General features: G+C 71.3%; 217 protein-coding genes, 2 tRNA genes, 1 pseudogene and 1 riboswitch (1 of these 221 running past the window's edge). Of the genes and pseudogenes, 102 read left to right on the top strand and 118 right to left on the bottom strand.

Going from position 1 to position 223,079, the window contains the following annotated elements; all coding sequences use genetic code 11:
* Together KY5_RS19200 and KY5_RS19195 are read left to right on the top strand one after the other, a co-directional pair.
* Window positions 1-1,428, top strand: the 3' portion of a protein-coding gene (locus tag KY5_RS19200) for a bifunctional metallophosphatase/5'-nucleotidase (RefSeq protein ID WP_098243417.1). Its footprint begins 414 nt before the window's first position; only the last 1,428 of its 1,842 coding nucleotides appear in the window; the start codon falls outside the window, past its left edge; the stop codon is at window positions 1,426-1,428.
* 139 nt (window positions 1,429-1,567) lie between these two features.
* Complete coding sequence (locus KY5_RS19195; RefSeq protein WP_098243416.1) at window positions 1,568-2,857, top strand: DUF2993 domain-containing protein; 1,290 nt, start codon at window positions 1,568-1,570, stop codon at window positions 2,855-2,857.
* A gap of 59 nt (window positions 2,858-2,916) precedes the next feature.
* Here KY5_RS19195 and abc-f read toward each other — a convergent pair whose 3' ends face one another.
* The 7 genes from abc-f to KY5_RS19160 all read right to left on the bottom strand — a co-directional run bounded on the left by abc-f (window position 2,917) and on the right by KY5_RS19160 (window position 10,120).
* The gene (gene abc-f / locus KY5_RS19190) at window positions 2,917-4,557 is read right to left on the bottom strand and encodes a ribosomal protection-like ABC-F family protein (protein ID WP_098243415.1); all 1,641 of its coding nucleotides are present in this window, start codon (window positions 4,555-4,557) and stop codon (window positions 2,917-2,919) included.
* Between the two features lie 109 nt (window positions 4,558-4,666).
* Window positions 4,667-6,118, bottom strand: coding sequence for a sensor histidine kinase (locus KY5_RS19185; RefSeq protein ID WP_098243414.1), 1,452 nt, complete (start codon window positions 6,116-6,118; stop codon window positions 4,667-4,669).
* Entirely contained in the window at window positions 6,115-6,852 is a 738-nt protein-coding gene (locus tag KY5_RS19180; protein ID WP_098243413.1) for a response regulator transcription factor, read from the bottom strand. The genes KY5_RS19185 and KY5_RS19180 overlap by 4 nt, the downstream gene beginning before the upstream one ends.
* A gap of 42 nt (window positions 6,853-6,894) precedes the next feature.
* Entirely contained in the window at window positions 6,895-7,092 is a 198-nt protein-coding gene (locus tag KY5_RS19175; protein ID WP_098243412.1) for a hypothetical protein, read from the bottom strand.
* 40 nt (window positions 7,093-7,132) lie between these two features.
* Window positions 7,133-8,152 carry a S1C family serine protease gene (locus tag KY5_RS19170; protein ID WP_098243411.1) on the bottom strand — a complete coding sequence of 340 codons (1,020 nt, stop codon included), beginning with the start codon at window positions 8,150-8,152 and terminating at the stop codon, window positions 7,133-7,135.
* A gap of 109 nt (window positions 8,153-8,261) precedes the next feature.
* Window positions 8,262-9,284: a LacI family DNA-binding transcriptional regulator gene (locus KY5_RS19165; RefSeq protein WP_098243410.1), complete on the bottom strand. Its 1,023-nt coding sequence runs from the start codon at window positions 9,282-9,284 to the stop codon at window positions 8,262-8,264.
* Window positions 9,285-9,307: 23 nt separating this feature from the next.
* Entirely contained in the window at window positions 9,308-10,120 is an 813-nt protein-coding gene (locus tag KY5_RS19160) for a response regulator transcription factor (protein ID WP_098243409.1), read from the bottom strand.
* Between the two features lie 178 nt (window positions 10,121-10,298).
* Between KY5_RS19160 and KY5_RS19155 the strand changes: the two are divergent.
* The 7 genes and pseudogenes from KY5_RS19155 to KY5_RS19135 form a co-directional block, all read left to right on the top strand.
* Window positions 10,299-11,117, top strand: a pseudogene (locus KY5_RS19155) (alpha/beta hydrolase); the annotation flags it as partial.
* Between the two features lie 39 nt (window positions 11,118-11,156).
* A complete protein-coding gene (locus tag KY5_RS42555; protein ID WP_234363189.1) occupies window positions 11,157-11,411 on the top strand; it encodes a MoaD/ThiS family protein in 255 nt (84 codons plus the stop codon).
* Window positions 11,412-11,416: 5 nt separating this feature from the next.
* Window positions 11,417-12,580, top strand: a complete 1,164-nt coding sequence (locus KY5_RS19150) for a hypothetical protein (RefSeq protein WP_098243407.1) — start codon at window positions 11,417-11,419, stop codon at window positions 12,578-12,580.
* A gap of 131 nt (window positions 12,581-12,711) precedes the next feature.
* Entirely contained in the window at window positions 12,712-13,458 is a 747-nt protein-coding gene (locus KY5_RS19145) for a DUF2993 domain-containing protein (RefSeq protein WP_098247352.1), read from the top strand.
* A 214-nt stretch (window positions 13,459-13,672) separates the two neighbouring features.
* Complete coding sequence (locus tag KY5_RS43240; protein ID WP_351007875.1) at window positions 13,673-13,753, top strand: putative leader peptide; 81 nt, start codon at window positions 13,673-13,675, stop codon at window positions 13,751-13,753.
* A 170-nt stretch (window positions 13,754-13,923) separates the two neighbouring features.
* Window positions 13,924-14,769 (top strand): sulfurtransferase, encoded by an 846-nt coding sequence (locus tag KY5_RS19140; RefSeq protein WP_098243406.1) that lies wholly within the window; start codon window positions 13,924-13,926, stop codon window positions 14,767-14,769.
* A 33-nt stretch (window positions 14,770-14,802) separates the two neighbouring features.
* Complete coding sequence (locus KY5_RS19135; RefSeq protein WP_055551667.1) at window positions 14,803-15,090, top strand: DUF1416 domain-containing protein; 288 nt, start codon at window positions 14,803-14,805, stop codon at window positions 15,088-15,090.
* A gap of 101 nt (window positions 15,091-15,191) precedes the next feature.
* Here KY5_RS19135 and KY5_RS19130 read toward each other — a convergent pair whose 3' ends face one another.
* On the bottom strand, window positions 15,192-15,449 hold the full coding sequence (locus tag KY5_RS19130; RefSeq protein ID WP_098243405.1) for a DUF3099 domain-containing protein: 258 nt from the start codon (window positions 15,447-15,449) through the stop codon (window positions 15,192-15,194).
* 247 nt (window positions 15,450-15,696) lie between these two features.
* On the opposite strand from KY5_RS19130, the gene KY5_RS19120 reads away from it, so the two are divergent.
* From KY5_RS19120 to KY5_RS19110, 3 genes are read left to right on the top strand one after another with little or no spacing between them, the layout of a single operon-like run.
* Window positions 15,697-16,269, top strand: coding sequence for an FABP family protein (locus tag KY5_RS19120; protein ID WP_098243404.1), 573 nt, complete (start codon window positions 15,697-15,699; stop codon window positions 16,267-16,269).
* A gap of 16 nt (window positions 16,270-16,285) precedes the next feature.
* The gene (locus KY5_RS19115; RefSeq protein WP_098243403.1) at window positions 16,286-16,729 is read left to right on the top strand and encodes a Fur family transcriptional regulator; all 444 of its coding nucleotides are present in this window, start codon (window positions 16,286-16,288) and stop codon (window positions 16,727-16,729) included.
* Between the two features lie 34 nt (window positions 16,730-16,763).
* A complete protein-coding gene (locus tag KY5_RS19110) occupies window positions 16,764-17,729 on the top strand; it encodes a YgfZ/GcvT domain-containing protein (RefSeq protein ID WP_098247351.1) in 966 nt (321 codons plus the stop codon).
* A 19-nt stretch (window positions 17,730-17,748) separates the two neighbouring features.
* On the opposite strand, the gene dtd is transcribed toward KY5_RS19110, so the two are convergent.
* Window positions 17,749-18,174 (bottom strand): D-aminoacyl-tRNA deacylase, encoded by a 426-nt coding sequence (gene dtd, locus KY5_RS19105; RefSeq protein WP_098243402.1) that lies wholly within the window; start codon window positions 18,172-18,174, stop codon window positions 17,749-17,751.
* Window positions 18,175-18,335: 161 nt separating this feature from the next.
* Here dtd and KY5_RS19100 point away from each other — a divergent pair, with 161 nt between their 5' ends.
* A complete protein-coding gene (locus KY5_RS19100; RefSeq protein WP_098243401.1) occupies window positions 18,336-18,938 on the top strand; it encodes an ABC transporter substrate-binding protein in 603 nt (200 codons plus the stop codon).
* A gap of 47 nt (window positions 18,939-18,985) precedes the next feature.
* Window positions 18,986-20,242 (top strand): GNAT family N-acetyltransferase, encoded by a 1,257-nt coding sequence (locus KY5_RS19095; protein ID WP_098243400.1) that lies wholly within the window; start codon window positions 18,986-18,988, stop codon window positions 20,240-20,242.
* A gap of 172 nt (window positions 20,243-20,414) precedes the next feature.
* Here KY5_RS19095 and KY5_RS19090 read toward each other — a convergent pair whose 3' ends face one another.
* A complete protein-coding gene (locus tag KY5_RS19090; RefSeq protein WP_098243399.1) occupies window positions 20,415-20,600 on the bottom strand; it encodes a hypothetical protein in 186 nt (61 codons plus the stop codon).
* 229 nt (window positions 20,601-20,829) lie between these two features.
* On the opposite strand from KY5_RS19090, the gene KY5_RS19085 reads away from it, so the two are divergent.
* Window positions 20,830-21,741 (top strand): FadR/GntR family transcriptional regulator, encoded by a 912-nt coding sequence (locus KY5_RS19085; protein WP_098243398.1) that lies wholly within the window; start codon window positions 20,830-20,832, stop codon window positions 21,739-21,741.
* Window positions 21,742-21,767: 26 nt separating this feature from the next.
* Here the strand turns inward: KY5_RS19085 and KY5_RS19080 are convergent, their stop codons facing one another.
* Complete coding sequence (locus KY5_RS19080; protein WP_055551648.1) at window positions 21,768-21,956, bottom strand: hypothetical protein; 189 nt, start codon at window positions 21,954-21,956, stop codon at window positions 21,768-21,770.
* Between the two features lie 125 nt (window positions 21,957-22,081).
* Here KY5_RS19080 and KY5_RS19075 point away from each other — a divergent pair, with 125 nt between their 5' ends.
* From KY5_RS19075 to KY5_RS42550, 3 genes are all read left to right on the top strand, one after another.
* Window positions 22,082-22,987 carry a winged helix-turn-helix domain-containing protein gene (locus tag KY5_RS19075; RefSeq protein ID WP_098247350.1) on the top strand — a complete coding sequence of 302 codons (906 nt, stop codon included), beginning with the start codon at window positions 22,082-22,084 and terminating at the stop codon, window positions 22,985-22,987.
* Window positions 22,988-23,755 (top strand): HAD family hydrolase, encoded by a 768-nt coding sequence (locus KY5_RS19070; RefSeq protein ID WP_098243397.1) that lies wholly within the window; start codon window positions 22,988-22,990, stop codon window positions 23,753-23,755.
* Window positions 23,756-23,846: 91 nt separating this feature from the next.
* Window positions 23,847-25,877: an HAD-IA family hydrolase gene (locus tag KY5_RS42550; protein ID WP_234362784.1), complete on the top strand. Its 2,031-nt coding sequence runs from the start codon at window positions 23,847-23,849 to the stop codon at window positions 25,875-25,877.
* Here the strand turns inward: KY5_RS42550 and KY5_RS19055 are convergent.
* Window positions 25,858-26,604: an ABC transporter permease gene (locus KY5_RS19055; protein ID WP_098243396.1), complete on the bottom strand. Its 747-nt coding sequence runs from the start codon at window positions 26,602-26,604 to the stop codon at window positions 25,858-25,860. The two genes, KY5_RS42550 and KY5_RS19055, sit on opposite strands and share 20 nt — an antisense overlap.
* Entirely contained in the window at window positions 26,597-27,550 is a 954-nt protein-coding gene (locus tag KY5_RS19050; RefSeq protein ID WP_098243395.1) for an ABC transporter ATP-binding protein, read from the bottom strand. Before KY5_RS19050 ends, KY5_RS19055 begins: the two co-directional genes overlap by 8 nt.
* A gap of 96 nt (window positions 27,551-27,646) precedes the next feature.
* Between KY5_RS19050 and KY5_RS19045 the strand changes: the two genes are divergently transcribed.
* A complete protein-coding gene (locus tag KY5_RS19045; RefSeq protein WP_098243394.1) occupies window positions 27,647-28,408 on the top strand; it encodes a TetR/AcrR family transcriptional regulator in 762 nt (253 codons plus the stop codon).
* Here KY5_RS19045 and KY5_RS19040 read toward each other — a convergent pair.
* Window positions 28,399-29,031, bottom strand: coding sequence for a TetR/AcrR family transcriptional regulator (locus KY5_RS19040; RefSeq protein WP_098243393.1), 633 nt, complete (start codon window positions 29,029-29,031; stop codon window positions 28,399-28,401). The genes KY5_RS19045 and KY5_RS19040 overlap by 10 nt on opposite strands.
* Window positions 29,032-29,099: 68 nt before the next feature.
* On the opposite strand from KY5_RS19040, the gene KY5_RS19035 reads away from it, so the two are divergent.
* On the top strand, window positions 29,100-31,148 hold the full coding sequence (locus tag KY5_RS19035; RefSeq protein WP_098243392.1) for a HelD family protein: 2,049 nt from the start codon (window positions 29,100-29,102) through the stop codon (window positions 31,146-31,148).
* A gap of 157 nt (window positions 31,149-31,305) precedes the next feature.
* On the opposite strand, the gene KY5_RS19030 is transcribed toward KY5_RS19035, so the two are convergent.
* Complete coding sequence (locus KY5_RS19030; protein ID WP_098243391.1) at window positions 31,306-32,781, bottom strand: peptidoglycan D,D-transpeptidase FtsI family protein; 1,476 nt, start codon at window positions 32,779-32,781, stop codon at window positions 31,306-31,308.
* 147 nt (window positions 32,782-32,928) lie between these two features.
* Window positions 32,929-33,831, bottom strand: a complete 903-nt coding sequence (locus KY5_RS19025; protein ID WP_098243390.1) for an NAD(P)-dependent oxidoreductase — start codon at window positions 33,829-33,831, stop codon at window positions 32,929-32,931.
* A 131-nt stretch (window positions 33,832-33,962) separates the two neighbouring features.
* Here KY5_RS19025 and KY5_RS19020 point away from each other — a divergent pair, with 131 nt between their 5' ends.
* Both KY5_RS19020 and KY5_RS19015 read left to right on the top strand, forming a co-directional pair.
* The gene (locus KY5_RS19020) at window positions 33,963-34,985 is read left to right on the top strand and encodes a GlxA family transcriptional regulator (RefSeq protein ID WP_098243389.1); all 1,023 of its coding nucleotides are present in this window, start codon (window positions 33,963-33,965) and stop codon (window positions 34,983-34,985) included.
* A gap of 107 nt (window positions 34,986-35,092) precedes the next feature.
* Window positions 35,093-36,238, top strand: a complete 1,146-nt coding sequence (locus KY5_RS19015) for an alkene reductase (protein ID WP_098243388.1) — start codon at window positions 35,093-35,095, stop codon at window positions 36,236-36,238.
* A 14-nt stretch (window positions 36,239-36,252) separates the two neighbouring features.
* Here KY5_RS19015 and KY5_RS19010 read toward each other — a convergent pair whose 3' ends face one another.
* Complete coding sequence (locus tag KY5_RS19010; RefSeq protein ID WP_098243387.1) at window positions 36,253-37,140, bottom strand: alpha/beta fold hydrolase; 888 nt, start codon at window positions 37,138-37,140, stop codon at window positions 36,253-36,255.
* 155 nt (window positions 37,141-37,295) lie between these two features.
* On the bottom strand, window positions 37,296-37,727 hold the full coding sequence (locus tag KY5_RS19005; protein ID WP_234362782.1) for a helix-turn-helix transcriptional regulator: 432 nt from the start codon (window positions 37,725-37,727) through the stop codon (window positions 37,296-37,298).
* A gap of 181 nt (window positions 37,728-37,908) precedes the next feature.
* On the opposite strand from KY5_RS19005, the gene KY5_RS19000 reads away from it, so the two are divergent.
* The 3 genes from KY5_RS19000 (at window position 37,909) to KY5_RS18990 (ending at window position 40,185) form a co-directional block, all read left to right on the top strand.
* Window positions 37,909-38,292 (top strand): winged helix-turn-helix transcriptional regulator, encoded by a 384-nt coding sequence (locus KY5_RS19000; RefSeq protein ID WP_098243386.1) that lies wholly within the window; start codon window positions 37,909-37,911, stop codon window positions 38,290-38,292.
* 127 nt (window positions 38,293-38,419) lie between these two features.
* Entirely contained in the window at window positions 38,420-39,424 is a 1,005-nt protein-coding gene (locus KY5_RS18995; RefSeq protein ID WP_098243385.1) for an ATP-binding cassette domain-containing protein, read from the top strand.
* Complete coding sequence (locus KY5_RS18990; RefSeq protein ID WP_098243384.1) at window positions 39,421-40,185, top strand: ABC transporter permease; 765 nt, start codon at window positions 39,421-39,423, stop codon at window positions 40,183-40,185. The genes KY5_RS18995 and KY5_RS18990 overlap by 4 nt, the downstream gene beginning before the upstream one ends.
* A 6-nt stretch (window positions 40,186-40,191) precedes the next feature.
* On the opposite strand, the gene KY5_RS18985 is transcribed toward KY5_RS18990, so the two are convergent.
* A complete protein-coding gene (locus KY5_RS18985; RefSeq protein WP_098243383.1) occupies window positions 40,192-43,353 on the bottom strand; it encodes a BTAD domain-containing putative transcriptional regulator in 3,162 nt (1,053 codons plus the stop codon).
* A gap of 65 nt (window positions 43,354-43,418) precedes the next feature.
* Complete coding sequence (locus KY5_RS18980; protein WP_098243382.1) at window positions 43,419-43,832, bottom strand: hypothetical protein; 414 nt, start codon at window positions 43,830-43,832, stop codon at window positions 43,419-43,421.
* A 180-nt stretch (window positions 43,833-44,012) separates the two neighbouring features.
* Between KY5_RS18980 and KY5_RS18975 the strand changes: the two genes are divergently transcribed.
* A complete protein-coding gene (locus KY5_RS18975; RefSeq protein WP_098243381.1) occupies window positions 44,013-44,384 on the top strand; it encodes a VOC family protein in 372 nt (123 codons plus the stop codon).
* 54 nt (window positions 44,385-44,438) lie between these two features.
* On the opposite strand, the gene KY5_RS18970 is transcribed toward KY5_RS18975, so the two are convergent.
* Window positions 44,439-45,185, bottom strand: coding sequence for an SDR family oxidoreductase (locus KY5_RS18970; protein WP_098243380.1), 747 nt, complete (start codon window positions 45,183-45,185; stop codon window positions 44,439-44,441).
* Window positions 45,186-45,396: 211 nt separating this feature from the next.
* Here KY5_RS18970 and KY5_RS18965 point away from each other — a divergent pair, with 211 nt between their 5' ends.
* The 3 genes from KY5_RS18965 to KY5_RS18955 all read left to right on the top strand — a co-directional run bounded on the left by KY5_RS18965 (window position 45,397) and on the right by KY5_RS18955 (window position 46,982).
* On the top strand, window positions 45,397-45,864 hold the full coding sequence (locus KY5_RS18965) for a helix-turn-helix domain-containing protein (protein WP_098243379.1): 468 nt from the start codon (window positions 45,397-45,399) through the stop codon (window positions 45,862-45,864).
* 51 nt (window positions 45,865-45,915) lie between these two features.
* Window positions 45,916-46,539 (top strand): hypothetical protein, encoded by a 624-nt coding sequence (locus KY5_RS18960; RefSeq protein WP_098243378.1) that lies wholly within the window; start codon window positions 45,916-45,918, stop codon window positions 46,537-46,539.
* 110 nt (window positions 46,540-46,649) lie between these two features.
* Entirely contained in the window at window positions 46,650-46,982 is a 333-nt protein-coding gene (locus KY5_RS18955) for a DUF2516 family protein (RefSeq protein ID WP_199843143.1), read from the top strand.
* A gap of 43 nt (window positions 46,983-47,025) precedes the next feature.
* Here KY5_RS18955 and KY5_RS18950 read toward each other — a convergent pair whose 3' ends face one another.
* The 3 genes from KY5_RS18950 to KY5_RS18940 form a co-directional block, all read right to left on the bottom strand.
* On the bottom strand, window positions 47,026-48,396 hold the full coding sequence (locus KY5_RS18950; RefSeq protein WP_098243377.1) for a PP2C family protein-serine/threonine phosphatase: 1,371 nt from the start codon (window positions 48,394-48,396) through the stop codon (window positions 47,026-47,028).
* Window positions 48,397-48,675: 279 nt separating this feature from the next.
* On the bottom strand, window positions 48,676-49,761 hold the full coding sequence (locus tag KY5_RS18945) for a C40 family peptidase (protein WP_418952796.1): 1,086 nt from the start codon (window positions 49,759-49,761) through the stop codon (window positions 48,676-48,678).
* Window positions 49,762-50,062: 301 nt separating this feature from the next.
* Window positions 50,063-50,863 (bottom strand): class I SAM-dependent methyltransferase, encoded by an 801-nt coding sequence (locus tag KY5_RS18940; protein WP_098243375.1) that lies wholly within the window; start codon window positions 50,861-50,863, stop codon window positions 50,063-50,065.
* Window positions 50,864-51,068: 205 nt separating this feature from the next.
* Here KY5_RS18940 and mshA point away from each other — a divergent pair, with 205 nt between their 5' ends.
* From mshA to KY5_RS18925, 3 genes are all read left to right on the top strand, one after another.
* Entirely contained in the window at window positions 51,069-52,415 is a 1,347-nt protein-coding gene (mshA, locus tag KY5_RS18935; RefSeq protein ID WP_098247346.1) for a D-inositol-3-phosphate glycosyltransferase, read from the top strand.
* Window positions 52,408-52,923, top strand: coding sequence for a YbjN domain-containing protein (locus KY5_RS18930; RefSeq protein WP_098243374.1), 516 nt, complete (start codon window positions 52,408-52,410; stop codon window positions 52,921-52,923). Before mshA ends, KY5_RS18930 begins: the two co-directional genes overlap by 8 nt.
* Window positions 52,924-53,392: 469 nt before the next feature.
* Entirely contained in the window at window positions 53,393-55,054 is a 1,662-nt protein-coding gene (locus tag KY5_RS18925; protein WP_098247345.1) for a glycosyl hydrolase family 28-related protein, read from the top strand.
* Here the strand turns inward: KY5_RS18925 and KY5_RS18920 are convergent.
* Complete coding sequence (locus KY5_RS18920; protein WP_098243373.1) at window positions 54,996-56,327, bottom strand: MDR family MFS transporter; 1,332 nt, start codon at window positions 56,325-56,327, stop codon at window positions 54,996-54,998. The two genes, KY5_RS18925 and KY5_RS18920, sit on opposite strands and share 59 nt — an antisense overlap.
* Before the next feature lie 162 nt (window positions 56,328-56,489).
* Here KY5_RS18920 and KY5_RS18915 point away from each other — a divergent pair, with 162 nt between their 5' ends.
* Window positions 56,490-57,251 (top strand): phosphoglyceromutase, encoded by a 762-nt coding sequence (locus KY5_RS18915; protein WP_098243372.1) that lies wholly within the window; start codon window positions 56,490-56,492, stop codon window positions 57,249-57,251.
* 122 nt (window positions 57,252-57,373) lie between these two features.
* On the top strand, window positions 57,374-58,015 hold the full coding sequence (locus KY5_RS18910; protein WP_098243371.1) for a GNAT family N-acetyltransferase: 642 nt from the start codon (window positions 57,374-57,376) through the stop codon (window positions 58,013-58,015).
* Window positions 58,016-58,038: 23 nt separating this feature from the next.
* Here KY5_RS18910 and KY5_RS18905 read toward each other — a convergent pair whose 3' ends face one another.
* Window positions 58,039-58,392 (bottom strand): hypothetical protein, encoded by a 354-nt coding sequence (locus KY5_RS18905; RefSeq protein WP_098243370.1) that lies wholly within the window; start codon window positions 58,390-58,392, stop codon window positions 58,039-58,041.
* 50 nt (window positions 58,393-58,442) lie between these two features.
* On the opposite strand from KY5_RS18905, the gene KY5_RS18900 reads away from it, so the two are divergent.
* Complete coding sequence (locus KY5_RS18900; RefSeq protein WP_159072553.1) at window positions 58,443-59,096, top strand: hypothetical protein; 654 nt, start codon at window positions 58,443-58,445, stop codon at window positions 59,094-59,096.
* Between the two features lie 29 nt (window positions 59,097-59,125).
* On the opposite strand, the gene KY5_RS18895 is transcribed toward KY5_RS18900, so the two are convergent.
* On the bottom strand, window positions 59,126-59,359 hold the full coding sequence (locus tag KY5_RS18895; RefSeq protein WP_199843140.1) for a hypothetical protein: 234 nt from the start codon (window positions 59,357-59,359) through the stop codon (window positions 59,126-59,128).
* Between the two features lie 116 nt (window positions 59,360-59,475).
* A complete protein-coding gene (locus tag KY5_RS18890) occupies window positions 59,476-61,464 on the bottom strand; it encodes a WD40 repeat domain-containing protein (RefSeq protein ID WP_098243368.1) in 1,989 nt (662 codons plus the stop codon).
* 232 nt (window positions 61,465-61,696) lie between these two features.
* Here KY5_RS18890 and KY5_RS42205 point away from each other — a divergent pair, with 232 nt between their 5' ends.
* On the top strand, window positions 61,697-61,855 hold the full coding sequence (locus KY5_RS42205; protein ID WP_199843138.1) for a hypothetical protein: 159 nt from the start codon (window positions 61,697-61,699) through the stop codon (window positions 61,853-61,855).
* A 75-nt stretch (window positions 61,856-61,930) separates the two neighbouring features.
* Here KY5_RS42205 and phoU read toward each other — a convergent pair whose 3' ends face one another.
* Window positions 61,931-62,611 carry a phosphate signaling complex protein PhoU gene (gene phoU / locus KY5_RS18885; RefSeq protein WP_098243367.1) on the bottom strand — a complete coding sequence of 227 codons (681 nt, stop codon included), beginning with the start codon at window positions 62,609-62,611 and terminating at the stop codon, window positions 61,931-61,933.
* A 273-nt stretch (window positions 62,612-62,884) separates the two neighbouring features.
* Here phoU and KY5_RS18880 point away from each other — a divergent pair, with 273 nt between their 5' ends.
* Window positions 62,885-64,144 carry a sensor histidine kinase gene (locus KY5_RS18880; RefSeq protein WP_098243366.1) on the top strand — a complete coding sequence of 420 codons (1,260 nt, stop codon included), beginning with the start codon at window positions 62,885-62,887 and terminating at the stop codon, window positions 64,142-64,144.
* Entirely contained in the window at window positions 64,141-64,821 is a 681-nt protein-coding gene (locus KY5_RS18875) for a response regulator transcription factor (RefSeq protein ID WP_030682312.1), read from the top strand. The genes KY5_RS18880 and KY5_RS18875 overlap by 4 nt, the downstream gene beginning before the upstream one ends.
* 92 nt (window positions 64,822-64,913) lie before the next feature.
* Here KY5_RS18875 and KY5_RS18870 read toward each other — a convergent pair whose 3' ends face one another.
* Window positions 64,914-65,660: a copper chaperone PCu(A)C gene (locus tag KY5_RS18870; RefSeq protein ID WP_098243365.1), complete on the bottom strand. Its 747-nt coding sequence runs from the start codon at window positions 65,658-65,660 to the stop codon at window positions 64,914-64,916.
* A 637-nt stretch (window positions 65,661-66,297) separates the two neighbouring features.
* Here KY5_RS18870 and KY5_RS18860 point away from each other — a divergent pair.
* From KY5_RS18860 to KY5_RS18830, 7 genes are all read left to right on the top strand, one after another.
* The gene (locus tag KY5_RS18860) at window positions 66,298-66,780 is read left to right on the top strand and encodes a CarD family transcriptional regulator (RefSeq protein WP_003953493.1); all 483 of its coding nucleotides are present in this window, start codon (window positions 66,298-66,300) and stop codon (window positions 66,778-66,780) included.
* 337 nt (window positions 66,781-67,117) lie between these two features.
* Window positions 67,118-67,846 (top strand): 2-C-methyl-D-erythritol 4-phosphate cytidylyltransferase, encoded by a 729-nt coding sequence (ispD, locus tag KY5_RS18855; RefSeq protein ID WP_098243363.1) that lies wholly within the window; start codon window positions 67,118-67,120, stop codon window positions 67,844-67,846.
* The gene (gene ispF, locus KY5_RS18850) at window positions 67,836-68,360 is read left to right on the top strand and encodes a 2-C-methyl-D-erythritol 2,4-cyclodiphosphate synthase (protein ID WP_098243362.1); all 525 of its coding nucleotides are present in this window, start codon (window positions 67,836-67,838) and stop codon (window positions 68,358-68,360) included. Before ispD ends, ispF begins: the two co-directional genes overlap by 11 nt.
* Before the next feature lie 78 nt (window positions 68,361-68,438).
* The gene (locus KY5_RS18845; protein ID WP_098247343.1) at window positions 68,439-68,843 is read left to right on the top strand and encodes a PPOX class F420-dependent oxidoreductase; all 405 of its coding nucleotides are present in this window, start codon (window positions 68,439-68,441) and stop codon (window positions 68,841-68,843) included.
* A 79-nt stretch (window positions 68,844-68,922) separates the two neighbouring features.
* Window positions 68,923-70,326 (top strand): cysteine--tRNA ligase, encoded by a 1,404-nt coding sequence (gene cysS, locus KY5_RS18840; protein ID WP_098247342.1) that lies wholly within the window; start codon window positions 68,923-68,925, stop codon window positions 70,324-70,326.
* Window positions 70,327-70,433: 107 nt separating this feature from the next.
* The gene (rlmB, locus tag KY5_RS18835) at window positions 70,434-71,384 is read left to right on the top strand and encodes a 23S rRNA (guanosine(2251)-2'-O)-methyltransferase RlmB (RefSeq protein WP_098243361.1); all 951 of its coding nucleotides are present in this window, start codon (window positions 70,434-70,436) and stop codon (window positions 71,382-71,384) included.
* A gap of 103 nt (window positions 71,385-71,487) precedes the next feature.
* Window positions 71,488-73,137: a DoxX family protein gene (locus tag KY5_RS18830; protein ID WP_098243360.1), complete on the top strand. Its 1,650-nt coding sequence runs from the start codon at window positions 71,488-71,490 to the stop codon at window positions 73,135-73,137.
* 101 nt (window positions 73,138-73,238) lie between these two features.
* Here KY5_RS18830 and KY5_RS18825 read toward each other — a convergent pair whose 3' ends face one another.
* The 3 genes from KY5_RS18825 to KY5_RS18815 all read right to left on the bottom strand — a co-directional run bounded on the left by KY5_RS18825 (window position 73,239) and on the right by KY5_RS18815 (window position 75,851).
* Window positions 73,239-73,961 carry a nucleotidyltransferase family protein gene (locus KY5_RS18825; protein ID WP_098243359.1) on the bottom strand — a complete coding sequence of 241 codons (723 nt, stop codon included), beginning with the start codon at window positions 73,959-73,961 and terminating at the stop codon, window positions 73,239-73,241.
* 66 nt (window positions 73,962-74,027) lie between these two features.
* On the bottom strand, window positions 74,028-74,483 hold the full coding sequence (locus KY5_RS18820) for a hypothetical protein (protein WP_098243358.1): 456 nt from the start codon (window positions 74,481-74,483) through the stop codon (window positions 74,028-74,030).
* A 231-nt stretch (window positions 74,484-74,714) separates the two neighbouring features.
* A complete protein-coding gene (locus tag KY5_RS18815) occupies window positions 74,715-75,851 on the bottom strand; it encodes an ABC transporter ATP-binding protein (protein ID WP_098247341.1) in 1,137 nt (378 codons plus the stop codon).
* 218 nt (window positions 75,852-76,069) lie between these two features.
* Here KY5_RS18815 and KY5_RS18810 point away from each other — a divergent pair.
* Window positions 76,070-76,143 (top strand) — tRNA-Thr (locus KY5_RS18810).
* A 47-nt stretch (window positions 76,144-76,190) separates the two neighbouring features.
* Here KY5_RS18810 and KY5_RS18805 read toward each other — a convergent pair.
* From KY5_RS18805 to KY5_RS18790, 4 genes are all read right to left on the bottom strand, one after another.
* On the bottom strand, window positions 76,191-77,600 hold the full coding sequence (locus KY5_RS18805; protein WP_098243357.1) for a tyrosine-type recombinase/integrase: 1,410 nt from the start codon (window positions 77,598-77,600) through the stop codon (window positions 76,191-76,193).
* A 65-nt stretch (window positions 77,601-77,665) separates the two neighbouring features.
* A complete protein-coding gene (locus KY5_RS18800) occupies window positions 77,666-77,869 on the bottom strand; it encodes a helix-turn-helix domain-containing protein (protein WP_098243356.1) in 204 nt (67 codons plus the stop codon).
* 479 nt (window positions 77,870-78,348) lie between these two features.
* Window positions 78,349-79,824, bottom strand: coding sequence for an ATP-binding protein (locus tag KY5_RS18795; RefSeq protein ID WP_098243355.1), 1,476 nt, complete (start codon window positions 79,822-79,824; stop codon window positions 78,349-78,351).
* 3 nt (window positions 79,825-79,827) lie between these two features.
* On the bottom strand, window positions 79,828-80,685 hold the full coding sequence (locus KY5_RS18790; RefSeq protein ID WP_098247340.1) for a bifunctional DNA primase/polymerase: 858 nt from the start codon (window positions 80,683-80,685) through the stop codon (window positions 79,828-79,830).
* Between the two features lie 126 nt (window positions 80,686-80,811).
* Between KY5_RS18790 and KY5_RS18785 the strand changes: the two genes are divergently transcribed.
* Window positions 80,812-81,273 carry a hypothetical protein gene (locus KY5_RS18785; protein ID WP_098243354.1) on the top strand — a complete coding sequence of 154 codons (462 nt, stop codon included), beginning with the start codon at window positions 80,812-80,814 and terminating at the stop codon, window positions 81,271-81,273.
* Here KY5_RS18785 and KY5_RS18780 read toward each other — a convergent pair.
* The 9 genes from KY5_RS18780 to KY5_RS43235 all read right to left on the bottom strand — a co-directional run bounded on the left by KY5_RS18780 (window position 81,270) and on the right by KY5_RS43235 (window position 87,221).
* The gene (locus KY5_RS18780; protein WP_098243353.1) at window positions 81,270-81,722 is read right to left on the bottom strand and encodes a hypothetical protein; all 453 of its coding nucleotides are present in this window, start codon (window positions 81,720-81,722) and stop codon (window positions 81,270-81,272) included. The genes KY5_RS18785 and KY5_RS18780 overlap by 4 nt on opposite strands.
* Before the next feature lie 203 nt (window positions 81,723-81,925).
* Entirely contained in the window at window positions 81,926-84,019 is a 2,094-nt protein-coding gene (locus KY5_RS18775; protein WP_098243352.1) for an FtsK/SpoIIIE domain-containing protein, read from the bottom strand.
* A gap of 129 nt (window positions 84,020-84,148) precedes the next feature.
* Window positions 84,149-84,319, bottom strand: a complete 171-nt coding sequence (locus KY5_RS18770; RefSeq protein WP_199843136.1) for a pRL2-8 — start codon at window positions 84,317-84,319, stop codon at window positions 84,149-84,151.
* Window positions 84,320-84,321: 2 nt separating this feature from the next.
* Entirely contained in the window at window positions 84,322-84,648 is a 327-nt protein-coding gene (locus KY5_RS18765) for a hypothetical protein (protein ID WP_098243351.1), read from the bottom strand.
* Window position 84,649: 1 nt separating this feature from the next.
* Window positions 84,650-85,543, bottom strand: coding sequence for a protein spdB (locus tag KY5_RS18760; RefSeq protein WP_098243350.1), 894 nt, complete (start codon window positions 85,541-85,543; stop codon window positions 84,650-84,652).
* Window positions 85,540-85,995: a Pycsar system effector family protein gene (locus KY5_RS18755; protein WP_098243349.1), complete on the bottom strand. Its 456-nt coding sequence runs from the start codon at window positions 85,993-85,995 to the stop codon at window positions 85,540-85,542. Before KY5_RS18755 ends, KY5_RS18760 begins: the two co-directional genes overlap by 4 nt.
* Window positions 85,992-86,255, bottom strand: a complete 264-nt coding sequence (locus KY5_RS18750; RefSeq protein ID WP_098243348.1) for a DUF6284 family protein — start codon at window positions 86,253-86,255, stop codon at window positions 85,992-85,994. Before KY5_RS18750 ends, KY5_RS18755 begins: the two co-directional genes overlap by 4 nt.
* A gap of 97 nt (window positions 86,256-86,352) precedes the next feature.
* Window positions 86,353-86,805 carry a hypothetical protein gene (locus KY5_RS18745; protein WP_098243347.1) on the bottom strand — a complete coding sequence of 151 codons (453 nt, stop codon included), beginning with the start codon at window positions 86,803-86,805 and terminating at the stop codon, window positions 86,353-86,355.
* Window positions 86,806-86,858: 53 nt separating this feature from the next.
* Window positions 86,859-87,221, bottom strand: a complete 363-nt coding sequence (locus tag KY5_RS43235; protein WP_418952795.1) for a hypothetical protein — start codon at window positions 87,219-87,221, stop codon at window positions 86,859-86,861.
* 382 nt (window positions 87,222-87,603) lie between these two features.
* On the opposite strand from KY5_RS43235, the gene KY5_RS18735 reads away from it, so the two are divergent.
* The 3 genes from KY5_RS18735 to KY5_RS43085 all read left to right on the top strand — a co-directional run bounded on the left by KY5_RS18735 (window position 87,604) and on the right by KY5_RS43085 (window position 89,926).
* On the top strand, window positions 87,604-88,398 hold the full coding sequence (locus KY5_RS18735) for a GntR family transcriptional regulator (protein WP_098243346.1): 795 nt from the start codon (window positions 87,604-87,606) through the stop codon (window positions 88,396-88,398).
* Window positions 88,395-89,060, top strand: a complete 666-nt coding sequence (locus tag KY5_RS18730; RefSeq protein WP_098243345.1) for a YdcF family protein — start codon at window positions 88,395-88,397, stop codon at window positions 89,058-89,060. Before KY5_RS18735 ends, KY5_RS18730 begins: the two co-directional genes overlap by 4 nt.
* Before the next feature lie 419 nt (window positions 89,061-89,479).
* The gene (locus KY5_RS43085) at window positions 89,480-89,926 is read left to right on the top strand and encodes an HIT family protein (RefSeq protein ID WP_098243344.1); all 447 of its coding nucleotides are present in this window, start codon (window positions 89,480-89,482) and stop codon (window positions 89,924-89,926) included.
* Here the strand turns inward: KY5_RS43085 and KY5_RS41825 are convergent.
* Window positions 89,919-90,341 (bottom strand): hypothetical protein, encoded by a 423-nt coding sequence (locus KY5_RS41825; protein WP_159072551.1) that lies wholly within the window; start codon window positions 90,339-90,341, stop codon window positions 89,919-89,921. The genes KY5_RS43085 and KY5_RS41825 overlap by 8 nt on opposite strands.
* Complete coding sequence (locus KY5_RS18720; RefSeq protein WP_098243343.1) at window positions 90,338-90,835, bottom strand: TIR domain-containing protein; 498 nt, start codon at window positions 90,833-90,835, stop codon at window positions 90,338-90,340. Before KY5_RS18720 ends, KY5_RS41825 begins: the two co-directional genes overlap by 4 nt.
* A gap of 541 nt (window positions 90,836-91,376) precedes the next feature.
* Here KY5_RS18720 and KY5_RS41820 point away from each other — a divergent pair.
* Window positions 91,377-91,441 (top strand) — tRNA-Thr (locus KY5_RS41820).
* A 72-nt stretch (window positions 91,442-91,513) separates the two neighbouring features.
* On the opposite strand, the gene KY5_RS18715 is transcribed toward KY5_RS41820, so the two are convergent.
* A complete protein-coding gene (locus KY5_RS18715) occupies window positions 91,514-92,953 on the bottom strand; it encodes an NAD(P)/FAD-dependent oxidoreductase (RefSeq protein WP_098243342.1) in 1,440 nt (479 codons plus the stop codon).
* A 141-nt stretch (window positions 92,954-93,094) separates the two neighbouring features.
* Here KY5_RS18715 and KY5_RS18710 point away from each other — a divergent pair, with 141 nt between their 5' ends.
* On the top strand, window positions 93,095-93,823 hold the full coding sequence (locus tag KY5_RS18710) for a DsbA family protein (protein WP_098243341.1): 729 nt from the start codon (window positions 93,095-93,097) through the stop codon (window positions 93,821-93,823).
* On the opposite strand, the gene KY5_RS18705 is transcribed toward KY5_RS18710, so the two are convergent.
* Entirely contained in the window at window positions 93,801-94,475 is a 675-nt protein-coding gene (locus KY5_RS18705; protein ID WP_098243340.1) for a rhomboid-like protein, read from the bottom strand. The two genes, KY5_RS18710 and KY5_RS18705, sit on opposite strands and share 23 nt — an antisense overlap.
* A 34-nt stretch (window positions 94,476-94,509) precedes the next feature.
* Between KY5_RS18705 and KY5_RS18700 the strand changes: the two genes are divergently transcribed.
* Window positions 94,510-95,397, top strand: coding sequence for an aminoglycoside phosphotransferase family protein (locus KY5_RS18700; RefSeq protein ID WP_098243339.1), 888 nt, complete (start codon window positions 94,510-94,512; stop codon window positions 95,395-95,397).
* Window positions 95,398-95,467: 70 nt separating this feature from the next.
* Complete coding sequence (locus tag KY5_RS18695; protein WP_098243338.1) at window positions 95,468-95,965, top strand: GNAT family N-acetyltransferase; 498 nt, start codon at window positions 95,468-95,470, stop codon at window positions 95,963-95,965.
* Here KY5_RS18695 and KY5_RS18690 read toward each other — a convergent pair.
* The 3 genes from KY5_RS18690 to KY5_RS18680 form a co-directional block, all read right to left on the bottom strand.
* Window positions 95,962-97,185 (bottom strand): GNAT family N-acetyltransferase, encoded by a 1,224-nt coding sequence (locus tag KY5_RS18690; RefSeq protein ID WP_098243337.1) that lies wholly within the window; start codon window positions 97,183-97,185, stop codon window positions 95,962-95,964. The genes KY5_RS18695 and KY5_RS18690 overlap by 4 nt on opposite strands.
* A 70-nt stretch (window positions 97,186-97,255) precedes the next feature.
* The gene (locus KY5_RS18685) at window positions 97,256-98,272 is read right to left on the bottom strand and encodes a zinc-binding dehydrogenase (RefSeq protein ID WP_098243336.1); all 1,017 of its coding nucleotides are present in this window, start codon (window positions 98,270-98,272) and stop codon (window positions 97,256-97,258) included.
* Between the two features lie 54 nt (window positions 98,273-98,326).
* Entirely contained in the window at window positions 98,327-99,523 is a 1,197-nt protein-coding gene (locus KY5_RS18680; RefSeq protein WP_098243335.1) for an FAD-dependent oxidoreductase, read from the bottom strand.
* Window positions 99,524-99,633: 110 nt separating this feature from the next.
* Between KY5_RS18680 and KY5_RS18675 the strand changes: the two genes are divergently transcribed.
* Window positions 99,634-100,344, top strand: coding sequence for a pentapeptide repeat-containing protein (locus tag KY5_RS18675; protein ID WP_098243334.1), 711 nt, complete (start codon window positions 99,634-99,636; stop codon window positions 100,342-100,344).
* Window positions 100,345-100,821: 477 nt separating this feature from the next.
* Here KY5_RS18675 and KY5_RS18670 read toward each other — a convergent pair whose 3' ends face one another.
* The 3 genes from KY5_RS18670 to KY5_RS18660 are packed head-to-tail and all read right to left on the bottom strand — an operon-like array spanning window position 100,822 to window position 103,186.
* Window positions 100,822-101,328, bottom strand: a complete 507-nt coding sequence (locus tag KY5_RS18670; protein ID WP_098243333.1) for a hypothetical protein — start codon at window positions 101,326-101,328, stop codon at window positions 100,822-100,824.
* A 53-nt stretch (window positions 101,329-101,381) separates the two neighbouring features.
* Window positions 101,382-102,014 (bottom strand): response regulator, encoded by a 633-nt coding sequence (locus tag KY5_RS18665; protein WP_098243332.1) that lies wholly within the window; start codon window positions 102,012-102,014, stop codon window positions 101,382-101,384.
* Window positions 102,011-103,186, bottom strand: a complete 1,176-nt coding sequence (locus KY5_RS18660) for a sensor histidine kinase (protein ID WP_098243331.1) — start codon at window positions 103,184-103,186, stop codon at window positions 102,011-102,013. Before KY5_RS18660 ends, KY5_RS18665 begins: the two co-directional genes overlap by 4 nt.
* 993 nt (window positions 103,187-104,179) lie before the next feature.
* Here KY5_RS18660 and KY5_RS18655 point away from each other — a divergent pair.
* The 4 genes from KY5_RS18655 to KY5_RS18640 all read left to right on the top strand — a co-directional run bounded on the left by KY5_RS18655 (window position 104,180) and on the right by KY5_RS18640 (window position 108,142).
* Window positions 104,180-104,752: a GlcG/HbpS family heme-binding protein gene (locus KY5_RS18655; RefSeq protein ID WP_098243330.1), complete on the top strand. Its 573-nt coding sequence runs from the start codon at window positions 104,180-104,182 to the stop codon at window positions 104,750-104,752.
* A gap of 109 nt (window positions 104,753-104,861) precedes the next feature.
* Window positions 104,862-105,464: an ankyrin repeat domain-containing protein gene (locus KY5_RS18650; RefSeq protein ID WP_098243329.1), complete on the top strand. Its 603-nt coding sequence runs from the start codon at window positions 104,862-104,864 to the stop codon at window positions 105,462-105,464.
* Entirely contained in the window at window positions 105,461-106,633 is a 1,173-nt protein-coding gene (locus KY5_RS18645) for a YncE family protein (RefSeq protein WP_418952794.1), read from the top strand. Before KY5_RS18650 ends, KY5_RS18645 begins: the two co-directional genes overlap by 4 nt.
* A gap of 75 nt (window positions 106,634-106,708) precedes the next feature.
* Window positions 106,709-108,142: a M1 family metallopeptidase gene (locus KY5_RS18640; RefSeq protein WP_418952793.1), complete on the top strand. Its 1,434-nt coding sequence runs from the start codon at window positions 106,709-106,711 to the stop codon at window positions 108,140-108,142.
* An 18-nt stretch (window positions 108,143-108,160) separates the two neighbouring features.
* On the opposite strand, the gene KY5_RS18635 is transcribed toward KY5_RS18640, so the two are convergent.
* The 5 genes from KY5_RS18635 to KY5_RS18615 all read right to left on the bottom strand — a co-directional run bounded on the left by KY5_RS18635 (window position 108,161) and on the right by KY5_RS18615 (window position 111,566).
* Window positions 108,161-108,676: a GNAT family N-acetyltransferase gene (locus KY5_RS18635; protein WP_098243328.1), complete on the bottom strand. Its 516-nt coding sequence runs from the start codon at window positions 108,674-108,676 to the stop codon at window positions 108,161-108,163.
* A gap of 76 nt (window positions 108,677-108,752) precedes the next feature.
* On the bottom strand, window positions 108,753-109,808 hold the full coding sequence (locus KY5_RS18630) for a hypothetical protein (protein ID WP_098243327.1): 1,056 nt from the start codon (window positions 109,806-109,808) through the stop codon (window positions 108,753-108,755).
* Entirely contained in the window at window positions 109,805-110,179 is a 375-nt protein-coding gene (locus KY5_RS18625) for a PadR family transcriptional regulator (RefSeq protein WP_098243326.1), read from the bottom strand. Before KY5_RS18625 ends, KY5_RS18630 begins: the two co-directional genes overlap by 4 nt.
* A gap of 83 nt (window positions 110,180-110,262) precedes the next feature.
* Entirely contained in the window at window positions 110,263-110,859 is a 597-nt protein-coding gene (locus KY5_RS18620; RefSeq protein WP_098243325.1) for an NAD(P)H-dependent oxidoreductase, read from the bottom strand.
* Between the two features lie 131 nt (window positions 110,860-110,990).
* A complete protein-coding gene (locus tag KY5_RS18615) occupies window positions 110,991-111,566 on the bottom strand; it encodes a TerD family protein (RefSeq protein ID WP_098243324.1) in 576 nt (191 codons plus the stop codon).
* A 224-nt stretch (window positions 111,567-111,790) separates the two neighbouring features.
* Between KY5_RS18615 and arfB the strand changes: the two genes are divergently transcribed.
* Entirely contained in the window at window positions 111,791-112,219 is a 429-nt protein-coding gene (gene arfB, locus KY5_RS18610; protein ID WP_098243323.1) for an alternative ribosome rescue aminoacyl-tRNA hydrolase ArfB, read from the top strand.
* Between the two features lie 169 nt (window positions 112,220-112,388).
* Here arfB and KY5_RS18605 read toward each other — a convergent pair whose 3' ends face one another.
* Entirely contained in the window at window positions 112,389-112,880 is a 492-nt protein-coding gene (locus KY5_RS18605; RefSeq protein WP_199843578.1) for a flavin reductase family protein, read from the bottom strand.
* Between the two features lie 515 nt (window positions 112,881-113,395).
* On the opposite strand from KY5_RS18605, the gene cdgB reads away from it, so the two are divergent.
* On the top strand, window positions 113,396-115,033 hold the full coding sequence (gene cdgB, locus KY5_RS18600; RefSeq protein ID WP_098243321.1) for a diguanylate cyclase CdgB: 1,638 nt from the start codon (window positions 113,396-113,398) through the stop codon (window positions 115,031-115,033).
* An 87-nt stretch (window positions 115,034-115,120) separates the two neighbouring features.
* Window positions 115,121-116,101 (top strand): carbohydrate-binding protein, encoded by a 981-nt coding sequence (locus KY5_RS18595; RefSeq protein WP_098243320.1) that lies wholly within the window; start codon window positions 115,121-115,123, stop codon window positions 116,099-116,101.
* Window positions 116,102-116,154: 53 nt separating this feature from the next.
* Here the strand turns inward: KY5_RS18595 and KY5_RS18590 are convergent, their stop codons facing one another.
* The 3 genes from KY5_RS18590 to KY5_RS18580 all read right to left on the bottom strand — a co-directional run bounded on the left by KY5_RS18590 (window position 116,155) and on the right by KY5_RS18580 (window position 119,353).
* Window positions 116,155-117,081 (bottom strand): 1-phosphofructokinase family hexose kinase, encoded by a 927-nt coding sequence (locus tag KY5_RS18590; RefSeq protein ID WP_098243319.1) that lies wholly within the window; start codon window positions 117,079-117,081, stop codon window positions 116,155-116,157.
* Between the two features lie 152 nt (window positions 117,082-117,233).
* On the bottom strand, window positions 117,234-118,373 hold the full coding sequence (nagA, locus tag KY5_RS18585; RefSeq protein WP_098243318.1) for an N-acetylglucosamine-6-phosphate deacetylase: 1,140 nt from the start codon (window positions 118,371-118,373) through the stop codon (window positions 117,234-117,236).
* Window positions 118,373-119,353 carry an ROK family protein gene (locus tag KY5_RS18580; protein WP_098243317.1) on the bottom strand — a complete coding sequence of 327 codons (981 nt, stop codon included), beginning with the start codon at window positions 119,351-119,353 and terminating at the stop codon, window positions 118,373-118,375. The genes nagA and KY5_RS18580 overlap by 1 nt, the downstream gene beginning before the upstream one ends.
* A gap of 216 nt (window positions 119,354-119,569) precedes the next feature.
* Between KY5_RS18580 and KY5_RS18575 the strand changes: the two genes are divergently transcribed.
* The 3 genes from KY5_RS18575 to otsB are packed head-to-tail and all read left to right on the top strand — an operon-like array spanning window position 119,570 to window position 122,013.
* A complete protein-coding gene (locus KY5_RS18575; RefSeq protein ID WP_098243316.1) occupies window positions 119,570-120,853 on the top strand; it encodes an ABC transporter substrate-binding protein in 1,284 nt (427 codons plus the stop codon).
* Window positions 120,854-120,863: 10 nt separating this feature from the next.
* Entirely contained in the window at window positions 120,864-121,130 is a 267-nt protein-coding gene (locus KY5_RS18570) for a DUF3263 domain-containing protein (protein WP_098247336.1), read from the top strand.
* Window positions 121,131-121,149: 19 nt separating this feature from the next.
* Window positions 121,150-122,013, top strand: coding sequence for a trehalose-phosphatase (otsB, locus tag KY5_RS18565; RefSeq protein WP_098243315.1), 864 nt, complete (start codon window positions 121,150-121,152; stop codon window positions 122,011-122,013).
* Here otsB and KY5_RS18560 read toward each other — a convergent pair.
* From KY5_RS18560 to KY5_RS18545, 4 genes are all read right to left on the bottom strand, one after another.
* Window positions 122,001-123,482, bottom strand: a complete 1,482-nt coding sequence (locus KY5_RS18560; protein WP_098243314.1) for a right-handed parallel beta-helix repeat-containing protein — start codon at window positions 123,480-123,482, stop codon at window positions 122,001-122,003. The two genes, otsB and KY5_RS18560, sit on opposite strands and share 13 nt — an antisense overlap.
* Before the next feature lie 174 nt (window positions 123,483-123,656).
* The gene (locus KY5_RS18555; protein WP_098243313.1) at window positions 123,657-125,048 is read right to left on the bottom strand and encodes an alpha,alpha-trehalose-phosphate synthase (UDP-forming); all 1,392 of its coding nucleotides are present in this window, start codon (window positions 125,046-125,048) and stop codon (window positions 123,657-123,659) included.
* A gap of 98 nt (window positions 125,049-125,146) precedes the next feature.
* Window positions 125,147-127,258, bottom strand: a complete 2,112-nt coding sequence (locus KY5_RS18550; protein ID WP_098243312.1) for a DUF11 domain-containing protein — start codon at window positions 127,256-127,258, stop codon at window positions 125,147-125,149.
* A gap of 38 nt (window positions 127,259-127,296) precedes the next feature.
* A complete protein-coding gene (locus KY5_RS18545) occupies window positions 127,297-128,241 on the bottom strand; it encodes a glucosyl-3-phosphoglycerate synthase (protein WP_098247335.1) in 945 nt (314 codons plus the stop codon).
* A 154-nt stretch (window positions 128,242-128,395) separates the two neighbouring features.
* Window positions 128,396-128,530: riboswitch (SAM riboswitch) on the top strand.
* Here KY5_RS18545 and thrC point away from each other — a divergent pair.
* The 6 genes from thrC (at window position 128,524) to KY5_RS18515 (ending at window position 134,801) form a co-directional block, all read left to right on the top strand.
* Complete coding sequence (gene thrC, locus KY5_RS18540; RefSeq protein ID WP_098243311.1) at window positions 128,524-129,843, top strand: threonine synthase; 1,320 nt, start codon at window positions 128,524-128,526, stop codon at window positions 129,841-129,843. It overlaps the preceding riboswitch by 7 nt.
* Before the next feature lie 98 nt (window positions 129,844-129,941).
* Window positions 129,942-130,217: a ubiquitin-like small modifier protein 1 gene (locus KY5_RS18535; RefSeq protein WP_087884675.1), complete on the top strand. Its 276-nt coding sequence runs from the start codon at window positions 129,942-129,944 to the stop codon at window positions 130,215-130,217.
* Between the two features lie 427 nt (window positions 130,218-130,644).
* A complete protein-coding gene (locus tag KY5_RS18530; RefSeq protein ID WP_005315736.1) occupies window positions 130,645-130,848 on the top strand; it encodes a cold-shock protein in 204 nt (67 codons plus the stop codon).
* A 315-nt stretch (window positions 130,849-131,163) separates the two neighbouring features.
* A complete protein-coding gene (groL, locus tag KY5_RS18525) occupies window positions 131,164-132,789 on the top strand; it encodes a chaperonin GroEL (RefSeq protein WP_098243310.1) in 1,626 nt (541 codons plus the stop codon).
* Window positions 132,790-132,964: 175 nt separating this feature from the next.
* Window positions 132,965-134,428, top strand: a complete 1,464-nt coding sequence (locus KY5_RS18520) for an alanine/glycine:cation symporter family protein (protein WP_098243309.1) — start codon at window positions 132,965-132,967, stop codon at window positions 134,426-134,428.
* A 106-nt stretch (window positions 134,429-134,534) separates the two neighbouring features.
* Complete coding sequence (locus tag KY5_RS18515; protein ID WP_098243308.1) at window positions 134,535-134,801, top strand: hypothetical protein; 267 nt, start codon at window positions 134,535-134,537, stop codon at window positions 134,799-134,801.
* Between the two features lie 9 nt (window positions 134,802-134,810).
* Here the strand turns inward: KY5_RS18515 and KY5_RS18510 are convergent, their stop codons facing one another.
* From KY5_RS18510 to KY5_RS18465, 10 genes are all read right to left on the bottom strand, one after another.
* Complete coding sequence (locus KY5_RS18510) at window positions 134,811-136,052, bottom strand: esterase/lipase family protein (protein ID WP_098243307.1); 1,242 nt, start codon at window positions 136,050-136,052, stop codon at window positions 134,811-134,813.
* A gap of 311 nt (window positions 136,053-136,363) precedes the next feature.
* A complete protein-coding gene (locus KY5_RS18505) occupies window positions 136,364-138,223 on the bottom strand; it encodes a serine/threonine-protein kinase (RefSeq protein WP_098243306.1) in 1,860 nt (619 codons plus the stop codon).
* 71 nt (window positions 138,224-138,294) lie between these two features.
* Window positions 138,295-138,555 (bottom strand): Txe/YoeB family addiction module toxin, encoded by a 261-nt coding sequence (locus KY5_RS18500; protein ID WP_098243305.1) that lies wholly within the window; start codon window positions 138,553-138,555, stop codon window positions 138,295-138,297.
* Complete coding sequence (locus tag KY5_RS18495; protein ID WP_098243304.1) at window positions 138,552-138,803, bottom strand: type II toxin-antitoxin system Phd/YefM family antitoxin; 252 nt, start codon at window positions 138,801-138,803, stop codon at window positions 138,552-138,554. Before KY5_RS18495 ends, KY5_RS18500 begins: the two co-directional genes overlap by 4 nt.
* Window positions 138,804-138,857: 54 nt before the next feature.
* Window positions 138,858-139,658, bottom strand: coding sequence for a hypothetical protein (locus KY5_RS18490; RefSeq protein WP_098243303.1), 801 nt, complete (start codon window positions 139,656-139,658; stop codon window positions 138,858-138,860).
* Window positions 139,659-140,103: 445 nt separating this feature from the next.
* Window positions 140,104-140,439 (bottom strand): helix-turn-helix domain-containing protein, encoded by a 336-nt coding sequence (locus KY5_RS18485; protein WP_098243302.1) that lies wholly within the window; start codon window positions 140,437-140,439, stop codon window positions 140,104-140,106.
* Entirely contained in the window at window positions 140,436-140,813 is a 378-nt protein-coding gene (locus KY5_RS18480) for a type II toxin-antitoxin system RelE/ParE family toxin (RefSeq protein WP_098243301.1), read from the bottom strand. Before KY5_RS18480 ends, KY5_RS18485 begins: the two co-directional genes overlap by 4 nt.
* Window positions 140,814-140,963: 150 nt before the next feature.
* Window positions 140,964-142,520 (bottom strand): PTS transporter subunit EIIC, encoded by a 1,557-nt coding sequence (locus KY5_RS18475; protein WP_098243300.1) that lies wholly within the window; start codon window positions 142,518-142,520, stop codon window positions 140,964-140,966.
* A 54-nt stretch (window positions 142,521-142,574) separates the two neighbouring features.
* A complete protein-coding gene (gene murQ / locus KY5_RS18470; RefSeq protein WP_098243299.1) occupies window positions 142,575-143,561 on the bottom strand; it encodes an N-acetylmuramic acid 6-phosphate etherase in 987 nt (328 codons plus the stop codon).
* Between the two features lie 60 nt (window positions 143,562-143,621).
* Window positions 143,622-144,542 carry a MurR/RpiR family transcriptional regulator gene (locus KY5_RS18465; RefSeq protein ID WP_098243298.1) on the bottom strand — a complete coding sequence of 307 codons (921 nt, stop codon included), beginning with the start codon at window positions 144,540-144,542 and terminating at the stop codon, window positions 143,622-143,624.
* 111 nt (window positions 144,543-144,653) lie between these two features.
* On the opposite strand from KY5_RS18465, the gene KY5_RS18460 reads away from it, so the two are divergent.
* Complete coding sequence (locus KY5_RS18460; protein ID WP_098243297.1) at window positions 144,654-145,010, top strand: hypothetical protein; 357 nt, start codon at window positions 144,654-144,656, stop codon at window positions 145,008-145,010.
* Window positions 145,007-145,273: a DUF4031 domain-containing protein gene (locus KY5_RS18455; RefSeq protein ID WP_055553643.1), complete on the top strand. Its 267-nt coding sequence runs from the start codon at window positions 145,007-145,009 to the stop codon at window positions 145,271-145,273. Before KY5_RS18460 ends, KY5_RS18455 begins: the two co-directional genes overlap by 4 nt.
* On the opposite strand, the gene KY5_RS18450 is transcribed toward KY5_RS18455, so the two are convergent.
* The 3 genes from KY5_RS18450 to KY5_RS18440 form a co-directional block, all read right to left on the bottom strand.
* Window positions 145,270-146,499 carry a Cmx/CmrA family chloramphenicol efflux MFS transporter gene (locus KY5_RS18450; protein WP_098243296.1) on the bottom strand — a complete coding sequence of 410 codons (1,230 nt, stop codon included), beginning with the start codon at window positions 146,497-146,499 and terminating at the stop codon, window positions 145,270-145,272. The genes KY5_RS18455 and KY5_RS18450 overlap by 4 nt on opposite strands.
* Before the next feature lie 458 nt (window positions 146,500-146,957).
* A complete protein-coding gene (locus KY5_RS18445; protein WP_098243295.1) occupies window positions 146,958-148,034 on the bottom strand; it encodes a GNAT family N-acetyltransferase in 1,077 nt (358 codons plus the stop codon).
* Window positions 148,035-148,076: 42 nt separating this feature from the next.
* Window positions 148,077-148,721 (bottom strand): hypothetical protein, encoded by a 645-nt coding sequence (locus KY5_RS18440; RefSeq protein WP_098243294.1) that lies wholly within the window; start codon window positions 148,719-148,721, stop codon window positions 148,077-148,079.
* 107 nt (window positions 148,722-148,828) lie between these two features.
* Between KY5_RS18440 and KY5_RS18435 the strand changes: the two genes are divergently transcribed.
* Window positions 148,829-149,506, top strand: coding sequence for a maleylpyruvate isomerase family mycothiol-dependent enzyme (locus KY5_RS18435; RefSeq protein WP_098243293.1), 678 nt, complete (start codon window positions 148,829-148,831; stop codon window positions 149,504-149,506).
* Window positions 149,507-149,567: 61 nt separating this feature from the next.
* Window positions 149,568-150,218, top strand: coding sequence for a CatB-related O-acetyltransferase (locus KY5_RS18430; RefSeq protein ID WP_098243292.1), 651 nt, complete (start codon window positions 149,568-149,570; stop codon window positions 150,216-150,218).
* Window positions 150,219-150,227: 9 nt separating this feature from the next.
* On the opposite strand, the gene KY5_RS18425 is transcribed toward KY5_RS18430, so the two are convergent.
* Window positions 150,228-151,208 carry a hypothetical protein gene (locus KY5_RS18425; RefSeq protein ID WP_098243291.1) on the bottom strand — a complete coding sequence of 327 codons (981 nt, stop codon included), beginning with the start codon at window positions 151,206-151,208 and terminating at the stop codon, window positions 150,228-150,230.
* Window positions 151,209-151,412: 204 nt separating this feature from the next.
* On the opposite strand from KY5_RS18425, the gene KY5_RS18420 reads away from it, so the two are divergent.
* The 3 genes from KY5_RS18420 to KY5_RS18410 all read left to right on the top strand — a co-directional run bounded on the left by KY5_RS18420 (window position 151,413) and on the right by KY5_RS18410 (window position 155,123).
* Window positions 151,413-153,695 carry a heavy metal translocating P-type ATPase gene (locus tag KY5_RS18420; protein WP_098243290.1) on the top strand — a complete coding sequence of 761 codons (2,283 nt, stop codon included), beginning with the start codon at window positions 151,413-151,415 and terminating at the stop codon, window positions 153,693-153,695.
* A 132-nt stretch (window positions 153,696-153,827) separates the two neighbouring features.
* Complete coding sequence (locus KY5_RS18415) at window positions 153,828-154,517, top strand: copper homeostasis protein CutC (protein ID WP_098243289.1); 690 nt, start codon at window positions 153,828-153,830, stop codon at window positions 154,515-154,517.
* A gap of 87 nt (window positions 154,518-154,604) precedes the next feature.
* Entirely contained in the window at window positions 154,605-155,123 is a 519-nt protein-coding gene (locus tag KY5_RS18410; protein ID WP_098243288.1) for a DUF2165 domain-containing protein, read from the top strand.
* 74 nt (window positions 155,124-155,197) lie between these two features.
* Here KY5_RS18410 and KY5_RS18405 read toward each other — a convergent pair whose 3' ends face one another.
* From KY5_RS18405 to KY5_RS18395, 3 genes are all read right to left on the bottom strand, one after another.
* On the bottom strand, window positions 155,198-157,273 hold the full coding sequence (locus KY5_RS18405; RefSeq protein ID WP_234362781.1) for a HelD family protein: 2,076 nt from the start codon (window positions 157,271-157,273) through the stop codon (window positions 155,198-155,200).
* A gap of 183 nt (window positions 157,274-157,456) precedes the next feature.
* Entirely contained in the window at window positions 157,457-159,973 is a 2,517-nt protein-coding gene (locus KY5_RS18400) for a helicase C-terminal domain-containing protein (RefSeq protein WP_098243287.1), read from the bottom strand.
* 141 nt (window positions 159,974-160,114) lie between these two features.
* Window positions 160,115-160,879, bottom strand: a complete 765-nt coding sequence (locus KY5_RS18395) for a metallophosphoesterase family protein (protein ID WP_098247333.1) — start codon at window positions 160,877-160,879, stop codon at window positions 160,115-160,117.
* A 221-nt stretch (window positions 160,880-161,100) separates the two neighbouring features.
* Here KY5_RS18395 and KY5_RS18390 point away from each other — a divergent pair, with 221 nt between their 5' ends.
* From KY5_RS18390 to KY5_RS18370, 5 genes are all read left to right on the top strand, one after another.
* Window positions 161,101-162,060: a hypothetical protein gene (locus tag KY5_RS18390; RefSeq protein WP_098243286.1), complete on the top strand. Its 960-nt coding sequence runs from the start codon at window positions 161,101-161,103 to the stop codon at window positions 162,058-162,060.
* A gap of 190 nt (window positions 162,061-162,250) precedes the next feature.
* Complete coding sequence (locus tag KY5_RS18385; protein ID WP_098243285.1) at window positions 162,251-163,828, top strand: hypothetical protein; 1,578 nt, start codon at window positions 162,251-162,253, stop codon at window positions 163,826-163,828.
* On the top strand, window positions 163,825-166,200 hold the full coding sequence (locus KY5_RS18380; RefSeq protein ID WP_098243284.1) for a tetratricopeptide repeat protein: 2,376 nt from the start codon (window positions 163,825-163,827) through the stop codon (window positions 166,198-166,200). The genes KY5_RS18385 and KY5_RS18380 overlap by 4 nt, the downstream gene beginning before the upstream one ends.
* 53 nt (window positions 166,201-166,253) lie before the next feature.
* Window positions 166,254-167,897, top strand: a complete 1,644-nt coding sequence (locus tag KY5_RS18375; protein WP_098243283.1) for a DNA repair helicase XPB — start codon at window positions 166,254-166,256, stop codon at window positions 167,895-167,897.
* A 122-nt stretch (window positions 167,898-168,019) separates the two neighbouring features.
* Entirely contained in the window at window positions 168,020-168,301 is a 282-nt protein-coding gene (locus tag KY5_RS18370; protein WP_098243282.1) for a hypothetical protein, read from the top strand.
* Here KY5_RS18370 and KY5_RS18365 read toward each other — a convergent pair.
* Both KY5_RS18365 and KY5_RS18360 read right to left on the bottom strand, forming a co-directional pair.
* Window positions 168,203-169,432, bottom strand: coding sequence for a glycosyltransferase 87 family protein (locus KY5_RS18365; RefSeq protein WP_418952792.1), 1,230 nt, complete (start codon window positions 169,430-169,432; stop codon window positions 168,203-168,205). The genes KY5_RS18370 and KY5_RS18365 overlap by 99 nt on opposite strands.
* A 24-nt stretch (window positions 169,433-169,456) precedes the next feature.
* Window positions 169,457-169,642: a hypothetical protein gene (locus KY5_RS18360; RefSeq protein WP_098243281.1), complete on the bottom strand. Its 186-nt coding sequence runs from the start codon at window positions 169,640-169,642 to the stop codon at window positions 169,457-169,459.
* Window positions 169,643-169,916: 274 nt separating this feature from the next.
* Between KY5_RS18360 and KY5_RS18355 the strand changes: the two genes are divergently transcribed.
* Window positions 169,917-171,071 carry a hypothetical protein gene (locus tag KY5_RS18355; protein ID WP_098243280.1) on the top strand — a complete coding sequence of 385 codons (1,155 nt, stop codon included), beginning with the start codon at window positions 169,917-169,919 and terminating at the stop codon, window positions 171,069-171,071.
* A gap of 35 nt (window positions 171,072-171,106) precedes the next feature.
* Here KY5_RS18355 and KY5_RS18350 read toward each other — a convergent pair whose 3' ends face one another.
* The 4 genes from KY5_RS18350 to KY5_RS18335 are packed head-to-tail and all read right to left on the bottom strand — an operon-like array spanning window position 171,107 to window position 175,027.
* Window positions 171,107-172,102: an ABC transporter substrate-binding protein gene (locus KY5_RS18350; RefSeq protein WP_098243279.1), complete on the bottom strand. Its 996-nt coding sequence runs from the start codon at window positions 172,100-172,102 to the stop codon at window positions 171,107-171,109.
* Between the two features lie 20 nt (window positions 172,103-172,122).
* Window positions 172,123-172,947 carry an ABC transporter ATP-binding protein gene (locus tag KY5_RS18345; protein WP_098243278.1) on the bottom strand — a complete coding sequence of 275 codons (825 nt, stop codon included), beginning with the start codon at window positions 172,945-172,947 and terminating at the stop codon, window positions 172,123-172,125.
* Window positions 172,944-174,032, bottom strand: coding sequence for a FecCD family ABC transporter permease (locus KY5_RS18340; protein ID WP_234362780.1), 1,089 nt, complete (start codon window positions 174,030-174,032; stop codon window positions 172,944-172,946). The genes KY5_RS18345 and KY5_RS18340 overlap by 4 nt, the downstream gene beginning before the upstream one ends.
* The gene (locus KY5_RS18335) at window positions 174,029-175,027 is read right to left on the bottom strand and encodes a FecCD family ABC transporter permease (RefSeq protein ID WP_098243277.1); all 999 of its coding nucleotides are present in this window, start codon (window positions 175,025-175,027) and stop codon (window positions 174,029-174,031) included. The genes KY5_RS18340 and KY5_RS18335 overlap by 4 nt, the downstream gene beginning before the upstream one ends.
* Window positions 175,028-175,146: 119 nt before the next feature.
* On the opposite strand from KY5_RS18335, the gene KY5_RS18330 reads away from it, so the two are divergent.
* Window positions 175,147-175,776, top strand: coding sequence for an HAD family hydrolase (locus KY5_RS18330; protein ID WP_098243276.1), 630 nt, complete (start codon window positions 175,147-175,149; stop codon window positions 175,774-175,776).
* Window positions 175,777-175,788: 12 nt separating this feature from the next.
* On the opposite strand, the gene KY5_RS18325 is transcribed toward KY5_RS18330, so the two are convergent.
* A complete protein-coding gene (locus tag KY5_RS18325) occupies window positions 175,789-176,040 on the bottom strand; it encodes a hypothetical protein (RefSeq protein WP_098243275.1) in 252 nt (83 codons plus the stop codon).
* A gap of 192 nt (window positions 176,041-176,232) precedes the next feature.
* Here KY5_RS18325 and KY5_RS43080 point away from each other — a divergent pair, with 192 nt between their 5' ends.
* Window positions 176,233-176,616, top strand: a complete 384-nt coding sequence (locus KY5_RS43080; protein WP_098243274.1) for a cold-shock protein — start codon at window positions 176,233-176,235, stop codon at window positions 176,614-176,616.
* Between the two features lie 71 nt (window positions 176,617-176,687).
* Here the strand turns inward: KY5_RS43080 and KY5_RS18315 are convergent, their stop codons facing one another.
* From KY5_RS18315 to KY5_RS18300, 4 genes are all read right to left on the bottom strand, one after another.
* A complete protein-coding gene (locus KY5_RS18315) occupies window positions 176,688-177,548 on the bottom strand; it encodes a 1,4-dihydroxy-6-naphthoate synthase (protein ID WP_199843134.1) in 861 nt (286 codons plus the stop codon).
* Window positions 177,541-178,257, bottom strand: coding sequence for a futalosine hydrolase (locus tag KY5_RS18310; protein ID WP_098247329.1), 717 nt, complete (start codon window positions 178,255-178,257; stop codon window positions 177,541-177,543). Before KY5_RS18310 ends, KY5_RS18315 begins: the two co-directional genes overlap by 8 nt.
* Window positions 178,254-178,769 carry a DUF2771 domain-containing protein gene (locus KY5_RS18305; RefSeq protein WP_098243273.1) on the bottom strand — a complete coding sequence of 172 codons (516 nt, stop codon included), beginning with the start codon at window positions 178,767-178,769 and terminating at the stop codon, window positions 178,254-178,256. The genes KY5_RS18310 and KY5_RS18305 overlap by 4 nt, the downstream gene beginning before the upstream one ends.
* 117 nt (window positions 178,770-178,886) lie before the next feature.
* Window positions 178,887-180,317, bottom strand: coding sequence for an MFS transporter (locus tag KY5_RS18300; protein WP_098243272.1), 1,431 nt, complete (start codon window positions 180,315-180,317; stop codon window positions 178,887-178,889).
* A gap of 1,049 nt (window positions 180,318-181,366) precedes the next feature.
* Between KY5_RS18300 and KY5_RS18290 the strand changes: the two genes are divergently transcribed.
* From KY5_RS18290 to KY5_RS18280, 3 genes are all read left to right on the top strand, one after another.
* Window positions 181,367-182,311, top strand: coding sequence for a DUF3027 domain-containing protein (locus KY5_RS18290; RefSeq protein WP_098243271.1), 945 nt, complete (start codon window positions 181,367-181,369; stop codon window positions 182,309-182,311).
* 327 nt (window positions 182,312-182,638) lie between these two features.
* Window positions 182,639-185,851: a sacsin N-terminal ATP-binding-like domain-containing protein gene (locus KY5_RS18285; RefSeq protein WP_098243270.1), complete on the top strand. Its 3,213-nt coding sequence runs from the start codon at window positions 182,639-182,641 to the stop codon at window positions 185,849-185,851.
* A 219-nt stretch (window positions 185,852-186,070) separates the two neighbouring features.
* The gene (locus tag KY5_RS18280; protein ID WP_098243269.1) at window positions 186,071-186,901 is read left to right on the top strand and encodes a calcium-binding protein; all 831 of its coding nucleotides are present in this window, start codon (window positions 186,071-186,073) and stop codon (window positions 186,899-186,901) included.
* Window positions 186,902-186,916: 15 nt separating this feature from the next.
* On the opposite strand, the gene KY5_RS18275 is transcribed toward KY5_RS18280, so the two are convergent.
* Together KY5_RS18275 and KY5_RS18270 are read right to left on the bottom strand one after the other, a co-directional pair.
* Entirely contained in the window at window positions 186,917-189,319 is a 2,403-nt protein-coding gene (locus KY5_RS18275) for an HAD-IC family P-type ATPase (protein ID WP_098243268.1), read from the bottom strand.
* 117 nt (window positions 189,320-189,436) lie between these two features.
* Window positions 189,437-189,730: a DUF2530 domain-containing protein gene (locus tag KY5_RS18270; RefSeq protein WP_098243267.1), complete on the bottom strand. Its 294-nt coding sequence runs from the start codon at window positions 189,728-189,730 to the stop codon at window positions 189,437-189,439.
* A 200-nt stretch (window positions 189,731-189,930) separates the two neighbouring features.
* Here KY5_RS18270 and KY5_RS18265 point away from each other — a divergent pair, with 200 nt between their 5' ends.
* A complete protein-coding gene (locus tag KY5_RS18265) occupies window positions 189,931-191,379 on the top strand; it encodes an NCS2 family permease (protein WP_098243266.1) in 1,449 nt (482 codons plus the stop codon).
* Between the two features lie 95 nt (window positions 191,380-191,474).
* Here KY5_RS18265 and KY5_RS18260 read toward each other — a convergent pair whose 3' ends face one another.
* Complete coding sequence (locus KY5_RS18260; RefSeq protein ID WP_098243265.1) at window positions 191,475-191,657, bottom strand: ribbon-helix-helix protein, CopG family; 183 nt, start codon at window positions 191,655-191,657, stop codon at window positions 191,475-191,477.
* A 143-nt stretch (window positions 191,658-191,800) separates the two neighbouring features.
* On the opposite strand from KY5_RS18260, the gene KY5_RS18255 reads away from it, so the two are divergent.
* Window positions 191,801-192,238 carry a MarR family winged helix-turn-helix transcriptional regulator gene (locus tag KY5_RS18255; protein ID WP_055555858.1) on the top strand — a complete coding sequence of 146 codons (438 nt, stop codon included), beginning with the start codon at window positions 191,801-191,803 and terminating at the stop codon, window positions 192,236-192,238.
* 70 nt (window positions 192,239-192,308) lie between these two features.
* Window positions 192,309-193,655 (top strand): MFS transporter, encoded by a 1,347-nt coding sequence (locus KY5_RS18250; RefSeq protein ID WP_199843132.1) that lies wholly within the window; start codon window positions 192,309-192,311, stop codon window positions 193,653-193,655.
* Between the two features lie 31 nt (window positions 193,656-193,686).
* Here KY5_RS18250 and KY5_RS18245 read toward each other — a convergent pair whose 3' ends face one another.
* Entirely contained in the window at window positions 193,687-194,217 is a 531-nt protein-coding gene (locus KY5_RS18245; RefSeq protein ID WP_418952791.1) for a GNAT family N-acetyltransferase, read from the bottom strand.
* A 47-nt stretch (window positions 194,218-194,264) separates the two neighbouring features.
* Between KY5_RS18245 and thpR the strand changes: the two genes are divergently transcribed.
* Complete coding sequence (thpR, locus tag KY5_RS18240) at window positions 194,265-194,855, top strand: RNA 2',3'-cyclic phosphodiesterase (RefSeq protein WP_098243262.1); 591 nt, start codon at window positions 194,265-194,267, stop codon at window positions 194,853-194,855.
* Window positions 194,856-195,007: 152 nt separating this feature from the next.
* On the opposite strand, the gene KY5_RS18235 is transcribed toward thpR, so the two are convergent.
* The 3 genes from KY5_RS18235 to KY5_RS18225 form a co-directional block, all read right to left on the bottom strand.
* Complete coding sequence (locus tag KY5_RS18235) at window positions 195,008-196,000, bottom strand: aldo/keto reductase (protein ID WP_098243261.1); 993 nt, start codon at window positions 195,998-196,000, stop codon at window positions 195,008-195,010.
* A gap of 70 nt (window positions 196,001-196,070) precedes the next feature.
* Window positions 196,071-196,661, bottom strand: a complete 591-nt coding sequence (locus tag KY5_RS18230; RefSeq protein ID WP_098243260.1) for a Uma2 family endonuclease — start codon at window positions 196,659-196,661, stop codon at window positions 196,071-196,073.
* A gap of 80 nt (window positions 196,662-196,741) precedes the next feature.
* On the bottom strand, window positions 196,742-197,278 hold the full coding sequence (locus KY5_RS18225; RefSeq protein WP_098243259.1) for a MarR family winged helix-turn-helix transcriptional regulator: 537 nt from the start codon (window positions 197,276-197,278) through the stop codon (window positions 196,742-196,744).
* Window positions 197,279-197,312: 34 nt separating this feature from the next.
* Between KY5_RS18225 and KY5_RS18220 the strand changes: the two genes are divergently transcribed.
* Complete coding sequence (locus tag KY5_RS18220) at window positions 197,313-197,819, top strand: carboxymuconolactone decarboxylase family protein (RefSeq protein ID WP_098243258.1); 507 nt, start codon at window positions 197,313-197,315, stop codon at window positions 197,817-197,819.
* Window positions 197,820-197,845: 26 nt separating this feature from the next.
* Here KY5_RS18220 and KY5_RS18215 read toward each other — a convergent pair whose 3' ends face one another.
* The 4 genes from KY5_RS18215 to KY5_RS18195 form a co-directional block, all read right to left on the bottom strand.
* Window positions 197,846-199,114 carry a DUF418 domain-containing protein gene (locus KY5_RS18215; protein ID WP_098243257.1) on the bottom strand — a complete coding sequence of 423 codons (1,269 nt, stop codon included), beginning with the start codon at window positions 199,112-199,114 and terminating at the stop codon, window positions 197,846-197,848.
* A gap of 452 nt (window positions 199,115-199,566) precedes the next feature.
* On the bottom strand, window positions 199,567-200,052 hold the full coding sequence (locus KY5_RS18205; protein WP_098243255.1) for a hypothetical protein: 486 nt from the start codon (window positions 200,050-200,052) through the stop codon (window positions 199,567-199,569).
* A 5-nt stretch (window positions 200,053-200,057) separates the two neighbouring features.
* On the bottom strand, window positions 200,058-201,770 hold the full coding sequence (locus tag KY5_RS18200) for a carboxylesterase/lipase family protein (protein ID WP_098243254.1): 1,713 nt from the start codon (window positions 201,768-201,770) through the stop codon (window positions 200,058-200,060).
* Window positions 201,771-201,854: 84 nt separating this feature from the next.
* Complete coding sequence (locus KY5_RS18195) at window positions 201,855-202,883, bottom strand: AraC family transcriptional regulator (protein WP_098243253.1); 1,029 nt, start codon at window positions 202,881-202,883, stop codon at window positions 201,855-201,857.
* Window positions 202,884-202,985: 102 nt separating this feature from the next.
* On the opposite strand from KY5_RS18195, the gene KY5_RS18190 reads away from it, so the two are divergent.
* Window positions 202,986-203,882, top strand: a complete 897-nt coding sequence (locus tag KY5_RS18190) for an MBL fold metallo-hydrolase (RefSeq protein ID WP_098243252.1) — start codon at window positions 202,986-202,988, stop codon at window positions 203,880-203,882.
* On the opposite strand, the gene KY5_RS18185 is transcribed toward KY5_RS18190, so the two are convergent.
* A complete protein-coding gene (locus KY5_RS18185; RefSeq protein ID WP_098243251.1) occupies window positions 203,863-204,597 on the bottom strand; it encodes a GDSL-type esterase/lipase family protein in 735 nt (244 codons plus the stop codon). The genes KY5_RS18190 and KY5_RS18185 overlap by 20 nt on opposite strands.
* An 86-nt stretch (window positions 204,598-204,683) precedes the next feature.
* Between KY5_RS18185 and KY5_RS18180 the strand changes: the two genes are divergently transcribed.
* The gene (locus tag KY5_RS18180) at window positions 204,684-205,682 is read left to right on the top strand and encodes a hypothetical protein (protein WP_098243250.1); all 999 of its coding nucleotides are present in this window, start codon (window positions 204,684-204,686) and stop codon (window positions 205,680-205,682) included.
* Window positions 205,683-205,705: 23 nt separating this feature from the next.
* Here the strand turns inward: KY5_RS18180 and KY5_RS18175 are convergent, their stop codons facing one another.
* Window positions 205,706-206,482 carry a TetR/AcrR family transcriptional regulator gene (locus KY5_RS18175; RefSeq protein ID WP_098243249.1) on the bottom strand — a complete coding sequence of 259 codons (777 nt, stop codon included), beginning with the start codon at window positions 206,480-206,482 and terminating at the stop codon, window positions 205,706-205,708.
* Window positions 206,483-206,623: 141 nt separating this feature from the next.
* Here KY5_RS18175 and KY5_RS18170 point away from each other — a divergent pair, with 141 nt between their 5' ends.
* Together KY5_RS18170 and KY5_RS18165 are read left to right on the top strand one after the other, a co-directional pair.
* A complete protein-coding gene (locus KY5_RS18170) occupies window positions 206,624-207,598 on the top strand; it encodes an ATP-binding cassette domain-containing protein (RefSeq protein ID WP_098243248.1) in 975 nt (324 codons plus the stop codon).
* The gene (locus KY5_RS18165) at window positions 207,595-208,455 is read left to right on the top strand and encodes an ABC transporter permease (protein WP_098243247.1); all 861 of its coding nucleotides are present in this window, start codon (window positions 207,595-207,597) and stop codon (window positions 208,453-208,455) included. The genes KY5_RS18170 and KY5_RS18165 overlap by 4 nt, the downstream gene beginning before the upstream one ends.
* 81 nt (window positions 208,456-208,536) lie before the next feature.
* Here KY5_RS18165 and serC read toward each other — a convergent pair whose 3' ends face one another.
* The 7 genes from serC to KY5_RS18130 all read right to left on the bottom strand — a co-directional run bounded on the left by serC (window position 208,537) and on the right by KY5_RS18130 (window position 215,190).
* Window positions 208,537-209,655 carry a phosphoserine transaminase gene (gene serC, locus KY5_RS18160; RefSeq protein ID WP_098243246.1) on the bottom strand — a complete coding sequence of 373 codons (1,119 nt, stop codon included), beginning with the start codon at window positions 209,653-209,655 and terminating at the stop codon, window positions 208,537-208,539.
* Window positions 209,656-209,763: 108 nt separating this feature from the next.
* Window positions 209,764-210,981: a cytochrome P450 family protein gene (locus KY5_RS18155; protein ID WP_098243245.1), complete on the bottom strand. Its 1,218-nt coding sequence runs from the start codon at window positions 210,979-210,981 to the stop codon at window positions 209,764-209,766.
* Window positions 210,978-212,243 (bottom strand): cytochrome P450, encoded by a 1,266-nt coding sequence (locus KY5_RS18150; RefSeq protein WP_098243244.1) that lies wholly within the window; start codon window positions 212,241-212,243, stop codon window positions 210,978-210,980. Before KY5_RS18150 ends, KY5_RS18155 begins: the two co-directional genes overlap by 4 nt.
* Complete coding sequence (locus KY5_RS18145; RefSeq protein WP_199843130.1) at window positions 212,240-212,887, bottom strand: GTP-binding protein; 648 nt, start codon at window positions 212,885-212,887, stop codon at window positions 212,240-212,242. The genes KY5_RS18150 and KY5_RS18145 overlap by 4 nt, the downstream gene beginning before the upstream one ends.
* Window positions 212,868-213,224: a DUF742 domain-containing protein gene (locus tag KY5_RS18140; protein ID WP_098243243.1), complete on the bottom strand. Its 357-nt coding sequence runs from the start codon at window positions 213,222-213,224 to the stop codon at window positions 212,868-212,870. Before KY5_RS18140 ends, KY5_RS18145 begins: the two co-directional genes overlap by 20 nt.
* A complete protein-coding gene (locus KY5_RS18135) occupies window positions 213,221-213,658 on the bottom strand; it encodes a roadblock/LC7 domain-containing protein (RefSeq protein ID WP_098243242.1) in 438 nt (145 codons plus the stop codon). The genes KY5_RS18140 and KY5_RS18135 overlap by 4 nt, the downstream gene beginning before the upstream one ends.
* A complete protein-coding gene (locus KY5_RS18130; protein WP_098243241.1) occupies window positions 213,655-215,190 on the bottom strand; it encodes an ATP-binding protein in 1,536 nt (511 codons plus the stop codon). Before KY5_RS18130 ends, KY5_RS18135 begins: the two co-directional genes overlap by 4 nt.
* Before the next feature lie 188 nt (window positions 215,191-215,378).
* On the opposite strand from KY5_RS18130, the gene KY5_RS18125 reads away from it, so the two are divergent.
* The 3 genes from KY5_RS18125 (at window position 215,379) to KY5_RS18115 (ending at window position 220,688) form a co-directional block, all read left to right on the top strand.
* Window positions 215,379-218,222: an FAD-binding and (Fe-S)-binding domain-containing protein gene (locus KY5_RS18125; protein ID WP_098243240.1), complete on the top strand. Its 2,844-nt coding sequence runs from the start codon at window positions 215,379-215,381 to the stop codon at window positions 218,220-218,222.
* 73 nt (window positions 218,223-218,295) lie between these two features.
* Window positions 218,296-219,555 (top strand): SPFH domain-containing protein, encoded by a 1,260-nt coding sequence (locus tag KY5_RS18120; RefSeq protein WP_234362779.1) that lies wholly within the window; start codon window positions 218,296-218,298, stop codon window positions 219,553-219,555.
* Window positions 219,556-219,599: 44 nt separating this feature from the next.
* Entirely contained in the window at window positions 219,600-220,688 is a 1,089-nt protein-coding gene (locus KY5_RS18115; RefSeq protein ID WP_159072550.1) for a C40 family peptidase, read from the top strand.
* Here KY5_RS18115 and KY5_RS18110 read toward each other — a convergent pair.
* Complete coding sequence (locus KY5_RS18110) at window positions 220,685-221,569, bottom strand: LysR family transcriptional regulator (protein ID WP_234362778.1); 885 nt, start codon at window positions 221,567-221,569, stop codon at window positions 220,685-220,687. The two genes, KY5_RS18115 and KY5_RS18110, sit on opposite strands and share 4 nt — an antisense overlap.
* Before the next feature lie 169 nt (window positions 221,570-221,738).
* On the opposite strand from KY5_RS18110, the gene KY5_RS18105 reads away from it, so the two are divergent.
* Window positions 221,739-222,704: an EamA family transporter gene (locus tag KY5_RS18105; RefSeq protein ID WP_098243237.1), complete on the top strand. Its 966-nt coding sequence runs from the start codon at window positions 221,739-221,741 to the stop codon at window positions 222,702-222,704.
* Window positions 222,705-223,079 lie beyond the last annotated feature (375 nt).

Here is a 223,079-nt window from a genome sequence, read left to right as displayed (position 1 = left end):
GCGATGAACAAGCTCGGGCTCGACGTCACCAGCGTCGGCAACCACGAGTTCGACGAGGGGGCCAAGGAACTGGCCCGCATGCAGAACGGCGGCTGCCACCCCAAGGACGGTTGTTTCGAGAAGGACAAGAAGGACAAGAAGGGCAAGGGGAAGAAGTTCAGGGGGGCTGACTACCCATACCTCGCCGCCAACGTCACCGACGAGAAGACCGGCAAGCCCATCCTCAAGCCCTACTGGGTGTGGAAGCACAAGGGCGTCAAGGTCGGGTTCATCGGTGTGACCCTGGAAGGCACGCCGGACATCGTCTCCGCCGACGGCGTCAAGGGGCTCAAGTTCCACGACGAGATCGAGACCGTCAACAAGTACGCGAAGGTCCTCGACAAGCAGGGCGTGAAGTCCATCGTCACGCTCATCCACGAGGGCGGCGTGCCCAAGAGCCAGACGTACAACTACGACTGCGACTCCCCGGGCGCGGGCGACGGCATCTCCGGGCCGATCACCGACATCGCCAAGGGCATCTCGCCCAAGGTCGACGCCCTCGTCACAGGGCACACGCACAACGCGTACGTCTGTACGATCCCGGACCCCGCGGGCAATCCGCGCATGGTGACCTCCGCCTCCTCCTTCGGGAAGCTCTACACGGACACCACCCTCACGTACGACCGCAGGACCAAGGACATCGTGCGGACCAGCGTGAAGTCCGCGAATCACGTCGTCAGTCGTGAGCAGGCCAAGGCGCCGGACATGACCTCGCTCATCCAGCGCTGGGACAAGTTGGCGGCCCCCGTCGCCAACAAGCCCGTCGGGTACGTCTCCGCGGACATCCCGGGGCGCGGCGCCGGTGTCCCCGAGTCGCCCCTCGGCGATCTCATCTCCGACGCGCAGCTCGCCCACGCCAAGTCGCTCGATCCGAAGGCCGACCTCGCCCTGATGAACCCGGGCGGCATCCGCTCCGACATCGTCTTCAAGGCGAGCGGGAGTGAGGGGGACGGGGTCGTCACGTACGGCGAGGCGTTCACCGTGCAGCCCTTCAGCAACACCGTCAACCTGGTCGACCTGACCGGCGCACAGCTTGTGACGGGGCTGAAGCAGCAGGTCAGCGGGTCGAATGCGGCTTCGCCGAAGATCCTTCAGGTGTCCGAGGGGCTGACGTACACGCTGGACATGACCAAGACGGGGGCCGACCGCGTCGTCGCCGACTCGATCAAGCTGAACGGCAAGGCGATCGACCCGGCCGCCACCTACCGCGTCGCCATGAACTCCTTCCTCGCGGGCGGCGGCGACGGCTTCGCCGAGCTCGGCAAGGGGACGAAGCCGATCGTCGGCGCGGACGACCTGAAGGCGTTCAACGACTACCTGACCGCCAACTCCTCGGCGGACAAGCCGATCGCGCCGCCGAAGGCCGACCGGATCAAGATCGTGAAGTGACGAAGATGACGTTCAGGTGAACCGAGCGGCTCCGACCTGGGGCGGAAGCACCGCGCGACCACCTCAGTAAGCGGCCGAAACCACTGGTTACCGGGAGTCAGGCTTGGGGTGGGGTGTGAACGTATGGTGAGATCGGCCGATGCGTTCCCCCCACCGCATAGCCACGCGTCCTTCGGACGCCCCGCTCGATGACGGCACGGTCCACGACCACCGCACAGTCCACGACGACCGCACGAACGACACCGCTGAACTTCCGGCCACCGCGTACAGCAATCCGTACGACGAGCTGGGCGCACTCGCCCCGAACCCGCTGGAGGAGTTCCTCCACGAGGAGAAGGACGAGCCCGCCGCGGACGCCCCCTGGACGCCGCCCAACCACCGCCGAGGCAGCCGCCGCCGCACCCGTTTCGCGGGCCTGCCGCTCGCCGCGAAGGCCGTCGTCGCCGTCCTCGTCGCCACCGCGTTCCTCGCTCTCGGTGACCGCTGGGCCCTTCTGTACGCCGAGCACGAGGCGGCGGACAAGCTCAAGGACCAGATGAAGCTGAGCGCGGCGCCCGAGGTGGACATCGAGGGATTCCCCTTCCTCACCCAGGTCTTCGACAAGCGCGTCGACAAGGTGAAGGTGACCGTCCCCGACGTCGCCGCCGACCGGATCTCCCTCGCCAAGGTCTCCGCGACCGCCACCGACGTACGGATCGACGGGGACGGTCCCACCTCGTTCAAGGGCGCCCACATCGGTGAGATGAACGGCGAGGTGCTGCTCTCCTTCGACGACCTCAACCGCGAACTGGGCGCCTCCCAGGTCACGTTCACCGGCAAGGGCCACGACCAGGTCCTCGCGCGCGGCACGCTGCCCGTCGCCGGGCACGACCTGAAGGTGCGCGCCGACGCCCGCATCCAGCGCAACGGCGACCGGGGCATCTCCACCGACATCGGCGGCATGCGCCTCCAGCTCGGCGACCTCGCGACGTACCGACCCGGCACCCGCGAGAAGGAGGGCCTGCACCTGTCGCGCTCCTCCGCCGACCGCGTGAGCAAGGAGACGTCGAAGGCAAAGGCGCTGCTCTCCGTCCCCGCGATCGTCCAGCGGCTCGGCGTGCCGGACTCCGTGGTGCGCGGGGCGCTGGAGAGCGACGCCAAGCTGAACGAGCTGACGGGCGCGCCGAAGTTCGTGAACGACGTGATGGGCCTCAACCTCATCGACGTCGCGATGGGCCACCCCGAGCTGCTCAAGAAGCTCGGCCTGGACCCCGCGCTCCTCGACGGCCTCGCCAAGCTCACCCGCCCCGTACTCGCCGACCGCCTCACCCTCGCCTTCCAACTCCCGAAGCTCCCGGGCGAGGGAACGATGGCACTGCAGGACGTGACGGTGGAGAAGGAGGGCATCAGGGTGCGGATCGCGGGCTCGGGGATCGGGATCGGCCGGTAGGCACTTAGGGGCGCGGGGAACTGCGCGACGAGCCACGACGCGCCCGCAGACGAGACGATCTAGCACCTACGCCCGTCGCGCAGCGACAGGCACCCGCCCCGGAAACCCGCCCGCAGCCGCCGGTCATGGCTCACGACCACCAACGTTCCCGCGAACCCCTCCAGCGCCACCTCCAGATCCTCCACGAGCGCGGGGGACAGATGGTTGGTCGGCTCGTCGAGCAGCAGCAGGTCCAGCGGGCGCGTGACGAGCCGGGCCAGTTCGAGCCGCCGCCGCTGCCCCACGGAGAGCACCCGCACGGGCCTCCCGAGATCCGCCTCGCGGAAGAGCCCGAGCGCGAGCAGCTCGGCACGCCGCTCCTCCCCGCCGAAGGCGTCGAGCACCGAACGCCCGTCCGCAGAGGGGGAGTTGTCCTGCCGCAGTAGCCCCACCCGCCCCGGACGGCGGACTTCGCCCGACTCCGGGGCCAGCTCCCCGGCGAGCACCCGCAGCAGTGTCGTCTTGCCCGCGCCGTTGGGCCCGGTGACCAGGAGCCGCTCACCGGCGCCGATGGTCAGCGTCCCGTCGATCTCCAGACGGCCCGGGACGCGTACGTCCGTGAGCTCGACGTCACCCGCCGCGGCACCGTCGACGCGCGCGGTGAAGCGCAGGGGGCGCGGGGGCGGCGGCACGGGGTTCTCGGTCAGCCGGTGCAGCCGTTCGCGGGCGTTGCGGATCCGGCTCATCGCGCCGTGCGCCCGTGACCGCGCGCGGAAGGCGCCCGCCCCGCTGAACGCGGCCGGTGCCTTGCGGGGGATCGCGGAGAGCAGCCCGATGTTGGAGTCGGCGAGCGCGGAGTGCCGGGCGACTTCGGCGCGCCACTCCTCGTACTCCCGCTCGTGGCGGGCGCGTTCGGCGGCCTTGGCGGTCAGGTAGCCCGCGTAACCGTTGCCGTAGCGCCGCACGGTCCGCCGCTCGCCGTCCACCTCCAGGATCGTCGTCGTCACGCGGTCGAGGAACGCCCGGTCGTGCGTGACCGCGACGACCGTGCCGCGGTGGGCGCGCAACCGTTCCTCCAGCCAGTGCGTGGCCGCGTCGTCGAGGTCGTTGGTCGGCTCGTCGAGCAGGAGCAGTTCGGGGGCGGACGCGAGCGTTCCGGCGAGCGCGAGCCGGGAGCGCTGCCCGCCGGAGAGCGTGCCGAGCGGCCGTGCGCGGTCCAGGGCGCCGGGCTCCCCGAGGTGGCGCAGGTGGACCTCGACGAGGCGGTCGGCGTCGTGTCCGCCGCGCGCCTCGAACTCGGCGAGGAGGCGTGCGTAGTGGTCGTACGCGGCCTGGTCGGCGCCTTCCAGGGACGATGCGGCGGCCCTGATCCGCCGCTCCAGGGAGCGCAGTTCGGCGAGGGACGCGTCGATCGCGTCGCCGACGGTCGCGGTGTCCGGCAGGCCGAGGGTCTGCGCGAGGTGTCCGGTGCCGCCGGGCGCGGTGACGGTGAGCGTGCCGTTGTCCGGCTGCTCCAGCCCGGCGACGATCCGCAGCAGGGTGGACTTGCCCGAGCCGTTGTCCCCGATGACGCCCGCGCGCTCGCCGGGACGGATGGTGAGGGAGACGCGGTCGAGGACCACGTGGTCCTCGTAGCGCTTGGTGATGTCGGTGAGGGTGAGCTGGGAGGTGGTGGCTGCGGGGGCTGTGGTGAGTGGGGTGACTGGGGTGACTGGGAACAAGTGGGGGCCGCTTCCGTAGGGGACAGATGGCGATACGAGACGTAGCGTCTCGCTTCGTGTCCCTCGAAGATAGCGGCCGGGTCCGGGTTTGGCAAGACGCGGCGTCTCGTTAACTGGGGGTGGACGGCATCTCCCCGGGCGGCGGAGTGGCCGCCCCCGGCAACTGCACCGTCACCACCGTGCCGCCCCCCTCGGCCGCCGCCAGCGTCACCTCGCCGCCGGACTGCCGCACCGTACGCGCCACGATCGAGAGGCCGAGGCCCGATCCCGGCAGGCTGCGCGCGGACGGCGAGCGCCAGAACCGGTCGAAGACGTGCGGGAGTTCGTCCTCGGGAATGCCGGGGCCGTGGTCCCGCACGGTCAGCCTGCCGCGGTCGAGGGCGACCTCGATCGTGCCGCGCGGCGGGCTGAACTTCACCGCGTTGTCGAGGACGTTGACGATGGCGCGTTCCAGGGCGGGCGGCTCCACGCGCACGTACCAGGGCGCGAGCTCCGCGGTGATGGTCAGCTCGGGGCCGCGCAGCCTGGCCCGCTCGATGGCGGTCCTCGTGAGGTTGTGCAGCGCGACGACCTGGACCTTGGCGCCGCTCTCGCCGGTGTCGGGCCGCGAGAGCTCTTGCAGGTCGCCGATGAGTACGGCCAGTTCGGTCATCTGCGCGGTGACCGAGGCGAGGAGCGCCTTGCGGTCGTCGGGCGGGATGGCCCGGCCCGTCTCCTCGCTGCGCGCGAGCAGTTCGATGTTGGTGCGCAGGGAGGTGAGCGGCGTCCGCAGCTCGTGGCCCGCGTCGGCGATCAGCTGCTGCTGGAGGTCGCGGGAGGAGGCGAGCGAGGCGGTCATGGAGTTGAAGGACTCCGAGAGCCGGGCGATCTCGTCGTCGCCCTCGACGGGGATGCGGAGGTTCAAGTCCTCGGTGCGGGCCACGTGTTCGACGGCTTCGGTGAGTCGGTCCACCGGGCGCAGACCCGTGCGCGCCACCCAGAGTCCCGCGGCGCCCGCGCCGAGGACGCCGACTCCGGCGACGACGACGAGGATCAGGGCGAGACTGTCGAGGGTGTCGTCCACCTCGCTGAGGGGACGGGCCACGGAGACCGCGAGCGAGAACTGCGGGTATTCCTTGAGCGGATAGGTCAGGACCCGGTACTTCTCGCCGTTGGACGCGACGGCGTTGTGGTACGTCTCCGTGTCCTGGTTCTCGGCCACGGCGGTGTCCTCGGGGCCGACCTCGATCGACCGGCGTCCCAGGATGGTGCACTTCGTGCCGTTCTTGGACACGATCTGGATGGTCTGCTCGTACAGATCGGTGTTGTCGCGGGTGGGGATCGTGCGCAGACAGCGCGCCTTGCCCGCCAGTGCGTCGATGTCGATCTGCTGGACGACCTGGTTCGGGTTGGGGCGGTTGCTGCTCAGCGCCCCGTCCAACGAGTCGATCAGGGCGTTGCGCACCACGAACCAGCACGTCACCGCGGCCGCCGCGACGGCGAGCGCCACGGCCGTGGCCACCAGGAGCGCGAGGCGCGAGCGCAACGGCAGCGCGCGGAACCGCCGTACGACCCTGTTCACTCCCCGCCCCGCAGCACGTACCCGACGCCCCGCACCGTGTGCACCAGACGGGGTTCGCCGCCCGCCTCCGTCTTGCGGCGCAGGTACATGACGTACACGTCCAGGGAGTTGGACGACGGCTCGAAGTCGAAGCCCCAGACGGCCTTCAGGATCTGCTCACGGGTGAGGACCTGGCGGGGGTGGGCGAGGAACATCTCCAGGAGCGTGAACTCCGTGCGGGTCAGCTCGACCGTGCGCGGGCCCCTGGTGACCTCGCGGGTCGCCAGGTCCATGCGCAGGTCGGCGAAGGAGAGGGTGTCGCCCTCCTCGGCCTCTCCCGCGGCGGCGGCGTACGAACTGCGCCGCAGCAGCGCCCTGATGCGGGCGAACAGCTCGTCCAGTTCGAACGGCTTGACCAGGTAGTCGTCGGCGCCCGCGTCGAGTCCCGTGACGCGGTCGCCGACGGTGTCGCGCGCGGTCAGCATCAGGATGGGCGTGGTCGTCCCGGTGGCGCGGAGCCTGCGCGCGGCGGTCAGGCCGTCCATGCGGGGCATCTGGATGTCGAGTACGACCAGGTCGGGGCGGTGCGCGGCGGCCTTCTCCAGGGCGTCGGCGCCGTCGACGGCGACCTCCGTGGCGTACCCCTCGAAGGCGAGACTGCGCTGGAGCGCCTCCCGCACGGCGGGTTCGTCGTCCACGATCAGGATGCGCTGCTGCTCGCGGTCACCGGTGCGGTCGCCTTCGGCGGGGCTCATGGGCTTCGGACTTCCTCGGGTCAGGGGCGGAACGGGCCGGTATCAGCCTCGCACGCGGGCACGGGCGGTGCGGTCCTCGCGCGCGGCCTGCACGTCGCGCGCCACGGCGAGCGGGAGGCCGAGCCCGGCGGGATCGGTGGCGGGGCGGCCCCAGCCGACGGTGACGGCGAGCGCGTGCCGCGCGCGGTTGACGGTGAGGGAGGTGTGGGGGGTGCGGTGGGTGCGGGGGGTGTCGGACATGGCGTCCTCCTGGGGTGGTGCCCGGGGTCGGTACGAGCGGTCAGGTCCTGGAACCCGACCGGAGCTTGCCCAGGTCGTTCTTGACGGTGTCGATCGGGATGGCGAAGCCGAGGCCGACGCTGCCGGACGCGGACTCGCCGCTGCCCTGCGACGAGGAACTGGGCGAGTACATCGCGGAGTTGATCCCGATGATGTTGCCGTTCATGTCGATGAGGGCGCCGCCGGAGTTGCCGGGGTTGAGCGAGGCGTCGGTCTGGAGCGCCTTGTAGGTGGTCTTGGACGAGCCGGTGTCGCCGTTGAACTGCTGCCCGCCGAACTCGAACGGCCAGCCGCCGTCGGGGTTCTGCGGCTGCTGCTGTCCTTCGTCCGTGGAGACGGTGACGTCGCGTTCGAGCGCGGAGATGATGCCGCTGGTGACGGTGCCGGTCAGGCCCTCGGGGGAGCCGATGGCGACGACCTCGTCGCCGACCTTCACGTTGTCGGAGTTGCCGAGGGTCGCGGGCTTGAGCCCGGAGGCGTCCTTCAGCTGGATGAGCGCGAGGTCCTTCTTGCTGTCGGTGCCGACGACCTCGGCGTCGTACGTCTTGCCGTCGTTGGTGCGCACCTTGATCGAGGTGGCGCCGGCGACGACGTGGTTGTTGGTGACGATCTCGCCGTCGCTCTTGGTGATGACGCCGGAGCCGGTGGACTTGCCCTGACCGGTGCTCGCGCTGATCTCCACGATGCTCGGGCTGACCGCTTCCGCGACACCGGAGACGGTGCCCTTCTTGCTGGTCGGCACGACGTCCGTGCTGGTGGCGGAGGAACCGCCGTCCCGGTCGGTCAGCGTCTGGACGGCGTACGCGGTGCCGCCGCCCACCGCGGCCGCCGCGATGGCGACGGCGGCGAGCAGGGCCAGCGGGCCCCTCGCGCGGCGGCGCCTTGCGGGGCCGTGCCCCTGAGGTGCTTCCGGCGCGTAGGCGGGCGGGGGCGGGAAGGCGCCCTGCGTACCGCCGGGCGGCACAGGCGCTGACGACTGCTGCTGGTGGTACTCGCCGCTGTGGCGGAAGGTCTCGGTCATGTCCTTGAGACTGTCCGCCGCACATGAGAGCTGTCTGAGTACGTCCTGAGAAGCCCGGCAGAAGTGCGTATGCCCGTTATAAAGGCGGACGGGAGGGGGCGGAGGGCGGCTACTGGCAGCCGCAGGACTGGCGCACCACGAGCCGGGAGGGGAACAGCTTCAGGCGCTCCCTGCGCGAACCCGCGACCCGCAGTCCGTCGTCGAGGACGAGGTCGACGGCCGCGCGGGCCATCGCGGGCCGGTCGGAGGCCACCGTCGTCAGCGGCGGGTCGGTGAGCCCGGCCTCCTTGACGTCGTCGAAGCCCGCCACGGCCAGCTCGCCGGGCACGTCGATGCGCAGCTCGCGCGCCGCCCGCAGGATGCCGATCGCCTGGTCGTCCGTGGAGCAGAAGATCGCGGTGGGGCGGTCGGGGCGGGCGAGCAGTTCGAGGCCCACCTGGTAGGCGTCGTAGCGGTTGTAGGGGGCTTCGAAGAGCCGCCCCTCCACCGGGCGGCCGGCCTCGCGCATCGCGCGCCGCCAGCCCTCGACGTGGTCGGAGACGGGGTCGCCGACCGTCGGGGTCTCCGCGGTGCCGCCGACGCAGGCGACGTACTCATGGCCGTGTTCGAGCAGGTGCCGGGTGGCGAGCTGCGCGCCGCCGACGTCGTCCGTGACGACCGCGACGTCGTCGATGGCCTCGGGCCGCTCGTGCAGGAGCACCACGCGCGCGTCCCACGCGTCGATCTCGGCGGCGGCCTGGTCGGTCAGACCGTGGCTGACGAGGATGAGGCCGGAGACCCGCATGCCGAGGAAGGCGCGCAGGTAGTGGGTCTCGCGCTCCTCCACGTAGTCGGAGTTGCCGACGAGGACCATCTTTCCGCGCTCGGACGCCGCCTGTTCCACGGCGTGCGTCATCTCCGCGAAGAACGGCTGGCGCGCGTCCGGCACGATCATGCCTATGAGGTCCGTGCGCCGCGAGGCCATGGCCTGGGCAACCCGGTCGGGCCGGTAACCCAGCTCCTTGATCGCGGCGAGTACCCGCTCGCGCGTGGCCGGGGCGACCGGCCTGGGTCCGTTGTTGATGACGTAACTGACGACCGCGGTCGAAGTACCCGCAAGTCGCGCCACGTCATCCCGAGTCACCTTGGCCACGCGCGGAGTCTACGCGGATGGAACTACCGCTGGGCAGGGCGTACGGCAGCTTCCTTCGGAGCGGATTCCGCGACGGCCGGGACGGACGCCGCCCGCGCGCCGCCGTTCTCCTCGGCCCGGGGCGTCGCCGCCTTCGCCTTCTCCTCGTCGGCCGCCCGTTCGACCTTCTCGGGCGTGACGAAGCGGTAGCCGACATTCCGGACGGTGCCGATCAGCGACTCGTGCTCGACGCCGAGCTTCGCGCGCAGGCGCCGCACGTGCACGTCGACCGTGCGCGTGCCGCCGAAGTAGTCGTAGCCCCAGACCTCCTGGAGCAACTGGGCCCGCGTGAAGACCCGGCCGGGGTGCTGCGCCAGGTACTTGATCAGCTCGAACTCCTTGAAGGTCAGGTCCAGGACCCGGCCCTTGAGCTTCGCGCTGTACGTCGCCTCGTCCACGGAGAGATCGCCGTTGCGGATCTCCATGGGGGAGTCGTCCGAGGTGATCTGCTGGCGGCCCATCGCGAGCCGCAGGCGCGCCTCGACCTCGGCGGGGCCCGCGGTGTCGAGGAGTACGTCGTCGATGCCCCAGTCGGCGGTGACGGCGGCGAGACCGCCCTCCGTCACGACGAGGACCAGGGGACATCCGGGGCCCGTGGAGCGCAGCAGCTGACAGAGGCTGCGCACCTGGGGGAGGTCGCGGCGCCCGTCGATCAGGATGACGTCGGCACCGGGGGTGTCGACGAGAGCGGGCCCTTCCGCGGGGGCGACGCGCACGTTGTGAAGGAGCAGGCCGAGAGCGGGGAGCACCTCCGTCGACGGCTGGAGGGCATTGGTGAGGAGCAGCAGAGAGCTCATCGGCCCGCACCTGCCCGGTTCGTCTGACTGTCGTGCACGTTTCGCTCGCCCATTACGTCGGTTCCTCCTCGGTCCCTGCGAGGACGTATGCGGCACTGCTTCGTACGTGTGCTCCTGAAAGCACAAAAGGACCCGGGGGCTGCGCTGCCCGGATCCTCTGCCAAGGAGAATAGCCCACATGAGTTCCGGTCCGGCAGGTCAAGCGGCGCGATCTTCTGTGCCGCCGCTCACTCGGGGGCAGGGTCGCGTTCAACGGCGCGTCATGCTTCGTACACACGACGGAGTGGCCGTCGAGGCGGCCTACGACCCCGGGCCCGACCCCTCGGGAGAGCTCGCGATCGTGGTCGCGCACGGCTTCACGGGGGATCTTTCGCGGCCCCACGTACGGCGCATCGCGCGCGTCTTCGCCCAGCGTGCGGCCGTGATCACCTTCTCCTTCCGGGGCCACGGGGCGTCCGGAGGCCGCTCCACGGTCGGCGACCGCGAGGTACTCGACCTGGTGGCGGCCGTCGAGTGGGCGCGATCCCTCGGGCACGCGCGCGTGGTGACCGTCGGCTTCTCGATGGGCGGCTCCGTCGTGCTGCGGCACGCCGCGTTGCACAGGGGGCGCACGGAAGCGCGGGTTGACGCGGTGGTCGCGGTGAGCGCCCCGGCGCGTTGGTACTACCGGGGGACGGCGCCGATGCGGAGGCTGCACTGGGTGGTCACGCGCCCCGCGGGCCGCGCGGTGGGCCGCTTCGGCCTGCGCACCCGGATCCACCCGCACGAGTGGGACCCCGTGCCGCTCTCGCCGGTCGAGTCCGTCCCCCTCATCGCGCCGACCCCGCTGCTCGTCGTGCACGGCGACCGGGACCCGTACTTCCCCGTCGACCATCCCCGGATGCTGGCCGCGGCGGCCGCGGGCGGGGCCGAACTGTGGTTGGAAGAGGGCATGGGGCACGCGGAGCACGCGGCCTCCGACGAGCTCGCCGGGCGGATCGCGGCCTGGGCCACGGCATCATGGACGTCGGCGACCGCCGACCGAGAGGAGCGTCGCATGGTGAACGGCACCATTCGTTACTGGGCCGCGGCCAAGGCGGCAGCGGGTGTCGCGGAGGAGCCGTACGCGGCGGGGACGCTCGCGGAGGCCCTTGACGCCGCGCGCGAGCGGCACCCGGGCGAGCTCGTCCGGGTCCTGCAGCGCTGTTCGTTCCTTGTCGACGGCGACCCCGTCGGGACTCGTGGGCATGAGACCGTACGCCTTGCCGAGGGCGGCACGGTCGAGGTGCTCCCGCCGTTCGCAGGAGGATGAGCGCCATGTCCAATCAGCCGTACGAGGGCTATGACGGGTACGAGGGGTACGACCCGTACCAGCAGCGGTATCCGGATCCTCAGCAGCCGTATCCGTCGCCGGAGCAGCAGCAGTACTACGCGGATCCCCAGCAGCAGCAGTACGCGCAGCCCTATCCGGAGCAGCAGCAGTACGCCCAGTCCTACCCGGAGCAGCAGTACTACGTGGATCCGCAGCAGCAGTACACCCAGCAGTGGCAGGGGCAGACGTGGGAGACGTCCGTGCAGCCGCCGCCCGCTGCCGCGGTGGACGTGACGGAGACGGCGTACCTGCCGCCTCAGTCGTACGCCTCGGTGCCTCCGGAGCCGGAGCCGCAGCCGGAGGCTGCTGACGAGAGCTCCTACGGCCCCGCCACCACCACCGGCAACCCCCGCATAACGGACGCCCAGCGCGCCCGCGCCGAGGGGCGGTCGCCGATCATCGAGCCGGGGATGCAGCCCGCCGCGCTGACCGCGCTGCTCGGGCTGCTGCTCGCCGGGGGCGCGGCCGCCGGGTCGTACGCGCTGCTCGTGCCGCTGGTGATCCTGCAGGCCGTGACCGCCGCCGGGTGGTTCCGGCTCAACGGGATGTGGCCCGCGAGGCAGGGCATCGCGCTCGCGTTCCTCGGTGGTGTCGTCGCCGACGTCGCGCTGCTCGGCGTCGGCAAGGAGCACGCGCCCGCCGCCATCCTCGGCACCCTCGGTGTCTGGGTGCTGCTCGTGGTGGTGCTCCAGCTGCGCAGCCACGCCGGTGCCGACGAGCGGATGTACGGGCTCATGGCGACCCTCGCCTCCGCCGCGCTCGCGATCATCGCGACCGGGCACCTCGCGGCCGAGGCCGACGCCGTGACCGTGGGCTGCGTCGCCGTCGCCGTCGCGGTGCTCGCCCGCGCGCTGCCGCTGCCGACGCCCGCCTCGGTCGTCGTGGCGCTGCTCGCGGCCACCGGGTCGGGGGTCGCCGTCGGCGGCATGACCGACTACGGCAGCAAGGGCGCGCTGCTCGCGCTCGGCGCCGGTGTCTGCGCGCTGATCGGGCACCGCGTCGCGAGCTACGACTACCCGTCGCGGTTCGTGCACATGACTGCGGGCGTCGCGCTGCCGCTCGCGGCCGCCGCCCCCGCCGTGTACGTGCTCGGCCGTGCCATCGGCTGACCGGCGCGCGTCCGATCGTCACAGCTGATCGACAGGTCCCCGGCCGAGCGCTTCGGCCGGGGACCTGTCCTTTAGGCTCGCGGAAACGACAGCTAGTCGGGGGACAAGGTGGGGGAACACCGGACATGAGCATGCGCGCCGTACGAATACTTCTGATCGTCGTCGTGGTCCTGGGAGGTCTGTTCGTGGCGGCCGACCGGCTGGCCGTGAACTTCGCCGAGGGCGAGGCGGCGGACAAGATGCGTACCAGCGAGGGCCTGAGCCGGACGCCCGACGTCTCCATCAAGGGCTTCCCGTTCCTGACCCAGGTCGCGGGCGGCGAGCTCGACGACGTCGAGGTGGGGATCAAGGACTACGAGGCCAAGTCCGGCTCCGACTCCCTCCTCATCGACGATCTGACGGCCCACATGAAGGGCGTGAAGTTCTCCGGCGACTACAGCTCGGCGACCGCCGCGACCGCCACCGGCACCGCGCGCGTCTCCTACGACGAGCTCCTGAAGGCGAGCAAGTCGGAGCCGGTCCAGCTGCCGCTCGGCGCCACCGGCAAGGTCGTCGGCCTCTCCGACGGCGGCAACGGCAAGATCAAGGTCGAGGTCGAGGTCAGCAAGGGCGGCGTGAAGCTGCCCAAGCCCGTCTACGTGCTCAGCTCGATCCGCGTCGAGGGCGACAACATCAAGGTCCACGCGGACGAGATCCCGAAGAAGATCTCCGTGCTCGGCGTCTCCATCCCGCTGCCCGAGGGCACCGCCCGCGACGTCACCGACTTCGAGCAGAAGGTCGAGGACCTGCCGGCCGGGATCAAGCTGGAGAAGGTCGAGGCGGCGCCGGACGGCGTGGACATGTCCGTGACGGGCTCGAACGTGCGACTCGCGGGCTGAACCCCGCTGAACCCCGCTGAACCCCCGCCAGGGCCGCTTCGTCCGAAGTGCGAGACGAAGCCGTCCGGCGGGCGGATGTGACGGGGACGACACCGGACCCCGGGGCCCTTCGGGGCGGCCCCGGGGTTCAACTATTCCCACATCGTGGACGATCGTGTCTCACCATGCGGAGCACCGGTGACACAGCCGCCCCTCCCTCCCTACGATCGGACCCATGCAACGACAGGCGGACCTCACGAAGCGGCGGGCAGTGGACCTGTGCCGCGTCGCCGCCATGCTCTGTCGCACCTTCTGACGAGGGCCTCACCCCCTCGTTTCCCGTCGGCCTGTCGACGCCCTTACCGGCAGGCCGCCCCGCGCCGTACGTACGCCACAGTGCCTCCCCGCACCACCGGCCCGTACCGGCCGCCCCCTCGTGCACCCGCAGCACAGCCGCACCGCCGCACCTGCCCCGGAGGAGAAGTCATGAGCCGCAGCGACGTCCTGGTAGACGCCGACTGGGTCGAGGCCCACATCGAGGACCCGAAGGTCGCCATCGTCGAGGTCGACGAGGACACCTCGGCGTACGAGAAGAACCACATCAAGAACGCGATCCGGATCGACTGGACCAAGGACCTCCAGGACCCGGTCCGCCGTGACTTCATCGACCAGGAGGGCTTCGAGAAGCTCCTGTCGGCGAAGGGCATCGCCAACGACACGACCGTCGTCCTCTACGGCGGCAACAACAACTGGTTCGCCTCGTACGCCTTCTGGTACTTCAAGCTCTACGGCCACCAGGACGTGAAGCTCCTCGACGGCGGCCGCAAGAAGTGGGAGCTCGACTCCCGCGACCTGGTCGACGGTGCGCAGGTCCCGAACCGCCCCGCCACCGACTACAAGGCCAAGCCCCAGGACACCTCGATCCGCGCCTTCCGCGACGACGTCGTGGCGGCCATCGGCGCGAAGAACCTGGTCGACGTGCGCTCGCCCGACGAGTTCAGCGGCAAGCTGCTCGCCCCGGCCCACCTCCCGCAGGAGCAGTCGCAGCGTCCGGGCCACGTCCCGTCCGCGCGCAACATTCCGTGGTCGAAGAACGCCAACGACGACGGCACCTTCAAGTCGGACGACGAGCTCAAGGCCCTCTACGAGGACGAGCAGGTCGACCTGGCCAAGGACACCATCGCGTACTGCCGCATCGGCGAGCGTTCGGCCCTGACCTGGTTCGTCCTGCACGAGCTGCTCGGCCAGACCAACGTCAAGAACTACGACGGCTCGTGGACCGAGTACGGCTCGCTCGTCGGCGTGCCGATCGAGCTCGGCGCCAACAAGTAAGCAGACCGACCTTTCTTTCCCCTAGGAGTACGCATGTGTGGAGCAAAGGCCGGTGGCCCCGACGCTTCGACGATCAAGCCCGGTGAGACCACGATCCAGGGCCAGGTGACCCGCGACGGCGAGCCCGTCACCGGTTACGTGCGCCTGCTGGACTCGACCGGCGAGTTCACCGCCGAGGTCCCGACCTCGGCGACCGGACAGTTCCGCTTCTACGCCGCCGAGGGCACCTGGACCGTCCGGGCGCTGATCCCCGGCGGCACCGCCGACCGCACGGTCGTCGCCCAGACGGGCGGCCTCGCGGAGATCGCGATCGCGGTCTGATCCGGCACGCACCATGAACGGCCGAAGGGCCGCACCCCAGGGGGTTGGACGCCACTGGAACGGGGTGCGGCCCTTCGGCTGCCCCGTGGGCGTGCGCGCCGCTACCGCTTGCGCTTGCCGTCCAGCTCGTCCCACCACTCGTCGGACTTCCGGTCCCCGCTGGGATCGTCCCACCAGCGGTCCTCGGGGCCTCGACGGTTCGCCACGATGGCGGCGAGCGGCGGGATCACCATCGCCACCACGCACATCCCGACGGCGGCGGGGATCGACCAGAGCCGCACCACGCCCCACGCCAGGACGAACAGGGCGATGCACGTGCCCATCATGGCGAAGTACACATGGCGCCTTCGCGCGTACATACATCCAGCGTACGTCCCGAGGGCCCTCACAGAGAGGGACGGGCGCCGCCCGACTACAGTGGGACCGGCTCTGATACCTGCCCCACCGCTCACCGAGGAGCACCCCGTGCTTGAGGCTTTCTTCTCCGCCCTGCTGGTTCTCGTCTGCGTCGGCGTCCTCGCCTTCGCCGGCCTCACCGTGAAGAAGCTGTACCAGGGCCAGCGCTGACGACCCCCACTCCACCACCACAGATCGCCTGAGCTTCCCATGATCGAGATTCCGTCCGACCTGAACCCCTCCCTCGTCCCCCTCGCCTTCCTCCTCGGCAACTGGGCGGGCGCGGGCGTCACCGACTTCCCCGGCGCCGAGAAGGCGAATTTCGGCCAGGAAGTCTCCTTCACGCACGACGGGCGGGACTTCATCGAGTACCGCTCGTACACCTGGGTGCTCGACGCCGAGGGCAACAAGGTCAAGCCGCTGGAGTCCGAGTCCGGCTTCTGGCGGATCGGCGAGGACCGCAAGGTCGAGGTCGTGATGGTCCGCGACGACGGCGTCGTCGAGGTCTGGTACGGCGAGCTCGCCGACCAGAAGCCGCAGATCGACCTGGTCACGGACGCCGTCGCGCGCACCGCGGCCTCCGGCCCCTACACCGGCGGCAAGCGGCTCTACGGCTATGTGAAGGGCGACCTGATGTGGGTCGGCGAGAAGCAGACCCCCGAGGTGCCGCTGCGCCCGTACATGTCGGCGCAGCTCAAGAAGGTCGTCACGCCCGAGGAGGTCGCCGACATGGCTCGGAACCTGGGCGACCTGCCGGACGACGGCATCGCCTTCTTCAAGTAGACCTAGACTCTCAGGTGTGGCGAGCACCGATTCCCGGAGCACCGACTCCGACTGGAAGAGCGACCTGCGGCAGCGCGGCTACCGGCTGACGCCGCAGCGCCAGCTTGTCCTCGAAGCCGTCGACACCCTTGAGCACGCGACCCCCGACGACATCCTCTGCCACGTGCGGAAGACGGCGTCGGGGGTCAACATTTCCACGGTCTACCGCACCCTGGAGCTCCTGGAGGAGCTCGGGCTCGTCTCGCACGCCCACCTCGGGCACGGGGCGCCGACGTACCACCTGGCGGACCGGCACCACCACATCCACCTGGTCTGCCGCGACTGCACGAACGTCATCGAGGCCGACACGGAGATCGCCGCGGACTTCACCGCCAAGCTGCGCGAGACCTTCGGCTTCGACACCGACCTGAAGCACTTCGCGATCTTCGGGCAGTGCGAGAACTGCAGGGACGCGGAATAAGCGGCCCGCCGGGCAGGTCGTAGTCTGTGTGAACATGAAGAGCCCTCTCCTGTCCCTGCCCGGCGCCGTCCCCGCCGAGGGCGTGGACGAAGGCGTCGCCGCCCACTACGGGGAACTGTTCCGCGAGCAGCGCGCCCTCGCCGACGGCACCGGATTCGTCGACCTCTCGCACCGCGGCGTGCTCACCGTCACCGGCGCCGACCGGCTGAGCTGGCTGCACCTGCTGATCACCCAGCACGTCAGCGAGCTCCCCGCGGGCCAGGCCACCGAAGCGCTGATCCTCTCCGCCAACGGCCACATCGAGCACGCCCTCTACCTCGTCGACGACGGCGAGACGGTCTGGGTGCACGTCGAGCCCGGCACCCAGGAAGCGCTCCTCGCGTACCTGGAGAGCATGAAGTTCTTCTACCGCGTCGAAGTGGCCGACCGCACCGACGAGTTCGCGGTGGTGCACCTGCCCGCCGGATCGATCGCCCCGGTCCCCGACGGCGTCGTCGTGCGCGAGACCGCCCACGGCCGCGACCTGTTCCTGCCGCGCGCGGACCTGGAGTCGTACGCCGAGGCGCAGGGCCCCGCCGCCGGGCTCCTCGCCTACGAGGCGCTGCGTGTGGAGGCCCACCGGCCGAGGCTCGGCTTCGAGACCGACCACCGCACCATCCCGCACGAGCTGGGCTGGCTCGGCACCGCCGTGCACCTGCAGAAGGGCTGCTACCGGGGGCAGGAGACCGTCGCCCGCGTGCAGAACCTGGGCAAGCCCCCGCGCCGCCTGGTCTTCCTGCACCTGGACGGCAGCGAGGTGCACCTGCCGGTCCCGGGGACGCCGCTGCACCTCGCGAGCGAGGGCGCCGAGGGACGCAAGCTCGGCTTCATCACCACGGCCGTGCGCCACCACGAGCTGGGTCCCATCGCGCTCGGCCTCATCAAGCGCAACGTGCCCCTGGACGCGGAGCTCGTGGCGGGGGACACCGCCGCGGCCCAGGAAGTCGTCGTCGAGCCCTGACCGTTCCCGTGGCGGCGGGTCACATCTCCAGGAGCACGGTGAAGGGCCCGTCGTTGGTCAGGCCCACCCGCATCTGCGCGCCGAAGCGGCCCGTCGCCACCGTCGCGCCGAGGGCGCGCAGCTGCGAGACCACCTCCTCGACCAGGGGTTCGGCCACCGGGCCGGGGGCGGCCGCGTTCCAGGTGGGGCGGCGGCCCTTGCGGGCGTCTCCGTAGAGCGTGAACTGGCTGATGACCAGGAGCGGCGCGTCGATGTCGCTGCACGACCTCTCGTCGGCCAGCATGCGCACCGACCAGAGCTTGCGGGCCAGTTGGGCCGCCTTCTCCTTGGTGTCGTCGTGCGTGACGCCCACCAGGACGCACAGGCCCTCGCCGCTGATCTCGCCCACGGTCTCGCCGTCCACGACGACGCTCGCGCCGTCGACCCTCTGCACCACTGCTCGCATACGGTCATCATGCCGTGCCGCGCACGGCGCCCGGGACATGCCTCCGATCCCCCCATCCGGGGCCGATTCCGGGCACTCATTCACATAGCGGCCACTCGGGGTGGCACGATGCTCACACGCGGTGTACCGCGTCGGCCGGTCGAGGGGACGGGTAGAGCCACATGAGCACACCAAGTACCGGGCATTCGCCCGGTCGCATCTCGCTGCTGCGTACGCAGGTTCCGCGGCCGCCCGCGCAGCGCACGGGCAGCCCACGCCTTCCGGCGGTGCCCGAGCACGACCTGGCGGCGCTGCGCCTCGCGGAGCTCCGCGAGCTGCGCAGGGGGGCGCAGCAGGACGAGGCCGATCTGAGCTACGTGCGGCGGCTGCTGCAGGGCCGGATCGACATCCTGCGGGCCGAGATCGCGCGCCGCAGGGACCCGCTCGCCCCGGAGCCCGACGCGTCGGTGCTCGACCGGCTCCCCGAGATCCTCAGGGACGCCCCGGCCCGGCACCGCTCGTCGGCCAGGCACGTCACGCTCGGCACCCCGCACAGCGAGGAGTACCGGCTGCTGGCCACCGAGATGCTCGCCGAGGTCCAGCTCTCCGACCTGGCGGCACGCACGGACGACGAGCTGCACACGGCGATGGGCCGCCTCGTGCGCTACGAGCAGCAGGTGTCGCGGCGGCGGCAGTTGCTCCAGCGGACCACGGACGACTGCAGCGCGGAGATCGCGCGGCGCTACAGGGAGGGCGAGGCGCAGGTCGACGACCTGCTGGTGTGACGGAAACCCGAGTGCGGGGCGTCGTCGGCCGCGCCTAGCGTGGGCGCATGAGTGATGTTGACGTGAGAGCCGTGGCCGACGCCGAGTTGCCCGCCTGGCTGCGTGCCGTCCAGACCGGGTTCCTGCAGTCCTTCGCCGCCATGTCGGACCAGGCCGTCGCCAACCTCAAGGACCGCGCGGCCCCTACCCGCGTGTGGGGCGCCTTCGACGGCGACCGCGTCGTGGGCACCTTCCGCTCCTTCGACCAGCGGGTCACCGCGGTGGGCGGAGCGCCAGTCGCGGCCAACGCGGTGACGGCCGTGACGGTGGCGCCCACGCACCGGCGCCGCGGCATCCTCAGCCGCATGATGGCCACCGATCTCGCGGCGGCCAAGGAGCGCGGTGACGTGGTGGCCACGCTGATCTCCGCCGAGTACCCGATCTACGGGCGGTACGGCTTCGGGCCCGCGACCTGGGTCACCGAGTGGAGCGTCGACGTGCTGCGCTCCGGGCTCGACCCGCGCTGGTCGGGGCCCGCCGTGCCCGGCGCGCGGATCGACCTCGTCGACGGCGACGACGTGCGCAAGTTCGGCCCCGAACTGCACGAGCGGGTCCGTGCCGAGCGGCACGGCGTGATCGACCGGGGCGACGAGTGGTGGCTGCGCAACACCGGGCAGCAGGTGACCCCCGAATTCCCGTGGCAGGAGCCGTTCTACGCGCTCTACCGCGATCCGTCGGGCCGGGTCGACGGACTGGCCGCGTACCGCACGAGCAACGACGAGTGGGGCGGCTCCCGGCTGCCGCTGAACACCGCCACGGTCCTGGCGCTGACGGCCGCCACGACCGCCGCCGAGCGCGACCTGTGGCACTACCTCTGCGCGATCGACAAGGTCATCACGGTCAAGAGCGGCTGGCGGGCCCCCGACGACCTGCTCCCGCACCTGCTGCCCGACCTGCGCGCCGCCACGGTGACCGGGCACGCGGACTGGCTCTGGCTGCGGATCCTGGACGTCGTACGGGCCCTCGAATCGCGTACGTACGCGGCTCCCGGCTCCCTCGTCCTGGAGATCACCGACGGGGCGGGTCTGGCGGGCGGGCGCTACCGGCTCGACGCGACGCCGCAGGGCGCGACCTGCGTGCCGACCACGGAGTCGGCGGACCTTGCCCTGGACGTCGCGGAGTTGGCGGAGCTGTGGCTCGGGGACGCGTCCGCGGCGCGACTCGTGGCGCTGGGGCGCATCGGGGAGGAGGGGGTGGGGGCGGCGGCGCTGGCCGACGTCATGTTCCGTACGTCCAGGCGTCCTTGGTGTCCCGACCTGTTCTGACTCTCCCGACCCGCTCGTGCCAGTGCCCGCGGGGTGTCCGGGGTCCCAATCCCGGACTCCCCGCGGGGAACGTCCGAGCCCCGGCCATCCGCGTACCGGGGCTCGGACTTCCTGATGGCTGACCGGACTCCCGGCTCCCCTCCGGATGGGAGCCCGGTCAGCCCGATCCGGGTCAGCCCGACTGGGCGAGGAGCAGGACGAGGAGACCTGCCCCGAGCCCGCTGAGCTTCACGTTCTTGGCCTTGATGCCGACGGTCAGCAGGACGAAGGCGATGATGCCGAGCGGTCCGTACTTCCACTGGATGACTTGCTCGAATCCGATGGCGAGGGCGGCGACGACGATGGCGATGAGCGGCATGACGTTCCCTCCTTCGGGATCGGGGCGGCGGACCCCGTTCAGTCGGTGACCAACTGGCCGTCCGGTGCACGTGCTTCGCGTCGGCGGTCGATGGCTGGTGGCCAACCCCGGAGGGGCCTGACCATGTCGCCCAAGTTGGCTACCAACTTCAACTGACTTATCTCCGCTGAGGGACGACTCATAACCACCTTCCCTGCAACTCCCCAAAGATGGCGCGAAGTTGTACCGTTTGGTTGTGAGCCCGGAACATGCACCAGTCAACGGGCGGAAGAGGCCCCACAGGTCTCACCGCGAAGTGGCCGACGTGCTGCGCGACCGGATCAGGTCCGGGTCGCTGCGGCCGGGGCAGCGCATGCCCACCCAGGCCGAACTGGCCGATGAGTTCGGCGTCGAGCGCGGTGCCGTGCGCGAGGCACTGCGCATTCTGCAGGGCGAGCATCTGCTGTCCAACGTTTCCAAGGGCAGCCCCGCCACCGTCGCGGAGGCGTCCGAGCGTGCGCTCGCAGGTCCCGGCGGCGTGCGGCCGCAGCCCACGATGGTCGGACTGGCCCCGAGAATCGCCGCCGCGTTCGAATCGCCGCACGTGGAGATAGACGCGCTCTGCCTCACCTCCATCTCCCTCACCATGGCGATCGGCGAACCGCTGCGGCAGATCCACGCCGGACAGCTGAATCCGGCCAAGGTCGACGTCCGGGTGCTGTTGCCGAGCCGCGACATCGACCTCGCCTTCCCCGCGCCGGTCGAGGCGGGGGAGGACGAGGAAGCGCATGTGCACCGGCGCTGGCTCTCCCAGCGGAACGCGCAGGGCCAGGTCCTGCGCCACAACCTCCTCGCGCTGCGCTCCTCGCACGGGATCGACGTGTCGGTGCAGTTCAGGGCGCTGCCGTTCACGCCGCCCGTGAAGCTGTACCTGATCAACGGCGCCGAGGCCCTCTTCGCGTACTACACGCTCACCAAGCGGGACGAGGAGATGGGCGAGGAGTCCCTGGAGATGTACGACGCCCAGGGCACGCAGTCGATGCTCTTTCCGTTCAAGGAGGGGGACGGGCTGCGGGACACGACGTTCGTCGAGCAGTCCCACCTGTGGTTCAACGCCCTCTGGAACACGATCAGTCAGGACCTGGAGCTGGCGGGGGGCTAGCCGGCGGGCGGCCGGCCGGTGAGGGGCTAGATCGCGGGGCCTGTCATCATCAGGGCGAGGACGACGGCCCCGATGGAACTGACCGTGGGGTTCTTCGCCTTGACGCCGACGGTCAGCAGGAGGAGACCGATGATGCCCATCGGGCCGTACTTCCACTGGACGAGCTGCTCGACGGTGACGGCGACCACGGCTGCGAGGAGGGCTATGGCGGGCATGGTGGTTCCTCCTTCTGCCATCTAGAGTCAGTTGGCAACCAACTCTGCTTGAGTTGTCCCCACTTGGTCGGAGTCCATAAACAACTTCCCGTCAACTGCCCAAAGATGGCGGCCAGTTGTATCGTCTGGTTGTGACCCAGGAGAACGTGGCAGTGAACGGCAGCAGAAAACTCTCGCACAAGGACATCGCCGACACCCTCCGCGACCGCATCCGGGCGGGCGAGCTCAAGGCGGGCGACCGCCTGCCGACCCAGGCCGAGCTCGCCGAGGAGTTCGGCGTCGAGCGCGGCAGCGTGCGGCAGGCGATGAAGGCACTGCAGAGCGAAGGTCTCCTCTCCAACGTCAGCAAGGGCAGCCCGCCGCGGGTGGCGGCGGCGGTCACCGCGGCGACCGTCAGCGAGGGGCCGCAGCCCTCGATGGTCGCGCTGGCCCCGCGGCTCGCCGCCGCGTTCGCCGAGCCGCACGTGCGGATCGACGTCGTGTCGTACACGGCGGAGACGCTCATGATCGCGATGGGCGAGCCGGTGCGGCTCATCCACGAGGGCAGGCTCAGGCCCGAGTCGATCAACCTGCGGGTGCTGCTGCCGAGCAGCGAGATCGACCTGGCGTTCCCGGTCCCGGTCAACGCGGACGCGGCGGGCCGCGAGCGGCTCCACGAGCACTGGCTCGCCCAGCGCAACGCCCAGGGCCAGGTCCTGCGCCACAACCTCCGCGCCCTGCGCGCCTCGCACGGCATCGACGTCCAAGTGACCTTCCGCGCCCTGCCGTTCACCACACCGATCAAGCTGTATCTGCTGAACGGGGCGGAGGCGCTCGTGGCGTACTACACGCTGGAGCGGCAGCTGGTGGATCCGGAGGAGAGCGGCGCGGGGCGCGAGCAGTACAAGTACGACTCCGGTGGCATCAAGGTGCCGCTCTTCTCCTTCGAGAAGGGGGATCCGGTCGCGCGCGACTCCATGTTCGTCGACCAGTCCCAGAAGTGGTTCGACGGCCTATGGGAAACCATCACCATGGACCTGACACTCTCTTAGGTGACTTCTGACTCGACGCAATCTGACGCGACACATCCCGGGGCAGTCGATGAAGAGACCGAGACGCTTCGTTCTCTGATCACTTCTGTCCGTTTCGTGCTGTTCGACTTCGACGGCCCGATCTGCCACCTCTTCCCCGGGGACACGGCGAAGAGGGTGGCGGAGGCCCAGGTCCGGTGGCTGGAGGAGCGGGGGCTGCGCGACCTGCTCGCCGACGGCGTGCGCGAGGAGCCCGACCCCTACAAGGTCCTGCGCGCCGTCGACCTCCGCAGCCCGGGCAGCGACCTGGTCGCCGAGCTGGAGGAGCACCTCACCCAGCAGGAGCTCGGCCTCGTGGCCACCGCCATGCCCACTGCCTACGTCGACCCGCTGATCCGCACCTGGTCGGCCGTCGGCGCCCGGCTCGCCGTCACGACGAACAACTCCCCGCGCGCGGTCGGCCGCTACCTCGCCTCGCGCGGCCTCACGGAGTGCTTCGCCCCGCACGTCTACGGCCGTACCCCCGACCTCCACCTGCTCAAGCCCCACCCGCACTGCGTGCGGCGCGCCCTGGACGCGATGGGCGCCGCTCCGGACGAGACCCTGATGATCGGTGACGCGCCCTCGGACCACGTGGCCGCGCGGGCGGCGGGCGTACGATTTCTGGGCTACGCGCGTAACGCCCGCAAAGCGGAACGGCTGCGCGCCGCCGGTGCCACCCACCTCGTCGGCTCCCTGGAACCGCTCCTCAAGGTTGTATACGCCGTGGGCGACATTAAGGCGCGGTAAAGAGGCGGGTTGAACAAGCAAACGCCGCGCCGATGTCCAGAATGCGGCACGTCACAAGAACCGTTGGCCGCACGGGCTACCCTCTGCCCTCATGTCGTCACCTCCGCCTCGATCTCCCCACGAGGCGCCGAAGCGCGGACGTCGCGAGTCGCTCATCAGGCGTCTCGCCGACTCGCACAAAGAGAGCCCCGACCGTGAGGTCGTAGCCGGGTATCACAACATCAACTATGTGATGCCGCTCGGCTGGCGGCTGGCCCTCCTGCTCGGCACGATGCCGTTCAGGGCCCGCGTCAAGTGCCGCCAGCCGCGTGACGTGGTGCAGGTGGTCCCGCGCATCTGGCAGAGCGAGACCGAAGTGCTCGCGGCGGTGAACCGCGAGCTGAAGAGGGAAGTCCCGCGCTGCTACCGGGACTTCGGCGACTGGTCGCTGCACTCCTACCGGGCCGGGCAGGTGCTGTCCTCCGTGCGGGTCGAGGGCGGCATCGGCGATCCGATGATGCGGGCCTTCGCCAAGTTCTTCGCCAAGACGGCGGGGGTGGGGAAGGACAAGCTGCCGCCCACCCCCGCCGGCTGGCCGGAGACCGGGCAGAGCCAGGCGTTCTTCGACTGGCTGATCGGCTTCACCGAGAGCCGCGTGCACCAGCGGAACAGATGGCGGTTCCAGGAGCTCTTCGAAGCGGTGGGCATCCGCGCCGACGTCATGACGTCCTTCCGGGACGACCCGCGCCGCCCGCCGCTGACCCCGCGGCCCTTCTGCCTCCTGCACACCGACGTCCACCGGGGCAACGTCGTCGTCGACCGCAAGAGGATCGCCGTCATCGACTGGGAGTTGGCCATGTACGGCGACCCCCTGCACGACCTCGCCACCCATCTCGTACGCATGGAGTACGAGAAGGAGGAGCAGCTCCGGATGACGGAGCTGTGGACCGAGGAGATGGTGAGCGCGGGCCACCAAAAGATGACCGAGGGCCTGGACGCCGACCTGCCCGCCTATCTGGACTTCGAATACGCCCAGTCCGTCTTCCCCGACGTCATGCGGGCGGCGCTCGACCTGTGCGAACTGCCGGGAGAACCGGACGACGAGGAGTTCGCCTGGGCGTCCTGGCGGGTCTGCCGGGCGTTGCGGCGCGCGGCCGAACCCCTGAAGCTGAAGAAGGTGCCCGACGGGGCGCGCGCCGAGCACGCGTTGCGCGCCTGGTACGCCGGGCCGTACGGCCGGGCGCAGGAAGAGGCGCGGCGCGCGGCGCAGCCCGCGCGGGACCGCGGGGCCCTCGACGAATGGGGTGCGGTGGCAGACGAGACGTACCAAGAGGCGTGCGCCGGGACGGCTGAGGTGAGGGACGGGGCCGCCGATGGCCCGGCGCGGCAGGTGGTCCTCCCGGCCCAGGCGGGGGCCCTCACGCGCGAACTGGACGAAGTGCGCGAGCTGTTCGCCGATCCGGAGGGCGGTTGCGTGCTCTTCGACTTCGACGGGCCCATCTGCCGCCTCTTCCCCCACGGCGCGTCCCGGCGCGTCGCCGACGACTTCTGGAGGCTGGTCGGCGAGGGCGGCCTGCTCGACATGATCGATCTGGCGGACCGTTACTCCAAGGACCCCTACGACGTCCTGCGGGACGTCGCCCAGGAGCGGCCGGGCAGCGAGGCCGTCGCCGCCCTGGAGGACGTCCTCACCCGGGGCGAGGTGCGCGCCGCACAGCACGCACCGGCCACCGACGGGGCTCACGACCTCATCCGCGAGCTGTCGCGGCGAGGCTGCCGGATCGCCGTCGTCACCAACAACTCCCCGCGCGCGGTGGAGTCCTATCTGCACCGGCACGGTCTGTCCGAGGCGTTCGGGCCGCACGTCTACGGCCGCGGGCCCGACGCGGACCAGCTCAAGCCGGACCCCGACATGCTGCTGCGCGCGCTGGCGGGGCTCGGTGCCGAGCCCGGCGACGCGGTGATGATCGGCGACACGGTCTCCGACCTCGTCGCCGCGCGCGAGGCGAAGGTCCGCTTCGTCGGCTACGCGCGCGACGACCGCAAGGTCGCCCCGCTGCGTGCCGCGGGGGCCGAGGCGGTCGTCCGTGAGCTCGCGCCGCTGCTGGCGCTGCTCGGGGGCGTCAGCGGGAGCGGCGCCTGAACAGCGCGCCGGAGAGGGCCGCCGACCCGCCCAGGATGGCCGCGCACCAGGCCAGTGCCACCCACGGTGTGCTGCCCGTCGGCTGGTTCAGGAGGAGGGCGCGGAGGGAGTCGATGACCGGGGTGACGGGCTGGTTGTCCGCGAACGGCTGGAGCCAGCCCGGCATCGTGTCCGTGCGGACGAAGGCGCTGCTCGGGTAGGGCAGGAAGCTCACGAAGAAGGTGAAGCCGCCGGCCGCCTCCGGGGACGTGGCGAGCAGGCCCACCGTCGCCGAGAGCCAGGACAGGGCGAGGATGAAGGCCAGGAGGATGCCGGCGGCCGCCAGCCAGGCCGCGGGGGTCGCCGTGGGGCGGAAGCCGATCGCGAAGGCGAGGCCGAGGACGAGCGTCGTGGCGATCACGTTGCGGGCGGCGGAGGCGATGACGTGACCGGCCAGGATCGGGACGCCGCCCACGTCCAGCGAGCGGAAGCGGTCGATGATGCCGCCCTTGAGGTCCTCGGTGACGGCGATCGCCGTGTTCGACGAGCCGAAGCCCGCGCAGAGCAGCAGCACGCCGGGGACCACGTAAGTGACGTACCGCGTACCGGTGTTGATCGAGCCGCCGAAGAAGTACACGAAGATCAGGAGCAGCATCACGGGCAGGGCAAGGGCCGTGATCAGCGCGTCCGTGTTGCGGCGGCTCAGGCGCAGGGAGCGGGCCGTCATCACCAGGGTGGTCTCACGCATGGGCGGGCGCCTTCGTGGTGGGAGCGGTGTGGGTCAGGGCCAGGAAGACGTCATCGAGGGTCGCGGTGCGCAGGGCGAACGTCGCCACCTCCGTGCCGTGCGGGTCGAGTTCGTCGAGGAGCGCGCGCACGTGGCGGGCGGTGCCGTCCGTCGGGATGCCGAGCGTGAGCGTGTCGGGGGAGTGGTGCGTGGCGCGGGCCGCCAGGCGCGTGTAGGCGGCGGGGCCGGTGAGCGTGAGGTCGACGCGGTGGCCCGCCACGCGTGACTTGAGCTCCGCTGCCGTGCCGTCGGCGACCACGCGGCCCTCGTGCAGCACCGCGACGCGGTCGGCGAGCTCGTCCGCCTCCTCCAGGTACTGGGTGGTGAGGAACACCGTCGTGCCCCGCGCCGTGAGGTCGCGGACGACCTCCCACATCCGGCGGCGGCTGCGCGGGTCGAGGCCCGTGGTCGGCTCGTCCAGGAAGATCACCTTCGGGTCGCCGACGAGACCCGCCGCGAGGTCGACGCGGCGGCGCATCCCTCCGGAGTACGTGACCACCAGGCGGTCGCCCGCGTCCGTGAGGCCGAAGCGGTCGAGCAGTTCGGCGGCCCTCGCGCGGGCGGCGGGGCGGGAGAGGCCCGCGAGCCGCGCCATCATGCGGAGGTTCTCGGCGCCGGTCTGCTTCTCGTCGACCGCGGCGAACTGGCCGGTGAGGCTGAGGGCGCGGCGGGCCGCGCGGCGCTCCGTACGGATGTCGTGGCCCGCGATCCGCGCGCTGCCCGAGTCGGGCTCGGTGAGGGTGGCGAGGATGCGGACGGTGGTCGTCTTGCCCGCGCCGTTCGGGCCGAGCAGGGCGAAGACGGTGGCCGGGGGGACGTGGAGGTCTATGCCGCGCAGGACGTGGACCTGGTCGTAGGACTTGTGCAGGGATCCGGCCTCGATGGCGGGGGCCGTGGGTGCACGCATGAGCGCTCCTTATTGCGTAAGGCATACGCATTACTGTGTAAGGGTTACGCAGAACTACGATGTGCGTCAAGCGTGGGCGAGGAAGGGAGCTCTTCGATGGCGGCGGACGGCGGCGCGGGCACGGGGCTGCCCGCCAGCCTCGAAATGGCCTGGGGGCTGCGGGAGCGGCCCGCGAAGGGGCCGCGCCCGGGGCTCACCCTCGATCGCATCGTCGCCACGGGAGTCGCTGTCGCGGCGGCCGAGGGGATCGGCGCGGTCTCCATGGGGCGGGTCGCCAAGGAGCTCGGCGTCTCCACCATGTCGCTCTACCGGTACGTCTCGGCCAAGGACGAGTTGTACGTCCTGATGCAGGACGCCGCGACGGGGGAGCCGCCGCGGCGGCCCGACGGCGTGGTGGGGTGGCGGGCCGGGCTCGAGTGGTGGGCCAGGGAGCAGCGGCGGGTCTTCCAGCGGAACCTGTGGCTGGTGCGGATGCCCGTCAGTTCACCGCCTGCCGCTCCGCACGGGCTGGAGTGGATGGAGCGGGGGCTCGCCGCGATGGCGGGCACCGAACTCGACGGCGGGCAGCGGATCTCGGTGCTGATGCTGGTCGGGGGGTACGTGCGCAGCGAGGTCTCGCTGATGGCGGATCTCGATGCCGCGATGCGGGCGGAGGGGCTGTCGCCGCAGGAGGTCATGCGGCGCTATGCGCGGACCGTGGACGCGTTGACCTCGGCCGCCCCGGAGCGTTTTCCCGCGCTGCGGGGCGTGCTGGAGGAAGGGGTGCTCGAGGGGGCCGACGCCGAGGACGCGGAGTTCGAGTTCGGGCTCGCTCGGGTGCTTGACGGGGTGGCCGTGCTGGTAGGGGCCTACGCGTAGCGGCTGAGGCCCGCGCGGAGCTGGGCGAATGCCGCGACGGCCTCCGTCGTGGCCAGGGGTGCCACCTCCTCGGCTGACGCGCCCGCCGCGACGCGGTGCCAGTTCTCCAGGGCCAGGGTCCGTTGGACGGCGATGATCTGCGCCGCGGCGATGCGGGATTCCAGGGGGGTGCCGCCGTGGGCTTCCGTCAGGGCTCCGGCGAGGGACTGCTCGGAGCGGGTCTGGTAGCCGTACAGGCGGGCCACCAAGGACGGGGTGCCGTAGAGGAGTCGGTGGAAGGCCAGGACCGGCTCCGCGTCGTTGAGGCCGGTCACCGGGTCGTGGCGGGCGAGGCCGTCCAGGAAGTGGTGCTCCAGGGCCGTGAGGGCGGTGGCGGGGGGCTTCGTGGTGGAGACGACGCGGGCCGGTTCGTCCTCGTGGTCGGCGAAGCGGTGGAGGACCAGGTCCTCCTTGGTCGGGAAGTAGCGGAACAGGGTCGGCTTGGAGATCCGCGCCGCGGCCGCCACCTCTGCCACCGAGACCTTCTCGAAGCCCCTCTCCAGGAAGAGGGCGATGGCGGTCTCGGAGACCGTCGCGTACGTCTGCTGCTTCTTGAGCTCTCGGAGGCTCGCTTCGGGTGCCATGGGGAGAGTCTAGCGCGAGCTTTGATATTCGGTTACAAATTTAACTCGGTTACATTATTCTGGGGTGCATGACGGAAGCCCTTGTCGAGGAACGCAGCTATCACGATGCCTGTCGCGCCGCCCTTGTCGGCATGGTCGAAGGCGCTCAGGAGCAGGTCGTCGTCGGTGCGGACGTCTCGGCGTCCGGCGCCGACGCGGAGGTGCTCGGCTACCAGTTCCGCAGCCGGGCCAAGGCCCTGCGGGAGCTGCCCGAGGCGCCGTTGTTCTTCGGGCGGCTCGACTTCGCCGCGCAAGGGGCCGGTGAGCACAGCGGGCAGCGGTATTACGTGGGGCGGCTGCGCATCACCGAGCACCCCTCGGCCCCGCCGCTCGTGGTCGACTGGCGTGCCCCCGTGTCCCGCGCCTTCTACCAGGCGGGTGCCCGTGATCCGCAGGGCGTCGCGGTGCGGCGGCGGTTCGGCTGGGCGCCCGGGAGCAAGGGGGACTCCGGCGATCTCACGGGCCTTGAGGACGAGCACCTGGGATCGGGTGTGGAGAGCGCCGGGAGCCGCATCGTCGCCGGGGAGATCGAGCGGCCGAGGGTCGGGCCCATGCGGGACATCGCCGCGACCATCCAGCCCGAGCAGGACCAGCTCGTGCGCGAGGAGCTCGGCCTCTCCGTGTGTGTGCAGGGGGCGCCGGGGACCGGGAAGACCGCGGTGGGGCTGCACCGGGCCGCGTATCTGCTCTATACGCATCAGCAGCGCGTGCAGCGTTCCGGGCTGCTCGTGCTCGGGCCCAACCGCACCTTCCTGCGCTACATCGCCGAGGTGCTGCCCTCGCTCGGTGAGACCGGGGTGCGGCAGTCCACCGTGCGGGACGAGATCGGGCGGCATCCGGTGCGGGCGCGGGACGAGGAGGCCGCGGCGGTCGTCAAGCACGACGCGCGGATGGCCGGGGTGCTGCGCCGGGCGCTCTACTCACGCATCGCGGCGCCGGTCGAGCCGGTGGCCGTGCCGGAGGGGGCCTACCGCTGGCGGCTGCCCGTGGAGGTGCTCGAGGAGATCGTCGAGGGCGTGCGGAGCGAGGAGCCGCCGTACGCCATCGGGCGCGAGCGCGTGCGGACCCGGGCCGTGCGGGCCATCCAGGAGCAGGCCGAGCGGCGGTCGGGGGTCAGGAACAACACCTGGGTGCAGAAGGTCTCCCGGGCCCGTCCGGTGAGCGCCTTCGTGGACGGCAGCTGGCCCAAGGTCCGCGCCGACGAGCTGCTCGCCGGACTCCTCTCGGACGGCGCCGCGCTCGCCGCCGCGGCCGATGGGGTGCTCAGCGCCGATGAGCAGCGGGCGATCCTGTGGCAGCGGGCCCCGCGGTCGTACAAGTCGGCGAAGTGGACGGCCGCCGACCTCGTGCTGATGGACGAGATCGAGGGCCTGCTCGAACGGCCCGCCGGTTACGGGCACATCGTCGTCGACGAGGCGCAGGACCTCTCGCCGATGGAGTGCCGGGTCATCGCGCGGCGCGTCGACTTCGGGTCGGTGACCGTCCTCGGGGACCTCGCGCAGGGCACCACCCCGTGGGCCGCCCGCAGTTGGCCCGAGCTCCTGGCGCAGCTGGGCAAGCCGGATGCCGTCGTGACGTCGTTGACGACGGGATTCCGGGTGCCCCGGGCCATCGTCGGGCTCGCCAACCGGCTCCTCGGGCTGCTCGACGTGGACGTGCCGCCCGCCCGGTCCCTGCGCGCGGACGGGGAGTTGGCGATCCGCGAGGTCGAGGACATGGCGGGCGCCGTGGTGGACGCGGTGCGCGGGGCGCTCGGGCGGGAGGGCTCGGTCGGGGTCATCGCCGCCGACGGGGACGCCGAGGAGCTGCGGTCGGTCCTCGCCGGGGCGGGCATCGAGGCCGCGGGGCCCGACGAGCTCGGCGCGCGCGTGACGGTGCTGCCCGCCTCCGTCGCCAAGGGCCTGGAGTACGACCACGTGGTCGCGGTCGAACCCGCGGCGATCGCCGAGGCGGAACGACGCGGGCTCAACCGGTTGTACGTGGTCCTCACCCGCGCGGTCTCCCGCCTCGACGTCCTGCACACCCGGCCACTGCCGTGGGAGGCGGACCGTGCGAAGGGCTCTAGGGCCTGTCGTTAAACTCCCGTCTGCCCCGCGACGTCTGGCACGCACGCTCGCGGCGTTGCCGGAATGCCCGAGTAGGCCCACTACGAGGACATCCCGGCGCCTTGCGATCGCACGCACCAGACACCGCGGGGCCGCCCTTCGGGCGACGACGGGAGTGTGACGACAGGCCCTAGCGCTCCATGACCGCTTCCATGACCGCCTTGGCGATCGGCGCGCCCAGCTTGCCGCCCGCGATCTCCTCGCGCGCGATGTTCATGTCGGAGGGGTCGACGAAGACGGCCACCGCGACGGGCGACGAGCCGTCCTCCTTCTTGGCGTAGGAGACGAACCAGGCGTAGGGGCGCTCGTCGTTGACGTCCGCGCCGTGCTGCGCGGTGCCGGTCTTGCCGCCGACGGTGATGCCGTCGATCTTCGCCTTGCTCGCGGTGCCGTTCTCGACGGTGTTCTCCATCATGTCCTGCACCGTCTGCGCGGTCTTCCCCGAGACCGCCTGGCTGAGGGTGTCGGGCGACGCCTTCTCGATCGTCGAGAGGTCGGGGCCGCGCAGCTCCTCGACCATGTACGGCTTCATGACCTTGCCGTCGTTGGCGATGCCCGCGGTGACCATGGCCATCTGCAGCGGCGTGCTCGTCAGGCTGCCCTGGCCCATGCCGGTCAGCGCGGTCTGCGGCTTGTCGAGGTCCTTCGGGTAGCTGCTGGCCACCGCGCGCACGGGGACGAACTGCTCCTCGTTGAAGCCGAACTTCTCGGCCGTCTCGCGCATCTTGTCCTTGCCGACCTTGAGCGCCACGTCGAGGAAGACGTTGTTGCAGGACCACTGCATGGCGGTCTTCACCGAGACCTTGTCGCACATCGAGTTGGGCACGTCGTTGCCGATCGTGGTCGAGCTGAGCGGCAGCTTGTACGGGGCCTTGGCGTCGGTCTTCTCGTTCACGTCGGTCACCACGCCGTGTTCGAGCCCGGCGGCCGCGGTGAGGATCTTGAAGGTGGATCCCGGCGGGTAGATCTCGCGCAGCGCGCGGTTGTTCAGCGGCTTGTCCTTGCGCTTGCCGAGCTCCTGGAACTTCTTGCCCTCGGACTCCGAGATGCCCGCGAAGACCGAGGGGTCGTACGAAGGAGTGCTCGCCAGGGCGAGGATCTTGCCGGTGCGGGGGTCGAGCGCGACCACGGCCCCCTTGGCGTCGAGGTCCACCAGGCCCTGGTAGGCGGCCTTCTGCGCCTTCGCGTCGATGGTCGTGACGACGTCGCCGCCCTGCTGCTTCTCGCCGGTCAGCATGTCGAGGGTGCGCTTGATGAAGAGCCGGTCGTCGTTGCCGCTGAGGATGCCGCTGTGGACGCCCTCCAGGAAGGTGGCCCCCTGGGCCTGCGAGAAGTAGCCCGTCACCGGCGCGTACATGGGGCCTTCCTTGAAGACCCGCTTGTACTTGAAGTCGGAGCCGGGAGTCTCCTTCGAGCCGGTGATGGACTTGCCGCCGACGATGATGTCGCCGCGAGGGTGGGAGAAGGCCTCGATCTGCACACGGCGGTTGTGCTCGTGGTTGGCCAGCTCGTCGTTCTCGGCGAACTGGACCCAGGTCGCACGCAGCAGCAGCGCGAGGCTGAGGATCCCGCAGAAGACGGCTATGTGGCGCAGTGGCCGGTTCATCTGGTTTCTCCCGGACGGCGAAGTGCTGACGGCCCATCCTGTCCCGGAAATCGGTCTCTACGGGGCGGCTGTTGCAGAACGGTCACACGAAACTGGCGTAAATCGTCCGAAATTGCCTCTTCCCTGTCGTTCGGTGACCGCGCCCCGCTACCGTTTGTCGGCCGCGCCACCGCGCAGGACCTCGATGACGCTCGCGTAGCTGTCACCGCCGTGCCCCGCCGCCGCGGCCCGCTCCATGGTGGCCTTCAGGAGTTCGGGCAGCGCGTTGTCCACGCCCCGGTCCGCCGCCGCGTGGATGAGGTGCCCGATCGTCGCGATCTGTACGTCCACGGTGGCGTCGTCACCCGGGTAGTGACCGGCGTCCACCTGGCCCGCGTACCGGGTGAGGAAACCGGCGACGGCGCCGTTCAGCCAGCGCAGCGCGACGGCCGTGAAGTCCTCGGCGCGCGTCCCGTCGGCGCCGGTCATGGCCGCCCCGTGCAGCCAGCCGGTGAACGTCGCCCACATCAGGCCGAGCAGGGCGGTGTCGTAGAGCGAGGCGAGGCCCGGCTCGGTGCCCAGGTGGATGGGGCCGCCGAGGGCCGCGAGCACCGGCCGGTACGTCGCGAAGACCTCGGCCGAACCGCTGTAGAGGAACATCAGCTCGGGGTTGCCGACCCCCTCGGGCGTCGTCATGATCCCGCCGTCGAGATGCCCGATGCCGTGCGCGCCGGCCCACGCGGACATCTCGTCGGCCCCCTCCGGAGAGGTGGAGGTCAGGTTCACCAGGGACTTCCCCGTCAGGGCGCCGGACTCCGCGAGCGGGTCGAGGATCTCGCGCAGGGCCGCGTCGTCCAGGACGCAGGCCAGGACGACCGGGCTCGCGGCGACCGCGTCGGCGGGGGTGGCGGCGAGCCGTGCGCCCCGCTCGACCAGAGCCTCGGCCTTCTGCGGAGTGCGGTTCCAGACGGTGGTGGGGTGACCGCGGTCCAGAAGGGCGGAAGCGAGGGCGGCACCCATGTTGCCGAGGCCGATGACCGTGACGGGGACGGGGTTGGTGTGTGCGTTCATGAGGGACACGCTCGCAGCGGGCAATGGCACGCAACAGTGACAGCGGTGACGGTGATCACCAAAATCCCGCCAGGCGCTGCGGTGGGCCCACCTCCTCGTACGCTCGGCGCATGAGCGCTGGATCCGTCGCGGTGGTCGTGACCGAGGAGATCGGGCTCCCGTCCTGGGAGCTGTACGAACTGAGCATTCCGCTCACGGTGTTCGGCAAGCCGCAGCCGGATCTGGCGGAGCACTGGTACGACTTGCGGCTGTGCTCGACGCGCGAGTCGGGAGCCGGGGAGAGCGCGGGAGCGGGGGAGAAGGAGAGGCCGGGGGAAGGGCCGCGCGGTGGCGGTGACTTCGGGCTCTCCTTGCGTACGCCCTACGGCCTGGACGGGCTCGTCGGGGCGGACACCGTCATCGTGACCTCGGTGCCCGACCCCTGCGTGGAAGAGGGCGCGCCGCTGCCGCCCGGTCTCGCCGACGCCCTGCGCCGCGCCCACGCCGCGGGCGCCCGGATGGTCTCGCTGTGCACCGGCGCCTTCGCGCTCGCCGAGGCCGGACTCCTCGACGGCCGCAGGGCCACCGCGCACTGGATGCACACCGCCCAACTCGCCGCCCGCTACCCGCGGGTGACCGTCGACGACTCCGTGCTCTACGTCGACGACGGCGACGTCCTCACCAGCGCGGGCCTCACCGCGGGGCTCGACCTCTGTCTGCACCTCGTCCGCCGCGACCTCGGCGCGCACGTCGCGAACCAGCTGGCCCGGCGCATGGTGGTGCCCGCCCATCGGCCGGGCGGGCAGGCGCAGTTCATCGACCTGTCCGTGCCCGCGACGGACGACGAGGGACTGGGGACCGTACTGGAATGGGCCCGCACGCACCTGGACAGGCCGCTCACCGTCGACGACCTGGCCCGTCGCGCGGCGATGAGCCCGCGCACGCTCTACCGGCGCGTCCAGGCGGCCACCGGCACGACACCGCTCCAGTGGCTCCTCAACCAGCGCCTCGCGCGGGCCCAGGGGCTGCTCGAATCGACGGACCTGCCGGTGGAGAGGATCGGCGAACTCAGCGGTCTCGGCACGGCGAACAACCTCCGCCACCACTTCCTCAAGCAGGTCGGGGTGTCGCCGGGGGACTACCGGCGGGCGTTCTTCACCCGGCAGGACGCCTGATCCGCCTCCTCGGCCGTCGGCCGTCAGCCGACCGTCAGCGTCCCCGAAGTGCCCGGGAGCACAGTCGTCCCTGTCAGCAAGAGCCACGACAGGGGAGCACAGCCGCCATGACCACCACCGTCACTGCCACCGCCGCCTCCACAGAAGTCGCCTCCACCACTCCTGCGGAATCCCCCCTCCTGAGCCCCGCCCGTCTCGGCGCACTGCGGCTCCCCAACCGGCTCGTCATGGCGCCCATGACCCGTAACCGCGCCTCCGCCGATGGTGTCCCGCTGCCGGTCATGGCCACGTACTACGCCCAGCGCGCCACCGCCGGTCTCATCGTCGCCGAGGCCGCGACGCCGAACGCCGTCGGACAGACGTACGCCAACATCACCGCCATCCACACCGACGCGCACGTGGCGGGCTGGCGGCGGGTCACCGATGCCGTGCGGGACGCGGGCGGGCGGATGTTCCTCCAGCTCCAGCACGGTGGGCGGGTCGGGCACCCGGACAACAGCGGTCTTACGCCGGTCGCGCCGTCGCCGGTGCCGCTGCCGGACACCGTGCACACGCCGAGCGGGCACCAACCGGCCGTCGTTCCCCGGGAGATGACGCTCGACGAGATCCGCTCGACCGTCGCGGACTTCGCGGCCGCCGCCCGTCGCGCGATCGACGCGGGGTTCGAGGGCGTGGAGGTGCACGCCGCCAACGGCTACCTCCTCCAGCAGTTCCTCGCGAAGAACACCAACCACCGCACCGACGCGTACGGAGGTCCGGTCGCGCACCGCATCCGGTACGTCGTGGAGGTGGTCCGTGCCGTCGCCGAGGAGATCGGCGCGGAACGGGTCGGCGTGCGGATCGCGCCCGGCATCACGGTCAACGGCATCGAGGAGGGGGACACCGAGGACATCTATCCGGCGCTCGTCGACGCGCTCGCGGGGATCGGTCAACTCGCCTACCTGCACGTCGTCTTCGCCGACCCGGACACGGTCCTCTTCAAGGAGATCCGCGCGAACTGGCCCGGCACGCTGATCGCCAACCCGGTGCTCGGCTGGGGCGGCCCGCTGCCCGCCGACGGCGGCCGGGGCGCCGGCGAGCGGCTGCTCGCCGCGGGAGCGGACCTGATCTCGCTGGGCCGCTCCTTCCTCGCCAACCCCGACCTGGTCGAACGGATGCGGGTCGGCGCCCCGCTCAACCCGCTCAACGACAAGGGCCTGATGTACGTGGGCGGGGCCGAGGGCTACACGGACTATCCGACGCTGGCCGGGTGACCTGTCCGCTCGGCCTACCCCAGGAACTCCGCCACGACCGCCACGAACCGCTCGGGATCGTCGAGCCAAGGGAAGTGCCCCGCACCGGGCTGTGCGGTCAACTCACCGTGCGGGAAGAGGGAGTTGAGCTCCTTCATCGGGCGCGGCGGAGCGCCCAGGTCCACCTCCCCGGTGAGCAGCAGCACCGGACGTACGAAACGGGCGAGCGCGGCGCGCGTCGCGGCGGCGTCGAACGCCCCCTCGGCGCCGAACGCCGCCACCACGTCCTGGTCCATCTGCGCCGCCTCGGCCGCCTGGTGGCGCCGGGCCGCATCGTCCCAACGGCCGTACGAGAAAGGGGCGATGGCCGCCCAGCTGTCACCGGTGGCCCGGCCCTCGGTGATCTCGCGCAGCGCCGCGTACGCCGCCGGGAACCACGGCTCGGCCGCGCGCAGCCGTGCCGTCTCCAGACGGTCCTCCGCCGTGATCGCGATGTCGACGGCCCGGACGCTCGGCGTGATCAGCGCGAGCCTGTCGAGGTGTTCGGGGTGGCGTGCCGCGTACTGGAGCGCCAGGTTCGCGCCGCCGCTGTGCGCGAGCACGTCCGTGCGGTCGGCGCCGAGGCCGAGGTGCTCGCGCAGCGCCGCCACGTCGTCGACGAGCCGGTCGCAGCGGCAGGACGCGAGGTCGGCGGGGAGCTCGGAGCGGCCGGTGCCCCGCAGGTCGAGGCGGATCAGCCGCCGGTGCGCGGAGAGCCCGCCGAGGTCACCGAGGTACACGGAGTCCTGCGGTCCGCCGGGCAGGCAGATCAGGGGGCGGCCTTCGCCGATGACCTCGTACGAGAGACGGGTCCCGTCGGGCGCGGAGAAGGAGGCGGAGAAGGAGGCGGAGAAGGAACGGCCAGAAGAGGGGGACGCGGGCATGGTGGGGTCCTTTCAGTGGGGTGCCTGTGGGCACTCCCAGGGCCACCCCGCGTCAGAACAACCGCGCCGCCGCGAAGGGGGAGAGCACCCAACCTGGTACTGCGTTGATGGGACTCACCTCCTCGATCCTGCTGGTCATGTGCAGGGCGACGTTATCAGGACTGGTCGCCGCGTCCAGGGGCCGAACGCGAATTCCCGTTCTTGACCGGCCGCGTATGGACCTTGGCGACGCACGCCGGAACGGCCGCCCCCTCCCCGTGCTCGCGCGCCCGGTACGCGCTGGGGCTCTCGCCGACCAGCTCGGTGAAGCGCGAGCTGAACGAGCCGAGCGACGTACAGCCCACCTCCATGCAGACGTCCGTCACCGACAGGTCCCCGCGCCGCAGCAGCGCCTTGGCCCGCTCGATCCTGCGGGTCATGAGATAGCTGTACGGCGTCTCGCCGTACGCGGCGCGGAAGCTGCGCGAGAAGTGCCCGGGGGACATGAGGGCGTCGGCGGCCAGCGCGGGGACGTCCAGCGGCTGCGCGTATTCGCGGTCCATCCGGTCACGGGCCCGCCGCAGCCGGACGAGGTCGGAGAGAGACACAGGAACACGGTACCGACCCGACCGCTCAGGCGGGCGGCCTCCGAGTGACGGAACGCGCCCGCCTCGTCGAACGGCATGTGCCCTTCCGCCGTACCGATCGTGCTCTCTTGTGGATACTCAGGAACTGTAGGAGAGTCAGTGCTCACCTGGAAGAACGCGCTTTTCAGTGACGGGGAACCCGATGGTTGCCAAGCATGAGCTCAACGGCCTGCCCGAGGACGCGGACCTCAGGCGCGCCGACTCACTGGCGCGGGAGATCTTCTCCGACGTCGCCAACAAGTGGGCGTTCCTGATCGTCGAGGCGCTCGGCGAGCGCACCCTGCGCTTCAGCGAGCTGCGCGACGAGGTCGAGGGCATCAGCCACAAGATGCTCACCCAGAACCTGCGGATGCTGGAGCGCAACGGCCTGGTCGACAGGAAGGTGCACCCCACCGTGCCGCCGCGCGTCGAGTACACCCTCACCGCGCCGGGCCGTGGCCTGCGCGCCACGGTCGACGCCATGTGCGGCTGGACGCACGAGCACCTCGGGCACATCGAGGACGCGCGCCGCCGCTTCGACGTCTGAGTTCCGACGGCTGCGTACGGGGCGCTGTCACACCGACAGCCCCATGTCGGAGCCCATGTCAGACCCCGTGTCAGCCGTGTCAGTGGCGTGACAGCCGGGTGTCAGGGACGGCCGCGATGGTCGGCGCATGAAAACTTCGGCGATCGCGGTTTCCGGACTGCGCAAGGCATACGGCGACAAGAACGTGCTCGACGGCATCGACTTCGACGTCGCCGCGGGCTCGGTCTTCTCCCTGCTCGGCCCCAACGGCGCGGGCAAGACGACGACCGTGAACATCCTGACGACCCTGATGAGCGCCGACGCGGGCACGCTCCGCGTCGCCGGGCACGACGTGGCCACCGGCACCAAGGAGGTGCGCAAGGCCATCGGCGTCACCGGCCAGTTCGCCGCCGTCGACGAACTCCTCACCGGCCGCGAGAACCTGCGGCTCATGGCGGACCTGAAGCGCGTGCGCTCCGCGGGGCAGGTGGTCGCCGGGCTCCTCGAACGGTTCGACCTGACGGAGTCGGCCGACAAGATGGCGGCGACGTACTCCGGCGGCATGCGCCGCAAGCTGGACCTGGCGATGACGCTGGTCGGCAGCCCCCGGATCATCTTCCTCGACGAGCCGACGACCGGCCTCGACCCGCGCAGCAGGCGCACGATGTGGCAGATCGTCCGCGAGCTGGTGAGCGAGGGCACCACCATCTTCCTCACCACCCAGTACCTGGACGAGGCCGATGAACTCGCGGACCGCATCGCGGTGTTGAGCGACGGCAGGATCGCCGCGGAGGGCACCTCCGACGAACTGAAGCGGCTCGTCCCCGGCGGGCACGTGCGCCTGCGGTTCACCGACCAGGCCGCGTACCGCTCCGCGGCGGCGGCGCTGCGCGAGGTCAGCGCGGACGACGAGACGCTCTCGCTGCGGATCGCCAGCGACGGCACCCAGCGCGAGCTGCGCGCCATCCTCGACTGGCTGGACGCCGCGGGCGTCGAGGCGGACGAACTGACCGTGCACACCCCCGACCTCGACGACGTCTTCCTCGCACTGACCGACCGTACGAACACCGGCCCTACGAACGCCGACCGTAAGAACACCGACCGTACGAACACCGACAACAACAGCTCTGCTTCTAAGGAGATCGCGCGATGAGCACCCTCTCGACGCCCCTGGCCGACGCCGGGATCATGCTGCGCCGCAACCTGAAGCACACCCTGCGCAACCCGGTCACGGTGTTCAACGCGATCCTCTTCCCGCTCGTGATGATGCTGATGTTCGTGAAGGTGTTCGGCGGCGCGTTCGACGTCGGTGGCGCCGCCTACATCGACTACGCGACACCGGGCCTCCTGGTGATGGCCGTCAGCTACGGCCTCGGGGCCACCTCGACCTCCGTGAACGACGACATGACCAAGGGCATCATCAACCGCTTCAGGACCATGGACGTCTCCCGGGGCGCCATCCTGACCGGCCACGTCGTCATCACCACGGTGCGCTGCCTGGTGGCCTGCGCCGCGATCGTCGGGATGGCCTTCCTCCTAGGGTTCGACCCGGGCGCCGGCGCCGTCGACTGGCTCGGCGCGCTCGGTGTCGTCCTGCTGCTCAGCTTCGCGGCCGCCTGGCTCACCGTCGCCCTCGGCCTCGCCGCGAAGACTCCGGAGTCGGCGGGCATCGCCACCGTGCCGCTGATCATGCTGCCGTTCCTGAGCAGCGCGTTCGTGCCCGCGGACTCGATGGGGACCGGTGTGCGGCAGTTCGTGGAGTACCAGCCCTTCACCCCGATCATCGAGGCGCTGCGCGGGTTCCTCGTCGGCGACCCGTCGGGCGGCGACGTGCTCGCGACCCTCGCCTGGTGCGTCGGGTTTGCCCTCGTCGGCTACCTGTGGGCGGTCTCCACGTTCAAGAAGCGGGCGTGACGTCGTTCAGGGAGCGAGCGTGACCTCCACCAGAGCGGACCAGCCGGTCCTTGAACCCTCCTCGACCGCCTCGGCGAACTTCGTTTCGCCGAGGCGGTTTCGTGCCGCCCGCTCGATCCGGACCGCGTCCGGGTGGGAGAGGTCCGGCAGTCCGCGTACGTCCGTGCCCGCCGCGAGCAGCCGCGCCGCCTGCGCGTGGTCGTCCTGGCGCAGCGCGAGGTCCGCGACCCCGACGAGGATCTGCGCGATCACCGGCGCGTGGCCCGTCTCGGTCGCCGCCGCGCAGGCCGCCGCGCGGTGCGTCCTGCTCTGCGCCAGGTCGTCGGCGAGATATCCGAGCAGGTCGTGCGTCGTCGCGAGGATGATCGCCTCCTCCGCCTCCTTGCCCAACAGGTCCTTGGCCGCCTCCAGTTGCTCGTACGCCGTCGCGGACTCGCCGTTCCACCGGGCGACTTGCGCCTTGGCGAGGGCGAGCAGGGCCAGCGCGGCGGGCCAGGCGACCCCCTCCGCGTGCCGCTGTGCTTCGGCAAGGGCCGCGGAGGCGGCGTCCGCGTCGCCGGAGAGCCGGTGCAGCAGCGCCTGCCGGGACCGCATGCCGATGACGTCCTCGGTGGTGCCGACCTCGGTGACGATCGCGATCGCCTCCTCGTAGTGCGCGCACGCCCCGGCGAAGTCGCCCCGCACGGCGATCCGGTCCGCCAGCTCGGTCAGCGCGAACGAGGTGCCGAACCGCTCGCCGAGCACCCGGAATTCGGCGAGCGCCGTCTCCAGGTACGCGTCGGCCTCGGGGCCGCCGTGGCCGAGCAGGATCCGCATCTTGCCCAGGTGCAGCCGGGCGAGCGCCCGCGCCCAGGGGTCCTCGTCGTCGAGCAGCTCCTCGAAGGCGGGCAGGAACGCGCCCGGCTCCCGCAGCATGCGCTCCAGCGGGGTGACGAAGCCGATCAACGGGTGGCGCGCAGCGCTGTCCAGGCTGCGCATGCTGAATTCGTACGCCTTGTGGATCCACTCGGCGGCCTGGTGCTCGTCACCGGGGCCCGCGGTCACGAAGTTCACCAGGAGCGCGTACACGGTGGCCCGGATCTCGTCGGGCACGTCGCCCGGCACCTCGGTGGCCGAGGTGAGCTGTTCCATGCCCTCGGTCCTGTGCCCGCTGAGCCACCAGTACCAGCCCGCGGCCGCCGCGAGCCGCATCGCGCCGTGCGCCTCGCCCGCGGCGAGCGCGCCGCGCATCGCGGCGCCGATGTTGTCGTGCTCGGTGTCGAGCGCGGCGAGCCACTCCAACTGCTCGGCGCGGCGCAGGTACGGCTCCGCGGTCTCGGCGAGCTCGGTGAAGTGGACGAGGTGGGCCCGGCGCGCGGACTCCGATTCGCCCGCCTCCGCGAGGCGCCACGCCGCGTACTCCTTGATCGTGCCGATCATGCGGTAGCGCGGGGCGCGCTCGCCCTCGGCCCGGAGCAGCGACTTCTCGGTCAGCGCGGTGAGCAGCTCGGGGACCTCATCGCGGTCCACCCCGTCGCCCGCGCACACCGCTTCGGCGGCCTCCGGGCCCGCCCCGCCGGAGAACACCGAGAGCCTGCGCAGCACCGCGCGTTCGGCGTCGGTGAGCAGCTCCCAGCTCCAGTCGACCACCGCGCGCAGCGTCTTGTGCCGGGGCAGGGCGGTGCGGCTGCCGCTGGTCAGCAGGCGGAAGCGGTCGTCGAGCCGGTGGGCGAGCTGGTCGATGGAGAGCGTGCGCAGGCTGGCCGCGGCCAGTTCGATCGCGAGCGGCATGCCGTCGAGCGCCCGGCACACGCGCACCATGGTCGCCAGGGTGTCCGCGTCGGCCGCGAGGTTCCTGCGCACCGCTCCCGCCCGGTCCCGCAGCAACCGGACGGCGGGGGACGCCTCGATCCCGGCCGGGCCCGCGGCCTCGTCGGGCAGGGCGAGCGGCTCGACGGGCCACAGCGCCTCCCCGGTGATGCCGAGGGGCTCGCGGCTCGTCGCGATGATCCGCAGCCGCCCGCACTCCCCGAGCAGCCGGTGGGCGAAGACGGCCGCGGACTCGATCACGTGCTCGCAGTTGTCGAGGACCAGCAGCGCGTCGCGCTCGCGGATCGCGGTGACGAGCCGGTCGGTCAGCTCCGCGTTCGGGGAGGCGCCGAGCAGCGCGTCCCGCAGGCCGAGAGCGGTGAGCGTCACCTGCGCGACGTCGTTCACGTCGCCGTCCGCGCCGATCGCGGCGAGCTCCACCAGCCAGGCGCCGTCCGGCAGATCGGGCAGGAGCGTGCGGGCCGTCTCCGTGGCGAGCCGGGTCTTGCCCGCGCCGCCGGGGCCGATGACGGTGGTGAGCCGGTGCTCGGCGGTGAGCGCGCGGACGGCGGCGACCTCGGCGTCCTTGCCGATGAAACTGGTCAGCTCCGCGCGGAGGTTGGACTTGCGGGTCTCCTCGCGCCGCGCCAACTCGCCGCGCAGCAGGGAGACGTGGAGTGCGGAGAGCTCCGGCGACGGGTCCGCGCCCAGCTCGTCGGCGAGTGCTTCGCGTACGCGCTCGTAGACCTGAAGGGCCTCGCTGTCGCGTCCGGCGGAGGCCAGGGCGCGTATCAGCGAGGCGACGAGCCGTTCCCGCATCGGGTGCGCGGCCACCAGATCGGTCAGTTCCGTGATCACCTCGGTGCCGTGGCCGAGGGCGACCTCCGCGGCGTACCGCTCCTCGGTGGCGGTGAGCCGCAGCCCTTCGAGGCGGGTGACGGCGGCGTCGAACGCCTCGCTCTCCTGGAGTCCGACGTCCTGGAGGGCCGCGCCGCGCCACAGCCCGAGCGCCTCGCGAAGGAGCGGCGCGCGCCGGGACGCGTCCTCGGCGCGGGACAGGCCCGCGCTGACGAGGCGTTCGAACCGTACGGCGTCGACGGCGTCGGGCCGCACGGTGAGGCGGTAGCCGTCCGGCTGCCCCTCGACCGACCTCTCCGGCAGCACCTTGCGCAGCCGGGAGACCAGGCGCTGCAACGCGTTCGTCGCGTCGGCGGGCGGGTGCTCCCCCCAGATCCAGTCGACGAGCGACGCCTTGGGGACGGCGTGCCCCGGCCGGAGTGCGAGCGCGATGAGCAGCCCGCGCAGCCGCGCGCCCGGCACGTCGGCGAGCTCCCCGTCGCTCGTACGCACCTCGAATGGACCCAGCATCCTGATCTGCACGCGCTGAGTTTGCCATGGGCGTCCGGCAGTTGGGCCTGCCGTACGTCGCGGAACCCACGTCCCCGTCAGGCGGCGTCGAGGGCGTTGTTGATCTTCCGGGCCATCTCGGTCATGACGGGGCTGGGCTCGCCCTTGTACGCACGGGCGGCCGCCTCGATGGCGACGTTGATGGTGGCGCGGAAGTTGTCGGCCTCGGCCGGGTCCCGGTCCTCAAGGAGGTTCATGGTCTCGGTGAGGGCGGGCAGGACCTGGTCGGCGAGTTCGGCGACGGTCTTGCCGTTGAGGCCCTCGACCTTGGACTTCTCGGCGAGGGCGTGGCCGACGGGTCCGGTGGCGGAGGCCAGGGCGAGGGAGCCGCGGGTGGCGACCTTGTGGGGGGATCCGGCGGCGTCGGCGGCGGCGAGCAGCGAGACGGCTCCGTAGGCGGCGGTGCGCAGGGTGAGCTTGTCCTGGGCGGTGAGGGTGAAGGTGAGAGACATGGTGTGCGCTCCTGGGTGTCAGAACTCCGGTCGGCGGGGCGGTCCTTGGCGTCCCGCTCCCTGTTCGATGCCTCTACGATCCCGTCGGCCCCTGTCACCGGCCTGACACACCTCTGACACGCGTCCCCGCACGCCTGACACGCGCGACGCCCCCGCTTCCCGCGCCCCTAGGGTGTCCGCATGTCCCCGCAGATGAAGCTGGCCGCGATAACGCTCGACTGCCCCGACCCGACCGCGCTGGCGGCGTTCTACCAGGAGGCCACCGGCCTCGAACCGCACCCGGCGTCGAACGCCGACTTCGCGGGACTCAACGGTGAGCACGGGCTCTTCATCGGCTTCCAACGGGTCGACGCCTATCGGGCCCCGAGCTGGCCCGACCAGGCCGTCCCTCAGCAACTGCACCTCTGCTTCAGGGTCGAGGAGGATCTGGACGTGGTGGAGGCCCGCCTGCGGAAGCTGGGCGCGGGCCGCCCGGAGCACCAGCCGCACGGTGACCGGGCGCGGGTCCTCACCGACCCGGCCGGGCACCCGTTCTGCCTCACGCTCCGCTGACGGGACAGGACGGAACAGGACGGGACAGGATGGGACAGGACGGGACAGGACGGGTCAGGCGGCGAGCCCCCCGTCGGCGGTGATGCTCTGACCGGTGATCCAGCGCGCGGCGTCGGAGGCCAGGAAGCCCACCACGTCGGCGATGTCCTCGGGGCGGCCGCTCCTGCCGAGGGCGGTGCGCTGGACGATGCCGTCCCGGTGGTCGCCGATGTCCCGGGTCGCGTCCGTGTCGACGAGGCCGGGCAGCACGCTGTTGACGGTCACGCCGCGGTGGCCCACCTCGCGGGCGAAGTTGCGCACCAGCTGCTCGCCCGCGGCCTTGCTCGCCGCGTACAGGCCGAGGCCCGGGGCGCTGCCGCGCGTCGCGACGGACGAGACGTAGACGACCCTGCCGTGGTCGCGCACCCGGGTCGCCGCTTCCCGCAGCGCGACGAACATGGCCTGGGTGTTGGTGCCGAAGGCGTACGAGTACTGCTCGTCGGTGCATTCGCCGAGCAGTCCGGTGGGGCCTCCGAAGGCGTTGTGCACGAAGACGTCGAGCCCGCCGAAGTGCTGTTCCGCGCTGTCGAACAGGCCACGCAGCTGCTCGGGGTCCGCCACGTCGGCCCGCACGACGACGGCCTGCCCTCCGGCCTCGGCGACCTCCTTCGCCACGCTCTTCGCGGCCTGTTCGTCACTGTGGTAGTTGACGACCAGACGGACCCCGTCGGCGGCGAGCCTCAACGCGACGGCCCGCCCGATCCCCCGCGAGCTCCCGGTGACGATGGCGACCCGGGAGTTCTGATCGGGCTCTCCACTCACGTCGGTACCTCCAGTTGCTGTGGACTGGATTTCCTCAACAGCCGCATTCTAGGCGGGAGTTGGGTCGGGCAGTGGAGGGCGTTTCGGCCCCGGTCGCCCATGGCGGGGCCGGGCACGGTCCGAGTCGGAACAGTGAGCCCGTCGAGTGGCATGGCGCACTTTTGCAAGCAGGCGCTTGCAATAGTTAGCAAGAGTGCTGCACCATCGAGACATGGCATCGCTCAACGTCGGCAATCTCGGTGAGTACCTGCGCGAGCAGCGGCGCAGTGCGCAGCTGTCGCTGCGGCAGCTCGCCGATGCCGCCGGGGTGTCCAATCCGTATCTGAGTCAGATCGAGCGCGGCCTGCGCAAGCCGAGTGCCGAGGTGCTCCAGCAGGTTGCCAAGGCCCTGCGGATCTCCGCGGAGACGCTGTACGTGCGGGCCGGGATCCTCGACGAGAAGGAGCGGGACGAGCTGGAGACGCGCGCCGTCATCCTCGCCGATCCCTCCATCAACGAGCGTCAGAAACAAGTGCTGTTGCAGATCTACGAGTCGTTCCGCAAGGAGAACGGCTTCGAGACCTCGACGTACGCGGACGCCGCTTCGTACGCGGATGAGGACACCGACACCGTTGAAGGCCCCCGTACGACCGACGGCGGCGATGCCGGTTCCAAGGAAGAGGGACCACCCTCAAGCTGACCAAGTCGACCAAGCTGACCAAGCCGACGCGAATCCGGGAGGACCATCGTCATGGCCATCACCGATGACCTGCGCAAGACCCTCAGCAACCCCACCCCCGCGTACTTCGTCGCCGGGTCCGCGGACCGCGCCCTCCAGCAGGCGAAGAAGGTGCCCGGCATCGTCGAGCAGCTGATCGCCGAGGCGCCGTCCCGCATCGACGCGGTGCGCAACACCGACCCCAAGGCCGTCCAGGACAAGGCGGGCGCCCGCGCCAGGGAGGCGCAGGAGACCATCCAGGCCAAGGTCACCGAGGTGCTCGGCACGCTCGACACCGACCTGAAGAAGCTCGGCGAGACCGCTCAGGACCTCGCGCTGCGCGGCGTCGGCGTGGCCGCCGAGTTCGCCGTCAAGGCCCGTGAGAAGTACGACGAGGTCGCCGAGCACGGCGAGCAGGTCGTGAAGACCTGGCGCGGCGAGGCCGCCGAGGAGATCTTCGAGATCGCCGAGACGGTCGAGCCCGACGCCGAGCCCGCCGCCGGGGAGACCTCGGACTCCTCGACCCGGACCGAGCCGGCCGGGACCGCCGAGCCGAAGGCCGCGGCCGCGCCCGCCGCCCCGGCGAAGAAGCCCGCCGCGAAGAAGACCACGACCCGCAAGACGACGGCGAAGAAGACCACGCCGCCCGCCAAGTAGGTCACGTGTGCAAGGGGCGGGCACTCACGACGTGCCCGCCCCGTTGACGGGGTAGCGGGTACCGTGACCGCGTAATCGTTGAGCCGAGACTGGTGGTGGACGTTGTGCTGATGCAGGGGTTCGCGAACTTCATGTGGCTGCTGTCGCTGGCCCTGATCTTCTTCAGCGGATTCGCGCTCATCGACGCCGCCGTCCGGCGTGAGGACGCCTACCGGGCCGCGGACAAGAAGACCAAGCCGTTCTGGCTGATCATCCTCGGCATCGCCTTCATCGTGAACCTGCTGTTCCCGGTCATGTCGTTCCTGCCGATCATCGGCCTCGTCGCGACGATCGTGTACATGGTCGACGTGCGGCCCGCGATCCGGCAGATCAGCGGGGGCGGCGGCCGCCGCGGCGGTTCCAGCAGCGACGGCCCTTACGGGCCGTACAACGGCGGCCGGTAGCCACCCGCCACCAGGGCCGCCACCGAGGCCGCGGCCCTGGTGATCACCGCGCCCCCGGCGCCCGGTCGAGCAGCAGCACCGCCACGTCGTCCGTCAGGTCCCCGCCGTTGAGGTCGCGCACCTCGTTGACGGCGGCCTCGAGCAGCTCGTCGCCGCCCAGCCCCTCGGCGATCTGGCGGCGGACCATCTCCACCATGCCCTCCTGGCCCAGGCGCTGGTTGCCCTGGCCGATGCGGCCCTCGATCAGGCCGTCCGTGTAGAGCATCAGGCTCCACTTCCCGCCGAGCTCCACCTGCTTGCGCGGCCAGCGGGCGCGCGGAAGCAGGCCGAGGGCAGGGCCGCTGTCCTCGTACGGCAGGAGTTCCGCGAGCCGCCCCTCGCGCGCGATCAGCGGCGAGGGATGTCCGGCGAGGCACAGTCCCGCCCTGCGGCCGTCCGGCGCGATGTCGACCGTGCAGAGCGTCGCGAAGATCTCCTCGTCCGCGCGCTCGTGCTCCAGGACCTTCTGGAGCGTGGAGAGCAGCTCGTCGCCGCACAGGCCCGCGAAGGTCAGCGCCCGCCAGGCGATCCGCAGCTCCACGCCGAGCGCGGCCTCGTCGGGGCCGTGTCCGCAGACGTCGCCGATCATGACGTGTACGGAGCCGTCGGGCGTGCGCACGGTGTCGTAGAAGTCGCCGCCGAGCAGCGCCCGCGAGCGTCCTGGGCGGTAGCGCGCGGCGAACCGCAGCGGGGAGCCCTCCAGGAGCGGGGTGGGCAGCAGGCCGCGCTCCAGGCGGGCGTTCTCCTGGGCGCGCAGCCGTGACTCGGTCAGCTGGCGCTGGGCGGCGTCCGCGCGCTTGCGCTCCACCGCGTAGCGGATGGCGCGGCTCAGCAGGCGCGTGTCCAGCTCGTCGCGGAAGAGGTAGTCCTGGGCGCCAACCCGCACGGCCTCGGCGCCGCGCTCGGCGTCGCCGTCCCCGGTGAGCGCCAGGACGGCGTGCCGGGGCGCGAGCCGCAGGACGTGCTTGAGGGCGACGAGCTCGTCCTCGTCCGCCTCGGCGGCGCCGGGCGCGGGCAGGGCCAGGTCGAGCAGGATGCAGTGCACGTCGTCGGTGAGCAGCCGCTCGGCCTCGGTGAGGTTGCGGGCGGTGCGGATGCGGATGGGCTTGCCCGCGGAGTCGAGCAGTTCGGGAACGCTCAGCGACCCCGCCGGGTCGTCCTCGATCACGAGGAGGCTGAGTCCGGTGCCGGTGCCGGTGCCGGTGCCGGTGCCGGACCCGGTGCCGGAGCCGTTGCCGTCTCCTGCGCCAGTGCCAGTGCCAGTGCCAGTGCCGGTCGTGTCATGGGCGGGCGCCGCCTGGTCGTGGGGCGCCGCATGAGCCTGACCGCCTTCCGCGGCCGGGACTGCTCTCTGCCGCGGTATGGGTACGGGCATCGCTTGGTTCCTTCCCTCCCCCCGAGGGCGTGGTGCCACGCAGGTCGACGCGGCACCGACGGGGACCTTAGCGGTAGCCGTGCCTCCAGTGGAATGCCGCGCGACGAGCGGCGGGGCAATCGGCCACCGTCATATGCCGCATCCAGGAACGCAATTGGGCACGGCACCGGCCCCGCCCGGAATGACGAACATCACGCCCCGGGGGTTGAGCGGGGGGGCCGGGGCGTGTGCTGGGTCACAGCAGGGCGGGCGCCCCGTCGGCGCGGGGCCCCGCGGCGGCTACTTGTCCGGCCGTACGACCCCGAGGATCTGCATGGACCCGGCGCCCGTGATGGTCACGTCGCGGCCGGGACGGGGCGCGTGCACGATCGCGCCGTCCCCCAGGTACATCCCGACGTGGCTCGCGTCCGAGTGGTAGATGATCAGGTCGCCGGGGCGCATGTTCTTGATGTCGACGCGCGGCAACTGCTTCCACTGCTCCTGCGAGGTGCGCGGAATGCCCTTGCCCGCCGCGGCCCACGCCTTCGAGGTGAGCCCCGAGCAGTCGTAGGAGCCCGGACCCTCGGCGCCCCACACGTACGGCTTGCCGATCTGGGCGGTGGCGAACGCGATGGCCTTCTTGCCCTGCGGGGACGCCTTGCCGTCGATGTCCTTCAGGACGCCCGAACTCACCCAGGCCGACTGCTTCTTGAGGGCGGCCTCCTCCTCCATCTTGCGCAGCCGCTCCCGCTCGTCCTTCTCCAGGCGCGATTCGAGCTTCTCGGCGTCCGCGATCTTCTGCTTGATCTTCTTCTTGGACGCGGCCTTCGACTTGCGGTTGGCTTCCAGCTTCGTCCAGCGCGAGGTGGCGTCCTTGGCGTAGATCCGCAGGTCTTCCTCGGTGCGCTCCAGCTCGGTCAGCATCCCCTTGGTGGCCTTCTGGCCCGCGCGCATGCGCCCCGCGCCGTCCAGGAACTGGCTGGGACTCCCGCTGAGCATCATCTGGGCCTCGGGCGGCATGCCCCCGTTGCGGTACTGGGCGCGGGCCTCGGCGCCCGCGCGGGACTTCAGCTTCCGCAGCTTCTCCTGGGCTTTGGTGATGTCCTTGGCCAGCTTCACGATCTGCTGGGACTGCTTGTCGGCGCTCTCCTCGGCCGCGTTGTACGCGTCGGTGGCCACGCCCGCGTCGTGGTAGAGCTTCTCGATGTCCTTGCGCACCTGCTCGAGGGACTTGCCGGTGCCTGGCGTCGGCTTCTTCGGCAGGCGCTCGGCGGGGCCGCCCGCCGCTTGCGCGAAGGCCGTCCCCGGCGCGGCGAGCACCGCCGCCGCGCAGATCAGCGCCACGGCCGTCGCCGTCGAGTATCGCTTGCCAGTCACGCCCTGCACCCCCAAAGCTGATTTACCGTCAGTAACTTGCGGTCGCCTTCGGGATGGTGCCATGTCCGCGCCCAATACGACAGAGCTCGACAACAACTCCGATCGCCCCACCCGTCTCATGTGACGAGTGGCACGCGGAGATCGTTCCCCGCAGGTCACAGCGATGCGTTCCACGCGGGGCGGGCGGAATCACCGGCTCCGCGCACGCACATGTGTTCAATACCCGGGCGGCGAGGGGGAGTCGGTGACCCGTTCGGCCGGTGTGGTCAGTTCATACGACCGGTACGTTCAGCTCGTACGACCGGTGCGCTCAGCCCACCCGCCGAGGCGCCAACGCCTCCCACCGCACCGTCACTTCCCCCTGCCGCCACCGCGAAGTCCCGTCCAGCACGGGCCAGTCGGCGGTCAGGTCCCGTACGGCCCTGATCCACCGCTGCCGCGCGCCGTACGAGGCGTAGGGCGCGGCGGCCGCCCAGGCCCGGTCGAAGTCGCGCAGGAACGCGTGCACCGGCTCGCCGGGAACGTTCCGGTGGATCAGCGCCTTCGGCAGCCGCTCGGCGAGGTCGGAAGGGCGCTCCAGGGAGCCGAGCCGCGTGGCGAAGGTGACCGTGCGCGGCCCCTCGGGCCCGAGCGCGACCCACACGTGCCGCCGCCCGATCTCGTCGCAGGTGCCCTCGACGAGGAGCCCGCCGGGGGCGAGCCGCGCGCACAGCCGCTGCCAGACGGCGCCGACCTGCTCCTCGTCGTACTGCCTGAGCACGTTCGCGGCCCGGATCAGGACCGGGCTTCCCGGCAGCGGCACCTCGAAGCCGCCGTGCCGGAAGGAGAGCCCTTCGCGCTCGTACGGCTTGGCGGCCGCGACCCGCGCCGGTTCGATCTCGATGCCGACCACGCGCGCGTGGGGCGCGACGGTGCGCAGCCGGAGCAGCAGCTCGACGGCGGTCCAGGGGGAGGCCCCGTAGCCGAGGTCGACGGCGACGGGGTCGGTGTGGCGGCGCAGCTCGGCGCCGTGGACCGCGGCGATCCAGCGGTCCATGCGGCGCAGCCGGTTGGGATTGGTGGTCCCCCGCGTCACCGATCCCACGGGGCGGGAGGGGGTGCGTGGGGCCATGGGGAAAGGGTATGCGCGGCCCCGGCGGGCGGGCGGCTCAGGGGCGACCCGGAGGGCGGCTCAGGGGCGGAGCGGAGGCGGCACAGGGTAACGCTTTGGCAAAAAGGGGCGAAGAGGAAATGGAGGCGAGTCTTCCGGTGTTCCACCTCCGGAGGACCCGTACGGCCTCCGTGCCGTCATGCCCGTACGCAAGGAGGACCGTCACGTGAGCCAGTACGTGTCCAGGCTCGGGCGTCGCGCCCCTGCGGCACCCTCAAGGCTCCGTATCCCCGGCAGCCAGCGGCGTCCGCGCCGCGTGGCCATGCTCAGCGTGCACACCTCGCCGCTCCACCAGCCCGGCACGGGCGACGCGGGTGGCATGAACGTCTACATCGTCGAACTGGCCAAGCGCCTCGCCGCGATCAACGTCGAGGTCGAGATCTTCACCCGCGCCACCACCGGGGGGCTCCCGCCCGCCGTGGAGCTCGCGCCCGGCGTCCTGGTGCGGCACGTGGACGCGGGCCCCTACGAGGGCCTCGCCAAGGAGGAGCTGCCCGCCCAGCTCTGCGCCTTCACGCACGGCGTCATGCAGGCCTGGGCGGGGCACCGCCCCGGCTACTACGACCTGGTCCACTCCCACTACTGGCTGAGCGGCCACGTCGGCTGGCTGGCCGCCGAGCGCTGGGGCGCCCCCCTGGTGCACGCCATGCACACCATGGCCAAGGTCAAGAACGCCGCGCTCGCCACCGGCGACACCCCCGAGCCCGCCGCCCGCGTCATCGGCGAGACGCAGATCGTGCGCGCCGCCGACCGCCTCATCGCCAACACCTCCGAAGAGGCCGACGAACTCGTACGCCACTACGAAGCCGACCCCGGCAAGGTCGCCGTCGTCCACCCCGGCGTGAACCTCGACCGCTTCCGCCCGGCCGACGGCCGGGCCGCGGCGCGCCACCGCCTCGGCCTCCCGCAGGACGCGCTGATCCCGCTCTTCGCGGGCCGCATCCAGCCCCTGAAAGCCCCTGACGTGCTGCTGCGCGCGGTCGCCGTCCTGCTGGAGGAGCGCCCCGCGCTCCGCTCGAACATCGTCGTTCCCATAGTCGGCGGCCCCAGCGGCAGCGGCCTCGCCAAGCCCGAGGGCCTCCAGAAGCTGGCCGCGAAGCTGGGCATCGCCGACGTGGTCCGCTTCCAGCCGCCGGTCGGCCAGGAGCAGCTCGCGGACTGGTTCAGGGCGGCATCGGTCCTGGTGATGCCCTCCTACAGCGAGTCGTTCGGCCTGGTGGCCATCGAGGCGCAGGCGGCGGGCACTCCCGTACTCGCCGCTTCGGTGGGCGGCCTGCCTGTCGCCGTGCGCGACGAGGTCACCGGCTTCCTCATCTCCGGACACGAACCGGCCCACTACGCGCGCGTGCTGCGCGACTTCGCCGACCATCCCCACCTCGTGGACCGGATGGGCGCGGCGGCGGCCCGCCACGCGCAGTCCTTCGGCTGGGACACCGCGGCCTCCGCCACGGCGGACGTCTACACCGGAGCCATGCACGACTTCCGCCGTCACGTACGCTCGCACCATGGCTGAGCAGGCAGGGACCCCGGACGCTCCGGACGCCGCGACGATCATCGAACGGACCCTGGACGACGCCGAGCTCGCGTGGGAGTCCCCCGAGCCCGGCTCGTACGTGGTGAAGCTGCCGGGCACCCGCAAGCTCTCCACCACCCTGTCGATGATCGTCGGCAAGCACTCGCTCTCCCTGAACGCCTTCGTGATCCGCCACCCCGACGAGAACCACGAGGCGGTGCACCGCTGGCTCCTGGAGCGCAACCTCCGCCTGTACGGCGTGAGTTACGCGATCGACTCGCTGGGCGACATCTACCTCGCGGGCAAACTCCCCCTCGCCGCGGTCACCCCCGACGAACTGGACCGCCTCCTCGGAGCGGTCCTCTCCGCATCGGACGACTCCTTCAACACGCTCCTGGAACTCGGTTTCGCGTCGGCGATCCGCAAGGAGTACGAGTGGCGGGTCTCGCGCGGCGAGTCGACGCGCAACCTGGACGCGTTCACGCACTTGACTCGGCCGCGGGGGTAGGGGAGCGGGCGGTCGCGTAGGCGCGGGGGAGCTCTCCCTCCGGCTTCGCGGGTGGGCCCGAGCCCCCGGCCTCGCGGTTGGCGTGGCTGGTCACGGGGTGGACGGCCGGTCGGACCGCGCGGCCACCTGCGGGGGCTGGGCACCTGCCCCCGCGGAGCGCACGCCCCCCGAACCCGCCGCCTAGCGGCAGGTTCCCCCGCCCGCCTGCCCGCCCTATTTCCCGCTCCTGCCCGCACGCCGGAGGTCAGCTGACGGCGGCGCCCCGCACCCCGCCCCTACTCGCACGCCCGGTGCGGAGCAAACGGGTGGGCGGGTGGGAAAGGTATCCGCCGCGAAGCGGCGGTTCAGAACAGCCCAAGACGCCCCCGAACCCTTCCGCCAAGCGCAGCACCATGCCATGCTCCACTCCACCCCACCGCACACATGAACACAGTTCACATCCATGGACAAGGGAAGGTGGCGCGACAGCATGGATCACCCCACCAGACGTGGCGTACTCGCAGGCGCGATAGCCGTAGCGGCGGCCACCGCGACCGGCGGAACGGCACACGCCACCGCCCGAACCCCCACCCTCTGGCGAGAGTTCACCGCGACCCCCTACACCCACCCCCAGATCCCCTACGTGGGCCGCGCGGGCGCCCGCACCGGCGCCCGCCGCTCCCCCCGCCGCGAGCGGACGTTCGACATCCGCCACTACGGGTACGGAGCAAGCCCCGACGGCACGTCCGACGCGGCCCCCGCGATCAACCGCGCCCTCGCCGCGGCGGGGGAGTCCGGCGGGGGCACGGTCCTGATCCCACCCGGCACCCACCGCGTCGACGACGTCATCCGCATCGCCCACGACCACGTCACCCTGCGCGGCGCGGGCAGCGCCCGCACCACCCTCCTCGCCACCAGGAACCTCACCGAGCTGATCGGCCCCTACGGCTCACGCTACGGCGGCGACAAGTCCAGCTGGTCCTGGGCGGGCGGCCTCATCTGGCTCTGCCCCGAGGCCCGTTGGGACGCGCTCACCGCCGCGATCAGGGCGAAGGGCTGGCCCTTCGAGGGCTGGACCGGCAACAAGCGCGACGAGTGGGAGACCCTCACCACCGTCGCCCCCGCCCACCGCGGCTCCTGGTCGGTGAAGGTCGCCGACGCCTCCCGCCTCCGCAAGGACGCCCTCGTCCTGCTCCGCCTCGCCGACGACGCGGACCACACGCTCCTCCAGCACATGGCGGGCGGCGGCCCGGGCCCCGCGGCGTACACGTGGGACGACAAGACCAAGCTCACCTCGTACGTCCCCTACGAGTGGCCCGTACGGATCGCCGCCGTCGACCGCGCCAAGCGCCGCGTCACCTTCGAGCGGCCGCTCCCCCTGGACGTACGTCCGGAGTGGGACCCCCGGCTCACCACCCACACAAGGGAGTTGAAGGACTCCGGCGTCGAGGCGCTGACCCTCGAAGCGGTCGAGACCCCGCAGTCCCCGCACCTCCTGGACAAGGGCCACAACGGCGTCACGTTCCAGTGCGCGTACGACTGCTGGGCGGACGACGTCGTCGTACGCCACGTGGACAACGGCTTCGGCCTGGTCGGCGCCTCCGCCTGCACCCTGCGCCGCACCCGCGTGGCGGGCCGGGGCTCCCACCACCCGTACTTCTGCCGGGAGGGCTCGCACGACAACCTCATCGAGGACTTCGCGATCGAGGAGCGCACGACCCCGGCCCCCGCGGGCACCCAGCTCCACGGCATCAACGTCGAGGGCCTCTCCTCCCACAACGTCTGGTCGCGCGGCCGCATGGAGATGGGCACCTTCGACTCGCACCGCGGGATGCCCTTCGCGAACGTGCGTACGGACATCACCGTCGACAACAACGGCAGGCACGGCGGCGACGCGAGCGCGGGCCCCCTCTTCGGAGCCCGCTTCACGCACTGGAACATCCGCGTCACCAACGAACGCGCGGGCCTGATGAAGATCGACGGACTCGCCCCCTACAGCGCCACCGTGGGCCTCAACACGGTCCGCGAGTTCGACCAGATCGACGTACCGGACTTCACCGGCGACCTCCACGCGCGCGTGGAGCTGTACGGCACTACGGACGCGGTACGGCCACGGAACCTGCACGAGGCGCAACGGGATCTCCACCACTGACCACGACGGCCTCGACGGGGGCGTCGGCGGCGGGGACCTCGGCGACGGGGACCTCCTCCGTGACGTACTCCTCCTCCGGAAGCCGCCGCATCAACCCCCAGTACCCCAACGCGGCCCCCGTCCCGATCACCGCACACGCACCCCACAGCCACTCCGCGCCGAACCGGTCGATGATGAAGCCGGACATCAGCGGAGCGACCAGCGCGGCCACCGACCACGAGAGCGTGTACATGCCCTGGTAGCGCCCGCGCCCGTGGGTGGGCGAGAGCCGCACCACGAGCCCGGTCTGGGTGGGCGCGTTGACGATCTCGGCGAGCGTCCACACGCACACCGTCAGGGCGAAGAGGCCGACCGACCCGGCGAAGGCGGTGAGCCCGAACCCGTACCCGGCGACCAGCGAGGAGACCACCAACAGCCGCCGCGGATCCCGGTGTTCGATGAACCGCGTGACGGGGATCTGCAGGACCACGATCATGACGCCGTTCACGGCGATCGCGAGCCCGTAGTCGGCGGGCGTGAACCCCGCCTCGCCCATCGCGACGGGCAGCCCCACGGACCCCTGCTGGAAGATCAGCGCGACCAGGAAGGACAGCCCGACCACGCCCATGAACCGCCCGTCCCGCAGCACGGTCCCGAGCCCGACAGCGGGCTCGGCGGCCTTCTCCAGGGCGGTGCGCACGGGCCGGGACTCGGGCAGCTTCATGAAGACGACGATCGCGCAGACCATGGTCATGGCGGCTTCGATCAGGAACCCGGCCCGATAGCTGTACGAGGCGATGAACCCGGCGCCCGCCGAGGAGACCGCGAACCCCAGGTTGATCGCCCAGTAGTTGAGCGAGAACGCCCGCACCCGGTCCTCGGGCCGCACGATGTCCGCCATCATCGCCTGCACGGCGGGCCGGGACGCGTTGCTGGCCATGCCCACCAGGAAGGCCACGCCCGCGATGGCGACCGGATGCTCCATGAACCCGAGCACCGCCACCGACACGGCCGTCGACGCCTGCGCGATCAGCAGTGTGGGCCGCCGCCCGAGCCGGTCGGTCATCACGCCGGCGCCGAGCGAGGAGACGACGCCGCCGAGCCCGTGCAGGGCGGCCACGAGTCCCGCGTACGAGGCCGAATAGCCCCGCTCCAGGGTCAGGTACAAGGCCATGAACGTCGCGACGAAGGCCCCGAGGCGATTGACCAGTGTGCTCGTCCACAGCCACCAGAAGGCGCGCGGCAGACCCGAGACGCTCTCCGTGACGGCGTGTCTCATGGCGGCGAATGGCATGGTGGGACCCCCGGAACATCAGTACGTGTAAGTGGCTCAAGCGGCTCCCGCACATTACGAGTCGAAGGTCCCGCCCCGCTACTCAATTGACACCACCCGTCAACTGACGCCCCACGGTCCTTCGCGCGCGAGGCCCCCCGGAGTTCGATTACGCTCGGAGCCATGGCCGACGCACCGTACAAGCTGATCCTCCTCCGCCACGGCGAGAGCGAATGGAACGCGAAGAACCTGTTCACCGGCTGGGTGGACGTCAATCTCAACGAGAAGGGCGAGAAGGAGGCGGTCCGCGGCGGTGAGCTGCTCAAGGACGCCGGTCTGCTCCCCGACGTGGTCCACACGTCGCTCCAGAAGCGAGCGATCCGCACCGCGCAGCTCGCCCTGGAATCGGCCGACCGCCACTGGATCCCGGTCCACCGCAGCTGGCGCCTGAACGAGCGCCACTACGGCGCCCTCCAGGGCAAGGACAAGGCCCAGACCCTGGCCGAGTTCGGCGAGGAGCAGTTCATGCTCTGGCGCCGCTCGTACGACACCCCGCCCCCGGCCCTCGACCGCGACGCGGAGTACTCCCAGTTCTCCGACCCCCGCTACGCCACGCTCCCGCCCGAGCTGCGCCCCCGCACGGAGTGCCTGAAGGACGTCGTCGTCCGCATGCTCCCGTACTGGTTCGACGGCATCGTCCCCGACCTCCTCACGGGCAGGACGGTCCTGGTAGCGGCCCACGGCAACAGCCTCCGCGCCCTGGTCAAGCACCTGGACGGCATCTCCGACGAGGACATCGCGGGCCTGAACATCCCGACGGGCATCCCGCTCTCGTACGAACTGGACGCCGAGTTCAAGCCCCTGAACCCGGGCGGCACCTACCTCGACCCGGAGGCCGCGAAGGCGGCGATCGAGGCGGTCAAGAACCAGGGCAAGAAGAAGTAGCCAGCCCTGACGCCTTCGGCGCGACGCTTCGAGCCCCCCGTTCGAGAATCTCCACAAGCGGGGGGCTTCGTGTTGCGTAAGGTGCAGTCAGTATCTGCACGTATTACGGAGGGGGCAGGGAAATGGACGCCGGGCTCATACGTTCGTGGGTGGAGGGGTGGGTCGTCTCGCGGGGCGCCGCGGAGCCCGTCGGGGAGCCCTGGGGGTTCACCGTCGACGTCGGGCTGAGCGGGCACGTCACTCGGCACGTGCTGGTCGATGCCGATGAGGCGCTGGTTCGTAAGCTGACCGAGACGGCCACCGCCCCGGGGACCTGGCTCAAGGTCTTCCTGCCGGAGCCGACCGTCGCCCCGTGGGTCGCGCCCGGGTGGCGGTTCCACGACGACGGGTTCCTGATGTCGGCGCCGCTGATGCCCGTCGCCGCCCCGGCCCGCGACGGGTATCACGTACGCACCTGGACGCGCGGCGGCGTCACGCGCGTGCTCGTCGTGGATGAGGGCGGCGCCTTCGCCGCCCGGGGGCAGGTCGCCGTGCCGGGGCCCGGGCGCACCGCCGTCTTCGATCAGATCGAGACCTCCGTGGATCACCGCCGCAAGGGTCTCGGCAGCCTGGTCATGCGGACGTTGGGGAACGTGGCCGCCGACGGGGGCTCCTCGGACGCGGTGCTGGGCGCGACGGAGGAGGGGCGGGCGTTGTACGAGTTTCTGGGCTGGCGCACTCATGGGCCGCTGACCAGCCTGGTCCGTGACGTTTCGCCGAGCTGAGCCCCCAGCTAGGGGCTGCTCGGCTACTCGGGGTGTGTGAAGGGCGCGACCCGCGCGTTCAGCCATACCAGCCCCGCCCAGGCCAGCAGCCCCACCGCCACGGCAGCCGCCACCGTCGACCACACCGCCCGCGCCGCCGGCCCCGCCCGGTGGTGCAGGAACGAGTCCGTCAGGCGCCAGGTCCCCAGCGTGAGCGCGGGCAGGCCGAACAGCAGCATCGGCAACTCCACGTACAACAGGGTCAGGTCCCGCTCGCCCTCGAAGGCGCCGCGCAGGCCGGGCCCGGCCCCGTGCCGCCACACGCCGAACCCGACCGCCGCGGCGAGGACCGCCAGCAGGCAGCCGACCGCGCCCGGCGGCACCATGCGTTTCCCCATGCCCCTGGGGACGTGCCGCCGGACCTCCCGGGTTCCCCCAGAATGCCTTCATGGACGCAGGACTTGCAGCAATCCTCGGTGCGGCGGTGGGAGCATGCGGAACGGCCGTCGCGGCCGGCGTGAGCGGGTTCTTCGCCCGGTCCCAGCTGGCGCAGCAACTGGCGGCCCAGCACCGGCAGATGGAACGGCAGATACGCGCCGACCTCGCGACGCAGATGCGGGAGCCCCGTCGGCAGGCGTACGTCGACTACGCGGCGGAGGTCGGCGGCCAACTCGACGCGCTCGACTGGGTCCTGCACGCGCTGTCGACCGCTCCGTCCCTGCGGAGCGCCGCCGCGGAACGCCTGGACGTCTTCGGCCTTTCGAGCAGCACGGCCTACGAAGGCGTACTGCTCGAAGGGCCCGAAGAAGTCGCCCATGCCGCCTCGGAGTTGATGGCGGCGGTCCAGAAGGCCCGGTCCCTCGCCCACGTCTGGCTGATGAGCCTGGAGCGGGACGACGCTGACGCGCCCGCTGAACCGCCGCGCGACTTCGCGGCCGAGCTGCGCCACGCCGTCGACGCCGCACACCAGGCCCGACGCGACTTCCGCTTCCTCGCGATGGACGCCATCCGGGCCGACGGCGGGCATGCGGAGGGCGAGCAGGGCCGCGCGCGGACCGCCGCGATTCACCAGGTGCTGGGGCGGCGGGTCTGGGGCGGGTAGGACCACGTGCGGGCCAGGGGGCAGCCCGCTCAAGGAGTCCCCGACCGGGTGATCCCCTCCGCGAGCTGCCCCGTGGTCTCCAGGATCCACTGGCCGAAGCCGGTCGGGGCGACCAGCACCCCGAAGACCAGCACGATGGCCACGGTCAGCTGCTCGTCGCTCCGCTTTCTGGCCTGTGTGCGCCTGCGCAACCGCAAGACGATGATCACGGCAAGCAGAACCGCCACATTGATCGTCAGAATCACCGCGGCCAGCCCTCCCATCAGGCGCGACGGAACGTCCCCGGCCTTCCTGTGTACCGTGAACGCACCCCCGTGACGGGCCAGTTGCCCGGGGTTGGCGCCAAAGCGCTCACCCCGGGCCGGAACGGCCTACTGGCTCAGCGCGTGAAGTTCAGGTACTTCCACGCCCCGTGCGTCGTCGAGTTCACGTTGTCGCCCGAGCTGCCGTTCACGTACGACGAGCGGATGCGGGCGCGGATGCCCGATTCGCCGGGAGCGCCGAGGCGGACCGGCGAGGTGCCGTCGGCGTAGAGCGCGAAGTACTCCGAGCCCGTGGAGTGCCACTTGCGGTCCGGGCCGTAGACCTGGACCTCGAAGCGCTGCTTGCGGCCCTTGTAGTACGTCATCTTCGTGGAGAGCACCGGATCGGTGTTCTTGTGGAAGTAGTAGTACTTCGTGGAGCCGATCTTGCCCGTCTTGTAGTGCTTGGAGACGGTGCTGGAGATCTTGACCTTGGCGTACGCCGTGGACGTGACCTTCTTGGAGGCGTACCGCGCGTCTCCGGAGAAGACGGCCGTGACCACCGTGTCCCGCTTCATGTCGACCGTCGCCGACAGGTCGCCGCGGGAGTTGACCTTGGCCTTCTTGATGAGCTTGTTGGGCTTGTCGCCGCCGTACGGGTCCGCCCAGATCTCGACCGTGCGGTTCTTGTACGTGGTGCCCAGGTGCGCGGTGAAGGAGACGTCGGCGCCGTAGGAGTAGACCTTGCCGTTCTTGTCGAGGGTCAGCTTCGTCGCGGAGCGGGAGACCTCCACCGCGTCCGAGGCGGACGTCGCCGCGTGCGTGGCGTCACCGGCGTACGCGACCTTGTAGGTCACCTTGCCGCCCGCGGGCGGGGTGTCCTTGAAGGAGAAGGAGCCGTCCGCCTTGGTCTTCACCGAGGGCAGCGCCTTGCCGGGGGACGGGGACTCCACGTCCGTGCGCGTGACCATCAGGGAGGTGCCCGCCGGGATCCCGGACCCGCTGAGCTTGCCCTTGACGGTGAGCTCCTTGGCCCGCGGCGCCTTCTCCGGAGCGGTCACCGTGAGCTTCGGCAGGGACTTGGCGGGGTCGTTCAGGACCCGCAGCGTGAAGGCGCCCGCGTCGTTGGAGGAGACCGCGAAGAGCCTGCTGCCGTCCGGCGCCCACGCCAGGCCGCCCTCGGCCAGGGTGTCGCCGCCGCTGCTGTGACCGGTGTTGGGGAACTCGTACTCGCGGACCTTGGACCACTGGCCCTGCTTGTAGATGTGGACGTCGGGCCCGTACCAGGAGGAGGTCCCCGCCGCCACGGTGCCGTCCGGGGCGATGTCCACGGCCGCGCCGTAGTCCCCGGAGTCGTAACGGCCCACGGGGGACAGGTCCTTGGTGGAGTACACCGGGTGGTAGTACGGGGCCCCGCTGGCCGTGACGACCTGCGTGCCGTCGGGGGAGACCGCGATGTCGTCGAAGAAGCCGCCCTCGACCGACTTGCTCGCCACCGTCCTCGGCTTCTCGCCCGACACGTCGTACACGGTCAGGGTGTCGTTGCTGGTGACCTTCTCGCCGGCCACCAGGACCCCCGAATCGGGGTCGGAGCCGAGCTCGGGAGCGGCGTAGAAGCTCGCGTCGCCGTCCTGGCCGAGCGCGACGACCGGCTGGTCCCCGGAGAGGTCGAGCGAGCCGATGCCGCCCTCCGCGTCGGGCCCGTAGCCGAACCACAGCTTGCCGCTCGCCAGCGCCAGGGTGCGCGGCTTCTCCGCGCCGTCGAGCGCGTAGCTCGCGCTCTGCGTGTACGTGGACGTCTCCACGGAGACGATCCGGTTGAGCCCGGAGACCGCCGCGTACACCTGGCGGGAGTCCGGCGAGAGCGCGAGGCCCTCGACGTCGGGCAGCCCGTCCAGGGTCGCCTTGACGGCGCCCGTGTAGTCCGTGACGACGATCTTGCCGCCGCGCGGGTCGGAGACGTAGACGCGCTGGTGCTCCCCGTCCACCAGCACGTCGCCCGCCGACTTCACGTTCAGGAGCTTGGCCGAGTCGGCGGCGGCCGGACCCGACGTCACCGCGACGAGTGCCGCGGAGCTGAAGAGGACCGCGAGCGCTGTCGCGGTCGAGACGGTGCGCGTACGCACGATATGTGACCCCCCACATATGAAGAACCCAGGCCAGACGCCCGGGAGTTGAGCCCCCGTTACAGCGCCCTCACATTAGGGCATTCCTGTGAAGGCCGTGAACGGAGTTTCACGTGGGGTGCCACGGCACTCAGGGTCCCTCCACGCGCGCGTGCGCCGTTGACGCGCCCCTTCGCCCTGGGCATGCAATGGGCATCAGGCAGTACGCCAGTACGCCTTCGAGGAGGAGACCATGGCCGTGTCCCCCATGCCCGATTCCGTCCCCGAGCAGCCGACCGAAGCGCGGCACCTGCCGGTGCTCGCCCTGCTCGGCTCCTGCAGCTGCGGCCCCGGCTGCCAGTGCGGATGCCAGTCCGGCGGCTCCTGCCAGTGCGGCGGCGGCTGCGGCTGACACACGTGTGCCCCGTGCCGCCGGGAAGGACCGGCGGCACGGGGCACATACGCGTGCGGCTGCCCGTACGAAGGGCTACGCGCCCTCCACCGGCGTCCCCGTCGGCTGGATCTCGTCCGCGTGCTCGCCCGTGACCAGGTACACGACCCGCTTGGCGACCGACACCGCGTGGTCCGCGAAGCGCTCGTAGTAGCGGCCGAGCAGGGTGACGTCGACGGCCGTCTCGATGCCGTGCTTCCAGCGGTCGTCCATCAGGTGCTGGAAGAGCGTGCGGTGCAGCTGGTCCATCTCGTCGTCGTCCTGCTCCAGCTGGAGCGCGAGGTCGACGTCCTTGGTGATGATGACCTCCGCGGCCTTCGCCATCAGGCGCTGGGCGAGCTGGCCCATCTCCAGGATGGTGGCGTGCAGGTCCTGGGGCACCGCGGAGTCGGGGAAGCGAAGGCGGGCCAGCTTGGCGACGTGCTGGGCGAGGTCGCCGGAGCGCTCCAGGTCGGCGCTCATCCGCAGCGAGGTGACCACGATGCGCAGATCCGTGGCGACCGGCTGCTGCCGCGCGAGCAGGGCTATCGCGCGGGCCTCCAGGTCGTGCTGGAGGTCGTCGACCTTCTGGTCGGCCGCGATCACGCTCTCGGCCATCTTGAGATCGGCGTCGAGCATGGCCGTCGTGGCGCGCCCGATCGCGGACCCGACAAGGCGGGCCATCTCGACCAGGCCCTCGCCGATCGAGTCAAGTTCCTCGTGGTACGCGTCCCGCATGTGGCTGTCCCTCTCTCGTACGTCTCAGGGGGCTGGCCCCTACGCTCCCACGGTGTGGCCCGGACGCGTCCGTTTCCGGCACCCGGAATGAACCACCCCTGTCATCAAGGTGAACTGTGGGCGACGGGGGACGGGGGCCGCGGCGGGACCGGCCTGGGGTCGATCGGAGGAAATGAACCGGATCCGTCCCCTCGGTGAACTCTGGGCGACGAGTGTTCGAGGCGGCACTCGTATGGCTGTGACCGGCACTCAAAGGGCGCATAACCTTGAGGCATGGACGTGAACGCGGCGGTCGCCGCAGTGGCAGCGATCGCCGGGGTGTGCACCGGCGTGATCGCCATGCTGGCGTTTCGCTGGAGCGAACGCGACCAGAAACGCCCCACCCGAACCTCATTGCACACGGACCCGGTCCTTCCGCCCGGCGTCGACACGGTCCTCTCCGTACTGCGCTCCTCCGCCGTCGTCCTCGACGAGGCGGACAGCGTGGTCAAGGCGAGCTCGGCGGCGTACGCGCTCGGCCTGGTCCGCGGCGGCAAGCTCGCCGTGGACCCGATGCTCCAGATGGCCCGCGACACCCGCCGCGACGGAGAGATACGCCAGGTCGAGCTCGACCTGCCCCGGCGCGGCACCGGACGCGGCGAGGCCCTCGCGGTCTCCGCGCGCGTGGCGCCGCTCGGCTCCCGGCTCGTGCTCCTGCTCGTCGAGGACCTCACGGAGGCCCGCCGCATCGAGGCGGTGCGCCGTGACTTCGTCGCGAACGTGAGCCACGAGCTGAAGACCCCCGTGGGCGCCCTGAGCCTCCTCTCCGAAGCCGTCATGGACGCCTCCGACGACCCCGAGGCCGTCGAGCGCTTCGCGGGCCGCATGCAGATCGAGGCGACCCGCCTGACCAGCCTCGTACAGGAACTCATCGACCTCTCCCGGGTCCAGAACGACGACCCCCTGGAGGACGCCGAACCCGTCCGGGTCGACGAACTGGTGGCGGAGGCGATCGACCGCAGCAGGCACCAGGCGTCCCACAAGCAGATCACCATGGCGGCGGGAGGCACCGCCGACCTGCAGATCTGGGGCAACCGCGGCCAGCTCGCCGCGGCACTCGGCAACCTCGTCGAGAACGCGGTGAACTACAGCCCCGCCCGCACCCGCGTGGGCATAGCCGCCCGCCGGGTCACGGCACCCGGCGGCGATCTCATCGAGGTGGCGGTCACCGACCAGGGCATCGGCATCTCCGACAAGGACAAGGAGCGCATCTTCGAGCGCTTCTACCGCGTCGACCCGGCCCGCTCACGGGCCACCGGCGGCACCGGCCTCGGCCTCGCCATCGTCAAGCACGTGGCCGCCTCGCACGGCGGGGAAGTCACCGTGTGGAGCTCCGAGGGTCAGGGCTCCACCTTCACCCTGCGGCTGCCCGAGGCAGCCGCGCACCGCGACCGCGGACCAGGTCAAGGCGGTGGCGCGCTCGACGACGAGAACGCCCTGCCCGACGAGACCACCACGTACGAACCCATTCCTGCCCCGGAGGTCCTTCCGTGACCCGAGTGCTCGTCGTCGAGGACGAGGAATCCTTCAGCGACGCTCTGTCCTACATGCTCCGCAAGGAGGGCTTCGAAGTCGCCATCGCGGCGACGGGCCCGGACGGACTCGACGAATTCGAGCGCAACGGCGCCGACCTCGTCCTGCTCGACCTGATGCTGCCCGGCCTGCCCGGCACCGAGGTCTGCCGCCAGCTGCGCAGCCGCTCCAACGTCCCGGTGATCATGGTCACCGCCAAGGACAGCGAGATCGACAAGGTGGTCGGCCTGGAGATAGGAGCCGACGACTACGTCACCAAGCCCTTCTCCTCGCGCGAGCTGGTCGCCCGCATCCGCGCCGTCCTGCGCCGCAGGGGCGAGCCCGAGGAGGTCACCCCGCAGGCCCTGGAGGCGGGCCCGGTCCGCATGGACGTGGACCGCCACGTGGTCACGGTCTCCGGCTCCAAGGTCGACCTGCCGCTCAAGGAGTTCGACCTCCTGGAGATGCTCCTGCGCAACGCGGGCCGCGTGCTGACCCGCATGCAGCTCATCGACCGCGTCTGGGGCGCCGACTACGTGGGCGACACCAAGACCCTGGACGTCCACGTCAAGCGCCTGCGCGCCAAGATCGAGCCGGACCCGGGGGCGCCGCGCTACCTGGTGACGGTCCGCGGCCTCGGCTACAAGTTCGAGCCGTAAACAGCACGCCCCGCCGCCTGCCGGCGGGCACGAAGAAGGGCGGGACCCCGGTGGGGGTCCCGCCCTTCTTGCTGCGTACGTACGTACGTCGATCAGTGCTCGGAGCCGGTACCGGTGCCCGTGCCCGTACCCGTGCCGGTGCCCGCGTCGTGCGAGGCGTCGCCGGACGGGTTGGTGTCCGCGCCGTTGGAGGCGTTGCCGGACGGGTCCGTGCTCGCGCCGTCGGACGGCTTGCCCGAGGCGTTGCCCGAGGGCTTGCCGGACGCGTCCTTGGACGGCTTGCCGTCCGCCTCGGGCGCCTTCGGGAGCTCGCTCGGGCCCCACTTGGCGAAGTAGCTCGCGGCGGGCACGACGAACGCCTGGAGCGCCACGTCACCGGTCTTGCTGAAGGAGAAGGTGACCTTCTGCGCGTTGCCGTCCTTGATGGCCTCACGGCTGCTCGGCAGGACGGCGGCGGCGTTGTTCTCGCCGCCGATGACGACGGAGCCACCGGCCGGGATGGTCAGCGGACCCTTCGGCTTGGAGTCCTTGTCGTCCTTGCCGGGCGTGAGCTCGGCCTTCTTGGCCGTGCCGTCGACCGTGATCGATTCCAGGGTCTGGGCGGTCCTGCCGGTGTTGAACACCGTCGCGGAGACCACGGCGGGGCCCTTGGACTTCAGGTCCGGCTGCGTGATGACCATGGCGTTCTGGATCTTGATGTCACCGACGGAGGTCGCGGCGTTGTCCGGCTTGACCTCCATCGTCTGCGCGTTGTTGCCGGCGCCGCAGGCGGCGAGCGTGGCGAGCGAGAACGCGATGGCGGAAGCGGCGATTGCGCCGCGTCGAAGGCTGCGGCTCACGGCGGCGGCTACTCCTTGAACGTGGGCGGTACGGGACGGGCGGACGGCCGTAAAGCCGCCCTAAGGGTGTGTCAGCGCGCTTAGGTTACCGAGCCGTTCCCGCGCCACCGCACCCGACCCGCCCCTTGCGTCACGAGGTGTCGTGCACGCGTCGCGCCCGCGGGGTGCGTGCGCGGTTTCGCCACGGTGTCCACGGGAGTGTTCCGGCGCCCCTTGTTCATCATTCACATAAGCGCCGTCAAGAGCTCTTCGGGCCCGCCTTGCGGATTTCCCGTAAGGAATGCATGGGGGGCCGGAGAATTGATCACCGGGCTTCTTGATCAATTCCGGAATCGTCTCGGACGCGGATCCGTACGCCTCTCCGCCGACCGAACGGAGTAGCGGAAGTTCACCGCTTGGAACCTGGCAAACCGGGACGTTCGGCCTCTTGGGGCCCTCTTGAGGGGTACGTAACGTGTGTGTTTCCGCCTCCCCGGAGAGCGGCTCCGACCTGCGAATACCCCGTTCCGCACCCCCTCCGCAGCACGTTCCTGTTGCTGTTGTCAAGCCCCGAGATATGCCCTGACCTGCGAAAACGCCATTCAGAAGAGGCAGTTCTCGTGTTAGGATGGATAGCCACGGAAGGGGTACCTGTCACATGACGTTCAAGGTTGGCGACACCGTGGTCTATCCCCATCACGGGGCCGCGCTGATCGAGGCCATCGAAACTCGCCAGATCAAAGGCGTGGACAAGACCTACTTGGTGCTGAAGGTCGCCCAGGGCGACCTGACGGTACGTGTGCCAGCGGACAATGCGGAGTTCGTCGGCGTGCGTGATGTGGTCGGTCAGGATGGACTGGACCGGGTCTTCGAAGTGCTGCGCGCGCCGTACGCCGAAGAGCCCACGAACTGGTCTCGCCGCTACAAGGCGAACCTCGAGAAGCTCGCCTCCGGCGATGTCATCAAGGTCGCGGAAGTCGTGCGTGACCTGTGGCGTCGGGAGCGCGAGCGCGGACTGTCCGCAGGTGAGAAGCGCATGCTCGCCAAGGCACGGCAGATCCTGGTGAGCGAGCTCGCCCTCGCGGAGAACACGAACGAGGACAAGGCCGAGGCCCTGCTTGACGAGGTCCTCGCGTCCTGACGCGCGGACGGCCCGAGGCGCGAGCTCCGGCCGACCCGGCGTAACGATGCCGCGGTGCCCGCTGACCCTTTACGGAGTCGCCGGGCGCTGCGGCATGTTCGTACCCGGACACACCGGGCGAAGACGTACCGGGCGAACCGCACCCGGATTTTCTCGAACACGGATTTTCTCGAACACCCAGGCAGGCATGTGAGCGGCCCCCAAGGGGGCCGTGTTGGTGTGCCGGGCTCGGGCGTTGACTCGACCAGATGTCACGGAAGGGTCCGGTCAAGGCGTTCCGCCCGGCACGGTGTGGCCATACCCATGTCGGCCGAGCACACAAACCTGAACGGAACCGATGTCTAGCGAATCCCGCACCGCGGTGGTCATTCCCGCGGCAGGACGGGGCGTGCGCCTCGGCCCTGGCGCCCCCAAAGCCCTCCGTGCGCTGAACGGCACCCCGATGCTCATCCACGCCGTGCGCGCCATGGCGGAGTCCCGTGCCGTCTCCCTCGTCGTCGTGGTGGCACCCCCGGACGGCGCCCCCGAGGTGAAGACGCTCCTCGACGACCACGCGCTGCCCGAGCGCACCGACTTCCTCGTCGTACCCGGCGGCGACACCCGCCAGGAGTCCGTGCGGGCCGGTCTCGACGCCCTGCCCGACGGCATCGACATCGTCCTGGTGCACGACGCGGCCCGCCCGCTGGTGCCCGTCGACACGGTCGACGGCGTCATCGAGGCCGTCCGCGACGGAGCGGGGGCCGTCGTCCCCGCGCTGCCGCTCGCCGACACCGTCAAGCAGGTCGAGCCGCGCGACGCGGGGCTGCCCGAGCCCGTCGTGGCCACGCCCGAGCGGGCCAGGCTGCGCGCCGTGCAGACCCCGCAGGGCTTCGACCGCGCCCTGCTCGTGCGCGCCCACGAGAGCGTCACCGAGAACGTCACCGACGACGCGAGCATGATCGAGCAGCTCGGCGAGCCGGTCGTCGTGGTGCCCGGACATGAGGAGGCGTTCAAGGTGACGCGCCCCCTCGATCTCGTACTCGCCGAAGCCGTACTCGCGCGCAGGAGGGCCAACGATGGCTTCTGAGACGTCCCGGCCCCAGGGAGTGCTGCCGCAGGTCGTACTGCCCCAGGTCGGCATCGGCACCGACATCCACGCCTTCGAAGAGGGCCGCGAGCTGTGGTGCGCGGGCCTGAAGTGGGAGGGCGAGGGGCCCGGCCTCGCCGGGCACTCCGACGCCGACGTCGTCGCGCACGCCGCGTGCAACGCGCTGTTCTCCGCCGCGGGCCTCGGCGACCTCGGCGCGCACTTCGGCACGGGCCGCCCCGAGTGGTCGGGCGCCGCCGGGCTCACCCTGCTCGCCGAGGCCGCCCGGATCGTGCGCGAGGCCGGATTCACCATCGGCAACGTCGCCGTGCAGGTCGTCGGCGACCGCCCGAAGATCGGCAAGCGCCGCGACGAGGCGCAGAAGGTGCTCTCCGAGGCCGCGGGCGCGCCGGTCTCCGTCTCCGGGGCGACCACCGACGGCCTCGGCTTCCCCGGCAGGGGCGACGGGCTCGCCGCGATCGCCACCGCGTTGGTCGTACGCACGTCGTCGTGAGGCCGGAATCGGGGTAGTCGTATGCCTCGTGCGGGCGTATGCCTCGTACAGCCAGTCGCCTACGAAGGAGTGATGTTCATGTCCGCCGCACTGTCCGACGACCTCAAAGCGCTGCTCGACACCCCGGTCTTCATCTCGGTCGCCACGATCCAGCCCGACGGCAGCCCCCAGGTGTCACCGGTCTGGGTCCTGCGGGACGGCGACGACCTGCTGTTCTCGACGACGATCGGCCGCCAGAAGGAGAAGAACCTGCGGCGCGACCCGCGCGTGACGGTGCTGTTCCAGCCCTTCGACGCCCCGTACACGTACGCGGAGATCCGCGGCACGGCGACGATGACGACCGAGGGCGGCCAGGAGCTCATCGACGAGCTGTCGCGCAAGTACACCGGCAAGGACTACGCGGACTTCAACCCGTCCGCCAAGGACGACGCCGAGCGGGTCGTCGTCCGCGTCACCGCGCGCAAGGTCGTCGGCAGCATCTGAGGCGCCGCAACGTCACAGTTCCGTGCCCTGTGGCCCAAGGGGTCGCGGGGCACTGTCCTTGGCCTACTACTCTGGTGTGGTGACGATTCGCCTGTACGACACCAGCGCCCGGCAGATCCGTGACTTCAGCCCCCTCAACGACGGCTGTGTCTCGATCTACCTGTGTGGTGCCACCGTGCAGGCGGCCCCGCACATCGGGCACATCCGTTCGGGACTGAACTTCGACATCATGCGCCGCTGGTTCGCCTACCGCGGCTACGACGTGACGTTCGTCCGCAACGTGACCGACATCGACGACAAGATCATCAAGAAGTCGGCCGAACAGGGCCGCCCCTGGTGGTCGATCGGCTACGAGAACGAGCGCGCCTTCAACAACGGGTACGACGCGCTCGGCTGCCTGCCGCCCACCTACGAGCCGCGCGCCACCGGCCACATCACCGAGATGGTCGAGATGATGCGCGGCCTCATCGAGCGCGGCCACGCCTACGAGGCCGAGGGGAACGTCTACTTCGACGTGCGCTCCTTCCCCGGCTACCTGGAGCTCTCCAACCAGGACCTGGACGACCTGCGCCAGCCCTCGGGCGAGGGCGAGACCGGCAAGCGCGACCCGCGCGACTTCGCGATGTGGAAGTCCGCCAAGGAGGGGGAGCCCAGCTGGGAGACCCCCTGGGGCCATGGTCGCCCGGGCTGGCACCTGGAGTGCTCGGCGATGGCCCACAAGTACCTGGGCACCGAGTTCGACATCCACGGCGGCGGAATCGACCTGATCTTCCCGCACCACGAGAACGAGATCGCCCAGGCCAAGGGCTTCGGCGACGCCTTCGCGCGGTACTGGGTGCACAACGGCTGGGTCACGATGAGCGGCGAGAAGATGTCGAAGTCCCTCGGGAACTCGGTGCTCGTGAGTGAAATGGTCAAGCAGTGGCGGCCGATCGTGCTCCGCTACTACCTGGGCACCCCGCACTACCGCTCGATGATCGAGTACAGCCCGGAGGCCCTGCGCGAGGCCGAGTCCGCGTTCGCGCGCATCGAGGGCTTCGTGCAGCGCGTGGTGGAGAAGGCCGGGGGCGTCGTCGACGCCGCCGCCGAGGTGCCGCCCGCGTTCGCCGACGCCATGGACGACGACATGGGCGTCCCGCAGGCGCTCGCCATCGTGCACACCACGGTCCGGCAGGGGAACTCCGCCCTCGCCGCCGACGACAAGGAAGCCGCCATCGCACGGCTCGCCGAGGTGCGTGCCATGCTCGGCGTCCTCGGCCTCGACCCGCTCGACCCGCACTGGGCCGGTGGCGAGGGCGACCGGGGCGAAGACCTGCACGGCGTCGTCGACACCCTCGTCCGCCTGGTCCTCGACCAGCGCGAGGCCGCCCGGGTCCGCAAGGACTGGGGCACCGCCGACGCCATCCGTGACTCGCTCAACCAGTCGGGCCTGGTCATCGAGGACAGCCCGAGCGGCCCGCGCTGGACGCTCGGCCCGCGCTAGGCACCCGCTGATGTGCCGCCCGGCGCTCCGGGCGGCACACTTCATAGACGTACACCTCGTACGCGTACGCACGTGCGCGCACACGCATCACGACAGACAGGTAGGTCATGGCCGCTAACAACCGCCGCATGTCCGGCAAGAAGGGCGCGCAGGTCGGCAGCGGCGGCAATCGGCGCCGCGGCCTTGAGGGCAAGGGCCCGACGCCGCCCGCCGAGGCGCGCAAGGGGCACGTGAAGAACCGCATCGCCAACGCCAAGGCCAAGAAGTCGGCGGGCGCCCCGCGCCGTCCCGCGCCGAAGGGCCGCGGCGGCAAGTCGTCGTCCGAGATGGTCGTCGGCCGCAACCCGGTCTTCGAGGCGCTGCGCGACGGCGTGCCCGCCTCCACGCTCTACGTCCAGCAGTTCATCGACAACGACGAGCGGGTCCGCGAGGCGCTCCAGCTCGCGGCCGAGCGCGGCGGCATCCACCTGATGGAGGCGCCGCGGCCCGAGCTCGACCGCATGACGAACGGCCTCAACCACCAGGGGCTCGTCCTCCAGGTCCCGCCGTACGAGTACGCGCACCCCGAGGACCTCGCCGCCGCCGCGTACGACGAGGGCCAGGACCCGCTGATCGTCGCGCTCGACGGCGTCACCGACCCGCGCAACCTCGGCGCGGTCGTCCGCTCCGTCTCCGCCTTCGGCGGGCACGGCGTGGTCGTGCCCGAGCGCCGCGCCGCCGGAATGACGGCCGGTGCGTGGAAGTCCTCCGCCGGTACGGCCGCGCGGACGCCGGTCGCGCGCTGCACGAACCTGACCCGCGCCCTGGAGGCGTACAAGAAGGCGGGCGTCGCCGTCGTCGGCCTCGCGGCGGACGGCGAGCACGAGGTCGGCGAGCTTCCCGCGCTGAGCGGTCCCGTCGTCATCGTCGTCGGCAGCGAGGGCAAGGGCCTCTCCCGGCTCGTCGGCGAGACCTGCGACTACCGGGTGCGGATCCCGATGCCGGGTGGCGCCGAGTCGCTGAACGCGGGCGTCGCCGCGGGCATCGTGCTGTACGAGGCGTCCAGGCGCCGCGCGTAACACATCCAGGCGTACAGGTGTCCGGGCCGCGTTGATCTCTTGACGCGGCCCGGACATTTCCCCATGGTCAAGGCAGTGTCCTAAACACACATCACTCGGTTAGATGAGTGTGGACACCAGAACACCCCGCACACCCACGGGGGGAAGCTCGTCAGGCTTCGACGAAGCTCCCGCGCTGAGCATGGTGAAGGTGCCGAGCGACCCGGCGCAGGTCATCGTCAATCACGCGAGTTTCCGCGTGCAGCTCCCCGCCGCTGGGCGCACTCAATCCCCGCGCATCTCACGTCACTTGGGCACCGCCGACGAAACGGTGCGCATCCCGGTCGTGGGCGGCGCCACCAAGCGTCGCGCACCCGTCGTATGGAGCGGGAAGTCCGAGCCGGGCGACCCGGGAGCGACCGGACTGCTGCAGGCCGTGCGCGGCACGGGCGTACGCCACTCGGCCCAGCAGGCCGGGCCCTACGACGACGGCGGCGCCACCCAGGTCATCCCGCGCGTCGACCTCGGCGACGAAGGCCCGGGCACCGTCGCGACGCCCGGCGGCCCCGAACCAGAGACCCGGCTGCTGCCGCAGATGCGGATGCCGAGCAGCGACTACGACGAGCGGATCGCCCAGGGCGGCGACGAGTTCGACGACGACTACGACGACTACGACGAGGGGACCGGGGGCGCCGAAGGTGCCGAGCGGGTGAAGCGGCACGGGTCCGACCCCGTGCGGCACGCCTACTACCCCGGTCGCCGGATGAACCTCGGCGTCGTGCTGCTCCCGCTGCGCGTCTTCCTCGGCTTCATCTCCATCTACGCCGGCATGGGCAAGCTGTGCGACCCCGTCTACTTCGACGGCGGCGAGCGCGGCTCCATGGTCAAGTGGCTCACCTCGCTGCACCCCTGGGCGCTCGCCGAGCCGCTGCGCGACTTCGCCCTCCAGCATCCGGTGGGCGCCGGACTCTGCATCGCCTTCTTCCAGGTCATCGTGGGCGTACTCACGGTGCTCGGGCTCTGGCAGCGCCTCGCCGCCTCCATCGGCGTGCTGCTCTCCGCCGCGCTCATCGTCACGGTGAGCTGGAAGACCGTGCCCGCCTACGACGCGCCGGACATCATCTATCTGGCCGCGTGGTCGCCGCTGATCATCGCGGGCGCGCCCGTGTACTCCGTCGACGGGCGCCTCGCGGGCGAGGCGTGGCGCACGCTCGGTCCCCGGGCCGCCATCTGGGAGCTGCGGCGGCGCGTGCTGCGGCGCGGCGCCCTCATCGGGGCGGTCGCGGTCGGCCTCACGCTGCTGCTCGGCTCGCTGCTCGGCGGCGCCGTGCGGGACGCGGACCGCGTGACGGTGCCGGGGCCCGGCGAGGCCCCGCGCAACGAGCAGGAGGGCTCACCGCTCCCCGGCGACCCCGCGAAGAAGCACCACCGTCGCCAGTCGGGGAGCCCGACGCAGTCGACGGGCTCCCCGACGCAGGGTCAGGGCAGCTCCGCGAGCCCCACGCAGGGCGCCACGTCGCCCGGCACGGCCCGCGAGACGGGCACCGTCGGCTCGGAGCAGCAGCCCAGCCAGACGCAAGGCAGCACGGCGGGCCAGGCCCCGCCGCAGCAGTCGGCGACGCAGCAACAGCAGCCGGCCACGACGACCGCGGGACCGACGTCCAGCGGCGGTGGCGGCACCACGGGCGGCTCCGGCGGCTCGGGAGGCTCCGGCGGCACCGGCGGCACGGGCGGGGAGAAGCCGGGGCTCCTGGGCGGCGTCCTCGGCCACTGAGAGGCGCTGAGACGGCGTTCCCGGTCTACGTACGGGAGAGGGGGCCACGCACACCGAGTGTGCGTGGCCCCCTCTCCCGTACGTACGCAGCCGATACCGCCTCAACGGCGTTGCGCGGCGAGCTCCTTGGCGGCCTCGGTGAGGTCCTTCGCGGTGTCGATGGCGCGCCAGTACGCGCCCTGCGGCAGCGGGAAGCCCGCCAGGCGCTTCTCACGGGCCAGGCGCGGGAACGTGGTGCGCTCGTGGTCGCCGAGGTCGGGCAGGAGCGCGGTGAAGGACGAGGAGAAGACGTAGACGCCCGCGTTGATGAGGTACGGGGACGGCGGGGCCTCGATGAAGTCCGTGATGTGGCCGAACGCGTCCGTCTCGACGGCGCCCCACGGGATGCGGGGGCGGGCCAGGGCGAGGGTCGCGGTGGCGTCGCGCTCGGCGTGGAAGGCCGCCATGTCGCGCAGCGAGAAGCGGGTCCAGATGTCGCCGTTCGTCGCGTACCAGGGGCGGTCGGCGTGCGGCAGGTGGCCGGCGGCGTACTTGAGGCCGCCGCCGCGGCCGAGCGGTTCCTTCTCGACGACCGTGGTGACGTTGAGCGGCAGATCCGCCGAGTCCAGCCAGTCCTTGAGGACCTCGGCGAGATGGCCGCAGGAGACGACGGCGTCGGTCACGCCCTCCTCGGCGAGCCAGGCAAGCTGATGGCCGATGATCGGGGTCCCCGTGCCGGGGATCTCGACCATCGGCTTGGGCCGGTCGTCGGTGTACGGGCGGAGTCGCGAGCCTTGGCCTCCGGCGAGGATCACGGCTTGCCTGGGGGGCGGGTCAGCAGTCATGCCCTGCACGATATGCGGCCGTGACGGGGCACTGGCCCGGGGCCCGGCCCCCCGGCGCCGGACGACTCAAGTAGCCGTCCGGGCCACGCCCGTCGCGAAGGACGTGTCGCAGACCGGGCGGGCGTACGACTGGGCGCGGGTCGGGCCGTACGCGTGCACGGCGGCGCGGCCGAGTGCGCGCGCGATCGACATGCAGTGCCTGGCGAGCGACGGGTGGCGGTTCACCTCCCGCTGGAGGTGGGTGAGCGCCACGCCCGGGTTCTTCTCCTGGAGTTCGATCAGGAGCCGGTCGCGCAGGATGTCCTGCGGGGCGCGGGACTTGGCCGGTACGGAGAGGTCGTCGGCGGATGCGGTGAGCATCGAATCCGAGGAATTCCCCGACCAGTTGACGCTGGTGACCGCGAGGGTCCCGGAAAGCACCAGCATCACGGGCAGGACGAGGGCAAGCGTGCGGCCGATGCGGCGGGCGGGGCCCCGGTGGGCTCGGCGCGGCTTCTGGGTGTAGTTGGCGGAATGCGTCACGCGAGTGAGCGTAGCGCTAGGTGATGATTTGGCGACATTTAGTCACTCGGTCGAGCGACAGAGAAGAAGGTTTCGCTGTCGCGCCGTTGACGGCGGATGGGCGAAATGACCGGTCTGCCGGGGTATTTGTCGACAACGTGAGCGTGCTCGACGGGAGCGCGGCGCACGCGTGAGGGCCCGGCACCGCGGTGCCGGGCCCTCACGGGAGTCTACGTACGGGTCGCTCCGGCGTCAGTCGGAGAGGCGCTCGCCCGTCGAGGTGGAGAAGACGTGGGTCTCGCCCGGACGCGGCACGACGTGCAGCTGCGCGCCCTTCTCCGGCACCTGGCGGCCGTTCACGCGGACGACGAGGTCCTTCTGCTCGCCGCTGACCTCGGCGGTGCCGTAGACGTAACCGTCGGCGCCGAGCTCCTCGACGACGTTCACGGAGACGGCCAGACCGGCCGGGGCGTCCGCGCTCTCCTTGGAGAGGGCCTTCGCGGCGGCGCCGTTCTGCTCGACGATGTCGAAGTGCTCCGGGCGGACGCCGACGGTGACCGTGCGGTCGCCCCGGTCGGCGGCGGCGCTGAGAGCCTCGCGGTTCACGGGGACCACGGAGTTGCCGAACTTCACGCCGCCGTCGGTGATCGGGACCTCGACGAGGTTCATCGCGGGCGAGCCGATGAACCCGGCGACGAACAGGTTCGCGGGCCGGTCGTACATGTTGCGCGGCGAGTCGACCTGCTGGAGCAGCCCGTCCTTGAGCACGGCCACGCGGTCGCCCATGGTCATGGCCTCGACCTGGTCGTGGGTGACGTACACGGTGGTGATGCCGAGGCGGCGCTGGAGCGAGGCGATCTGCGTACGGGTGGAGACGCGGAGCTTGGCGTCGAGGTTCGACAGCGGCTCGTCCATGAGGAAGACCTGCGGCTCACGCACGATCGCGCGGCCCATCGCCACACGCTGGCGCTGACCGCCGGAGAGCGCCTTGGGCTTGCGGCCCAGGTACTCGGTGAGGTCCAGGATCTTCGCCGCGTCCTCGACCTTCTGGCGGATCTCGGCCTTGTTGACGCCGGCGATCTTGAGCGCGAAGCCCATGTTGTCGGCGACGGTCATGTGCGGGTACAGCGCGTAGTTCTGGAACACCATGGCGATGTCCCGGTCCTTCGGCGGCAGGTGCGTGACGTCGCGGTCACCGATGCGGATGGCTCCGGCGTTCACGTCCTCGAGCCCCGCGAGCATGCGGAGCGAGGTGGACTTGCCGCAGCCGGAAGGACCGACGAGGACGAGGAACTCGCCGTCCTCGATCTCGATGTCCAGACCGTCGACGGCGGGCTTGTCGCCACCCGGGTAGATGCGGGTCGCCTTGTCGAACGTAACAGTGGCCATGGTGAGGGCCCCCTTCACCGGCAGGAACGTGCCGGACGATCCGTTGTAGAGAGGGAGTGGTGTAGTCCACCTGGGTGAACTGCTCGTGACGGTACCCCGGAGGTCCGCGGTCTGTCAGTAGTCGGAGGACCGCGACCTTCGAGGAAATTTTCGACGGGCGCGCGGACGGTGTTGGTTACACTGCTCGGGCACGTCGGCGCGGCTGCGCCGGTGCGTGTGCCTCCTTAGCTCAGATGGCCAGAGCAACGCACTTGTAATGCGTAGGTCGTCGGTTCGAATCCGACAGGGGGCTCATCTGGAACCCCAGGTCAGATTGATTCTGACCTGGGGTTTTCTCGTTCAGCGGATGCGGCGTCGGCGGCGGGAGCGGGCCGCGCGGGTGTCGGGGGTCTCAGTTGTGGTCTCAGTGGGGCCCTGGGAGGGCTCCGGGTCCGGGCTCTGCGGACCGGGTACGAAGAACTCGCCCATGCGTCGCATCGCGTCCTTGGAGAGGTGGGATCGGCCCTTCACGTAGCGGCGGGTCTGGCTGATCTGGGTGTGCCGGAGGATCTCCATGATGGTGGGCATGTCGACGCCGAGTTCGTTCAGGATCGTGCCTGCGGTGTGGCGGCTCCCGTCGTAGAGGCGGCGGTCGTCGATTCCGGCTTCTTCGAGCAGCTCCTTGAATTCTTCGTAGTCGGCGCGCGGGTCGAAGGGGCGTCCGTCCGGCCGCGCGAACACCACGTCGTGCTCCTGCCACAGTTCCGCGGCTGCGGTGCGCATCTCGTCTTGCTGGGCCTTGTGGTCGCGCAAGAAGGGGATGAAGACGGGCGGGATCGGCACGGCGTTCTGGCTCTTCTTGGTCTTGGGGCGCGTGAAGACGAGCCCGCCCCCCTTGCGCTGGGGGCAGATGCTCGCGTGCTTCTTGCACGTCTTGGTGCAGGGCTTTGGGCAGCCGCGCTTGTAGCCCTCGTGCCGGGTGCAGTTCGGCGGGCACGAGACGAAGCGGTGGCGACGCGCCCCGCAGGCGTGCGGGTCATCGCAGCCGTGCCGCCAAGTGAGCCGTTGGAGTTGCCACTTGGGGTGGAACAGCTCTGCTTCCAGATCGACGTAGGTCCAGCGCAGACCGAGCGTCTCGCCCTGCCGGAAGCCCATGCCGACGCCGACGATCCACCGCATGAAGGTGGGCCGCTTGGCGGCGGCTTCGAGGAATGCCTTGGCTTCCTCCTTGCTGAAGGGGTTGGCCTCGGTCTCGTCGACGCTCGGGGGGTCCACGAGGGTGGCCACGTTCTCGCTGATCATGCGGCGACGGTGGGCAATCTTCAGGGCGCGGGACAGGATGCGGTGCACCTTCACCACGTGCGAGGGGGCGTGCCCGGCATCGAGCATGGCGCGGTACATCCGCTCCAGGTGCTCAGGCTGCAGCTTGTCGATGCGGTGCTGGCCGACGCCGGGAACGATGTCGTTGCGGGTCTTGGACCAGTAGTCATCGAGGGACCGCGGCTTGAGCTTCAGGCTTGCGATGTCGGTGAGGTAGGTCTCCATCCACTTCGCGACGGTCGGCTTGCGGCCAGCGGTGGGGGCACGGCCTTGGTCGCGCTGCTGTTCCAGTGCTTTGACCTTGCGCTTAATTTCGGGTTCGGTCCGGGCGCGGCGGTGGCGGCGGTCGGGGCTTCCGTCGTTCTTCACGCCCATCGTGACGCGGCCGTGCCACCAGCCATCGGCGCCGAAGTAGATGGACGACTCGTTGTTGGCCTTGCGGGGGCTCATGGGTTCCTCCATGCGGGAGGCGCCCCCGAGCGGAGTGCTCGGGGGCGCCTCAGGGCGTGCGGGGATCAGGCGGGCAGCGGGGCGAGGTTCTCGACGTACGCCTCCAGGTCCCTGCGCCGAATCCGGCGCAGGCGGCCCAACTTGATGTACTTCAGGGCGCCTTCGGCCATCAGCTCGTAGACGGTGGAGCGGCCGATGGCGAGCGCTTCGGCGGCTTCCTCGGGCTTGTACAGGAGTCGGTCGACGGGCGCGGCGATCGCGGTGCTCATCCGGGGTGCCTCCTGGGCAGTACGGCTCTTGCCTTCGGGGGTCGGGCCGGTGGCCCGTGTGTGTCCGAGGTGCGGATTTCTGCGTCATTGCGTCATCAGCGTCATACGAGCTTCTGACCTGCGGTTTTGCGTGACGCGGTGGTGGGGGTGTGCGTCATCGGTGCGTCATGGGCTGCGTCATCCGTGACGTAGCCCATGACGCAGATGACGCAGGATGACGCAGAGCTTGCCGTCTGCGTCATGGCCGTAAGTGCAGGTCAGGGGCCAGTTTTCCGGCCGCATGACGCAGATGACGCAGCGCTTCCCTCTTAGGACAAAAGAGGGGGTGCCTGTAGTAGTTCGGTGCCGCTCAAAGAGCGAAGAAGGGGCCGCTTCGCGGCGCGACCCTTGGGCGGCGTTCCGCCGAACAGCAAGAGGAGCACACGTCTCGCGGGGCGAGTGGTGCTCTTCTTGCTTGTCCGGGCGAGCCTGGTCGCGGGTCAGAACACCTGCTGCTGCTCGCGCGGCGGCGGGTCTTCGCGGCGGGCCATTTCGAGGTAGCGGCCTTCGCTGGTGCGGCCTGCGTCGATGAGGACGCCCCGGGCGGCGAGCGTCGGCTGAAGGCGCTTGAGGCGGTCGGAGAGCACCTTGCCGGTGGTCGGCCACCCTTTAGGCAGGGGCCGTACCTCGTCGCTGCTGTAGAGGCCGCTGAGGAGATGCAGCCACTCCGTGGACGTCATCCGCTGTGCCGTGCCCGGGGTGAGCGTGTCGGCGTGCCGCAGGACGGTCTGCGCGAGCAGGTCGCCTTCGATGACGTCGTCGTTGAGGTCGTCGAGGCTGGCCCGGTAGGCGGCGAGGGTCCCGAAGCCGGTGGCGGTGTCGAGCTGCGCGCACAGGTGCGCGAAATCCGCCATCCGCAGGTCGGTAGGCGTCTCCGCGTCGGCCGCGCGGACCTTGACGGTGAGGTCCAGGAGCGAGCCGAGAACGACGGGCAGGACTTCCGCGTACTCCGCCCACAGCTCCGCTTCGGTGCGCCGGACGCGGGGGCGCTCCAGACGCAGGGGCAGGAGGCGCTCGGCGAGGTCGGGGCGGATGACGCCGACGTCGATGCCGGTCAGGAGCAGGGGGCGGCGGTAGCCGACGCGGAAGACGTCCCCGTCGGTGAACAGCGCGCGCTTGACGCTCTCGGCTCCGGTGACGATGCAGCACATGGCGTCCGACAGGTCCGGGGTCATGTGGGAGAGGTTGTCCAGGGCGGTGACCCATCCGGCCGCCACCGCCGCGATGAGGTTCTCCTCGTCCTTGGGCGCACGCCTCAGGTCGCCGCTCATGCCCTCCACGATGCGGATGAGCATCCGCCCGCCCGTGGACTTGCCCGCGCCCTGCGGGCCGGTGAGGAACGGGGCGGGGACGGGCACCGACGGACCGAGGCAGCCGATGAGCCAGGCGAGGGCCAGGCACTCGGTCTCGGCGGTGGCGAAGTTGCACAGCCGCATCAGCAGGTCGATGCCCTTGCCGTTCGTGTCCTTGGCGGGCAGGGGCAGTTCCCCGGTGAGCTGGGTGCGCCGCCAGCACACCTCGCGCGGGTCGGGAACGGTGATCTCCCAGCCGGTGGGGTGGATGCGCACGGACTGCCCGTCATCGCGGCCCAAGTCGAGCCACGTCGCCCCGTCAAAGCCCGGGGCGACGCGGATGTGGACGGGCTGCACGTCCTCGCTCAGCGCGAGTGCCTCGATCAGGTCCAACGCTTCCTTGAGGGCGGTGCCGTTGAACACGCCTCGCCCGTCGTGGAAGAGGCCGACCATGAGTTCTTGGCGGTGGCTGCCGGTGGTGCCCTGGGAGCGGATCGGGCGGGCCACGGGGTGGCCCTTCTTCTGTGCGTAGACGGTGCCGTCGGGGGTGCGGAAGTACCGGAAGTGCGCTTGGGCGTAGTCGGTGATGACCTCGCGGGCGGGGTTCTTCTCGTCCTCGGACATGGCTCACATCCCCAGTGCGGTGCGGGCGTTGGTCCACGCGTCGGCGCAGTGCCGGGCACTCTCGCCCTTGGTCTGCGCGGCGGTGAACAGGCGCCCGACGTGGACGTCGGTGAGGCAGCCGCACCGGCCGTGGGTGGAGAGCACGGCGAGGAAGGTGCGGTACACGGCGTTGTGCACGCCGCTGGTGGCCTGGGTGATGCGCTGCTCCGCCATGGCGAGGCCACGGGCCAGGTAGGCGGGCGTGCGGTGGGGGCAGACCCCGCCCGGGGCCGGTGCGGGCACGGTGATGACCTGCGGCACGGGCCGGATCGGGGCGGTCTTCACGGCGAGCGCACGGACGGCATCCGGCAGGGCGGTGAGGGTGCCGGTGCCGGGTCCGAGCCAACGGGCGTAGGACATGGTCGACTTGATGTCGATGCCAGCGCGGACGCCGTTCACCGAGCGCATGGCGCCCTGGTAGATCCAGTGCTCCCCGCGCGTGCTGGCCACGGTCTGGGTGGCGGGCAGGGTGCGAGCGGCCCAGGCGACGGCGGCGGGGGTGTCGAGGTCGACGACGGTGAGATCGGCGCCACCGGGGTGGTAGGCGACCGCCGCCGCGTCCCGCCACGCCCGCGCCCACGTAGGGGAGTTGATGACGTCCGGGTCGGTGGTCGCGGCGGCCCAGGCGTGGCAGGGCGCAGGGCAGGTGCAGGGGCCGGGGGTCTTCATGTTCGGCCGCCCGCCGCACGCGTTGTCCGCGCAGGCCCGGCAGTTGCCGAACGGCACCTTCCCCGCCCGCAGCGGCAACACCGGAACGCCGGAGGATGCCAGGGCGAGAGCGGTGGACAGGTGCTCTCGCCGGATGTCGGTCGGTTGCGTCATGCTGGAGACCTCCACAGGGTCAGTTCGTGGCTGGTGGACAAGGGCGGCCCCGTTCTTTGCCGAGAGGGGCCGCCCCTCGTGTTTCGCTGGTTGATGAGCTGGTGTGACCCCAGGGGGGCGGAACGGGTGGAGTGGACTGCGCTGATCAGCACCGTTGCGGGTGGCGCTATCGCCACGCTGTCGGCAGGGGCGCTTGAGTTCTGGCGTTGGAAGCGGCAGCGCGTCGACCAGAACATCGAGAACAGGCGGGTTCTCTACGGCTCGTACCTGGCGGTCTTGTCCAGCACGCGGCATACGTGCAGTTGGCTGGCACGGGCGACCGAGCTGGCGCCGACGGAACGGGCCAAGGCGGTTTGGGATGCCTATGAGCACTGCCTGGGCCGTAGGTACGAGATACAGATCATGGCGCCGCTGAGCGTGGTGGAAGCGGCGGACGATACCCACCACGCCATGCGAGCCATGTGCATGGCGGTGGAAGTAGGCGTGACCAGTGACGATGAGGAGTACACGCGTCTACGTCAGGCATACAAGGACGCTCATACGTCCCTGCGACGCGCGATGAGATGTGATCTCGGCTCCGAGCCCTAGCCGTGGAAGTGGTTGCGCTTGAAGACGGCCTTGCGGATGTTGAACGTGTTGCCGCCACGGCCACCGCTGAGGACCTGGACAGCGATCCACCCGCCGAAGATGACAGCGGCGAGGATGATGAGCTGCTGGATGAGCGCGGCGAGCGCGGTGATGAACGTCGTGAGCAGGAGCAGCCCGCCGCAGACCGCGCCGAACCCGATGCCTCCGAGCGCGACGTTCACCGCGACCCGCGAAACGGGCGGTTTCACGGCGACCGGTTCGGGCTTGGCGGGCTCGATCGCGTAGCCGGTGACGATGCGGCCGTCGGGCAGCACGATGGACTGCACGGCCGCGACCGTGGACGGCTGCACCGGCACGAGCGGCGTGGCCTGGATCACGGTGACGGGGGCGGGCTGGTGGATGTCCGGGGCCCGTTCGAGGGGTGCGTGGGCGGGGTGTTCCGGAGACATGCGGAATCCCTTCAACTCGGTGTCCAGGGAGGTAGAGCACCCCCCTTCCGGGGGCGCTGTGGAGGGGGTTTCAGGGGGCTGACCTGCGGCGCCTCCCTGCCTCCCTGGCTGATCGTTTGCGCAGGTCAGGGGGAGGGAGGCGGGTCAGGGAGGCGGGTAGGGAGTTCTCCCTGCCTCCCTGACCCGGCAGCGCGCGGCTCCCTCTAGCCGATCGCGGAAAGCGGAGCGTCCCCGTCGCCGTCTTCGTCGGGACGGTTGGCGAGGGCGCGGGCGACCTTGTCGCGGGAGACGACCATCACGCCATCGGACTTGTACGGCTCCGCCCCATCGGCGTCGAGAACGCGCTTGAGGTCGATGAACGACCACTTCCCGTACGTGTCCGCGTTCAGCGAGGCGAGCCGGGCAAGGACGTCCTTGGTGCGGACGCGGGGCGCGTCGCCGAGCACGGAGAAGATGTCACGGAGCGGGTCGCGCTGCTCACCCCGGTCGATGGCGTGCAGGGTGGTGACGTTGTCGCGCAGGGCCTTGGCCCGCTCGGTGATGGCCTTGGCGTCGTCGTCGTTGATGTAGTGCGTGCGCACCGTGATGGACGACTGTCCGGCCGGGATGTCGATGCCGTCGGAGGCGACGACCAGGGTTCCCCGGTCCAGCCCCGGCCGCAGCAGGTTCGGCGCGGCCCCGCCGTCGACAGCCTTGTCTCCGAGCGCCATGCGGGCCTGCGACTCGGTGCCCAGCGCGAGGGAGGCGCGGGTGTGGGCGCCCTCGCGGACCAGCTTGGGCAGGTTCTCGTTGGTGGGGTCCTGAGTGCCCTGCCACATCAGCACGTTCACCGCACGGCCCTGGTTGTGGATCTTGCGGACGGCCATGAAGTAGCGGGAGTTGGCCTTGGCCCCGCCGTAGGGCCGCTTCTCGTCGTCCTTGGCCGGGCACATGAACGCCACCTGCGCCTCATCCACGAGCACGATGAGCGGCGGAAAGGTGGTGCCGGGCGGGGCCTGGATACGGCGGTTCATCTCGTCGACTGCGCCTTCGACCATCTCGGTGACCTCGATGACGTGCTCGTCGGTCGGCCCCTGGATCAGGGTGGAGGCGAGCCCGTCGAACATGGCCCAGTCGCCCACGCCCTTGAGGTCGCCCATGAGGAACTGCACCGACTTGTCCAGCGCCAGCCACAGGGCCAACGACCTCAGGGCGACGGTCTTGCCCTGGTTGGACAGGCCCGTGATGAGCAAGTGCCGCTGGTACAGGCTCAGGGCGGCGGCGTCGCCGCGCAGGTCTTGTCCCCAGGGGGCGCGGCCCTTGGTGTAGTCGGCGGTCATCGTCTCGTCGGTGACCAGCGGGGAGGGACCGATCGGCTCGTCCAGTGCGCCGGAGTCGGCGATCCACAGGCGCACCGTGCGGGCGGCTTCGGGCAGGGTGATGAACACCTCGTGCTCATGCCGGGTGAGGTTCTCCGCCAACTTCCGGCGGCGCTGCTGCACTTCCACCGTGGAGACCCCGGACGGGAGGGTGACGTCGACCTCCACGCCGCATCCGGCGATCCGGATCGGACCCAGCATCGCCGCCCCCGCGTCGCCCATCTCCTTGATGGCGTTGCGCAGCGCCGGAACCCCCAGGTCCCGCAGCGCCTTGACGACGATCGAGGGGGTGATGGGCTCGCCCTCGCCGTTACGGACCCGCTCGGGCAGGGCCCAGGTGGGGGCGGCCTGGGAGTGGCGGCCCACGCTCCACAGCGCGAGCATCGCCAGCAACGGCCCGACCCGCAGCGCGGGACCCCACACCACGGACACGATCGTGACGAGCAGCCGGATGAACTCGATGACCGCCATCAACGGGGTGAGTACGTCGGTGACGTCCTCGTTCGCGATGGCCAGCACGACCCCGAGCCCGACGAGGGAGCCGATGCCCGCTCCGGTGCCGACCGCGAGGCCCTTGGCCACGTCCACGGGGGACTTGAGGAGGTCCATGCGGCGGCGGTGACGGGCCTCCCGGAAGCGCTGAAGCCGCTCTTCCCACTCCTGAGCCACCTCGTAGTTGCCCGCCGCTTCAGCGGCGCGCAGCAGGCGTTCGTAGCGGGCTCCGGTGCGCCCGTCCCAGGTGCGGCGGGCCACGATCCGGGTGCCGCCCACCACGTACATGCTGTGGCGCACGGCCAACCGGCCCGCCTCACGAGTGCGTTCGTGCGTGACCGCGCTCCGCACGGCACGTCCGGAGCGCACCCACAACGGCAGCTCGGGCGTCTCCGGGGTGGAAGCCGCAGGGATGTCTTTGTGCAGGTGAACGACGGTGCCGCTCATGACGGCAGACTCCTGACTGCCCCTGGCAGGGGCGGAACGGTGGGGTGCGGGGTGGCCGCGCGGCAGGCGGCGGCCACCCCGGGAAGAGGCGCGGAATGCGGGAGGCTCAGCGCGTCGGCGGGTGGTGGGTTACCACCAGCGGGACGGCTTCTTGGGCACGAGGGAGGGGTGGCCGTTGTTCATGTGGTCCACGCACTGCGGGCAGTCCTCACGCGGCTTCAGGCGGCGGTGGATGCTCTTGTCGTGCGCGTGCTGCCAGCACTGCGGACACTCACCCGCAGGCGCCGGTTTGACGGTCATGGTCACCACCAACCCGACGACTTCGCGGCCTTCTTCGCGGCCTTCTCAGCGGCGGCCCGCTTCACGGCCTCGCCCCGCTCGATCTCCAGCGCGCCGATCTCCGCCTCCAGGCGGATCGCGGCCGACTCCCACGTCGCCGCGCCCTTCTCCTCCGCGCGGACGGTGCTCTTGTGCCGCACGACCTTGACCGAACCGCCAGCGGCGGCGGACAAGATGGCGCGGCGCTCACGGCCGTTCAGCGCCCACATCTCACGCTTGCGGGCAGCGTCCAACTTGCGCTTGGTGGTGCGGATCTCGCGGTCAATCCGGTTCGTATCGGGCGTGCCCATCTCAAGCACTCCTTGGGGAGTCGGAAGGGGTGGGGGAGGTGACGCGCTTCCATGCGGCCCGAAGGCGGACCTCGGAAGCGGAGTGCCCGGACGCCCGGAAGCGGGCGGCCATGTCGCGGTAGGACAGGGCCGGATCCTCACTGATGCGGATCTCCTCCTCGACCAGTTGGTCAAGCGCCGTATCCGTGAGCGCGGGCGCGGCCGTCTCCAGCGCGGGCACCTGCTCGCTGGGACCCCACACGGGCAACTCCCAACGGGCCGTGACGCCGGGTGTGACGGGAGCCGTCACGCAGGTCAGCGCCCTGCCGGTGGCCTCGCCCTTGCGGGCGCTCTCCAGCGTCGACCACGCGCTGGACAGGGTGCGGGCGGTCTTGGCCTGGATGCGGGCGAGGCGGGCCCCGGCAGCCGTCACGGCCGTCAACCGGGTCTCCTCCGTGACCGCTTCCGCCCGGAGTCGGGCGCGGGCCACGGCCGCCTCGTCGCGTGCTTCCTGCTGAATGCCGTGGATGGCGTCCAGCGCGTGGGGGGTGAGCGCGGTGCGCTCCCACATCCCGTGCACCAGCCACAGCGCCTTCGCGGCGATCGGCAGCCACGCCACCGCCAGCCACGCCCCGGCAGAGTGCTCGGCGCTCACCGCGTGGGCCACCAGGACACCGGAGGCGAGCAGACCGAAGGCCCAGCCAACGGCGGTCACCACACGGTTGTGGTCGCCCTGCGCGGCCAGGCGGCGCTCGTAAGCCAGGGTGGCCAGCCAGCCCCCGTCGATGCCCACACCGACGACCAGCGCGACCAGCCACGGCACCGCCGTTCCCAGCCACATCACCACCACGGCGAGGGTGAGGACCATGGACACCGCCGTCATCGCGACGGCGGGCAGTACCGTCTTCGCCCTCACAGCGCACCCCCCACCGAGATCAGGGCGGCGAGGATGAGCAGCGCGCCGCCCGCGCGGGTCAGGTCCACCGCCCGCTTCAGGCCGGTGAACTTGATGACCGCGATCCGAGAGAAGTCCGCGATGTGCTGCGCGCGGTGGTCCTCGGCCAGTTCGGCGGTGATCTGTTCGGCGCTCAGCGTCGCCCACCGTGGGAACCCGACCGGGCGGGCACCGCCCAGGTTCGGGCGCACCGACGACAGCAGCAGGCCCGCCGCAGCGAGCAACAGCGCCGTACCGATGCCGCCCACCACGAGGACGGGCAGCGACAGGGACGCGTCCTTGGCAACCGTCCACGTCCCGGCCAGCACCGCGCCCACGAACGCGAGCAGGAGACTGGTCTTGGCGTCGGTCCGCGCAATCTCCGCCTTCACCTCGGCGTGCGCGGCCGCAAGGTTCTGCTCGGTGGCACTCACGCGCCCACCCCCGGCTTCACGGCGGCGGTGTTGGCGAGCGTCACGCGGGCGGCCAGCGCCTTACGGCGGGCACGGCGGATACGTCGCTCGTCCAGCTCGTTCGGCGTGCGGTCCAGCGTGAGGATCTGCGCGTCCAGCAGCTCGACGTCCGCCAGGATGACGGGCATCTCCTGCTCGATCGCGTCCAGCTCAGCGGCCGTGGGCTCCAGATCCGGAGCGAAGGCCGTAACAGCCTCTTGAACAGTGACGATGTGCTTCATGGGTCGTGTTCTCCCTAGCAGGTGGCAACGGCCCCAACAGAGCCCCCGGAGTTGCACCTCCGGGGGCTCGCGCCGTTGTGGTGGGTGGGTGTGGCGGTCAGGCGTAGATGGAGCGAGCGCCGATGGTGCGCAGTGCGGTGTGGGCCTGACGGGCCCGCAGGCCCGCCGCGTCCAACTCGCCCTCGCTTGCGTCTCCGAGCGCCATGGCTGCATCGACCGCTTCCTGCGCGGCCGCCAGGAGGACGTCGTCCTGGGTGGTCATGTGCAGGGTGTCCATGGCGCTGGTCACGGCGGTCCGGGCGGCGTAGCGGGCCTGACGCGCTTCGGCGGTCTCAGCCTGCGCCTCACGGCGGGCCACGAGCTTCAGGTACTGCTGTTCGCGGTGGCCAGCCAGCGCGGCGAGCAGCGCCGGGATCGCGGTCGCGAGGGCCTGCCTGCGCTGTTCGGCGGTGGCCTTCCGCGCGGTGCGGGCGGTGGTCAGGTACTGCATGAACCCGGCGACGACGGCACCGGCGAGCGTGCCGAGCACCGCGATAAGCGTTCCGATCATGACGACTCCAGGAAGCAAAGGGGGCGCGGGCACGAGGTGGTGCGGGGCGGGTCCTACTCGCTGTCGTCGTCGGCGCTGGCGCTGGTGTTCGCGCTGCCGCCCATGACCACGTCGCCGTGGACGATGCCGCTGGACACACCGACCTGGTCACCCATCACGATGGGCCCGCCGAACGTGACGTTGGCGTCGCCGAAGTCGAAGACGGCACGGTTCTTCTCACTCATGGACTTCTCCTTTGCGGGGGTGGACGTGCTCACCACCAGGTGGACGGCTTCTTGGGCACGAGGTACGGGCAGTGCGTTGACCATGTGGTCGACGCACTGCGGGCAGTCCTCACGCGGCTTGAGGCGGCGGTGGATGCTCTTGTCATAGGCGTGCTGCCAGCACTGCGGGCAGTCGCCCGGAGGCGCTCCCATCACGGGCTCCCTTCGGAGCGCGGGACGATCCCGGCTCCCCGGACCCTCGCCCGTACGACCACAAAGCGGCCGGACGGGCGAGGGAGGCAACCGACCGTCGCGGAAGCGGCGGAAGTCGAGGCGCAGCCAAGGCCGCGCAGTCCGTCTTTTCGACTCGGGGAGACGGGGCCCACCTATGGAGTTCTCAAGAAGCGACCAGCTCGGGGCTCCTCGTAGTGGCGAGCTATCCCTGACTGGCACGGCCAGAAGCAGCCCGAAACGGACCCCTCCGACTCGCTGTCCTAGGACTGCGAGCGGCCTGAGATGACAATGCACCCGCAGTCCCGAGACTGTCAACAGTCCTGGGACTGTGTTTCACTGGTTGCGTCGAGAGGAGTTCCGCGTGGCACCGAAGTGGCGCGAGTTGGCGGATCGGCTGGCCGAGCAGATCAGGAGTGGTGCACTCGTCCCTGGCCAGCAGCTTCCGCACATTCGGGACCTGGTGGAGGCCGGTGAAGGGTCGAAGTCCACGGTCCATGCGGCCTACAAGGCGCTGGAGGCTGAAGGCCTGGTTGTCTCGTCTCGCGGGCACGGGACGGTCGTGCGAGAGCAGACGCCGCTGAAGCGGCTGGGCATCGCCCGATACGACAAGGCCAAGTGGCGCGACAGTGGCGAGGTCGCATTCATCGCAGACCGCGTGGCCTCAGGCCGCAGCTATCGCAGGAATGAGCAGACCCAGACCGTGAGTCGGGTGGAGGCGCCGGCACTTGTGGCCGCGGCTCACGGACTGCCCGAGGGCGCGGAGGTGTACGCGCGGGCGCGCCTGGTGAAGGAGGGCTCGCAGCCGACGCACACGCTGACGAGCTACTACCGCCCTGAGCACGTCGAGGGCACGCGGCTCGTGGACCCGACGCCGGGGCCTGCGGGGCGTGGCGGTGGCTACCGGGTGCTGTATGACGCCGGGTACGAGATCGACCACATGAAGGAGGAGCTCTTCGCCCGAGCCCCGAGGGCGGAGGAGGTCCAGCTCCTTCAGCTTTCGCCGGGGGAGTGGGTGGTTGAGCTGCACCGCACGACGTACACGGCAGACGGCACCGTGGTGGAGTTCGCTGTCGGGGTGCATGCGGCTACACGCTTCTCGTGGGCCTATGACTTCAAGGTGCCCGACTCGGCGGACACGGAGGGTGAGAGCAAGTGATCTCGGCACAGGCGTGGGCGGATGCGCAACTGCTCTGGGACTTCCAACTGATGGGCCATGAACCCCGGCGGTGCTCCGTGGCGATCGGGCTCGGAAGTCACGATCTCGGAGTGGCTGACGCCACGGCGGACCTCTATCACCGCGGCCTGGCTCCGTTGATTGTCTTTACCGGAGCCACGAGTCGTACGACGCGGGAGGCGATGCCCAAGGGTGAGGCTGAGCACTACCGCGAGCGAGCCATGGAGCTTGGAGTGCCGTCCGACGCGATCCTTCTGGAACCGCGGGCTCGGAACACGGGCGAGAACATCAGGCTGTCCCGAGCCTTGCTGGAAGAGCGCGGGGTATCCATCGAATCTGTGCTGCTGATCAGTAAGCCGTACGAGGAGCGACGTTCGTACGCCACCGCGTGCAAGGTCTGGCCGGACGTGGCGTGGGTGAGCGCGTCAACGGCCATGACGTTCACGGAGTACGTCGATTCGATTCAGGATGCGCGGCTCGTCATCGACATGCTTGTTGGGGCGCAACAGCGGATAATGGTCTATCCCGAGCAGGGGTTCCTGATTGAGCAGCAAGTTCCCCGGGGTGTGGAGGCGGCCTACGAGCGCCTGCGCGATGAGGGGTTCACGAGCCGCCTCCTGCCGAATGCGGCGAGTAGGAGCTGACCCCTGGTGCGAAGTTCGTTGCGGCCTTACGCGCGGTAAGACTTGCTCTGCTTCATCAAGGCCCGCGCACAGCGCGGGCGCGGGCCGCCTCAGCGGCCCGGCCTGCCTCGTGTCTCCGCCACGGCTGGCCGGGCCCGGCGGCCCGCTGCGTGCATGGGGCGAGCCTCTAAGACCACGGCCCAACGTCGTGCTTTAACGGGCGGCCTCACAGACTGCCGGACTCGCCATCAGCTTAACGGGCCATGATCACTCGCCCCAAAGCAGCTCCAGCCCAAAGCCGCTCCCCCGCCCTCGTGACTTCCCTCTCTAGATGCGGGGTAACCGGTATCCCCTGATCCCGCGCTCCGGGCTCCGGGTCGCAGCGAGAGCTCGACTGTTGAATACTGGACATGTCCAATACCTGAAGGGGCGGGCCACTAATGACCATCACTGGGACTACCGGGCCACAGAGCTGCACCTTTTGCGGAATCGTAAGAGGGAGTGTTGCGGCTCAGAAAATCTACGAGACGGACGAATTCTTGGCCTTCTTCCCCTTGAGTCCGGCAACCAAGGGGCACACGCTCGTGATCCCAAAATCACACATTAGAGACTTCACGTCTGCGTCACCCAAAGTCTTCGGCGCCCTCACATCGACGGCTGTGCGATTGAGTGCAATACTGTGCGACACCTTCTCTCCATCAGGAATGAACCTCATTACTTCAGCCGGACAGTCCGCCAGTCAATCCGTAATGCATCTTCACGTGCATCTCGTGCCGAGGTGGGATGGTGATGAAATGGGAGAGATTTGGCCAGCAAAACAGCCCACAAGACCTGAGGAACTCGCCCAGTGGGCTAAATCCTTCCAAGCCCACGCGGGCATTAAATGAAGGAAACGCCTAGCAGTAAAAGGCCGAAGCCTACGATTGCCCCATAGAATACCCACCATGTGCTAGAACGGAGAACGCACGGCCAGGAGCACTTAGGGAATTGCCTAGGGTTTGCATACGGAGCCGTATTCATCGAGAAGATCGGCACGACGGTTACCTCCTCAGAAGCCGCGGCGTACAGCTCCCTGAAGAGGCGTTCCTGTCGCAGATAGAAGGCATCAAGCCAACCAAAGGCGATTGCTGGCATTATCCCAATCAGTGCATTCCACCAGTGCAGATGCGAACCCGTGTATGCATAGATGGCCGCCGATACGGTCAGCGACCATCCTTTGACCGCAAAAGAGTGAGAAGCCTGACGCGCTATCGTTGCCTGAATATAGTCAAGGTGCTTCAGGCGTTCGTCGCCGAAGCTCACCACTGCTTCCTGATGTCGATCGCTTCCTCCACCCAACCCTCAATGTTCGCTGTGATACTCGCGAACACGGATTGGCTGTTGTATCCCGCAGGATCGTACGCGCGAACTACCTGATCGAACTGCACCTTGCCGTCATCCAAGGTAAACCCTGAAAAGGGATTTCCCCCCTTAGTTGTGGGCATGCGATTCTGATCGAGCAGTTGGTGAATGTAGATTCCGACAACACCCTTGCGGTCGGCCCAAGCCTTCTTGAATTCGTACTCAATCCATGGCCTATCCGCTGTCTGGTTTCCAATCAGGACGACATTGCAGCTCTTGCCGACCATTTGCTCGTCAATCCAGCGCTGAATGGCAGCGTCACCTTGCCGAGCAACGTCTTCCCACTGGTTCGAGGTCAGTACCGGTTGGCCTTCAATGCGGCCGATGTTTTTGATCGTCTGAACTCGCCAATTATCGAACTTGTATCGAAAGCTATAGAAGACCTTGCGCGTCATTGCACTTACCCTTCACGCCAGGGCTCTCCGCCCACGCCTATCTGAGATCAGGAGCCTCCACTGCACCCCTGATGCCACGAGCCGGGATCCGCCTCTACTGTCATTGTGAGCCACTTACATGCCGAAAGTAGCCAAAATGGCAAACTTCCTACGCCTCGTCTGCGCGCGCGGGGGCTCGCTGACAAAAACTGCCTGAGCCTAGGGAGCGAAGAGCGTCCTCCCCGGCCGTCCTGGGGCCGTGGAAGGGCGCTCGCTGGTGACCAGCGCTGACAACTGGCGACGGCTGCGCCGCAGTTCAGAGCGGTGATCGAGTAGATGGCCGCAGGTCACGGCCGTCCGTGATCAGTTGTGGCTGTGCAGACATCTGCCCGCCACCAGCAACCGGGGGCTGAGGGATCAGTCAAGTGCTTCGGGGCTTAGAGGCCATGGTCTCAGTGATGGTCTCAATTGCTTCTAGATTCACAGGCGTCCGTCGCCGTCCGGAGGGGTCGGCTGGGTGCCCTGACCAGGCATTTGAGTCGTCAGTTAGACGCACGTGGATGCCCCCGGACCAAGATCCGACAACTTGTAATGCGTAGGTCGTCGGTTCGAATCCGACAGGGGGCTCCGGATCACGAAGGGCCCGGCCCACCTCCGAGGTGGGACGGGCCCTTTCGTGCTCTTCCGGACGCGCTTCGTCTACCCGCGCCCCGCCACCCGGTCCGCCGCCCGCGCGAGGCGCGACGACCGTGCCGTGTGCGTGGTGAGTTCGCGGCGGTCGGCCGCGTTGTACGTGGCGTACATGCCGTGGACGCCGAGCCAGCGGAAGGGTTCCGGTTCCCATTTGCGGACCTTGTGGTTGACCCAGGGGAGGGCGGTGAGGTCCGTGGGGCCCGCCTGGCCCGAGTCCTGTTGGACCAGGTCGCGCAGGGTGCGGGCGGCGAGGTTGGCGGTGGCCACGCCCGAGCCGACGTAGCCGCCGGCCCAGCCGAGGCCCGTGGCGCGGTCCAGGGTGACCGTGGCGCACCAGTCGCGGGGGACGCCGAGGACGCCGGACCAGGCGTGGGCCACGCGCACGCCCGCGAGCTGGGGGAAGAAGCGGGTCAGGATGGAGCGCAGGGCCTCGACCGTGGCGGCCTGGGTGCGGCCGTCGTTGTCGGTCTTGGAGCCGTAGCGGTAGGGGACGCCCCGGCCGCCGAGCGCGATACGGCCGTCCGCGGTGCGCTGGGCGTACATGTACGCGTGGGCCATGTCGCCGAGGGTCTCGCGGCCCTCCCAGCCGATCGACTCCCACTGGGCGGCCGTCAGGGGCTCCGTCGCGATCATGGAGGAGTTCATCGGGAGCCACGTGCGGCGCTGGCCCTTGAGGGAGGCGGTGAAGCCCTCCGTGCAGCGCAGGACGTAGGGCGCGCGGACCGTGCCGTACGGAGTGATCGCGTGCTTCGGCTTGATCTCCGTGACCGGGGTCGACTCGTGGATCGTGACGCCGAGCGCCTCCACGGCGTCCGCGAGGCCCTTGACCAGCTTCACCGGGTGCAGGCGCGCGCCGTGCGGGGTCCAGGTGGAGCCGACGGCTCCGGAGACCCGGACGCGTTCGGCGGTCTCGCGGGCGCCGTGCAGGGTGCGGTCCTTCTCGCCGTACGAGAGTTCCGTCGCGTGGAAGTCCTTCAGGCGGGCCAACTGGGCGGGTGTGTAGGCGACTTCGAGTACGCCGCCGTGGTGGACGTCCGCCTCGATGCCCTCCGCGCGGGCCGTCTCGATCACCTCGGTGACCGTGTCGTTCATGGCCTCCTGGAGGCGCACCGCCGCCTCGTGGCCGTGCAGTTTCGCGTAGCGGTCGCGGCCCGCGACGCCGTTGTAGAGCCAGCCGCCGTTGCGTCCTGAGGCGCCGTAGCCGCAGAACTTCTGCTCCAGGACGGTGATGCGGAGGAAGGGCGCGGCCTTCTTCAGGTAGTACGCGGTCCACAGGCCCGTGTAGCCGCCGCCGACGACGCAGACGTCCGCCGTGGCGTCGCCGGTCAGGGGTTCGCGGGGCGCGGGGGTGCCGTCGTCGGCGTACCAGAACGATATGCCGCCGTTGACCGTGCCGGACCCGTGCCGCGTGCCGTCCGCGTTGTCGGTGTTGTTCGCGCTGCTCATGGGCGGACGTTACTGCGCAGGTGGGGGCTGTGGGCAGGGGGTGGGGCCTTGGTCCCACGGGGCGGGTCGTTCGGCGGCGGGGGCGCGGGGTAGATTCCGATACTTTGAGCGGTACGTGTCGAATCCTGGAGGGCTCAACTCATGGCCGTACACAAGGCCGGGCGCAAGACAGCGCGCGTCGCCGCCGCGGTGGCCGCCGCGGCGCTGATCGGGGTGGCCGCGTCCGCCTGTGGTCCCGACGAGGACAAGGGCAGCGGCAAGGTCGCGGAGAAGCCCGCCCCTCCGGCGGACAGCGGCGCGCTCGCGGGTGTGCCCGCCTCGGTCAAGGGCGGTGTGATCACGGTCGGTGATCCGAAGGCCAAGCATACGGTCAAGCTGTACGAGGACCCGCGCTGCCCGATCTGCAAGAAGTTCGAGGAGACCGGCGCGCAGGCGCTGGTGAAGCCGGTGGCCGACGGCAAGGTCAAACTCGAGTACACGATCGCCTCGTTCCTCGACAAGAACCTCGGCGGCAGCGGGTCGGTGAACGCGGCGGGCGCGCTGCGGGCGTCGGTGGAGGCGGGCAAGTTCCCGCAGTACCACGCCGAGGTCTTCGCCGCCCAGCCCGAGGAGGAGACGGACGACGCCTTCACCCCGGCCTACCTGCTGAAGGTCGCCGACAAGGTGAAGGGCCTGCGCGGCGCCGCCTTCGACAAGGCGGTGAACAAGGGCACGTACAAGAAGTGGGTCGACGAGGCCATGAAGGTCTTCACCGACGACGGCATGGAGGGCACGCCGACCGTCGTCATCGACGGCAAGAAGTCCTCGGGCAACGCGCTGTACGACCAGGAGGCGTTCGCCAAGGAGCTCAAGGCGGCGGGCATCTCCTGACCTGCCACGGGGGAGTTCGTACGGCACTCCGCGTCAGCGGATAGCAGGCCAGGCCGATCAGGACCGAGGTGAAGTGGCCCAGGTCGGTGAAGGTCCTGCCGGTGATCAGCGGGGTGCCGTACACCGCGACGACGGCGAGGAGATACGCGTACCGCCAGGGCGTGGGAACGAGGTACGTGAGAACGGCGACCGCCCCCGCGAGCGCGTAACTCACGCCCACGTCAAGGGTGTTGACCGCCGACTGCGGCGCCGCCCCGTGGCGGACCGCGAGCGCGAGGACGCCCTCGCTGATGAGCGTGGCGAGGACGTGCGAGAGCGCGGCCACCGCGAGCCAGCGCCAGGTGCCGAGCCATCGCTCGGCGCTCGCGTGGAAGACCGAGTACAGCACCGCGTACGGCAGCCAGCCGCTGCCGTCGATCCAGAACGCGCTGGAGATCAGCACCCGCACCGGATTGCGGGACAGCTCGTGGATGTTCGTGGAGCGCTGGCGCAGGAACTCGTCCTCGAACTCCGGCGACATGCCGTGCATCGCGACGGTCGTGACGAAGAGGGCGGCCAGCCAGAGATAGGTCCCCGGGGCCCCGCGGACGTACGACGTGACGGCGACGGCGGCCGTGCGGGCGCCGTGGGCCGCCTCCCGGAAAAAGCGCATGCGGTGATTCACGCACGCGATTAGGGTCGCGGACGTGATCGACATTCGCATTCCGGACGCACTGATCGAGTCGCAGCACCTGTACGCGGGGGAGCCGGGGCGGGCCTTCATCGCCGCGCTGCCCGGACGCGTGAAGGAGATCGTCGAGCGCTGGGACCTGACGGTCGACGGGGATCCGATGCACGGCATGGCCGCGCTCGTGCTGCCCGTGGTGCGCGCCGACGGGACGCCCGCCGCGGTCAAGTTCCAGCTCCTGGACGAGGAGACCGAGGGCGAGCCGGTCGCGCTGCGGGTGTGGGGCGGCGACGGGGCCGTCCGCCTCCTCGACCACGACGGCGACACGGGCACCATGCTGCTCGAACGCCTGGACTCCACACGGATGTTGTCGACGATGGCCGACACCCGCAAGGCCGTCCTGGTCATCGCCGAACTCCTCGCCAGGCTGACCGCGGGGGCCGCGCCCGAGGGCATGCGACGGCTCGGCGACATCGCGGCCGAGATGGTCGAGCAGCTGCCGGGGGCGCTGGGGTCGATCGCGGATCCGGCCGAGCGCGCGCTCGTCGAGCGCTGCGGGGGCGCGGTGCGCGAGGTCATGGGCGAGCCCGGCGACCGGATGCTCCACTGGGACCTGCACTTCGAGAACGTCCTGGCCGGCGACCGCGAACCGTGGCTCGCCATCGACCCCAAGCCGCTCGCCGGTGACCCCGGCTTCGACCTGTGGCCCGCCCTCGACAACCGCTTCGAGGCGGACGAGGTGCTGTGGCGCTTCGACGCGATGACGGAGGTCCTCGGCCTGGACCGCGACCGGGCTCGCGCCTGGACGCTCGGCCGGGTCCTGCAGAACGCGCTGTGGGAGATCGAGGACGGCCGCCCGATGGCGGCGGACGACATGGAGATCGCGCGGCGGCTCCTCGGGCGCTGAGCGGTGGCCGCTCGGGCGCCGAGGTGAGACGGCGTTGACCGCGGCGGTACGGGCATGGCTTGCTGCCACCATGATTCGTACCGCCACACCTGCCGACATCCCCGTCATCCACGCCCTGGTCCGCGACCTCGCCGCCTACGAGAAGGCACTCGACGAGGCGCGGGCCACCGAGGAGCACCTGCACGAGGCGCTCTTCGGGGAGCGGCCCGCCGCCTATGCCCACATCGCACAGGACGACGCTTCCGGCGAGGCGGTGGGCTTCGCGCTCTGGTTCCTGAACTTCTCCACGTGGCGCGGCGTGCACGGCATCTACCTGGAGGACCTCTACGTACGCCCCGAGGCCCGCGGCGGCGGCCACGGCAAGGCGCTCCTCACCGAACTCGCCCGCATCTGCGTGGCCCGCGGATACGGGCGCCTGGAATGGTCCGTGCTCGACTGGAACGCGCCCGCGATCGACTTCTACCGGTCGCTCGGCGCCGAGCCGATGGCGGAATGGACCACGCATCGGCTGGCCGGTGAGGCACTGCTGTCGCTCGGTGGGCAGCACCTTGACGGCGGAAATCCCTAGAACTCGTCCACCGTGTGCGGGAGTCGGGGCGTGCGCAGGGCCGCGTCCAGTGCCGTCACCGTGCCCGGCGTGTGCTCCGTGGCCAGGCCCGCGCGGACCAGCGCGTCCGTCCGCGTACCGCCCAAGTAGCAGGCGGCCAGGTCGCGTACGTCGACGGTGAGGTCCGCGGGGTCGTCGGTGGCCGCGTACGTGCAGCCGTCCGGGGACGCCGTCAGGCGGTGGCGGCCCGCGTTGGCCGGGACGCGGTCGTCGCGCACGTCGAGCACCACGTCCACCGGGGCCGCCCAGGAGCGGGACTCCAGGGCCGCGCGCACGTCGACGAGGCGGAGCCACAGCGCGGGGAACTCGCCCGTGACGCGCACCTGGTCGCGGTCGGCGGCGAAGAGGTGCAGCGGGTCGTCGACGGGGCGGCCCCAGGCGCGGATCTGGCCCGTCAGGTCGATCGAGGCGAGATAGCGCCAGAGCGCGGCCGCGACGGCCGGGGTGTCCGCCTCCAACTCGTCGAGGCGGACCAGGCCGGGGGCGTCGTCGCGGGTCTTGGTGCGGTAGATCGCGTAACCGGCGACGGGGCCGCGCGGCTCGCCGACGACGACCACGCGGGGCGGCGACAGCTCGTCGTCCTCCTCGTCCTCCGTCACCAGCCACTCCTCGCGCCACCACGCCTCGGTGCGGTCGATGCGCCCGGCCCGCTCGGCGCGCGTGCGGTCGTAGTACGTACCGAGCAGGGCGGGGGCGTCGGCCGGGTCGACCAGGCGCAGCGGGCGGTCGTCGGGGGTGATGCGCAGGGCCAGCGGGCGCCGGGAGTCGATCTCCACGGTGTGGCCGAGCGTGGCGGGCCCGAAGCCGAACCTGCCGTAGATCGCGTCCTCCGACGCCCACAGGGACGCGATCGGCGCGCCCTCCGCCGAGGCCCGCGCGAACAGCTCCGCGATCATCCCGGAGAGCACGCCCCGGCGCCGGTGCGTCGGCGCGACCGACACGAACGTCACGCAGGGGCACGGAAGTTCACCACCGGGCACCGACACGGAGAAGGGGAACGCCGCGAGGAACCCCACGAGTTCGCCGTCCTCGTACGCCCCGACGCGGGTGCAGCCGCGCAGCAGGTCGTGGTGGTGCTTGCGCTTCTCCTCCTCCGGGTTCTCGTGGAAGGCGAGGTAGGCGAGGGAGAGGGCGCGGTCGATGCCCGTCTCGGGGACGTCGCGGAATTGGATGGAGTCCATACCCATATAACGGACGGTAGTTCCCTTATCCGGTGCGGGCATCCGGTTTTCCCGCCGGGGCACCGACCGGTCAGGGGAGCAGGACCACTTTGCCCATCGTCCCCCGGTTCTCCAGCGCCCGGTGCGCCGCTGCCGCCTCCGCGAGGGGGAAGCGCTGCACGGCCGGGGTGAAGTGGCCCGTCGCGGCCTCGGCGAGCGCGGCCAGTTCCAGGGTGCGGACGGGGTTGTCGCCGCCCGCCCTGCGCATCATCTCCGGGCCGAGGACGTTGAGTTGCGTGATGCCGCGCTCGGCGAGCTCCTCGTCGGTGAACGTCAGCGGCTCGCCGTCGTGCGGGCCCTTGCCCGACCAGCCGAAGACGACGTGGACGCCGCCGGGGCCGAGCAGGTCGACCGCCGCGAGGCCCGCGTCGCCGCCCACTCCGTCGAAGACGACGGTGGCGCGGCGGTCGTCGTGCCGCTCCTTCAAATACGCGCGGACCTCGTCGGGCCACGCCGGGTCCGTGTAGTCCACGGCCAGGTCCGCGCCGTTCGCGCGGACGCGGGCGGTCTTCTCCGGCCCGCCCGCCAGGCCGACGACCGTGGCGCCCCGGTGCTCGGCGTACTGCGTCAGGAGCGTGCCGATGCCGCCCGCCGCCGCGGGGACGATGACCACCGACTCCGGTGTGAGCTCCGTGAACCGGAGGATCCCCATCGTCGTGCGGCCCGTGCCGATCAGGGCGACGGCCTCGGCGAAGTCCAGCTCTTCGGGGAGTTCGTGCAGGCGGGAGACCTCGGTGACGGTCGCCTCCGCGTAGCCTCCGGGGGCGAAGCCGATGTGGGCGACCACGCGCCTGCCGAGCCAGCTCGGGTCCACGTCCTCGCCCAGGGCGTCCACCGTGCCCGCCACCTCGCGGCCGGGGATCGTGGGCAGGGCGGGGAGCTCGGGCAGCGGGCCCCGCATGCCCTCGCGGAGCGCGGTGTCCAGGAGGTGGACGCCCGCCGCGGCCACGGCTATGCGGACCTGGCCGGGTGCGGGGACGGGGGCCGGGACCTCTTCGTAGCGGAGGTTCTCTGCGGGGCCGAAGGCGTGGAGGCGGATGGCGTGCATGGTGGGCTCCTGGTGGTCTGTTCCGCGGTGGGGAGCGGCGGGAGTCCACAGCTTTCAACCTGAAGTCGACTTGAGGTCAAGCAGTGACTTCGTCAGGGCCAACGACACCGCCTCCATCGCGCTGTTGAACGACACCTCCGACAGCAGTCCGGGCGCCGCCACCTGGTCGCCCGCCAGGTAGACGTCGTGCCCCCGGTCGATCGCCGGGCGGTCCCGCCAGGTGGTGCCCGGCCGGTCCACCGCGCCCGTGCGGCCGTCCGCGACGGAGGTCCTGCGCCAGGTCAGCCGATCGCGCCAGCCGGGGAACCCGAGGTCCAGGAGGTGCTCGGCGCGGGCCACCCCGTCCGACTCCGTCTCGTCAGGGGCGATGGGGATCTGCCCCTGCACGAGCTGTTCGCCCGCGGGGGCGAGCGTGCGGTCGCGCGCGGTGCAGCGCTCCAGCCTCCCCGTACGGTCCAGGTCGCAGACGACGAAGGCGTCGCCCCTGCGCGAACGGAACGCCACGTCCACGAGCGCGGTGCGGCCGCTCTCCCAGCGCAGCGAGTCGTCGCCGAGGAGGCGGCGGGCCGCCTCCAGCGACGTCGCCACGACGACCGGGCCGTCCTGGGCGACGTCCGCGATCCTGTCGACGCGGGTCAGCGTCTCCATGCGTACGCCCAGGTTCCACGCGTACGCCGCCATCCTGTCGATCACCGTGGCCCAGCCGCCGCGCGGGTAGGCGGCCTCCGGGGGAACTTTGGCCGCGCGGCGCAGACGCTCCTGTACGAAGCGGGCGGAGAGGGAGCCGGGGGCGTGGTGGAACGTCGCCACGGCCGCGTAGCGCGCGGCCGCCCGCGCTCCCTCCTCGCCGACCAGGGCGGCCGCCCAGGACAGGAAGTCCTGTTCCACCGGGGCCCGTTCGGCCTTGTGGCGCAGCAGCTTGAGCATCGCGAGGGGCGGGGTGCGGCGCAGCGCTCCGTGGTGGTGCAGGCGCACGCGTGTCGCCTCCACGGGCGGGACGGGGGCCAGGGGGCCGACCAGGTCGCGCTGCCTGAGCCACGTCCAGAGGGGGCCTCCGGTGTGCAGCGCGTGCGGCCCCTCGTTCGTCTTGTACGCCCCTTCGGAGGTGTGGGCGCGGCCGCCGAGCGTGTGGTGGGACTCGTGGACGGTGACGCGGGCGCCGGCCTCGGCGGCGGTGATGGCGGCGGTGAGGCCCGCGATGCCGCCGCCGATGACGGTGGTGCGGGGGGTGGCTCGGGGGGTGCTTGGCATGGGCGCTCCCTTGGGCTCGGTCTCGATTCTTGGACGGGCGGGAGGCGGGCCGGTGTGACATCGGGGTGGGGTGCGGGGGCGTTGTCAGTGGGGGCGTGCACGATGGGGAAATGGTTCGGAAGGCGCAGGCGCAGGCACAGGCACAGGCACAGGCGAAGACGGAGTCCGTGGTGAAGGCGGCGCGGCGGGCCGAGGTGCGGTTGCCTCCGCTCCGGCCCTTCGAGGGAGCCGAGTTGGAGCCCGACGGGGACTACGACGGGGTCGAGTTCCGTGATCTCGACCTCGGGGCGCAGGACGGGGGCGGCGCGCTCTTCATGGACTGCGCGGTGACGGGGTGCGCGCTCGGCGAGACGCGGCTGGCGCGGGCGCGGTTCGTGGATTCCGTGCTGAGGGAGCCGCGCGGGGTGGGGACGGACCTGACGGAGGCGTCGCTACGGGACGTGGAGGTGGTGGACGCGCGGCTCGGGGGCGTGCAGTTGCACGGGGGCGTGCTGGAGCGGGTCGTGGTGCGGGGCGGGAAGATCGACTACCTGAACCTGCGGAAGGCGCGGTTGCGGGACGTCGTCTTCGAGGGCTGCGTGCTGGTGGAGCCGGACTTCGGCCTCGCGTCCTTGGAGCGGGTGGCGTTCCTGGACTGTGTGGTGCGGGGGGTCGACTTCAGTGGGGTGCGGATGAAGGACGTGGATCTGCGGGCGGCGGGGGAGCTGGAGATCGCGCGGGGGGTGGAGTGTCTGCGCGGGGCGGTGATCAGCCCTGAGCAGCTGATCGACTTGGCGCCGGCGTTTGCGGGGCAGGTGGGGGTGAAGGTCGCGGGGGCGTGAGGGGGGGGTGGGGCGGGTGTCACACGGGGTTTTGCGCAGTTCCCCGCGCCCCTGAAGGGGTCTCCCGGTGGTCGTCCGGTGCGGGTCCGCAGGGGGCTGGGGGGCGCTTCTGCTTCGGTTGTGGGGCGGGGCCGCGGGGGTATGTGCGTACTCGCCGTCCCAGATGACCGCCAACGGGCTTGCTTCCTTGCCTCGTTCACTTATGTGCTCCGTGCGCACATACCCCCACGTCCCCTCGCGCGCTCGCGACCGTCCCCCGGCGGGGGTTCCCGGCCCCCACCGGGCCGCGGTCGCGATGGAGGGCTGAGGGGACGTGGCGGCCATCTGGGACGGCGAGGACGGACATACCGCCGCGGCCCCGCACCGGACCACCGGGCGGGGGCCCCTTCAGGGGCGCGGGGAACTGCGCGAAACCCCCGTGTGCCACCGCACAGGACGTGGGCAAGAAGCCACCACCTCCCGGCGCCGAGGAAGCGGTCAGGCGCGGGGAACTCGCGGAAAGCGGGACTGGAGGGACCAGAGGGCCGGGTTGTCCGAGAGGGAGTCGTGGAGGTCGGTCAGGTCCGCGAGGAGGTCGTGGAGGAAGTCACGGGCCTCGCGCCGCAGTTCCGCGTGGGAGAAGGTGAGCGGCGGATCGTCGGGAGACATCCAGTCCGCCTCGATGTCGACCCACCCGAAGCGCCGCGCGAACAGCATGCGATCGGTCGACTCGGTGAAGTCGAGTTCGGCGTACTGAGGACGGGAGGCGCGGCTGCCGAGCGGATCCTCGTCGAGCTGCTCGACGATGTCGCAGAGCGCCCACGCGAAGTCGAGGACGGGAACCCATCCCCAGGCTGTGGACAGTTCCCGGTCCGCCTTGGTGTCCGCCAGGTACACGTCTCCGCAGAAGAGGTCGTGACGCAGGGTGTGGACGTCCGCCCGCCCGTAGTCCAGCTCAGGGGGGTCAGGGAAGCGGCGGGAGAGCGCGTAGCCGATGTCGAGCACGGGTCGATGGTGTCACGGGCGGCAGGCGCGGACGGTGGCAGGACTCCGCAGGGTCACGGCAGCAGACGCTGCTCCTTCGCCACCGACACCGCTCCCGCCCGCGTGTCGACGCCGAGCTTGTCGTAGATGCGGCCCAGATGCGTCTTCACCGTCGCCTCGCTGATGAAGAGCGCGCGGGCGATCTCACGGTTGCCCAGGCCCTGGGAGAGCTGGCCCAGGATGTCGCGCTCGCGGTCGGTGAGGGTGGGCAGCGGGCTGCGCATGCGGGCCATGACGCGGGAGGCGACCGGCGGGGAGAGGGCGGTGCGGCCCTGGGCGGCCGCCTGGATCGCGGAGAAGAGTTCCTCGGGGCGCTCCGCCTTGAGGAGGTAACCCGTCGCGCCCGCCTCGATGGCCCGGGTGATGTCCGCGTCCGTGTCGTAGGTGGTCAGGACGAGGACGTGGGGGGAGGGCGCGGCGGCCGTGATGCGGCGGGTGGCTTCGACGCCGTCGATGCCCTCGCCCAGTTGCAGGTCCATCAGGACCACGTCAGGCGTCAGCTTCGCGGCGAGGGCGACCGCCTCCTCGCCGGTGCCCGCCTCGCCGACCACCTCGATGTCGGGCGCGCTGCCGAGCAGGGCGAGCAGACCCGCGCGGACGACGACGTGGTCGTCGCAGACCAGGAGGCGGACCGGGGTGGTGTTCATCGCTGCGGCTCCAACGGGATCGATACGGAAAGGACCGCGCCTTCGCCCGGCGCCGACTCGATCGTCAGTGTGCCGCCGAGCTGGACCGCCCGCGCGCGGATCGCGGGCAGGCCGTGACCTCGTACGCCCGCCGGGGTCCTGGAGTCGGTGGGCGGGACGAAGCCGCGGCCGTCGTCCGCGACGTCCAGGACCACCTGGTCGTCCAGGAGGGTGAGGGTGAGCGCCGCCGTGGTCGCGTCGGCGTGTTCGCGTACGTTCGCGAGGGCGCCCTGGGCGATGCGCAGCAGCGCCGAGCTGACGCGGTCGGGCAGGGGCACGGGGGCGCCCTCCACGTGGAAGCGGACGGTGAGGCCCGCGTCCGACTCCCGTTCCGCGAGGGCCCGGAGCGCCTGCGCGAGGCCGCCGCCGTCCGCGAGGTCGGCGGGCGCCAGGTCGTGCACGAAGCGGCGTGCCTCGGTGAGGCCGTGCTCGGTGATCGACTCGGCCGTACGGACGTGGGTGCGGGCCTTGGCCGGGTCGGTGTCCCAGACGCGGTCGGCGGCCTGGAGCAGCATCTGCTGGCTGGACAGGCCCTGCGCGAGGGTGTCGTGGATCTCCATGGACAGGCGCTGGCGCTCGGCGAGCGTGCCCTCGCGCCGTTCGGTGGCGGCCAGTTCGCGGCGGGTGCGGATGAGGTCGTCGATGAGTTCGCGCTGGCGGGCGGCCTGGCGCTGCATGTAGGCGAAGACGGCGGTGGCGATTGCCGAGACGGCGGGCGGTCCGAGGATCAGGTCCGGGTCGTAGCGGCCCGCGAGCCGTACCTGGGATGCGATGACGCAGCCGGTCAGGACGGCCACCAGGGCCAGGGCCGCGCGCGGTGGCAGGGTGCGCAGGCCGGTGTAGAAGAGCGGCACCGCGCACCAGCCGAAGCTCGGCGCGAGGACGACGAGCACCAGCCAGACCGCGACGACCAGCGCGAGCCAGGCCAGGCGGCGGGGGGTGGGGCGGGCGCCGGACGCGAAGGGCGTGGCGGGTCGCTCCCGCAGGGCGGCGGCGGTGAGGAACGGGAGGGCGTAGAGGACGGCGAGGACCGCCGAGAGCGCGATGATCCACGGGACGCGCGCGCCGCCGGGGTGACGCAGCAGGAAGCGGGCCAGCGAGGTGGCGAGCAGCAGGTAGAACGTGGCGTGCATGACGGCTGCGAGCCAGCGGGCGTCGGGGTCGGAGGCGCGGGGGTCGGAGCGGCCCGGTGCCAGGGGGCCCGCTCCCGGTGCCAGGGGGCCCGCGCCCGGCGCCCGGAGGCTGCCCGGTCCTGGTGTGCGGGGGCCCGAGCCCGGAGTGCTGGGGCTGGAGCTCGGTGTGGGGGAGTTGGAGCTTGGTGTGCTGGGGCCGGAGCTTGGTGTGCGGGATCTGGAGCCCGGTGTGTTGGGGTCGGAGCCTGGCGTGCGGGAGCCGGAGCTCGGTGTGCTGGGGCCGGGGCCTGGTGTGTTGGGGCTGGAGCCTGGCGTGCGTGAGCCGGAGCTCGGTGTGCTGGGGCCCGAGCCCGGCGTGTGGGGGCCGGAGCCCGGTGTGCTGGGGCTGGAGCTCGGTGTGGGGGAGCCGGAGCTCGGTGTGTTGGGGCTGGAGCCCGGCGTGCGCGAGCCGGAGCCCGGTGTGCTGGGGCCGGAGCCTGGTGTGCTGGGGCCGGAGCCCGGCGTGCGCGAGCCGGAGCCCGGCGTGCGGGAGCCCGAGCCCGGTGTGCTGGGGCCCGAGCCCGGCGTGTGGGGGCCGGAGCCCGGTGTGCGGTGTCCCACTGGGGCGTCTCCCTCTCGTGCCGACGGCGACTGGCGTCCGCCTCTCCTGCCGACGGCACTGGCGTCCGCCGCTCCTGCCGACGGCGACAGGCGCCGTGCCGGTCCGCCGTGCCGCCGCCTCGCGTACCGGCGACGGGTGACGGCCCCTCGTACGGTGACGCGCACCCACCTCTCGTACCGCCGCAGGGCAGCCCCTGAACTGGGCAGACATCTTCATTGTGGCCCGCAGGGACCACAAAGGGGTCAACCGATCGGTTGACCCCCGTGTCGGCCGAGTCGCGCGCCGGTGCCAGCCGGTACGTCGAGGGGTGGGGCCCGGATGCGGCCACAGCATGGAGGGCAGAGGCAAGAACCCCTCGAACCTCTCCCAGCACCTCACCCCAGGAGCCCCCGATGCAGAAGCTCTCCCGCCGCACCCGCGTCCTCACGATCGCCGCCACCGCCGCCGTCCTCGGCGCCGGTACCTTCGGCGCCGTCTCCGCCACCGCCGGTACCCCGGACGCCGCCACCAAGGCCGCCGTCACCAAGGCCGCCGTCACCGCCGACGCGGGCAACAAGAACCTGACCCAGTCCACGCACCTCACCGTCGCCGCCGCGACCAAGGCCGCGCAGGCCACCCTGGACGCCGCGAAGAAGGAGAACCAGCGCGTCTCCGTCGCCGTCGTGGACCGCAACGGCAACACCATCGTCGAGCTGCGCGGCGACGGCGCGGGCCCGCAGTCGCCCGAGTCGGCCGTGAAGAAGGCGTACACCGCCGTCTCCTGGAACGCGCCCACCTCCGAGCTGACCAAGCGCCTGGAGCAGGCCCCGACCCTGAAGGACATCCCCGGCACCCTGTTCCTCGCGGGCGGCGCCCCGGTGACCGCCAAGGGCGCGCCCGTCGCGGGCATCGGTGTCGCGGGCGCCCCGAGCGGCGACCTGGACGAGAAGTTCGCGAAGGCGGGCGTGGCGGCGCTCAACCGCTGACCCGCGCCCGACCGCTGACCCGCGCCCGACCGCTGATCGCATGCTGCTGAGGTTGTTCCCGGCCCCCGCGCCCGTCCGCGCGGGGGCCCGCACGACGAGGAGATTCGCCATGAACACCACCGCTGCCGACCGGCGGCTGCTCGACGCCGCACGGGCCGGGAACGCCGAGGAAGTGACCGCGGCGCTGGCAGAGGGCGCGCGGATCGAGGCCCGTGACACCGAGCTGCGCGGCGCGCTGCTGCTCGCCGCCGTCGGCGACCACGTCGAGGCCGCGAAGGTGCTCGTCGCCGCAGGTGCCGACGTCAACGCCCAGGACCACCGCGCCGACAGCCCCTGGCTGGTCACCGGGGTGACGGGCAGCGTCGCCATGCTGCACGTGCTGCTGCCCGCGGGACCCGACCTGGAGCTGCGCAACCGCTTCGGCGGCATCTCCCTGATCCCGGCGTCGGAGCGCGGCCACGTCGCGTACGTACGGGAGGTCCTGCGCGCCACCGACAGCGACGTCGACCACGTCAACGACCTCGGCTGGACCGCCCTGTTGGAGGCGGTGATCCTCGGCGACGGGGGCCGCGCCCACCAGGAGATCGTGGAGCTGCTCCTCGCCGCGGGCGCCACGCCGGGACTCGCCGACCGGGACGGCGCGACCCCGCTCGCGCACGCCGAGCGGCGCGGGTTCACGGAGATCGCTCGGCTGCTGAGGGCCGCGTCGTGAAGACGCCGCGCCGGGCCACCACGGGCGTGAAGCCGCCGCGCCGGGCCCTCCTGGCCGCGAGCACCGCCGCGCTGGCCGCCGCGGTCCTCGCGGGCTGCGCCGCCGGGGCCGACGGGGCCGCAGGGGAGGACCGCCCCGCCCCGTCCGGCCCGGAGCCCGCCCGCGCGAGCACCACGCTGCCCGCCGGGTCCAAGACCCCCGAAGGCACCCTCCTGGTCGCCGACTTCGGCTCCGACACGGTGACCTTCGTCGACCCCGAGAAGGGACCCGTCGAGTCGGTGAAGGTGGGCACCGCGCCGTACGGACTGACCGTCGGCGACGACGGCCGCGCCTGGGTGGCGACCGCGGAGGGCGTCGCCGTCGTCGACACCGAGGCCCGCGAGCGCGTGGACCGCATCCCGTACGAGACGGAGACCGGGCCCGCGACGACCGGCGAGTACCGCGGCGGCGGCATGGGCATCGCCCTCGCGCCGGACGGCGAGCACGTCTACGTCGGGGTCAACGTGCCCGACGCCAAGGGCGTCCTGGAAGTCATCGACACCGACAAGCGCGAGGTCACCGACACCGTGCCGGTCGGCAGGCGGCCCTTCGACGTCGACGTGTCCAGGGACGGCGCCGAGGTCTACGCGACCGACCACGACTCCTTCGACGTCACCGTCGTGCGCGCCGACTCGCTGGAGCCGCGCCGCGTCGAGGTCGCCCCCTACGGCACCGAGGGCGGCCTCGGCTCCTGGCTCAAGCCGCACTACACCGCCGTACGGCCGTCCGACGGACGGCTGCTGCTGCCCTTCGAGGGCGAGCGGCTCGTCGTACTCGATCCGCGCACCGGCGCGTACGAGGTGGAGAAGATGACCGCCAACACGCATCAGCACGGCGTGACGGTCACCGACGACGGCACGCTCTTCGCGGTCGGCACCGGCCCCATCGACCCGGACACGGACGAGGGCCCTTCCCTGACCGTGCGGACCGAGGACGGCGAGGAGCGGGTGATCCCGCTGGAGGGCCCGCACGAGGACGTCGCGGTGTCGGCGGACGGCCGTACCGCGTACGTCACCGGAGGCTTCACCCGCGACGGGTTCTGGAACGGCGTCTCCGTCGTCGACGTACGCAAGGGGACGGTGCACCGACTCGCCGCGGGAGAGCGGCCGTTGGGCATCGCCGTCCTCTGAGGCGGTACGGGGAGGCCCCTGCCGTCCCCGTACCGACCCTCCCCGTACCGAACATTTGCCGCATAAGATCATCCGGTGGAACTGCGATCCCCGGCCGTCCGAGCCGCCACCGTCAGCTGTGCCCTCGCCCTGCTCGCCACCGTCAGCGCCTGTAGCGGCGCGGGCGTCGACGGCACCCCGGGGGCGGACGGTCTGCGCGATCCGTACTTCCCCAAGCAGGGCAACGGCGGCTACCACGTGGCCCACTACGGACTGACCCTCGGCTACGACCCCGAGTCGCGGCACCTGACGGGCACCGCCGACATCACCGCGCGCGCCACCAAGAACCTCAGCTCCTTCAACCTCGACCTCAAGGGCATGGACGTCTCCGGCGTCACCGTCGAGGGCAAGGCCGCCCGGTTCCAGCGCGCGGGCCAGGAGTTGCGGGTCCGCCCCGCGGAGGACCTCGACCGGGGCGAGACCTTCCGCGCCACCGTCCGCTACTCCGGCACCCCCGAGACCGTCACGGACGGCGACGGTTCCAAGGAGGGCTGGCTGAAGACGGAGGACGGCGCGCTGGCGCTCGGCGAGCCGAACGGCTCCATGGCGTGGTTCCCCGGCAACCACCACCCCAGCGACAAGGCCACCTACGACATAGAGGTCACCGTCCCCAAGGGCCTCAAGGCCGTCTCCAACGGCGAGCTGACCCGCGAGTCGACCAAGAACGGCCGCACCACCTTCGCCTGGCACAGCGCCGAACCGATGGCCAGCTACCTGGCGACCGTGGCCGTCGGGGACTTCGAGATGAAGACCTCCACGACGAAGTCGGGGCTGCCCGTCGTCACCGCGGTCACCCCGGACGAGGCAAAGGCGAGCAAGAAGGTCCTCGCGAAGATCCCGGACATCATCGACTGGGAGGAGTACAACTTCGGTCCCTACCCGTTCTCCTCGACCGGCGCGATCGTCGCCCGCGAGGACGACGTGGAGTACGCCCTGGAGACCCAGACCCGCCCCACCTACCCCGGCGCTCCCGAGACCGAACTCGTCGTGCACGAGCTGGCCCACCAGTGGTTCGGCAACTCCGTCACGCCCAAGACGTGGCAGGACATGTGGCTCAACGAGGGCTTCGCGACGTACGCGGAGTGGCTCTACGAGGAGGACCACGGCGGCGACAGCGCGCAGGAGACCTTCGACGCGCTCTACGAGGGCGACTACTTCGAGGACGACGAGGACAACGACGCCGTCTGGGCCTTCCCGCCCGCCAAGCCGACGAGCGCCGAACACATCTCGGACTCGCCCGTCTACGAGCGCGGCGGCATGATCATCCACAAGATCCGCCAGGCCGTCGGCGACGACACGTTCTACGACATCGTGCAGGGCTGGGCGAAGACCCACCGGCACGGCAACGCGAACACCAAGGACTTCACGCAGTACGTCGAGGAGCACGCGGGCGGCGACGCCGCGCGCAAGAAGGTCGCGGCGATCTGGGGCGACTGGCTCTACGGGGAGGGCAAGCCGGACAAGCCGTAGCGCGGGCCGGGGGCGCCGCTAGTCGCTGAGCGGCTTGCGCAGGATCGCGCAGGGGCGGTGCCGTGCGCGGTCCTCGCGGTGGCCGATGACCAGGTATCCGAGCGCGGTCCAGAACCGCAGCGCCTTCGGGTTGTTCTCAAGGACGGCGAGCCGTACGGCGTCCCGCCCCTGGTCCCGGAACCTCTGCTCGACGAGTGCGGTCAACTCCCGCCCGAATCCGGCCCGTTGGATCCTCGCGTCGACCATGAGCAGCCCGATCCAGGGGTCGGGGTCCGTCGGGTCGGGGTGCCGGGCGAGGGTGAGGGCGATCCCCACGAGGTCCCCGCGCGAGCGCGCGAGCAGCACTTCGGCGCTCGGCTCCGCCAGTTCGTCGGCGAGCGTCTTGGCCACCTGCTCGATGCGGATGTCGTCGGGGTCGGGGAAGTCGCCGCTGAGCGCGAAGAACTCACGGTTGGACGCGTAGAGCCCGGTCACCTCGGTGAGGAGGTGACCGGGCAGGGCCCCGTCGACGGCGGCGAGCGGTTCGAGGATCATGCGCCGCAGACTAGGGCCTGTCCGGCGGATCATGGCGCTGTCGCGGGGTCGGGCAGGCCCTAGGGCCTGCGCGGCGTCAACCGCGGTCCTCCGCCTTCCGCAGTGCCTGCCACTCGCGGAACACGCTCCAGAGCCAGAAGCCGAACACGGCCACCCAGACCGGTGTCCACGCGGAGGTGCGCTCGTCCGGGTCGAGCAGCCGGTCGATCAGGAGGCTCGCGAAGAGCACGGTCATGGCCGCGGTGCCGTACAACTTGCGCCGGGCGAGCCGCTGTCGCGCGCGCGGACCCTCCGCAAGGCGCAGCGCGTAGACCTCGACGTCGCCGAAGGCGTCTTCGGCACGCTCGCCGTCCGCCGCGTGCGCGAGGTGTTGACGGACCTCGCGCACATGGCCGCGCGCCTCGGCGGCCTTCATGGCGTGGCGCCCGCGAAGGAGCCCTTCCAGGCGGGCCAGCCACCGCTCGTCGTCGGCGTCGCCCGGCCGCGCGGCGGGCGTGAACCAGCGGTCGATCGTGGTGTCCGGGAACAGGTAGGCGCCGACGGTCCAGGCGAGGGCGGCGAGTGCGAGCACGGGCGCGGGCACGTCGAACAGTCGCCCCTCGGGCGCGGCCGTGGTGAGCGCGGCCCCTCCCGCCACCGTGACGGCGGTGCCCGCGAGCCACGCCCACATGCCCCGGATCCGCCCGGCGGCGCGGGCGATGAGCGCGACGGCGATGAGCATGGCGGCGAGCGCGACGGTCGTGCAGCCCACGACCGAGGTCAAGCTCACCTCGATCCACAGCCCGTCCTCGATCCAGTACAGGAGGCAGAGGACGACGCCGACGAAGCCGAGCGTGCACAGCGATGCGGAGACGCGTTCGCCGGGCGACATGCCGTGCACGTCGTTGCGGGCGCGGCGCTCCTCGCTGATGCGTTCGGCGGCGACGGTGCGGGCGTAGGCGCCGGGATCGCCGAGCACCTCGCGGGCGGGCAGCCCCGCCTGCTCCACGATCTCGTGCGCCTCCGCGAGGACCTCGTCGGCGAGGCCGGCGGGGGCGTCGTGGTCGAGGACGAGCCGCACCTCGAAGGTGGCGGCCCAGTCCTCGTCGTCCTCGCGCGTCCAACTGGGCGCGCTGTCACGGACCTTGGTCATGCGTCCCCCTGCCCTTCCTGTTCGCCGTGTTCGCGATGCTTGCCGTCTTCACCGACGAGGGTGGCGACGGTCCGGGAGAAGTCCCCCCAGGCGGCCCGGTCACGCCGCAGCCTCGCCCTTCCCTCCGCGGTGATCCGGTAGTACTTCCGCCCGGGCCCGCCCTCGCCCGCACCCCACTCGACCTCGACGGCGCCTTCCTCTTCGAGGCGGGTGAGAGCGGGATAGAGCGTCGCGGGCCGAACCCCGTCGAGCCCCGCGTCGGCGAGCCGCCCGAGCAGGGCGTACCCGTAACTCGTCGGCTCGCTGTCGAGGATGCCGAGCAGGCACAGGGGCAGTGCGGCGCGTGTCCATGGGGTGTGCGGGGCGGCCACGAGACCCTCTCTTCGGGATTCCGGACTATTCCAGTTTTCAGAATAGTACGCCGCGGTGGGGGACGTGTCGACCGGGTGGTGCGTCAGAGCAGGAGTGCCGCCGCCTGCGCGCGGGCCTCGGTCAGCCACTGTTCGCGTTCGGCGGGCGTCGAGTCCGTCACCGTGCGGAAGACCGTCCTGCGGACGTCGGGTACGCCCACGTACGGCAGGACGCAGGATGCCCAGACGCGTTGGAGCGGGTCGCCGAATTCCGTGGTCTCGCGGTCCTCGGGGGTGTCCGAGGTGTTCAGGACCAGGGCGCGGGCGGCCTTGACCAGGCCGACCGGCTCGCCGTCGGCGGTGTGGAGTTTGTACGCGACGCCCGGCGCGAGCACCCGCTGCACCCAGCCCGTCAGGATCGCGGGCGGCATGCCCCACCAGTTCGGGTGGACGAAGACCAGGGCGTCGGCGGCCGCGAGGTCCGCGCGGTGCGGGGCGATGCCGTCGTCCACCGGGTCCGGCGCGGCGTCGACCGTGCCGGTGGCGTCGGCGGACAGGAGCGGGTCGAAGCCCTCGGCGTACAGGTCGTGCACGAGGACGCGGCAGCCGCGTCCTCGCAGTTCATCGGCGACCGCGTCGGCCAGCGCGTGGTTGAAGCTGCCGGGGCGGGGGTGGGCGAGGTAGAGCGCGACGGTGGTCATGAACTCATTGAACTGCCCGCGCTCCCCGGCTCGTTGGGCAGCTCCCGTTCCGTCACGTGCCCGCGTGACACGGCAGAGCCCCTCGCGGGAACTGCTCCCCGCGAGGGGCTCTGTCAACTGCCGTGCCGAACTCAGACGTTGACGCCGAAGTCCTGCGCGATGCCCACGAGGCCCGAGGCGTAGCCCTGGCCCACGGCGCGGAACTTCCACTCCGCGCCGTTGCGGTAGAGCTCGCCGAAGACCATGGCGGTCTCGGTGGCGGCGTCCTCGGAGAGGTCGTAGCGCGCGATCTCGGCGCCGCCCGCCTGGTTCAGGATGCGGATGAACGCGTTGCGGACCTGGCCGAAGTTCTGCGAGCGGTTCTCGGCGTCGTAGATCGAGACCGGGAAGACGATCTTCTCGATGTCGGCCGGCAGACCCGCGAGGTTCACGTTGATCTGCTCGTCGTCGCCCTCGCCCTCGCCCGTGACGTTGTCACCGGTGTGGACGATGGTCTGGTCCGGCGTCGCCTTGTTGTTGAAGAAGACGAAGTGCTGGTCCGAGAAGACCTTGCCCTGCGTGTTCACCGCGATCGCGGAGGCGTCCAGGTCGAAGTCGGTGCCAGTGGTGGTGCGGACGTCCCAGCCGAGGCCCACGGTGACGGCGGTCAGGCCCGGAGCCTCCTTGGTGAGCGAGACGTTGCCACCCTTGGACAGGCTTACTGCCATTGTTGGGAGTCCCTTCCCTCGTTACGTACGCACAGTGTGCGACAGGCGCTTCGTACTGGGGACGAAGCTACCTTCACTGGTACCAACGCCGATCGGGGTCCCCAAGGTTCCACCTCGCTTTACTTTCTTTACCCGGCCGTTCCCGGCCCTGTTCCCGGCCCTGATTCCGGCGCCGCGCGGAAAACGGCGTGACGTGCGCCCGACAGACGCGGGACCATGGGGGCATGTCCGGTCCCCATGTCATCCGCGGCTCCGTCTCCCTGCCCGAGGCCGAGCTCATGTGGCGTTTCTCGCGGTCGTCGGGGCCGGGTGGGCAGCACGTGAACACCAGCGACTCGCAGGTCGAGCTCCGGTTCGACCTCGCGAACACCGAGGCGTTGCCGGAGGTGTGGAAGCAGCGCGCCCTGGAGCGGCTCGCGTCCCGGCTCGTCGACGGCGTCGTCAGCGTACGAGCCAGTGAGCATCGGTCGCAGTGGCGCAACAGGGAGATGGCGGCCACGCGGCTCGCGTCCCTCCTCGCCGAGGCCACGGCTCCGCCGCCCAAGCCGCGTCGTGCCACGAAGATTCCCCGGGGCATCAATGAGCGTCGCTTGCGCAACAAGAAGCAGCGGAGTGAGACCAAGCGGGGGCGCTCGGGGCAGGGCTGGGCCTGACCCTCCCGTCAGGGACGAGCCCCGTCAGGGACGAGCCCCGTAAGGGGCGCGGGGAACTGCGCGCTCAGCGCGCGACAAGCCGCAGCCGCGTCTGCCGAGGACCCGGCAGTCGCGTCTGCGGCTTTGCTGTGGTTGCTCGCGCAGTTCCCCGCGCCCCTGACGGGGCCCGTTAGCCCAGCTGCCGGTAGCGCCCACGGAAATAGGTCAGGGGGCTACCTTCACCGCTGGGCACTGACGCAGTCAGCACGCGGCCGATGACCAGCGTGTGATCGCCCGCCGAAACGCTCTGCTCCGTCCGGCACTCCAGCGTCGCGAGCGCCCCGCCGATCAGCGGTGCGCCGGACGCCGAGCCACGGACGTACGGAAGGTCCTCGAAGAGCAGCCGGTCGCTGATGCGGCCCTTCATCGCGAAGCGGCCCGCGATGTGGCGCTGGCTCTCGGAGAGCACGGAGACCGCCCAGTGGGGCTGCTCGGCGAGCAGGTCGTCCATCCGGGAGCCCTCGCGCAGGCTGACCATGACCAGGGGCGGGTCGAGGGAGACGGACAGGAACGCCGTCGCCGTCATGCCCACGTCCTCGCCGAGCGGGGCCGTCGGATCGTCCGGGTCCAGGCCGGGCTCGCGCGCCGTCACCAGGACCACACCTGCCGCGAGACGGGACATCGCCGCGCGGAACTCGTCGTTGCTCACCCCATCAGCATGCCCATCCGGTGATGGGTGCCGTGGGGAAGGCGGGGCCGGAAGTGTCTTCAGTACGTGAGCCACGCGTCGACGCTAGCTTCCCCGTCCGCCCCGCCACATCGGGCCCTGGGCCCAGGACGGTCCTAGGACCGAGGACCGAGTTAGAGCGTCCACGAATGTGGCAGAAGGCGGCACGCGGTGCCGTGAAGTGCGGTGGACTAGTCCAAGGGACTGGACCAACGGCGGCTCCTCACCTGTGACTTGAGTCACAGGACCCATATTTTGTTGACCCTGTGTACCGAGTGAGCAGCTCGCTGTGATTCAGTGACGGTGGCAATAAGACACTGAGGGCACAAGGGCACAGAAGTACCAGCACAGAAGTACCAACAGAAGTGCCAACGGAAGTACGCACGGGCGAAGAAGCATCAACGGCACGGAAGAACACTGCGGGCGCTGCGCATCCTGGAGTTGCTGTCGAGGTCTCGGGGAGAACGAGCATGGAGACCGAGTCGGAGCCGTACGTCCGTCTTGCGACCCTGCGGCAGCTGCACCAGGTGGTGGCGGAGCTCAACACGGCCCGGAGCCTGGCGGACACGCTGCAGACCGTCGCCGACGGCGTCGTCAACGGCCTTGGCTACGAGCTGGCGTGTGTCAATCTCGTGCGCCCAGACGGGGATCTCGTCGTCGCCGCCTTCGCGGGCAATCCCGCGGCCGAGGCCCTCATCACCGGACGCGTCGGCTCCCGCGACGCCTGGGAGCACCGCCTGGCCATGGGCGAGCCGTGGGGCGCGCTGCGCTTCATCCCGTACACCGAGGGCTGGGTCCTCGACGACGACGACGTCCCGCAGTGGTACACCGAGGGCCCCGCGCCCCGCTTCGAGGACGAGTGGCACCCGGCGGACCGCCTCTTCGCCCCCATGTACGCGACGGGCGCGGCCGGTGGCGAGCTGCTCGGCGTGATCTCCGTGGACCGGCCGCGCAACGGCCGCAGGCCCGGCGCCTGGGGCCGCGAGGCCCTGCAGATGTACGCCTTCCAGGCCGCCATCGCGATCAGCAACGCCCGCCTGCGGGCCAACATGCAGCGCGCCCTGGTCCGCCTGGAGAGGGAGCAGCAGGCACTGCGGGCCAGCGAGGAGAGCTTCCGGCAGGCCTTCGAGTACGCGCCGTCCGGCATGGCCATCGCCGAGATGGGCGGCGACCAGCACGGCAGGATCCTGCGCACGAACGACGCGCTCTGCCGCCTCCTGGGGCGCCCGGCCTCCGCCATGCGGCGCTACTCCTTCTCCGACCTCGTGCACCCCGAGGACATCGGGACGCTGCTGCGTACGTCAGCCGAGGGCGGCCGCGCCGAGCTGCGGCTCGCGCGCAGGGACGCGACGTACGTCTGGGTCAGCCTGCGGAACTCCGTCGTCGCCGACGCCGCCGACGGCCCCCGCTTCCTGCTCACGCACGTCGAGGACATCGAGGACCGCAAGCGCCGCGAGCTGCAGCTCGCGCACCGCGCCAGCCATGACTCGCTGACCGGCCTGCCCAACTCCGCCGAGCTGCGCGCCCGGCTCAGCGCCCGCCTCTGTAGGAGGCCCCACGCGGGCCAGCAGAGCGCCGTCGACTCGCTCGACGCGGCCTACGAGCACGGCTTCGACTTCGGGCGCGCCTCGCACGAGCAGCGGGACGAGGGCTTCGACCACCACGTGCACACCATCGCCCCCCAGGGCGACGACGACGTGGACGACGGCACCAAGGGGCTCGCGGTCCTCTTCTGCGACCTCGACGGCTTCAAGTCGATCAACGACCGCTTCGGCCACCACACAGGGGACGCCGTCCTCATCGAGGTCGCACGGCGTCTGACCAGCGGCGTGCGGGACGGGGACACGGTGGCGCGGCTCGGCGGCGACGAGTTCGTCGTCCTCGCGGACGGCCTCGGCCGCGCCGACGCCCAGGACCTCGCGGTCCGGCTGCGGAACGCGATCATCCCGCCGATCCGCGTCGACGGCAGGGCAGTCCGTGTGGGGGCGAGTTTCGGCATCGGCTGGGCGCACTGCGGGATGTCGGCCGACGAAGTGTTGCACTCCGCTGACCAGCGGATGTACGTGGAGAAACGCTCCCGTGCCAAGCAGCACAGGCGGGCCGGATGACGGCCTCGATGAGGTCAACGCCACCCCGTGGGCTCACTCGGACCGGGTAGGCTCCCCGCGTCAGCGATATGAGGGAGTGACCAGGGAATGACGCCCGGCAATAACGGCGAGAACACGCCGAGCGCGCCGCAGGGCGACGACGATCCGTTCGGCTACCTGTACGAGGACGGACAGGCGGCCGGAGCGACCCCGCCCAGCGGCGGTGGCGGCTACGGGTACCCGGGTCCCCGCTCCTCGTACAACCAGGTGAGGGCGGTCGGCGACCGGCGTCCCGCGTACGGGCAGACCCAGCCGACCCAGCAGTACGGTCAGCAGGTCCCGCCCCAGCAGAGCGCCTACGGCCAGCCGAACGCCCACTACACCGCGCCCGAGGCGCAGCCCGGCGGCGCCCCCGTCGGCTCTCCGCAGTACGCGCCCGCGGGCGGCGGGCGAGGCCGGGGCCCGAACACCAAGGGCCTGCTGATCGCCGCCATCGCCGTGGTGGCCGTGGTCGCCATAGGGATCGGCGCCGCGGTGATCTTCGGCCGCGACGACGACAAGAGCGACAAGGGCGAGGCGGGCAGCACCCCGTCGCAGGCCGAGACCGTGAAGCCCAGCGAGAAGCCGTCCAAGAAGCCCGAGGAGAAGACCGAGCTTCCCAAGACGGACGCGAAGGCCCTGAAGCTGGAGGGCGGCACCACCACGGCCTCCGACATCGACGGCGCCAAGTCCGCCGGTGGCGTCTACGTGGCCGGGTTCGACAAGGTCGGTGCCCAGATCACCTGGACCGTCGACGGCATCGCCAAGAGCGGCGACTACAGCCTGCGGGTGGACTACGGCGTCCCCGGCAAGGACAGCAACGCCACCGTCTCGGTCAACGGCAAGAAGCAGAGCCGCCCCCTGAGCATGAAGAACTTCGCCAGTGCCAAGGAAGGCGACTGGGAGAAGGGCTGGACCAACACGTGGGGCGTCGTTCAGCTCACCAAGGGGACGAACACGATCACGCTCAGCTGTGAGCAGAGCAACCTCTGCGGGAGCACCGGCGCGAACATCGACCGGATGTGGCTGGTCGAGGGCAGTAACGGCTAAGCGCCCCCGCGGCGGAGCCGCACATGTCAGGGCCCCGTGTCCCTTACGGGGCCCTAGCCGTCGCCCCGCACCGTGACCCGCCCCAGCACGTCCTCGTACGTCGCACGGTCGAACTCGCCCGCCACGGGTGCCGCCACCGTCGCCGCCGAGAGGGCCACGGCGCGGGCCAGGCGGTCCGGCCAGGGCAGGTCTTCGGCGAGTGCGGAGAGCAGGCCCGCGACGGCCGAGTCGCCCGCGCCCGTCGGGTTGCCGTGCACGCGCACCGGTGGGGCGGCCTGCCAGCTGCCGTCCGGGGTGACGGCGAGGAGTCCTTCGGCGCCGAGTGAGGCGATGACGGCGTGGGCGCCCCTGCGGCGGGCGTCGCGGGTGGCGCGGGACGGCTCGTGGGAGCCGGTCAGCTCGGCGAGTTCGTCGGCGTTGGGCTTGACCATGTCGGGGCGGGCCGCGACGCCCCTGCGCAGCGGTTCGCCGCTGGTGTCCAGGAGCACGGGGACTCCCGCCGCGCGCGCGGCCCGTACCAGCAGGGCGTACGCGCCGACGGGGACGCCCGGCGGGAGGCTGCCGCACAGGGCGACGGCGGCGGTGCCCGGACGGCGCGTCAACTCCTCGTAGGAGTCGAGGAAGGCGGCCCACTCGGCGGGCGATATCAGCGGGCCCGGTTCGTTGAGCTGGGTGGTGTCGCCGGTCGCGGAGTCGACCACGGCGAGCGTGCGGCGGGTCGCGCCGTCGACGGGGGTGAGCGCGTCGGTGAGGTGCGGTGCCTCGGCGAGGCGCTCGTGCAGGGAGCGTCCGGTGTCGCCGCCCGCGAAGCCCGCGACGGTCACGTCGTGGCCCAGTGCGGCGAGCACCCGGGCGACGTTCAGGCCCTTGCCGCCGGGGCGTTCGGTGACCTCGGTGACGCGGTGCGAGGCGTGCGGGGTGAGCGCGGGGACGCGGTAGGTGATGTCGAGGGCGGTGTTCAGCGTGACGGTGAGGATCACTGGTGTCACACCCCCGGGGTCACTCGTCTCTGGTCACTGGTCTGCGAACGGGGTCTGATCATGCCAAACAGAAGGCGGTTGGCCCAGGGGTGGGGTCAACCGCCTTCCGCTGGTCGCCTGTTCAACAGGTGGTGAAATCACCCGAGTTGGGCTTAATGGGGCTCAACGACCCAGGCGCCCTTGCGCATCACGCCCTTGAGGGCGAAGTCCGCGTCGAGGACCACCAGGTCCGCGTCCTTGCCGGGCTCCAGGGAGCCCACCGTGTCGTACATCCCGAGCAGCTTGGCCGGGTTGGCGGAGATGGCGCGGACGGCGTCCTCCACGGAGAGCCCGTCGACGGTCACCGAGCGCTTGAAGGCGCGGTCGAGGGTGAGCGTGGAGCCCGCGATCGAGCCGCCCTCGACGAGCCGCGCGACGCTGTCCTTCACCTCGACCTCCAGCGGGCCGAGCATGTAGCGGCCGTCGCCGAAGCCCGCCGCGTCCATCGCGTCGGTGATCAGGGCGACGCGGGCCGCGCCCGCGTGGTGGAAGGCCAGCTCGAAGGCGGCCTCGTGCAGGTGCGTGCCGTCGTTGATCAGCTCGACCGTGACGCGCTCGTCCTCCAGGAGCGCCGCGATCGGGCCGGGGGCGCGGTGGCCGAGTGCGGGCATGGCGTTGTAGAGGTGCGTGGCGACGGTGGCGCCCGCGTCGATGGCCTCGACGGTCTGCTCGTACGTCGCGTCGGTGTGCCCGATCGCCGCGATCACGCCGTGTTCGGCGAGCAGCCGCACGGAGTCGATGCCGCCCGGCAGTTCGGTGGCGAGCGTGAACATCTTCGCCTGCCCGCGCGCCGCGTCCATCAGCTTGCGCACGTCGGCCGGGTCGGGATGTCTGAGCAGCGCCTCGCTGTGCGCGCCCTTGCGGCACGGCGAGATGAAGGGCCCCTCGAAGTGGATGCCCGCGATGTCGCCCTGCTCGGCGAGCTCGGAGAGGACCCCGGCGCGCTGGGCGAGGAAGTCCATCTCGCCGGTGACGGTGGAGGCGACGACGGTGGTGGTGCCGTGCAGGCGGTGGGTGTGGACGCCCTTGAGGACGTCCTCGACGGTGCCGGAGGTGAAGGAGGCGCCACCGCCGCCGTGGTTGTGGATGTCGACGAAGCCGGGAACCACCCAGTGGCCGGTGAGGTCGACGGTCTCGGCGTCCGCGGGAGCGCTCCCCGCGATGCGCGTGCCGTCGACGATCACCCGGCCGTTCGTGAGGGTCCCGGTGGGCAGTACCACCTGTGCACCGGCGAGAACCTTGCTAGTGGCCATCAGGTGGATACCTCCGTGGGGTCGATGTCGTGGTCGGTGTCGGTGTCGCGGTCGGTGTTCCGGTCGACGAGGTCCCAGGCGAGCAGGCCCGCGCCGAGGCATCCCGCGGTGTCGCCGAGGGCCGCGGGGACGATCTCCGGGAGCGTCTGGAACTGGACGATGCGCCGCTCGACGGCCGCGCGGAGCGGTGTGAACAAGGTTTCCCCGGCCTCGGCGAGACCGCCACCGATGATCAGGGTGTGCGGGTCCAGCAGAGTGAGGGCGGTGAGCAGGCCGTCGGCGAGGGCGTCGACGGCGTTCTGCCAGACCTCCTGGGCGCGCGGGTCGCCGGACTCCACGGCCTTCGCGCAGTCCGCGGCGTCCGCCTCGGGGTCGCCGCTCGCCTCGGCCCACGCCTTGCTCACCGCGGACGCGGAGGCCAGACGCTCCAGGCAGCCGCGCTGGCCGCAGCCGCAGGGCGGCCCGTCGGGGCGTACGACGATGTGGCCGATCTCCCCGGCCGAGCCGTGCGCGCCGGGCTCGATGGCGCCGCCGATGCCGATGGCGCCCGCGATGCCGGTGCCGAGCGGTACGAAGAGGAACCGGTCGGCGCCCTTGCCCGCGCCGATGCGCCCCTCGGCGAGCCCGCCGGTGCGCACGTCGTGCCCGAGCGCCACGGGGACGCCTTCGAGCCGCGCGCTGAGCAGGTCCCGCATGGGGACGTCGTGCCAGCCGAGGTTGGCCGCGTAGACGGCGATGCCGTGTTCGGCGTCGACGATGCCCGGCACGGCGACGCCCGCCGCCTCGGCGGGTTCCCCGAAGTGGGTGATGCCGTGCGCGCGGAGGTCCTCGGCGAAGCCGAGGATGGACTCGACGACGGCGTCGGCCCCGCGTTCCCTGCCGGTGCGGCGGCGCGCCTCGTACAGCAGGGTGCCGTCCGCCCCTACCAGGGCGGCCTTCATTCCGGTGCCGCCCACATCGAGGGCGATGACGTGTCTCACGGGGGACAGTCTCGCGCGTCACCCGTGAGAGGTCTAGTCCACTTCGGGTGTTTGCGGGGGGCCGAAGGTCCTTTTCGGCACGGGTGTCCCGATTGCCGGGCGCCGCTGCCGCCGGGCCCGGGACCCTTGTGGACGCCGTTGCAGAAGTGATACTCGGGTGGTGTAGACCTTGTGTCCGGACTCGGGGGAAACTCGCAGTTCAAGTGCATTGAGGCAATGAGGGTGGGAACAGCTGTGCAGCGGCGCGTGACAGGACTGACCGCGGCGGTGGCCGTACTGGGCATCGCGGGCACGCTCGCCGGTTGCGGCGGGCCCGGCGACTCCGGCGACGTCACCCTCAAACTGGTGGCCGCCGACTACGGCGACTCCGCGGCGAACAGCTCCCAGAAGTACTGGGACAAGGTCGTCAAGGGCTTCGAGGCCGAGAACCCCGGCATCAAGGTCGACGTCACCGTCAGCTCCTGGAACGACGTGGACCGCGAGGTCAAGGAGATGGTCAAGAAGGGCGAGGCCCCCGACCTGGCGCAGATCGGCGCGTACGCCGACTACGCCGCGCAGGGCAAGCTCTACGAGGCCGACGAGCTCCTCTCCATCGCCACCCAGGCCGACTTCCTCGCGCCGCTCGCGCAGGCCGGCGAGGTCAAGCGCATCCAGTACGGCATGCCCTTCGCCGCCTCCACGCGCCTGCTCTTCTACAACACCAAGCTCTTCAAGGACGCGAACCTCACCCCGCCGCAGAGCTGGAGCGAGCTCCAGGCCGACGCGAAGGCGCTCAAGGCGCGCGGCGTGAAGATCCCCTACGCGCTGCCGCTGGGCTCCGAGGAGGCCCCCGCCGAGACGCTGATGTGGATGCTCAGCGGCGGCGGCGGTTACACCGACAACGTCGGCTCGTACGCCATCGACTCCAAGCAGAACGCCAAGACGTTCGCCTGGCTGCGCGACGAGCTCGTCGGCAAGGGCCTGACGGGCCCCACGGCGCCCGGCGAGATGAACCGCGCCGACGCCTTCGCCGCCTTCGCGCGCGGCGACGTCGGCATGCTCAACGGCCACCCCACGCTGATGAAGATGGCGGCCAAGAAGGGCGTGAAGTTCGGCATGGTGCCCGCGCCGGGCGTCAACGGCAAGGCGCAGGCCACGATGGGCGTCGCCGACTGGATGATGGCGTTCAAGCAGAACGGTCACCGCAAGGAGACCGGCAAGTTCCTCGACTACGTCTACAGCAAGAAGAACGTGCTCGAATTCTCCAACGAGTACGACATCCTGCCCGTGACGAACTCCGCGTCCGACGCGATGGCCGAGGACCGGGGCGACACCGAGCTCGGCAAGTTCCTCAAGGAGCTGCCCACCTCGCAGCTCTACCCGGTGGGCAAGACGTCCTGGGCGCAGGTCTCCGCCGATGTGAAGAAGGACATCGGCAAGAGCGTCGAGCCGAACGGCAACCCCCAGTCGGTCCTCACCAGGATCCAGAACCGGGCGGCGTCCAAGGAGAACGCGGAATAGCGTGTCGGGCATGACGGACCCGGAGAAGGAGCAGGAACGGCACGCCGCGCCGACGGAACTCTCCGCGCGCGACCGCGCCGTCCTCGCCCTCGAACGGCGCTCCTGGAGCGGACCCGGCGCCAAGGAGCGCGCCATCCGCGAGGAGCTCGGCATGGTGCCCGTGCGCTACTACCAGCTCCTGAACGCCCTCCTGGACGACGCCCGCGCGCTCGCCCATGACCCGATTACGGTCAATCGGCTGCGCCGGGTGCGGGAGTCACGGCGCGCGGAGCGCTGACGCCGTTAGGGTCGGGCCCATGGGTGACCCTACGTACTCCCCGCAGGACCCCGCTGAGCTGCCCGAGCCCGTGACGCCCGCAGGGCGCGACGGGCTCGCCGCGCTGCTCGCGCGTCCCGAACGGGCCGTCGTGGCCCTGGACTTCGACGGCACGCTCGCCCCGATCGTGCCCGACCCCGAGCAGGCCCGCGCCCACCGGGACGCCGTGCCCGCGCTCGCCGCCCTCGCCCCGCGCGTGCGCTCCGTCGCCGTGGTCACCGGGCGCCCCGCGGGCGTCGCCGTCCGCTACGGCGGCTTCGCGGGCGTGCCGGGCCTCGAACACCTCGTCGTGCTCGGGCACTACGGCGCCGAGCGCTGGGACGCCGTCACCGGCACGGTGCACGCCGCGGAACCGCACCCCGGCGTCGCGGCCGTCCGCGCGGAACTGCCCGGCTTCCTCGACGCGATCGGCGCCTGGCGCGGCACGTGGATCGAGGAGAAGGGCCGCGCGGTGGCCGTCCACACGCGCCGCGCGCGGGACCCGGAGGCCGCCTTCGAAGCGCTGCGCGAGCCGCTCGCCGATCTTGCGAACCGGCACGGCCTGATCGTCGAACCCGGCCGCCTCGTCCTGGAGCTGAGGCCCCCCGGCACGGACAAGGGCGTGGCCCTCGCCGAGTACCTGCGCGAGGTCGGCGCCGAATCCGTCCTCTACGCGGGCGACGACCTCGGCGACCTGCCCGCCTTCGGCGCCGTCGAGAAGCTCCGCTCCGACGGCATCGCGGGCCTGCTCGTGTGCAGCGGCAGCGCGGAGGTCGAGGAACTCGCCGGGCGGGCCGACCTGGTGGTGGAAGGCCCGCCCGGCGTGGTGCGGCTGCTGGCGGCGATCTCCGCTCAACTCGACTGATCGGCGCCGATGTTGGGCGGGTCGGGGATCGGGTTCCCGAAGTAGTCGCGGGTGGTCCCGTCGGCGACCGGGGTCCCCGCGCCCCGCGCCGGTGACCCGCTCTTCAGGCGTACGTCCCCGGGGGTGCGCGGCGCCCCCGAGACGAAGCGCGGATCGGCGTTGACCGCCCGCGGGTCGCGGGGCTGCGCGGTGTTCCAGTACAGGTTGCCCCGGTAGGTGCTGACCGTGTCCTTGATGGGCGAGCCCGCACCGGGCGCGCCCACGAAGACGTTGTCGCTGAAGGTGACGCCGGTCGGCCCGTTGCTGGAGACCAGCGCGGTGTCGGAGCGGTCGGTGACGACCGTGTTCCGGTAGATCCGGGTGTCGGTGGCCGCCCCGCACACCACCGAGATCACGGCGTACGGGGACGTCGTGTTGCGGTCGTTGACGCTGATGTTGTCGTGGATCCTGTTGCCGTCGCTGACCTTGCCCTCGCCGTTGCAGACGAGCAGGAAGCCGCCCTCGTTGTCGTGGCTGTAGTTGTAGCGGTAGGTGTTGCGGACGTTGCCGCCGTCGATGTCGTACGCCATCGAGTCCCGCGTCCCGTGCCCGCCGGTCACCTCGTTGTACTGGTAGAGCGCGTCCTCGGACTCCCAGGCCCAGACGCCCGCGTTGTATCCGGCCGAGCGCGTGTTGAAGCCGTCGACGTAGTTGCGCTCGACGCGGGCCCTGCTCGTCTCGTGGACGACGATGCCGTCGCCGCCGACGTCGTACGCCTTGTTGCGCTCGAACCGCACGCCGGTGGAGAAGCGGCCAGGACCGTCCCACGTCGACATGATGCCGATGCCCGTGCGGTCGACGTGGCGCACGGTGGAGTCCGTCACGCGCACCCCGGCGAACCGGGTGGGCTCCGCCGAGCCCTGGACGACGAAGAGGATGCCGCCCGAGGGGTCGGGGTCCTTGAAGTCGGCGCCGTTCACGTCGCGCACGTCCACCCCGTCGACGACGAAGTGGTCGGCCGTGCCGTAGTCCGTGAGCTGGACGTACAGGCCCGCGCGGCGCTCGGTGGTGGTGGCCGGGCCGGTGTTGGAGAGCGCCAGGTTCCGGATCTCCCACTGCTCGGTGTTCACCAAGTGCAGGGCGGCGCGGGCCCCTTGACCCTCGATGTGCGGCTTGGCCGCCCGCTTGTCGCCGTACGCGTCGATGCGCACGGGGGCGCCGGCCGCACCCGCACCTTTGGGAGCCAGCACCCCCGTGCAGCTTGTGCCCCGCTTGAGCAGGAGCCGGTCGCCGGGCCGGTAGGCGCGCTCACTCGCCCTGGCCACGGAGCGCCAGGCCGCTTTCGCGGAGGTGCCGGACGCGGCGTCTTCGCCGCGCGCGCAGTCGACGTAGTACGTGGTGCCTGCGGCCGCGGCCGCGGGTGGGATGAGTCCTGCCGTGGCCGCGGCGAGGGCGGTGAGGAGCACGATGCTCGTGCGGCGCGAGGTCATGAGGGGACCGTAGCCACGCGGGATTCGGCGGCCTATGGACAAACGCGGGGCGCGCTTGGACTCCCGGTGGCTGCCTTTGTGCGGGCTCGCTCCGCGTCCGTCTTTTCGCCGCTCCGCGGCGGGGTTCCCACCCGCCCGCCCGTTACTCCGCGCCGAGCCCTCGGTGCCGGGTCCTCACAGTGCTTCCAGCTGGTCCAGGAACCACCGCGCGGGCGGCAGCGCCGTCGCCGCCGCCGCGAGGCGCTTCGTGCGTTCCGCGCGCTCGTCGGCGGGCATCGACAGGCCCGCGTGCAGCGCCTCGGCCGTCGCCGAGATGTCGTACGGGTTCACGCAGAGCGCGTCCTCGCCCAGTTCCTCGTACGCCCCCGCCTCCCTGGACAGGACGAGCGCGCAGCCCTCGTCGGAGACCACGGGGACCTCCTTGGCGACGAGGTTCATGCCGTCGCGGATGGGGTTGACCAGGGCCACGTCCGCGAGTCGGTAGGCCGCGAGGGAGCGCGCGAAGTCGTCCTTGACGTGCAGGACCACCGGGGTCCAACTGTCGGTCCCGTACGCGGAGTTGATGTCCGAGGCGACCCGGGAGACCTCCGCCGTGTAGTCGCGGTAGACCGCCAGGTCCTGCCGTGAGGGGTAGGCGAAGGCGACGTGCACGACCCGCTCGCGCCACTCGGGGCGGGTGTCGAGCAGCTCCCGGTAGGCGAGCAGGCCCCGCACGATGTTCTTGGACAGTTCGGTCCTGTCGACGCGGACGATCACCTTCCGGTCGGCGCCCACCTGTTCCCGCAGCGCGGCGAGCCGCTCGTCGACGTCCTCGCGGCGCGCGCGCTCGCGCAGGAAGTCCGCGTCGGCGCCGAGCCCGTGCACCCCGATCCTGGTGCCCGAGGTGCCGCCGACCACGCGCACGCAGCACTCCGTGAACGCGTCGGCCCACCGCCCGGTGAGGAAGCCGAGCCGGTCGGCGCCGAGCATGCCCCGCAGGAGCTGCTCGGCCACGTCGTCCGGCAGCATCCGGAAGTAGTCGGCGGGCGCCCACGGGGTGTGCGAGAAGTGGCCGATCCGCAGGTCCTCGCGGAGCTCGCGGAGCATGCCGGGCACGAGCGACAGGTGGTAGTCCTGGACCAGGACCGCGGCCCCGGGGCCCGCCTCCGCGGCCAGTGCCTCGGCGAAGGCGCGGTTGTAGGTCTCGTACGCCGCCCACTGCCTGCGGAACTCCGGCCCGAAGACCGGTTCGAGCGGCGTCTGGTAGAGCAGGTGGTGGACGAACCAGAGGACGGAGTTGGCGATGCCGTTGTAGGCGTCCGCGTGCACGTCCGCGTCGATGTCCAGCATCCGTACGCCAGGTTCGCCCACCCCGCGCCGCACGGCTTCCCTGTCCCCTTCGCCGAGCGCCGAACAGACCCACAGGGAGTCCTCCCGGTCGCCGATGGCGCTGAGCCCGGAGACCAGGCCGCCGCCGCCTCGGCGGGCGGTCAGTTCACCGTCCTCGCCCACCGCGTACGAGACGGGGCCGCGGTTGGACGCGACGAGTACCTGCGCTGCTGATGCCGATCGGGACGCGGAGACCATGTGGCAGAACGTAGCCCGTGCCGCGAACGCTCAAACGTACGGGGGCCGGACTCCCGGTGCGGGGAGCCCGGCCCCCGAGGGGCACGTCCGGTGCCGGATCAGTCGCGCCGCCGCTGGACCGCGGCGAGCGCGAGCACGCCGAGCCCGCACAGTGCGGCCGCGACACCGCCGTAGAGCATGGCCGACGAGTCACTGCCGGTCTCCGCGAGCTGCCCGCCCGGGTGTCCCGCCGCGGCACCCGGCTGCCGCGGCTCCTGCGGCGCGGGCCTTCCCTGCACCCGCTGGGCGAGGATCGCCGTGGTGCACGGGTCGTCGCCGCCGCGCGTCGACTTCGCGCAGTTGCTGCCGGGCGCGGTCACCGTGATGACGGTGACCTGTCCCGGCGTGCAGGACACCTTCACCTTCTGGGCGATGGTGACCTTGCCCTTGGCGGGGACGTTGCCCCGCCACACGTAGGTGGCGCCCCGCTTGGTGACCGTGCCCGCGCCGGCGACGGGCGCGGTGCCAGGCCGCACGGGCCAGGACGCGGTGGCGCCGATGCGGGGGGTGCGCGAGGCGTTCTTCAGGGTGATGGTGTTGGTGGTCGAGCCGCACGCGGGGACGACGCGCCGGGCGGGGGAGCTGCCCACGGTGATGGGCGGCTCGGGGTAGTCGATGACCGGCTCGGAGGCGCAGTTCGGGTCGGTGCTGCCCTGGTCGCAGTTGGAGCGCGGCGTCTGGACGTCGACGTTGTTCAGCAGCTTGCCGTCACCGCTCACCGGGTCGTGGACGGTGACCGAGTAGGTGACCGTCGCGGTCTGCCCCGGTGCGATGTCCCCGACGTAGCCGAGCTTCGGCTTCTTGTACGAGACCTTGCCGATGGACGCCTTCGCGTCGCCGTTGTACGTCGCGTCGTCGAGGTTGCCCGACAGGTCGTCGCTGAACCTGGCGCCCGGGTAGGGCAGCTTGCTGATGTTCTTCGCCTTGACCGTGTAGGTCAGCCTGCCGCCCGGCTCGACCTTGGCGGGCGAGGCGGTCTTGGTGACCTCCAGGTCGGGCACCGGCACGGAGAGGGCCAGCTGCGAGGGGACGTACACGTCACCGGTGCTGGTGAACGTCAGCTTCGCCGAGGTGGCGCCGACGGGGATCGCGCGGTCGGGCACCTCGAACGCCTTGGCGTCGATGCTCAGGTTGTTGCGGTGCTTGGGGTTGACCGAGCCGTCGTCCTCACTGATGAAGAAGTTGTCGGTCCTGCCGGTGTGCGCGTCGGCGGCGGGCTGCCCGTCGACCAGGAACTGGTCGCCCTTGGTGTTCCAGTCGCCCTCGTACGCCGTGACGCTGGCGTGGATGTCGCCCTCGGTGCGGTAGAAGCCGTCGACCGGGATCGTGGTGGAGGAGCCCGCGGCGGCCCGCGTCCTGGTCGAGCGCTGGATGACGTGGCCGCCCCAGAGGTAGACGTTGCGGCGGTCGGGCGCGTACTGCTCGTTGGGTCCGTCGTACTTGTAGACGACGGTCAGCGACCAGCCGCCGACGCAGCCCTGCCCGGTCGGCGCCCAGACGTTGCCGACGGCCACCTCGACGGGGCTGCCGGTGGTGGCGCCCTGGAAGGCGTCGGTGACGTCGGCCTCGGCGGTGTAGTAGTGCGGGCCCTGGGTGGCGTTCGGGGTGCGGACCGCGTTCTGGACCTTCACCGTGTTCTCCGCGCCGCCGTCGACCCGGATGACCGGGGCCGTGGTGAGCGGGTCGCCGGGAGCCGGGTCGACGGGCTTGTTGCCCTCGCGGTTGAGGTCGCAGATGTCGCGCACGGTGCGGCCGAAGCGGTGGGTGCCCGCGTTGCCGCCCCAGAACAGCCGCGCGTAGTCGACCGTCGCGCCCGGCGGGACGGTGACCCGGCCGGTGCTGGAGTCGAAGGTGTCGGTGAGCCCCGCGGTATTGATGCGGTGCTCGATGAAGTTGTTGTTGTTCTTGGTGCCCTTGGCCTGCTGGGTCTCCTTGCAGGCGGCGGCCACGTCGGCCGGTCGCGTCGGGCAGTCCAGGACGGTGTTGCCGATGGTCTTGAAGTCGCCGTACAGCGATTCGTCGTAGCGCTTGGCGAAAGGCTCGACGACCTCGGCGGCGGCGGGGGTCGCGGTCGCGGTGAGCACCCCGGCGGCGACGGTGGCGGCGGCGAGCGTCAGCGCGCCCGCCCGCCGGATGGCTTTCCCTGCATGTCTGACATGTCTGACCCACATAAATGGGCAATGTAGGCAAAACGCATGATCGGCTGTGGTTACGCCACGCGACGATGTGCATACTCGGCGATATCGGACATAGGGGGGCGCTCCTCGGTGTCCACCGGATACGTCCTCGGCTCGAAACCGTGCTCGCCCCTGACGAACTGCGTCAGCTCGGGCCGGACGAGATGGCCGCGCGCGAGCCGCAGCTGCGCGGTCCGGTAGATGGCCGCGGCCATCCGGCCGAGCGCCTGCCCGTCCTGGTGCCGGTGCTTGCGCACCCCGACGTCGACCTGCGCGAGGGCGTCCAGGCCCACCGTGTGCAGCGCGTCGACGAGCAGGCCCAGCTCCACGCCGTACCCGACGGGGAACGGCAGCCGCTCCAGGAGGGACCTGCGGGCCGCGTACTCGCCGCCCAACGGCTGTACGAAACCGGCCAGTTGGGGCCAGTGCATGTTCAGGAGCGGCCGTGCCATCAGCTCGGTCACCCGGCCGCCCTGCCCCGCTGCCGAGCCCAGCGGACGGTCGTACATCGCCTTCACGAAGTGCACGTCGGGATCGGTCAGGAGCGGGCCCACGATCCCCGAGACGAAGTCCGCGGAGAACTCCCGCAGATCCGCGTCGACGAACGCCACGACGTCGCCCCGCGTCGCCAGGAGCGAGCGCCAGAGCACCTCGCCCTTGCCCGGCACGGCCGGGAGACGCGGCAGGATCTCGTCCCTGTGCACGACCCGGGCGCCCGCCTTCCGCGCGACCTCCGCCGTACGGTCGCCGGAGCCGGAGTCGATCACCACGAGCTCGTCGACGAGCGGCGTGCGTGCCATCAGCTCCCGCCGGATCACCTCGACGATCCCGCCGACCGTCGCCTCCTCGTCGAGTGCGGGAAGGACGACGCTCACCGAGGTGCCCGAGGCGCGTTTGGCGGCGACCAGACGCTCCGGCGAACGGTCGGCGACGGACCAGGAACGCCTGCTCAGCCAGCGCTCGACTTCTTCCAGCACGGTCGGCGGCTCCTCACTGTGATCCATCTCGCGGTACGGACGACTATCTCAAGGGTCCGGGGCTTCGGTTACAGTCTTGAACAACGCCGGTGACCATCGCATGTCGGGGTCACCGCCCCGTTGAGATCGACAACTGAAACCCATAATCGAATACCGCTCATCCAGAGGGGCAGAGGGATACGGCCCGTTGAAGCCCCGGCAACCATCCCGCCGACCGCGCACGCGAGGTCTCGGTGGGGAAGGTGCCAATTCCGTCTCGCGGCGAGATGCGTCGCGAGGAAGATGAGGAGAAAGGGCCTCGCCTCCATGGCTGTGCAGACCGTCGCCACCGAAAGCACCACCGCTCCCGTAGACCTCGGCCCCGCATCGGGCCTTGCGTGCCGGGAGTGCGGCACCAAGTTCCCGCTCGGACCGATCTTCGCCTGCGCCGAGTGTTTCGGCCCCCTCGAAGTCGCCTACGACCTGCCGCTCGGTGACCCCGAAGCCCTCCGCGCCCGCATCGAGGCGGGCCCCGCCAACATCTGGCGCTACGCCCCGCTCCTTCCCGTCCCCGCCGACGTGGCCGACAAGCCGAACCTCAACCCCGGCTGGACCAAGCTCGTCAAGGCCGACAACCTCGCCGCCGAACTCGGCGTCGAACAGGGCAAGTTGTTCGTCAAGGACGACTCGGGCAACCCGACCCACTCCTTCAAGGACCGGGTCGTCGCGCAGGCGCTCGAAGCGGCGCGCGCCTTCGGCTTCACCACCCTGTCGTGCTCCTCCACCGGCAACCTCGCGGGCGCCGTCGGCGCCGCCGCCGCCCGCGCCGGTTTCCGCTCCTGCGTGTTCATCCCGCACGACCTGGAGCAGGGCAAGGTCGTCATGGCCGCGGTCTACGGCGGCGAGCTCGTCGGCATCGAGGGCAACTACGACGACGTGAACCGCTTCTGCTCCGAGCTCATCGGCGACCCGCTCGGCGAGGGCTGGGGCTTCGTCAACGTCAACCTGCGGCCGTACTACGGAGAGGGCTCCAAGACCCTCGCGTACGAGATCTGCGAGCAGCTCGGCTGGGTCCTGCCCGACCAGCTGGTCATCCCGATCGCCTCGGGATCGCAGCTCACGAAGATCGACAAGGGTCTGAAGGAGCTCATCGCGCTCGGCCTCGTCGCGGACAAGCCCTACAAGATCTTCGGCGCGCAGGCGGAGGGGTGTTCGCCGGTCTCCGCGGCGTTCAAGGCGGGCCACGACGTCGTACGGCCCCAGAAGCCGAACACCATCGCCAAGTCCCTCGCCATCGGCAACCCGGCGGACGGGCCCTACGTGCTCGACATCGCCCGGCGCACGGGCGGGGCCGTGGAGGACGTGAACGACGAGCAGGTCGTCGAGGCGATCGAGCTGCTCGCTCGGAGCGAGGGGATCTTCGCGGAGACCGCCGGGGGCGTGACGGTCGGTGTCACCAAGAAGCTGGTCGAGGCGGGGCTCATCGATCCCTCGCTGACCACGGTGGTGCTCAACACCGGCGACGGGCTCAAGACTCTCGACGCGGTTGCCGACAGGTCTCAGGCGACCGCGACGATCAAGCCCAGCCTCGAGGCGTTCCGCTCCGCGGGGCTTGCCGACTAGTCGCCGCAGGGCCTGATCTCCGCTGCCGACCGCGGGTCGCGGTCCGTCCTCGCGCAGTTCCCCGCGCCCCTTACGGGGCCTACCTCTGAGGTGAATCCATGAGCGTCAACGTCCGTATCCCCACCATTCTCCGTACCTACACCGGCGGCAAGGCCGAGGTCGCCGCCGAGGGGGCGACCCTGGGCGAGGTCATCGCCGATCTGGAGAAGAACCACACCGGCATCGCCGCGCGCGTCCTGGACGATCAGGGCAAGCTGCGCCGCTTCGTGAATGTCTATGTGAACGACGACGACGTCCGTTTTGAGCAGGGTCTGCAGACGGCCACTCCGGACGGTGCCGGTGTCTCGATCATTCCGGCGGTCGCCGGAGGCTGAGCTTCCGCAGGCAAGAGCACGCAGCGTGATCCGAATTGCCCCCTCCGCGAGAGAAACGGAGGGGGCAATTCTGCATGGTTGAGCGCGGTACAGTTGGGAACAGTGCTTCGCCGTTAGTGCCGAGCGCATATACGAAGTCGGCCCGGAGCCGACAAGAAGTAGCCAAAGCGCGCTGTCCATTTGGGCCCTTTGTGGCATTTGCCCGGCCCGACTTGCCCTGAACTCCGGCAAATTCTCCACATATTTCCGATCGTGCGTGCCCAGAATTCTCGTCCGATTGACCTGTTGCAGACGGCAGTTGGACAGATACATTCAGCGGCGGTCGACGCGTTCCGGCGCACACCCCCATCTCCAATGGGTGGTGGAGGTCTGACCCGGGTCCGCGAAGTGCGGTCCTGTGCAAGGGCCAGTAATAGGGGAGTTAGGCATGGCTCAGGGCACCGTCAAGTGGTTCAACGCGGAGAAGGGGTACGGCTTCATCGCGGTCGACGGTGGTGCGGATGTTTTCGTCCACTACAGCGCGATCCAGATGGACGGGTACCGCACCCTTGAAGAAGGTCAGCGAGTCGAATTCGAGATCTCGCAGGGCCAGAAGGGTCCGCAGGCGGACATGGTCAAACTCGCCGTCTAGCTCGGCGCGACCGACCACCGAAGCAAGCACCGCGAGGGGCCCGTATCCCGGCAGGGATACGGGCCCCTCGTGTGTGCCGCGGGGGCCCGGGGGTCCCTCGTACGTCCGGATCTCACGGGAGCACCTTGCACTCGCAGGGGTCGAGTGCTAATCATTGGGCTTAGCACTCTCCGCGTGAGAGTGACAGAACTTGGATCGGGTCGGTGAGGCCCGCAGGCCGGGTGGGGCAAGGAACCACAAGGGCTGCAGGCCGTCCGTCGCGGGCGCCAGCACGATCCGTTTGCGTTTCCACCCCGTCCGGGAGGACCACTTCACATGGCCAAGATCATCGCGTTCGACGAGGAGGCACGGCGCGGCCTCGAGCGCGGCATGAACCAGCTCGCCGACGCCGTCAAGGTGACCCTGGGCCCCAAGGGTCGCAACGTCGTCCTCGAGAAGAAGTGGGGCGCCCCCACGATCACCAACGATGGTGTCTCCATCGCCAAGGAGATCGAGCTCGAGGACCCGTACGAGAAGATCGGCGCCGAGCTGGTCAAGGAGGTCGCGAAGAAGACGGACGACGTCGCCGGTGACGGCACGACGACCGCGACCGTCCTGGCCCAGGCGCTGGTCCGCGAGGGCCTTCGCAACGTGGCCGCCGGTGCCAACCCGATGGCCCTCAAGCGCGGCATCGAGAAGGCCGTCGAGGCCGTCTCCGGCGCCCTGCTCGAGCAGGCCAAGGACGTGGAGACCAAGGAGCAGATCGCTTCGACGGCCTCCATCTCCGCCGCCGACACCCAGATCGGCGAGCTCATCGCCGAGGCGATGGACAAGGTCGGCAAGGAAGGCGTCATCACCGTCGAGGAGTCGCAGACCTTCGGTCTCGAGCTTGAGCTCACCGAGGGCATGCGCTTCGACAAGGGCTACATCTCGGCGTACTTCGCCACCGACATGGAGCGTATGGAGGCGTCGCTCGACGACCCGTACATCCTGATCGTCAACTCGAAGATCTCGAACGTGAAGGACCTCCTTCCGCTCCTCGAGAAGGTCATGCAGTCCGGCAAGCCGCTGCTGATCATCGCCGAGGACGTCGAGGGCGAGGCCCTGTCGACCCTGGTCGTCAACAAGATCCGTGGCACCTTCAAGTCCGTCGCCGTCAAGGCCCCGGGCTTCGGTGACCGCCGCAAGGCCATGCTCGGCGACATCGCCATCCTCACCGGTGGCACCGTCATCTCCGAGGAGGTCGGCCTCAAGCTGGAGAACGCCGGTCTCGACCTGCTCGGCCGCGCCCGCAAGGTCGTCATCACCAAGGACGAGACGACCATCGTCGACGGCTCCGGTGACAGCGACCAGGTCCAGGGCCGCGTCAACCAGATCCGCGCCGAGATCGAGAACTCGGACTCGGACTACGACCGCGAGAAGCTCCAGGAGCGCCTGGCCAAGCTCGCCGGTGGCGTCGCCGTCATCAAGGCGGGCGCGGCCACCGAGGTCGAGCTCAAGGAGCGCAAGCACCGCATCGAGGACGCCGTTCGCAACGCGAAGGCCGCCGTCGAAGAGGGCATCGTCGCCGGTGGTGGCGTGGCCCTCATCCAGGCCGCCGCCGTCTTCGAGAAGCTCGAGCTCGAGGGTGACGAGGCCACCGGTGCCGCCGCTGTGAAGCTGGCCCTTGAGGCCCCGCTGAAGCAGATCGCCGTCAACGCCGGCCTCGAGGGTGGCGTCGTCGTCGAGAAGGTGCGCAACCTGACCGTCGGCCACGGCCTGAACGCCGCGTCCGGTGAGTACGTCGACATGATCGCCGAGGGCATCCTCGACCCGGCGAAGGTCACGCGCTCTGCCCTGCAGAACGCCGCCTCCATCGCCGCGCTGTTCCTCACCACCGAGGCCGTCATCGCCGACAAGCCGGAGAAGGCGGGCGCTGCCCCGGCCGGCGGCGGCATGCCGGGCGGTGACATGGACTTCTGATCCCTCGCGGATCGGTCGTCCTGAGCGCTCAGCTCAGCTCGTACGAAGGGGCGGCACTCTCCTCACGGAGGGTGCCGCCCCTTCGGCATGGGTACGGGGGCGTGCCTTTGCTCACCGTTTACCAAGGACTTAAGTCCCTGGCCCGGGTCTTTTGTCCCGGGCGAGACTTTTGCCCGTGAACTCCCTGGACTCCTTCATCCTGCAAGTGAACGACCACTTGTGGACCTACCTCCTGATCCCGCTCGTCGTCGGCGCGGGCATCTGGTTCACCGTGCGGTCCAGGGCCGTGCAGCTGCGGCTGCTCCCCGAGATGTTCCGCGTGGTGCGCGAGAAGACGCCCGAGCGGGCCGACGGCCGCAAGCAGGTGTCCTCGTTCGGCGCCTTCACCATCTCCGCGGCCGCCCGCGTCGGCACCGGCAACATCGCGGGCGTCGCCACCGCCATCACGCTCGGCGGGGCGGGCGCCGTCTTCTGGATGTGGGTGATGGCGATCATCGGCGCCGCGTCCGCGTTCGTCGAGTCGGCCCTCGCACAGCTCTACAAGGTGCGCGGCGCGACCGGCGCCTACCGGGGCGGGCCCGCGTACTACATGCAGCGCGCGCTCGGGAAGCGCTGGCTCGGCGTGCTCTTCGCCGTCACCATCACCGTGACCTTCGGCTTCGTCTTCAACGCCGTGCAGTCCAACACCATCACCTCCGTCGCCACCGGCTCCATGGGCGCGGGCGAGGCGGAGTGGTTCGCGCCGCTGGTGGGCCTGCTGCTCGCCGTGCTGCTCGGCCTCGCCGTCTTCGGCGGCGTACGCAGGATCAGCGCGGTCACCACCGTGCTCGTGCCCGTCATGGCCGTCGTCTACCTGCTGCTCGGCGTGGCCGTCGTGCTCCTCAACGCCGCCGATGTGCCCCGGGTGCTCGCCGACATCGTGGGCGGCGCCTTCGGCGTGCGCGAGCTCGCCGCGGGCGGCATCGGCGCGGCGATCCAGCAGGGCATCAGGCGCGGCATGTTCTCCAACGAGGCGGGCCTCGGCTCCGCACCCAACGCGGGCGCCACCGCCGAGGTCTCGCACCCCGTCAAGCAGGGCCTCGTGCAGTCCCTCGGCGTCTTCTTCGACACGCTCCTCGTCTGCTCGATGACCGCCTTCATCATCCTGACCGCCAACCCGGAGCTGTCCGGGCGCCAGGGCGCCGACCTCACGCAGACCACGATGACGGAGAGCCTGGGCGGCTGGGCCGGGCACGTCCTCACCGCCGTCGTCTTCCTGCTGGCCTTCAGCTCGATGATCGGCAACTACTACTACGGCGAGTCCAACATCCAGTTCATGACGCGCAAGCGCTGGGTGCTGCCCTCCTACCGCGTGCTCGTCCTCGCGACCGTCTTCCTCGGCGCGCTCGGCTCGGTCGGCGTGGTGTGGAACCTCGCGGACGTCTTCATGGGCTTCATGGCGCTGGTCAACCTGCTCGCGATCATCCCGCTCTCCACGATCGCCTTCCGGCTGCTCGACGACTATCTCGCCCAGCGGCGCGCGGGCCTGGACCCGGTCTTCACGCGGGACCGGATGCCGGGGCTGCGTGGCGTGCAGTGCTGGGAGGCGCACGCCTCGGGCGCGGACCGGGTCGCCGCCGGGGCGCGGACCGGGGAATGATCGATTCTTCCTGGCTCACACGGGTGATCGGGCGCTTTTCACCTGGTCAGGGCGGGTGCGGCGCCGGTACGAGTGTCTCAGTAGCCGCTCTCAGTGGGGAGACACCATGTTCATGCGCAACCGCGCGTCCCGATGCGCCGCCGTCGCCGTGCTGGCCGCCGCCGGATTCCTGGCGACGGCCGGCACGTCCGCCGTGGCGGTGACGTCGACGCCGTCCTCTTCTTCGCAGCGCGTGCAGGGCGTGTACGGCCCGTACGCCATCTACGAGTCCTGCTGGGTCGCGGGGAACAACGGCCAGCAGGCCGGGCAGTGGCAGTCGTTCTTCTGCTCGCAGAACGGCACGGACCAGTGGTGGCTGTTCACCACTCCCTAGGCGCCAGGGCTACGGCAACCGGTCCAGGATCCAGGTGCAGAGCTCCTCGGTGACCAGGGTGTGGCCCTCGTTGTGCGAGGCGCACAGGTATTCGTCGAGCTCGCTCTCCTCGGAGTCCGCGAACGGCTCGTAGAGCTTGTCGTGGGTGTCGATGTCGCGCAGGGCGACCGCGCTGACCGAGGGCACGAAGCAGTGCGCGCGTTCGTCGGCCTCGGAGCCGAGGCCGATGAACGCGGGGATCCTGTTCAGCTCGTCGGCCAGGATGCCGAAGCCCTCCAGGGTGCCGCCGGGGGCGCCGTCGACCTCGGGCAGGCCCGAGGTGTGGATCCTCGGCTTGCGCAGGGTCACCACCCGCAGCTGGGCCACGAGCTGCTCGTCGCCCGCGGACTGCGTGTACAGGTGGGTGCCGGTGATGGCGAGGCCCTTGCCGTGGAACGCCTGCTCGCCGGAGCGGACGTGGTTGGCCTCGCCGGTCCGCACGCCGTTGGCGACGCCGATCTTGCGCGGCTCGGAGGGCCAGCCGCCGACCCGCTCCAGCTCGGCGAGGAAGGTCCCGCGCTCCTTGTCCGTCTCCGGGGTGTCGTTCCACTCCGCGATGTGCTGCCACAGGAGCTGGCGGGCCGCGGGGCTGTTCATCTGGTTCGAGAACGCGGAGTTCAGCCGCCGGATGTAGTGGGCGAACGACTGTAGTGCGATGGGGATCCAGGCGCCCCGGTGCGGGCTGTCGTAGGAGAAGTACAGCTTCGTGCCGTGCTCCTCCTCGTCGTGCTCCATCTTGGCGAGCGCGTACCGCGCGACCAGGCCGCCCATGCTGAACCCGCCGACGGTCAGCGCGTGTTGGCCCCTGCGCCGCGCGAGCGCCTCCAGGATCGCGGCGCGCGCGACCCGGGCGTTGTCCAGGATCGAGGCGCTGCGCTCGTCGAAGCCGAGCACGACGACGTCGCGGCCGCGCGCCCGCAGCTCGCTGATGAACGGGTACGGCCCCCGCTCCAGGATCTCCCAGGAGAAGTCCAGCTCGCTCGGCCCGGTGTTGAACCCGTCGGCGAGGATCACGGGCCGGGTCAGCCCCTGCTTCGGGTCGGCGAGGTACACCCAGGCGGTGCCGCCGGGCAGCGTCCACTCGTCGTCGGGCTCGGGCGCGGCCTCGGTGACCTCGCGGGGTCCTGGCGCCAGGGTGACGTGGGCGGCGGACCGCCAGGCGTCGGCGATCTGCTCTTCCGTGGGTTCGCTGGGCTCGTTGTGCTCGGTCATGAAGGGTCCCCTCCGGGTGCGCCGCTCGTGCCGCTTCGATGACGTGCGGTGTCATCTTCGGTACGGGGAGTGGGTGCCGGCAGGCGGTCGCGGCGATCCGCGCGGGGGTGACGGGTCTTTCGGACAGCACGCCTTCGGCCGTCCACGGGTGAGCCGCGAAGCGGAGGACGGGCACGCTGGCCAGGGGGCAGGGGCGGGTGTGACGGGGGATCCGCGGGGCATCGGCGGCGCGTCGGCCATTCCGGGGTGCGGAGCGGTCCGTGGCCGGGCGCCGGAGGGGCGGAAGTATGTCGCGAAGGCGACAGGGGCTCTCAGCGGTCCGTGCGGTTCAGGTACGTCGGCGCCCCCGAGCCCTGTGCCGTTCCCCGCAGCCCCCGCATGCGCAGCTTGTCCGCGCCGACCGACGTGTAGGTGGCCGACTCCCAGCTCTTCTCGCAGGACGCGTCCGATTTCGCGGCGTCCAACGTGACCGGCCCATGGCTGAGTTGCTTGTCCTTGGCGGAGACCAGGGTGGCCGACCACTCGCAGTGCGCGCTGTCGGTGATGATCCAGCGCACGACATCGCCGCCGAACGGGCCCTGCCTGAAGGTGACCTGCCGGTCGTAGGGCACGGTCTTGTCCTTCCAGGTCCCCAGGAACGCCTTCGGTACGGGTGCGTCGCCCGATGTCGCCTTGCTGAGTACGGCCGTGTACGTGCCGTCCTTCGTGGCCCAGTTGAGCTTGCCGTCCGACCGCTTCTCCAGCGTGTGCTCCGGCAGGTCGGCGCAGGTGCCCTGCTCGACCGACTCCCGTGCGAGGCCCTGCCCGAGAGTGAGCTTCTCGGGTCCGGAGCTCTGGGTGGCGGTGCCGGGCGCGACCATGGCGCTGTTCCTGACGCACAGGTTCCGCGCGTTGCTCGTGTAGGTCCGGGCGATCGGCTCGTCGCCCACGCCCTTGGTGATCTCGATCCGCGCGAGCCCGCCGTCCATCCCCTTGATCTCGCCCTCCCACGCCCCGAGGAACGCCTGCGGCACGGAGTTGGGCGTCTCCTTCTCCTCTCCGTTCCCGCCCTCCCACGGGTGGGCCACGGACACGACCACGCCGCTGACGACGAGGGCGACGGCGCCGAGCACGGCGGTCCTGTGGCGTCGCCGGGGCGCGGGCTTCGCGGACGGCGCGGTCGTCGTGGGCGGGGGCCCGAAGCCGGGCGGGGGCGAGGACGGCGGGTCCACGGCGGTCGGGGTCGGCGTGACGGCCGGTCGCGGGACCGGCACGGGAGCCTGCGCCTGCGGATGGTCGAGGTCCAGCAACCGCGCCGCGTGCCGCCCCAGTTGTTCGAGCACCTCACCGGGCAGCCACGGCCCGCCGCCCCGCTCCGTCACCGTCCGCGCGGCCACCTGCTCCGGAGTGGGCCGCGCGGCCGGATCCTTGGCGAGACACTCCCGTACGAGACCGAGAATCCCCTCCGGAACCCCATCGAGGTCGGGCTCCTCCTCGGCGACGCGGAACAGCAGCGCGTGCGCCCCGCTGTCCGCCGTACCGAACGGCTGCCGCCCGGTCGCGACGTACGCGAGGACGGAACCCAGGCAGAACACGTCGGACGCGGGCGTGAGCTTCAGCCCCCGCACCTGCTCGGGCGACATGAACCCCGGCGACCCGACCACCATGCCCGTCCGGGTCCTGAGCCCGTCCCCGGTCACGGTCTCCAGGGCCCGCGCGATCCCGAAGTCGATGACGCGCGGCCCGTCGACGGTGACGAGGACGTTGGACGGCTTGAGGTCGCGGTGGATGAGCCCGGCGCCGTGAATGGCCCCCAGCGCCTGCGCGAGCCGGTTCGCGAGCACGCGGACGGAGTGCTCGGGGAGCGGCCCGTAGTCCCGGGCGACGACGGTGTGCAGATCGGGCCCCGGAACGTACCCGGTGGCGACCCACGGGGTCTGGGCCCCGGTATCCGCGTCCAGCACGGGCGCGGTCCACGTCCCGCCCACGCGCCGCGCCGCATCCACTTCGAGCGCGAACCGGCGCCGGAACTCGGGCAGTTGCGCGAACTCGCCGTGCACCACCTTCACGGCGACGGTCCGCCCGCTCCCGGAGCGGGCGAGATACACGCGCCCCATCCCGCCCTCGCCGAGCAGGCCGAGCAGCCGGTACTCGCCTATGGAGGTGGGGTCTTGGGGCGTGAGGTGATCCATGCGGATGAAGTTAACCGCCGGGGCGGGCGGGAGCTACTGGCTCCCGTGAATCCGGCTTTCGCGGTGGAGAGTCAGCGTTCGTAGTGGTACCGGCACGCCGCGATGCGGACCTCGTCGTCGACGACCTTGTAGATGAGGCGGTGCTCGTCGGTGATGCGGCGCGACCAGTAGCCCTGGAAGCCGTGCTTCAGGGGCTCGGGCTTGCCGATGCCCTCGTTTCCGTTGCGGGCGATGTCCTGGAGGAGTGCGTTGATCCGCTTGAGGACCTTGCGGTCCTGGGCCTGCCACCAGACGTAGTCCTGCCAGGGGGACTCGTCCCAGACGAACTTCACTCGGCGAGCTCCCTGACCGTGCCGCCGCCGTTCTCCAGGCTGTCGATGGACGCCAGCAGACGGCGGGCGTTCTCGGGGCTCCGCAGCAGGTAGGCCGTCTCCTTCAGTGACTCGTACTCGTCGAGCGCCACGATCACGACCGGTTCGCGCCCCGCGCGGGTCACTATCACTTCCTCGCGGTCGTCCACGACGGCGTTGAGCGTCTCGGCGTACTTCGCCCGGGACTCGGTGTAGGTCATCGTGCGCATCACGAGCTCCTCAGGTTATGTACGGTTTCCTGTACGTACAGGAAACCGTACATGTCAGTGGCGCGGCGGACAAGCCGTAGCGGCGCGTACCGCTGTCGCGTGGGCGCGGACCGCGTCGGGCCGCAGGGGCACCCCGCGACCGGGGCCCGGTTCGCCACGGCACGGGCCGCACGTGCCGCCCGGCAGAGCCTCCGCGCGGCCGGGCGCGCCGCACGTCCCGCACTCCAGTACGCGGAGTGCGGCGCGCGGCGTGGGCTCGGGCGGGAGCTTGGACGTCAGGCGGCTGCGTACGAGGGCGGCGGGGCGGTGGATGACGGGCGGGAGTCCTGCGGTGAGGGCGTGCAGGAGCTCCGCCTCCGTCGCGCCCCGCTCGAACCAGCGGGCTGCGTCCGGCGCGAGCGCCGCGCAGTCCGCCTCGGAGAGGGAGAGTGGGGGCGCGGTGCGGCCCAGGGCCGCGAGGAGGATGAAGGCGCGGCTTCGGGTGGGGTGTTGCGGGGGTTCTCGTTGCGCGTCCGGCACGTCGCCCCGCGTGAACGCCGCCCACCACGTGTCGTCGCGCGCCGTCCGCGAGAACCACGTTCGGGTGATCCAGTGGCTGCTTCCCGTTCCGCGCACGTGTTCCCTGCCGCGCCGCAAGTGGCCTGCCACCTGGAGCCTGTTGAGGGCCGTCCGGAGCGCGCACTGACCGTACGGGAGGTGCTTGGCCAGGGTCTTCACGGAGATGTCCGTGCCGTCGGGGAGGCGGTCCAGGTAGGAGGCGATCGCCGCTTCGCGGGGTGGCAGGTGGGTGAAGTCGCCCGCTGCGCGGGGGCGTTGGTCCGGTGCGGAGCGTTTTCCGTATCCGGGATTGGCCATCGGGTGTGGGTCTGCGTGCGCAGGGCGGGGGGCGGTACTAGGCTTGGCGTCAGCCATGGGATCGACTCTCATTCGATCTTGTTGGTCAAACCCCCGCAGGTGTTGGCGCACCAGGCGGGGGTTGTTCGTTATCCGGGGACGTTAGAGCGTCGTCACGCTGCGTGGCAAGTTGAACGCCGAAAGTGGGCGGCTGCGCCAACTCCCAGGGCGGGAGGGCGGGTTGAGGCCCGCCTCCCGTTCCTTGAAAAGAGGGCTCGTGGCTCGGGGCTTGAGCCCCGGGGTGGTCAGTTGGCCTTGAGGTCCGTGATGAACGTGGCCCAGGCGGAGGCTCGGAACACGAGCTTCGGGCCGTGCGGGCTCGTGCGGCTCAGGCCGGTCGGCGGGGGCAGGGAGTGGGACTACCCGCCGGGGTCGGTATCGGGAGGGGCGGTTGCCTTGAGCGGGGTCAGGCTGCCGGGTGTCCGATGAAGGTGACTTCTTCGCGGTCGGTGTCCAGGGCGATGTTCAGGGAGGCGTTCATCGCGGTGGCCACGCGGCGGAGGAGGGGCAGGGTGGGTACCGCGTCCGCGCCTTCGATGCGGGAGATCTTGGCCTGGGTGAGTCCGGCACGCTCGGCGAGCTGTGTCTGGGTCAGGCCGAGTTCGGTGCGGCGGTCGTAGACGGCCTTGGCGAAGGCCATGGCGAGCCGGATCTCGGCACGGTCGGCCTCGGCCTCGGGGGACTCGACGTACCCCTCGACGAGCTTCTTCTCGCGGGCCATCTTCCAGCGGGTGTGGCTCACTTCGCTTCTCCGTCCTTGGCTCGGTCGTAGGTGAGATGGGCCGGTCCGTGCTCGCTCTCGCATACCTTACGGAGCTCCACCGACCGGTCCACGTGGTTCGACTCCCGCATTCGGGTCTTGCGGAACACCGTAAGGAGCACGATGCGGCGCGCCGGTGCGAACCAGTACGTGATCCGCATGTCCTGTCCGTCGAGGGTCGGGCGCAGCTCGTACACGCCGTCGCGGAGCGGGCGGGCGAAGGGCATGGGGGTGCGCGTGCCCATCGAAGCGAGGAGCTCGGCGTACTCCTCGACCTTGCGGTGCTGCCGGGCGGTGAGGAGTTCGAGCCAGGTGCGAACCTCCGGCTCCATATCGATCGTATGCAGGGTCTCCATGCGGCGACCGTAATATGTCGTCTACGACATATTACGGCCTGTGGACTGCGTTCGCTCGATCGGGTGGCGAAGGGGTGCCGACAGGCGTGAGCCGTGGTGGGTCTCCCCTTGGTCGGAGATCCACCACGGCTCGTCAGAGTCTGCGCGTACCTAGACCTTCGCCGGTTCCTGGGCCGTAGTCGGGGCCGGTGCCGGAGAGCCCGTGCCGTCCGCGCGAGCCGCCGGGGACTCACCCGCACCCGCTCCCTCGGGCGCCACGTTCAGCTCCACCAGCATCTCCTTGCTGAAGCCGAAGAAGTACGTCGCGAAGAAGCCCACCAGGTAGCCGACAAGCAGGCCGCCCCCGTAGATCGCGATCGTCAGGCCGAGGCCCTTGTTGCCGTCGAGCAGGGGGAACAGGGCCCAGCCCGAGGGGCCGATCGCCGTGGAGCCGACCTTGTCGCCGATCATCGAGAAGAAGCCGATGAACGCGCCGCCCGCCGCGCCGCCCACGCACGCCGTGATGAAGGGGCGGCCGAGGGGGAGCGAGACGCCGTAGATGAGCGGCTCGCCCACGCCGAGGAAGCCTGCGGGGAGCGCCGACTTGATCGTCGTACGGATCGAGGTGTTGTGCTTGAGGCGCTTGTAGACCGCGATCGCGCAGCCGACCTGACCCGCGCCCGCCATCGCCAGGATGGGGAGCAGGACCGTGAAGCCCTGCTGCTCGATGAGGGTGGTGTGGATGGGGATCAGGGCCTGGTGCAGGCCCAGCATCACCAGGGGGAGGAAGAGGCCGCCGAGGACCAGGCCCGCGAACGCGCCCGTGTTGTCCAGGAGCCAGTTCGCCGCCGTGCCGATCCCGGTCGACACCTCGCCCGCAAGGAACATCAGGCCGAAGATCGTGACCAGGCCCGAGATCAGGACCGTGAGGGTGGGGGTGACCAGGACGTCGATCGCCTCCGGCACCCACTTCCTGCACCACTTCTCGATGTAGGTGGCGAGGACCGCCGCGCCGAGCGCGCCGAGGACGCCGCCCTGGCCGGGGGAGAGCTTCTGGCCGAACGCCTCGATGTTCGCTACGCCCGCGTACACGATGATCGCCGCCACCGCGCCGCCCAGGATCGGCGTACCGCCGAACTCCTTCGCCGTGTTGAAGCCGACGAACACCGCGATCAGCGCCATGAATCCGGAGGCGATGGCGGCGAGGGCGGGGGTGATGGCCGGCAGCCACTCCAGGTTGATCAGGAGGCCGTTGATGCCCGCGATGATGCCGCAGCCGATCAGGGCCGGGATCAGGGGGACGAAGATGTTCGCGATGCGGCGCAGGAAGAGCTTGAAGGGCGTGGCGTTCTTCGCCTTGCGGGCTTGCTTGATCGCCGCTCCCTGTGCCGCCAACTCCTCGGCTGTGAGGGTGTGTTCGGCGGGCGCGGGTGCGGGCTCGGGCTCGGGCGCGGTGGGTTCGGCCGACCTGCCCTCCGCCACCATGGCCTCGAACTCCGGGGTGACCCGGGCGACCGTGCCCGGTCCGAGCACGATCTGGTACGTGTCGTCCTCGACCACGCCCATGACGGCGGGCAGCGCCTTCAGCGCCTCGTCCTGGACCAGCGAGCGGTCGGCGAGGCCCAGGCGGAGCCGGGTCATGCAGTGGGCTACGGACGTGACGTTCTGGGCGCCGCCGACGAGGGGGAGGATCGCGGCGGCGGTGGCGCGGTTCTTGTCAGGTGCCATGGTGCGGTGCCTTGCTGTGCGGTGCCCGGCGAGAAGGACCGGGGCGAGGTTGGTTCAGGTGGTGCGGGGGGCGGCGTCGAGGGCCGCGCGGAGGTGGCCGTCGGAGGCGGCGAGCAGCTCGGCGGCCCGGGGGCCCTCGACCCGGCCGAGGATGGTGAGGATCGCGTTCTTCACCTCCCCGTCGGTGGCGGCGAGCGCGGCCTCGATCTCGTCGTCCCCGGCTCCGGTGGCGAGGGCGACGATGCGGCGGGAGCGGGCGCGCAGCTTCTCGTTCGAGGCGCGCACGTCCACCATGAGGTTTCCGTAGGTCTTGCCGAGCCGGATCATCGTGATCGTCGACAGCATGTTCAGGACGAGCTTCTGGGCCGTGCCCGCCTTCAGGCGCGTGGAACCGGTGAGGAGCTCGGGGCCCACGACGACCTCGATGCCGTGCTCGGCGGCGGCCGCGAGCGCGCTGCCCGCGTTGCACGACAGGCCGATGGTGAGGGCGCCGCAGCGCTCGCGGGCGTGCTCGACGGCGCCGATCGCGTACGGGGTGCGGCCGGACGCCGAGATGCCGACGACCACGTCGTCCGCCGTGAGGCCGAGCGCGTCCAGGTCATCGGCGGCCAGCTCCTTGCTGTCCTCCGCGCCCTCGACCGCCGTGACCATGGCGCTCGGGCCGCCCGCGATGAGGCCGACGACCTCGCTCGGGTCGGTGTTGAAGGTCGGCGGGCACTCGGAGGCGTCGAGTACCCCGAGCCGCCCCGCGGTGCCCGCGCCCGCGTAGATCAGCCTGCCGCCGCGCGCCATCCGCTCGGCCGTGCCGTCGATGGCGGCGGCGATCGCGGGCAACTGCTCGGCGACGGCGGCGGGGACGGTGGCGTCCTCGCCGTTCATGATCCGCGCGATCTCCTCGGTGGGCAGCCGGTCGATCTCGGAGAGCTCGGGCCGGAACGCCTCGGTGGTGAGGGTGGCGAGCTGGGCGCGGAGCTCGCCGTAGCTGTCGCCGGGCCCGGAGTTTCCGTTCGGGGCGGGGGTGGCGTCGGTGGTGGAGGTCATGGCTTCTGCGGCTCTTCCGTGTCTCGGGTGGGCGGGGGCGAGGGAGGTGGGGCGCGGGGGTCAGCGGCCGCCGCGCGGGCTGTGACGGTGCGCGAGCGCCTCGTACGACGCGGCGAGCGCGGGTGCCGCCGTTTCGTACGTCCGCTGCGCGACCCCCACGAACAGGCAGTCCACGACCAGGAGTTGGCTGGTCCTCGACGACATCGCGGCGGGCCTCAGCTCGCTCTCGCGCGCCGTGGACGTGGTCAGTATGTGATCGGCGTACTGCGAGACGGCCGCGCCGGGGCGACCGGTGATCGCGATCGTGGTGGCCCCGTGCTCGAAGGCGACCCGCAGCGGCTCGATGACGTCGCCCGTCGAACCGGAGTGCGTGATCGCGATCGCCACGTCCTTGGCGCGCAGCGTCACCGCGTTGGTGACGGCCAGGTGCGGGTCCGAGTGCGCGTGCGCGACGTGCCCGATGCGGAGCAGCTTCTGCGCGAGGTCCTGGGCGACGAGCCCCGAGGCGGCGACGCCGTAGATCTCCACGCGCCGCGCGGTGGCGAGCGCGGCGACGGCGGCGCCGAGCTGCACGGTGTCGAGTCCGGCCGCGGTGTCGGCGAGCGTCTGCTGCTCGTCGTACGCGAGCTTCGCCACGACGTCGGGCAGCGGGTCGTCCACGGCGATGTCCGCGGTGACGGCGGGCGCCCTGCCCGACTGCTGCTGGGCGGCGAGCCCGGCGAGCGCGAGGCGCAGGTCCCGGTAGCCGGGGTAGCCGAGCAGGCGGGCGGTGCGGACCACCGTCGCCTCGCTGGTGCCGGTGAGCTCGGCGAGGCCGGTGACCGTGAGCGCCGCGCATCCCGCGGGGTCGCCCGCGACGGCTTCGGCGACGCGCTGCATGGAGCGGGTCATCGACGGCGCGAGCGTGCGCACCTTGGCCGCGAGGGCGGCGGGCGCGGGGGGCGCCGTGCCCGCGAAAATTTCCTTCACGTTGTTGGTCACACTTGAAAGATATTTTCAGGCCGTCGTGCGGTCAAGGGTCCAAGGGCCCGGAGGTCCGGGGCCCGGTGGCCTGCGGGCCCGTGCGACGTGCCGTGGGGCGACAATGGCCCCATGGACGCGATCGACCCCCTGGAGCAGGCGTTGCACGCCGCCCGCGCACTTGTCCTCGCCGACCTCGTCGCCCGTGAGGTCGCCGAGGCCGAGGTCGTCTCACTCGTCGAGGAGGCCGTCGCGCACCGGCGCTGGTGGGTCGAGCAGTGGCCCGACGGCGTGGAGTACGTCGCGGGGCTCGTCGCCCAGGACGTCCAGGACGGCCTCCTTGAGCGGTACGGGCGGTGGCCGCTGTGCCCCGTGTGCGGCGCGGACGATCCGCACGCGCTCGACGTGGAACCGGAGCTGGGCCCCGACCCGCACTGGGTCTGCCCCAAGGCGGGCGTCGTCGTCGCGCCGGTGGGCGGCCTGTCATGACCGTCTACATAGACCCGCCGGTCTGGCCCGGCCACGGCCGCCTCTGGTCCCACCTGGTCAGCGACGTCTCGTACGACGAACTGCACGCCTTCGCGGCGGGCATCGGGTGCCCGCCGCGCGCGTTCGAACGCGATCACTACGACCTGCCCGCCGAGCGGTACGGGGACGCGGTGCGGGCGGGGGCCGTGGAGATCGGGTCGAAGGAGCTGGTGCGGAGGCTCATGGGGGCGGGGTTGCGGAGGCGGAAGGGGCAGGCTTCTTAGCGGCGCAGTTCCGGGGCGTCGGTGGGGATCGGTGCGGGCGTGTGCTCCGTTGCCGATGACGTCGTGACCACGCGGCTCGGCGCCCTGCGGTGCAGGCTGAGGGAGAGGGCCACCGCCACGATCGCCACCGCCGTCATCGCCGCGCCCGCCCACGCGGTCGCCGCGTAGCCGAAGTCCAGGTCGATCACCGTGCCGCCGAGCCACGGGCCGCCCGTGTTGCCGAGGTTGAACGCGGCCGTCGTGGTCGCGCCCGCCAGCGTCGGGGCGGCGCCCGCCACGTTGAACATCCGGGCGTTGAGCGCCGGGGCCGTGTAGAACGCGGAGACGCCGAGCAGGAAGCTCAGCGTGATCGCGGCGGCCGGGGTGGCGGCGAACAGGGCCAGCGAGACCAGGAACACCGTGGACGCGGCGATGCCGCTGAGCAGCACCCCGAAGAGGTGCGCGTCCGCGAAGCGGCCGCCGATCGCCGTGCCGACGAGGGCGCCCGCGCCGAACAGGCCGAGGACCGTGGGGACCCAGCCCTTCTCCAGGCCCGCGACGTCGGTCAGGAGCGGGGAGAGGTACGAGAACGCGCAGAAGACGCCGCCTGCGGCGAGGGCCGTGATCGCGACGGACAGCCAGACCTGGCGGTCGCCGTAGATGGACAGTTCCTTCCTGAGCTGCGGCTTCTCCTCGGGCAGGGGGATGCGGGGGATCAGCGTCAGGACGCCGACGAGGGCGATCGCGGAGGCGGCGCCGACCGCCCAGAACGCGGAGCGCCAGCCGAAGTGCTCACCGAGGAAGGCGCCTGCGGGGACGCCGAGGACGTTCGCGATGGAGAGGCCGCCGATCATCACGGCCATGGCGCGGGCGCGCTGGTTGAACGGCACCATCGCGATGGCCACGGCGGCGCCGACCGCCCAGAAGCCCGCGCAGGCGAGCGCGCTGATCACGCGGGACGCGAAGAGGACTTCGTAGGTGGGGGCGAGGGCACCCGCGACCTGGCCGAGGCCGAAGACGGTGATGAGGGTGACGAGGGTGGTGCGGCGGGGGAGGCGGAGCGTGGCTACGGCGAGGAGGGGGGCGCCTATGACCATGCCGATGGCGAAGGCGGAGATGAGGAGGCCCGCGCGGGGGATGGAGACGTTCATGTCGTCGGCGATCGGGGGGAGGAGGCCGGAGAGCATGAACTCACTGGTGCCGAGGGCGAAGACGGCGAGGCCGAGCATGTAGACGGCTATGGGCATGCGGGTGGGGGCGGTTGCGTTTGCGCCTGCGCCTTGGGTGGAGTTCGGCATATCTGGTGTGAACGTTGGGGCTGGGGGTTCGATTCCCTGTGCGGGTACGGGTGCGGGTCGCCTTGGGTTCGTCGTGGGGGCGGGGCCGCGGGGGTATGTGCGTACTCGCCGTCCCAGATGACCGCTACCGGACTTGCTTCCCTGCCTCGTTCACTGATGTGCTCCGTGCGCACATACCCCCACGTCCCCTCGGGCCGTCTAGGCGACTGCGGCCCGTTTTTAGGGGCGCGGGGAACTGCGCGAACCCCCGTGTGCCGCCGCGCCGGACGTGGTGAAGATGCCCCCGCCTCCCCCACCCACCCGGCAGGGAACCGCGCAAAACCCCGTGTGCCGTCGCGCCGGACGTGGGGAAGATGCCCCCACCTCCCCCACCCACCCGGCAGGGCCCCGTCGCCGAGGGAAACCGTTCAAGCCCGGCGCAGACCGTACGCGTGGGTGGAGTCCCGGTCCGGCAGGCGCGTCCAGCCGTTGCGGGTCAGGACCGATTGGGAAGGGGCGTTCGTGGGGTCGGTCCTGGCCAGCAGGGACGTTACTTCCGGGCGGGCCAGGGCCCACTGCGACAGCGAGCGCAGCGCCTCCGTGGCGTAGCCCCGGCCGCGTGCCGCGATCGCCAAGTCGTAACCGACCTCCACACAGCCCTCCTCGTCCGGCGCCCCGTGGAATCCCATGCCGCCGACGGCGAGACCGTCCTCGGCGCGGACGAGCGCGTACATGCCCCACGCGGGCCGGTGCACCCCGGACGCGTACGCCTTGGTCACCATCTCCGCGGCGACGCGCGTCCCGTCGAAGGGACCGCCCTCGATCCAGGTGAACCCGCCCGCGCCGCCCGACGCGAGATCGGCCGCCGCGGCGGGCGTGACCTCGGTCAGGGTGACGGGACCCGCGGGGATCGTGAGCGTGTTGTGCCAGCGCCAGCGGCCGACGGGGTCGCGCCCGGGGAGCGTGCCGCGCCCGGTGGCCCAGAGCAGGGCCGCCCAGTGGGTCTGCCCGGCGGGCGCGGGCGGCAGGTGCGGGAAGAGGTGCGCGAGCACCGCCTCGCAGAGCTCGGCGGGCGGCTCCGCGTCGATGCCGAGCGTCCGCGCGATGTCGTACGTGTGGAGGAGGACCTCGGCGACGCCCATCGCCGCGAAGCCCGCCGCGTCCGCGCTGCCGTGCGGGTAGGGGTGGTACGCCCGTACGCCGGGCGCCGTGGTCCGCACCACGGACGACAGGATGCCGCCGGACGCCTCGATCACCCGGATCGCGCCATCGGGGTCCGTGCCCTCGTCGAACGCGATGTCGAAGGGGACGTAGCCGGAAGCGGACCTGCCGGTCAGCTGCCCGGCGTACCCGACGAGACAGCCCGCGATGTGCTCCGCCGTCGCGAGGCAGTCCCAGTCGAGACCACCCGCCGACCCGCTCCAGTCACGGTCCTTCGCCGTGCGCAGCGTCTTCGCGGCGTACGCCACGGCCTCGTCGATCCTGTCCCCACCCATGAGCAGCATGCGCAGAGAGTACGGGAGGCCCCCTGCGCTTGGCGCCCGGATTTACGGGGCCAGCAGGTCCAGCTCCGTGGTGAGGTTCTCGCGCGCAGGTGTCTCCCAGTTGGCCGTTCCGTAGGGGGTCCTGAACAGCCGCGGGAGGGACAGGAGTTGGCGCAGGACCTCGGCCCGGCCCGAGCGGAACGCCTCGTCGGGCACGAAGGCGTACTCCTCGCGCACGGCGGCCGCGTACGCCGCGTACGTGTCCGGGGGCGACGCCAGGACCGCCAGGTCGGCGTCGCACAGCGCCTCTCCGTTGCGGTCGTCGTCCGCGGGGTCGTGCGTGACGGTGAGGCGCACAAGGCGGGCCACCTCGGCGACCGCCCGGTCGCTCAGGCCCGCCTCGGTCAGCGCGCGTTCGGCCAGGCGCGCGGAGCGTTCCTCGTTCTCCGAGCGGTCCGGCGCGTACACCGCGTCGTGGAACCAGGCGGCGAGGCGGACCAGTTCGGGGTCGTCGGCGTGCTCCTCCAGGACGTCGATGTGGTCGAGGACCGCCGCCAGGTGATCGGTGGTGTGGTACCTGCGCTGCGGCTCCGCCCAGCGCGCGAGGAGGCGCTCCGCGTAGGGGGCGGGGTCGGGGGCGCCGCCGTCCCCGGTCGTGCGGAGCAGGGTGGCGGCCCAGCGGGCGTGGAGGTCCTTTTCGTCGGCCATGGGGGAACCCTAGTCATCGATGTACCCCTAGGGGGGTACGCGGTGGTCGGCCGCGTTCTCCCGGGTGCCCGTTGCCAGGGAGCGGTCCCGCGCGATTGGCTGCGACCATGAATGCCACCACTGACGCGAACTACGAATCCGAGCGTGCCGGACGGCTCCTGCGGACCGAACGCGACCTCCTCATACCGCTGTTGAGGGCCGCGTCCGACGACGCCTACGCGGTGCGCACCTGTTGTCCCGGCTGGACCGTGCGGCACGTGCTCGCGCACTGCAGCTCCGCGCTGATGCGGGTGGTCGAGGGGCGCTTCGAGGAGGGCGTGTACTCGCCCGAGTCCAACGAGCGCGACATCGCCGAGCGCGCCGACTGGTCCAACTCCCGCGTCGTGGACGAGCTGGAGCGCGGCATGACGGAGGCGGGGCCCGCCATCGCCGCGGCCAAGGGGCACCTCGACGGCGTCGCGCTCGGGGAGTGGGTGCACGCCGGTGACGTACGGGAGGCGTGGGGGAAGCCGGGCGCGTACGGCGGCGCGGGGCTCGTGGACGCGCTGGCGCTCGTCGAACAGTTCAGCAGGGGCGCGCACGCCGCGTCCGCGCCGCATCTGCACGCGGACGTCGACGGCGTGGACGAGCCGCTGACGCTGGGCGCCGCCGACGGGAGGCGCCCGCCCGCCCGTTACCTCGGGGACGCGCCGACGCTGATCAGGCTGATCGCGGGACGGCCGCTCACGGGCACGCGCTACGAGCTCGCTGGCGCCACCGAAAAGGAGTTGATTCTCTTCGGCTGACGTGGATCATGAGGGGGCCGTCCGACCCGACGGGTGAGACCTCACGAGGAGCTGTTGCGCGATGCCGTCCGGTGCTGCCGTGCCCGCCGACCCGAACGTGCTGCACCCGATGCCGGGCCAGACCCGTGTGGTGCTGCTCAAGCCGCTCGTGACCTCGCCGTTGATCGACGTCGGCGACTTCTCGTACTACGACGATCCCGATGACCCGACCGCCTTCGAGACGCGGAACGTGCTCTACCACTACGGTCCCGAGCGGTTGGTCATCGGGAAGTACTGCGCGCTGGGGGAGGGCGTGCGGTTCCTCATGAACGGCGCCAACCACCGGATGGACGGGCCCTCGACCTTCCCCTTCCCGATCATGGGCGGGTCCTGGAGCGAGCACTTCGACCTGATCAGCGGGCTGCCGGGGCGGGGCGACACGGTCGTCGGCAACGACGTCTGGTTCGGCTACCGCTCGACCGTCATGCCGGGCGTACGCATCGGGCACGGCGCCGTCATCGCCTCGGGCGCCGTGGTCGTCGACGACGTGCCCGACTACGGCATCGTCGGCGGCAACCCGGCCAAGCTGATCCGTCGCCGGTTCAGCGACGAGGACGTCGAGCGGCTGCTCGAACTCGCCTGGTGGGACTGGCCCGTCGAGCATCTGACCGAGCACGTCCGCGCCGTCATGTCCGGCAGCGTCGACGAACTGGCGGCCGTGGCGCCCCGCTAGCCCCACCCGTCAGTGCTGGTGGCCGCTGTCCTTCCCGGCCCCGTCCTTCCCGGCCCCGTCCTTCCCGGCCCCGTCCTGCCCCGCGCCGCCCGCGTGCACCGTGAACGCCGCCGTCCTGACCTTGCCCTCGTGCTTGAAGTCCAGGAACAGGCGGTACGCGCCCTTGCTCGGCGCCGCCGTCATGAACGAGACGCCGGGGCCCGCCTTCGTCTTTCCGTCGCCGGGCTCGCCGTTCGGGTGTACGTGCAGGTAGGCGAGGTCGCCCGAGCGCAGCGCCACGAGGTGGCCGTACGCGCCGAGGTAGGGCTGGAGGTCGGTCACCGGCTTGCCGTTCTTCGCCACGCTCAGCGTGAGGTCGCCGCCCGCGCCCGTCTTCAGCTCGCCCTTGAGCGTGACGTCGTAGCCGTCCACCGTCGCCGTGGTGCGGTGCGCGGGCAGTTCCTTCGGCTCGTACGCGCCCGCCACCGCGAGGTCCGCGCCGAGCGTCAGGCCCTCCTTCGCGCCCTGGGGGCGGAAGTCGGCGAAGACGCGGTAGCCGCCCGCCTCGGGCAGCTCGACCGGGGTCGACCAGGTGCCGTCGGCTGCGCGGACCGGGTGCAGGTGGCGGTAGGTCGTCAGGTCGCTCGAGGCGACGATGAGGTGCAGCTCCTTGTCGTGCTCCGGCCGGTACGCGGTGACGTTCCTGCCCGTGGAGTCCTTGACGACGGCGAAGCTCAGCTTCTGCTTCCTGTCCGCCGTGAGCCGCGAGGTCTTGAGGTCGAGCGTGTAGCCGCGGTCGGAGACCTGGAGGCCGCCGGGTGGGGTGGCGCCCCCTCCCGTGTCCTGCATCCCCTCGTGCGACCCCGCTTCCCGCCCGCCGTCGTGTTCCCCGTGCCGGGCCGTCGGTGTCTTGTCCGTGACCGGGTCGACGGCCTTGCCCACGCCGTACGCGGTGCCGAAGGTCGCGGCGACGGCGGCGGCGAATGCGGTGATCCTCAGTCCGGTGTTCATGACGGCTCCCTGGTGTCCATTCCCCGGTGTGCATGTCCTCGATGCACTCGAAGATACCCCCTAGGGGTATGAAGTCAAGTCCGGTCGCGCCCTTGCGTTCGGTACCCCCCAGGGGTATACATGGATCTCGTCAGCAGTACCCACCCCGGGTATCAAGACGCCCGCCCCGGTGGGCCCGCCCACTGACAACGAGGAGCAGCAGACATGTCCACCACCACCCCAAGCCCCATCGAGGCGGCCGAGGTAGAACTCGCCATCGGTGGCATGACCTGCGCTTCCTGCGCCGCACGCATCGAGAAGAAGCTCAACCGGATGGACGGCGTCGAGGCGACCGTCAACTACGCCACCGAGAAGGCCAAGGTCACCTACCGCGGCGCGGACGTCTCCGTGCGGGACCTGATCTCGACGGTCGAGGCCACCGGATACACCGCGCAGGAGCCCACCCCCGTACGCGAAGGAGGTGACGGCGACGCGGACGGCGCGGCGGAGCGTGCGGCCGACGACGAGCTGCGGCCGCTGCGCGAGCGGCTGATCACCGCGGTCCTCCTCTCCGTGCCCGTGATCGCGATGGCGATGGTCCCCGCCCTCCAGTTCGAGTACTGGCAGTGGCTCTCGCTGACCCTCGCCGCGCCCGTCGTCACCTACGCCGCCTGGCCCTTCCACAAGGCGGCCTTCACCAACGCCCGGCACGGCGCCGCCACCATGGACACGCTGATCTCGGTCGGCACCTCCGCGGCCTTCCTCTGGTCGCTGTGGGCGCTCTTCTTCGGCACGGCGGGCACGCCCGGCATGACGCACCCCTTCGAGCTGACCATCGCGCGCAGCGACGGCGCGGGGAACATCTACCTCGAAGCCGCGGCCGGCGTCACCGCGTTCATCCTCGCCGGGCGGTACTTCGAGGCCCGCTCCAAGAGGAAGGCGGGGGCCGCCCTCAAGGCGCTGCTCCAGCTCGGCGCCAAGGACGTCACCGTGCTGCGCGAGGGCGGGCGCGAAGAGACCGTCCCCGTCGGTGAGTTGACGGTCGGGGACCGCTTCCTGGTCAGGCCCGGCGAGAAGATCGCCACCGACGGCAAGGTCGTCGAGGGCCAGTCCGCCGTGGACGCCTCCATGCTCACCGGCGAGTCCGTGCCGGTGGAGGTCGCCGCCGGTGACGCCGTCACCGGCGCCACCCTCAACGTCGGGGGCCGCCTGGTCGTCGAGGCCGGTCGCGTCGGCGCCGACACCCAGCTCGCCCGCATGGCCAAGCTCGTCGAGGACGCGCAGAACGGCAAGGCCGCCGCCCAGCGCCTCGCCGACAAGATCTCCGCGGTGTTCGTGCCGGTCGTCATCGGCCTCGCGCTCGCCACCCTCGGCTTCTGGCTCGGCAACGGCTCGGGGCTGACCGCCGCCTTCACCGCGGCCGTCGCCGTACTGATCATCGCCTGCCCCTGCGCCCTGGGCCTCGCCACGCCGACCGCCCTCATGGTCGGCACAGGACGCGGCGCCCAGCTCGGCATCCTGATCAAGGGCCCGGAGGTCCTGGAGACCACCCGCAAGGTCGACACGATCGTCCTCGACAAGACCGGCACCGTCACCACCGGCAAGATGACCCTGCTCGCCACCCACACCGCCCCCGGCAACAGCACCACCGAAGTCCTGCGCCTGGCAGGGGCGTTGGAGCACTCCTCGGAGCACCCCATCGCCCGCGCCGTCGCCACCGGAGCGGCCGCCGAGGTCGGCACCCTGCCCGTCCCCGAGGACTTCGCGAACATCGCGGGCCTGGGCGTCCAGGGCGTCGTCGAAGGGCACGCGGTCCTGGTCGGGCGCACCCAGCTGCTCGACGAGTGGGCGATCACGCTCCCCGCCGACCTGGAGCGCGCCAAGGCGGAGGCCGAGGCGGCCGGGCGTACGGCCATCGCGGTCGCCTGGGACGGCGAGGCGCGTGCGGTCCTCGAGGTCGCCGACGCGGTGAAGGACACCAGCGCCGAGGCGATCGAGCGGCTGCGGGCGCTCGGCCTCACCCCGATCCTGCTGACCGGCGACAACAAGGCCGTCGCGGTGTCGGTCGCCGCCGAGGTCGGCATCGACGCCGAGCACGTGATCGCCGAGGTCATGCCGCAGGACAAGGTCGACGTGGTCAAGCGGCTGCAGGCGGAGGGGCGCAGCGTCGCCATGGTCGGCGACGGCGTGAACGACGCGGCGGCGCTCGCCCAGGCCGACCTGGGCCTCGCGATGGGCACGGGCACGGACGCCGCGATCGAGGCGGGCGACCTGACCCTCGTCAGGGGCGACCTGCGGGCGGCTGCCGACGCGATCAGGCTCTCGCGCCGCACGCTCGGCACGATCAAGTCGAACCTGTTCTGGGCCTTCGCCTACAACGTCGGCGCGCTGCCGCTGGCTGCCTCCGGGCTGCTCAATCCGATGATCGCGGGCGCGGCGATGGCGTTCTCCTCGGTCTTCGTGGTCGGCAACAGCCTGCGCCTGCGGGGCTTCCAGCCGCTGTCCTGATCCACCCCTACGATGATGCCTTCCTGCACCCCGGTGCGAGCGACTCGGCTCGCGCCGGGGTGTTCTGCGCGTAGGCTGTTAATTGGACTAGACCTATGTGACTGGGATCGCGATCAGAAGGAAGAGACAGCCATGAGCAAGCGTGCAGTCCTGGAGGTGATCGCCCTCGGTGCCGAGGACGCCGTCGCCGCCCAGGCCGGGGGTGCGGACCGCCTCGAGCTGGTGACCGACATGGCCGCCGACGGCCTCACGCCGTCGCGCGAGACCTTCGCCGAGATCCGCGCCCGTGTGGACATCTCGCTGCGCGTCATGCTGCGCCTCGCCGACGGGTTCGCCGCCGGAGACGTCGACGCGCTCGTACGCCGGGCGGGCGAGCTCAGGAGCGAGGGCGCCGACGAGTTCGTGCTCGGCTTCCTCGACGAGGCGGGCGGCGCGGACCTCGCGGCCGTCGAGACCCTGGTCGACGCGCTCGACGGCTGCCGCTGGACCTTCCACCGGGCGATCGACAGGGCCGCCGACCGCGACGCCCTGCGCAAGCAGCTCGCGGACCTGCCCGGCCTCGACACCTACCTCACGGCGGGCGCCGCGGGCGGGGTCGACGACGGCCTTCCTACGCTGCTCGCCGAGGCGGCGCGGCGCGGGGAGCCGGGGTACGAGCCGCAGCTCCTGATCGGCGGCGGGCTGCGGCTCGACCACCTGCCCGAGCTCAAGGCGGCGGGCGTCGACGCGTTCCACATCGGTGGGGCTGCGAGGCCCGACGGGTGGGACGCTCCCGTCTCCGCGGCGGCGGTCGCCACGTGGCGGGCGGCGGTCGACGGCTGACCGAGGGCTGTCCCCGGCTGATCACGCAGTGCCCCGCGCCCCTTATACGGTGCACAGTGCAACTGTCATGATCAGGGAGGGGACTCCATGCCCACACCGAAGGACCGGGCGCTGCCCGTCGCGGCGACGGTGCTCACCGGGACCGTCGCGCTCTACATCGCCCTCGTGGCGTTCGGCAACATCACGGACTTCGGCACGAACCAGCAGTTCGTACGCCATGTCCTGGCGATGGACACCACGTTCAAGGACGACGACCTGATGTGGCGCGCGATCGATTCCACCGCGGTGCAGGACGCCGCGTACGTGGCGATCATCGTCTGGGAGACCGTCGCCGCGCTGATACTCATCGCGGCGACGGTGCTCTGGGCCGGGGTACTGCGCGGCCGCCGCCCCGTACGCACGGCCCGACTCGCCGGCACGGCGGGCCTGTTGATGCTCCTGTTTCTCTTCGGAGCGGGATTCATCGGCGTCGGCGGAGAGTGGTTCGCCATGTGGCAGTCGAAGAACTGGAACGGCCTCGACGCGGCGACGAGGGTGGTGACGCTGACGGGGGTGGTGCTCCTGGTGACCCTCCTGCCCTCCACCGACGCGGACAGCGCTTCGTAGGGGGGCGCCCCGTCAGGGGCGCGGGGAACTGCGCGACCAGCCACGACGGACCCGCGCCCGACGCCACCCCCGCCTCAGGCCAACTGCTCAGGCAAGTCGGCCGCGTGGACGACGACGAGCCCCGACACCGCACGGGTCAGCGCCACGTACAAACGGCGCAGCCCCGTGCGCGCGTCGGGCTCCCCGGCAACCACCGCCGAAGGCTCGTCGAGCACGACATAGTCGTACTCGAGGCCCTTCGCGAGCGACGCGGGCACCAGCGTCAGTCGAGTGTCGGGCGTCGTCTCCTCGCCGGGCGAGAGGTACGTGATCCCCGCCGAAGCCAGCGCAGCGGCAAGCGCCGGGATGCGGGCATCGGCGGCGATGAGCCCGATGGACCCCTCCTGCCGCAGCGAATCCACGCACGCGGCAACGCAGGCCGCGTCGAGCTCGCCCGCACCGACCCGCCGCACCGCCAGCGAACCCGGCGACTCACGCACGGAGTTCACCTCGGCGAGGCCCGGCGCGATGTCGGGCAGCAGCAGGGACGCGTACGCGATGACCTCGCGCGGCACGCGGAAACCGGCCGTCAGCTCCTCCACCACGGCGTCCCCCTTGCCGAGATGCCCGAGCGCCTCGTCCCAACTCCGCGTGGCCCAGGGCGTGGTGCCCTGCGCGAGGTCGCCGAGAACCGTCGCCGAACCCGTCGTGCAGCGCCGCCCCACCGCGCGGTACTGCATGGGGGAGAGGTCCTGCGCCTCGTCGAGCACCACATGCCCGAGCGAGTGCGTGCGCGCGACGAGATCCGTCGCCTCGTCGATCAACACGGCATCGGCGGAAGACCACTTGGCGCTCTTCACGCTCCGCGCGGGCTTCGCCCACAGCACGGCCCGCTGCTCCTCCTCGCTCAGCACGCCCTCGGCGTGCTCGGCGAGGAACTCCGCGTCGGAGAGCAGCCGGAGCACCAGCTTCGCGGGATCGACCGGCGGCCAGACGGCCTTGACCGTCGCCTTCACGGCGGCGTTGCGGGCCACCGCGTCCTGTACGCGGTCGTCGGGCGCCTCGCCCGACTGCTCCATGCGGACCAGGACGGCGTGCGCGATGCGCTGCGGAAGTGCGTCACGTGCCGCCCCGTAGCGGATGTCGCGGGCGAGCAACTCGCTGACGATCTCCTCCAGTTCGTACGCCGGAATCCGCCATCTGCGCGAGCCGCGCACGACCATCAGCGGCTCGGTCGGCAGCGTGACGTGCGAGCGGACGGCCCTGCGCAGGACCTCGGCCATGCGGGCGTCACCCTTGACGAGCGCGGCGGGCGCCTCGTCCGTGCCGCGCACCTCCACATGCGCGACCAGGCTGTCGACGGTGGCCTGCCTGACCTCCAACTCGCCGAGCGCGGGCAGGACTTGCTCGATGTAGTGCAGGAAGGAGTCGTTGGGCCCGATGACCAGCGTGCCGGTCCTGGCGAGCCGCTCCCGGTGCGCGTACAGGAGATAGGCGACCCGGTGCAGACCGACGGCCGTCTTGCCGGTCCCCGGACCGCCCTGCACGCACACGCTGCCGCCGAGCCCGCTGCGGACGATCTCGTCCTGCTCGGGCTGGATGGTGGCGACGATGTCCCGCATCGGGCCCACGCGCGGCCGCTCGATCTCCTGCTGGAGCAGCTTGCTGGTGCGCTCGTCCTCGGTCGCGTCGCTGAGGTGCTCGTCCTCGTACGCGGTCAGGTCGCCGCCCGTGTAGCCGAAGCGGCGGCGCAGCGCGATGTCCATCGGGTCCTTCTTGGAGGCCCGGTAGAACGGCTGCGAGACCGGCGCGCGCCAGTCGATGACCATGGGATCGCCGTCGGCGTCGTGCACATGCCGCCGCCCGATGTAGAACTCCTCGCCCTCCGCGCCCTCGGCCTGCTCGGCGCCCGGCGCGTGCAGGTAGTCGAGCCGCCCGAAGAACAGGGGCGTGTGGGCGAGGTCGGCGAGGGACTTGATCCGCTCGTCGAGTTGCCGTTCCAGGACGGCGGCGTTCACCCAGTTCGCGGTGACGTCACGGATGTCGAGGGCCTCGGCGTCCTCGCGCATGGCACGCAGGGCGGCCCGGGAGGCGGCGAGGTGCCCGCGTTCGCGGGCGAGGGGGTCAAGAGAGCCGACGGACTCGGGCTCGGTCTGGGCGTGCGCGTGCACGGGATGCCTCCGGCGGTTCTACGGGTTCGTGTGCGGGCCTCTGCTTCTTGCTCTGCGAGGTGCCGACCGGTTTCCGTCCGGGCGGCGGCGCTCCACGGGGGAGGCGGGGAAGGGGGCATCCTAAGTCAGCGGTAGCTGGCCGGGCCAACGATTTTCCCGTACGCCCGGCCCGCGCCCTGTGCCTCAGTCGTCGGCGAGCTCCGCCACTCCCGTGATCCGGTGCAGCGGATACGTACGGACCTCGTCCGCCGTGTGGTCGTACGCCGTGACGAAGCCGCCCTCCACCCGGACCGGGGCGATCACGCGCTGGCTCGCCGAGCCCTCCGCGTTGACGTAGCCGATCCACACGGCCTCGCCGGTCAGCACCGCGGCCTGCATCGTGGCGAGCGTCTCCGCGGCCGTGGTGCGCGGCAGCCGCCCGTCCGCGGCCTGCGGTGCCTCCTTGCGGGGGGCCGTCGACGCCAGGTCGCCCGCGCGGATCGCCCGCACGGCCGCGCCGACCAGCGTCCCGTCCGGCAGCGGAGGACCGTCGGGCACCGGCTCGGGAGCGGAGCGCGGCGGGGTGCGGCGGGCGTGCGCGCGGGTGATCAGGACGTCGCCCTCCGCGGACTCGGCGGCGGGCGCGAAGCCCATGCCGCGCAGCCCGTCCAGGAGCGTGCCGGGGTCGGCCTGCGCGGCGAGCACGGTCGGCGCGAGCCTGCGAAGGCGCAGGCCCTGGGAGCGCCGGTCGGCCAGGATCTCGTTGAGCACTGCCTCGTCGTCGCAGCGCACGTACGCCGAAGCGGCGCCGATGCGGAGGTGGCCGTGCCTGCGCGCCACGTCGTCGATCAGGTACGCGAGGGGCTGCGGGACGGGCGTGCGGGAGTGGGCGGTCAGGAAGGTGTGCAGGTCGGAGGCCGACTGCCCGGAGTCGAGCGCGCGGCGTACGGAGCCGGGCGTGAAGCGGTAGACGGTGGCGCCGCCCTTGGACTCGACGTCGGCGAGCACGGCGAGAGCGTCGGCCAGCGGCCGTTCGAGAGGGCCGGGGGCCACGGCCGTGAGGTCGGCCTGGAGGAGGACGTGGTCGAGGGGCTCGGGGAGCAGCGGCGCGAGGAGCTGGGCGGCGCGGGTGGCGGCGACGCCTCGCTCCGCGGGGCTCGTGGCGTCGTCGTCGGCCGCGTCCAGGAGCGCCCTGCCGTGCGTGGACAGCGCGCCCCGGCCGGTGACGCCGAGCAACTCGGCTTCGTTCAGGGTCCATTGGGCCAGGGAGGAGCGCAGCTCCCGCGAGGCGGGCGACGGCCGCTCCCAGCGCAGCCGGGCGAGCAGGGACTCGGGGTCGGGGGAGCTGCCCTCGGGGAGCGTCGCGGCCAGGGCGAGGACCCGGCGGCGCACCTCGGGGGCGGCCGAGCGGTCCAGGTGCGGGCCGAGCGCGGAGAGCGTGCGGTCCTTGCCGTCGCGGCCGCCGATCAGGCCCGCCGTGCGGGTCGCCGTCAGCCAGACCGTGGCGAGGGCGGCCCAGCGCTCGGGGGCGGGCAGCTCCTGCCACTCGTCGTACGCGGGAGTCGCCGCGTACCGCTCGTCGGCCTCGCCGTCGGAGGCCACCAGGCCCGCCGCGTAGGCCAGTTCGACCCAGAAGGCGGCCAGCGGTTCCGGCAGGTCGAGGGCGACCGCCGTCCGCTTCAGGTCGCGCACGCTGAGACCGCCCGCGCGCAGCACGGCGGGCCCGCCCTCGTCCCAGTCCTTGAGGAGCTCCTCGACGGTGGCGAGCGCGGTGTACGCCTGCCCCGCCGCCGTCGTGTCCACAACCTGTGGACGGTGCTCGCGCGCGGCCACCACGGGCGGCGGCGTCGGCTCGGGGGTGCGGTGGGCGCGGCCCGCGCGCAGGTGCAGGGCGGCCTCGCGCGGCAGGACGACCGTGCCCGGCGCGGTCGGCAGGAGCAGCCCCCGGTCCAGGAGCCAGCGCAGGTGCCGGGCGGGATCGGCGGTGACCTGCCCGTACGGCGGCCCCCACACCAGCCGGGACAGGACCTCCACGGACTCCGCGGGCGCCTCGTCGAGCAGCGCGGACATCCGGGCGCGGTCCGTGAACAGGGCCCGCAGCGACTCGACGGCGGACACCGGGTCGTGGGTGCTCGGCAGCCCCGCCGCGGTGACGATGTCCTGGATCCTGGTCGGCGACATGCCCGCCGTGGCCTCGGCGACGGTGGGCCCGAGGCCGGTCGGGGAGGGGTGCTGCGGGGCGGGCGCGAGCAGCTCACGCGCGGTGCGCACGAGCCGGAGCCGGTCGTCGGGCCCCCACACCAGGGCCTGCTCGTGGAGCGTGGCGAGCGCGCGGGCCAGCGCCTCCTCGACGACGGCGTCCCCCTCGTCCCCCGCGATGAGCGCCCGCACCTCGTCGTACGACGCCGGGTCCTGCGCCACCGCGAGCGTCTCCGCCACCTGCTGCGCGAACCGGTCCAGACGATCGAGGGCCCGCACCACGGACGCACGGGTCCCCGCGCGGGTGGCGAGCTGGGTCAGATCGGTCGGCACGGGGGTGAGCAGATCGGGACGGGCCCGCAGCAGCGCCGCGAGCGCGTCGTCGTCGCGCGAACGGAGCGCTTCGGCGAGGGAGCGGGGTGCCTCGGCCGGTGAACGGGGAGTCTCCGCGGCACGCGGCGATGCGGTGGCGCTCGCGCTCGCGCTGGCGCTGTCCGTGGGCTGCGGCTCGTCGGTGCTCATCCGGCTCACGGTAGCGGGTCGGCCGGGCGGGCAGTGCGGTTGTCCGCGCGGCGGTGCGTGCCGCGCTGCGCACCGCGCCCCGGGACACACCCCGCCGCGCAGCCCCTCCCCACCCCCACCCCTCCCTCCTCCTCCCTCCCCCTACTCCTCCTGCCCTGGTCGCCCGTCGCGCGGTCCGAAGACGGCGAGTGCCTCGATGTCGGAGGCGCGGGCCCGCAGGTAGTAGTCGGCCCACTCCGCGGCATCGGGGAAGCCGGACTCCCGGGCCACCCGGCTGACGGCGGCTTCGATGTCGTAGTGCGTGGTCCGCAGGTCGACACCGGGGCCGAGGAGCGCCCAGTGGGCACCCGGCCTGCCGTAGGGCATGCCGACGCTTCCCGGGTTGATGACCAGGCGGCCGTGCGCGAGCCGGACGAACGGCATGTGGGTGTGCCCGCAGACCACCGTGCGTACGTCCTGGTCCAGATCGCCGAGAACCTCCTGCCACCGCTCGGGACGGGAGTCGACGAGCACGACCTCCTCGTCGTCGCGGGGAGTGGCGTGGCAGAACAGGACGTCGCCGAGACCGGGAAGCGGCAGGCGCAGTGACCGCTGCGCGCTGTCCAGCAGGGTGAGGTGTTCCGTACGCAGCTGTTCCGCGGCCCAGGGGGTGACGGCATCGGGGGCGGCGCCGCCCGCACCGCGGCGCTGTTCGAGCAGCTCGCGGTCGGCGTTGCCACTGATCCAGACGACGCGGTCACCGAGACCGGCCAACAGGTCGAGCACCTCGGTGGGCTGCGGACCGGAGGCGATGTCACCGGTGAGCACGATGCGATCCGCCGTACGCACGTCCTGTTCGGCCAGCACCGCCTCCAGGGCGGGCAGGACTCCATGGATGTCGGAAAGAACAGCTACTCGTTCGACCATGGTCACCACGATGGGGTGACGCGGGTGCTGGGGCAGCTCCTTTCGCTTCCCGCGAAGGGCGCGCTCCGGCGGGGCAGGCGCGACAACTCCCTTATGAAAGGCGTGAGTTACCCGCCGCGCGAGCCGCATCGCGCCGGGTGAACGTTCCTGTCGCCCTCGAAAGAGTGAACGCATCCCGATTGGCCGGACGGCCGTGCCGGTGATCAACCTAAGTTGCGCACATGGTCAGTTCAGCCCACGAGGGCCTGCACCGCATTTTCCAGGAGCGGCCAGAGATCCTCGCCCCCGTCTTCCGTGCGCTGGGCATCGCCTTCCCCGAGAAGGCGACCCTCGACGCGCTCACTCCGGACGTGACGGAGACGAAGCCGCTCGAGCGCCGCGTGGACACCGTGCTGCGCATCGGTCCCTCCGACGGCGACGACTTCCTGCTGGCCATCGAGGCGCAGGGGGCGCGGAAGCCGGGCAAGGAATTGAGCTGGGCGTACTACGTGGCGTACCTCCAGTCCAAGTACTGCCTGCCCGTGCTGCTGCTCGTGGTCTGCCAGGACCAGGCCACGGCCAAGTGGGCGAGCGGGCCCTTCGACTGCGCCACCCGGGGCTGGACCACCCAGCGCACGCATCCGATGGTCGTCGGCCCCGACAACCTGCCGGTGATCACCGATCAGCGGACCGCGGCGGAGAACCCCGCGATGGCGGCGTTCTCCGCCCTGGCTCACGCCCGCAGCCCGCAGATCGACGCCATACTGGAGGCATTCGGCCACGCCCTTCAAGATCAGGACGGAAGGGCAGCCGACTACTTCTACGAGTTCCTGGACATCAACCTGCGGGGCACCGCAGCCGGAGACAAATGGAGGGAAATCATGGGTTTCGTCAGCTACTTCCCCGGACGCGGCACGGTTCGCGAGACGGCGTACCTCGAGGGCAAGGCGGAGGGCAAGGCGGAAGGTAAGGCGGAGGGCAAGGCGGAAGGAATCGCCGAGGACCGCGCCTCCTTGATCCTGCGCGTGCTGGAGTCGCGTGACGTCCACGTCTCCGAAGACGCCCGGGAACGCATCACCTCGTGCACCGACCTCGACACCCTCGGCCTCTGGTTCGACCGCTCCCTCACGGCTGCCACGGCGGAGGACCTCTTCGCCGAGACCTCGCAATCGCCAGCGGAGACTACGGACGCGGGTGCGTGAACGTGTAACTGCAAAACGGGCTGCTTTCCGTGGCCCACGTGCGCCAGGTGATCTACGCCTCCCGGGACCGCGCGTCGAAGTTCTGCGGATTCCCTGTCCGCGTCCGCGCGATGCGCCACCCTGAACCTGGGAGGGCGATGTGGGCAAAGCTTCGAGGAAAAGGCAGGAGCAGCGGGCCCGGAGAGCAGGCGTGGGCGCCTCAGCCGCAGCCTGTGGTGACCCGCAAACGCTCGGCGAGGAAGCGCTCGTCCGGCTGCTGGACGTGAACGAGCCGGACAACTTCAGCCTCGCTGCCGCGTATGCGTGTGGTTATGGAGTCCTGGGCCTCGCCCAGCAGGAAGGTACGGCACCGTACTGGTACCAGCAGATCGACCCGCTGGACGCGCTGTTCCTGGGAACCCTGTGCTCACGGGAGCCCTTCACGGACGAGTTCGCGTTCGCCAACGCGCGTGACGCCTGGTTGCGCCTCTTGCGGGGAACCGCCCATGGCAAGGCGATCGAGCGTTTTGTGCGCGAGGCCGTCGCACTGAGTTCGGAGCTCGGATTGGCCGTGGACGACGGGAAGCTGATGCTGGCGCTCATCGGCCGTCTCGAAGCCGCAGGACTCGACCGGCGTCGCCTGCCCCGGCGCCTGCTGCCCGAGGCGGCGCTCCGAGGATGCCGGGTGATCTGTGGGCCGCCCCCGGACCTGCGGCTCCCCGAGCCACCCGGAGACGCCAAGGAGCGACTCAAGCGGTTCTGGAAGTCCGAGGACGAGGCTTCATGGAATGAGGACACCCCTCAGGCCGTTCTCCGTGCCGGGCTACGCCGACTGCGCGACGCCGGGCTATCGGTGAAGAAGGAATCCGGTGTGCTGCTGCCGGCTTTGTACGCGGCACTTCTGGCGAACCCCGGCGAACCTCTGGAGGATCTCGGCAAACATGCCCAGGCGTGGGCTCTGTCCCTGAACGAGGCTTTGCCGTTGGTTCGGGTGCTCGACATCCTGCTTGTCGCCCCTGAGTTGGAGATGACCGTGTCCGACGCTCTTGGGCGTCTGCTCGCCGTCCCCGCGTTCACCCAGCCGATTCCCTCCGAGGCGCTGCTCTGGACCAGTTCTCCTGGGCTTGCCCTGCCGCGCCTGGCTTTCGAACTGGGTGCGCCCGAGGTGACGACAGCGTTCGGATCGATCACTCCGGACGAGCTGGACCAGGCAGGCACGTACTTCCGGATGGGCGTCAGCTCGGCCGCCCGGCGCGAAGCGGACGACCTCGAAGAGCCGAACAGCGTCGACGGTCCGGACGGGGCACAGGAGGAACCGGACGAGCGGTGGGCCGAACGGCGCCATGCTGTGCGCAAGGCAGTGCAGCGCAGGATGCGGGACAAGCACGAGGAGTCGGCGGGCGCACGCGACCCGGGTGACCATCCCGTCAAGGCCATATGGAACGCGGACGGCAGCTCCGTGAGGCACTTGTCGACCGAGGCCGTAGAGCTCCTGGAACTCCAGGTGGACTGCTTCCGGAAGAAGTTCGGGCGCGAACCGGGTCCGGGCGATCCGCTGTTCTTCGATCTCGATGCTTCCGAACCCACCCCCATCACCAGGAACGACATCGACAGCATGATGCTGGACATGGCGGACCTGGCAGAGGAGTTGGGCATCGACCCCGTCTTCTTCCACGCTGGGTGTGAGGTCGGCTACATGGTCACCGAGGAGAACAAGGACATGTTCACCAAGGCCGAGGTCATTGCCTACAGCAGGGCTGTTGCCCGGCTCCGACAGGCTGAGGGATGACCCACAACGTTGAGAATCACATCGACGGAGGAGTCCTCTTCGGCTTCGTCGTCCAAGGCCAGCACGTCACGCTGACGCTCCCGGACCGCCCTGACCCCGCGCTCGCCGGACTCCCCCCGGCGTCCGTCGCTTTCGCGGGCCGCCGCAGCCAACTGGACCGCGTCCTCGCGGCTCTGGATCCGACGGCGCCGAACGACAGGGCTGTGACGGTGGCGGTGACGGGGCTCGCCGGTACGGGCAAGACCGAACTGCTGCTCCAGGTCGCCCACCGGGCGTTGCGGGAGAAGGGCTGGTTTCCTGGTGGGGTGCTCTACGTCGATCTGCATGGCTACGACGTAGAGAGCAGGCTGTCACCGAAACGTGCGCTCGGCACGCTGCTGCGAGCCCTCGGCGTTCCCCCGCAACACATACCCAACCGGGTCGAGGAACGGGCGAATGCCTGCCGTTCCGCGCTCGATGCGTTTGCCGGTGCCGGCCGACGGGTCCTGGTGGTCCTGGACGACGTCCCCGTCACTGACAAGATTCGCCATCTACTGCCCAGCGACGGGCGCACTGCCACGCTCCTGTCTGCGCGGCACTCCCTCGCCGGGCTGGATGCTCTGGCTCTGACGCTGCGAGAGCTGCCCGCCGACGAGGGGCGGGACCTGCTCGGCAAAGCCCTGGTCACGGCCCTGCCCGAGGACTCGCGTGTGGCCGACGAGCCCGACGATGCCGACCAGCTCGTCGCGTTGTGCGGCGGGCTACCACTGGCGCTGCGCATCGTGGCGTCCCTGCTGGTGGACGTACCGACCCGGCCCCTGTCCCACCTCCGTCGCGAGATTCAGGACGCACACTCCCGGCTCTCCCTGCTGAGCCGGGAGGAACGCGCTGTGGCAGCCGCCTTCGAACTGTCCTATCGAAGACTCACCGATGAACAGGCCAGGTTCTTCCGGCTGATGTGCCTGCATCCCGGGCCGGACTTCTCCACCGAGGCTGCGGCGCGGTTGTACGGCGAAGGGCGCAACGAATCGGAGCGTCTTCTGGAGGACCTTGTGCGCAGGCACCTGGTCGAGCCGCGGGAGTCCTATGGTCGCTGGCAGCTGCACAGTCTCGTGCAGCTGTACGCCTGGGAGCGGCTCAGGTCACACGGCGATCCGTGGGACGAAGACCGTGGGCGGCTGTTCGCCCACTTCCACGAGATGGCCACCCAGGCGTGTGAAAGGGTCTTCGACCCCGCTGCACCGCAACCCACGGCGAGCTCCTGCTTCAGGGACCGAGCAGAGGCGCTGCGATGGCTGGAAGCCGAGCGGCGAAGCTTGGTCGCGGTGGTCGACTGTGCCCACGAAGTCGGCAGCGATCCGGTGTGCGCCGCCCTCGCGGCCCCCGTCGCCCACCTCCTGGCAGCCATGCGTTATCTGGAGGATGCCGAAGAGGTGCTGATCACAGGCATCCGGTCGAGCCGACGCTGTCAGGATGGCCCGCGGAGAGCCGCTCTGCTGAGCTCACTCGGGGTAGTGCTTCTGGACCAGCGCAGACTGGGCAAATCCTTTCGTACTCATCTCAAAGCCATCAAGATGTTCCGGAGAATGCAGCAGTACCCGGCTTTGGCCGACGCGCTGAACAACCTCGGGCTCACGCTCCACGAGCAGCGCAAGTTCGAGGAGGCCGTGGCGACCCATACCGAAGCGGCACAGCTGTCCGAGCGCGTCGGTGACGGGATCGGAGTGGCGCGGGCTCTCAGCAGCATCGGGGAGACGCAGTCCGAACTGGGGCGCAGGAAGAAGGCCGCACGTGCGCTCCGGAAGTCCGCGAAGATCTTCCGGAAGGAGGGCGACCTGCGTGGTTACGCCCGCGCCTTGAGTGGCCTCGCCAGAGCGACGCGCGACGCGGGTAAGGCCGAACAGGCTCTGGAACTGCACAAGCGCGCGCTGGAGATGTCTGACGGGCTGCTCCTGCCCCACGACAGGGCGATCGAGCTGGCCAACTACGCAGGCACACTCATCGCCGCCGGAGAGCTGGATGCGGCCCTCACCGCACAGCAGGAAGCGCTGGATACCTTCCGGCGCCTGGGGGAGAGCCACGGCGAGGCGACGGCCCTGGGGGGAATGGCCCTCGTACGCCATAGCCAGGGCAAGTGGAGCAAGGCGGTGCGGCTGCACACCCTGGCTCTGGAGGCACTCGTGGAGAGCCGAGACGACCACCGGCTGGCCCACGAGCTGAGGAGCCTGGCGGAAGTACTCCTCCGGCAGGGCAGTAACAGCGAGGCTCTGGAGAACCTGGAGCTCGCCGTGGAGCTGTATCACCGGACCGGGGACACACGGCGAGCCACGGAGACGCTGGCCCAGGTCGTCCAGGTGCGGAAGCGGCACGGTGTCATCGCGCGGACCGCTTGATCAGCGGCGCATGCGGCACACTGGACGTTTGGCCTATCGGAAAGGGCGCTCGCGTGAACGGTCCCCTCATTGTCCAGTCGGACAAGACCCTCCTGCTCGAGGTCGACCACGAGCAGGCCGATGCCTGCCGACGTGTCATCGCGCCCTTCGCGGAGCTGGAGCGTGCTCCCGAGCACATTCATACCTATCGCGTGACGCCGCTCGGGCTGTGGAATGCGCGGGCCGCCGGGCACGACGCCGAGCAGGTCGTGGACGCGCTCGTGGAGTTCTCGCGGTATCCCGTGCCGCACGCGCTGCTCGTCGACATCGCCGAGACGATGGCGCGCTACGGGCGGCTCACGCTCTCCAAGCACCCCACCCACGGGCTCGTCCTCACCACCACCGACCGGCCCGTGCTCGAAGAGATCCTGCGGTCGAAGAAGGTCCAGCCGCTGGTCGGGGAGCGGGTCGACCCGGACACCGTCGTCGTGCACCCCTCTGAGCGCGGGCAGGTCAAGCAGACCCTGCTCAAGCTGGGCTGGCCCGCCGAGGACCTCGCGGGGTACGTCGACGGCGAGGCCCACAAGATCGATCTTGACGAGAGCGGCTGGTCGCTGCGGCCCTATCAGCAGCAGGCCGTCGAGGGGTTCTGGCACGGTGGCAGCGGTGTCGTCGTGCTGCCCTGTGGGGCGGGCAAGACGCTGGTGGGCGCGGGGGCCATGGCGCAGGCCAAGGCCACCACCCTCATCCTCGTCACCAACACCGTCTCCGCCCGCCAGTGGAAGCACGAGCTGGTGAAGCGCACCTCGCTGACCGAGGACGAGATCGGCGAGTACAGCGGGACCAGGAAGGAGATCCGGCCCGTCACCATCGCCACGTACCAGGTGCTCACGACCAAGCGGAAGGGCATCTATCCGCACCTCGAGCTCTTCGACTCGCGCGACTGGGGGCTCGTGATCTACGACGAGGTGCACCTGCTGCCCGCGCCCGTCTTCAAGTTCACCGCCGACCTCCAGGCGCGCCGCCGTCTCGGGCTCACCGCCACCCTCGTACGCGAGGACGGGCGCGAGTCCGACGTCTTCTCGCTCATCGGGCCCAAGCGCTTCGACGCCCCGTGGAAGGAGATCGAGGCGCAGGGCTACATCGCGCCCGCCGACTGCGTGGAGGTGCGGGTCAACCTCACCGACAGCGAGCGACTCGCGTACGCCACCGCCGAGGCCGAGGAGAAGTACCGGTTCTGCGCCACCACGGCGACGAAGAGGAAGGTGACGGAGGCGCTGGTCAAGAAGCACGCAGGTGAGCAGACCCTCGTCATCGGGCAGTACATCGACCAGCTCGACGAGCTGGGCGAGCACCTGGGCGCGCCCGTCATCAAGGGCGAGACGACCAACGCGCAGCGCGAGAAGCTCTTCGACGCCTTCCGGGAGGGCGAGATCTCCGTCCTCGTCGTCTCCAAGGTCGCCAACTTCTCCATCGACCTGCCGGAGGCCACCGTCGCCATCCAGGTGTCGGGCACGTTCGGCTCGCGGCAGGAGGAGGCCCAGCGGCTCGGGCGCGTGCTGCGGCCCAAGGCGGACGGCCACGAGGCCCGCTTCTACTCCGTCGTCGCCCGCGACACCATCGACCAGGACTTCGCCGCCCACCGCCAGCGGTTCCTCGCCGAGCAGGGGTACGCGTACCGGATCATGGACGCGGACGAGCTGCTGGCCGGGGGCTGACAGGCGGTCTCCAGGACGGGGCGTCTTCCGGTTGGCTCCCCCGTGCTTCACCGGCGATCGGTACGCTGGGGAGTTGCCGGGAAGTCGACGGAACCAGCCACGCCGAGGGCAAGGAGGGCGCCATGCCTCACCAGGAAATCTACGAGGTGCTCTACACCGAGCCCGCAGCCCAGGACCGTGACCGCCTCGACCCTGTGCGCAGGGCGTCCTTCGACAAGGCGATCGAGATCCTGGCGCGCGATCCGTACACGGAGCACTCGCGGTCGATCGGCGTGGGCGAGCAGGACCGGGAGATCCGCCTGACCTCACAGATCGTGGCTGAGTACATGGTGTCGCGCGGCCGCCTCCTGCTCGTCGTCCTGCGGGTGTTCGACGACGCGGACATTCTGCTGGCCGAGGACTGACGCTAGGAGCCCCAGCCCCAGCCCCAGGCCGAGCAGTGCGTACGGCGACGCCAGCGGCTGCTGCCACCAGGGGAGTCGCAGGTCCAGGTCCCCCTGGTGCGGGAGCAGCCAGAACGTGCGGGCCGTGAAGAGCGCGGCCACCCCCGCGGCGAGGCGCCCCCTGCCCTCCGCGACCAGCAGCGCGAGCAGCGGCACGCACCACACCCAGTGGTGGGACCAGCTGATGGGGGAGACGAGGAGCGCGGTGAGGGCCGTCACCAGGACGGCCCGCGCGGAGCTTGGCGCGGAGCCCGGTGTCCCCGCGTGGACGCGCGCCGCGAGCCACAGGCCGCCGACCCCGACGAGCGCCGCGGGGACGGCCCACGCCGCGCCCGGCTCCGCCTCGTGCAGCACGCGCGCGACGAGCCCTTGCAGCGACTGGTTGTCGACGATCCACGCCTTGCCGACCCGGCCCGTCTCGAACACGCGCCGCGTGAAGAAGTCGACGGTGGCGCCGGGCAGGGCGAGCGCGCCGAACGCCACGGTGCCCGCCAGGGAGGCGAGGGCGGTGAGCCCTTCGCGTACGCGCCCCGTCAGCAGGTAGTACGCGATGAACACGGCGGGCGTCAGCTTGATCCCGGCCGCGACGCCCAGCGCGAAGCCCTTGCCGAGGGTGCCGGGCCGCCGGGTGAGGTCCCACAGGACCAGGCAGGCGAGCGCGAGGTTGATCTGCCCGAACAGGACGGTCTGGAAGACGGGTTCGAGCCAGAGGCCGACGGCGGTCGCGGCGCACAGGAGCGGGACGCGGACGGGCAGGCCCACCAGCGTGCAGGAGAGCCGGACCAGGAGCGCGAGCAGCGCCACGTTGCCCGCGAGGAAGACGGCCTTCAGGGCGCCCAGCGGCAGCCAGGTCGTCGGTACGAAGAGGATCGCGGCGAACGGCGGGTAGGTGGCGGGCAGTTGCCACTCGGTGACCGTGAACCCGTACAGATCACGGCCGTCCGCGACCGCGGCACCCTCGGCCCGGTAGACCAGCGTGTCGGCCATCGGCACGCGCTGGACGACGCAGAGGGCGGCCAGGGCGGCGAGCGAGAGCCCGAGAAGTAGTGCGGCCGCGGTGGGTGATCGGAAGGTCGCTGTCCGTGCTGTCACGGCGCGACCTTAGTGGCCCCGGGGTCAGCGGCGCCGGACCCCGGCCTCCGACGCGTACTCACCGAGCACGACGACGCCGAACGCGGCGTTCACGAAGACCTTGGCGGCACGCAGGGCACCGCCCAGGCGGTGCGGGTGCGGGGCGTCGTGGGTTCCTGCGGCACCGGCGGAGGACGGGACGGACGCGGGGGTGAAGGTTGCTGCGCTCATGTCTCCATGATGGTTTCCGCGCGGCGCCCGCACATCGGTCTGCGGTCCACCTCGCACGTCGCCCTTTGGTCCAACAGGAGGGGGCGTTCCCGTACGACTTGAGGGGGAGGCGGCCCCCTACGGAGGTACGGGACGACGAGGCGCGGGGGCCGTCACCCGCTCTCGTCGGGTCCGTCACCGGCTCTCAAGTGGGCGCCTCCGCCAGGAGACGGTACCGTCGTGGACACCGCGCACCACCGCGCCGCGTCAACGCAGCCGCCCCGGAGGGGACTTCGTGGGGATCGAGAGCGATCAGCTGGTCTTCGACTATCTGAGCCGGGTCGGAGACCTCGCCCAGCAGCGGCAGTTGCCGTCCGGCACCCGGATGCGGCTGGTCTCCCGGCTCCGGAACGAGATCGACCGCAGCAGGGCCAAGGCGGTCGCCGACAACCCCGCGGCCATCCGCCGCATCCTGGCCCGCCTCGGCACGCCGGAAGAGGTCGTCGAATCGGCGGGCGACACGTCCGGCGACTCGTCCGGCGAGCCCTCCGGCGACATACCGGCGGCGCGGAGCGAGCCAGGGGCGGCCGTGCCGACGCAGCGCGGAGCACGGCCCCGGCGTACGCGTACGGAACGAGCGGAGCCCGCGGAGGACGGCGCCTCCGAGACGCTGCCCAAGGCGCTGCGCCGCATGGTCCCGAGGCCCCGCCGCACCCCGGCCCCCGCCCCGGAACCGGAGGCTCCCGCGCCCGAGCCGTGGGACGAACGCCCGGCGCCGCCCCACCTCGCGGGCACCGACGAGCTGGGGCCGAGCGGCTCGGAGCCCGACTGGTGGCGGGTAGACAGCAGCCCGTTCGGCTTCGCGGACAGCGTGCCCGGCTTCGTCGGCGGCGTGGAGATCCCCGAGATACTCAAGCCTCCGCCGTCCCCCGACGACGCGCGCGAGAAGGACGAGGGGGATGAGGGGGATGAGGGGGATGAGGAGTACGAGGAAGAAGAGGCAGAAGGGGTAGAAGAGGCAGAAGGGGCGGTAGGGGGGAAGGGGGCGGGACGCAGGCGGCGCTGGCGCGTGCGCAGGGCGCGTCCGGGCGGCGGCACGGGCGAAGGCCCGACCCTCAGCAACCCCCTGCTCCTGCTCGCCGCCGCGCTCCTCACCGTCGGCGCCGTCCTCGGCAACCTCATCGCGCTCGGCGTCGGCTGGCTCATCGCCTACGCGTCGCGCCGACTCTCCCGTACCGAGGCGAAGATGGCGGCCCTGGGGCTGCCCGCCCTCTCGGTGGCCGCGGGGCTCACCTGGCTGTGGGGCCGCAGCGAGGGGCGCTGGGGCGACCCGATCGAGGACGGGCACATGAGCGGCGCCATCGCGGACACCTGGCCGTGGGTGGTGCGCGGCGCGGCCGTCGCCTCCGCGCTGTTCCTGGTGTGGAGGTCGCAGCGGCAACGGCCGTGAGCCGCCCGGGGGTTGGGGGAGGCCGCCCCCCCCCGCTACTCCGTCTTCGTCTTCGTCTTCGTCAGGTCCGCCTGCAACTGGTCGAGGATCTTGTCCGCCGCGGTGTAGCCGATGCCCTGGATCCACAGCTCGTCGTCGACCGTGTGGACGTTGCCCGACTTCACGGCCCGCATGTTCTTCCACAGTCCGCTGCCGACGGTCTGCGTCTGCTTGGCCTTCTTCGGATCGCCGTACGTGGAGCGGAAGATGACGTCCGTGTCCGCGAGGTCGATCTTCTCGGGGGACAGGTCGTAGGAGAAGCCGTCCTTGGCCTTCGCCGAGATCGGGGCGCGGCCGAGGCCGACGTCCTTGAGGATGGTCGCGATGTAGCTCTGGTCGCCGTAGAGGCGGATGTCGGCGCCCTCGATGAAGCGGATGACGTTGACCTCGGTCTGCCGGGCCTTCGCCGGGCCGCCGATGGCCGCGGTGACCTTCTTGGTGTGGGCGGTGTAGTCGGCGACGACCTTCTTCGCCTCGGCCCGCTTGCCGAGCGCGTCGGCGTGCACCTGGAAGTTCTCCTTCCAGGGGTAGCCGGTGGTCTCCGTCATGACGGTCGGCGCGATCGCCTTGAGCTGGTCGTACTTCGCCGCGTGCCGGATCTTGGAGGTCAGGATCAGATCCGGCTCGAGTGCCGCGATGGCCTCCATGTTGGGGTTCATCATCTCGCCGACGTCCTTGATGCCGCCGAGCTCGTCCTTGGGCAGGTAGTCCAGGAAGCCCTTTGACGCCTCGACGTGGGTGGCGCCGACCGGTTTCACGCCGAGGGAGATCGCGGAGTCGAGTTCGGCGGTGTCGAGGACGACGACGCGCTCGGGGTGCTCCTTCACCTTGACGTCGCCCATGGCGGTCTTGACCGTGTGCGTCCCGCCCGATGAGCCGGACCCTTCGGAGTCCGACGAGCCGCAGGCGGCGAGCGCGAGCGCGCCGGTGAGGGCCAGCGCGCCGGTGCGCAGGGCGCGGCGGCGCGGCAGCGGGGAGCGGAAGCGATTCATGGGGACACCTTTCGTCGCGTTCACACGGATGTGCCGGTGCGGGCGGGCGCGGTCGCGGACCACGGCGCCCCGGGGACGACCAGGGGGGAGCCGGTCACGGGGTCCGGCACCACCACGCACTCCAGGCCGAAGACCTCGCGCACGAGTTCCTCGGTGACGACCTTCGAGGGGGCTCCTTCGGCGACGACCTCGCCGGACTTCATGGCGATGAGGTGGTCGGCGTACCGCGCGGCCTGGTTGAGGTCGTGCAGGACCACCACGACCGTGCGGCCCCGGTCGTGGTTGAGCTGGCGTACGAGGTCAAGGACCTCGACCTGGTGGGAGATGTCCAGGTAGGTCGTCGGCTCGTCGAGGAGCAGCAGGCCGGTGTCCTGGGCGAGGGCCATCGCGATCCACACCCGCTGGCGCTGCCCGCCGGAGAGCTCGTCGACGGAACGCTCGGCGAGCGCGGCCACGTCGGTGCGCTCCATCGCCTCCGTCACGGCCTTCTCGTCCGCGTCGGACCACTGCTGCCACCAGTGCTGGTGGGGCTGGCGGCCGCGCGCGACGAGGTCGCCGACGGTGATCGCCTCGGGGGCGACGGGCGTCTGCGGGAGCAGCCCGATCTGCTGGGCGATCCGCTTCGTCGGGAGCTTCGCGAGGGCCTCGCCGTCGAGCAGGACCGCGCCGCTTTTCGGCTTGAGGAGGCGGCCGAGCGCGCGCAGGGTCGTGGACTTGCCGCAGGCGTTGGGGCCGACGATCACGGTGACCTTGCCGTCGGGGATCGCGAGGTCGAGGCGGTCGACGACCGTGCGGTCCTCGTAGGCGAGGGTCAGCTCGCTGGCCGTCAGGCGGGCGGCGGTCACTGCGTGCCTCCAGTGCGAACGGAACGGCTCCGGATGATGAGCCAGATCAGGTAAGGGGCGCCGACCGCCGCCGTGAGGACGCCCACCGGCAGCTCCGTCGGCGAGAACAGGCGGCGGGCGAGCAGATCGGCGACGACCATGATCAGCGCGCCGAGCAGCGCCGAGCAGAACAGCGGGATCTGCGCGGTGCGGGTCAGCCTGCGGGCGATCTGCGGGGCGAGCAGCGCGACGAAGTCGACGGGGCCCGCCGCGCCGGTCGCCACGGAGGCGAGGACGACGCCGAGCAGGACGAGACCGAGGCGCACCCGGCCGAGGCGCACGCCGAGCGCGGTCGCCGTGTCGTCGTCCATGGTGACCGAGCGCTGGGCGCGGGCCGCCCAGAAGACGAACGGGAGGAGTACGAGAAGGACCAGGCCGAGCGGGTTCGCCTCGGCCCAGCCGCGGCCGTTGAGGGAACCCGTCATCCAGATCTGCGCCTGCTGGGCGACGAGGTAGTCGCCCTTGGTCATGAAGAGCGTGGTGACCGAGCGGAGCGCGATCGCGAAGCCGATGCCGATGAGGACGAAGCGGGTGGCGTGCAGCCCGCCGCGCCACGCGAAGACGTACACGAGGGCGGCGGCGAGCACGCCGCCGAGCACCGAGAGGTAGGGCAGGGCGGTGTAGGAGGTGATCCCGAAGGTCATCGCGCCGACGGTGAGGGCGCTCGCGCCCTGGCTGATGCCGATGATGTCGGGGCTGGCCAGCGGGTTGCGGGCGACGGTCTGGATGAGCCCGCCCGCGACGCCGAACGCGGCGCCGACCAGGAGGCCGACGGCCAGGCGGGGTTCGCGCAGGGTGCCGACGACGAGTTCGTCGGCGGAGGGCTGCCCGAAGACGACCTTCAGGGCCTCGGCCGGGTGCACGAAGGACTCGCCGACACAGAGGTACGCCAGGCAGCTCGCGGCGAGGAGCACGGCGAGGCCGACGGCGACGACGGCCGCGCGGCGGTGGACGAGGAGAGCGGCCTTGTGGACGCGGAGGACCGCGTATCCGGCGGGGCGTATGTTCCCCTGCCGTACGCGCCCCGTGGGCACTGTCGCCGTCACGCGGCCACCGCCTTCCTGCGGACGAGGGTCACCAGGAACGGCACCCCGATGAGCGCGGTCATCACGCCCGCGGGCACCTCGCTCGGCGGGAAGACCACCCGGCCCACGGTGTCGGAGACGAGCAGCATCACGGGCCCGATCACGGCGGCCATGGGCAGCACCCAGCGGTGGTCGCTGCCGACGATCGCGCGGGCGATGTGCGGCACGGCGAGCCCGATGAAGGCGATGGGTCCCGCCGCGGCGACGCCCGCCCCGGTCAGGATCGTCGCGCCGAGCCCGCCCACGATCCGTACGGTCGCGACGTTCTGCCCGAGTCCCTTGGCCACGTCCTCGCCGAGCGCGAGGGCGTCGAGGCCGCGGGCGACCGCGAGGACGAGGACCAGGCCGACGAGCAGGAACGGCCAGATCTGGCCGACGATCTCGGCGTCGCGCCCGGAGAGCGAACCGACCTGCCAGAAGCGGAACTCGTCGAGGGCGGACGCCTTGGTGGTGAGGACGGCGGTGGTCAGCGAGACGAGCAGCGCGTTGATCGCGGCGCCGCCGAGCGCGAGTTTCACGGGGGTCGCGCCGCCCCTGCCGCTCGCCGCGATCGCGTACACGGCGACCGAGGCGAGGCCCGCGCCCACGAAGGCGTACCAGACGTAGCCGGTGAGGGTGTGGACGCCCGCGAAGGCGATGGCGCACACCACGCCGACCGAGGCGCCCTGGCTGATGCCGAGGATGCCGGGGTCGGCGATGGGGTTGCGGGTGATGCCCTGGAGGACCGTCCCTGCCAGGGCGAGCGCGGCGCCGACCATCAGGCCGATGACGGTGCGCGGCACCCGCATCTCGCGGATCACCTCGGCGGCGTCACTGTGCCCGCCGTGCAGCAGGGCGTTCAGGACGGCGGACGGCGCGATGGCGCGGGCGCCGACGGCGAGGCTGAGCAGGACGGCGAGCAGCAGGGCCACGACGGCCGCGGTCATCATGACGGCGCGTCTGACGGGCACACGCATCGGCTGGGCTCGTTTCACATGAGGCGTACGGGAGTGGGGCGCAGCGGTCGCAAGGCGCTGGTAAGGCTTGGCTAAGTCTACGGCCGGGGGTTCCCGCCGCCCTCGGCACAATGGGGTTCATGACCTCTCACACGCTGACCGTCGGCTTCGACCTCGACATGACCCTGATCGACTCCCGGCCCGGTATCAAGGCGGCCTTCCTGGCGCTTTCCGCGGAGACGGGGACGTTCGTCGACGCGGACCTGGCGATCACGCGGCTCGGCCCGCCGCTGGAGCAGGAGCTGCGGCACTGGTTCCCGGAGGACGAGATCCAGGACACGGCCGACCGGTACCGGGAGATCTACGTCACACACGCGATCGAGCCGAGCCTCGCCATGGCCGGGGCCGCGGACGCCGTCGCGGCGGTGCGTGCGCACGGCGGCCGGGCGATCGTGGTCACCGCCAAGTACGAGCCCAACGCCAAGCTGCACCTGACGCACCTCGGCATCGAGGCGGACGCGGTCATCGGCTCGCTGTGGGCGGAGGCGAAGGCGGAGGCGCTGCGTGAGTACGGGGCGGCCGTGTACGTCGGCGACCACACCGGTGATGTACGCGGCGCGCGTACGGCGGGCGCGCTCTCCGTGGCGGTCGCCACCGGACCGTGTGACGCAGCCGAACTGCGCGCCGCGGGCGCTGACGTGGTCCTCGCCGGGCTCGACGAGTTCCCGGCCTGGCTCGACGCCTACGCGGCGGGCGGCGCCGGGAGCTGAGGCCGGGCGCCGCTAGGTGGTGCTCGACCTGGCCTGACGCCGCTGCACGGCGACGCCGCGGAGCACGCCGGCGGCGGCGATGAGGAACCCGACGCCCATCAGCATGCACACCGCGTACGCGATGGAGGGGAAGGGGTCGGACCCCAGGAACAGCGGGGCCACGGTGACCATTGTGGCCACCGCTCCGACGAAGAAGACGATTGCTCCGGTCCGGACCATTCCGTCGCCCGGTCCGGCCGAATTCGCTTGGGTTTTGTCACGCACCCCACCAGGGTAGTTCCCAGCGCGAAGGAAGAATCCGGGGACGTCTTGTCACCGGCCCACGGACCAATAGTCTTGGTGGCGGCGGGTCGGGCGACCCGCTGTAGTGCTATCCAGAGCCGTTTTCGCCCCCTCGATCCGGTGGGGGCGGACCGGCATAGACGAGTACGACGAGTACGAGGACGAGGACTTCACGTGCCTACCGGCAAGGTCAAGTGGTTCAACAGCGAGAAGGGCTTCGGCTTCCTCTCCCGCGACGACGGCGGCGACGTCTTCGTGCACTCCTCCGTACTGCCCGACGGCGTCGACACACTCAAGCCCGGCCAGCGCGTGGAATTCGGTGTCGTCGCTGGTCAGCGCGGTGACCAGGCGCTCTCCGTCACGATCCTCGACCCGACCCCCTCGGTGGCGGCGGCGCAGCGCCGCAAGCCGGACGAACTGGCGTCGATCGTCCAGGACTTGACGACGCTCCTGGAGAACATCACACCGATGCTGGAGAAGGGCCGCTACCCCGACAAGGCGTCGGGGGCGAAGATCGCTGGGCTCCTGAGAGCGGTGGCGGACCAGCTGGACGTGTGACTTCGTGCCCGGACGGGCTGGTTTCAGCCCGTCCGGCGTTTGAGGACGAGCCGTTCAGGCGATCTGGACGTTCACGGAAACGACAGGGCGCCGGGTCGCAGAGCAGGCACGAGCCCCTCGGCCGCGGCCCGGGTGAGAAGCCCCCGCACGGCCGCGTAGCCGTCCTCGCCGAGGTCCGCCGTGAACTCGTTGACGTACAGGCCGATGTGCTGGTCGGCGACGGCCGGGTCCATCTCCTGGGCGTGTTCGAGGACGTAGGGCCGCGACGCCTCGGGGTCGTCCCAGGCCATGCGGACCGACGCGCGGGCCGCGTCGGCGAGCGAGCGCAGCGCCTCCGTGCCGAGGGAGCGCCGCGCGATGATCGCACCGAGCGGAATCGGCAGACCCGTCGTCGCCTCCCAGTGCTCGCCCATGTCGGCGAGGCGGTGGAGGCCGTAGTTCTGGTACGTGAAGCGCGCCTCGTGGATGACCAGGCCCGCGTCGACCTTGCCGTCGCGCACCGCGGGCATGATCTGGTCGAAGGGCAGCACCACGATCTCGCCGACGCCACCGCCGGTGAGCGTGTCCGCGGCCCAGAGGCGGAAGAGCAGGTACGCCGTCGACTTCTCGCTCGGCACGGCGACCGTCTTGCCGGTGAGGTCGACGCCGGGCTCACGGGTCAGCACGAGCGGGCCGCAGCCACGGCCGAGCGCGCCGCCGCAGGGCAGCAGCGCGTACTCGTCGAGGACGTACGGCAGCACGGCGTACGACACCTTCAGGACATCCAGGTCGGACGCGGCGGGGCCGCGCTCCGCGATGCCGTTGGTGATGTCGATGTCGGCGAAGGTGACGTCGAGCGCGGGGGCGCCCGGCACCCGGCCGTGCGCCCAGGCGTCGAAGACGAACGTGTCGTTGGGGCAGGGCGAGTACGCGATCCGCAGGGACTCAGTCATGGTCGTTCCAACTCTCCAGTACGGGCGTGAGCTTCCCGAACGCCTCGGTCAATGCCGAGAGCGCGGCACCGATCCGCCAGGCGTCCCGGTCCCGGGGGCCGACCGCGTTGGAGACCGCGCGGACCTCAAGGACGGGCAGAGCGTGCAGGGCGGCGGCCTCGGCGACGCCGAAGCCCTCCATCGCCTCTGCCAGGGCGCGCGGATGACGCAGCCGCAGGGCCGCGGCGCGCGCGGCGGAGCCGGTCACGGTGGAGACGGTGAGGACGGTGCCGCTCGCGGCGCCCGTGGCATCGGCCGCTCCCCGTACGAGGGAAGGCGGCGGACGGTGGGTGACGGCGCCGAAGCCGAGTTCGGTCACCGGCAGGAAGCCGTCGCCGGTCTCGGCGCCCAGGTCGGCGACGGTGATCTCGTCGGCGACGACGAGCGAGCCGACGGGCGCGTCGGGCTGGAAGCCGCCGCCGATCCCGGCGGAGACGACGAGGCGGTAGGGCCTGCCTGCGGCGTCGGCACGGGCGAGTGCGGTCGCCGTGCCCGCGGCGGCGGCCGCGGGGCCCACGCCCACGGCCAGTACGTCGACGCCGGTGCCGGGGTGTTCGGCCAGCGCCCGCGCCACCGCGTCCCGTTCGGCGGGGACGGCGGTGGCGACGAGAACGCGGGAGGGGCCCGTGGTGTGCGTGGCGGGCCCCGGTGTCGCGTCGTACGAGGTCAGGAGTCGGAGTCCTTCTCGAACTTGAACGACCACAGTCCTGTGGCCTTCTGCGTGGAGCCCTTGCCGCCCTCGAGGATGCTGACGGTGGACTTCTTGCCGCCGCCGCCGTACTGCTGGTTGAAGAAGACGCTGCCCGGGATCACCACGTACGTCTTCTTGCTGGCCTCGGTCAGCGGCTGACCGTTCATCAGGAGCGTCCAGCCCTTCTCGGCGACCTCCGGGTCGACGCCGAAGCGGACCTTCTCGTCGGGGTCGACCTTGACGGTCTTCACGTCCTTGTCCTGGAGGCAGGACTTCAGCTGGGACTCCTTCAGCTCCTTGCCGTCGTTGTAGCAGGAGGCTTCCGTGTTCACGGAGTCGCTGCCGACGGTCACGGTGGCGAGCGGCGTCGGCTTGTCGCAGGCCGAGAGGACGAGGAGTCCGGCGGAGACGGCGCCAAGGGCGGCCACGGTGCGGCGGCGGCGCGCCGCGCTGTTCACATTCGCGGCTCCGCCGCGGAGCAGGGAGGTCATGGGCGAAGGCTATCGGGCGCGTCGGGGGGTCTTGTTACGTGGGGGTCGCGGGCGCGGCGCGGGCGGGTCCGCGGGGGAGCGGGCGGGCGGAGCGGGCGGGCGGAGCGCGTGGCGTGCTCAGATCACCCGGGTGCGGCGCGGGCCGCCCTGCCGGGCCGTGGTGAGGAGCCCCCGTACGGTCGAGAGCCAGCCGAGCGCGACGATGCCCGCGGCCACCGCAAGACCGAGCGACCCGTTCAGCGGCATCGCGATGCCGACGGCCCCGCCGAACACCCAGGCCACCTGGAGCAGCGTCTCGGAGCGGGCGAAGGCGGACGTGCGGACCTGCTCGGGGACGTCCCGCTGGATCAGCGCGTCCAGGGACAGCTTCGACAGGGCCTGCGCGAAACCGGCGCAGGCGCCCAGACAGGCCACGCCCACCGCGCCGAAGAACAGCGCGGAGGTGATCGCGACGCCGAGGACCACGGCGACGACCGTCACGATGATGATCTCGGGCGCCCGCGCCTTCAGCCAGGCGCCGACCGCGGTGCCCAGCGCGTTGCCCGCGCCCGCGGAGACGCCGACGATGCCGAGCGAGACCGCGGCGCTCTGCCCGGCCAGCGGATGCTCGCGCAGCAGGAACGCCAGGAAGAAGATGAGGAAGCCGGAGAGGCAGCGCAGCGCGGCGTTGGCGGCCAGGGCGTGGGTGACGGCGGGCCCGACCGTGCGCAGCCCGAGCCGCCGCTTGCGGGAGGTGTCGGAGGCGGCCTCGGCGCGCGCGTGCAGGTGCAGGTGCTCCTCGTCGGCGGAGAGCAGCGCCTTGGCCTCGCCCTTGGCCGAGTCGACCTTGCGGGGCAGCGAGAACGACAGGAACATCCCCGACACGAAGATCACGAAGGCGCCGAAGAGCGGCCAGCGCGGGCCGATCGCCTGGAGCCCGGCCCCGACGGGCGCGGCCACGGCGGTGGCAAGGAGACCCCCGAGGGTGACGCGGGAGTTGGCTTTGACGAGGGAGAAGCGGGGTGGCAGGAGCCGTGGCACGACGGCGCTTCTGACCACTCCGTACGCCTTGGAGGCCACGAGCACGCCGAGCGCGGCGGGGTAGAGCTCGACGCTGCCGGTGGCGACCGCGCCCGAGAGGACGAGCGCGAGCAGGGCGCGGGCCAGCATGGCGCCCGCCATCGCGGCGCGGCGGCCGTGCGGGAGCCGGTCGAGCAGGGGGCCGATGACGGGGGCGAGGAGCGTGAACGGCGCCATCGTGATGGCGAGGTAGAGCGCGACGCGGCCGCGGGCCTCGTCGGTCGGCACGGAGAAGAAGACGGTGGAGGCGAGCGCGACGGTGATCATCACGTCGCCCGCGCCGTTCACCGCGTGCAGCTCGATCAGCTTTCCGAGGCCCGATTCGCCCGCGCCGTGGGCGTGGGTGGCCTTGCGGATGCCTCGGGCGGGGCCGGTGACGGGGAAGTGGAGGGCGCGGCCCAGGGCGCGCGCGGTCCGTCGCGCCGGTCCCGGCGAGACGGTTCCTGCTCCTGTGCCTGTGCCTACGGGCGTCGACCTTGTGGGGGCCACTCCGTCATAGTGCCCCTTTGGGGGGTGTCCTAGTGCGGATACGTGGCCGGGGGCCTTGGGGGGGGCTTGTGCGTGCGGCGGGTGGGCGGTCCCATGGCCACTCCACCCCGCCGCTCCGCGCCGGCCTCCCCCCCCGGCACTCCGCACGGCCCGGCACCTGTTCTCCCCCGCTCCGCGAGGGCTTTTCCCGCCCGCCCGCCCAACACTCCGCACGGTCCGGCACCTGTTCTCCCCCGCTCCGCGAGGGCTTTTCCCGCCCGCCCGCCCAACACTCCGCACGGTCCGGGACCTGTTCTCCCCCGCTCCGCGAGGGCTTTTCCCGCCCGCCCGCCCGACACTCCGCACGGTCCGGGACCTGTTCTCCCCCGCTCCGCGGCGGCCATTCCCGCCCGCCCGCCCAACACTCCGCACCGTCCGGCGCGTGTTCCCCCCCCCGCCCGGAGCTCCGCACCGAGCAGCGCCTGTTCTCTCCCCCGCCAGGCGTTCCGCACCAGGCGGCACCTGTTCTCTCCCACCCGTCCGGCTCTCCGCACCGTGTGCTCCTGGGGCGGCGCGGGTTTTTGGCGTGTTGGATTTGGCGGCTGTCCGGGTGTTGTGAGGGGGAAATGTTTGGGCGGGTGGGTGGGGAGTACGGCGCGGAGCGGCGGCGGAGGGAGGGGCGGTGCTGAGGGGGGATGTGCCGAGGGGGCGCAGGGGTGCGGGGCCGAGGAGTGGGGCGGGGTGTGGGGTGAGGGGTGGGGGGAGAGGTGGGGCGGGGGGTGAGGTGTGGGGTGGGTGGGGAGGGGGGTTGGGGAGGGGCGGAATGGGGGGTTGGGGGGTGGGGGCGTACGTCGGTGTAGGCCCAGGGGCCAGGAGAAGGTAGCGTGCGTAGCGCGCCTGCGGCGGTTGTTCTTGGCCGCGCGCCTCTCGGTCATCCCGCAGAATGGGTGACGTAGGTGCGCCCGAGAACGTCGGGCGCGGACGTTGACGCGGCCCTCAGGTCCGCTCCGTCCGTACCCCCGCGTAAGGGTGGCGCACTCGTGAGACGGCGTAGGAGAGAAGCGATACCTGTGAGCGCAGCGACAACGCGAAGCCGTACCCAGCGCACCCCGCGTACCCCGGACCGCCTGTGCGCCGAAGCGGTCGGCCTGGCGCGGGCCGCGGCCGAGGAGGCCGCCGCACCCGGTGTGGTCGGTGAGCACGTCGAGGTCGTCGTGGAGGGCGACCGGGTCGTCACACACCTCTTCGAGTGCAAGGAGTTCGGCTACCGGGGCTGGCGCTGGGCGGTGACGGTCGCCCGCGCCTCGCGGGCCAAGGTCGTCACGCTCGACGAGACGGTGCTGCTGCCGGGCCCCGACGCGCTCCTCGCCCCCGAATGGGTGCCGTGGAGCGAGCGGCTGCGGCCGGGCGACATGGGGCCCGGCGACCTCCTTCCGACGGACGCGGAGGATCTGCGTCTGGAGCCCGGTTTCACCGGCGAGGAGGAGCCGCCGCCGAACTCGGTCGTGTCGGAGGAGATGGCCGAGCTCGTCGAGGCGGAGGACGCCGAGGTCACGGCGGAGCCCTCGGCGGAACTGCCGATGGCGCCCGCGCGCGGCTCGATCGCGGCGGTCGCCGACGAGCTGGGCATGCGGCGCGCCCGGGTCCTTTCCCGGTACGGGCTGCACATCGCCGCGGACCGCTGGGAAGAGGCGTACGGCGCGAAGACCCCGATGGCGCAGGCGGCGCCCGCGGGATGCGTGAGCTGTGGGTTCCTGGTGGCGATCGGCGGTTCGCTCGGTCAGGCGTTCGGTGTGTGCGCCAATGAGTTCGGGCCCGCGGACGGGCGGGTCGTGTCCCTCTCGTACGGCTGTGGAGGCCACTCGGAGGCGGCGGTCATGCCGAAGCCCGCGCGGCCGGCGCCGCCGGTCCTCGATGAGACGCGGGTGGACGTGCTGCCGTTGCGGCCCGCGGCGGATTCCGGGTCGGTGAGCGTGGAAGGGGAGGGACCGGGAGACGATCTCGGCCACTCCTAGTTCCGGCGGCGGGTGACGGTACTCGGCTCGGTGGCGCGGGGCTCCGGGGCTGTTCCTCGGTGCCGTGGCCGCTGTGGTCGGCATAGTGGTGTGCGTCTCCCCGCGGGGCTCATCGGCCCCGTGGCCCGTCCCCTCGGTACCTCTCCCCTCCGCACCGGCCGCTCTCTCCGTTGCCGCTTCGCGGCGTGCTCCCCACCCGCCTGCCCAAACATCTCCCCCCATCACGACGCGGTACCGTTCGCCCGCAAGCAGGGCGAGCACGAGCGGATCAGGCACGCCCCACGCCCCACGCCCGCCCCCCCGCGCCCCAAAAGAAGAGAGACGACCGTGAGCAAGACCGTGCGGCCCGCGGCCGAGGGCATCGATCCCTTCGGCACCGCCCGCCTCCGCCGCGGAGTCCTCGACGCCTGGGCCGCCGCCCCACCCCGCTTCCGCGAGGACGCCAACGCGGAAGAGGACCTCGCGCTCGGCGGCTACCGGGACCGGCTCGTCGTGGAGTTGGCGCAGAACGCCTCGGACGCGGCCGCCCGCGCGGGCGTTCCCGGGCGGCTCGCGCTGACCCTGCGCGACGGCGTGCTCGCCGCCGCGAACAGCGGTGCCCCGCTGGACGCGACCGGTGTGGAGTCCCTCTCCACCCTGCGCGCCTCCGCGAAGCGGGAGACCCCCGAAGGGGCCCGGGGAACGAGCGTGGGCCGCTTCGGCGTCGGCTTCGCCGCCGTGCTCGCCGTCTCCGACGAGCCCGCCGTCGTGGGGCGCACCGGCGGCGTCCGCTGGTCCCTCGCCGAGGCCCGTGAACTCGCCGCCGAGACCGCGAGGTTCAGCCCGGGCCTGGGCGACGAGATTCGCCGCAGGGACGGCCACGTCCCCCTGCTCCGGCTGCCCATGGCGGCGGAGGGCACCGCGCCCGACGGGTACGACACGGTCGTCATCCTGCCCTTGCGGGACGCCGCCGCCGAGGACCTGGTCGCCCGGCTCCTGGCCGGGGTCGACGACGCCCTGCTGCTCGCCCTGCCGGGGCTCGCCGAGGTCAGCATCGAGACCCCGGACGGCACCGTCCGTACCCTGCGCCGCCGCGCCGAGGCCCCGTACACCGTGGTCGATGACAGCCGCGACGGTACGACGCGCTGGCGCACCGTCAGCAGTCAAGGCGCGCTCGACGCCGCCCTGTTGAAGGACAGGCCGGTCGAGGAGCGGCTGCGTCCGCACTGGTCGGTCACCTGGGCCGTGCCCGTGGACCGCGAAGGCGCCCCCGAGCGGCCGCGCAGCACGCCCGTCGTGCACGCGCCGACGCCGAGTGACGAACCCCTCGGCGTACCGGCGCTGCTGATCGCGTCGTTCCCGCTGGACACCGCCCGGCGGCATGCCGCGCCGGGGCCGCTGACCGACTTCCTGGTGGAGCGCGCCGCCGAGGCGTACGTCGAACTCCTCGCCGACTGGCGGCCCGTCACCGAAGCGATCATCTCGCTGGTGCCGGGGCCGCTCGGCAGGAGCGAGCTGGACGGCGCGCTGCGCCAGGGCATCCTGGAGCGGCTCCCGCGCACCGCCTTCCTGCCGCCCGCGCTGCCCCGGACCGCGGCCGCCGAGGGGGCCGAGGGGGCCGAGGACACCGGGATCGCCGATCTCCCCGCCCTCGGCGATGACGCCCTGCCCCCGGCCCTGCGCCCCCGTGACGCGGAAGTCGTGGAGGGCGCGGGCGGCGAGACCGTGCGCGTGCTCGCCGAGGTGCTTCCGAGCCTGCTGCCCGCGGGACTCGAACGCCGTTCCGAGCTGCGCACGCTCGGTGTCGCGCGGGTCGCCCTGACCGAGGCCGTCGACCGGCTCGCCGGTCTCGAGCGGGACGCGGCCTGGTGGCGGCGGCTGTACGACACCCTGGCGGGCGTCGACCCCGACCGGCTCTCGGGGCTTCCCGTGCCGCTCGTGGGGGGCGCCTCCCAGGCGTTCGGCTCCGGGGGAGGGCGTACGACGATCGGGCCCCGGCAGGTCCTGCTGCCCGCCGCGGGCGACGAGCGCGATCCCGCGTCGCTCGCCAGGCTCGGTCTGAAGGTCGCCCATCCGGATGCCGTCCACCCCCTCCTGGAGAAGCTCGGCGCGCTCCCCGCGACGCCCCGCGCGATCCTGACGACCCCGCAGGTGCGCGCCGCCGTGGCCGCCTCCCTCGACGACGACACCTGGGACGAGGACGCCCTGGACGCCGACGAGTTGGCGGACGTCGTGCTCGCGCTGGTGCGGGACGCCCATCTCGCGCCGGGCGACGAGCCGTGGCTCGCCGCCCTCGCGCTGCCCGACGAGGACGGTGAACTCGCCCCCGCCGGTGAGCTGGTGTTCCCCGGCAGCGCGTTCGCCGAGGTGATGCGCGAGGACGAACTGGCCCTCGCCGACCAGGAACTCGCCGACCGCTGGGGCGAGCAGCCGCTGGCGGCCTGCGGGGTGCTCGCCACGTTCGCGCTGGTCCGCGCCACTGACGTCGTACTGGATCCGGACGAACTGGAGCCGCGCGAGGGGGACTTCGCCGAGCCCGACGACGCGGGGCTCCTCGACGCCGTGGACGTGTGGTGCGAGGACGTGCTGGACCGGCTGCCCGACACGCCGGTGCCGCCGGTCGCCACCGAGATCGTCGCCGTACGGGATCTGGACCTGGTCGACGACGACTGCTGGCCGCAGGCGCTCGCGATGCTCTCGCGCCCGCCGCTGCGGGACGCCCTGACGCAGCCGCTGCGGGTGCTCCTGCCCGACGGCACGACGGAGACCGTCCGTTCGTACACGGCGTGGTGGCTGCGCGGCCACCACGTCCTGGACGGGCGCCGTCCGGCGGGGCTGCGCGCGGCGGGCGGCGATCCGCTCCTGGTGGGTCTGTACGACGCGGCGGACGCCTCCGGCTTCGGCGACGAGGAGGTGCTGCGGGCCCTGGGCGTGCGGACCTCGGTCGGGGCGCTCCTCGCGGAGCCGGGCGGTGCGGCCGAGCTGCTCGACCGGCTCGCGGATCCGGAGAGGACCGTTTCGCCCGCCCAACTGCACGCGCTGTACGGGGCGCTCGCCGATCTCGACCCGGAGCAGGTGACGCTCCCCGACGAGCTGCGCGCGGTGGTGGACGGCGAGGTCGTGGTGGTCGACGCGGCGGACGCGGTGGTCGCCGACGCGCCGGACCTGCTGCCGCTGGCCGAGGGCGTCCCGCTGCTTCCCGTGCGCTCGCGCAAGGCGGGGGACCTCGCGGAACTGTTCCAGGTGCGGCGGCTGAGCGAGACGGCGGCGGTGGAGCCCGCGGGGCACGGCGTGGAGCACGCGGTGCCCGAGTCGGTGCGGATCCTGCTCGGCTCCGCGACCCCGGAGACGTACATCGAGCACGAGGAACTCGTCGCGGGCGGCGTGGAGCTCGACTGGCGCCGCACTCCGGACGGCACCGTGCACGCGGCGACGCTGGAGGGTGTCGCGGCGGGTCTTGCCTGGGCGGCGGGGCAGTGGCCTCGGCGGTTCGAGGTGGCGGCGCTGCTCGAAGATCCCTCGCGGACCGCGGAGTTGGCGCGGGACCGCTGGTTCGACTGAGGCGCCGAGGCGCGGTGACCGGTTGCGCCTGGTTCCACCCTGTTCGGCAGGGCTGGAGCCCGGCGTTCCCCTTCCCGGTCACATTTTCTTCACTTCTCGTACAACCAGTCCCACCCGTCACAGGTCTGATCTTGCGAGTCAACAGACTCCTAGATCACTGGGACCCCGCGTGACGGCGTGCAACGCACCGCGGGTCCCCTTCTCCAACTGGGGAAACACATGCGCATCCGTGCCACCGTGGCCGCACTGTCCGGCACCCTGGCCCTTTCCGCACTGGCCGTCCCGGCCGCGCAGGCCGCCGACGGCCCGAGCGCCCCGCTCGCCGCTTCCGTCGCCAAGATGGCGAGCGGTGCGAGCGCGGGCGACGCCAAGATCACCAAGGTCACCGTCAACGGTGGCAAGGACGTCGTGATCGGCACCACCGAGAAGAAGAAGTTCACCGTCGCGATCACCGCGACCGACCCGTCCGGCATCGTCGCGGGCAGTGCCTTCCTGTGGCACGGCCCCGACGAGACCCACGTCGACGGCCTCATCACGCCCGATGACTTCGAGGGCAAGTGCAAGGTCGTGAACGCGACCACCTCGACCTGCACGGTGACCGTCGTGGCCGACCCGAAGATCGACTTCGCCAACACCGCGGCCGGCGGCGGCTGGAAGGTCTACGCCAACGCGATCGCCGACGACCAGGACGAGGCCGAGGTCCAGGGGGCCAAGGCCGACGCCCGCATCCAGCGCTACGCCAAGCTCACCACCAACGCCTCCCCGGAGCCCGTGAAGAAGGGCAAGACCATCACGGTCACCGGCGCCCTGACCCGCGCCAACTGGGAGACCTCGAAGTACGCGGGCTACACCGCCCAGTCCGTGAAGCTGGAGTACAAGAAGAAGGGCGCCAGCTCGTACTCCACCGTCAAGACGATCAAGTCCGACTCCAAGGGCAACCTCAAGACCACGGTGAAGGCGTCCGCCGACGGCTACTTCCGCTACGTCTTCGCGGGCACCTCCACCACCCCGTCCGTGACGTCGACGAGTGACTTCATCGACGTCCGCTAGTCGACGCCACCCCGGTTAGGCCGGGAAGCGGCGGTCCACCCAGCGGTAGACGAGTTCGATGGCCCCCGCGGCCACCGCCGCGATCGCGACCGCCGCCCACGGCATCGTCGTGCCCACCAGCTTCAGCTGGAAGAAGTCCTGGAGCCAGGGCACGGTCATGACGAGCAGGAAGCCGAGACCCATCGCGCCGATCAGGCAGAGCCGCCACCACGTGTAGGGGCGGGCGATGATGGCGAGCACCCACATGGCGATCAGGAACAGCGCCAGGGTCGCCGCGCTGGTCTCGGCTTCCCGCGCGCCCGCGCCCTCGTAGTGGTGCCGGGCGAGCAGGTACGTCACGAAGGTGGCGACGCCCGCGATGACACCGCCCGGGATCGCGTACCGCATGACCCTTCGTACGAAGTGGGGCTTGGCCCGCTCCTTGTTGGGGGCGAGGGCCAGGAAGAACGCGGGGATGCCGATGGTGAGCGTGGAGAGCAGCGTCAGGTGCCTCGGCAGGAAGAGGTACTCCACCTGCGAGCAGACCACCAGGAGCGCGATGACGACCGAGTAGACGGTCTTCACGAGGAACAGCGTCGCCACGCGCGTGATGTTGCCGATGACGCGGCGGCCCTCGGCGACCACCGAGGGCAGTGTCGCGAAGCTGTTGTTGAGGAGCACGATCTGGGCGACCGCCCGCGTCGCCTCCGAGCCGGAGCCCATGGACACGCCGATGTCGGCGTCCTTCAGGGCGAGCACGTCGTTCACGCCGTCGCCGGTCATCGCGACCGTGTGGCCGCGTGACTGGAGGGCGCCCACCATGTCGCGCTTCTGCTGGGGGGTGACCCGGCCGAAGACGGTGTTGTCGTCGAGGCTCTGGGCCAGCTCCTCCTGTTCGGTGGGGAGCCTGCGCGCGTCCACGGTGTTCTCCGCGCCGGCGAGCCCGAGCTTGCCCGCGACCGCGCCCACCGAGACCGCGTTGTCACCGGAGATGACCTTGGCGGCGACGTCCTGCTCGGCGAAGTAGCGCAGGGTGTCGGCGGCGTCGGGGCGCAGCCGCTGTTCCAGGACGACCAGGGCGGTGGCGCGCGCGCCCGCGGCCACCTCGGGGTCGTCGAGGGCGCCCGCCGCGCGGGCGAGGAGCAGCACGCGCAGGCCCTGCTGGTTGAGCCCCTCGATCTCGGCGAGGGAGGGATCGCCTTCGGGCAGGAGCACGTCGGGTGCGCCGAGCAGCCACGCCGATTCGGTGCCGTCGCCCTCGCTGAAGGAGGCGCCGCTGTACTTGCGGGCCGAGGAGAAGGGCAGTGATTCGGTGCAGCGCCACTCGTCGGTGTCGGGGTAGGCGTCGATGATCGCCTGGAGGGACGCGTTCGGCCGCGGGTCGGACTCGCCGAGGGCGCCGAGGACCTTCCGTACGTACGCCTCGTCGCTGCCGTTCAGCGGGCGCAGCTCGGTGACGTCCATGCCGCCCTCGGTGAGCGTGCCCGTCTTGTCCAGGCAGACCGTGTCGATGCGGGCCAGGCCCTCGATCGCCGGGAGTTCCTGCACCAGGCACTGCTTGCGGCCGAGCCGGATGACGCCGATCGCGAAGGCCACGGAGGTGAGGAGGACGAGCCCCTCAGGGATCATGGGGACGATCCCGCCGACCGTGTAGGCGACGGACTCCTTGAAGTTGTCGTCCTTGGCGACGAGCTGGGAGAGGACCAGGCCGATCGAGGTCGGGATCATCAGCCACGTCACGTACTTGAGGATCGTGGAGATGCCGGTGCGCAGCTCGGAGTGGACGAGCGTGAAGCGGGACGCCTCCTCGGCGAGCTGGGCGGCGTACGCCTCGCGCCCGACCCTGGTGGCGGTGAACGCGCCGCCGCCCGCGACCACGAAGGAGCCGGACATCATCTTGTCGCCCGGCTTCTTGATGACCGGGTCGGCCTCGCCGGTGAGCAGCGACTCGTCGACTTCCAGGCTGTCGGTCTCGACGGCCTCGCCGTCCACCACGATCTTGTCGCCGGGGCCGAGTTCGATGACGTCGCCGAGGACGATCTCGGAGGTGGAGATCTCGCAGGCCGTACCGTCGCGCCGGACGGTCGGCTTGGCCTCGCCGATGACGGCGAGGGAGTCCAGGGTCTTCTTGGCGCGCCACTCCTGGATGATGCCGATGCCGGTGTTGGCGATGATCACGTAGCCGAAGAGGCTGTCCTGGATCGGCGCCACGAAGAGCATGATCACCCACAGCACGCCGATGATGGCGTTGAAGCGGGTGAAGACGTTCGCCCGGACGATCTCGCTCAGTGACCTGCTGCTGCGGATCGGGACGTCGTTGATCTCGCCGCGGGCGACCCGCTCGGCGACCTCGGCGGCGGTGAGGCCCGTGGACCGCCCGTGGGGCGGTGGCACCGGGTGGACCGGGTCGAGTTCGGCGCCCGCGTCGATATGCGTCATGCATCGACCGTAAGGGGGGATATGGGGCTTCACCCCTTGAGTGCGCAAAAGATCCGACCACGGGAGGAGACGGCCCGTCCCGTGGGTGTACGGCCGCGCAGGGGCGCGGGGACCTTCCTACCGCGCCTCTGGGACCTTCGGCCCGTTGCTTTCCGTGCTCTCCGTGCCGGCCGCGGCCCGCTTGATCGCGGCGTCCCTGCCGCGCACGTACCAGATGCCGATGAGGCCGAGGCCCGCTCCGGCCAGGCAGGTCCACACCCACCAGGTCGCGTCGCGGTCGTCGAACCAGCCGTAGAAGGGGAGCTGGGCCAGGAAGAGGACGAACCAGAGGATCGTGCCGCCCGTGATGGTGGCGACCACGGGCCCCTCCAGGGGCTCCGGCGCCTCGTGTGTTGGGGTCCACTTCGCCATGGGTACAGCTTACGAGGGGCGGGCCACGTCCCGTACACCCCTTGGGGCACAAGGGTCTACGCGCGGAGATAGCGATTTCGCTCTCATGTATTCATACTGAAACGGCTCGTTAATGGCCGGTTGTTTTCGTAAGAAGAAACAAATCGAACCGAAGTCGCCGCTTAACGATCTTTCCCTTCTCTGAGTTCATGAGGTCACGCATGTCTCCCTCGGCCAGCGCCCCGGTCGACGCCACAACGCCGCCCCCGAAGCCCCCGCAGGGCGGTCTCGACGGGTACTTCAAGATCACGGAGCGGGGCTCCACCCTGGCCAGGGAGGTGCGCGGCGGCCTCGCCACCTTCTTCGCGATGGCCTACATCATCGTGCTGAACCCGATCATCCTGGGCAGCGCGAAGGATATGTACGGGCATCAGCTCGACAACAAGCAGCTGGTCACCGCGACCGTGCTCACCGCCGCCTTCACCACGCTCCTGATGGGCGTCATCGGCAACGTGCCGATCGCGCTCGCCGCCGGACTCGGCGTGAACACCGTGGTCGCCCTCCAGCTCGCGCCGCGCATGTCGTGGCCCGACGCCATGGGCATGGTCGTCCTCGCGGGCTTCGTCGTGATGCTGCTCGTCGCGACCGGGCTTCGCGAACGCGTGATGAGCGCCGTGCCGCTCGGCCTGCGCAAGGGCATCGCGATCGGCATCGGCCTCTTCATCATGCTGATCGGCCTCGTCGACTCCGGCTTCGTCTCGCGCATCCCGGACGCCGCGCACACCACGGTCCCGCTGCAGCTCGGCGGCGACGGCCACCTCAACGGCTGGCCCGTCCTGATCTTCGTGCTCGGCGTGCTGCTCACCCTGGCCCTGCTCGTGCGCAAGGTGCCCGGCGCCATCCTCATCAGCATCGTCGTCATGACGGTCGTCGCGATGATCGTCAACGCGGTCGCCGACGTGCCCTCCTGGGGTCTGACCACCCCGGAGTGGCCCGGCAACCCCGTCTCCACGCCGGACTTCGGTCTCGTCGGCGAGATCAGCATCTTCGGCGGCTTCGAGAAGGTCGGCGTCCTGACCGGCGTCCTCTTCGTCTTCACCGTGCTGCTGTCGTGCTTCTTCGACGCGATGGGCACGATCATGGGCATCGGCGACGAGGCCAAGCTGACCGACGCAGGCGGCAACATGCCCGGCATCAACAAGGTCCTCTTCGTCGACGGCATCGCCGTCGCCGCCGGTGGCGCCTCGTCCGCGTCGGCCACCACCTGCTTCGTGGAGTCCACCGCGGGCGTCGGCGAGGGGGCCCGCACGGGCTTCGCGAACGTCGTCACCGGCGGGCTCTTCGCCGTCGCGCTGTTCCTCACGCCCATCGCCACGATGGTTCCCTCGCAGGCGGCCACTCCCGCGTTGCTCGCGGTGGGCTTCCTGATCCTGTCGGGGTCCATCCGGCAGATCGACTGGGCGGACTACACGATCGCGATCCCCGCGTTCGTGACGATGCTGATGATGCCCTTCACGTACTCCATCACCAATGGCATCGGGATGGGCTTCGTCACGTTCACCGTTCTGCGGGTGGCGGCCGGGCGGGCGCGTGAGGTGCCCGTTGCCATGTACGTGGTGTCCGCGGTGTTCGCCTTCTACTACCTGATGCCCGCGCTCGGGCTTACGTAGCGGCGTTCTATACCGCGGGCCGGTGGGGGCTGGTCGCGCAGTTCCCCGCGCCCCTTACGGGGCCCTGCCCCTGACGGGGCCGCGCCTCCTGCGGGCTAAGCCGCCCCGTAGAACTTCTCCGTCTTCTCGACCGACGTCGCGAAACGTTCGTCGAAGTCGTCACGAATGAGCGTCCGGACCACGTAGTCCTGGACGCTCATTCCCCTTTTCGCCGCGTGCTGCCGGAGCCGGTCGAGCAGCTCACCGTCTATCCGCAGGCTGAGCACTGTCGATCCCATGCGTGACAGGGTCCACGGGCCCCGCGGGCGGATGCGTCGCTTTCCGAAGTCACCTCACTCATATGGGTGACGAAAGGGTTCGGTCGCTGGTGCGCGGGAAACCAAGTGGTCTTTAGCTTGGGTAATGAGTTACGCTAACAAACATGCCGGACCTCTCCCATGGTGACGATGCCGTCGCCGTGAACGCCCTGCGCTCCGCCGTGATGCGCCTGTCCCGTCGACTCAAGCACCAGCGTGTCGACGAGTCGCTGAGCCCCACCGAGATGTCGGTGCTCGGCACCCTCGCCCGCTGCGGCAGCGCCACTCCGGGCGAGCTCGCCCGCAAGGAGCACGTGCAGCCGCCTTCGATGACCCGCATCGTCGCCCTGCTCGAAGCCAAGGGCCTGGTCCGGCTCGAGCCGCACCCCGAGGACCGCCGCCAGAAGGTGGTGACCCAGACCGAGACCGCCGAGGCCATGCTCGAGGAGAGCCGCCGCAAGCGGAACGCCTGGCTCGCCGGGCTCGCCGAGCACCTCGACGAGGACGAGTGGGAGCGGCTGCGCGCCGCCGCCCCCGTCCTGGAGAAGCTCGCGCACCTGTAGTCCCGCGGCACCCCGCGGGCCCTCCCGCCGCCCGTGGGAGCCGTACGTACGCCAAGGAGGCGAACCAACTTTGAGTACGGGATCCGGAGCAGACTCCGCCCCCGCACCAACCGCCCTCGACTCAACCGCCCGCCCCCACAAGTCCTCGATGTTCAGCTCGCTGAAGATCCGTAACTACCGGCTCTTCGCGTCCGGCGCCGTCGTCTCGAACACCGGCACCTGGATGGCCCGCATCACCCAGGACTGGCTCGTGCTCAGCCTCACGGGCTCCTCCGCGGCCGTCGGCATCACCACGGCCATGCAGTTCCTGCCGATGCTGCTCTTCGGTCTGTACGGCGGCGTGATCGCCGACCGGTTCGCCAAGCGGAAGCTGCTCTTCTGCACCCAGGGCGCCATGAGCATCAGCGGACTCTTCCTCGCCGCGCTCACGCTCAGCGGCAACGTCCAGGTCTGGCACGTCTACGCGGCCGCCTTCTTCACCGGCCTCGTCACCGTCGTCGACAACCCGACCCGGCAGTCCTTCGTGTCCGAGATGGTCGGCCCCGACCAGGTCCGCAACGCCGTCTCGCTGAACTCCGCCAACTTCCAGTCCGCGCGCCTCATCGGCCCCGCCGTCGCCAGTGGCCTCACCGCCGCCGTCGGGCCCGGCTGGGCGTTCCTCGCCAACGGCCTCTCGTTCCTCGCGCCGCTGACCGGACTCATGCTGATGCGCACCTCCGAGCTGCACCACACCCCGCGCAAGCCGCGCGGCAAGGGCCAGCTGCGGGAGGGCCTGAACTACGTCTCCAAGCACCCCGAGCTGATCTGGCCGATCGTCCTCGTCGGCTTCATCGGTACCTTCGGCTTCAACTTCCCGATCTGGATGAGCGCCTTCGCGGACGACGTCTTCCACGGTGGCGTGGGGATGTACGGGCTCTTCAACACGTTGATGGCGGTCGGCTCGCTGGCCGGCGCGCTGCTCGCGGCCCGGCGCGGGACCTCGCGCCTGCGGCTGCTCGCCGGGGCCGCGATCGCCTTCGGCGTGCTCCAGATCGTGGCCGCCTTCGCGCCCGAGCTGTGGATGTTCGTCGCGCTGATCGTGCCGATCGGCATCCTGGGCCTGACGGTGAACGTCACCGCCAACTCCTCGGTCCAGATGGCCACCGACCCGGAGATGCGCGGCCGGGTGATGTCGCTCTTCATGATGGTCTTCACGGGTGGCACCCCGCTCGGCGGACCGCTCTTCGGCTGGCTCGCCGATGCCTACGGGGTCCGGGTCAGCATGGCCATCGGCGGCCTCGTCTGCGCGCTCGCCGCGGCCGGTGTCGGCCTGATGCTGGCGCGCGCCGCGAACCTCCGCCTCAAGGTGGACCTGCGGCGCGGCCGCCAGCACCTGCAGTTCGTGCCGAGGGAGCGGGAGCTCGCGACCGCGGCGTGAGGGCGCCCCGGGGCCCGGGGGCGTGGTCCGGTCAGACGCGCTGTGCGAGCACCTGGCCCGGCCAGCTGCCGTCCGGGCCTGTGAAGGGCTCGGTCGCGGTGAAGCCGTTGCTCTCGTAGTACGCGACGAGCGCCCGGTCCTCGCCCCGGTAGCAGTCGACCCGCAGCAGGGAGACGCCCTGCGCGCGGGTCTCCTCCACCGCGTGGGCGAGGAGCGCGCGGCCCACGCCCCGGCCCGCGTACCGGCCGTGGTCGGCGGCGAGCAGGTGGATGTACCGCTCGGGCTCATCGGCCGCCGGGATGATGTCGCCGCCGGGACCGTCGGTCAGCGTGAGCGTGCCCACCACGGTGCCTCCTATCTCGGCCATCCAGGGGTCTCCCGTCGTCACGTACTTCTCGACCATCGCGACCGCGTTCGGGTTGGTGGACCAGGGCTTGGTGCCCCACTGCCCGGTGCGGCCCCGGGCGACGAGCCACTCCACGGCGCCGTCGAAGAGAGCGATGACCGCGGGGATGTCGTCGGCCCCGCCCTTCCTGATCCTGATGGGTTCCATGTCACTCATGGGGGGAGGCTAGGGCCTGGCCGCCGGGCAGGCCCTAACGTCACCCCATGAGACTCTTCGCCGCGGTCCTGCCGCCGGACTCCGCGACCTCCGAACTGGCTCTCGCCGCCGACAAGCTGAAGGAGCTGCCCGGCGCCGACCGGCTGCGCTGGACCGGCCGGGCGGGCTGGCACTTCACGCTCGCCTTCCTGGGAGAGGTGCCGGACAGCACGCTGCCGGACCTCACCGCGCGCCTGGAGCGGGCCGCACACCGCACACCTCCCTTTCCGCTCGCGCTGCGCGGGGGCGGACACTTCGGGGAGCGGGCCCTGTGGGCGGGCGCCGCGGGCGACGTGGCCGCGCTGCGCCTGCTCGCCGCGCGGGCGGACGCGGCGGCGCGCAAGGCGGGCCTCGTGATGGAGGAGCACCGGCGCTATCGCCCGCACCTCACGCTGGCGCGCGCCAAGGGGGAGACGGACCTCACGCCGTACGTCGACGCGCTCGCCCCCTTCGACGGCACGGCCTGGACGGTGGCCGAGCTGACTCTCGTACGCAGCAATCTGCCCGTGAGCGGGGTGCCCGGGGAGCGGCCGCGCTACGAGGTGGTCGGGCGGTGGCCACTGGGAGGCGCCGCCGGGGGAATCGGAGCGGCCGGTTAACCTCGATGGTGTGGACCCGAAAACCAGGAACCAGGTCATGGCCGGTGTGCTCGTGCTGATGTTCGTCGTGGTGGCGGTGGCGGCCGCGTTCGGCGGTTAGCCGACGCGGGCCGCCACCGTGCGCCCCTTGCCCGCCCTGCCGGGCGGTGGGGCTACCAGGCGAAGGACTCCGGCGAGGGGCCGGGCCCCGGGAAGATCTCGTCCAGCGAGTCGAGCAGCTCGGCGGAGAGCTCCAGATCGACGGCGCGCAGCGCGGAGGCCAGCTGGTCCGCGGTGCGGGGGCCGACGATCGGCGCGGTGACGCCGGGCCGCGTGAGCAGCCAGGCGAGCGCGACCTCGCCGGGCTCGAGACCGTGCTCGTCGAGCAGCTTCTCGTACGCCGTGATCTGCGCGTGGACCTCCGGCTTGGCGAGCTCGGCCGCGGCGCGGCCACCGGTGCGGCGGGCGCCCTCGCCCCGCTTCTTGAGCACGCCCCCGAGCAGCCCGCCGTGCAGCGGCGACCAGGGGATGACGCCGAGGCCGTACTCCTCTGCGGCCGGGATGACCTCCATCTCGGCGTCGCGCGCGGCGAGGTTGTACAGGCACTGCTCGCTGACCAGGCCGTAGCTGCCGCGCTGCCGTGCCTTCTCGTTGGCCTGCGCGATCTTGTAGCCGGGGAAGTTGGACGACCCCGCGTAAAGGATCTTCCCCTGCTGCACGAGGACGTCGACGGCCTGCCAGATCTCGTCGAACGGGGTGTTCCGGTCGATGTGGTGGAACTGGTAGATGTCGATGTAGTCGGTCTGCAGCCGCTTGAGCGATGCCTCCACGGCCCGGCGGATGCTCACCGCGGAGAGCCGGTCGTGGTTGGGCCAGACCGTCTCCCCTTCGGCGGCCATGTTCCCGTACACCTTGGTGGCGAGCACGACCTTGTCGCGCCGCTCGCCGCCCTGCGCGAACCAGGTGCCGATGATCTGCTCGGTGCGGCCCTTGCCCGCGCTCTGTCCATAGACGTTGGCGGTGTCGAAGTAGTTGACGCCCGCGTCGAGCGCGGAGTCCATGAGCGTGTGGCTCTCGGGTTCGTCGGTGAGCGGCCCGAAGTTCATGGTGCCGAGCGTGAGTCGGCTGACCTTGAGCCCTGTGCGTCCCAGCTGCGTGTACTTCATGGGGATCAAGACAAGGGGGTGGAGTGGGCTCTAGGCAAGGGAGTTGAGGTGACCGTTGGGTCGGCCCGGGTCAGTCGCGGGGGAATTCGTCGGTCTTGAGGGTGAGGCCGACGGTGGTGTGGGTGAGGTCCACCGTGTCGCCGAAGACGAACTTCCGGTCGGTGTCGTACTCGCCGTCCTTGGGGTCGGTGTAGAGGAGGCACCGGCCTTGGTACGGGTCGACGATGAGGTAGACGGGAACTCTGGCTTCGGCATACGCGGTCTTCTTCGGGCCGTAGTCGTTCATCCCCGTGCTCTTGGAGATCACTTCAGCCACGAACTGGACGTCCGGGTACTGCCACTGGCCCTTCTCGTTCTTGGTGGCGTCTTCGGTCAGGAGCGTCACGTCGGTGGCGAAGCCGTTGAGGTACCCCGGGTAGTCGATGCGGACGTCGGACTTCAGGCGCTTGCGCGGATACTTGGTGCGCAACTGCTCGATGATGTCCAGGGTGATTTCCCAGTGGGTGTCCCGCTGCGGCGACATGAAGATGTGCCCCCCGACGATCTCGGTCTTGATTCCCTCGGGGTTGGGCATCCTCTCAAGCCACTCGAACATGCTGTCCAAGGTGCGCTTGTCGCTGATCTCGGCCATCTCGATCCTGTCGGTCTCTACGACGGTCATCGTGGCGCTCCTCCCCGGCCGCCCTCGGTCGAGCACGGCCGCGCAGTGCAACGATACGCACGGAGCCGAGGTCACGTCCCTCACGAGCCGCTCATCCACCCCGCCGCGTCGAGCCGGAACGCCTCCGTCGGCACGACGGCGCGCAGGTCGGATTCCAGGGACCGGAGGCGGCGGGCGCCCAGGGAAGCCGCCCACTCCGCCCGCAGCTCATCGAAGATCACCGCCGACCTGCGCAGCGCGTCGAAGCCGTGCGGGGTGAGGCGGACGAGTTTGCGGCGGGCGTCGTCCGGGTCCTCGGTGCGGGCCGCGTAGCCGAGGGCGATGAGCCGGTCGACGGTCTTGCCCGCGGCCTGCTTGGAGACGCCGAGGCGGCGGCCGATCTCGCTGGCGGTGGCGCCGTGGACGCCGATGGCCTGCATGGCGAAGCCGTGGGCGGGGCAGGCGTCGGGGTGGCCCTGGCGGGCGAGTTCGGCGTGCAGGCGGTCGATGAGGGTGCGGAAGCCCGCGAAGAGGAGCAGGGGCAGCTCGTATCCCTTCCCTTCGGTCCCTTCGGGGTCGTGCCCCTTGCCGTCTTCGACAACCTGGTTTACCTTTTTATCGTCAACCATGTTGTCCATTCTAGAGGGCGTCAAGTCATCAAGGGGTACGCGAATGTTTGCCGAGCACACACTGGACTCCGCGCCGCCCGCCTCGCGCCAGGCCATGGAGCGCACCGCCGCCGCTTTCGGCAAGGTGCCGGACGCCGTGGCGCGGCTCGCCGAGTCGCCCGAACTCCTCAACGGATTCCTGGAGTTGAGCGCGTCCTTCGAACGCACGACGCTTGATCCCGTCGCCCGCGAGGTCGTCATCATGACGGTCGCCGTCCGCAACGACTGCCACATCTGCGTGGCCATGCACACGGGCAAGCTGCGCAAGCTGGGCGCGGGGGCCGAACTCGTCGAGGCGCTACGGGAGCAGCGCCCTCTCGACGACGAACTCCTCGAAGGCATACGTCAGTTCACGCTCACCGTCCTCGCGACCGCGGGCGGCGTCGGCGACGACGACCTGAAGGCGTTCCTCGCGCACGGCTACACCGAGCGCAACGCCCTCGAAGTCGTCCTCGGCATCGGCACCTACACGATGTCGACACTGGCGAACCGGCTGACGCGGGCGGCGTGAGACGGGCTCACGAGTAGCCGGGCGGATCACCCCCGGTACATCAGGCGCCGCAGCACCGTCTCCACAGGCCCCCGCCGCCCCGCCCGCTCCATCGCGTACGCCCCCGCCACCGTCACCAGCCACACCCCGACCGCGACGAGCGCCATCGTCGCGCTGGTCAGGTGCGCGCCGAGGCCGAGGCCCCAGGCGGCGAGGAGCGGGGCGAAGAGGAGGGAGTGCGTGAGGTAGCAGGACAGGGAGCGCTTGCCGACGGCGGAGAGCGCGGTGACGGCCCGCGCTCCCCGGCGGTTCCGTCCCCGCGTCCACCAGTGCGTGAACAGCGCGATCGCGGCGACGTAGCCGAGCCCGGCCGCGTTCCCCGTGATGTCGCGCAGCAGCCCCAGGGCGCCCGCCTCGCTCTGCGCGTCGTCCGGCACGTCGAGTACGCCGACGTGTGCGAGCGCCGCGGGCAGTGCGCCGAGCCAGCCGATCGCGATGCCGATGACGGCGGTGCGGCGCAGGAGGGGCAGGTGGCGCCCCGGCTCCTCCAGGATCCGGCGGCGCGCGGCCCAGAACCCGAGCAGGAAGACGGTGAAACCGCCGCCGACGAGGGAGAGCGGCGCGGCGACGAAGGTGACGAAGAGGCCGCTTTCCAGACGGGTGCCCGCCGCGCCGAGCCAGCTCGGGTCGTCCGCCCCGTAGGCGTCCGCGCCGGGCTCGGCCCCGGCGTCGCCGAGGGTCCCCAACTCGCCGTTCAGCAGGGCGGATACGACGGGTTCGAGGGCCCCGAACAGCAGTAGCGCGGCGCCGATCCCTATCCACCACTTCAGCGCGCGATCGCTGCGGCGCAGGAAGAGCCAGCCGAGGGCGAGGCTCAGCAGCCCGTAGTAGCCGACGATGTCGCCCGCCATGAGCAGGGTGGCGTGCGCGAGCCCGATGACGATCAGGCAGAGGCTCCGCCGCCGGAGGATGGCGACCGCGCCGCGCTCGGAGGTGCCCTTCGCGGTCTGCCGCAGGAAGAGCTGCGTCATTCCGTACCCGAAGAGGAACGCGAAGAGGGGGTACACCCGCATGTCGAGCGTGGTGATCATCGTGAACTGAACGGCGTGATCGACCCACCCGCCGTCCACGGGCTGCCACCCGGACGGCCCGTGCTCCGCCTTCCAGAGGTGGAAGCCGGTGTTGGACAGCACGATGAGCAGGAGCATCAGCCCTCGGGCGAGGTCGGGGGCCAGGGCCCGCTCCGTCGCGGCGACGCCCGCGGGGTGGGGGTCGTGCGGTGCCGGGGGCGCTGTTTTCGTGGTGTCGACCGTCATGCCTGGACGGTAGGGAGACGGGTGGCGGGCGGGCGTCCGCCTTCCGGCTAGGGGCAGGTGACCAAAGTGTGCTTGCTGCGGAGACGGCCCGGCCGGGGTCGGCGGCGTCTGATCCGGTGGAGGGCGAGGAGACTCGGTTCTCCCCCATGTCGCTTCACGGTGACCCGTTCACCGATCCGTGGCTCGGGGGTGTGCCGTGCCCGCGTACGTGATCCAGCACGTGTCGCGCGCGGTGTCGACGAGGTACCAGAGGTGTCCGCCGCCCGTCACTTCGATCTGCCACTGTTCGCAGGTCTGCTGCCGGTAAGTCCCGTGTGCCAGCGTGCCCTTGAGGCGATGGTGACGTGGTGATTCGGTGGCTGGTCTGGGATCCGTGCGCATCGTGACCCAGGCGCGGCAGGTGTTCTCGCGGGCCTGTTGGCACAGGCTTTCCCGGTCGCCGCGGCGCGGTGTCACTCCGCTTCCCGGGGGTCCGGTGTCAGGCCGTAGTCCGCGTCGTGGTCGCGGGTCAGCGCGGCCAGCAGGTCCGGGTCGGAGTGGATCTCCGCCGTGTGCTGCCAGGCGGTGAGGAGCTGGGCCACGGCCGCGCTGTTGGTGATCGAGTCGGCGGCGCGCATCGTGTCGACCAGCTCGACGGCGAAGGCGTGGATGTCCGCCTCCGGCAGGAAACGGACCCAGGGAAACGCGTCCGGCAGTATGTCGAGGAGCAGTTCCATGCTGCCGGGTTCGCGGCGGGCCATCGCGGCGAGCATGCGTGTCGCCGCCGAGACCACTGTCTGGTCCTGTTCGGCCCGTGCGGCCGTGGTGAGGACCAGGTCCTCACCGTCCCTTCGGTGAAGGACGAGCCGAGGGGAGTCCTTCAGCCGGGCGAGCGTCTGCTTGTTCTTGTTCACCAGCTCGGAGAAGTTCACGGCAGCTGTGCCGCTCTGGGAGCTCATGACTTTCAAAGTACTTCGAAAGTCGTGGGTGCGCTATTGCCCGCAAGGGTGGCAGGCGGCAGGAGTTGACCGGTCGGCCCGCCGCGTACTGGACCGGCGTGGCGCCAGAAGTCGCAGTGGTGCTCCGTCGCGGCGTCGGTCGGGTGGATGCCGCCCGGGCCGGGGGCCAGGGACAGGGAGGTGCCCGTGCCGTTCCTGTGCCACGGGCGCCAGGCGGGCGCGTCGGGGCCGTTCGGGTCGCCGGTGCGGGCGAAGCGGGTCCAGTAGCCGATCATCGACTTCTTCAACTCCCGCTGCTTCGCGGTCAGTCGCGCGGGCTGACCGCCCGCGTGGTCGAAGAGGTAGTTGAGGTCGGACGCGTGGGAGGCGCCCGGCGGCACCGCGGGGGAGGGCGGCTCGTACGACGGTGCCTCGGGGTCGGCGAACTCGAAGGCATAGACGGGGGAGTGGGCCGCCAGCGCGGCGGTGGTCGCCAGCTGCGGGCAGATGAACACGCGGTCCGAGTCCATCGCGGACCAGGCGAGGGCAGGCGGTACGGACTTGCTCGCGGGATAGGTGGCGAGGACTTTGTCGGCGCCGTCGCCGAACGCGTCGCGCGCGAGTTCCTCGTAGCGCGGGCCCGTGATCGGGTCGCCGAGCAGATCGGCCACGCCCGCGATCGCCCTGGCCTCGTCGCGGGTGTGCCCCGACAGCGTCGGCACCCGCAGGTACCGGCCCGCGCGCAGGGCGTCGGCGGGGTTCTCCGGCAGCGCGGGAGTGCCGGTGGCGGCCGTGCTGAACCCCGCCCCCGAGCCGAACACCTTCTTGGCCGGGAGGGCGCGCAGACAGCGGGTGAGACGCTCCGGGCTTCCCTCGCAGCCCAGTCGGGCAGCCGCCTTCGTGCTGTCCTTCGTGACCCGGTCGAGCGGCCGCCAGAACGATCCGGCCGGGATCCCGAAGCCGAAGCCACCGTCGGGCCAGTCGAGCATGCACGAACCGCTCTGCATGATCGCCTTGTCGAAGAGACCCTCGGACGCCGGTGAGGTCAGCAGCCCGCACGTCCCCACGCCGCCCCCGGACTCACCGAACACCGTGACGTTGCGTGGGTCGCCACCGAAGGCGGCGGCGTTCGCCCGCACCCAGCGCAGCGCCGCCTGCTCGTCGAGGACGCCGAAGGTGCCCGCGCCCTTCATGCCGCGCACGCCGAAGTTGCCGAAGACGCCGATCCGGAAGTCGACGCTGACCACGACCACGTCCCGGTCGCGCACCATGCCGGTGGGGTCGTAGTCGTTGCCGGTACCCGAGTTGAAGCCGCCGCCGTGCAGCCACACCATGACCGGCTTGACGGGCCCCGGCCTGGCGGGAGCGGTGATGTTGAGGTGCAGGCAGTCCTCCGAGGTGCCGGGCGCGGGCTTGCCGTCCCCGCCGAGCTGCGGGCACGGCGGAGCGTGCCGGGTGGCGTCGCGGGCGCCGGTCCAGCGCGCCGCGGGGGCGGGCGGTGCCCAGCGCCGCTGTCCGGTCGGCGGCGCGGCGTAGGGGACGCCGCGGAAGACGGCCGTGCCGTCGTGGACGGTGCCGCGCAACTCTCCCTGCGCGACGGTGGCTCTGCCGTCCGCGACCGGGCCCCGGCCCTCGCCGGCGGGCCACGGGGGGCCGCCGGAACAGGAGAGGGTCAGGCCCGCGGCGAGGGCGAGGGACAGCAGTGCGGACAGGCGGCGGGATGCGCTGCGGAGGTCCATCCCCCCATGTTCGGCGGCGGGCACCGACGGGTGCTACGGCCGATCGGATGCATGCCCTCGCCGTTGGTCTACCGAACCGTTGGTCTACCGAGCCGTTGGACCGACGGGCAGGTGCGTCCCGGCGCTCGCGGGCTCGGCCCGGTAGCGCCCCGGCGTCGTACCGAACGCCCGATTGAAGGCGTGCGAGAGCGCGAAGGGCGTGCTGTAGCCGACCTTGCGGGCGATCGTGTCGAGGGGGTCGGTGGAGTCGCGCAGGAGTGCGGCCGCGCGGGACATGCGCCACCAGGTGAGGTACGCCATGGGGGCGCGGCCCACCAGGGACGTGAAGCGGCGGGCGAGGGTGGCGCGGGAGACGCCCGCGCGGGCGGCCAACTCCGCGTTGGACCAAGGGGCTTCGGGGGATTCGTGCAGGAGGCGCAGGGCCTTGGCGACCACCGGGTCGTTGAGCGCCACGGGCCAGCGGGCCGTGCCGTGGGAGTCGGCGGCGGTCTGCGTCAGCCAGGCGCGCACCATGTAGACCAGGAGCAGGTCGAGGAGGCTGGGCACGGCCACGTCCGCGCCGCACCGGGAGGCGCCCGCCTCCCTGCCGAGCAGGTCGATCGCGGCGGCGAGCTCCGGGTGGCCGCCCGCGCGGCGGGGCAGGTGGACGATGTCGGGGATCTCGGCGAGCAGCGGATGCGCGCGGCCGCGGTCGAGTTGGTACTTGCCGCAGAGCATCTCCACGGCGGGGCCCGTGCCGCTCGCGGGGCCCGCGGCTCCGGGGGACTGAAGGCGGACGGGGCCGGACTGCGCCGCGTCGCGCGTCATCGGCAGGCCGTTCGTCTCCAGCCACTGCTCGAAGGGGGTCGCGCGCTCGACGGTGGGGCCGTCCGCGGGGGAGTCCGCGAGGATGTGGCCCGTGCCGCGCGGCAGCAGCACCACGTCGCCCGCCGCGAGCGTGAACGGGGCGCCGCCGTCGTCGGGCAGGACCCAGCAACTCCCCTCCAGGACCACGCGGAAGCCCATCCCGTCGTACGAGGGGATCCTGCTGCACCAGGACCCCGACACCCTGACGCGGTGGGAGACCGGTTGCCCGACGCGTACCGCCGAGATCACATCGCTGACGAGGTCCATGGAGTGACTCTAGTGCCTGGCGTCCGGGGTGTGAGACGTATGCGTATCCGGTTGAGGCGAGCAGGCATTGAGGAGCTCATCGACGCTTCCTACGGTGGACCCATGAGCGAAGTTGCAGAAGGACAGATGGTGTTGGGCGACATCGAGGTCCGTCGCGTCGTCGAAGTGGACAGGTTCCCCCTCCCGGCCGCGACGATCACGCCCGACGTGCCCGATGAGGTGTGGCGTGACAACGAGGACTGGCTCGCGCCCGACCACTGGGACCCGGCGGGCGGCGACGCCTTCGCGGCCATCCAGACCTGGGTGCTCAGGAGCGAGGGGAAGACCGTCCTCGTCGACACGGGCATAGGGAACGGCAGGGTGCGGCCCGGCGTGCCCGCCTTCGAGCACCTCGACACCGACTACCTCGACCGGCTCGCCGCGGCGGGGGTGCGCCCCGAGGACGTCGACGTCGTCATCAACACCCATCTGCACGGAGACCACATCGGCTGGAACACCCGTGACGAGGGCGGGAGTTGGGTGCCCACCTTCCCCAACGCCAGCTACCTCATCCCGGCCGCCGACCACGCCTACTTCGGCCCCGAGCGCGGCGACGCCGTCCGCGTGGACAACAGGTACGGCTTCGCGGACAGCATCGCGCCCGTCGTGCGGGCGGGGCAGGCCGTGCTGTGGGAGGGCACGCACCGCGTCGACTCGCACCTGAGCCTGGAGGCCGCGCCCGGCCACACCCCCGGCTCCGCCGTGCTGCGGCTGGCGTCGGGCAGCGATCGCGCCGTCTTCACCGGCGACCTGTTCCACGTCCCCGTACAGATCCTCGAACCGTGCTGCGGCAGCGCCTTCTGCGAGGACCCGAAGGAGGCGGCCAGGTCCCGGGTCCGGGTGCTCGGGCGGGCCGCGGACGAGGCGGAGCTGGTGTTCCCCGCCCACTTCGGCGGGTCGGGCGCGGTCGAAGTGCGGCGTGCGGGAGGGAAGTTCGGGATCAGCCGCTGGGCGTCATGACCGCTTCTGGCGCGACCGGCCCGGGCGCGACCACCCCGGCGTAGGGCCCGCCGATCCCCCACGCCTGCGCAAGCGCGTCCGCGAAGGCACCGGCCAGCTTGTGTTCGCCGCTCGCGTTGGGGTGCGTGCCGTCGTAGGTGTCGAGATGGATGTCGTACGACGGCGGGCGCGAGGCGAGGAGCAGCGGCGAGGTCCCGGTGTCCAGGTTCGCCACCGCCTTGGCCAGGAGCTCGTTGAAGCGGGCGACCTCGGCGGCGAAGGGCGCGTCCGACTCGGCGCGGATGTTGGGGATCACGGGGAGCAGGACCATCCGGATCCGCGGGTTCGCCGCGCGGGCCCGCTCGACGAAGGCGCGGACGTGGTGCGCGGTCTGCTCCGCGTTCGTGTAGAAGCCGAGGTCGATCAGGCCCAGCGAGACGAGGAGCACGTCGGCGGGGTCGCGGGTCAGCGCCTCCGCGATCCGCGGGGCCAGGTGCTGCCAGCCCTCGCCCCAGCCCGCGAGGTGGTGGCGGGGGAAGTCGGCGGCGGGGTCCGCGTAGGCGTGGGAGAGGGGCTCGCCCGTCGCCTTGTCGTGGAGGGCGGTGCGCGGGCCCACCACGGCGAAACCCTCGTCGCCGAGGGTGGCCCTGAGGTGGTGCCACATCCGGTATCGCCAGGTGTGTTCCCCGGCGCTTCCGATCGTCATCGAGTCGCCGACGAACATGAACCTGAGCATCCGCTCATCATGGCGGATCAGGCACGTCACCTGCGATGTGAGGCTGAGCACGCTCCCCGGTCGCGGGGGATGGCAACCTTGGGCGCATGCGTTCGCTTCGGGCTGTCCCGTCCCTCCTCGCCGGTGCCGTGCTCCTGTTCGCCGTGGCGGCGCCCGCCGTCGCCGACGACCACGACGGCTTCACGATCAAGGACCCGCGGATCGTCGAGTCCAGCGGCCTGGCCGCGTCCCGCGCCCACCCCGGCGTCTACTGGACCCACAACGACCAGGACAAGGGCGCCTTCCTGTACGCGGTCGACAGCCGCACCGGCAAGACCGTCGCGACCATCACCATGACCGGCGTCGGCGCCCCGCGCGACGTCGAGGCCATCTCGGTCGGCAGCGACGGGAACATCTACGTCGGCGACATCGGCGACAACCTCAACGGCACGTGGAAGAACGTCTGGGTCTACAAGCTGCCCGAGCCGAAGAAGCTGACCGACCAGAGCGTGCGCGCCACGCAGTACGTCGTGAAGTACGAGGACGGCCCCCGGGACGCCGAGGCGCTGATGGTGCACCCGAAGACGGGCCGCGTCTACATCGTGAGCAAGAACGAGGACGGCGGCGGTCTCTACGAGAGCCCCGAGCACATGACGGCGTCGGGCACCAACGTCTTCAAGCGCGTCAGCGACATCGACCTCTGGGTGACCGACGGCGCCTTCTCGCCCGACGGCAAGCAGCTCGCGCTGCGCGGCTACTTCGGGGGCGTCTGGTACGCGTGGCAGGGCGACGGGAAGAAGCCGCGGCGCGAGGGCCGACTGAGCGTGCCGTTGCAGCGGCAGGGCGAGTCCGTCACGTACACCCTGGACGGCACGACGCTGATGTACGGCACCGAGGGCGAGCAGAGCGAGGTCAAGCCGGTGGAGGCGCCCGGCGGTGGCGGTGGGAACGGCAAGTCCCCCTCCGGTGACGGGAGTTCGGCCGACGGTGGGGGCGAGGGGCTCGACGGGGGCCTCAAGACGGGGGTGATCGCGGTCGGCGCGGTGCTGCTCGCGGTGTTCGGCCTCAAGCGCCTGTCGCGGCGCGGCGGCGGCAAGCAGCGGTAGGCGCGGCGGCAAGCAGCCGCCCGCTAGCCGTCGTTCCCGCCCTGCTCGCGCCGGGCGATCAGTACGTCGAGGCCGTCCAGGAGGCGTTGCAGGCCGAACTCGAAGTGGTCGAAGTCGTTCCCGAAGGCGTCGTCGGAGAGGCCCGCGAGTGAGGGGTAGCGGCCGCTGCGCATGATCCGGCCGAGGGCCGGGGCCTGCGCCTCCCAGAACGCCGTGTCGGAGAGGCCGGTCTTCCGCGCCGCCTCGGCCTCGTGCACCTGGGTGCGGGCGACTCCGGTGACGTACCCCTCGACCATGACGATCACGCTGATCAGCTCGGGGTCGCTCAGGCCCATCGGCCTGATCCGCGTCAGCGTGCGTTCGAGGCTGCCGACCGCGCCGGGGCCGAGCACCGGGCGGGCCTGGTTGGCGTGGAGCAGCCAGGGGTGGCGGTGGTGGCGGGCGAGGGTCTCGCGGGCGTACGCCTCCACGGCCTCGCGCCAGCCGCCGCTCCACGGCTCCGTCTCGTCGGGGACCGTGTTGACGCGGTCCAGCATCAGGTCGACCAGGTCGCTCTTGCCGGGGACGTAGCGGTACAGCGACATCGTGCCGGTGCCGAGCTCGGTGGACAGGCGGCGCATGGAGAGGGCGGCGAGCCCTTCGGCGTCCGCGAGGCGCACGGCCTCGGTGACGATCCGGTCGAGCGTGAGCCCCGGCTTCGGGCCCCGCGTCGGGCGCTCGCCCTCGCCCCAGAGCAGCTCAAGGCTGCGAGTGATGTCGCTGCCGGTGCGCTGGTCCTCGCCGGTGTGCGTGCTCGTCATGACCCTCAGCCTAGTCGCAGGCCCCGAAATTGAGTACGGCGTACCCATGAAACTGGGTACGGTGTACTCTCCACTGGGTACGGCGTACCCAGAGGGCGCGAGAGTGCGGAAGAAGCGGAAAAGGCCGAAGAAGGGGCAGTGATGAACGGGAACGGCTTCGCGGTACGGGCCGAAGGGCTCCAGAAGCGCTACGGGGAGAAGGCCGCGCTCGACGGCTTCGACCTGCGGGTCGAACAGGGCACGGTGCACGGACTGCTCGGCCCCAACGGCGCGGGCAAGACCACCGCCGTACGGATCCTCTCCACCCTCGTCAGGCTCGACGGCGGCCGCGCCGAGGTGGCCGGCGCCGACGTGGTGCGCGAGCCCGGACTCGTACGCGGCCGCATCGGGCTCGCCGGGCAGTACGCGGCGGTCGACGAGATCCTCACCGGGCGGCAGAACCTGGAGATGTTCGGGCGCCTCTTCCACCTCGGCGCCGGGCGCGCGGCCCGGCGTGCGCGGGAACTCCTCGAACAGTTCCACCTGGAGGACGCGGCGGAGAAGGGCGCGGGCCAGTACAGCGGCGGCATGCGGCGCAGGCTCGACCTCGCCGCCTCGATGGTCCTCGCCCCCGCCGTGCTCTTCCTCGACGAGCCGACCACCGGCCTCGACCCGCGCGGCCGCCTCGAAGTCTGGGACGCCGTACGGGACTTGGTGGCGCGCGGTACGACCGTGCTGCTCACGACGCAGTACCTGGAGGAGGCCGACCGGCTCGCCTCCCGCATCACCGTCATCGACCGGGGCAGGGCCATCGCCGACGACACCCCCGACGGCCTGAAGAGCACGGTGGGCGGCAGCCACCTCGACGTCGTGGTGCGCGAGAGCGCCGATCTGCCCGCCGCGGTCAAGGCCGTCGCCCGGGTCTGCGACGGCGAACCGCTGGCCGTCGACGTGGAGCGCCGCGTGCAGGGCGCGGTCACCGACCGGGTCGGCGCCCTGACCGAGGTGGCGCGGACCCTGCGGGACGAGGGCGTCGCGGTCGAGGACATCGGCCTGCGCAGGCCGAGCCTGGACGACGTGTTCCTGCGCCTCACCGGTCAGACGGCCGACGACGAGAAGACGGAGGTGGCGGCATGAGCGCCGCGAGCACCGCGAACGTGCCCCTGACCGCCGACGCCTCGCGCGGACGGCTCTTCTGGGCCCTCGCCGACGGCTGGAACGTCACCCGCCGCTATCTGACCCACTTCCGCCGCCAGCCGATCACCATCGCCTGGCAACTGGGCTTCCCCCTCATCAGCGTGCTGCTCTACGGCTTCGTCTTCGGCGAGGCGATGAAGGTGCCAGGGGGTGGCGACGACGGCGAAGGCGGCGGCGACTACAAGCAGTTTCTGATGCCCGGCATGTTCGTGATGACCATGGCCTTCGGGTTCATGAACACCGCGATGGGCGTGGTCACCGACGCGTCCAAGGGCGTCATCGACCGCTTCCGCTCGATGCCGATGGCGCCCTCGGCGGTCGCGTCGGGGCGCGGACTCGCCGATCTCATCGTGGCCTGCGCGGAGCTGACCATCCTCGCGCTGACCGCCCTGGCCATCGGCTGGCGCTCCAGCGCGGGGCTCGGCGACACCCTGCTGGCCTTCGGGCTTCTGCTGCTCCTGCGCTTCAGCCTGATCTGGGTGGGCGTCTTCCTCGGCCTGGTCGTACCGACCCCGGAGGCGGCGGGCGGCCTCTACGCGGTGGCCTTCCCGCTCACGATGATCTCCAGCGTCTTCGTGGCCCCGTCCCTGATGCCGGACTGGCTGGCCCCCGTCGCCGCGTGGAACCCCGTCTCCTCGACGGGTACGGCCACCCGCGAACTCTTCGGCAACCCCGGCGCGGGCGGCGCGAGTTGGGTCGAACAGCACGCGGTGCTGATGGCGGTGGTGTGGCCGCTGGTGATCTCGCTGCTGTTCTTGCCTTTGGCGGTAAGGAAGTTCAAGCAGCTGAGCCGGTAGGGCTTCGGGGCGCCCCGTAAGGGGCGCGGGGAACTGCGCGACCAGCCACAACAAGCCCGCGGCTGGTCGCGCAGCGAAGCGTTAAAGCTTCTCGATGACGTAGTCGATGCACTTGGTCAGCGCCTCGACATCCGCAGGATCGATCGCCGGGAACATCGCCACCCGCAGCTGGTTGCGCCCGAGCTTGCGGTACGGCTCGGTGTCAACGACCCCGTTGGCCCGCAACGTCTTCGCGACAGCGCTCGCGTCGATCTCGTCCGAGAAGTCGATCGTGCCGATGACCTGCGACCGCTTGGCCGCGTCCGTGACGAACGGCGTCGCGTACTTGGACTCGTCCGCCCACCCGTACAGCGCCTGCGAGGACGCGGCCGTGCGGCCGGTCGTGAACTCGAGGCCACCCTGGGAGTTCATCCAGTCCAGCTGCTCGGCGAGCAGGAAGAGCGTGGCGAGCGAGGGGGTGTTGTACGTCTGGTTCTTGCGGGAGTTGTCGATCGCCGTGGGCAGGCTGAAGAACTCCGGGACGTGGCGGCCCGACGCGTGGATCCGCTCGGCGCGCTCGATCGCGGCCGGGGAGAACGCGGCGATCCACAGCCCGCCGTCCGAGGCGAAGGACTTCTGCGGGGCGAAGTAGTAGACGTCCGTCTCGGCGATGTCGACCGGCAGGCCGCCCGCGCCGGACGTGGCGTCCACCAGGACGAGGGAGCCCTCGTCGGCGCCCGCGACGCGCTTGACGGGGGCCGCGACGCCCGTCGAGGTCTCGTTGTGCGTGAAGGCGTAGACGTCGACGCCCGCCTCCGCCTTCGGGTCCGGGTGGGTGCCCGGGTCCGAGGAGATCACGGTGGGCTCGGCCAGCCACGGGGCGAGCTTGGCCGCCTTCGCGAACTTGGAGGAGAACTCGCCGAAGCTGAGGTGCTGCGACTTGTTCTCGATCAGTCCGTGCGTCGCGACGTCCCAGAACGCGGTGGAGCCACCGTTGCCCAGGATCACCTCGTAGCCCTCGGGGAGGGAGAAGAGGTTCCCCACGCCCTCACGCACCCGGCCGACCAGGTTCTTGACCGGGGCCTGGCGGTGGGAGGTGCCGAGCAGGGAGGTTCCGGTGGCGGCCAGGGCGTCCAGCGCCTCCGTACGCACCTTGGAGGGGCCCGCGCCGAAACGGCCGTCGGCGGGCTTGATGTCAGCGGGAATCTGGATCTCTGCCACGGGGTGAGCCTAGCGGCTCAGGGCATGCCGTCTTTGTGGTGTCCGTCGGCTGAGATGTTGCTGTCAGTCGGGGCTGGTGACTCGGGGCTCTGCCCCGGACCCCGCTCCTCAATCGCCGGAGGGGCTCAGAACTACTGGCAGCTCGTACAAGTCGTTCTGCGTCACCACCGGCTTGTTGCGGAGTTCGGACGGTGGGATCGCCAGGGTCAGCTCCGGGAAGCGGGCGTACAGCGCCGGAAGTGCCACCCCCGCCTCCAGGCGGGAGAGCGCCGCGCCGGGGCACACGTGCGGGCCGTGGCCGAACGAGATGTGGCGGTTCGGGGACGTGCGCGTGATGTCGAAGGAGTCCGCCGTGGGCCCGTGGGCCTGCTCGTCGCGGCCTATCGCGCCGTACGAGACGATCAGCGCGTCGCCCTTGGGGATCACCTTGTCGCCGACCGGGACGTCCTCCGCGGCGAAGCGGATCAGGACGTGCGAGGTGGGGGTCGCGTAGCGCAGGGTCTCCTCGATCACCGCGTCCCAGCCGACCTCGCCCGCGAGGACGCGCGCGAGCTGGTCGGGGTGGGTGGAGAGGTTGACGACCGCGTTGACGATGAGGGAGATCGTCGTCTCGTGGCCCGCGGCGACCATCAGCTGGAGCGTGGAGAGGATCTCCGCGTCGGTGAGGTGGTCGCCGTCCTCGGACGCCTGGATCAGCGCGCTGGTCAGGTCGTCGCCCGGCTCCGCGCGGCGGGCCGCGACGACCTTGCCCATCATGCCGGCGAGTTCGCCGAGCGTCGCGACGACCTCGTCGGGGGGCGTCTGGGTGGAGAAGAACTTGTCGAAGAGGACCTTCAGGCGCGGGTGGTCGGACTCGTCGATGCCCATCAGGTCGCTGATGACGTACATGGGCAGCGGGTAGGCGAACTCGGCCTTGAGATCGACCACTTCGTCGTGCGCGGGGAGCTTGTCCAGGAGTCCGGAGGTGAGTTCCGCGATCCGCTCGCGCATGCGCTCCACGCGGCGCGGCGTGAGTGCCTGCGCCACCAGCGTACGCATCCTGCGGTGTTCCTCGCCGTCGACCGTCAGCATGGAACGGCCGGGGTTGGCGAGGCCGATCAGCGGCCAGTCGGCGGGTATCTCGCCGCGCCGCCAGGCGCCCCAGACCTCGATGTCCTTCACCAGGCGCTTGTCGGTGAGGAGTTGGCGGGCCTCGGCGTGGTGCGTGACCGCCCACACCGGGACGCCGCCCGGCAGCTCGGCCTCGGCGAGCGGCCCCGCCGCGCGCAGGCGGGCGCTCTCGCCGTCCAGGTCGGTGACGAACGGGTCCAGGGCGATGCGCGTCATCTGGAGTCTCCAAACGCTGAGGTCGGGGTCGGGGTGAAGCGCACCGGAAGGTCGGTGAGGCCGCGCAGCCAGGGGGAGGGGCGGCGGGTGAGGTCCGTGGCGGGGACCGCGAGGTCGAGGTCGGGAAGGCGGTCGAGGAGCACCTCGATGCCGGTCCGCGCGATGACCTCGGCGACCTCCTGGGCCGGGAAGGGGCAGCGGTGCTCGCCGTGGCCGAAGGCGAAGTGGGCGCTGTTGCCGCCGGTCAGGGCGGAGCCGTCGGTGCGGACCTGCGGGTCGGCGTTGGCGGCGCCGAGGCCGAGCAGGAGCAGGTCGCCGGAGTTGATGCGGCGCCCGCCGAGCTGGGTGTCGCGCGAGGCCCAGCGGCCCGCGACGGTCTGGGTGGGGGTGTCCTCCCACAGGACCTCGTTCATGGCCTCGGCGACGCTGTGCCTACCGCCGAACAGGGAGGCGGCGAAGCGGTCGTCGGTGAGCATCAGGCGCAGCGAGTTGCCGATCCAGTCGGCGGTCGGCTGGTGGCCGGCGGCCATCATCACCATGAGGTCCTGGGCGATCTCCTCGTCGGTGAAGCCCGAGCCGTCCTCGGCGAGCTGGGTCTCCAGCATGTACGAGGCGACGTCCTGGCCGGGCCTCACGTGCTTGTCGGCGAGCAGCGCGAACATCGAGGAGGCGAGGTGCTGCTGTCCGGCGAGGGCCCGCTCGCGGCCGTCGATCATGTCGTTCATGGCGGTGACCAGGCCGGGGCCCTGCTCGTCGGCGAAGCCGTAGATGCGGGCGAGCACGCGGACGGGGAGCAGCATCGCGTAGTCGGCGATGATGTCGGTGACACCCTTGCCGCAGAAGGTGTCGATGAGTTCGTCGGCGAACTGCTCGGCGTACGCCTTGAGTTCGAAGGGGTCGACCGCTTCGAGGGCGTGTGCGATCATCGCGGCGCGCCGGGTGTGCCGTTCGCCGACGGTGTAGAGGATCGACGGCTGCTTGTGGCCGATCATCGGGAGCAGCGGCCAGTCGGCGGGGATGTTCGGCCACTGGTTCCACAGCTCGGAGTCGCGGCTGAAGAGCATCGGGTCGCCGGTGACCTGGTGCAGTTCGCGGTAGCCGAGCACGAGCCAGGCGGGCACGCCGCCGTCGAGCAGCACGGGGGCGACGGAGCCGTGGTCGCGGCGCATCTCCCGGTAGAGCTGGGCGGGTTCGGTGGCGAACCGGGGTCCGGAGAGCGGGACGGCCGCGCCGGTCGCGGCGCCGGTTACGGGGCAGGTCACGGGGTGGTCTCCTGGGGGGCGTACAGGGACTTGAGGTGCTGTACGAGGGTGATGAGGACGTCCTTGCCGGACTCGCGGGAGCGCGCGTCGCAGTCGATCAGCGGCACGCCGGGGTCGAGGTCGAGCGCCTCGCGCAGCTGCTCCGAGGTGTACTCGGGGCCGCCGAAGTCGTTGCGGGCCACGATGAACGGCGTGCCGTGGTGCTCCAGGCGGTCGATGGCGTACCAGGAGTCGGCGAGGCGCTGGGTGTCGACGAGGACGACCGCGCCGAGCGTGCCGGAGAAGAGGCGGTCCCACAGGAACCAGAAGCGTTCCTGGCCGGGGGCGCCGAAGAGGTAGAGGACGTTGCGCGCGTCGAGCGTGATGCGGCCGAAGTCGAAGGCGACGGTCGTGGACGACTTGGCGCGCAGCCCCTCGATGTCGCCGAGTTCGTCGATGCCCTGTCCGGCCTGCGTCATCGTCTCCTCGGTGTTGAGGGGACGTATCTCGCTGACGGAGCGGACGAGCGTCGTCTTGCCGACGCCGAAGCCGCCGACGACGACGATCTTCAGACCGTTGTCGGCGGTGGCGGTCAGCTCTCTTCGGGGCGCGCTGTGTTCGGAGGTTCCAGGGGTCCCGGGAATCTCAGAGATTGCGGAGTCCAACGAGCACCTGCTCCAGAAGGTCGGGGTCGGGAACGCTGTGGGCGGCGGCCGAGCGCGGATGGCGGGCGCTGATCCGGCCCGCGTCGAGCAGGTCGGAGAGCAGGATGCGGGTGATGCTCACCGGCAGGCCCAGCTCGGCGGCGATCTCGACCACGGCGGTGGGCAGCCCGCACATCCGCAGGATCGCGGCGTGCTCGGACTGCATGCCGGGCACCGGATCGCACTCGCTGACGACGAGGGTGACCAGGTCGAAGGGGGCGTCGGGCGCCGACCTGCTGCGTCCCCCGGTGAGGGTGTACAGCCGGTCGGGGGAGTCGTCCCGGCCGGGGCGGCTCATGAGGCGTGCGGCGCGCGGGGGCCGTCGGCCGCGCGCGGCTCGGCGCGCAGGTGCTCGCCGAGCTGCTCGACCAGTTCGCTCATGGTGTGCCCGACGAGCCCGGCGTCGGCGTCCTCGGCGGCGATCACCGCGAGGTGCGCGCCCTCGCCCGCCTCGACGATGAAGAGGATGCCGCCGTAGAACTCGGCCATCGCCGAGCGCACCCCGCCGCTGCCGTCACCGAACTCGGCGGAGGCGCCGTGCGAGAGGGACTGGATGCCCGCGGCGATCGCCGCGAGCTGGTCGGCCTGGTCGACGGAGAGCTCGGGGGTGCGGCACAGCTTCAGGCCGTCCCGGGAGAGCACGAGGGCGTGCCGGGCGCCGGGGGTGCGCTCCAGGAGACCTTCGAGCAGCCAGGTGAGCTTGGCGTCGGTCGTGGTGGTGCCGGTGGTCATCGGGGGGTGTCGCCTTCCGGGTGCGGGGGAGTTGCGGGGGCGTCCGGTTCGTCGGGGTCGGTGGCGCGGACGGCCTGGCGGAAGCTGCTGAAGCGGGCGGCGGTGGTGCTCGCGTCGGCGGCGGTACGGGTACGGGGCGTGGCCTCGGCGGCCCGCGCGCGGGCGTTCTCGGCGGCGGCGAGGGTGCGGCCGCGGGGCCGCTTGGGGAGCCCGCCGGGCGCGGGCGCGTCCGGCGCGGCCGGGGTCTCGCCGGTGCGTTCGGCGGCGGACTCGTGGGTGGGCACGGGTTCGCGGTCGATGGGGGTCTCGGCGGTGTCCCCGGCGTCGTACGGCTCGGGCGCCTTGGCCGCGGGAGCGGGAGCAGGGGCAGGAGCGGGCACCGTTACGGAGACCGTGGCGGAGGTCTCCGTGGAGGTGGCGACGGGCGCCGGGGCCGATGCGGACAGGACGGCCGGGGCCGAGGTGGCGTCCGAAGGGCGGGAGATGAGCTCCTGCGGGATGAGCAGGAGCACGCCCGTGCCGCCGCGCGCGGAGGGCCGGAAGGACACGGTCAGGCCGTGCTTGCGGGCCAGCCTGCCGACGACGGGCAGGCCGAGCCGGGTGCCGGAGAGGCGGCCGAGGCCCGCGCTGGTGCCCGACACGGCCCGTTCGGCGCGGCGCTGCTGCACCGGGCCCATGACCAGGCCGCTGTCCTCGACGGAGACGATGACGCCGGCCGCGACCTCTTCGATGTAGACGTGTACTTCGGAGGTGGGCGGCGAGAAGTTGGCGGCGTTGTCCAGGAGTTCGGCGAGGGCGTGCATGACGCCTTCGGCGGCGTGGCCCGCGACGGCGACCTCGCTGGCCGAGTGGACGCGCACGCGCTGGTAGCCGCCGATGCGGCCCATGGCGCCGCGCAGGATGGACTCCATGACGATGGGCCTGGCCCAGCGGCGTCCGGAGCGGGCGCCGGTGAGGACGGCGACGGAGTCGGCGATCCGGCCCGCCTGCGCGGTCCTGTGGTCGAGGTGGAGGAGGTCGGTGAGGACGTCCTCGTCGGCGTGCCTGGTCTCCATCTCGCGGAGGTCGGCGAGCATGCCGGTGGCGAGCGCCTGCATGCGGCCCGCCGCGTTGGCGCAGGCGGCGAGGGCGGCGGCGCGCTCGGACTCGGCGGTGCGGGCCCGCTGGGTGAGCACGCCCTTCTCCCGCTCGTGCTCGGCGGTGAGCCGCGCGTGCTCCTGGCCGAACTCGGCGGCCCGCCTGGACTGTTCCTGCTGGAGGCGGCCGGTGTCCTGGCGTGCGGTGTGCAGCTGGAGCCGCAGCAGCCCCGCGGTGCGCATCGCGTGGAAGGCGAAGGTCACGGCGGCGCTGAGCGCGACGGACGCGGCACCGGCGCCCCAGACCACGGCGGTGCGCGCGGAGTCGGGCGCGAGGGCGACGGACGCCCCGGTGAGCGCCGCGGTGACCAGGGCACAGGTCAGCAGGACGAGCGCGGACGGGCGCAGCTCAGGACGCTCCGTCCCGGGGCGCGCTATGGAGGTTGGCGCGGTCATCAATCGGGTTCCTCGATCGGAAGCGACACACTTTGCTCGAACGTGCTCGGTCATTTCTCAAGCTCTGCTCAAGTTGTTCTCACTATAGGAGAGTTGATGACCATGGTGGGAATGTTCCCTTCCGCATCGTGACATAACGGGTGGGGCGGGGTGTTCGGCGGGGGCCCCTGCGGAGGCATCCTGGGCGTATGAGCGATCTCGACGGACTCGGCAAGGCACTGCGCGAGGCCGTGCGCGGCGACGTGGATCTCTCCGTCACCGCACGGGCCCTGCACACCATGGACGCCTCCAACTACCGCCGCGTACCCACCGCGGTGCTCGCCCCGCGCGACGCCGACGACGTGGCGGCCGCGCTCGCCGTCTGCCGCGAGCGGTCCGTGCCGGTCGTGGCGCGCGGCGCGGGCACCTCGATCGCCGGACAGGCGACGGGCCTCGGCGTCGTCCTCGACTTCACCCGGCACATGAAGGGACTCCTCTCCCTCGACCCCGGGTCCCGTACGGCCGTCGTCCAGCCCGGCCTCGTCCTCGACGACCTGCGCGCCGCGGCCGCCCCGCACGGGCTTACCTTCGGTCCCGACCCCTCCACGCACAGCCGCTGCACCCTCGGCGGCATGATCGGCAACAACTCCTGCGGAGCGCACTCGGTGGCCTGGGGCACCACGGCCGACAACGTCCACCGTCTTTCCGTCATCGGCGGCAGCGGCGAGCGGCTCGACCTCGGCAAGGGCTGGGACGGCGCGCCCCAGGGACTGCGCCCGCTGGTCGACGGCGACTTGGCGCTCCTGCGCACCGGCTTCCCCGAGCTGCCGCGCCGCATCTCCGGATACGCCGTCGACGCCCTGCTCCCCGAGCACGGCGTCGACCACGCGCGCGCGTTCTGCGGCTCCGAGGGCACCCTCGGCGTCCTCACCGAAGCCGTCGTACGCCTCGTCGAGGCGCCCCGCGCGCGTGCCCTCGCCGTCCTCGGCTACACCGACGAGAGCGCGGCGGCGGAGGCCGCCGCAGGGCTCCTGCCGCACGGCCCGCTGACCGTCGAGGGCATGGCCGCCGACCTGGTGCGCGACACCGAGGGGCTGCCGAGGGGCGGCGCCTGGCTCTTCGTGGAGACCGGCGGCGGGAGCCGGGCCGAGGCACGCGCGCGTGCGGAGTCGATCGTGCGGGCGGCCGACGTGCTCGACGCCGTGGTCGTCGACGACCCGGCGGGGCAGCGGGCCCTGTGGCGCGTACGCGAGGACGCCAGCGGCACCGCGACCCGGATGCCGGATGGCAGCGAGGCGTGGCCGGGCTGGGAGGACTGTGCGGTGCCGCCCGCGCGACTCGGGGCGTATCTGCGGGACTTCAGGGCGCTGCTGACCGAGCACCACCTGCGCGGCACCCCGTACGGACACTTCGGGGACGGCTGCATCCACGTCCGCATCGACTTCGACCTGCTCGGCGAGGAGGGCGTCGCGCGCTTCCGCCGCTTCTCCGAAGAGCTCGCCGACGTCGTCGTCGCGCACGGCGGCTCGCTGTCGGGCGAACACGGCGACGGGCAGGCCCGCGCGGAACTCCTGCCGAAGATGTACGGCCCCGAACTCATCGCCCTCTTCGGCCGCGTGAAGGACGTCTGGGACCCGGCGGGCCTGCTCAACCCCGGCATGCTGGTGCGCCCCGACCCGCTCGACGCCAACCTGCGCTTCGCCCCGCTGCCGCGCGAGCCCGTCGACGTGGCCTTCGGCTATCCGCACGACGGCGGCGACTTCTCGGCGGCGGTCAGGCGGTGCGTGGGCGTCGCCAAGTGCCGTACGTCGACGGCGAATTCTCCGACCGACGTGATGTGTCCCTCCTTCCGTGCGACGGGCGAGGAGGAGCACTCCACGCGTGGGCGCGCCCGGCTGCTGCACGAGATGCTCGCGGGCGAGGTGGTGACCGAGGGGTGGCGCTCGACGGAGGTCAAGGACGCGCTCGACCTCTGTCTGTCCTGCAAGGGGTGCCGCTCGGACTGCCCGGTGGGCGTCGACATGGCCACGTACAAGGCGGAGTTCCTGCACCACCACTACGAGGGCAGGCGCAGGCCTGCCGCGCACTACTCGATGGGGTGGCTGCCGCGCTGGCTGCGCGCCGTCGCGCTGACGCGCACGGCCCCGCTCGTCAACGCGCTCGCCCGGATCGGCCCGTTGGCGGCGGTGGGCAAGCGGCTCGGCGGCATCGCCCCGCAGCGCGCGGTCCCCGAGGTGGCGCCGCGCACGTTCCGGCAGTGGTGGCGGCGGAAGGGCGAGCGGCCCTCGGGGGCACCGGACCTCGTGCTCTGGCCCGACACGTTCACCGACCACCTCTCGCCGTCGGTGGGGCGGGCCGCGGTGCGGGTCCTCGCGGACGCGGGCCTCACCGTCGCGCTGCCGCCGTCCGGCGTCTGCTGCGGCCTGACGTACGTCTCCACGGGCCAGCTGGACGGCGCCCGCGCGGTGCTGCGCCGCACCCTGGACCGCCTCGGCCCGGTCCTCGACGCGGGCACGCCGGTCCTCGTCCCGGAGCCGAGCTGCGCCGCCGCCCTCCGGACCGACCTGGTCGAACTCCTCGGCGACGACCCGCGCGCCCACCGCCTCGCCGCGGCCGTCCGCACCTTCGCCCAGGCACTGGAGGGGCTGGCCCCGCAGTGGCGGCCGCCGCGCGTCGACCGCCCCGCCGTCGGCCAGACCCACTGCCACCAGCACGCCGTCCTGGGCGACGCGGCCGAGCGGCGGCTGCGCGCGCAGGCGGGCCTGACGGGCGAGTTGAGCGGCGGCTGCTGCGGGCTCGCGGGGAACTTCGGCTTCGAGCGGGGGCATTACGACGTGTCGGTGGCCTGCGCGCAGGAACAGCTCCTGCCCGCCGTGCGCGACGCGGCCGCCGACGCGGTGGTGCTCGCCGACGGCTTCTCCTGCCGGACGCAGCTCGGACAGCTGGCGGGGGTGCGCGGCAGGCATCTGGCGGAGGTCCTCGCCGAGGGGCTCGCCGAGGGGCAGGCCGAGGCAGGGACCAAAGTCCCTGGTGGAAGGGACCTTTGCGGGTAGGGAGCGGTGTCCGGTTCAGGCAGGATCAGGATGGTTCATGATCATCTGTCGAGGCGTCAACTGACGTGCGCCCGTGAGAAGTCTGGTTGTGCCCGTGCCGGAAGAGCCGAAGGACCCCGAGCAGCGGAAGGGCCCCGAGGGGCCCGCGGAACCGGCGGCCCCGGGGGACGGCACGGGCCCCCGCGCCCTGGTCGTACGCAACCGCCACGACTCCATACCGATGGACCTGCTCTTCCGCGGTGACACGGCGGAACTGCCGAAGCCGACGAAGACGACGCACGCGCCGAAGCCTCCGCAGTCCTCCCAGCCTGCTCAGTCCTCCCAGCCCCCGAAGTCTCCGCATCCCGCGAAGTCGCCGCAGTCCCCGAGGCCGACGGAGGGGCCCGGCGCGGCCAAGCCCCCCTCCCCGCCGCGCCCCGACCGCGACCTGGCCGAGCGGCGCGGTCCCGCGTGCTCCGGCTGGTGGGCGCTGCTCGTGGCGCTCCTGGCCCTAGCCGGAGCGGCCTGGCTGATCTGGTCGGGCGGTCTGCTCCCCGTACGGATCACGGATCTCCTCGCGCTCCCCGAACGGCCCCGGGACGGCCTCGTCGCCTGGCAGTGGGCGGCGGTCGGCGGCTGCGGAGTGGTGGCACTCATGGCGCTCGGCGGGCTCACCCGGGGGCGGGTCGGCAGCGCGTGGACCCTGTCGCTGTTCGGCCGCTACCGGGGGAGCGTACGGCGGACCGGGCTCGTGTGGATCAGCCCGCTGATGCTGCGGCGCCGCGTGGACGTACGGCTGCGGCACTGGCGCAGCGAACCGATGACGGCCGTCGACGCGGAGGGCATCGAACTGCGGGTGGTCGTCCTCGTGGTGTGGCAGGTCAAGGACGCGGCGCGGGCGCTGCTCACGGTGGACGACCACCTCGCGTACCTGCGGGAGCAGGTGGAGGCGGTGACGGCGCGGGTGGTGTCCCGGCTGCCCGCCGACTCGTTCCGGGAGCCCGCCGACGACGTGCGGACGCTGCGCGACGCCGAGGCGGTCGGCGACGCGCTCGGCGCCACGCTGGCCGCGGAGTGCAGGGCGGTCGGCATCGAGGTGTTCTCGGCGCGGCCCACCAGGGTGGAGTACGCGCCCGAGGTGGCGGCGGCGATGCAGCGCAGGCAGCTCGCCGCCATCGACGCCAAGCACCGGGACACGGTGCTGACCTCGGTGCTCGACGCGGTGGACGACACCGTGCGGCGCCTCACCGAACGGGGACTCGTCACGCTCGACGACTACGAACGGAAGGCGCTGGTCAAGGACTTGACCGTGGCCTTCTACACGGCGCGGGGGAGCGCCGTCGACACCCACTGAACGGCGGTGAGGGGGCGCCGCCGAACCGACCGAGAGAGGCCGAAGTGCAGACACCCCGATTCACCGAGGAGATACCCGCCGACTGCGGGTGCGGCCATTGCGCCGCGACACCGGCCGCCGCCCGCGCGGACCACCGCTGCGGGGTGCGCGGCGCGCTGGTCGCCGCCGTCGGGGCGGCCGTGCTCGTGGGCACCGCGGCGGGCCCCGCGACCGCCGAACCCGCCCCGAGCCACGCGGGCTGGGACGGCTCCAAGTACTGGTACAAGGACGCGGCCGGAGGGTGGCGCTGGACGTCGCACTACGACAAGTACGCGGCGCACACGGGCCGGTCGGGCGGGCACGCGACCACCGGGAAGGCGCGGCCCGCCGCGCGCGGGGCGTCGTCCGCCGAGCCGACGTTCCGGGGGCGCGGGGGCTGGGACGCCACCGACCGTGTGTACTGGTACAAGGACGCGGCCGGAGGGTGGCGCTGGACCTCGCACTACGACAAGTACGCGGCGCACACGGGCCGGTCGGGCGGGCACGCGACCACCGGGAAGGCGCGGCCCGCCGCGCGCGGGGCGTCGTCCGCCGAGCCGACGTTCCGGGGACGCGGGGGCTGGGACGCCACCGACCGCGTGTACTGGTACAACAAGGCCGGGCACTGGTACTGGACCAGTCACCGGGACAAGTACGAGAGCCGCACGGGCCGTTCCGGAAGCCAGGCGACGAAGCCCGCGCCGCGCCCTTCGGGATCGGGCGGCGGTCACTCATCGGGGACGCCGAGCAGGCACGGCACGGAAGCGGCCATCTCGTACGCGATGGCGCACCTCGGCGACCCCTACGTCTGGGGCGGCAACGGGCCGCACGGCTGGGACTGCTCCGGCCTGGTGATGGCCGCCTACCGGCAGGCGGGCGTCAGTCTGCCGCGCGTCGCCGACGCGCAGTACCGCGCGACCCGGTCCCTCTCGCGGGGCGAGCTGCGCCGCGGTGACCTGGTGTTCTGGAGCAGCAACGGCAGCTCGTCGGGCATCCACCACGTGGCGATCTACCTGGGCGGCGGCCAGTACCTGGAGGCCCCGCGCCCCGGCAAGAACGTCCGCGTCTCGTCCTTCAGCTGGTACAACCCGAACATGTACGGCCGCGTGCGCTAGTCCCGGCCCGTGACCTCGTGCGCGAGGGCGCACAGGTCGCGCAGGGCGGGATGGCTCGGCGGCCCGTCGCGGCGGGCCAGGAACACCGGTACCGGCGGGGCGTCGGGCAGCGGGACGTAGACCACGCCGGGGTGCGGGTGCAGGTCCGCCGTCGCGGTGGTCGTGACGCCGACCGCGCGGGACGCGGCGATCGCGGCCAGCCAGTCGTCGGTGTTGGCGACGGTGATCGTGCCGGTGGGCCGGGCGTCGACGGGCCACAGGTCGAGCGTGGTCGTACCGGACACGGTGTTGAGCGCGACGGTGTGCCCCGCGAGGTCGGCGAGCACCAGTCGCCCCCGCCCGGCCAGCGCGCTGTCGACGGGCACGGCGGCCACCCGCGCCTCCGTGTACAGGAGCTCCGTCACCAGGCCCGGGGTGCCGACGGACCCGCGGAGCAGCGCCGCGTCGACCGCGCCCCTGGCGAGCCCCGCGGTGCGGTCGTCGACGCGGAGCAGTTCGAGCGGTACGTCGGGGTGGGTCGCGCGCCACCGGCGCAGCAGGGGCGTGGTGTACGCGCCCGCGGCCGACCAGGCGTGCCCGAGGCGCAGCGCCCTGCGCACCGAACGCCCCACGTCCAGGGCGTCCTCGAAGGCGGCGACGGCGACGGCGGCCTTGTCGCGGAAGGCGCGGCCCTCGGGGGTGAGCGTGAGGTGGTGGGTGGACCGGTCCACGAGCCGTGCCCGCAGGGCGTCCTCCAGGGCGGCGAGGGTGCGGGACGCGGCGGGCTGGGTGATGCGCAGGCGGGCGGCGGCGCGGGTGATGTTGCCCTCGTCGGCGATGGCGAGGAAGCACCGCAGATGACGCAGCTCCAGGGCGCCGGGCCCGAACGTTCCCTTGGTCATGCCTGCGGAGCATAACGGGAGCGCAATCGGCATTTCACGAGCCGCGCGCCGCGCCGTACCTTCGGCATGTGGACAGGTCTTGCGTACAGCAGTAAAACCGCTCCACAATCCTGTCGTAGTCCAATACCTTGGACGGCAAGGTCCAGAACAGTGAACTTCAGGAGCGAAGGTGTCGCGTACCGATCAGGCTCAGGAGACGGCGGCCGGAGGGCGGGCCGCGCTGGGGCCCGTCGGGCTCGTGCTCGCGGGCGGCATCTCCGTGCAGTTCGGCGGGGCGATCGCCGTCAGCGTCATGCCGAAGGCGGGGGCGCTCGGCATCGTGGCCCTGCGCCTCGCGTTCGCCGCGCTCGTGCTGCTCGTCGTCTGCCGTCCCCGGCTGCGCGGGCACTCGCGCGCGGACTGGGGCACGGTCGTGGCCTTCGGCGTCGCCATGGCGGGCATGAACGGCCTCTTCTACCAGTCCGTGGCCCGCATCCCCATGGGCCCCGCGGTCACCCTCGAGGTCCTCGGCCCCCTCGCGCTCTCCGTCTTCGCCTCGCGCCGGGCGGTCAACTTCATCTGGGCGGGCCTTGCCCTCTGCGGCGTCTTCCTGCTCGGCGGCGGTGGCGGGTTCAGCGGGCTCGACCCGGTGGGTGTGGCGTACGCGCTCGGCGCGGGCGCGATGTGGGCGACGTACATCGTCTTCAGTGCGCGTACGGGCAGGCGCTTCCCGCAGGCCGACGGGCTCGCGCTCGCCATGGTCGTGGCGGCGGTCCTCTTCCTGCCGCTCGGCCTCGCGGAATCCGGCTCGAAGCTGGTCCGTCCCGAGGTGCTCGGGCTGGGCGCGGCGGTCGCCGTCCTGTCGTCCGTCCTGCCCTACACCCTCGAACTCCTCGCGCTGCGGCGGCTGCCCGCGTCCACGTTCGCCATCATGATGAGCCTCGAACCGGCGATCGCGGCGATCGCGGGCTTCCTCATCCTCGGCCAGGCGCTGGCTCTCAGCGAGGCGTTGGCGATCTCGTTGGTGATCGCGGCGAGTATGGGGGCGGTGCGGTCGCAGGTGGGCCGCGGCAGGGCTGCGCCCGCGGTGGCCTCGACGGTTTTGCCGGAGGGGGCGGGGGTCCTGCCTGAACGGGAACCGGATCCGACTCGCTGAGGTGTCCCTGCCGGGGTGGGTGGGGGAGGTGGTGGCTTCTTGCCCACGTCCGGCTTGGTGTCCCCCGGGGTTTCGCGCAGTTCCCCGCGCCCCTAAAAGCGACCCCACCGCGCGGGGGTGGGTGGGGGAGGTGGCGGCACCTTCCCCGGCTCCTCCGCGCGAGGGCGCGTGAGAGTGGTGGCGGTTCCCCATCCGCCGCGGTGCACGTTCGGCGCGGCGGCACCCGGGGTTTCGCGCAGTTCCCCGCGCCCCTGAAGGGGCCACCGCGCGTGGGTGGGTGGGGGAGGTGGCGGCATCATCCCCACGTCCGGCGCGGCGGCACACGGGGGTTCGCGCAGTTCCCCGCGCCCCTGAAGGGGGCGCCCCCGCCGGGCC

This window comes from Streptomyces formicae (genome assembly GCF_002556545.1).
In the GTDB taxonomy this organism is placed as follows: domain Bacteria; phylum Actinomycetota; class Actinomycetes; order Streptomycetales; family Streptomycetaceae; genus Streptomyces; species Streptomyces formicae_A.
This window is presented reverse-complemented; position numbering and strand designations above follow the sequence as displayed.

Coding starts and splice junctions, on each gene's coding strand:
- KY5_RS18155 (WP_098243245.1), bottom strand. CDS start 210,981: ATGACGCGCATCGCCCTGGACCCGTTCGTCACCGACCTGGACGGCGAG.
- KY5_RS18425 (WP_098243291.1), bottom strand. CDS start 151,208: ATGAACACCGGACTGAGGATCACCGCATTCGCCGCCGCCGTCGCCGCG.
- KY5_RS18770 (WP_199843136.1), bottom strand. CDS start 84,319: ATGACCGTCAAACCGGCGCCTGCGGGTGAGTGTCCGCAGTGCTGGCAG.
- KY5_RS18230 (WP_098243260.1), bottom strand. CDS start 196,661: ATGACCGTCGTAGAGACCGACAGGATCGAGATGGCCGAGATCAGCGAC.
- KY5_RS18535 (WP_087884675.1), top strand. CDS start 129,942: ATGAGCGTCAACGTCCGTATCCCCACCATTCTCCGTACCTACACCGGC.
- KY5_RS19080 (WP_055551648.1), bottom strand. CDS start 21,956: ATGCCCGCCATAGCCCTCCTCGCAGCCGTGGTCGCCGTCACCGTCGAG.
- KY5_RS19130 (WP_098243405.1), bottom strand. CDS start 15,449: ATGTACGCGCGAAGGCGCCATGTGTACTTCGCCATGATGGGCACGTGC.
- KY5_RS18255 (WP_055555858.1), top strand. CDS start 191,801: ATGCCGGACCTCTCCCATGGTGACGATGCCGTCGCCGTGAACGCCCTG.
- KY5_RS18650 (WP_098243329.1), top strand. CDS start 104,862: ATGAACACCACCGCTGCCGACCGGCGGCTGCTCGACGCCGCACGGGCC.
- KY5_RS43240 (WP_351007875.1), top strand. CDS start 13,673: ATGCAACGACAGGCGGACCTCACGAAGCGGCGGGCAGTGGACCTGTGC.
- KY5_RS18190 (WP_098243252.1), top strand. CDS start 202,986: ATGAGCGAAGTTGCAGAAGGACAGATGGTGTTGGGCGACATCGAGGTC.
- KY5_RS19010 (WP_098243387.1), bottom strand. CDS start 37,140: ATGCCCGCGTCCCCCTCTTCTGGCCGTTCCTTCTCCGCCTCCTTCTCC.
- KY5_RS18925 (WP_098247345.1), top strand. CDS start 53,393: ATGGATCACCCCACCAGACGTGGCGTACTCGCAGGCGCGATAGCCGTA.
- KY5_RS18795 (WP_098243355.1), bottom strand. CDS start 79,824: ATGTCCGAGGACGAGAAGAACCCCGCCCGCGAGGTCATCACCGACTAC.
- KY5_RS18635 (WP_098243328.1), bottom strand. CDS start 108,676: ATGATCCTCGAACCGCTCGCCGCCGTCGACGGGGCCCTGCCCGGTCAC.
- ispD (WP_098243363.1), top strand. CDS start 67,118: ATGTCTAGCGAATCCCGCACCGCGGTGGTCATTCCCGCGGCAGGACGG.
- KY5_RS18705 (WP_098243340.1), bottom strand. CDS start 94,475: ATGCGCTTTTTCCGGGAGGCGGCCCACGGCGCCCGCACGGCCGCCGTC.
- rlmB (WP_098243361.1), top strand. CDS start 70,434: ATGGCCGCTAACAACCGCCGCATGTCCGGCAAGAAGGGCGCGCAGGTC.
- nagA (WP_098243318.1), bottom strand. CDS start 118,373: ATGGCCACTAGCAAGGTTCTCGCCGGTGCACAGGTGGTACTGCCCACC.
- KY5_RS43085 (WP_098243344.1), top strand. CDS start 89,480: ATGACCATCACTGGGACTACCGGGCCACAGAGCTGCACCTTTTGCGGA.
- KY5_RS18235 (WP_098243261.1), bottom strand. CDS start 196,000: ATGAAGTACACGCAGCTGGGACGCACAGGGCTCAAGGTCAGCCGACTC.
- KY5_RS18260 (WP_098243265.1), bottom strand. CDS start 191,657: ATGGGATCGACAGTGCTCAGCCTGCGGATAGACGGTGAGCTGCTCGAC.
- KY5_RS18495 (WP_098243304.1), bottom strand. CDS start 138,803: ATGCGCACGATGACCTACACCGAGTCCCGGGCGAAGTACGCCGAGACG.
- KY5_RS18335 (WP_098243277.1), bottom strand. CDS start 175,027: ATGCGTGTGCCCGTCAGACGCGCCGTCATGATGACCGCGGCCGTCGTG.
- KY5_RS18920 (WP_098243373.1), bottom strand. CDS start 56,327: ATGCCATTCGCCGCCATGAGACACGCCGTCACGGAGAGCGTCTCGGGT.
- KY5_RS18615 (WP_098243324.1), bottom strand. CDS start 111,566: ATGGCAGTAAGCCTGTCCAAGGGTGGCAACGTCTCGCTCACCAAGGAG.
- KY5_RS18980 (WP_098243382.1), bottom strand. CDS start 43,832: ATGTCTCTCACCTTCACCCTCACCGCCCAGGACAAGCTCACCCTGCGC.
- KY5_RS18220 (WP_098243258.1), top strand. CDS start 197,313: ATGTTTGCCGAGCACACACTGGACTCCGCGCCGCCCGCCTCGCGCCAG.
- KY5_RS18400 (WP_098243287.1), bottom strand. CDS start 159,973: ATGAGCACCGACGAGCCGCAGCCCACGGACAGCGCCAGCGCGAGCGCG.
- KY5_RS18720 (WP_098243343.1), bottom strand. CDS start 90,835: ATGACGCGCAAGGTCTTCTATAGCTTTCGATACAAGTTCGATAATTGG.
- KY5_RS18280 (WP_098243269.1), top strand. CDS start 186,071: ATGCGCATCCGTGCCACCGTGGCCGCACTGTCCGGCACCCTGGCCCTT.
- KY5_RS18790 (WP_098247340.1), bottom strand. CDS start 80,685: ATGACGCAACCGACCGACATCCGGCGAGAGCACCTGTCCACCGCTCTC.
- KY5_RS42205 (WP_199843138.1), top strand. CDS start 61,697: ATGGCCGTGTCCCCCATGCCCGATTCCGTCCCCGAGCAGCCGACCGAA.
- KY5_RS18905 (WP_098243370.1), bottom strand. CDS start 58,392: ATGGGGAAACGCATGGTGCCGCCGGGCGCGGTCGGCTGCCTGCTGGCG.
- KY5_RS18975 (WP_098243381.1), top strand. CDS start 44,013: ATGTCCCCGCAGATGAAGCTGGCCGCGATAACGCTCGACTGCCCCGAC.
- KY5_RS19175 (WP_098243412.1), bottom strand. CDS start 7,092: ATGTCCGACACCCCCCGCACCCACCGCACCCCCCACACCTCCCTCACC.
- KY5_RS18930 (WP_098243374.1), top strand. CDS start 52,408: ATGGCTGAGCAGGCAGGGACCCCGGACGCTCCGGACGCCGCGACGATC.
- KY5_RS18805 (WP_098243357.1), bottom strand. CDS start 77,600: ATGAGCCCCCGCAAGGCCAACAACGAGTCGTCCATCTACTTCGGCGCC.
- KY5_RS18530 (WP_005315736.1), top strand. CDS start 130,645: ATGGCTCAGGGCACCGTCAAGTGGTTCAACGCGGAGAAGGGGTACGGC.
- KY5_RS18225 (WP_098243259.1), bottom strand. CDS start 197,278: ATGGACAACATGGTTGACGATAAAAAGGTAAACCAGGTTGTCGAAGAC.
- KY5_RS18430 (WP_098243292.1), top strand. CDS start 149,568: ATGCCGTCCGGTGCTGCCGTGCCCGCCGACCCGAACGTGCTGCACCCG.
- KY5_RS18960 (WP_098243378.1), top strand. CDS start 45,916: ATGGCCATCACCGATGACCTGCGCAAGACCCTCAGCAACCCCACCCCC.
- KY5_RS18955 (WP_199843143.1), top strand. CDS start 46,650: ATGCAGGGGTTCGCGAACTTCATGTGGCTGCTGTCGCTGGCCCTGATC.
- KY5_RS18480 (WP_098243301.1), bottom strand. CDS start 140,813: ATGGAGACCCTGCATACGATCGATATGGAGCCGGAGGTTCGCACCTGG.
- KY5_RS18940 (WP_098243375.1), bottom strand. CDS start 50,863: ATGGCCCCACGCACCCCCTCCCGCCCCGTGGGATCGGTGACGCGGGGG.
- thpR (WP_098243262.1), top strand. CDS start 194,265: ATGAGACTCTTCGCCGCGGTCCTGCCGCCGGACTCCGCGACCTCCGAA.
- KY5_RS19195 (WP_098243416.1), top strand. CDS start 1,568: ATGCGTTCCCCCCACCGCATAGCCACGCGTCCTTCGGACGCCCCGCTC.
- KY5_RS18475 (WP_098243300.1), bottom strand. CDS start 142,520: ATGGCACCTGACAAGAACCGCGCCACCGCCGCCGCGATCCTCCCCCTC.
- KY5_RS19045 (WP_098243394.1), top strand. CDS start 27,647: ATGGCGGCGGACGGCGGCGCGGGCACGGGGCTGCCCGCCAGCCTCGAA.
- KY5_RS18455 (WP_055553643.1), top strand. CDS start 145,007: ATGACCGTCTACATAGACCCGCCGGTCTGGCCCGGCCACGGCCGCCTC.
- KY5_RS18135 (WP_098243242.1), bottom strand. CDS start 213,658: ATGACCACCGGCACCACCACGACCGACGCCAAGCTCACCTGGCTGCTC.
- KY5_RS18965 (WP_098243379.1), top strand. CDS start 45,397: ATGGCATCGCTCAACGTCGGCAATCTCGGTGAGTACCTGCGCGAGCAG.
- KY5_RS18360 (WP_098243281.1), bottom strand. CDS start 169,642: ATGAGCGCAGCAACCTTCACCCCCGCGTCCGTCCCGTCCTCCGCCGGT.
- KY5_RS18910 (WP_098243371.1), top strand. CDS start 57,374: ATGGACGCCGGGCTCATACGTTCGTGGGTGGAGGGGTGGGTCGTCTCG.
- thrC (WP_098243311.1), top strand. CDS start 128,524: ATGAGGAGAAAGGGCCTCGCCTCCATGGCTGTGCAGACCGTCGCCACC.
- KY5_RS18695 (WP_098243338.1), top strand. CDS start 95,468: ATGATTCGTACCGCCACACCTGCCGACATCCCCGTCATCCACGCCCTG.
- KY5_RS18710 (WP_098243341.1), top strand. CDS start 93,095: ATGGCCGTACACAAGGCCGGGCGCAAGACAGCGCGCGTCGCCGCCGCG.
- KY5_RS42555 (WP_234363189.1), top strand. CDS start 11,157: ATGGTGAACGGCACCATTCGTTACTGGGCCGCGGCCAAGGCGGCAGCG.
- KY5_RS18395 (WP_098247333.1), bottom strand. CDS start 160,879: ATGGTCGAACGAGTAGCTGTTCTTTCCGACATCCATGGAGTCCTGCCC.
- KY5_RS18440 (WP_098243294.1), bottom strand. CDS start 148,721: ATGGCCGACGAAAAGGACCTCCACGCCCGCTGGGCCGCCACCCTGCTC.
- KY5_RS18775 (WP_098243352.1), bottom strand. CDS start 84,019: ATGAGCGGCACCGTCGTTCACCTGCACAAAGACATCCCTGCGGCTTCC.
- KY5_RS18950 (WP_098243377.1), bottom strand. CDS start 48,396: ATGCCCGTACCCATACCGCGGCAGAGAGCAGTCCCGGCCGCGGAAGGC.
- KY5_RS18490 (WP_098243303.1), bottom strand. CDS start 139,658: ATGGCCAATCCCGGATACGGAAAACGCTCCGCACCGGACCAACGCCCC.
- KY5_RS18620 (WP_098243325.1), bottom strand. CDS start 110,859: ATGACCACCGTCGCGCTCTACCTCGCCCACCCCCGCCCCGGCAGCTTC.
- KY5_RS19095 (WP_098243400.1), top strand. CDS start 18,986: ATGAGTGATGTTGACGTGAGAGCCGTGGCCGACGCCGAGTTGCCCGCC.
- KY5_RS19145 (WP_098247352.1), top strand. CDS start 12,712: ATGCGCGCCGTACGAATACTTCTGATCGTCGTCGTGGTCCTGGGAGGT.
- otsB (WP_098243315.1), top strand. CDS start 121,150: ATGGGTGACCCTACGTACTCCCCGCAGGACCCCGCTGAGCTGCCCGAG.
- KY5_RS19180 (WP_098243413.1), bottom strand. CDS start 6,852: ATGAGCCCCGCCGAAGGCGACCGCACCGGTGACCGCGAGCAGCAGCGC.
- KY5_RS18780 (WP_098243353.1), bottom strand. CDS start 81,722: ATGTCTCCGGAACACCCCGCCCACGCACCCCTCGAACGGGCCCCGGAC.
- KY5_RS18990 (WP_098243384.1), top strand. CDS start 39,421: ATGAGCACCCTCTCGACGCCCCTGGCCGACGCCGGGATCATGCTGCGC.
- KY5_RS18575 (WP_098243316.1), top strand. CDS start 119,570: ATGAGGGTGGGAACAGCTGTGCAGCGGCGCGTGACAGGACTGACCGCG.
- KY5_RS18130 (WP_098243241.1), bottom strand. CDS start 215,190: ATGACCGCGCCAACCTCCATAGCGCGCCCCGGGACGGAGCGTCCTGAG.
- ispF (WP_098243362.1), top strand. CDS start 67,836: ATGGCTTCTGAGACGTCCCGGCCCCAGGGAGTGCTGCCGCAGGTCGTA.
- KY5_RS18605 (WP_199843578.1), bottom strand. CDS start 112,880: ATGTCCCGTCTCGCGGCAGGTGTGGTCCTGGTGACGGCGCGCGAGCCC.
- KY5_RS19040 (WP_098243393.1), bottom strand. CDS start 29,031: ATGGCACCCGAAGCGAGCCTCCGAGAGCTCAAGAAGCAGCAGACGTAC.
- KY5_RS18665 (WP_098243332.1), bottom strand. CDS start 102,014: ATGAACACCACCCCGGTCCGCCTCCTGGTCTGCGACGACCACGTCGTC.
- KY5_RS18460 (WP_098243297.1), top strand. CDS start 144,654: ATGGACGCGATCGACCCCCTGGAGCAGGCGTTGCACGCCGCCCGCGCA.
- KY5_RS18275 (WP_098243268.1), bottom strand. CDS start 189,319: ATGACGCATATCGACGCGGGCGCCGAACTCGACCCGGTCCACCCGGTG.
- KY5_RS18420 (WP_098243290.1), top strand. CDS start 151,413: ATGTCCACCACCACCCCAAGCCCCATCGAGGCGGCCGAGGTAGAACTC.
- KY5_RS18315 (WP_199843134.1), bottom strand. CDS start 177,548: ATGACTGAGTCCCTGCGGATCGCGTACTCGCCCTGCCCCAACGACACG.
- KY5_RS18660 (WP_098243331.1), bottom strand. CDS start 103,186: ATGCACGCCACGTTCTACCTGCTGCTCGCCACCTCGCTGGCCCGCTTC.
- murQ (WP_098243299.1), bottom strand. CDS start 143,561: ATGACCTCCACCACCGACGCCACCCCCGCCCCGAACGGAAACTCCGGG.
- KY5_RS18245 (WP_418952791.1), bottom strand. CDS start 194,217: ATGAGTGACATGGAACCCATCAGGATCAGGAAGGGCGGGGCCGACGAC.
- KY5_RS18380 (WP_098243284.1), top strand. CDS start 163,825: ATGACCCACAACGTTGAGAATCACATCGACGGAGGAGTCCTCTTCGGC.
- KY5_RS18435 (WP_098243293.1), top strand. CDS start 148,829: ATGAATGCCACCACTGACGCGAACTACGAATCCGAGCGTGCCGGACGG.
- KY5_RS18690 (WP_098243337.1), bottom strand. CDS start 97,185: ATGGACTCCATCCAATTCCGCGACGTCCCCGAGACGGGCATCGACCGC.
- KY5_RS18215 (WP_098243257.1), bottom strand. CDS start 199,114: ATGACGGTCGACACCACGAAAACAGCGCCCCCGGCACCGCACGACCCC.
- KY5_RS18825 (WP_098243359.1), bottom strand. CDS start 73,961: ATGACTGCTGACCCGCCCCCCAGGCAAGCCGTGATCCTCGCCGGAGGC.
- cdgB (WP_098243321.1), top strand. CDS start 113,396: ATGGAGACCGAGTCGGAGCCGTACGTCCGTCTTGCGACCCTGCGGCAG.
- KY5_RS18415 (WP_098243289.1), top strand. CDS start 153,828: ATGAGCAAGCGTGCAGTCCTGGAGGTGATCGCCCTCGGTGCCGAGGAC.
- KY5_RS18830 (WP_098243360.1), top strand. CDS start 71,488: ATGAGTGTGGACACCAGAACACCCCGCACACCCACGGGGGGAAGCTCG.
- KY5_RS18685 (WP_098243336.1), bottom strand. CDS start 98,272: ATGCACGCCATCCGCCTCCACGCCTTCGGCCCCGCAGAGAACCTCCGC.
- KY5_RS18745 (WP_098243347.1), bottom strand. CDS start 86,805: ATGATCGGAACGCTTATCGCGGTGCTCGGCACGCTCGCCGGTGCCGTC.
- KY5_RS19160 (WP_098243409.1), bottom strand. CDS start 10,120: ATGAGCTCTCTGCTGCTCCTCACCAATGCCCTCCAGCCGTCGACGGAG.
- KY5_RS18410 (WP_098243288.1), top strand. CDS start 154,605: ATGCCCACACCGAAGGACCGGGCGCTGCCCGTCGCGGCGACGGTGCTC.
- KY5_RS19000 (WP_098243386.1), top strand. CDS start 37,909: ATGGTTGCCAAGCATGAGCTCAACGGCCTGCCCGAGGACGCGGACCTC.
- KY5_RS18800 (WP_098243356.1), bottom strand. CDS start 77,869: ATGAGCACCGCGATCGCCGCGCCCGTCGACCGACTCCTGTACAAGCCC.
- KY5_RS18680 (WP_098243335.1), bottom strand. CDS start 99,523: ATGCCAAGCACCCCCCGAGCCACCCCCCGCACCACCGTCATCGGCGGC.
- KY5_RS19055 (WP_098243396.1), bottom strand. CDS start 26,604: ATGCGTGAGACCACCCTGGTGATGACGGCCCGCTCCCTGCGCCTGAGC.
- dtd (WP_098243402.1), bottom strand. CDS start 18,174: ATGCGAGCAGTGGTGCAGAGGGTCGACGGCGCGAGCGTCGTCGTGGAC.
- KY5_RS18900 (WP_159072553.1), top strand. CDS start 58,443: ATGGACGCAGGACTTGCAGCAATCCTCGGTGCGGCGGTGGGAGCATGC.
- KY5_RS18995 (WP_098243385.1), top strand. CDS start 38,420: ATGAAAACTTCGGCGATCGCGGTTTCCGGACTGCGCAAGGCATACGGC.
- KY5_RS18125 (WP_098243240.1), top strand. CDS start 215,379: ATGAGCGATCTCGACGGACTCGGCAAGGCACTGCGCGAGGCCGTGCGC.
- KY5_RS18880 (WP_098243366.1), top strand. CDS start 62,885: ATGGACGTGAACGCGGCGGTCGCCGCAGTGGCAGCGATCGCCGGGGTG.
- KY5_RS19030 (WP_098243391.1), bottom strand. CDS start 32,781: ATGAACCGGCCACTGCGCCACATAGCCGTCTTCTGCGGGATCCTCAGC.
- KY5_RS18370 (WP_098243282.1), top strand. CDS start 168,020: ATGCCTCACCAGGAAATCTACGAGGTGCTCTACACCGAGCCCGCAGCC.
- KY5_RS19035 (WP_098243392.1), top strand. CDS start 29,100: ATGACGGAAGCCCTTGTCGAGGAACGCAGCTATCACGATGCCTGTCGC.
- KY5_RS18330 (WP_098243276.1), top strand. CDS start 175,147: ATGACCTCTCACACGCTGACCGTCGGCTTCGACCTCGACATGACCCTG.
- KY5_RS18510 (WP_098243307.1), bottom strand. CDS start 136,052: ATGACCGAGCACAACGAGCCCAGCGAACCCACGGAAGAGCAGATCGCC.
- KY5_RS18815 (WP_098247341.1), bottom strand. CDS start 75,851: ATGGCCACTGTTACGTTCGACAAGGCGACCCGCATCTACCCGGGTGGC.
- KY5_RS18185 (WP_098243251.1), bottom strand. CDS start 204,597: ATGCTCAGGTTCATGTTCGTCGGCGACTCGATGACGATCGGAAGCGCC.
- KY5_RS18110 (WP_234362778.1), bottom strand. CDS start 221,569: ATGACCAAGGGAACGTTCGGGCCCGGCGCCCTGGAGCTGCGTCATCTG.
- KY5_RS18175 (WP_098243249.1), bottom strand. CDS start 206,482: ATGACGAGCACGCACACCGGCGAGGACCAGCGCACCGGCAGCGACATC.
- arfB (WP_098243323.1), top strand. CDS start 111,791: ATGTCCGGTCCCCATGTCATCCGCGGCTCCGTCTCCCTGCCCGAGGCC.
- KY5_RS18350 (WP_098243279.1), bottom strand. CDS start 172,102: ATGAATCGCTTCCGCTCCCCGCTGCCGCGCCGCCGCGCCCTGCGCACC.
- KY5_RS18845 (WP_098247343.1), top strand. CDS start 68,439: ATGTCCGCCGCACTGTCCGACGACCTCAAAGCGCTGCTCGACACCCCG.
- KY5_RS18515 (WP_098243308.1), top strand. CDS start 134,535: ATGTTCATGCGCAACCGCGCGTCCCGATGCGCCGCCGTCGCCGTGCTG.
- KY5_RS18445 (WP_098243295.1), bottom strand. CDS start 148,034: ATGCTGCTCATGGGTGGGGACAGGATCGACGAGGCCGTGGCGTACGCC.
- KY5_RS18915 (WP_098243372.1), top strand. CDS start 56,490: ATGGCCGACGCACCGTACAAGCTGATCCTCCTCCGCCACGGCGAGAGC.
- KY5_RS18165 (WP_098243247.1), top strand. CDS start 207,595: ATGAGCGCCGCGAGCACCGCGAACGTGCCCCTGACCGCCGACGCCTCG.
- KY5_RS43235 (WP_418952795.1), bottom strand. CDS start 87,221: ATGGGAGCGCCTCCGGGCGACTGCCCGCAGTGCTGGCAGCACGCCTAT.
- KY5_RS18765 (WP_098243351.1), bottom strand. CDS start 84,648: ATGGGCACGCCCGATACGAACCGGATTGACCGCGAGATCCGCACCACC.
- KY5_RS19090 (WP_098243399.1), bottom strand. CDS start 20,600: ATGCCGCTCATCGCCATCGTCGTCGCCGCCCTCGCCATCGGATTCGAG.
- KY5_RS18750 (WP_098243348.1), bottom strand. CDS start 86,255: ATGAAGCACATCGTCACTGTTCAAGAGGCTGTTACGGCCTTCGCTCCG.
- KY5_RS18180 (WP_098243250.1), top strand. CDS start 204,684: ATGCGTTCGCTTCGGGCTGTCCCGTCCCTCCTCGCCGGTGCCGTGCTC.
- KY5_RS18505 (WP_098243306.1), bottom strand. CDS start 138,223: ATGGATCACCTCACGCCCCAAGACCCCACCTCCATAGGCGAGTACCGG.
- KY5_RS19170 (WP_098243411.1), bottom strand. CDS start 8,152: ATGACCGAGACCTTCCGCCACAGCGGCGAGTACCACCAGCAGCAGTCG.
- KY5_RS19120 (WP_098243404.1), top strand. CDS start 15,697: ATGATCGAGATTCCGTCCGACCTGAACCCCTCCCTCGTCCCCCTCGCC.
- KY5_RS18550 (WP_098243312.1), bottom strand. CDS start 127,258: ATGTGGGTCAGACATGTCAGACATGCAGGGAAAGCCATCCGGCGGGCG.
- KY5_RS18630 (WP_098243327.1), bottom strand. CDS start 109,808: ATGACCAAGGTCCGTGACAGCGCGCCCAGTTGGACGCGCGAGGACGAC.
- KY5_RS19150 (WP_098243407.1), top strand. CDS start 11,417: ATGTCCAATCAGCCGTACGAGGGCTATGACGGGTACGAGGGGTACGAC.
- KY5_RS18270 (WP_098243267.1), bottom strand. CDS start 189,730: ATGGCGAAGTGGACCCCAACACACGAGGCGCCGGAGCCCCTGGAGGGG.
- phoU (WP_098243367.1), bottom strand. CDS start 62,611: ATGCGGGACGCGTACCACGAGGAACTTGACTCGATCGGCGAGGGCCTG.
- KY5_RS18570 (WP_098247336.1), top strand. CDS start 120,864: ATGACGGACCCGGAGAAGGAGCAGGAACGGCACGCCGCGCCGACGGAA.
- KY5_RS18715 (WP_098243342.1), bottom strand. CDS start 92,953: ATGAGCAGCGCGAACAACACCGACAACGCGGACGGCACGCGGCACGGG.
- KY5_RS19110 (WP_098247351.1), top strand. CDS start 16,764: ATGAAGAGCCCTCTCCTGTCCCTGCCCGGCGCCGTCCCCGCCGAGGGC.
- KY5_RS18655 (WP_098243330.1), top strand. CDS start 104,180: ATGCAGAAGCTCTCCCGCCGCACCCGCGTCCTCACGATCGCCGCCACC.
- KY5_RS18205 (WP_098243255.1), bottom strand. CDS start 200,052: ATGAGCTCCCAGAGCGGCACAGCTGCCGTGAACTTCTCCGAGCTGGTG.
- KY5_RS18675 (WP_098243334.1), top strand. CDS start 99,634: ATGGTTCGGAAGGCGCAGGCGCAGGCACAGGCACAGGCACAGGCGAAG.
- KY5_RS18860 (WP_003953493.1), top strand. CDS start 66,298: ATGACGTTCAAGGTTGGCGACACCGTGGTCTATCCCCATCACGGGGCC.
- KY5_RS19100 (WP_098243401.1), top strand. CDS start 18,336: ATGAGCACACCAAGTACCGGGCATTCGCCCGGTCGCATCTCGCTGCTG.
- KY5_RS18895 (WP_199843140.1), bottom strand. CDS start 59,359: ATGGGAGGGCTGGCCGCGGTGATTCTGACGATCAATGTGGCGGTTCTG.
- KY5_RS18170 (WP_098243248.1), top strand. CDS start 206,624: ATGAACGGGAACGGCTTCGCGGTACGGGCCGAAGGGCTCCAGAAGCGC.
- KY5_RS18560 (WP_098243314.1), bottom strand. CDS start 123,482: ATGACCTCGCGCCGCACGAGCATCGTGCTCCTCACCGCCCTCGCCGCG.
- KY5_RS42550 (WP_234362784.1), top strand. CDS start 23,847: ATGTCGTCACCTCCGCCTCGATCTCCCCACGAGGCGCCGAAGCGCGGA.
- KY5_RS18265 (WP_098243266.1), top strand. CDS start 189,931: ATGTCTCCCTCGGCCAGCGCCCCGGTCGACGCCACAACGCCGCCCCCG.
- KY5_RS18200 (WP_098243254.1), bottom strand. CDS start 201,770: ATGGACCTCCGCAGCGCATCCCGCCGCCTGTCCGCACTGCTGTCCCTC.
- KY5_RS18595 (WP_098243320.1), top strand. CDS start 115,121: ATGACGCCCGGCAATAACGGCGAGAACACGCCGAGCGCGCCGCAGGGC.
- KY5_RS18195 (WP_098243253.1), bottom strand. CDS start 202,883: ATGGACCTCGTCAGCGATGTGATCTCGGCGGTACGCGTCGGGCAACCG.
- KY5_RS18390 (WP_098243286.1), top strand. CDS start 161,101: ATGGTCAGTTCAGCCCACGAGGGCCTGCACCGCATTTTCCAGGAGCGG.
- KY5_RS18140 (WP_098243243.1), bottom strand. CDS start 213,224: ATGAGCCGCCCCGGCCGGGACGACTCCCCCGACCGGCTGTACACCCTC.
- KY5_RS18305 (WP_098243273.1), bottom strand. CDS start 178,769: ATGACCTCCCTGCTCCGCGGCGGAGCCGCGAATGTGAACAGCGCGGCG.
- KY5_RS19025 (WP_098243390.1), bottom strand. CDS start 33,831: ATGAACGCACACACCAACCCCGTCCCCGTCACGGTCATCGGCCTCGGC.
- KY5_RS19050 (WP_098243395.1), bottom strand. CDS start 27,550: ATGCGTGCACCCACGGCCCCCGCCATCGAGGCCGGATCCCTGCACAAG.
- KY5_RS19135 (WP_055551667.1), top strand. CDS start 14,803: ATGTGTGGAGCAAAGGCCGGTGGCCCCGACGCTTCGACGATCAAGCCC.
- KY5_RS18450 (WP_098243296.1), bottom strand. CDS start 146,499: ATGCCCATAGCCGTCTACATGCTCGGCCTCGCCGTCTTCGCCCTCGGC.
- KY5_RS19140 (WP_098243406.1), top strand. CDS start 13,924: ATGAGCCGCAGCGACGTCCTGGTAGACGCCGACTGGGTCGAGGCCCAC.
- KY5_RS18555 (WP_098243313.1), bottom strand. CDS start 125,048: ATGGTCTCCGCGTCCCGATCGGCATCAGCAGCGCAGGTACTCGTCGCG.
- groL (WP_098243310.1), top strand. CDS start 131,164: ATGGCCAAGATCATCGCGTTCGACGAGGAGGCACGGCGCGGCCTCGAG.
- KY5_RS19015 (WP_098243388.1), top strand. CDS start 35,093: ATGACCACCACCGTCACTGCCACCGCCGCCTCCACAGAAGTCGCCTCC.